Raw genomic sequence first — 228,364 nt, forward strand, 5'->3', positions numbered from 1 at the left:
GTGGAGGCTCCCAGCACCTCGCGTATGGCGTGCGGCCGGGTGTTCGTCGGCGTCACCTTGACCGTCGAGCTGCCGCCCGTGTCACTGGGATCGGTGCGCCGCATCGCACTCAGGCTGCGGGTGGTCGTGTTGCCCGCGCCGTCGGTCGCCGTGACGGTGATGGACAGGCTGCCTGCGGCGGGGACGGTGAGCTCGACGCGGTCGTCGGTGGTGACGGTGCCGTCGACGGTGATGCTGACGCTGATCGGCGCGAGGCCGCCGGCGGTGTCGACGAAGAGGGTCGCGTGCTCGGGCACCTGGGCCGCCCCGGTGCCGGGGTCGCCGATCCACTCCCCCGACGCAGTGCGGAAGCTCACCGTCATCGTCGGCGTCCCACCGCGGTTGACCACCTCGGCCTCGAAGACGCCGGTGACCCCGGCGTGGACCCCGAGGCCGATCCAGAGGTCGCGGACTCCTGCGCTGACGGCGACGCCCTGGAGACCGGTCGGGGCGACGAACAGCCGCGCCTCGGGCAGCCAGAAGCCCTGCCAGTCGGCAGGCATCGCCCGGGCCTGCGCCGGGACGCCGGGTCCGGCCGTCCCCGACAGGTCGAGCACCGCGGTCCGGAAGGCGAAGCCGACGACGTCCGAGGGGCCGACGAGGGCGTGCGGCGGGTTCATCGAGACGAACTCGTAGATGTGGTCGACGGGGGTGCCGCCCGTCTCTGCCGACAGTAGCTCGACGCCGACCGACTGGCCGGTGAGCTGCTTGGCGCGGATCCGCAGGGCGGGCAGGGTGAAGGTGACCGGCATGCCGTTGGCCCGCAGCTGGCCCTGGCCGTCGAGCTCGGCTCCGCGCAGGAACGGCAGTCGTACCAGCACGATCGGCACGCTCAGGGTGACTCGCCAGCCCCCGTCGCCGACCCCGCCGCTCTGGTGCAGCGCGAGCTGGACGCCGACGGTCGGGTCGGGGAACTCGATGGGTGTGGTGCTGGTCGTCCCGCCGTTGCCGAAGCCTCCCGACCCGGGGTCGAGCGTGATCGGTGTCGGCCAGGTCCCCGTGGCGGAGTAGGCGTGCCAGGTGCCGTCGTCGTCGGTCTGCAGCCCCTCGTCGGTGGCCGTCAGTCCCTGGAGCAGCGGGCGGACCTGGTCGAGGGCGCCGGAGCTCTGCGCTCCCGCGGGGAGCTCGTCCCAGAGCGACACGACACACCTCCCGGAGCGGGTGCGGGCACGACGGAGGACAGCCGGTCAGGGCGTCCGAGAAGAGGTCGGCCGCAGGTACCCCCTCGCAGCCAATCCCCAGCGAATGCAAGCCAATGGTGCTCTCTGCAGGTAACCAGCGGGCAGCGCTCCGGGTCAACGACCTGTCACAGAGCCGACACCCGTGCCATCCCATACGCCGACAATCCGGACGCCGGCCGACGCGCCGCGCTCGTGCTCGTGTCGCAGATCGTCACCGGCGCGCCCGACGGCCACGGGCGCGAGGTGCGGACGCTCCACCTCTCCCACCGTGCACTGTCGGGGCTACGTCATTGAACGCGCTGTGCGTTCAATGACGTAGCGTCCACACTCGCTCCCGCTGCCCTGCTCAGGTGCCGTGCCCCAGTGTCCTGCTCAGGTGCCCTGCCCCAGTGCCCTGCTCAGGCGCCGGCCACCCGCCTCGTGGTTGCTCTCACTGTCGGAGCTCGGCCCTGGCCCGCGACTCCACCGAGATGGTCACCGATCCACCCAGGGCATCGAGCAGTTCCCCGACGAGGGGCAGGTCGGCCTCGCCGGTCAACCGCACCACCGCGGTCCGGCCGTCGGGACTACCTGTGCCGTCGCTGACGGTCCAGGCGTTCATGCCCACGGGCAGCGGGCGTTCGGCGAGGTAGCGCTGGGCCGTGAGCGCGACGGTGGCGTCGTTCACGGGCACCGACTGCTCGATGCCTTCTTGGTACGCACCGAGGTCAAGGGAGTCGGCAGCATCGAGGGCAGCACCATCGGCGGCGTCGAGCAGGCGCATCCGTGACAGCTGGGCGGAGGTCACGGCGATGGTCCCGACGATCAGCAGGATGGCCACGACCGTGTAGCCGAGGACGAGGATGCCGACCTGACCGCCCTCGCCTCGTCGCAGCAGCGATCGCCGCGCTCGGGAGGCCGCTCGTGGGATCTCGCCCACCCACGGAGATCGTGGTGTCACGGGCCCGCCCGGAACCGGTCGACGACCGCGACGTGGCTCGCCGACACCGGCACCTCGAGCGGCACCAGGTCTCTCGCGAACGCCGGGACCAGTGGCAGCGGCACCGTCACGGTCGCCACCATCTCGATCCTGCCCTCTGGCCGAAGGCACGGCGTCCCGTCGCACTCCATCGTCAGCACTCCCTCGCCAGCGCGGAAACCTTGGTCCTCGAACGCGATCGAGGCAGCACCCAGCGCTCGCGGCTCGGCCGCCTCCACCGTCCTGGCCGTGACGAAACCTCGTGCCGCTTCACGCGCCGCAGCCGACGCGGCATACGCACCGGCTTGCAGGCGCGCCATCGTCATCACGAGGTAGATCAACGGCACGAGCATGAGCACCCCGAGGACGACGAACTCGACGACGGCACTTCCGCACTCGCCGTCGCGTCGCCGGAGCACGAGACGACACCAGAGGGCTGGCCGGCGCAGGCGCAGGATCACTGGGACTCCAGGAAGGCCCGGCCCACGACGTCGAGGCTCCGATCGGGTCCGAGCGGCCCGAGCACGGGCAGGGGCGCGCGCACCCGCACCGAGACGACCTGGACCCCGGCAGCCTGCGCGGTGCTCACGGTGACGTCGCCGGCGAAACGCGCAGACAGGGACGAGCTGATGAGCTCGCGTGTCCGCTCGGCTCCGTCCTCGGGACGAGCGCCGTCTCGAGCCCCGAGCCGAGCCCCCTCGGAGGCGCAGGAGATGAGGGTGTTGCGGACGTGCAGCGCCAGCCCGAGCTGGAACACGGCGAGGAACAGCAGGGTGACGAGCGCAGACACCATCGCGAAGTCGGCGACGGCCGCCCCCGACTCACCCGTCGGGCAGCGACGACCTCGCGCCGCGAGTCCGAGCCCTAGCCGTCCTCGCGCCGTCACCGGGCCACCACCCGCCGGCATCGCTCAGGGGCCGGAGACGGTGTTCATCGCGCGGCTGAACAGGGCGCGCAGCTGGTCGTCGGCCACGGTCCACAGCACGGCCACCAGCCCTGCCGTCATCAGGGTGATCATCACCCAGCCGGGGACGTCGCCTCGCTCGCCGCGTCGGACGGCGATATGGAGTGACAGCTGCGCGTGGGTCAGCGCCTTGGTGAGCACGGTCATGGTCGTACCTTTCGTCGAGCCATCAGAGGGAGAACCGGAGGAACGAGAAGCCGGGGTAGATCGCGAAGAGCACCGTGATGGGCAGCACGAGGAAGACGACGGGGATCATCATCGCGATCTCCTTCTTGCCACCGGCCTCCATCACCGCCCGTCGCCCGGTCTCGCGGACGTCCTGCGCCTGGGCCCGCAGCACATCGGCCAACGGGGTGCCTCGTTCGACGGCGATGATCATGCCGTCGACGAACCGGGCCAGGCTGATTAGGCCGGTGCGGTCGGCCAGACCCTGCAACGCCGTCGGGAGGTTGGCTCCGGCGCGCGCGTCGGCCAGGCACCGACCGAGCTCGTAGGACAGCTCACCGTGCGAGAGGCGACAGACCCGTTCGAGGGCACCGACCGCTCCCTCCCCGGCGCCGACGGCGAGGGCGAGCAGCTCGGCGATCGTGGGGAACTCGGCGAGCATCCGCTCCTCGCGACGGTTCGCCTCACGGCTGAGCCACTGGTCGCGGGCCACGACGCCGACACCGGCACCACAGAGGGTCACGATGACGGCGGGACCGACCGACCCGCCGTTGCCCAGCCACAGGCTGACGCCGAGCACGAGCCCTGCCACGAGCCCGGCGGCGCCCCAGAGCACCTGCTCGGCCCGGAACCGGTCCACGTCCGCCGGTCGTCCGGCGCGCAGCAGGCGGCGGCGCACGGACGCCGACCCACCCAGGACGCGCTCGATCCTGGCGGCCAGGTCAGCCACCAGCGGTCTCGCGAGCACCCCCAGCGCACCGGCCCCCGCGACCTGGCGGCCGGCGAGGAGCCGGGACGGGCGTGGGGCGTCACGCAGGTAGGGCAGCACGCGGTCGTCCAGGGTCGCCCTGCGACGGCGTGGCAGTCCGGCCCAGGTCAGCAGCAGCCCCAGCCCGAGGCCGAGTCCGATGGCCGCACCCGGCAGGGAGACGGACAGGCTGGTCACGACGCCGGTCACCGGAGCACCCGCTCATCCTCGGGGAGGCGCCCGATGTGGATCATGATGCGGTAGGCGGCCACCGAGACCGCGGCCCCCACGAGGAGGACCATCGCGCCCGTGGGGCTGGCGTAGGCCTGGATCGACTCGGGCCGGGTGCACAGCATCGCCAGCACGATCCACGGCGCCGCCACCGCGAGGCGTGCGGCGTTGACCGTCCACCCCTGACGGGTCTCGAGCTCGGCCCGGGTGCGACTGTCCTCACGCAGGAACGTGGACAGCGTCCGCAGGAGCCTGCCGAGGTCGCTGCCGCCGACCTCGCGCGCGATCCGCAGCGACTCGACGAGCCGGTCCCCCACCGGGTCGCTGAGCCGGACCTTGAGCAGGTCGAGGCTCTCGTGGAACCGGCCCGTGGTGCGATAGTCCTCCGCGAAGGCCCGGAACGCGGGGCGCAGCTCCTCGGGACCTCGACGGCCCAGCTGGCTCAGTGCCTCGGGCAGGGCGAGGCCGGCACGCACTGCCGAGGCGATGTTGTCGACCGCATCCGGCCACAGCTCCCGCAGGCTGGCCCGCCTGCGCCGTGCCCTCATCCGGACCAGCGCCAGGGGTGCGTACCCAGCCATTGCGGCGAAGCACAGCGCCACGGGGACGACGCCGGTCGTCGCAAGAACGATCAGGACCACGACGCCGAAGGCGATGAAGCAGGCACTGACCAGGCTGCGCGGACCGACGGAGTCGTATCCCGCCTGCACGAGCTCGTCGCGCAGGCGGTCCGACACCGTGACGCGCGGCGCGGCGTCGACCCGTGGAGCGGGCACCCACGCGGACCACCAGATGCAGAACAACCCGCACCCGAGCAGCAGCCCGACGAGCGTGCCGGTCGCACTTCCGCCCACGGCCGCGACGACGTCACCGAGTCCTCCCACGTCGTCGCCTCAGTCCTGCGCCAGCAGGGCCGCGACGTCGAACCCGGCCCGCCGGAAGCGCTCGGGGTGGGGCGGGAAGCCGTCGGCGCGACGAAGCACACCGTCGCGCTGCACGAACAGGTCGGCCGTCTCCACGACATCGGCCTCGACGCGTCCGGGGACGGCGACGATCTCGCGCACTCGACGCACCCCGTCGTGCTCGAGCGCCGCGTGGACGACGATGTCGATGGAACCCGCGACCGTCGGCACGACGAAGCGGCTGCCGACGTTCTCGCCGGCCAGCAACGGGAGCGTGCACATCTTGGTGATCGCCTCGCGGGCGCTGTTGGCGTGGATCGTGCACATGCCGGGCAACCCGCTGTTCAGGGCGATGAGGAGGTCCAGACTCTCCGCCTGGCGAACCTCGCCGACGATGATGCGGGAGGGCCGCATACGCAGCGCCTCCTTGACCAGGCGGCGCAGCGGTATCTCGCCTGTCCCCTCGAGACTCGGCTGGCGGCACTGCATCGACGCCACGTCACGCAGGGGGATCTTGAGCTCGAACACCTCCTCGCACGTCACCACCCGCTCCCTGGCGGGGATCGCGGCGCTGAGGCAGTTCAGCAGTGTCGTCTTGCCGGCCTGCGTCCCTCCGGCCACCAGGATGTTCAGGCCCGCGGCGACCGCGGCGCCGAGGAAGGTCGCGGCCTGCGGCGTCAGCGTGCCCAGGGCGACGAGGTCGTCGAGGTGGGAGGCGCGGACGACGAACTTGCGGATGTTGACGTTCCAGTGCGCGCGGGTGATGTCGGGGATGACGACGTGGAGGCGGGAACCGTCCGGCAGCACCGCGTCGACGAACGGGCTCGACAGGTCGACCCGACGGCCGCTGGTCTTGAGCATCCGCTCGACGAGGTCGCGGACGCTGTCCGACGTGAGGAACGTCGTGGTCAGCTCGGCCACACCGCCACGGGCGATGAAGACCTTGGTGGGCTCGTTGATCCAGATCTCCTCGACCTCGGGGTCGTCGAAGTACGGCTGGAGCGGCCCGAACCCGGCGACCGCGTCGATCACGGACTTCACCGCGTCCTCGACGTTCGGCAGGGTCGGTAGGCCACCGTGAAGGGAGCGTTCGTCGTAGTCGGCGACCGCGTCGCGGACGAGCCGGTCGAGCTCGCGGGTGTCCCGCGCAGGATCGAGACCGGAACGCCGGATGAGCTCGCGCACCTCCGACTCCACGGTCATGACCGCGTCCATCAACACCTCCCCCTTGACGTGTCCTCCGGTCTCGCTGGCCCCCCGGCCACCGGCGCGAGCCCGGTTCGTCTGCCGCATACTAGGACGAACCACACGTTCTCGTCCTCGCGAATCCACAGGTGTGGACAGCCCGTCGGCCAGCAGGCACCCCCGACCTAGCGTGCGCAGGATGCGACTGCAACTGACCGTCACGCACCGCGCGTCCTCACCCGGAGCCCCACCCGGTCCGACGACCACCGAGGTGGAGGTGGATGCTCCCGAGGGCACCACAGCCGCTGAGCTGAGCAACGCCCTGGTGGCCCACCTCGGGGGCGAGAGCCGTTCCGCCACGGGCCCCGTCGACAGCTCCGCCCCCGTGCTCCACGTCTCCGGCGAGGCCATCGACCCGGCGGCCCGCCTGGGAGCTCCCCCGCTGCTCACGGGCGCGTCCTTGACACTGCTCCCACGAAACCTGTTGCACGACAGCACCTCTCGCACCGAAGGGGCTCGACGCAGCACCATGCTGCTCGCGGTGACGCACGGCCCGGACTGCGGGCGTTCGGTGGACCTGCGGTCAGGGTCGCTGACGGTCGGGCGTTCCGAGGAAGCCGACCTGTGCCTCGACGACCCCGGGCTGTCCCGCCTGCACGCCAAGCTCCGGGTGGAGGCGGACGGGGTGACGCTCCAGGACCTCGGTTCCACGAACGGCACCACCGTGGACGGCCTCACCGTGGGCCACGACCCCGTACCGGTCACCACCACGAGCCGCATCCAGGTGGGAGCGACCACACTGGCCCTGCGTCCCGCCGGTGCCGTCCCCGCCGCCACGTCGGCCACCTGGCTCGGAACGCTCGCCGTGAACCGTCGGCCACGGATCCTCGAGCCGCACCGTCCAACCACGGTCACCCTCCCCACGCCCCCGACCCCACCGCGCCGCACCCGGGTGCCCTGGCTGGCGGTGCTGCTCCCGCTGCCGGTCGCAGCGGCTCTCGCACTGTTCCTGGGACCGACGATGCTCGCCTTCGCCCTCATGGGCCCGGTGCTCATGGTCGGCTCCGTCCTGAGCGACCGGTGGGGAGCGCGTCGGACGTATGCGGCCGAGCTGGTCTCGCACGAGGCCGCTGTCCTCGTGGCGCGCGAGCGCGTCGCGGCGGCCTGCCGCGAGGAGCACCAGTTCCGGGTGCGCGCCGCGCCCGACCCTGCCACGGTCCTGGCGGTGGCCGGTGGCCCCACCGATCGGCTGTGGGAACGGCGGCACGACGACCCCGACGCTTTCTCCGTCTCGATCGGGCGGTGCCGTCGGGACGCCTCGGTCCGACTCGTGCACCCAGCGGCCTCGGGCCTCGAGGACCGGCCGCAGCTGTCCGATGCCCCATGCACCCTCGCCCTTCCCGAGGTCGGCGTGCTCGGCGTGTGCGGAGACCCCGTGGCGGTCACCCGCTCGGTGCGGTCGTTGCTCGGTCAGCTCGTCACCACGCACTCCCCCGCGGACCTGCGGGTCGTCGCACTGGCCGACACCACGGACCACCTTGATCGTTGGCGGTGGCTGGATCGGGTCCCGCACTGCCACAACGGGTTCCACGACCGGGGTGACTCGTCCCGGGCATCGTCCATCCACCCGGGACGCCTCGCGCTCGACCGCGACGACGCCGCCGTCCTCTCGACCGCGGGCGGCCTGGCTGCCCTGGTTCGCGACCGCCTCGACGACCGTCCCGGCAGCCGATGGGACGGTCCGGTCACCGCGGTGCTGCTCGACGGCGCCGCCGCCTTCCGCGCCGTCCCGGACCTGGCGGTGGTCCTCGCCGACGGCGCCAGGGCGGGCGTCGTGTGCCTCGCCCTCGGTGCAGACCGGTCCGAGCTCCCCCACGAGGCGGGCGCGGTGCTGGACCTGGCGCGGCCCGGTACCCCGTCGCTCTCGGCGCCGGGGCACCAGCACGAGGACCTGGTCGTGGACGGTGTGGGCGCTGCGTGGACCGAGCGGCTGGGACGGGCCCTCGCGCCGCTCCGGGACGCAACCCCCTCCCAAGGTGCCGCAGCACTCCCCGGTCGCGCCGGCCTGCTGGGTCTCCCGGGCTGTCCGTCGGAGCACGTCGACCGCCCCGGCGGGTCGCCGAGCAGCGAGAGCGCCGGGTCCGACGTCGCCGCAGCCTGGACCCGGACGCCGCACTCCACCCTTGTGCCGCTCGGGGTGTGCAGCACCGGCACCTTCTGGGTCGACCTGGCGCAGGACGGCCCCCACCTGCTCGTGGGTGGGACCACGGGAGCAGGCAAGTCCGAGCTCCTGCGGACGCTGGTCGCGGCCCTCGCCCTGCACAACAGCCCGGAGCACCTGTCGTTCGTGCTCGTGGACTACAAGGGTGGAGCCGCCTTCCGCGACTGCTCGGACCTGCCCCACGTGACCGGGGTCGTCACCGACCTCGACGACCAGCTGGCCTCGCGGGCACTCACCTCGCTGATGGCGGAGGTGACGCGGCGCGAGCGTCTACTGCGCGACGCCGGTGTCACGGAATTCGTTGCCTACCAATGCAGTTCGGCTGGAACGGGCTCACCGCTGGCGCGCCTCGTCGTCGTGGTCGACGAGTTCCGCGCCCTCGCCGAGGAGCTTCCCAGGTTCGTCGACGGCCTGGTCCACCTCGCCGCCGTGGGTCGGTCGCTCGGGATCCACCTGGTCCTGGCGACCCAGCGCCCAGCAGGGGTGGTGACTGCCGACATCAAGGCCAACGTCAACCTGCGCATCGCCTTGCGCATGCGAGACCGGATCGACTCGGAGGACGTCATCGACAGTCCCGTGGCCGCGTCGATCTCGCCCTCGACCCCCGGTCGCGCCCACGCCCGCGTCGGAGGCTCGCCCCTGCTGGAGTTCCAGGCCGCCCACGTCGGATCCTTGCTCCGCGGAGGACCCCGAGACGGGGTCCGCATCACGACGATCGACGACGGGTCGGAGATCGTGGAGAGAAAGCGGTCGGACTTCCGCACACCCGATGGTTTCGAGCCCACCGAGCCGACCGAGCTGCGCGCCATCGTCGAGGCGACCGCCGGGGCAGCAGCACTCCTGGGCATCGAGCCCGCACCCAAGGCCTGGCTGCCTCCCCTTCCCGATGTCGTGGACCACGCGTCCCTGGCCGTTCCCCCGGACGACCTGACCGCCCACCTCGGGATCGTGGACGTCCCGGAGGAGCAGCGCCAGCACCCCCTCGTCCTCGACCTGCGGGCCAGGGGCCACTGGGCGGTCGTGGGCGCCCCGGGCACTGGCCGGTCGAGTGCGTTGACGACCGTGGCCCGATCGCTGTGCGCCCGTCGCGCCAGCGACGCCCTGCACGTGTACGCCGTCAGTGGGGGTGGACTCGAGACCCTCGCCTCGCTGCCCCACGTGGGGGCCAGCACGAGCTGGTCCGACCCGCAGCGGGTGGAACGACTGGTCCGACGACTGGCCTCGGAGGTCTCCGACCGGCGCAGCGCCCTGGCCCGCCGCGGCCTCACGACGATGACCCAGTGGTGGGAGTCGGCAGACTCGGTCACCGCCCCGCCGCCCATCCTGCTGCTCGTCGACGACTGGGACCTGGCCGCCGGCCGACACGACGACCTGGCCCTGGCCTCCCTCGTCGACCAGATCCTGACCCTGCTGCGCGAGGGTGAGCCGGTCGGCCTGACCGGGGTGCTGGCCGGGGACCGGTCGCTGCTGCTCGGTCGGGCCGGGGCGGCGGTCAGCCGCCGGGTGGTCCTCCGGCTGGCAGACCCTTCCGACGCGGTGCTGCTCGGACTGACTCCCCGTGCCGTCGGGGTGCTCCAGCACAGTGGACGTGGGCTGACGTCGGACGGCCGGTACGTCCAGCTGGCCCTGCCTCCGGAGCCTGACCTGACGCACCACGCTCCACCTGCCGACGACCGCCAGGGGCCACTGCGGATCGAGCCCCTTCCGGTGTTGGTGCGGTCCGACGACCTGGCGCAGGACCTCGGCGACCGTACCGGGGTGGCCCTGGGTGTCGGTGGCGACGAAGCCATGACCCTGACACTCGACCCGGGACGGGACGGGCGACGTTGGCTGGTCGTGGGAGGGGCCTCCTCCGGCGTGTCGACCACCGTGCTGCTCATCGCCGGCCACCTGCTCGCAGTCGGGCGACCGGTCGCCGTCGTCGCTCCGCGCGGAGGCCCGCTCGAGGAGCTCCGCGGCCACCCGGGGATCGCCTGTTGGCACGACGGGTCGTCGTCAGCCGGCCTGGTCCGGGCTCGGCAGGAGCACCCCGAGCTCGCCGTCGTGGTCGACGACGCCGAGCAGCTCCTCGACGACCCCGTGGAGCCCGTCGTCAAGGAGATCTCGCACCTCGTCGACCGTGACGACGGCCTCCTCGTGGTGGGCGCGAACGCCACCGCGCTGTCGTCCCAGTACCGCGGCGTCGCCGTCGAGATCGCCCGCCACCGAACCGGGGTCCTGCTGGGACCTCGCTCGGGCGTCGAGCGAGACCTGTTCGCGCTCAAGATCCCGCTCGAGCGCGACGCGCTGGCAGGCCGTGGCCAGCTGGTTCGCCGCGGGCTCGGGACACCGATCCAGGTCGCCCTGCCCACCGCCACCAATGGCGTGGCCGCCGCTACCAGCGGCGTGGTCGCAGCGGTCGCTGCCCCTCCACCCGCGGGGTAGCGTCGCGGCCATGACCCTCGCTCCGTCCCTCGCCGACCTCGGCGACGAGAAGTTCGTGTCCCTGACGACGTTCCGCAGGACCGGGGTGGGCGTCGCCACCCCCGTGTGGATCGGTCGGGACGGCGACACCCTCGTCGTGACGACGCCGACCGGCAGCGGCAAGGTCAAGCGGCTGCGCAACGACAACCGGGTCGAGCTGCGCCCCTGCTCGCGCCGCGGAGCCGTCGAGGACGGCGCTCCCACCGTGACGGCCGTCGCCGAGGTGGTCGAGGGGTCCGACGCGATGCGCCGACTCGACGCCGTGCTGAAGCCCAAGTACGGCATCGAGTACCGCATCGTCATGATGATCGAGAAGATCATGCGGCGCGGTCACACCGACCGGGTCATGCTCCGGATCACCTCGGACTGAGGCCGCACCAAACCGGAGCGCAGGAGTCCTGGCTCAGGAGGCAGGAGCGCAGGAGCCTTGGCTCAGGAGTCCTGGAGGTCCGGGTCCTGCAGGTCGGCGGTGTCGGCCCGAACAGCCGAGACGATGCCGAGCACCGCGACCGCGGCGAGCACCACCGCGACGACCCCTCGGCCGGCCTGGAACAGGCTCCACGAGACCGGGAGCAGCAGCAGGTTCCAGACGACGGTGGGCGAGTTCGGCCAGTTGTCCCCGCGCCACCAGCCCCGGGCCAACGCGCCGATGCCGACGGCGAACAGCAGGATCAGCAGCGCCGACATCACCACGAGCACGGCGTCGTCGCTCGCGCCCTGCGTGAGCTCCCACAGGTAGAACACGACGAAGCCCAGCAGGGCCAGCGCCTCCACCGCGGACACCGCTGCGGCAAGGTCGCGCCAGATGTCACGAGCACCCGTCGGGGCGCCGCCGTCAGCGTTCGGCTGGGAGGCGGAGGAGCTGGGCAGGCCGGGCTGGTCGGTCACCCCCACAGGCTAGTTCCGCCCCGATCTGTCTCACGGGTTGGGCGGCACCCCGCCCATGCATCCACCAGCGCAAGGAGGGCGCCATACCGGCGCAACGACGGCAATGTGACCAAAACCTCACCGTTACACGGCAGTTACTTCCGCCCAAGGGTGCCCAAACCGCTCGTCATCTGTGACGCTGGAACAGAAACGTGAGACAGCCCGTTGGCAGAACTGTGTCCAGCCCCCCAAAATGGCTACTCGCACCTGTTTCACCATCCCGCGGACAGGCGGTCGGCTAGGCTAGCCGGTCGGCCCTGATCCCCGGGCGCATGACCCTGCACACCCCGCAATGACGCGCCGTGCTCCATCTGGCCCGTCACCCCTGGGTCCATGGACCGGCGCACTTCCCCCTGCACAACAAGGAGCACGATCTTCATGGATTGGCGCGACCGCGCTGCTTGCCTCGACGAGGACCCTGAGCTGTTCTTCCCCATCGGGAACACCGGCCCAGCCATCCTCCAGATCGAGGAGGCCAAAGTTGTCTGCCGACGCTGCGAGGTCGTCGACACCTGCCTCAAGTGGGCCATCGAGTCCGGCCAGGACGCCGGCGTCTGGGGCGGCATGTCCGAGGACGAGCGCCGCGCGCTCAAGCGCCGCAACGCCCGGGCCCGCCGCGCCGGCTGACCCACCCCGCTCCACCACACGCGCCTGGCGCTAGGAGCTGTCGCGCCCCAGGGGCCGCAGCCTGGCGACGAACCGGGCGCGTGTCCCGTTGGGCTCCGCCGGCTCCCACACGATCCGGCCCCGCAGGTCCTGGACCAGCGACTCGACGATCTGGGTGCCGAGCCCCGAGGCACCCGGACGGAACCCCTTGGGCAGCCCGACCCCGTCGTCGGTGATCGTGACCGCGAGGATCTCGTCGCCCCGGTCGTCGGTGGACCGCTGGGCCTCGACGCAGATGGTCCCCTCGGCGACGTCGGCGAGCCCGTGCTCGACGGCGTTCTGCACGAGCTCGGACAAGATCATCGCCATCGCGGTCGCGTCCTCGGCCCGAAGCATTCCGAACGAGCCGACGACCTTGGTCGAGATGGGGTGCTCGACCTTGGCCACCTCGGTGATGGCCTGCAGGCCGCGCACGGCGATGTCGTCGAACTCCACCGTCTCGTCGAAGCCCTGGCTGAGCGTCTCGTGCACGAGGGCGATGACCCCCACCCGGCGCACCGCCTCCTCCAGCGCCACGCGACCGGCCTCCCCCTCGGGGAGCCGACGCGCCTGGAGCCGCAGCAGGGCTGCGACCGTCTGGAGGTTGTTCTTCACCCGGTGGTGGATCTCGCGGATCGTCGCGTCCTTGGTGATCAGCTCCCGCTCGCGGCGGCGCAGCTCGGAGACGTCGCGCAGCAGGAGCAGGGCGCCGACGCGCTGACCACCCTCGGTCAGCGGTATGGCGCGCATCGACACGCTCGACCCGCGTGAGCTCACCTCGGTGCGCCACGGCGCCCGTCCCGTCACGACGACGGCCAGCGACTCGTCCACCGGGGACTCGTCACGCAGCAGGTCGGCGACGACCTTGGCCAGCAGCTCCCCGATGACGTCACCGACGTGGCCGAGCCGGTGGATCGCGGACAGGGCGTTGGGGCTGGCGTAGGACACGATCCCGTTGACGTCCAACCGGATCACGCCGTCACCGACGCGGGGCGCACCCCGCCGCTGACCGGTCGGCGCCGACACGTTGGGGAACTCCCCCGCCGCGATCATCCGGGCCAGGGCGTCGGCCAGGGCCTGGTAGGTCAGCTCGAGACGGCTCGGCGTGCGCATCGCCGCGAGGTTGGTGTGGCGGGTGATCACGGCCAGCGCGCGGCCGTTCTTCACGACGGGGATGGCCTCCTCGCGCACCGGCATGTCATCGCGGAAGATCGGGTCGCGCTCCCGCACGATCCGCCGGTCGGCGTACGCCTGGTCGAGCAGCGACTGCCGCCCCCGGTGCGTGCGCCGTCCGACGACGTCCTCGAAGAACACCATCTGGCCGGTCGTGGGGCGCACGTGCGCGACGGCCAGCCAGCCCTCGAGCCCTCCGGGGACCCACAGGACGAGGTCGGCGAAGGACAGGTCGGAGATGAGCTGCCAGTCACCGACGAGCAGCTGGAGCCACTCGACCTCGCCCGGGGCAAGGTCGGTCGACGCGTGGAGCACCTCGTTCAGCGTGGGCACCCCGGAAGCCTAGGTCAGGAGGGCTCGACCTCGTCGCCGAGGGCCACCCGCCCGGGCGTCACCACCTCCGCGTAGACCCCGGCGACGAGGGCGTGGTGGTCGGCGATCGCCTTGAGCATGCCCGGGCGCTCGGGCAGGTCGACCTGGGCGACGCCGACCATGCGGCAGCGCTCGGTCGGCTCGGTGACCCGCAGCCGCACCCCACCGACGGTGACCTCGCGGCCGACCCAGGACTCCTCGACGTACGGCTCGGTGGTCTCGACCACGATGTTGGCCCGCACGTGCCGCGGGTCGAGGGGGTTCCCGTCACCCTCGTACCGCCCGAGCTCCGCGAGGGTCGCGGTTCCCACCAGCGAGATCGGGGCGGCGTCCTGGTGGGGTATGACGCCCTCGCGCCGGAGCGTGACCGGCTCACCGAAGTGGTCGCTCAGGCCCTCGTCGGTCCCGGGTTCCCCGGCCACGAGGTCGGTGCCGTCGGGCAGGACGAGGACGGTCTCCTCGCCCACGCGGCCGGCCACCAGCGTGAACACCGGGTCCATCCGGCGGAACCGGCGGGAGTGCTTGCCCGAGGCCAGCTTGTCGGCGTGGTCGTAGACCGCCCACCCCCGGTCGCCGACCACGCCGTCGGCCCCGACCTCGAGGGCAGGCAGGGACTGGCCACCGGCGGCCTTGACGGGGAAGCAGCGCAGGGCGACGACGCGGGCCGTCACGACGTGGCTGCTCCCGACCGGATCACCGAGCGCAGGGTGCGCAGGGCGACGGACAGCGCGGCGATGTTCGGGTGGTCGAGCCGCTCGATGCCGGCCAGTGCCGTCGTGGCGCGAGTGAGGGACTCGGCGTTGGCCTCGGCCCACTCCTCGTAGCGCGACACCGGCGAGCCACCTGCCGTGGACGCGTCCATGACCGAGCGCACAAGGCTCTCGAGGACGGCATACAGGTCGTCGCGCAGGGCACCACGGGCGAGGGCGTCCCACCGGTCGTCACGCGGCAGGTTGGTGACCCGCGTGAGCATCGCGTCGACGCCGAACTTCTCGGACAGCACGAAGTAGAGGCAGGCGATGTCGGCCGGCGACTCCCCCGTGTCGGTCGCGATGTCGACGATGTCGAGCAGCGAGAACTGGTCGAGCAGGCTGGCCGACCGCAGCGCCAGCTCGTCGGGGACGCCGAGCTTCTCGAGCTTGGCGGTGTTGCGCTGCAACCGCTTCAGCTCGGCACCCTTGAGCATCTCGGGCACCTTCGGCGCGAACTCCCGCACCACGGTGCCGAAACGCGCCACCTCGCCCGCGACGTCGAGGCGCGAGGGCCGCGAGGTGAGGAACCAGCGGATCGAGCGGTCGATGAGGCGACGGAACTCGAGGTACAGCTGGCTCTGCACCTCGGTCGAGACGACGTTGTCGAGCGCCTCGATCTCACGCACGAAGCTCGGCAGGTCGAAGATCTCGCGGCAGACGACGAACGCCCGCGCGATCTGCTCCGGCGTCGCGCCGGTCTCCTCCATCGCGCGGAAGGCGAAGGTGATGCCGCCACGGTTGACCATCGAGTTGACCACCGAGTTGGTGATGATCTCGCGGCGCAGCGGGTGGTCGGCCAGCTCGCCGGCGAACTGCTCGCGCAGCGCCGCCGGGAAGTAGTCGGTCAGGGTCTGCTGGAACCACGGGTCGTCGGGCAGCTCGGTGGGCAGCAGGTCGTCCTTGAGCGCGAGCTTGGCGTACGCCACGAGCACCGAGAACTCGGGGCTCTTCAGGCCCAGGCCGTCCTGGAAGCGCCGGTCGATCTCGCTGTCGCTCGGCAGGAACTCCAGGGCCCGGTCGAGGTCGCCACGCTCCTCGAGCCAGTGGATCAGCCGCTGGTGGACGGGGAGCATGGGGTGCTCCTGCGCGCGGGCGTTGCCCAGCAGGACGTTCTGCTCGTAGTTGTCGCGCAGCACCTGGTGGGCCACGTCGTCGGTCATCGACGCCAGCAGGGTGTTGCGCTGCTTGAGCGTCATGTCGCCGCCGCGGACCAGGTCGGTCAGCAGGATCTTGATGTTGACCTCGTGGTCGGACGTGTCGACGCCGGCGCTGTTGTCGATGGCGTCGGTGTTGACGCGGACCCCGTGCAGCGACGCCTCGATGCGCCCGAGCTGCGACAGACCGAGGTTGCCTCCCTCACCGACGACCTTGCAGCGCAAGGCGTTCCCGTCGACCCGGATGGCGTCGTTGGCGCGGTCGCCGATGTCGGAGCTCGACTCGGAACCGGCCTTGACATAGGTGCCGATGCCACCGTTCCAGAGCAGGTCGACCGGCGACTGGAGGATCGCCTTCATCAGCTCGGCCGGCGTCATCGTCGTCGTGCCCTTGGGCAGACCGAGCGCCTCGGTCATCTCCGGGGTGACCCGGATGGACTTGAGCGAGCGGTCGAAGATGCCGCCGCCGGTGCTGATGAGCGAGGAGTCGTAGTCCGCCCACGACGAGCGCGGCAGGTCGAACAACCGCTGGCGCTCCGGGAAGCTCGTCGCCGCAACGGGATTCGGGTCGACGAAGATGTGGCGGTGGTCGAACGCCGCCACCAGACGGATGTGCTCGGACAGCAGCATGCCGTTGCCGAAGACGTCGCCGCTCATGTCGCCGATGCCGACCGCGGTGAAGTCCTGGGTCTGGGTGTCGACCCCCATCTCGCGGAAGTGCCGCTTGACCGACTCCCACGCGCCGCGGGCGGTGATGCCCATGGCCTTGTGGTCGTAGCCGGCCGAGCCACCCGAGGCGAAGGCGTCGTCGAGCCAGAAGCCGTACGACTGCGCCACGCCGTTGGCGATGTCGGAGAAGGTCGCGGTGCCCTTGTCCGCGGCGACCACGAGGTAGGAGTCGTCCTCGTCGTGACGGACGACCGAGGGGGGCGGGACGATGTCGCCGCCGACGCGGTTGTCGGTGAGGTCGAGCAGGCCGGAGATGAAGACCTTGTAGGAGCCGATGCCCTCGGCCAGCCAGGCGTCGCGGTCGACCGACGGGTCCGGCAGCTGCTTGGCGTAGAAGCCGCCCTTGGAGCCGGTGGGCACGATGACGGCGTTCTTCACCATCTGCGCCTTGACCAGGCCGAGCACCTCGGTGCGGAAGTCCTCGCGCCGGTCGGACCAGCGCAGCCCGCCACGGGCCACCGGACCGAACCGCAGGTGCACGCCCTCGACGCGTGGGGAGTAGACGAAGATCTCGAACTGCGGCCGCGGCGCAGGCAGATCGGGCACCTTCTTGGGGTTGAGCTTGATCGAGACGTAGGTCTTGTCGGCCCCGGTCTCGTCCTGCTGGTAGAAGTTCGTGCGCAGCGTCGCCTGGATGACCCCTAGGAACGCGCGGATGATGCGGTCGTGGTCGAGGGACTTCACCTCGTCGAGGCCGGTGGTGATCTCCTCCACCAGCGCGGCCTCGGCCGCACCCCGCTCCTCGGTGACGTTCGCGCTGCCGTCGGCGGCGCCGTACCGGCTGGGGTCGAACCGCGTCTCGAACAGGGCGACGAGGCGCCCGGCCAACCGCAGGTTCTGGACCAGCGCCGACTCGACGTAGTCCTGGGAGAAGGTCGACCCGGTCTGCCGCAGGTACTTCGCGACCGTGCGCAGGATGACGACCTGGCGCCAGGTCAGCCCGGCCCCGAGGACGAGCGCGTTGAACCCGTCCGACTCGGCCCGGCCGTTCCACACCGCACCCACGGCGTCCTGGAACAGCTCGCGCAGCCGGTCGCGGCCACCCTCGCCGGACCACACCTTGTCGTTCCTGACGCGCAACCCGAAGTCGTAGACCCACAGGTCGACGCCGTCGCCGCGCGACACCTCGTACGGCCGCTCGTCGACGACCTCGACGCCCATGTGCGTGAACATCGGCAGGACCTGCGTCAGCGACAGCGGGCTGCGGCGGTACAGCTTGAAGCGACGCTCCCCCGCAGGCGCGCCCGGCTCCTGGTACATGTTGAGGCCGGTCGCGTCGTCGCGCTCGAGGGCATCCATGTGGCGGATGTCGACGACGCCGACACGGGAGGTGAAGTCCTCCTTGTAGGCCTCGGGGAAGGCGCGGCCGTAGAGGCCGGACAGTCGTGCCGCGGCCTCCTCGCCGTGCTCGGCGCGGGCGGCCTCGGACAGGTCCTCCTCCCACGTGCGGGTGGCGTCGACGAGCTGGCGCTCGAGGACCGCCTCGTCGACGGCCGGGATCGACTCACCCGCGGGGACCCGCACGACGAAGTGCAGGCGGGCCAGGACCGACTCGGAGACGCGGGTCGTGTAGTCGACCGTCGCGCCCGGAAAGGCTTGGTGGAGAATGGATTCCATCTTCAGGCGTACCGCGGTGTTGTAGCGGTCGCGCGGGATGTACACCAGCGCCGAGACGAACCGGCCGAAGCGGTCACGACGCAGGAACAGCTTGGTCTTGCGACGCTCCTGCAGGTGCAGGACAGCCGTCGCGTTGTCGTAGAGCGACTCCTCGTCGGCCTGGAACAGCTCGTCGCGCGGGTAGTTCTCCAGGACCTCGAGCAGGTCCTTGCCCGAGTGCGAGTCGGGCAGGAACCCGGTGCGCTCGAAGATCGCCGCCACCTTGTCGCGCAGCACCGGCACCCGCGTCACCGACTCGGTGTACGCGCTGGAGGTGAACAGCCCGAGGAAGCGCTTCTCCCCCGTCACGACGCCGTCGTCGTCGAACTGCTTGACGCTGACGTAGTCGAGGTAGGTGTTGCGGTGCACCGTGGCCCGCGAGTTGGCCTTGGTGATGATGAGCAGCTCGGGCGCCCGCGCCACCGTGCGCGCCTGCTCGGACAGCAGCACGCCCTCACCGGTGGGGTCGTAGCGCAGCAGCCCGAGACCGGTGCCCTGGACCGCCTGGAGCGTGTCGGCCTCAGGTCCGCGCACCAGCGCGTACTCGCGGTAGCCGAGGAAGGTGAAGTGGTTGCCGGCGAGCCACTCGAGCAGGCCGCGCGCCTGCTCGACCTCCGCAGCGGGTATGCCGTGCGGGGCCTTCTCGCCGAGCTCCACCGCGAGCGCGGCGCAGGTCTCCTTCATCTTCGGCCAGTCCTCGACGGCCTCGCGGACGTTGGCCAGCACACCGCGCAGCCCCTCGGCGATCGCGCGGAGGTCGTCGCTGTTGCTGTCGCGGTCGATCTCGAGGTGCATCCACGACTCGCGGACCTCACCGAACGAGCTGCTGTCGGCGACATCTGCCGAACCGGACGCGTCCAGGACCACCTGCTCGAGCTCGCCCGTGGCGTCACGACGCACGAGCATCGTCGGGTGCACGACGAGGTGGACGGCGCGCTCCATGCGCTGGAGCTCGGCCGTGACGGAGTCGACGAGGAAGGGCATGTCGTCGGTGACCACTTGGACGACCGTGTGCCCGCTGGCCCAGCCCTGCTCGGCGACGTCGGGGTTGAAGACGTCGACCTTGGCGGTGCCGACCGGGCGGCTCCGCGCGAGGTCGCGGTGTGCCAGCGCCGCGCCGAGGAGGTCCTCGGGGGCACGTGCGAGGAGGTCCTCCGTGGCGACGTGCCGGTAGTAGGCCCGGAGGAACTCCTCGACCTCACCCCCGCCGTGCTCGGCGCGCTCCGCAGCGGAGCGCAGGAGTTGCTGACGGGACTGCTCCAGCGACGCAGACATGCTTGTGGTCTTCATCCTCACGGGTTCGTCGTGCAGGCGGCTGACGCACCTCGTCGTGCGTCGGGACCGAGACTATCGCTCGACACGGAAAACATTTCCCGCCCCCGAGTGGCGCTTTGTGTCGCCGCAGGTCAGAGTGTGTGGTTGCAGCGCTCCCCTGCGCGCTGCGACACATCACCCATACAGAAGGAGTCCCCGTGATCATCCTCGGACTGATCCTGCTGATCATCGGCCTCGTGGCCAAGATCTCCATCCTCACGACGATCGGCGTCATCCTGCTCGTCGTCGGTGCCGTCCTCGTCCTCCTCGGACGCATGGGCAACGGCATCGGTGGACGCAAGCACTGGTACTGATCCCGCCCGGGTCTCTGCACGACGTGACGACCCCCTGCGATCCCCTGCTACGGCTGTGGGTATCGCGGGGGGTCGTTCCCGTTCCCTCACTAGAGTGACCGGTATGCCGCCCGCCCAGGTTGGCCCCGAGGCCCTCGAGCGCCTCGGCGCAGCCCTCGGATCGTTGCGTGAGTGCGCCCGCAGCGGAGCCGACGAGGTCCTGGACCACCTCCCCGAGGTCGGTGACAGGGAGCTGCAGACCGTCTTGGACGACTACCTCGACCAGGTGGCCGACCTGCTGCGCGAGGTCGAGGCCTCGGCCACCGACGTCACCGGACGACTGCGGGTCGCCGCCGCCCGACGAGCATCTTCGGCGCAGGTGGCGGAGGGCGGCGTCGCTGCGCTCGACGACGCACCCCGAGGTGGCCGACGATGACGCTCGTCACCGGCGACCCCGCTTCCTGCTCGCTCGTCGGCGGATCGCTGCGCCAGCTGGCCACCTCGCTGCGGACGAGCGGACGCGCCACCCACGCAGCACTGGCGGACCCCACGCTGCGCCGTCCGGGCACCGTCGTCGCGCGGGCGCGGCGCCAGCTCACCGCCCTCGACGACGCGGCAGCCACGGCGGCGGGTGAGCTCGACCGGGTCGGCTCAGCGCTCCAGGACCACGCGGCAGACCTCGCCGAGGCGGTGGCCGACGTTCGCGCCCTGACCGCCCGCGCGGAGGCGGCCGGCCTCCGGGTGGCAGAGGGTCGCCTCGCTCCGGTCTGGGGGGTGAGCGGTCTGGCCGACGCGCCCACCGACGCGTCCCGTGCCGAGCAGTCGACGGTCCTCCAGGCCGAGCTGGACCGCCTCCTGTCCGTCCTCGCCGCCCGCCGCCGCCGGCTCGCCGCGACGGTCGCAGCCTCGAGCAGCGTGCTCGCGGACCACGCGAAGGCGTTGCGCCGGTGAGGACCATCGACCTCAACGCCGACCTCGGGGAGTCGTTCGGGCGCTGGCGCCTCGGTGACGACGCGGCGATGCTCGGTGTCGTCACGAGTGCGAACGTCGCCTGCGGGTTCCACGCCGGGGACCCCACGACGCTGCTCGAGGTGTGCCGGGCCGCCGCCGCCGCAGGGGTCTCGGTCGGCGCCCAGGTCGGCTACCGCGACCTGGCGGGATTCGGCCGACGGTTCATCGACGTGTCACCGGACGACCTCACCGCCGACGTCGTCTACCAGGTGGGGGCCCTCGACGCGCTCGCCCGGGCAGCGGGCACGCGGGTCGGCTACGTGAAGCCGCACGGCGCGCTCTACAACGCGATCGTGGCCCACGAGGTCCAGGCGGCCGCGGTGGTCGAGGCGATCCGCCTCGTCGACGACACCCTGCCCCTCGTCGGCCTCCCGGGATCGGTGTCGCTGCACCTCGCCGCCGCCGCAGGGCTGGCCACGGTCACCGAGGCCTTCGCTGACCGCGCCTACTCGCCCGACAGCACGCTGGTGGCACGCAGCGAGCCCGGTGCCGTCCTGCACGATGCGGATGCCGTCACGGCCCGCGTGGTCCGGCTCGTCGTCGACGGTGTCGTCGAGGCCGTGGACGGCAGCGACCTCGTCGTCCACGCCGACTCGGTCTGCGTCCACGGCGACACCCCCGGGGCGGTCGCGCTGGCCACTGCCGTCCGGCGGGGGCTGGAGGACGCCGGGGTGCGGCTGCGCTCCTTCACCCAGTCCCGCTGATGGTCGAGGAGCCGACGGGAGAGCGGATCCCGGGCCGGCAGCCGACGGGTCGACTGCTGCCCTACGGCGAACGGGGGCTTCTCGTCGAGGTGGACGACCTCCACCGCGCCCTGGCCCTGTTCGAGCTGCTGGCTGCCGCTCGAGAGCGCCTCGCCGGGCTCGAGGACGTGGTGGCCGGGGCACGGTCCGTGCTGCTCGTGGCTGCCTCACCCGGTGCACTGACCGCGGTCCGGGCCGAGGCGCAGCGAGCCCTTGCCGCACTCGGGTCGGGCGAGGTACCGACCGCGTTCCACAGCGGGGGTCCTGCTCCCGAGCAGGTCGTCGAGGTGCCCGTGCACTACGACGGGGACGACCTCGCAGACGTCGCCGAGCTCACCGGCCTCACCGTCACCGAGGTCGTCGCCGCCCACACCGGGACGCCGTGGCGCGTCGGGTTCGCCGGCTTCGCACCGGGTTTCGCCTACCTCGTCGACGGTGACCCGCGGTTGCGCGTCCCGCGGCGTGCCACTCCGCGGCCTCGTGTGCCGGCCGGGGCCGTTGGCCTTGCCGACGAGTTCAGCGGCGTCTACCCCCGCAGCTCCCCCGGCGGGTGGCAGCTGCTCGGCCACACCGACCTGGCCCTGTGGGACCTGCGCCGCGACCCTCCGGCCCTGCTGCGGCCCGGCCTCTGGGTGCAGTTCACCGACGCGGACGGTGCGTCGTGACCACCGGCGAGCCTGCGCCGTACGCCCTGCTCGAGGTCGTCGAGGTCGGCGCGCTGTCCCTCGTGCAGGACCTAGGCCGTCCCGGCCTGGCGGCACTGGGCGTGAGTCCGTCCGGGGCCGCCGACCGTGCCGCGCACGCCCTCGGCGCGCGGCTGCTGGCGCAGGATGAGTCCCTCGCCTCCCTGGAGGTCGTCGGTGGCCTCGTGGTTCGCGCGCTGGGGAGCATCACAGCAGTCGTCACGGGCACCCACGCCCCGGTCACCGTCGACGACCGGCCGACGGGCACCAACGCACCGTTCCTCCTCCACGCCGGGCAGGTCCTGCGGATCGGCCGTCCATCGGCCGGGCTCCGGTCCTACCTCGGCGTCCGGGGTGGCGTTGCCGTCGCACCGAATCTCGGATCCCGTTCCCACGACACGCTTTCGGGGATCGGACCCGCTCCGCTGGAGCCCGGACAGCAGATCCCCGTCGGTCGACCCACGGGACCGGCGGGCGGCAACCTCCTCGTCGACGTCGCCCCGACCAGGGCTCCTGCCACCGGGCAGGTCGTGCTCGACGCCAGGCCCGGTCCCCGGCTCGACTGGCTGGCCGACGTCGCCCGCCTCACCACGACGGCGTGGACGGTCGGAGCCGCCTCCGACCGGGTGGGGGTGCGGTTCGAGGGCCCGGCTCTCGACCGGGTCCCGGGTCGGGCCTCGGCGGAGGTGCCGAGCGAGGGAGTGCTGCGCGGCGCGGTCCAGGTCCCGGCGAGCGGCGTGCCCGTGGTGTTCCTCGCCGATCACCCGGTGACCGGCGGCTACCCCGTCGTCGCCGTCCTCACCGGACGCGCGTGCGACCTCGCCGCCCAGCTCGTGCCCGGTCAACCGGTGCGCCTGCGCCTGCTCGGCACACCCTGACTCGCCTCGCCGCGCCGATGACGACGTCGCTACGCTGGCGCGATCCTGCACGGGACGTCCGTCCCCCGCGCCCCCAGAGGAGAGACGCATGAAGATCGCCACGACGATGGAGTACGCCGCCACCCCCGAGGAGGTCTTCGCGGTCCTCACCGACCAGGCCTTCCAGGAGGCCAAGTGCGCGGCCACCGCGGCGATCAAGTACACCGCCTCGGTCAAGGAGTCCGGTGGCGGTGCGGTCATCACCACCGAGCGCATCCTGCCCGCGGACGACCTGCCCGACTTCGCCAAGAACATGGTCGGCGAGACCCTCAAGGTCGTCGAGACCCAGACCTGGGGCGCAGCCTCCGCCGACGGCAGCCGCACCGGCACCGTCGAGATGTCCGTCGCCGGTGTCCCCGTCGCCCTCAACGGCAAGCTCGCCCTCGCCCCCGGGGGTCCCGGCAGCATCGAGCACCTCGACGCCGAGCTCAAGGCCAAGGTGCCGCTCATCGGCGGCAAGATCGAGAAGGCCGCGGCCAAGCCGATCGAAGAAGCCATCGCCATCGAGGCGAGTACCGTCAAGGAGTGGCTCGCCCGCTGACGCAGGCTGCCCACCCAGCCACGCTGGATACGCGAAAGGCCCGGAACCACAACGGTTCCGGGCCTTTCGACGTATGGAGCGAGGTCACCCCATGTGCGGGTACGCGTGCGACTTCGGCGGGTCGAACGTCTCCTTGATCGAGCGGGCGCTGGTCCAGCGCAGGAGGTTCTGCGCCGCGCCCGCCTTGTCGTTGGTGCCCGAGGCGCGGCCACCACCGAACGGCTGCTGGCCCACGACGGCACCGGTCGGCTTGTCGTTGACGTAGAAGTTGCCGGCGGCGAACCGCAGGCGCTTCGTCGCGTCGGTGATGGCCATGCGGTCCTGGGCGATGATCGAGCCGGTGAGGCCGAACGGCGCGAACGACTCCATCTGGTCGAGGACCTTGTCGTACTGGCGGTCCGGGTAGACGTGGACCGACAGTATCGGGCCGAAGTACTCGGTGCGGAACGACTCGTCGGTCGGGTCGTCGATCTCGAGGACGGTCGGGCGGACGAACCAGCCCTCGCTGTCGTCGTAGGTGCCACCGGCGACGACGTCCACCCCCGCCTTGGCGTGGGCGCGGTCGATCGCGTCCTTGTGCTTGCCGAAGGCGCGGTCGTCGATGACCGCGCCCATGAAGTTGGACAGGTCGGTGACGTCGCCCTGGGTCAGGCCCTCGGTGATCGAGACCAGGTCGGCCTTGATCTTCTTCCACAGCGAGCGCGGCACGTAGGCGCGCGAGGCGGCCGAGCACTTCTGGCCCTGGAACTCGAACGCGCCGCGGATCATGGCCGTGCGCAACACGTCCGGGTCGGCCGACGGGTGGGCGAGGATGAAGTCCTTGCCACCGGTCTCGCCGACCAGGCGCGGGTAGGAGCGGTACTTCGGCAGGTTGGCACCGACCTCCTGCCACAGGTGCTGGAAGGTCGGGGTCGAGCCGGTGAAGTGGATGCCCGCGAGGTCGGGGTCGGCCAGCGCGACTTTGGAGACGTTGAGGCCGTCACCGGTCACCATGTTGATGACGCCAGGGGGCATGCCGGCCTCCTCGAGCAGCGCCATGGTGAGGTGCGCGGCGAACTGCTGCGTGGGGCTCGGCTTCCAGACGACGGTGTTGCCCATGAGCGCCGGGGCCGTCGGGAGGTTGCCGGCGATCGCGGTGAAGTTGAACGGCGTGATCGCGTAGACGAAGCCCTCGAGCGGGCGGTGGTCGGTGCGGTTCCAGATGCCCTTGGAGTTGAGCGGCGGCTGCTGCTCGAGGATCTGGCGGGCGAAGTGCACGTTGATGCGCCAGAAGTCGATCAGCTCGCACGCGGCGTCGATCTCGGCCTGGACGGCCGTCTTGGACTGGCCGAGCATCGTCGCGGCGTTGAGGTGGGCCCGCCACGGTCCGGAGAGCAGCTCGGCGGCCTTGAGCAGGATCGCTGCCCGGTCGTCGAAGGACAGCTCTCGCCAACCCGGGGCCGCGGCCTTGGCAGCCTCGACGGCCGACTGGGCGTCGCCGATGGTGGCGTTGCGCATGGTGCCGAGGACCTTGCGGCGCGCGTGCGGCTGGCGCACCTCGATCTTGCGGCCGGTGCCGGCGACCCGCTGGCCCGCGATGGTGTGCGGGAGGTCGATGCTGGTGCTGCCCAGCTCGGCGAGGGCGAGCTCGAGCTTCGCGCGCTCGGGGCTGCCGGGCGCGTAGTCGAGGACGGTCTCGTTGACGGGGACGGGCACCTGGGTGACGGCATCCATGGCGGTCGGGGCTCCTCTGGTTGCTTCGACTGTGGTCGTTCGGCTGAAAGGGCGCACCTATGGTGTCACGTATGCCGAGCAGCGCTCACCACGCAGACCTGGCCCTCCGCTGGTCCGGACCCGTCGATCCCCGGACTCCCACGGTCGTGCTCCTGCACGGCCTCGGGGACTCGGCCGACTGCTGGCCCGACGCCGTCCGCCGCTGGTCCCCGACCTACCGGGTGCTGGGCGTCGACGCGCTGGGGCACGGTCGCTCACCGCGGTTCACGCCGCAGCAGCTCTCGTCGACGGACCCCGTTGAGGCGATGTATGCCGCCGCGGAGCGGACCCTCGCGTCCGTCGTCGCCGCCCATGGCGCACCGGTCGTCGTCGTGGGTCACTCCATGGGCGGCGGCCTCGCCGGGGCGCTCGCAGCGCGACGTCCTGACCTCGTGTCGGCAGCGGTGCTCGAAGACCCTGCGTGGCGTGACTCGGAGCTGCGCGTGCAGCCCCGTCAGGTTGTGCGTGAGCGGATCGCGGAGTGCCGGGCCGTCGCCGACGACCCTTCCGGTCAGCTCGAGAGGGGCAGGGCCGACAACCCGACCTGGCCCGAGTCCGAGTTCGCTCCCTGGGTGGAGTCCAAGGCGCAGGTGGACCTCGACTTCCTGGGCCTGGGCATCGCCAACCTGCTGGAGCCCTGGGACGAGATCGTCGGAGCCATCCGCGTGCCGACGCTCGTCCTGCTGGCCGAGCGCGGAGGTCCCGTGACTCCCGAGGTCCGCGAGAGGGCGGCACGGATCGGCAACCCGCAGGTGGACATCCGGGTGGTGCCGGACTCAGGCCACTGCATCCGCCGCGACGTGCCCGACGCCTACCACGCCCTCGTCGACCCCTTCCTCGCAAAGTACGCCTGACTGCGGAGAGCGACGGGCGACCACGCCGTCAGAGGAGGCGCAGCACCTCGTCGAGCTCGGTGACGTCGTACCAGAGCAGGTCCTCCATGCCGTCGTCGCCGGCCGTCTCGTCGACGTGGAACGACACGACCCGTGACAGCGGGAGCGGCTCCGACACCTGCACGGCGGACAGCTGGTCCCCGGCCCGCGACATCACCCACGTCGGGTCGACGTCCGCGGCGAGGACGACGCGCTTGGCGTCACGCGCGCCCCGCTGCTCGTCGGCCACGTCGAAGGCCTCGGTCAGCGCGGCATACTCCCACTCCTCCTCGTCGCCCGACGGGAGCATGCGCTCGAGCCGCTCGGTGACCGCGAACGCCGCGACGGGGACGTCGCCCACCGCACGGTCGGCAGCAAGTCGGCGGACGCCGTCGGCGTCCAGGGGCACGTAGATCCGGGTCTGGGTCATCCCACGTCCTCGCTGGGTCCAACATCTTCGAAAGCGGAGCGGTCGGGCAGTGGCGCAGGGTCGTGCAGGGCGACCGCCGACGTCCGCAGGGAGGTCTCGATCACCCTAGGGCGTCGAGAGACGTCCATGAGGTTGGACCCGAATGCCTCGAGGTCCTCCTCGCCCGGGCCGAGGACGGTCACCTCGGCCCCGTCGGCGTGGACACGACCCAGCTCGCGCAGGACGCGCAGCGTCACGCGGTTGCGCCACTGGCGCTCCACCCGGGTCCGCCACTGGGTCGGGGCGTCCTTGACGAAGCTGACCTGTGGCGCCAGGACGTACACCTCGTCGAGGCCGAGGCCGATCATCAGGTCGAGGTTGGTCGAGGACCACGCGCCACCGTCGATGTAGCGGTGCGCGCCGATGCGGACCGGCTGGTACCAGCCGGGGATCGCGCAGGACGCCATCACGGCGGACGGCAGGTCGACCGGGTCGACGCCGGGACGACCGAACGCCACCCGTTCCCCCGTGTCGTAGTCGAGGGCCACCACGGTCACTCCCGCACGCTGCACCCAACCCGTCGGCACGACGTGCGAGACGAGCGCGCCGACCGCCTCGATGCTGCCGCGCCCCTCCGGCAGGATCGCCGACAGCACTGCGGTGGGAGGCAGCGAGCGCAGGTGAAGAGCGTTGCGGCGCAACAGCTCTCGCGATCCGAAGCCCACCTTGGGCAGTCCCGGGCGGTCGCCACCGGTGTCGCGGTCGTAGTCCCAGAGGTACCCCGCGAGCGGACCGTCGGCGAGGGTCCCCCCGAGCTGGTGGGTGAGCAGGTCCTCGACCGAGACCCCCGCCCCCAGCAGGCCCGCGAGGACCGAACCGGCCGACGTGCCGACGAACTGGTCGAACTCCCGGACGTCGGTGCCCAGCTCGTCCTGGAGGGCCTTGAGGGCGCCCACCATCCAGGCCGCGCCCAGCACCCCGCCCCCACCGAGGACCAGACCTCGTCGTGGGGCGGGTGGACGCGCCGGGCTCATCGCTGCGGTGTCCGGTGGCTGTCCAGGAGCTCGGCGAGGGAGTCGACGATGCTCTGCCCGAGGACGTCGATGTCAGGCATCGAGTCGCGGTCGGCGTTGAGCCCGTAGTAGACCCCACCGTCGTAGGACGTCAGCCCGATCGACAGCGCCTGGCCCCGGGCCAGCGGCATCACGGGGTAGGTCGACAGCATCTTCGCGTCGCCGGCGTACAGGGTGTGCTGGGGACCGGGGACGTTGGTGATGACCACGTTGAACAGTCGCCGCGACACCGCCGACCCCAGCCGCGCCCCGAGCGAGTGCAGCGTCGGCGGGGCGAACCCGGCCAACCCGGCGAGCGACTCGGCACCGACGGCCTGCCCACCCTCCATCTGCTGGCGCATCGCGAACGCGATCTGGTGCAGGCGCATCGACGCACCCGGCTCCCCCACCGGCAGGTCGACGAAGCAGGCGGTGAGTCGGCTCCCGACGTGACGGGCCTCCGCGTCGTACACGCTGACCGGGACCATGGCCCGCACCGTCGTGCCGGAGTGCACGGCCTCGCCCCGGGTGAGCAGCCAGGTCCGGAAGGCCCCGGAGATCGTCGCAAGCACGACGTCGTTGATCGAGACGTCGTCGGCGTAGTTGCCGCGGGCCAGCCGGCTACGGACCTTGCGGTAGTCCTCGAGGTCGGTGCCGATCATGACGTACCGGCGGGCCTCGCCGACGTGGGCGTTGAGCGGCGAGTGCGGCGCTGGGCGGGCAGCCGTGCGGGCCAGCGTCGACACGACGTCACCGGCGGCCGTCAGGGCGCGGGTGCCGACCGCCTTGACGTCGACGATGCCGCCGCGGATGTTCTCGACGACCTCGCTGGGTCGTCGGATCGCATCCACCAGGGCGCCGGTGAGCAGCTCGACGTCGCTCGGCTCGCGGGACGGACGCCAGGTGTCGGTGACCAGGCCCTCGGCCGCGGGGTCGCCGTCGACGATGACGTGGGCGATGTCCACGGCGTTGATGCCGTCGACGAGGGCCTGGTGGGACTTGGTGACGATGGCGAACCGGCCCTGCTGGAGCCCTTCGACGAGGTACACCTCCCAGAGCGGACGCTTGCGGTCCAGGGCCCGGGGCTGGATACGCGCCACGAACTCCTGGAGCTGCTCGTCGGTGCCCGGCTTCGGCAGGGCCGAGCGGCGCACGTGGTAGGTCACGTCGAAGTTCTCGTCGTCGACCCAGACCGGGTTGGCCAGCCGGCCGGGGACCTGCCGGACCCGCTGGCGGTAGCGCGGCACGAACGCGATCCGCGTCGAGATGAGCTGGACCAGACGGTCGTAGTCGAAGCCGTCGCTCGGGGGGTCGAAGACCATCACCGACCCCACGTGCATCGGCGTGGTCGCCTCCTCGAGGTAGAGGAAGGACGCATCGAGGGAGTTCAGGCGGTCCGGCACCCCCACATCGTGGCAGAACCCGTTGCCTAGACTTCCATTCGTGACGAAGATGACGCCGCGTGTGCCGCCCGCCCACTTCGCCCGACTGGCTGCCGGGCCGGTCGCCCTGCTCGCGCTGGGGGTGCTGGCCGGCTGTGGCGACCCCGCGGACGATGCGTCGGGGCGGACCAGCACCACGCCGGTGACCGCGACCAGCTCCACCAGCGCCACGACGACCTCTCCGTCGAGCAGCGCGTCCTCGTCGAGCTCGTCGTCCTCCAGCTCCCCTGCCGGCCGCACCCTGGAGATCACCGTGGACGGCAAGGACGTCAGCCCGGCCCCGCGGACGGTCGACCTCGCGGTCGGCGAGACCCTCACCCTCGTCGTCACCAGCGACCACGACGACGAGCTGCACGTCCACGGGTTCGAGGTCGAAGGAGCCCTCGTGGCGGGCAAGCCCACGAGCGTCACCCTGACCGGCAAGGAGCCCGGCGTCTACGAGGTCGAGACGCACGAGCCGCCGCTGCGGCTGCTGAAGATCGCCGTCCGATGACCCCCGCCCTCCTGCTCCCGGCCCACGGCGTGGGCTCCAGGGAAGACCTGCCGCTGCCGTTCAACCTCCTGCTCATCGGCGCCGGCGTGGCCCTGGTCGTGTCGTTCGTCGCCCTGGGGGCGCTCTGGAAGCAGCCCCGCCTGCGGGGCGAGGACGGCCGCCTCCTGCCGATCACCGTGTCGCTCGCCCTGGACTCCGCACCCGTGCGCGGCCTGTTCGTCGGCCTCTCGCTCCTCATCACCGGCTGGACCCTGGCTGCCCTGCTGTTCGGCAGGGACAACGCCAACAACCCCGTCCCCAGCGTGGTCTACGTCTGGCTCTGGGTGGGACTGGCGTTCTCGTCGATGCTGTTCGGCGGCTACTGGCGGCTGGTCAACCCGGTGCGCTGGATCCGCCGCGGCCTGCTGGCCCTCGGCCGCATCGAGGAGGACTTCACCCTGAGCGAGTACCGCCTCGGCTACTGGCCGGCCGCGGTCGGCCTGCTCGCCTTCACCTGGCTCGAGCTCGTCGCCCCCGACAACGCCGAGCTCTTCACCCTGCGCGTCGCCGTGCTGGGTTACCTCGTCGTCAGCCTCGTGCTCAGCCTGCTCTGGGGCCCGGCGTACCTGCGCACCGGCGACCCCTTCACCGCCTGGTCCTCCCTCTACGGCACCCTCAGCCCGCTCGGTCGCCGGACCGACGGCCGCTGGGTGCTGCGCACGCCGCTGCACGGTCCGCTGCAGGTCCCGGCCCAGCCCGGCCTGCTGGCCGTGGCCTCGGTGATGCTCGGCAGCACGGCCTACGACGGCTTCTCCGGGGAGACCCGCTGGTACTCCTTCGTCCAGTCCTCCGACGTCCCCGCCGAGGTGTGGGGCACCGCGGCGCTCGTCGGCTTCTCCCTCGTCGTCGCCGGATCCCTGTATGCCGCCGCCGTCCTGTCCGCGCGGCTCGCCGGCGTCTCGGCGCGAGGGGTGGCGACCTCCTTCGCCTCGTCCCTGCTCCCCATCGCCGCGGGCTACCTCATCGCCCACTACTGGTCGCTGTGGGTGTGGGAAGGCGCCAACGGGCTGGTGAAGATGTCCGACCCGCTCGGTACCGGTGCCGACCTCCTCGGCACGGCCGGCCTGACGCCGCCGTCGGCACTCATCGCCCCGGGGTTCGTCGCCGGCGTCCAGGTCGTGTCCATCGTCACCGGCCACGTCCTCGGCGTGGTCCTGGCCCACGAGCGGGCGGTGTCGCTGTTCCCGCGTCGCGCCGCGGTCGTCGGCCAGCTGCCCCTGCTCGCGGTCATGGTCGTCTACACCGTCGGTGGCCTGAGCCTGCTGTTCAGCTCCTGAGCCTGCTGCCGGGCGCGTGAGCCCGCTGTCGACGCCTGAGCCGCGCTACCGGCGGCGGCGACGTCGGTGCTGAGGTGGCACGGCGACATACGGCTCGGTGAGGGCGACCACGGCCCGACGCAGCTCGCTGGCCGGGGCGAACTCCGCCAGCGACTTCCCGGCGAACATCGCACCGTCCACGGTGGTCTGGTCGTGGGGCAGGAAGGCGAGCTCGTCCATGCCGGCGAACCGGCCCAGGGCCTCGGCGATCCGCCGCTCCGGGCGCGTCCCCACGGCGGACGCGCGCACCTTGTTGACCACGACCCTCGGCGTGGGGCTGGGCACGGCCGCGAGGTCCTGGACGGCGCGCACCAGCCGCTGCAGCCCGATGGGGTCGCCGGCGCCGACGACGACGAGCTCGTCCGCGCACTCGAGGGCCACGAGGGTCGGGGCGTTGCGGCGGGGCGCCAGGGTGTCGTAGGACAGCTCCTCGTCGTCCTCGATGCAGAACCCGCAGTCGACCACCACGAACGTCGCGAGCTGACGGGCCAAGGTGATGACGTGCTCCACGGAGGCCGCGCGCAGCTCGGTCCACCGGTCGGCCCGGGGGACGCCGGTGAGCACCCGCAGGTGCGGCGACACCTCGGGCGCGAGCCGGGCGAGGGCGTGCAGGTCCAGGGACCCCTGGTCGGCGGCCCGGCACGCCGCCGCCATGCCGGGGGCCTCGTCGAGGAGGCCGAGCGCCTGGGCGACCGACGACCCGTAGGTGTCGCAGTCGAGCAGCACCGTGGGTGCGTGGACCGCCAGCTCGGCGGCGAGGTTCAGGGCCACCGTGCTGCGGCCCGGCCCACCGGTGGGGCCCCACACGGCCAGCACCCGCCCGGGGGACGTGGCCGACGTGTCCGCGCCGTCGGGGTCCTCGAGCGGGTCGGGAGCGAGCAGACCTCCGACGGCGCCGTCGCTGCCGTCGGGGCTGTCGGCCCTCAGCAGCAGGTCGTCGAGGAGGTCGGCCAGGTCGTGGCCGGCGACATCGGTGCGCACCACGACGGTGAGCCCGAGCTGGCGCAGCCGGCGCTCCCCCACCTCGTCGCCGGGCTCGGTGACCCCGGCGACGACGAGGCCGTGAGTGGTCAGCTCGTGCAGCGCGCTGCGGTCCAGCGAACGCAGGTCCGGTGACACCAGGGCCACCTCACCGAGGCCTGCGGCTGCTGCCGCGAGCAGGTCGGGGAGGTCGGCGCACCGGCGGGCGACGGCATACTCCGCGGTGGCGGCCAGGGTGGCCACCACCTCGGACTCTCCCGCGCCGGTGAGGGCGGTGACCACCGCCCGGCTCACCGATCTGCTCCGCTGCTGCCCGGCACGGGCACGAGGGTGACCCGGGCACCGTCGTCGACCTGGCCGATGATGTCCTTGATCCGCTCGCGAGGAGCCATGACCTGCACGGGGCGGTCTCCCCCGGCACCACCGGACAGACCCCCGGACGGCTTGGGCAGACCCGAGACGGAGACCCCTTCCAAGGCGAGAACCGGACCGGTGAAGGCGTCCGCGCCGGTCGCCGCCGGGTCCGCGGGGTTGACGTAGACGTCCACCCTGCTGCCCACCGCGAGGGCGGCGACGCTACCGGCGTCGACCGAGAGCGTCAGCGGCTGCACCGACACCTGCTCGCGTCCGCCCACGGCCACCGCGGGCACCAGCTCGCCGGCCGCCACCTCGCGCAGCACGAACCGCTCCGGTGCGAGTCCTGCACCGGCAGCGATGTAGCGCCCGCCCTGCGCACCCAGCTGGACGTCCACCCGGACGAGGTCGTCCTCGGTCAGAGGCTGGCCGGGCACGAGGGCCTCGCGAGCGGCATACATCGCCGTGCGGTCGTCAGCCGCAGCGACCACCGTCGAACCGACGGCAACCGAGGCGAGCACGAGGACCAGTCCGATGAGCAACCGGGCGTCACGCCACGCAGGCCGCTGCAATCGCGTGGCCTTGGGCACTGGAAGGTCCGACACGTCGTTGTCCCCCTTGGCATGGTTTCGCAGGATTCCCCCTCCGGCGGAGTCATCATGGCCCACCGGGGTGGGGGTGCGCCCGCCCCCTCCACAAAGCGCCGCAAATCATCCACAACCGACGCAGGCCAACTCCTCCAAACGGTTGACGATGAGACAATTTCGCGATCGACCGGACGCAGCCGCACGATCATGGTAAAAATTTAGTCAAGAGAAGCCAAGATTCAGTCAAGGCCGACCATCGCAAAGAAGGGACGGGCACATCGTGGCCAAGCGATTCATCCAGTTGTCGGAGGTGTCCGAGGTCCTCGACATCTCCTCGGCCCAGGCCTACGCCCTGGTCCGCTCCGGGGAGCTCCCGGCCATCAAGGTCGGAGGCCGCGGCCAGTGGCGCGTCGAGGTGGCCGAGCTCGAGAGCTACATCCAGCGGATGTACTCCGAGACCAAGACGTTCGTCGCCGCCCACCCCTTCGGGCAGGGCACCGAGTAGCACCCACCGATCTTCGTCGCCGGCCGTGGGGGTCCCGCGACGTTCCCCGAGGAAGGGCCTGGAGCACCCGCTCCGGGCCCTTCCTGGCGTCTCGACCCGCCGCCGGCCCTCGTGGCACCCTGCCGCTCCCTGCGACTCCCCCGGGCGGTCGACCGGTCGGGTCAGCGTCGTCGGCCGGCGCCCGCCGGCGCCCACGCAGTCAGGCCGGGCGCACCACCACGAGGGCGTCGAAGGGCACGAGTCGGCGCCCGGTGACGTTCTCCGGCCGGCGCGGGAGGTCTGCATCGTGCTCAGCGAGCTCGAGGACGTCACGCCCGACGGCATCGATCGTCCCGGTCGCCTGCGCCCCGGAGACGTCGACGACGGACACGACGCTGCGGTCCCGACTCAGCCCACGCAGCGCGTAACCGAGCCCGAATCGGCGGCCCGCCGGCTCCCCTGCGGCCCGGGCCGACAGCCCGGTCACCGCCGTGACCCCTCCGAAGGGAACGAGCGAGACCGCACCCCCGGGGACGCCCAGCAGGACCCACCCGTCACCGACGTCCGCGACCTGTCCGCCGAGCACCGTGCCGGTTCGCAGGGTCAGCCCGACCCGGCTCGTCCCGGCTGCGGCCAGTCGCTCGTACAGCCCCAGCGCCCCGCGTTCGCGCCGGGTGCGGTCGGACACCTCCGAGTCGAGCTCCCGTCGTTGCTCGGCCTCCCACTGCGCCCCCAGGTCGCCGAACAGGTCGTCCCACCGCATTCCCCCACCTCCCCTGACGCCGCGGACGCGACCCCGGCGGGAGCCTAGCGACTCCCGACCCTTGCCCCAGATCTGGTCGTCCAGTACGTTCAAAAAGAAGCAAACGAATGCAAATAGCATCCAAAGGGGGAATGGGAATGAGACCCACTCACCGCGACCGTCGGGCTCGCGCAGAACAGGCACTCGGACACGACGCACTTGCGACTCGCACCTTCGCACGGCGCGCACTCGCACCTCGGGCACTCGGACGGCAGGCGCGCGCCGTGTTCCGGGTGTGGGGCACCGCCGCGGTCACCGCGGCGGCGCTGCTCGGTCTCGAGCTGCTGCTCGCGCTCGCGCTGTGCACCCAGGGCCGGATCGTGCTCGCCCCCGGCCCCGCGTCGCTCGACGAGGTGGTGGGCGCCGTCGCGGCCGCAGTCGCCCTGCTCCTCGGGGCGTGGCTCGGGCTGAGCAGCACGGCAGCCGTCCTGGCCCACGCGCCGGGGCGGCTCGGCACGACCGCCGGCCGACTGGCCGACGCCTGGGCACCACTGCTCACCCGGCGCGTCGCCGCCGTGCTCGTCGGGGCGGCCGTCGGCAGCAGCATCGCGCCCAACACCGCCGTTGCCGACGACATGGGCCACGACCCGGGGCCCGGTCGGCACGGACCGGTCGCCGCGGCCGCAGCCGCCGGGCCGGGCTTCGGCGCGTCGTCGCCACTGACGATCGCCGCCGACGAGATCGGCGGCCCCGGGTTCGCCGCCTCGACACCTGCGCCCGGACTCCGCACCGTGCCCCCTGACCCCGGGTTCGCCGCCTCGGCGGATCCCGCGCCCGGACCGGCCTCCTCCCTGTCGTCCGCCGCACCGACCGGCGACCTCCCACCCGCCGGCTGGACCCCGTCGCGGCCGGTGCAACGACCCTCGGCGTTCCCCGAGCTCGTCACCTCCGGCGCGGTCCCGGCCGGGAACGGCGAGGTGGTCGTGCACCGGGGCGACACCCTCTGGGGACTGGCCGCCGCCCACCTGGGCCCCGAGGCCACCGACACCGAGATCACCGAGGCCTGGCCCCGGTGGTACGCCGCGAACCGGTCTGTCATCGGTGACGACCCCGACCGGTTGCTCCCCGGCCAGGTCCTGCGGGTCCCGACCGCGGCGGCGGCGCGATGAGGGCCACCGTCGCGACCGCCAACGCCGCCAGCCGCACCTCCCTGCGGCCGCTGACGATCGTGCCTGCACCACGCATCCGCCCGCCGGTCATCGCCGAGGCCGACGACGACTGGACCGTCGACGAGCGCACCGACTCGCCGTACGTCCAGGACGCGCTCGCCGTGGACTTCTCGCTGCGTTCCGACGAGGACCTCTTCGGTGAGCAGCCCACCCGTCGCGACGACCTGCCCGACCCGCGCGACTGGGCCGCCCACATCGCCCAGGCGCTCGTGGAGGTGATGGCCGGGGCCCGTCCGGCACCTCAGCTCCTGCGGTGGACCACGCCAGAGGTCTACGCGGTCGTGGCCCGTCGCGCCGCGGTCTCGGCCCGACGCGGTATGCCGCCCACGCGCCGTACCGTCGTGCGGAGCCTGCGCGTGTGCGAGCCGGCCGACGGCGTCGCCGAGGCGAGCGCGGTGGTCGTCGACGGCGGGCGGGTCCGCGCGCTGGCGATGCGCCTGGTGGGCCTCGACGGACGCTGGCGGGTGGAGGCGCTCCAGGTGGGCTGAGCAGTCGGGGACGACGAAGCGCCGCCCTCCCCTGCGGGTGGGCGGCGCCGTCGTGGTGTGGAGCGGTCGGGTCAGGCCTTGCCGTGGCACATCTTGAACTTCTTGCCCGAGCCGCAGGGGCACGGACCGTTCTTCGATGCGCCGGCGAGCTGCTCCGGCGTGAGCTGGTCGTCGACGGACCCGCCACGCTGCTCGACCTCACCGGTCTCGGTGGGCGCGGAGTACTGCAGGTCCTGGGTGCGCCGCACGGGCTGCTCGAGGCCCTTGGCCCGGAACGACACCGGCGCACGCTCGGTGCCCTGCTCGTCGGAGGCGTCACCGGCTCCCGCGGCCGGGACCGGCACGGCCTCGACACCGTCCTGGTCGTGACCGGCGTGGTCGTGACCGGCGTGGTCGTGGTCATGGTCGTGACCGGCGTGGTCGTGACCGGCGTGGTCGTGACCGGCGTGGTCGTCACCCGCGAGGTTCGCCCCACCGAGCATGTCGGAGACGCTCATCGGCTGGACCGCAGGAGCCTGCTGCCCGGGCTGGTCCACGTCGACCTGAACGTTGAACAGGTAGCCGACCGACTCCTCCTTGATGGACTCGTTCATCGCCTCGAACAGCTGGAAGCCCTCGCGCTGGTACTCGACCAGCGGGTCGCGCTGGGCCATGGCGCGCAGGCCGATGCCCTCCTGGAGGTAGTCCATCTCGTAGAGGTGCTCGCGCCACTTGCGGTCCAGGACCGACAGGACGACGCGCCGCTCGACCTCGCGCATGACCTCTTCGCCGAGCTGCTCCTCGCGCTGGTCGTACGCGTGGTGGGCGTCGGAGGTGATCTGCTCGCGCAGGAAGTCCGCGCTCAGCGCACCGCGGCCACCGGCGGCCTCGATCACCTCGTCGGGGGTGACCGACACCGGGTACAGCGTCTTCAGGGCGGTCCACAGGCGGTCGAGGTCCCAGTCGTCCGAGAAGCCCTCGGCCGTCTCGGCGTCGACGTACCCACCGACGACGTCGTTGATGAAGTGGCGGATCTGCTCGTGCAGGTCCTCGCCCTCGAGGACGCGTCGACGCTCGTCGTAGATGACCGTGCGCTGGCGGTTGAGGACGTCGTCGTACTTGAGGACGTTCTTGCGGATCTCGAAGTTGCGGCCCTCGACCTGGCCCTGCGCGCTCTGGATCGAGCGGCTGACCATCTTGGACTCGATCGGCACCTCGTCGTCCATCTTGGCCGTCGTCATGAACCGGTCCACCATGGCGGCGTTGAACAGGCGCATCAGGTCGTCCTGGAGCGACAGGTAGAACCGGGACTCGCCCGGGTCGCCCTGACGGCCGGAGCGACCACGGAGCTGGTTGTCGATGCGGCGCGACTCGTGGCGCTCGGTGCCCAGCACGTAGAGACCACCGAGCTCGGTGACCTCGTCGTGCTCGGCCTGGACGGCGGCCTCGGCCTTGGCCAGCGCGTCCTCCCAGGCGGCCTCGTACTCCTCGGGCGTCTCGGTCGGGTCGAGGCCCTGCTGCTTGAGGGTGGCGACGGCCATGAACTCGGGGTTTCCCCCGAGCATGATGTCGGTTCCGCGACCGGCCATGTTGGTGGCGACGGTCACCGCGCCCTTGCGGCCGGCCTGGGCCACGATCGCAGCCTCGCGCTCGTGCTGCTTGGCGTTGAGGACCTCGTGCGGCACCCCGCGGCGACGCAGCTGGTCGGAGAGGTACTCGCTCTTCTCGACCGAGACGGTGCCGACGAGGACCGGCTGGCCCTGCTCGTAGCGCTCGACGAGGTCGTCGACGACGGCGTTGTACTTGGCCTCCTCCGTGCGGTAGACGAGGTCGGCCTGGTCCTTGCGGACCATGGGGCGGTTCGTCGGGATCGGCACGACGCCCAGCTTGTAGATCGAGTTGAGCTCGGCGGCCTCGGTCTGGGCCGTACCCGTCATGCCGGAGAGCTTGTCGTACATGCGGAAGTAGTTCTGCAGGGTGATCGTGGCCAGCGTCTGGTTCTCGTTCTGGATCTCGACGCCCTCCTTCGCCTCGATCGCCTGGTGCATCCCCTCGTTGTAGCGACGCCCGGCGAGCATGCGGCCGGTGTGCTCGTCGACGATGAGGATCTCGCCGTTGAGGTTGACGTAGTCCTTGTCCCGCTTGAACAGCTCCTTCGCCTTGATGGCGTTGTTGAGGTAGCCGATGAGCGGGGTGTTGACGGACTCGTAGAGGTTGTCGATGCCGAGGTAGTCCTCGACCTTGGCGATGCCGGCCTCGAGCACGCCGACGGTCTTCTTCTTCTCGTCGACCTCGTAGTCGCCCTCGCCGGACTCCAGCTCGCCGCGGGTCAGGCGCTGGGCGATCTTGGAGAACTCGGTGTACCACTTGGTGGCGGCGTCGGCCGGACCGCTGATGATGAGCGGCGTGCGCGCCTCGTCGATGAGGATGGAGTCGACCTCGTCGACGATCGCGAAGTTGTGGCCGCGCTGCACGAGCTCGTCCATGGACCACGCCATGTTGTCGCGCAGGTAGTCGAAGCCGAACTCGTTGTTGGTGCCGTACGTGATGTCCTTGGCGTACTCGACGCGGCGCTCGGCCGGCGTCATCGACGCGAGGATCACGCCGGTCTCGAGGCCGAGCATGCGGTGCACGCGGCCCATGAGCTCGGACTGGTACTCGGCGAGGTAGTCGTTGACCGTGATGACGTGCACGCCCTTGCCCTCGAGGGCGTTGAGGTAGGACGGCAGGGTCGCGACGAGGGTCTTGCCCTCACCGGTCTTCATCTCGGCGACGTTGCCCAGGTGCAGCGCGGCACCACCCATGATCTGGACGTCGAAGTGGCGCTTGCCGAGCGTGCGACGGGACGCTTCGCGGACCGCGGCGAAGGCCTCGGGGAGGATGTCGTCGAGCGTCTCGCCGTCCGCGAGTCGCTTGCGGAACACATCGGTCTCACCACGGAGCTCGGCGTCGCTGAGCTTGGTGAGGTCCTCCTCGATGGAGTTCACCTGGGCGGCGATGCCGTGCAGCTTCTTGACGATGCGGCCTTCACCGGCGCGCAACAGTCGTTCGACGATCTTGGACACGCAATATCTCCTGAAGTTTCTGATCTCCTGCTGTGCAGGGACGATCGCAGCCGTCGTCATCCGGGTGGCAACGGCCCGACCTAGGCTAGTCGAGTCGATGCGCGTCCGTGGACCCGCGGCACGGGGAATGCTCCCCGGTCGCCGAACGCGCCGGGTGTCGCGGCGGTTCCACCCGTCGCGGGATCCTCGTCAGGGGGCCACGAGGTCCTGGTAGTCGGGGTGGCGCTCGATCCATGCGGCGATGAACGGGCAGGTCGCCACGACGTCGTGCTCACCGCGGGCCCGCACGTCGTCCAGGGCGCCGCGGGCGAGGGCCCCGCCGACACCTTGGCCCTCGAAGGCGTCGTCGACCTCGGTGTGGGTGAAGACCTGGTGCCCGTGGGCGATCCGGTATGCCGCGAAGCCGGCGAGCGCGCCGTCGACGTGCGCCTCGTACCGGCTCTTCTCGGGGTGGTGGGTGACCACGACGTCTGCCATGACGCCACCCAAGCACGCTCACGCGACGCTGGCGACCTCGGCCTGCTCGCCCTCGGCGTTCCACGGACCGCGCTCGGGGGACCTCGAGATCGCCAGGCAGGCCATCGCCGCGAAGAGGCAGAGGCCACCGGCCGTGAGCCACGCGGTGTAGTAGTCGCCCGTGCTCTGCCGCACCCACCCGGCGTAGGAGGCGGCGACGCCCGCACCGACCATGTGCGCCGCGAACACCCAGCCGAACACCATGCTCGACCGCTGCACGCCGAAGTGCCTGCGGCACAACGCGATCGTCGGCGGGACGGTCGCGACCCAGTCGAGGCCGTAGAAGACGATGAACACGAACAGGCTCGGTGCGATGTCCGGACCCAGCAGCGCGGGCACGAACAGCAGGGAGAGCCCGCGCAGCCCGTAGTACCCGAACAGCAGGAACCGCGGGTCGACCCGGTCGGTCAACCAGCCCGAGGCGATGGTGCCGACGAGGTCGAAGACCCCGACGAGCGCGAGCAGGCCGGCTGCCGTCGTCTGCGGCATCCCGTGGTCGTGGGCGGCGGGGATGAAGTGCGTGCCGATCAGCCCGTTCGTCGACCAGCCGCAGATCCAGAACGTCCCGAACAAGATCCAGAACGTCCGCGACCGCACGCTCTCCCGGAGCGTGCGCACCGCGAGCGTGGCCGGCCCCGCATGCGTCCCCGTATGGCGCGTGGGCGCCTCGTCGAGCGCCTCACCGGGCGCGGCGCCATACGGACGCAGGCCCAGGTCGACCGGGCGGTCGCGCACGACCAGCAGCACCAGGGGCACGAGGAGGACGGCGGCCACGGACACGACGAGAGCCGCCCAGCGCCAGCCGGGACCGGCGGCGAGCGCTGCGATGCCGGGGAGGAAGACGAACTGCCCCGCGGCGCCGGCGGCGGAGAAGACGCCGGTGACGAGGCCACGGCGGGACTCGACGAACCAGCGGTTGGCGACGACGGAACCGAGGACGAGGGCCATCGCCCCCGTCCCGACACCGACCGCGACGCCCCAGAGCAGCCACAGCTGCCACGGCGAGGTCATCACCACGGTGAGCCCGCTGCCGGCAGCGACGAGGAGCAGTGCCAGGGCCACGACCCGGCGGATGCCGAAGCGTTCCATCAGGGCGGCGGCGAACGGTGCGGTGAGGCCGTAGATGACGAGGTTGGCCGTCACGGCACCCGAGGTCGTCGCCCGGGACCAGCCGAACTCGGACTCCAGGGGTTCGAGCAGCGCGCCGGTCGAGGAGCGGAAGCCCGCCGCCGACACGAGCGCGGCCAGGACCACCGCGGTGACCCACCACGCCCGGTGGATGCGCGGCGTGCGGGTCGGGGCCGGCGTCCGGTCCGTGGCAGGAATCGTCACCCACGCAGACTAAGTGCCAGCCCTCGCGACGAACAGCACGATCTCGTCAACAGCCACCCGGATCCCGCCAGGGCTCAGCCGGCACCCACGACCTCGCCGAGGCCGAGCCACCGCGCCATCAGCGAGAGCTCCTCGGCGAGGGCCGGACGGGCCTCGCTCGGCGCCCCCGGTTCCCAGTGCAGCGACTGGACCCGGAGCACCCCGGCCGCGCGGTCCGCCTTGAGGTCGCAGCGGGCGACGAGCTCGTCGCCGAACAGGAACGGCAGCACGTAGTAGCCGTGCACGCGCTCGGGCGCCGGCACGTAGATCTCGAGCCGGTAGTCGAAGCCGAAGAGTGCCGCCGTGCGGTCGCGCTGCCAGATCAACGAGTCGAACGGGCTGAGCAGGGCCTGCGCCTGCACGCGTCGAGGTCGTCGCGCCTCGGGGTGCAGGTAGGCGGGACGCCTCCACCCCTCGATCGTCGCGGGCACGAGCTGCCCCTCGGCCACGAGCGAGGCCAGGGCCGGGCGGGCCTGCTCGGGCTTGAGCCGGAAGTAGTCGCGCAGGCACTGTTCGGTGCCGACCCCGTGGGCTCGCGCAGCGATCATCATCAGCTCGCGGAAGGCCTGGTCGTGGGGAGGTCGCCGAACGGGGTCCACGGCAACCGTGGCCACCTCGCGGGGCAGCACCCGCTCGAGCGAGGCGTAGCGACGCTCGAACTGCGACGTCCGCCCGGCCGAGGTGATCTCCCCTGCCCAGAACAGGTGCTCGAGGGCGCTCTTGACCAGCGACCAGTTCCAGCCCCAGTGCTCACGACCCCGGGGGAGGTCGTGCTCGAGGGCGGCCTCCACCTGGCGGGAGGTGAGCGGTCCCCCGGCGACGACCTCGGCCTTGACCGCGGCGACGAGCCCGGGGTGCTCCCGGGCGACCCGCTGCATGCCGCCCCAGGCATCGGCGTGGGCACGCTGCATACGGAAGTCGAGCAGTGGCCACGTCGAGGGCGGGACGAGGCTCGCCTCGTGGGCCCAGTACTCGACCAGGCGGCGCGGCGCCCGGTCGCGAGCCCGGTCGAGCAGGGTGGTGTCGTAGTCGCCGAGCCGGGAGAAGAACGGGAGGTACTGGCTGCGCGTCACGACGTTGACGCTGTCGATCTGGACGATCTGGACCCGGTCGACCACACGTTGCAGGTGGCGCATCGTGGCGGTGCCGGGGGCGGGACGCGGGTCGAGGAACCCCTGTGCTGCCAGCGCGATCCGCCGCGCCTGGCTCCGGCTGAGCCGGACGGGTTCGGGCAGCGTCATGCGGCCAGCACGGTGAGAGGCCCCGAGCTCACTCGCCGGGTTCGAGCAGGTTCTCCCGCACGGCATACATCGCGGCTTCCATGCGCGAGTGCAGCTGGAGCTTCTCGAGGATGTTGCGGACGTGGTTCTTCACGGTGTTCTCGGAGATGAAGAGCTGGTGCGCGATCTCCTTGTTGGCCAGGCCGCGGGCGACGAGGCGAAGGACCTCGAGCTCGCGGTCGGTCAGCCGGGGCGCACCGACGGCGCTGGGTCGCTCGCCCTGACGGCGACTCATCTGCGCGAACTCGGCGAGCAGCTTGGAGGCCATCGACGGCGAGATGAGCGAGTCGCCGTGGTGCACCGCGCGCACTCCGTCGGCGATCTCCTCGCCCGGCACGTCCTTGAGGAGGTAGCCGTTGGCGCCCGCCTTGACCGCCTCGTAGAGGTCGGACTCCTCGTCGGACATCGTCAGCATGATGATCTTGGTCGAGGGAACGAGCGCCTTGATCGTCTTGCAGGCCTCGATGCCCGAGGTGTGCGGCATGCGCACGTCCATGAGGACGACGTCGGGCAGAAGCTCGACGGTGCGGTCCACCGCCTCCTTGCCGTCGCCGGCCTCGCCGACGATGAGGATGTCGTCGTCCTGCGACACGACCATCTGGAGCCCCCGCCGGTAGAGGACGTGGTCGTCGGCGATGACGACCCTGATGGGGTCGCGCACCACGGGTGCCTCGTCGTCGAAACCGCTGCTCACGGGCCACATCCTTGCACGACACGCCGACGGCGCCGAGCAACCCGGGAGTCCGGGTCGTCCGGCGCCGTCGGCGGCACTCAGATCTTGGTGGTCAGGAGACCTTCTGGACCGGTCGCGGTGCGTCGCTGCCGTTGGTGGCAGCCGGTGCACCGACGTCGAGGTGGATCACGCCGTAGGACCAGCCGCGGCGGCGGTAGACCACGCTCGGCTGGTCGGTTTCCTCGTCGTGGTAGAGGTAGAAGTCGTGACCGACGAGCTCCATCTCGGCCACCGCCTGGTCCAGCGGCATCGGCACGGTCGCGTGGATCTTCTCCCGGATCTCGACGGGGCTGTTGCCCTGCGTCCCGAACCGGTCGCCCTCCTCCTCGGTGTGCGCGTGGTCCTCGGTCGCCGGGGCCGCGGGCTCCTGGATCCGGGCCGTCGCGGCCGAGACCGACTCCGGGGCGTGCCTGCCCCGGTGCACCCGCTTGCGGTCGTGGGCCCGCCGCAATCGCTCCATCAGCTTGTCCATCGCCACGTCGAGCGCCGCGTACTTGTCGTCGAGACAGGCTTCGGCCCGCACGATGGGGCCCTTCACGTGACAGGTGATCTCGACCCGCTCGCAGGACTTGGCCTGCCGCTTGTTGGGTTCGTGACTGACGACGACGTCGACGCGCTGCACGCGCGGGGCGAGCTGCTCGATCTTGGTCAGCTTCTCGTCGAGGTGGTCACGAAATCGGTCCGAGACCTGCATGTGGCGTCCGGTGACGACGATCTCCACGGTGTCCTCCATAAGTGTGGTGGAAGGTGAGAGTCGGGCGCGACAGCCCCGATCAACCGCGGCACCACCGCCCGACCTGCGAAGGCGGGGACGACGAGGACGAGCACACCCGTGCGGGGGTGCTGAGGGCGCGCCGCGAAGGCGCTCCGAGGGGCTCGACCGTGGTGCTGGTCAGCCGTGCGTCCGGCTCCGCTCCCTGCGCCAGGGCGCCCGACGGACCGTGTCCGCGGCGCCCAGTTCTCGTGTGCTGCACGGGGGCCAGGGGGGCCATGTACCGACGGTAGTCCACCACCGACCTTTGCGACAGCGGAACTCCCGGACCGTTCACGGAGCACCTCCGGGAGCCCGCGAGGCCGGTCGTGACCTGCCGCCGCGACGCTGGGTCGCGCAGATCGCTGCCCCCACCACCACCGGCGTCCCGGACGCCCGCAACGCCCTGGCAGCCTCTCCCAACGTCGCCCCGGTGGTGAGCACGTCGTCGACGACGACGCACGCGCAGCGGCCCACGTCGGCGGCCCACCGGGGTCGGACCTCCATGGAGTGCTCGACGTTGAGGTGTCGCCCGATCGCCCCCAGCCCGGCCTGGTCCGCGACGCGGCGTCGCACCCGCAACGCGTCCGCCACCACGACCTCGCCGGGACCGAACCCGCGCACCGCGAGCGTCGCGAGCCGGACCAGCGGAGCGTCGCCCCGCCGCCTCCGTGAGGCCGCCGACGACGGGACCGGGACGACCAGCACGGGCGGCCTGCTGGACACCCCGCCGGACACCCCGTTTGAACCCAGGGCCTCGCGGATGCGGCGGTCGCCCACGAGGGATGCCTCGACGGCCTGGGCGAGCAGGGCTGCGAGGAACCGACCGCCGTCGCGGCGACCGTCGTCCTTGTATGCGGTCACCAGCCGCGCGAGCGCCCCTTCGAACCGTGCCGTGGTGTGGACCGGTGGCAGGTCCCGAGGCTCGGGGTCGGGTCGCGAGCGCCTCGGCCCACCCACCCAGAGGCTCTCCGCGACAGCCACCCGACAGGCGCCGCACAGTCCCGGCCCGTCGGCACGGCACACCGCACAGGCCTGTGGGATGGCGAGCGACAGGAACGCCACGAGGGGTGCAGGTGCGTCGAACATGCCCCTGAGGGTGCCGACTCGGTGTGTTCGTGCTCGTTCAGCCCACCTAACGCTGTGGAGCGGTCTAGTCTGAGGAGCAACCTGTGGACAAATCGCCACAGGTCCAGTACGAGGCGGGAGGCCGAGGATGCAGTGGGCATCGGTGCTGTCGGTCGGCACGAGGCTGCGCCTCGCCCTGGCCATGCTCGCCGTGCTCTTCGCCACGCTCGACGACGCCCTCCTCACGGGCCTGCCGTGGATCCTGCTTGTCATCACCTTGGACCTCGCGGCCTCGGGGTTCGAGTACCTCAGCTCCAGCGGACGGGCCATCGGCCGGGTCCAGCTCATGGTCCTCTTCGGCGCCAGTGCCGCAGCCGCAGGCATCGCGATGGGGTACGCCGGACCGTGGTCCAAGGTGCTCATCCTCATCCCGGCCTACCACGCAGGAGCGCGCTTCGCCCGACGCGGCGCCCTGATGGTCTTCGTCGTGGGCCTGCTCACCGGGGGCGGCACCCTCGTCGTCACCAAGGAGTACTCGGAGGGCGAGGTGCAGCGCATCCTGCTCGCCTCCGTCTTCGCCCTCGTCTTCGGCCTGCTGGGCGCCTGGTCCCACCGGATGCAGGTGGAGGAGGACGAGGCCGTCGTCGACCCCAACATCGCGGCCGAGGCCGGCCTGCTGCTGCGCCGCCTGCACGAGCTCGCCGAGACCCTCGACACCGGCTTCGACGCCCCCGCCTCCGCAGAGATGGCCCTGCAGGACTTGGCCACCCAGATGCGGGCCGCCCGCAGCGCCATCCTCGTGGGCTATGGCGACGACCCGGCCGTGCCGCTCGCCATCCGCGGCGCCGACCGCACCCCGTGGCCGGACCCCATGGAGGCGAGCTCGGTCCTGGCCCGGACGTGGCGCGAGGGTGTCCCCACGCTGTCCGAGTGGGCCGACGACCTGGTCGCGCGATCGGTGATCGTGGTGCCGCTCAACGACAACAACGGCGACCGTCTCGGTCTCCTCGTGGCCGACCGCCCGCTGGTGACGCCGTTCACCGAGGAGGACCTGGTCGCCGCCGGCGAGGTCGCCTCGCGCCACGCGGCCAACATCGACCTGTCGGTGCTCTTCGCCGGGCTGCGCGAGCGCGCGGGCCTCGAGGAGCGCGAGCGCCTCGCTCGCGAGATGCACGACGGCATCGCGCAGGAGATGGTCGCGCTGGCCTTCGGCATCGACTCGCTGCGACGCACGGCTCGCAACACCGAGTCTCCTCTCGCCGACGACCTCGACGGGCTCCGTGTGGAGGTCTCGCGCGTCCTGGCCGACCTGCGCCTGCACATCGCCGACCTGCGGATCGCCGTGCGACCCGACACGGGCCTCGGCGCCCTGATCGGTGCACGCCTGCAGAACTTCGGCTCCACGTCGGGCGTCACCACCCGAATGCACCTCAGCGAGAACGGCTTCCGCCTTCCTGCGCACACCGAGGTGCTCATCTACCGCCTGTTCCTGCAGGTGCTGGCCGATGCGCGGCACTCCCTCAACGCCGACACCGTCGAGGTCCGCCTCAACGTCGCGGCGCCGCGGGTGGAGCTGTGGGTCGCCCACAACGGCACGAGCTCGCTGGGCATCCGTGACTTCAGCGAGCACCCCCTCACCTCACTCGGGGGCGAGATCGTCGTCGAGCCGTATGCGGGCGACGGCGTCGCCATACGCATGCGCATGCGAGCCCGCGGCGCCTCGCCGTCGGCCACGCTTTCCAACGAAAGGATCCCCCAGCCGTCATGACCATCAACGTCGTCGTGATCGACGATCACACCCTTGTCCGCGAGGCCGTGTGCCGCATGATCGACAGCGAGCCCGACCTTGCGGTCGTGGGTCAGGCTGGCGGCATCGCCGAGGGCCGCACCGTGCTGGCGCAGAGCCTCATCCACGTCCTGGTCGTGGACGTCTCCATGCCGGACGGGTCCGGCCTCGTGCTGGCTCGGGCGGCGCGCGAGGCCTCTCCCCGGCTCGGCATCGTCGTCCTGACGATGCACAACGACGACGAGACCCTGCTCGAGGCCCTCGACCTCGGTGCGTCGGCGCTCGTCCTCAAGTCGGCACCCTCCGACGAGGTCATCGCGGCCGTCCGTCGTGCGGCGGTCGCCCCGGACGCGTTCATGGCCACCGGCCTCGCCGAGGCGCTGCGTCGCCGGGACTCCAGCGACAAGCCCAAGCTCACGCCGCGTGAGGCCGAGGTGCTCGACCGGCTCGTGGCAGGCGACTCGATCGCCGCGGTGGCCAAGCGCCTCTACATGAGCGAGTCGACCGTCAAGACCCACGTCTCCAAGGTGTACGAGAAGCTCGGCGCCCACAACCGCGCGTCGGCCGTGATGTCCGCCCTGCGTCTGGGCCTGGTGCGTGCCGAGTCGGTCGGGCAGACCCGCCGCTGACGGGTTGCCTCACGCGGCTGTCACCGACGTCGCTCACCCACACGCGCAGAAGCGGCCAGCCCCTCCGGGTTCTGGCCGCTTCTGCGTGTTCGGTGTGAGCTCGGGGCTCAGAAACCGCCGCCACTGCTGAAGGTGTCGACGATACGGATGGCGCCGGGACCGATGATGACGATGAACAGCGCCGGGAAGATGAACAGCAGCATCGGGAAGAGGATCTTGACCGGGACCTTCTGGGCCTTCTCCTCGGCCCGCTGACGACGGACGAGGCGCATCTGGTTGGACTGCTCGCGCAGCACCGCACCGATGGGCAGACCCAGGCGATCGGCCTGGACGAGCGCGCTGACGAAGGTCTTGGCCTCGGCGACCGTGGTGCGTCGGGCCAGCGAGCTAAAGGCTTCGCCGCGCGACTTGCCGATCTGGATCTCGGACAGCACGCGGGCGAACTCGCCGGCGATCGGCCCGGTGGTCGCCTTGGCCACCTGCATGAGGGCTGCGTCGAATCCCTGGCCGGCCTCGACACACACGGTGAGCATGTCGAGGGCGTCGGCCAGGCCGAGCCTCAGCTCCTCCTGGCGCTTCTGTCCGGCATTCATGAGCAGCAGGTCCGGGAGGAAGAACCCGAGGGCTGCACCGATCGTCGCGAAGAGCAGGCCGCGCAGGCTGAACCCGCCGAGGACGAGTCCGATCAGCGCGAGGACCAGCAACCCGGCGCCCTTGGCGCCCATGATCCGCTCGGCCGTCCAGGTGCCGGGGTTGCCGGCGAGGTCGAGTCGTCGGCCCAGGCCTTCCTGCGTCCCGTTCGGGGACAGCTTCGCGGCCAGCGACCGCGTCTTGGCCAGCGCCGGGAGGACGATGCGGTCCATCAGCGGGAGGTCGGACTTGCTCACCTCGCGCTTGTCGATCGTCTTCTCGATGATCTCGAGCGAGCGAGCCACGCCGGTGGTCTCCCCCGCTCCGGACGCCACGGCGATCACGATGGTGGCTAGGGCGCCGCCGATGGCGACGAGCCCGACGATCAGCAACAGGGATCCCATGTCAGACCTTCACATCCACGAGCTTGTTCATCCAGAACATCCCGATGCCGAGCGAGACGATCCCGACGGCCAGCATGACCAGACCCAGGGGCCTGGTCCACAAGAGCTCGACGTACTCGCGGTTGCTCTTCATGGTGAACAGGAAGATGCCGATCGGGAGGGCGATGAGGATGTAGGCGGAGAGCCGGCCCTCGGCCGAGAGCGCCCGGACGTGTCGGGTCAGCTCCTCCCGCTCACGCAGGGTCTTGGCGGTGGTCCGCATGGTCTCGGCGAGGTTGCCACCGACCTCACGCTGGATGCGGATGGCCATCGCGGTCCAGCGCATGTTGCCGCTGTCCATCCGGTCGGACAGCCGCTCGAGGGACTCCGCGATGTCGGCACCGATGCGCGTCTCCGCCAGCGCCCGGGAGAACTCCTTGGCAGCGGGTTCGGCAGCGTCCTTGGCCACGGCATCGAGCGCCTGCGGGAGGGAGAACCCGGTCGACAGGCTGCTGGCGATGAGGGTGAGGACGTCGGGGAGCATGTGGTCGAACTTCTTCGCCCGGCGCTTGGCGAGGAACCGCAGGACGACTGCGGGCATGACCCAGCCGAAGATGAAGCCCAGGACCAGGGCGACAGCCGTCATGATCAGGCCACCGTTGAAGACGAGCAGCGAGACGGCCATGCCCACCGCCAACGCGACGATCCGCAGGACCCACCACTCGCCGGGACGCAGCGGGAGGTCAGCACGCTCGATGAGCGCCATCGTCTTGCTGGTGGACTCTCGCCCCTCCATCATCCGGTCGCCGAGGAACACCAGGCTCTCGGACACCGCAGTCTGACGCTGCTTCTTGCCCTTGACCGGCGCACCGGGGGCGACGTACTGGTCGATGCTGTCGACTCGGGTCTGTCGGCCCGACTTCATCGACCCGCTCGAGAGCGCGATTCCCGCACCGACCAGGCCGAGGAACACCGCACCGAGGGCGAGTCCGAGCATCGGGGAGACGTTGACGACCGGGAGGGTTCCACCGGGCTTGGACGCCTCGATGACGTTCTCGGTGGGGCCCACGATCGGCACGGTCGACGCGGCGGTCGACGTCGCCTTGACGGCGACCCCCTCACCGAAGTCCACGAGGGCGGTGGTGCTGAAGTCCTTGCCGCCGGCGACGCCGGAGACCTTGATGTTCTGGACCGCGGTCACACCGGGCGGGAGCGGGAGCGAGAAGGTGAGCTGTGAGGCGAGGGTCTTGGCAGCCGTGGTGAAGGCGCTGGCGACGGCGCCGGCGTTGGCGGCCGAGACGACCGATCCCCCACCTGCCGTCGCGAACCCCTTGAGCACCGAGACGTTGCCCTCGGTCGACTTGAACGACACGGCCTCGGCGCGGACTCCGTTGGTCTTCAGGGCCGCAGTGGCCTGGGCCTGGCTGGCCTTGCTGGCGGTGTCACCACCGTCGGACAGCAGCAGGATGCTGCGCTCCCCCTTGGTACCCAGCGTCTTCACGGCGAGGGTGACGCCGTCGTAGAGCGCGGTCTCGCCGTCGGACTCGAGGTCGTTCACCGCGGACTGGACCTTGCCCTGGTCCGCGGTGGGTGCGAGCTTCACGACGGCCTTGCCCGAGAAGGCGACCAGTCCGACGCGGACGTCGTCGGGCACGCTCTTGAGGAAGGCGGCGACCGCGGTGCGGACCGTCGCCATACCGGCCTCACCCATGGAGCCACTCGTGTCGACCACGAGCATCGCCGACCGGGCCACGGGCGTGCCCTGGCCGGAGGTGATGGCGTCCACCGGGTAGTTCTTCCCCGACACGGTGATGCTGAGGCCGGGGTCGATGTTCGCTCCGCCCGCGGCAGAGATGAGGCCGATGAGGTTGCCGTTCTTCGCCTCGATGCCGGTGATGTTCACGACGGGGGCCGGTGCGGCCGAGGCGGTGGACATCCCGGCGAACAGCGCGGCCGAGGCGAGGGCCACGACGGCACCCCACCTGCGGGGCACACGAAGGAGCATCAGATCCCCCGGACGAAGATGTCTGGGGCCAGCTCGATGCCCTGGTCGTGCAGCTCGGTGGCGAACTTGGGACGCAGGCCGGTGCTCTTGAGGGTGCCCTTGAAGCGGCCCTGCTCGTCGCGGCCGGCGCTGTAGTCGAAGACGAACAGGTCCTGCATGGTGATGACGTCGCTCTCCATGCCGACCACCTCGCTGATGGCGGTCACGCGGCGTGAGCCGTCCTTGAGGCGGGCCTGCTGGATCACCATGTCGACAGCGCCTGCGACCTGCTCGCGGATGGCGCGGACCGGGAGGTCGACACCGGCCATGAGGACCATGGTCTCGAGGCGGGAGAGGCTGTCACGCGGGGTGTTGGCGTGGACGGTGGTGAGCGAGCCGTCGTGACCGGTGTTCATGGCCTGGAGCATGTCGAGGGCGGCGCCGTCACGGCACTCACCGACGACGATGCGGTCGGGACGCATACGCAGCGAGTTCTTCACCAGCTCGCGGATCGGGATGGAGCCACGACCCTCGATGTTGGCGGGGCGCGACTCCAGGCGCAGGACGTGGTCCTGGTGCAGCTGGAGCTCGGCCGCGTCCTCGATGGTGACGATGCGCTCGTCGTCGGGGATGAACGAGGAGACGACGTTGAGCAGGGTCGTCTTTCCGGAGCCGGTACCACCGGAGATGACGATGTTGCGGCGACCACGGACGCAGGCCGACAGGAAGTCGCGGACCTGCGGCGTGAACGTGCCGAAGGCGATGAGGTCCTTGTCCGTGAAGGGGTCGGTCGCGAACTTTCGGATGGTGAGCAGCGAGCCGTCGAGGGCGATCGGCGGGATGACGGCGTTGACACGCGAGCCGTCGGGCAGGCGGGCGTCCACGAGCGGGCTGGCCTCGTCGACACGACGACCGACGCGGCCGACGATCTTGTCGATCGTGCGACGCAGGTGGGCGTCGGAGCTGAACCGCGCCTCGACCGGGTAGAGCTTTCCGGCGCGCTCGACGTAGATGGAGTCCGGACCGTTGACCATGATCTCGGAGATCTCCGAGTCACGCAGCAGCGGCTCGAGGGGCCCGTGGCCAAGGATCTCGTCCGCGACCTCCTGGGAGATGCGGGTGCGGTCCGCGAGGGACAGCGGGGTCTCCTCGTGGTCGATGACCTCCTGCAGCGTGTGCCGCACCTTGGTCTCGAGCTCGGACTGGTCGAGGTGGGGGTCGTAGAGCTGCGGGCCCAGGGAGTCCAGGAGGGCCTGGTGGACGCTGGCCTTGACCGCGGAGAACGGGTCGACGACCCGCTGGCGCTCGTTGGCCGCGGGCGCCGGCGTGCCGCTGACGGCGTCGCTGGCGGCCTGCTGGGAACGACGGACGTTTTCCAGGCGCTCGGCGAGACTCATCGGTTTCCTCCTCGGGAGAGCGACCAACGGCTCGTGCGTCCACTGGGCGTTGAACCAGACTTCTGGTCGGCGTTGGATGCCGCGCCGGGCTCCGGCTGGCGCACGAAGCGCTCGGCGAGCTCGCGCAGGGCGACGCTGACGGGGTGCTTGGGCTCGTCGAGGATGATCGGCACGCCACGGTTGACCGAGGCGGGGACCGCGGTGCTGTTGGGCACCATGATCGCGATGTCCTGCTTGAGTGCCGCGACGACGTCCTCGGCGCGCAGGCCGACCTTGGCGTCGGAGCGGTTGAGGACGATCAGCCGGGTGTCCTTGGGGTTGCCCAGCAGGTCGAGGGTGTCGAGGGTCAGCCGCAGGTTCTTCACGGCCGGGATGTCGAGCGTCGCGATCAGCACGAGCAGGTCGCTGTCGTCGAAGGCCGCGAGGACGTGCGAGGTGAAGGCCGGGGGCGTGTCCAGCAGGACGTAGTCGTAGTGGCGCTTCGCCACGCGGATCAGCTCACCGACGGTGGATCCGGGGATGCGGTCGGCGTCGCTCGGCTCGGCCGGTGCGCTGATGGTGTCCAGGCCGCTGTCGTGCTTGGTCACGACGGACTTGATGGCCTGCTCGTCGATGTGGCCGGCCATGCTGACCAGGTCGATGATGGAGTTCTGGGGCAGCATCTGCAGGCTGATCCCGACGTCACCGAAGGCGAGGTCGAGGTCGATGAGCAGCACCTTGGAGCCCGTGGAGGCCAGGTAGGTCGACAGGTTCGTCGCGAAGGTCGTCTTGCCCACGCCACCCTTGGCGGAGAAGATCGTGACGACACGGGCCGACTTGAGCACACCACCGGTGTCGGCGGTGTGCCCCGCGACCCGCGAGGTCAGCTCGCGGCTGCGACGGGCTGCATCGGCCAGGCCGGTCAGGTCGTCGGCCGTGATGACCTCGCGCACGCCGGAGCGCAGCGCCTGGCCCAGCACGTTGACGTCGAGGCGACGACGCAGCAGGAGCACGCCGATCTCGGGTCGCTCGACCCGGGCGAACTCGCTGAACTGGCAGGCGCCTTCCATGTCGACGTCCGGGCCGATCAGCACGAGCTGCTCGTGCGGCGCGTCCTCGAGGGCGCGCACCATGGCGGCCTGGGTGTCGACTCGGTTCACCTCGCCGACGGCGAAGTCGTAGCGATCAGTAGCCGCAGGGTCCGCATCCCACAACAGCGTCATAACGAGCTCCTACTTGGAGAAGAGTGATGCTTCGGAAACAACCTTGCCGAGGTCGATCTTCGCATCAGTGCCGCGCAGGGCGGCGTAGAGCGAGCCGGTCTGGATGCCGTGCACCAGCCGGGTGGCGTCGGCCGGGGTGACGGCGACGGTCATGAGGGCACCGAGGACCGGTGCGGGGGCTGCTTCCTCGCCGGCGACCGGAGCCGCAGCAGGGGTGAGGGAGGCCTGGCCCATGGCGATGATGAGGACGTCGTCGAGCAGGACGCGGGTGGACTGTCCCCCGGCGCTGGCCGCCCCGTCGGTGGCGCTCGCCTTGGTGGCGGTGGCCGCGTAGGTGTCGTACAGGACGACCTTGGAGCCGGGCGTGAGGAACGTGCCGACCCGGGCAGGGTCGGACAGCTGCACCGCGACGGCGACCATGCCTGCCGGTACCTCGATGGCCTTCTCCCCCACCGGCTTCACGCCGAAGCGGTCGGCCAGGACGTACTCGCCGGGCTGGATGTCGGTGGTCGCGTAGAGGCCACCGTTGCTGCCGTCGACACCCGCGAGGGCACCGGCAGGCACTCCGGCCGCGGCGATCGAGGTCTTGATGATGAGGCCGTTCTGCACCGAGTCCTTGAGGGTGGTGCCGGCAGGGACGAGCGACTGGACGACGTAGACGCTGGTGGGCTGCTGGGCAGCCACGGCACGGGCGTCAGCCCCGCGCGCATAGAGCAGCACGGCCGTGACGCCCACCAGGGCGACGAGGGCGGCGGCGAAGATGGCGACGAGTCTGCGTCCCATGGTGGTGTGTGTCCTCGTGGTTGGGAGTGCGTGGCTACAGAGCGCCGGCCGGGACGTGGAACAGCTGGATCGTGTTCTGCCCGAACAGCGTGACGGCGCCGATGATGACGATCGCGATGAGCGTGACCATCAGGGCGTACTCGGCGGAGGTGGCTCCGTGGTCGCCCCGGCGTGCACCGGGGCGACCACGGACCAGCTCGCCGACGAAGGTCATGGTGGACGACGAGATCGTCCGTCGGAGGCCGCGAGCGGCCCTCCTGGGCGTTGAGCGTGCGTTCACCATGTCCTCCTTGGTCCGCGGGCTGGATGTTTGCCCGTCGGTCCCGTGTGGTTCGTCAGATGCTGGTGGCCGCGCTGTTGAACAGGCCGCGGATGCTGCCACCGAGGGCGGTGACGGCGACGATGATGACGATGGCGATGAGGGCGACCATGAGGCCGTACTCCACCGCGGTGGCGCCCTCCTCGCGGGTGGCGAAGCGGGTCTGGAGCTTGGCGACGAACTTGAGCATGAGAGTGTCCTTTCGAGACCAACGGGCCGGGGCGGGCGCCCCTGCGAGCAGAAGACTGTCAGCCGGGGTCGACCGCGGTAATCGGCTGTCACGTCACGACCCGCTGGCCCCTTCGAGGAATTTCCCTCAACCGTTCGGCTGATGCGGTGAGTCAGTTCCCCGTTCCCCGGCCGGGCCGTCGAGAATGGCGAGCATGTCCGGCTCCTCCCCTTCCGTGCCCCGTTCGGCGCGCGGTGGCTGGAGCAGGCTCGTCCCGTTGGTCCTGGTGCTGGCGCTGCTGCCGGTCCTCACGGTGCGGTCGGTCGCCGACCCCAGCCCGTGGCTCCACCTGCGCGTCGGCGACTTCCTCCTGGACGGTGGGCGGTTCGGACAGCCCGATCCGTGGGCTCCTTTCGCCGCTCACGCCTACGTGCCCACCCAGTGGCTCCCCTCCGTCGTCCTGGCGCAGGGGTACGACCAGTTCGGTGTGGCAGCAGTCGTATGGTCCCGGGGAGTCGCCATCGTCGCCCTGGCCGTCGGGGTGCTGTGGCTGACCCGTCAGGTCAGTCGACCCGTGGTCGCCGTTCCGGTCACCGTCGCCGCCGTCGCCGCGGCGTGGGGTGGCCTGGCCGAGCGCCCCCAGCTGGCGGGCTTCGTCCTGCTCGTGGTCGCCATCGGCGCGTGGTGGCGCACCGGCACGGACCACCGGGCACGGTGGTGGCTGGTCCCGCTCACCTGGCTCACCGCCTGCACGCACGGCGTGTGGGTGCTCGGCCTGGTCGTCGGCGGCTTGGTCGTCCTCGGCCTCGGAGTCGGCCGCGAGGTCACCTGGCCCCAGTGGCGCCGGCTGGCCCTGGTCCTGGTGGCGTCGTTCCTGGCCGCCGGCCTCACCCCGCTGGGTCCCCGCCTGCTGCTCACCCCCTTCCAGGTCGGGTCCAACGGCCGGGAGTTCGTCTCCGAGTGGTTTCCCTCCTCGGTCCGCAGCCCCGACGTCGCCCTCGCCCTGGTCATGCTCGGTCTGGTGTATGCCGCGTGGCTGGCCCTGCGGGAGCGCCCGCCGGCCTGGCAGCTGCTGCCCTTCCTGGTGGCGATCGCGTTCATCCTCACCATGCAGCGCACGGTGGCCGTGGGAGCGTTCCTCGCGGCCCCGCTGCTGGCCGAGCAGGCGGAGAAGCTCGTGGCGAGGCGTCGTCACGAAGTCACCGTGCCTTCCGGGTCTGGCAGGCCTCGCGGGCTCGTCGGGCCTTCGCGGCGTGAGGTGGCGAGCTGGGTCGTCGGGCTCGTCCTGGCCGCCCTCGTCGCCCTCCCCCTGTCCAGCGCCCGTGCCGGCACCGTCCACGCCGTGCCGGTCGGCTTGTCCGAACAGCTGCGCGCCCTGCCCCCGCAGACCCGGATCCTCGCCGAGGGCGACGTGACCGGCTGGGTGCTCTTCGAGGCACCGCAGACGGTGCCGGTCTTCGACCTGAGGATCGAGTCGTACAGCGGCAGCTACATCACGCGGTACATCGACGCCATGCAGGCCCGACCAGGGTGGGGCGACTTCGTCGCCCAAGGTGGCACCCGGGCAGCGCTGCTCCCCGCGCAGTCACCCCTCGGGCTTGCCCTGGTCGAGCAGCTCGGGTGGTCGGTCGTGGCCATGGCCGACGGCTACCAGCTGCTGGAGGCCTCGTGAGCGCGCTCTCCGCCCGTCTCGGTCAGGTGGCGTTCGCCGGTGGCTTGCTGGTGGCCATCGCCTGGGGCACCTCGCCGTTCTCGGAGTTCGACACCTGGTGGCACCTGCGCGAGGGGCGCCACATCCTGCAGACCTGGTCGCTGTCCGGGACCGACCCCTGGGCCTCCTTCGCCGACCGCCCGTATGTCGCCACCCAATGGCTTCCCGAGTCCGTGGCGGCCTGGACCGTCGACGCCGTAGGGCTCTGGGGAGTCGTCTGGCTCCGGGCGGTGGCCGTCATCGCGCTCTACCTCGTCATCTACCTGCTCTGTCGGCAAGCCGCAGGTCGGTTGCCCTCCAGCCTGGCGTCGGCCATGGCGGTGCTCGGTGCCGGAGCCAGCCTCAACCCGCGGCCCCAGCTGGTGAGCTTCGTGCTCTTCGCCGTCGTCTACCTCGCCTGGTGGCGGTCCATGAAGGACCGACGACTGCGGTGGTGGCTGGTCCCCGTGTTCTGGGTGTGGGGGTGCTGCCACCCCTTGTGGATGTTCGGCCTGCTCCTGGGGATCGTCATGTCGGTCCTGCTCGCCGTGCGGCCCGAGGACCAACGACCCAATCGCCGGGCCCTGGTCGGCCTCAACCTCGCGTGCGCGGCGGTGCTCGCGCTGACACCGCTGGGACCACGGCTCCTCACGGTCCCGTTCGACGTGGCGGGCAACGCCTCCTGGATCGCCGAGGAGTGGCGGGCGACCCCTTTCAACAACGTCTTCGCCTACGTGACGCTGGGGATGCTCGTCACCACAGCCCTGCTCTGGCCCCGCCGGCCGGCGTCCCGCCCCCTGTGGCAGTACGTGGTCCTGGCGCTCGCAACCGGCATGGGCCTGTGGATGTGGCGCCTCGTGCCGCTGGCGTGCGTCCTCGCCGCTCCGCTGTTCGCCTCAGCCCTCCAGGACGTCCTCGGCCGTGCCATCGAGCCCGGCGGGAGACGCGAGCGGCGCGCGGTGGTGGTGGCCGGCGTCCTGGCCATGGTGCTGGCCGGCGCTATCGCCGCCGGGCCCAAGGGAGCGGCAGCCCAGACCTATCCGGGGAGGATCGGCGCCATCGGCTCCCACCTCGCAGACCTGCCGGACGGCACCGTCGTGCTCAACGACTTCGGCATCAGCGGCTGGCTGCTCTGGGCCCACCCCGAGCTCCGGCCGGTCGTCGACCTGCGGGTGGAGATCTACTCGGCCGACTACCTGCGCAGCTACATCCGCACCGAACAGGTGCGCCCCGGGTGGCAGGAGTACGTGCGTGACGTCCACCCGGGCGCGGCACTCGTCGCCAGCGACTCCGCCCTCGGTGACGCGCTCGTCCACCGACTCGGTTGGCGCGAAGTCGCCTCCACGCCTGACTTCCTCCTCCTCGTCCCGGGTGACCAGTGAGGCCGACTCTCCCAGGAGCACCCACCGGACCTGCCGGCGGACCTGGCGCCCCTGCACTGGACCGGGCACCGGGCACCGCGAGTCGGCTGCTCCGCGTCGGCCGCGAGCTGGCCGCACCACTGGGCATCTACGTCGCCACCCGTGCCATCGCCGCGGTGTTCATCCTGGTCACGGCACCCGGTCGCACGGTCGTCATCGAGGAGCTGAACGGATACCACTCAGCCGTGCAGACGACCCTTCCCGCCGACTACGGCACGATCGTGACGTCGTGGGACGGGCAGTGGTACTGGGACATCGTCCTCAACGGGTACCCCGACCGCGTCGTCGACGCAGCGGGTCACCCCGTCCAGAGCGCCCTGGCGTTCTTCCCGCTCTATCCGACGCTCGTCGAAGCCGTCATGGCCCTCACGGGCCTCGGCTTCGAGGTCGCGGCCCCTCTCACCAGTCTCCTGCTCGGAGCAGCAGCGGTGGCGGTGGTCTTCCGCCTCGTGGAGCAGAGCCTCGACCGCAGACGCGCTTTGGCCGCCGTGGCGATGCTCTGCTGCTTCATCTCCGCACCGGTGCTGCAGATCGCGTACACGGAGAGCCTTGCCCTGCTGCTGGTCGCCACCGGGCTGCTGCTCCTGCGCCGCCGCCGCTACTGGTTGGCCGCCGCGGCCATCCTGCTCCTCGGCCTGACCCGGAACATCGCCCTGACCTTTCTGCCCGTGGTGCTCGTGCACTGGCTGGTCCGCGAGCACCACCACCGTGCCGGGTCCGAGAACAGGCCGCCACGTGCGGCGCTCGGCGTGCTGGCCGTCGTCCCCCTGGTGGCGACAGCCCTGTGGCCGACGATCGCGGGGGTGCTCAGCGGCCGGGCGGATGCCTACCTGACGACGATCCAGGCGTGGCCCGGTTTCACGGGCTCGGCCCTGCGCCCACCCTGGGCCGCGGCCATGACCGGTGGCGGGCCGACCTCGTGGATCGCGGCCGCGGCCCTCCTCGGGCTCCTGCTGGCCCTCATGTCGACCCAGGCCGTGCGCGCCTGGGGGCCAGAGCTCTGGGCGTGGACCGCTGCGGTCATCGGGTTCGTCCTCCTCACCACGAGCGCGACCACCAGCCTGGCCCGCTACCTACTGCTCGCCTTCCCACTGGGACTGGTCCTGATGCCGGACACGGACGGTCGCGGGCTGCGCCGGGTCCAGAACCTCGTCGTGGCCCTCGCCTGCATCGTCGGGCTGGTCCTGCAGTTCATCTGGGTGGACAGCATCCTCGTGTTCGCAGGCCCCGACGGTGGTCTCGGCTTCCCCTGACCGAGTCCGCCCGGCAGCCACCGGACCGACCGATCGCGGTCAGCGAGCAGCGACGAGGAGGTCGGTGCCCTCACCCACGCGCTGCCAGCGGCTGCCGGCCCGCAGCAGCACCTGGCGGTCGTCGGTCGTGACGACGAGGCCGCGCTCACCGTTGATCGTCGTGATGGTCCGTGCCCCCGAGATCTCCGGTCCGGCGGTGATCTGGCCACCGAGCGGCACCGTCCACGGACGGAGCACCTGCGTGGAGTTGCGCCGGCCCAGCACGACGAGCGTCGCGTCGTCGACCCAGACGACGTCACGCATCAGCGTCAGGGTCGGGGCCAGGCTGAGCGGCGGCGCCAGGGACGCCGGAACGCCCCCGGTCTGACGGACCACGCCCGTCACGTCGAGACGCGGCCCCTTGCCCGCCTCGGTGGTGCTCACGACGGCCAGTCGCTGGCCGTCCGGCGACACCCGGAGACTGACGACCCGACGACCTTCCAACCACGGCGCCGACAACGCCCGCGGTCCCGACTTCGCCGCATCCGCCGGGTCCGCGGCTGTGTTCACCACCCACACCCGGGTGAGGTCGCCGTCCCGTCCGGCGACCCAGAGGATGTCCTGCGTGTCGTAGGTCGGGCGCGTCAGCTGGGAGCCGAAGGTCAGCACCTGCACCTGGGTCTTGCCCCGCCACCGTGCCAGCTGGGCCCGGTCGCCACCCACTGCCGCGACCTCGCTCCCGGTGCGCGACAGCGCGGGGTACGCCCACCCCGGCTGAAGCGTCGGCAGCGCTGCCGCCTGGGGCGGAGCCGGTCGGCCGCCGGGGTCGCCGACCTCCTCCGGACGCACCGGCACAAGGGTCGTGCCGATCCGCAGGAGCGGCTTGACCTCGGGCTCGCTCGGGGTGCCGAACCCGAGGGTGGACAGCGAGTCCAGCGCTCCCTCGACCCCGGGCACCCGCAGGTCGGCGCCCTCGAGCTGCAGCGCGACACGGTCCACGCCGGGCGCCTGGCTGACGGTCGCGAGGAACTGTGCTCCGAGGTTCTGGCGCTGGCCGGGGTCCGCGGCCAACCTCGTCGCGGTGAGGTCGACGGTGGCCGTGCCGGAGTCGATGGTGACGGCGTCGACGGCCAGCCGGGTGCCGGCGGGGACGTCGCTGCGGACGGCACCACGGAGGTACTCCGGTGCCCCCGACAGCAGCGAGCGCGCCAGCCGCGTCGCGAGGCCGGTGCCGAGCGGCAGCCAGCGGACGTCGGGCACGAGCCGACGCTGGCTCGCGGAGAGGAAGTAGATGCGGAACGGGTCGTAGAGGCGCAGGAAGTCGGAGTTGCTCAGCCACGTCCCGAAGTTCTCCGGGAGCTTGGTGATGCGCCACTCCCCCTCGCGCTGGACCACTTGGAAGTCCACCTCGACGGTGCTGTTGGCCGGCAGCTCTTGGTACCGGCCGGTGCCGTCGACGCGAGCCGTGGCGGTGGCCTTGGCCCGGACGTCGCCTCCGTCCGCCTCACTGATGTCGAGGACGGATTCGTTGCCGAAGACCACCACGGAGGTGTCGGGCCGCCACCCCGCCGCCGCGTCAGGCGTGAGGTAGGAACGGGCGACCTGGAACTGGTCGTCGCTGGCCGCTGCCGCCCGGATGAATCCCTCCACGACCTCCTGGGGCGACGCCCCGGGGCGGATCGGGTTGGCCTCGACGCGGATCTCGTTCTCCTGCACCGATCCCACCTCGAGACCGGGCTGGATGGCCGACTCCGTCGACAGCCCACCGCCGCACGCCGACACCAGGGTCAGCGCCGCGGCGCCGAGCGCCGCGGCAGCCCGGCGCCTCATCGGGGCCTCCCCGGTGTCGCGGGGGTATGGAGCGTGGTGTCCCGTGGGGGCGCGGACCGGCCCGTGGACGGGTTCTGGGCATCGGTGTCGCTCGCCTCGCGCGCCGTCCGTCGCTGGGACGTGGGGACGTCGTCGGGACGCAGGGACAGGGGTGCCTCACCGATCGGCTCGCCGTAGGTCCTCGGCAGGGTCAGGCGGAAGCAGGAGCCCTGCCCCGGCTCGCCCCAGGCCTGCAACCAGCCGTCGTGCAGACGGGCGTCTTCCAGGGAGATGGCCAGACCCAGGCCGGTCCCACCAGTGGTCCGGGCCCTGGCCGGGTCGGCCCGCCAGAACCGGTTGAAGACCAGCGCCGCCTCGCCCGGGCGGAGGCCGACGCCGTGGTCGCGGACCGCGACGGCGACGGCGGTCTCGTTGCCCTCGATGGCGATCTCGACCGGCCGACCCTCACCGTGCTCCACGGCGTTGACGACGAGGTTGCGCAGGATGCGTTCGACCCGGCGCGGATCCATCTCGGCCTGGCACGAGCCCTTGGCTGTGACGGTGATGGTGCTCCCCCAGCGTTCGGCCAGGGGCTGGGCGGACTGCACGGCGCGGGCCACGGTGTCCCGAAGGTCGACCAGGTCCACGTCGAGCGCAGCGGCACCGGCGTCGAACCTGCTGATCTCGAGCAGGTCGGCGAGCAGCTCCTCGAACCGGTCGAGCTCGTTGTGCAGCAGCTCGGCGGACCGCGAGACGGTCGGGTCGAAGTCCCGTCGCGAGTCGTGGATCAGGTCGGCGGCCATCCGGATCGTCGTGAGCGGGGTGCGCAGCTCGTGCGAGACGTCGGAGACGAAGCGCTGCTGCACCCTCGAGAGGCCCTCGAGCTGGCGGATCTGGGTCTGGAGGCTGTCGGCCATCTCGTTGAAGGACTTGGCGAGTCGGGCCAGGTCGTCCTCGCCGCGAGCACGCATGCGCTCGTTGAGCCGCCCCGACGAGAGGCGTTCGGCGACCATGGCGGCCCGTCGGACCGGGCTGACGACCTGGCGGGTGACGACGTAGGCGATCGCCCCGACGAGCGCGACCAGCGCGAACCCACCGATCGCGAAGGTGCGGGTGATCAGGTCCAGGGTGGCCTGCTCGCGCTGGAGAGGGAACACGACGTAGAGGTCGTAGTTGCCCGCGAGGGGCACCTGCACCTGGGACCCGACCAGGACCGCGGGAACGGCCTGCCCGGTCTGCGGGTCGTTGACGCCGACGAGGGTCACCTGCTGGCGGCTGGGGTCCTGCCGCACCGCCTCTCTGAGGTCGTCGGGGATGCTCGACAAGCCGATGCGCCCGCTGAGGACGGTCTGGACGGTGGCGTCGGACGTGTTGCCGAGGCTGCGGGCGAAGACGAGGTAGCGCTCGTTGTCACCCCCGAGGGCGGCCGCACCGCCGATGACGTCCTGGGAGAGCACGTCGAGGTCGCTGGAGCTGGTCCGGTCGCTGTCGTCGAAGCGCTTCTGCACCACCTCGGTCAGTCGCGAGGTCTCCAGCTGGGCCGACCTGATGCGGTCCTGCTCCAGGCCGTCCGAGATGGACGAGTAGAGGTAGGACCCGAGCCCGAGGACGACGAGGAGGCCGAGCAGCATGGTGGTGCTGACGACGCGGAACTGCAGCGAGCGCCGCCACGCGTGCACGACCCAGCGCAGCGCCATACCGGCCCAACGTCGGACGTGGACGGCGAGGGGACGCAGCGAACGCACGTGGACCGCCCGGCGGTCGGAGGGCCGCGGGGGCGGCGTCCGGTCGGGGCCGCGGTCGGCCGGGTCCGACATCGTCAGCTCGGACCGGCCTTGTAGCCGACGCCTCGGACGGTGACGACGATCTCGGGGTGCTCGGGGTCGTGCTCGATCTTGGAGCGCAGGCGCTGCACGTGGACGTTGACCAAGCGGGTGTCGCCTGCGTGGCGGTAGCCCCAGACCTGCTCCAGCAACACCTCACGGGTGAAGACCTGCCACGGCTTGCGGGCCAGGGCGACGAGGAGGTCGAATTCCAGCGGCGTCAGCGAGAGCGGCTCGTTGGCGCGCTTGACCGAGTGGCCGGCGACGTCGATGACGAGGTCACCGATCTCGAGGCTCTCGGGTTCGGGCTCGTCGCCGCGGCGCAGCCGCGCACGGACGCGGGCGATGAGCTCCTGGGGCTTGAACGGCTTGACGACGTAGTCGTCGGCGCCGGACTCGAGACCGACGACGACGTCGACGGTGTCGGTGCGGGCGGTGAGCATGACGATCGGGACGCCCGACTCGGCGCGGATGCGTCGGCAGACCTCCATGCCGTCCAGGCCGGGAAGCATGACGTCGAGCAGCACGAGGTCGGGCTTGCTGTCGCGGAAGGCCGCGACGGCGTTGCCGCCGTCGGCGACGTGCGAGACGTCCAGGCCCTCGTTGCGCAGCACGATGCCCAACATCTCCGCCAGCGCCAGATCGTCATCGACGATGAGCACGCGACCCTTCACTGCGTCAGTCCTCTCCCAACGGCGAGCAAACATTTCCCCCTGCGAATCATCACACACGGCCCTTGCCCGGGTCCGGGAGACGTGCGGGACGTCGCTCATCCCTTTGACGGTTCCGTCCCTGCGAGGGGGACCGCACACTGGCATCGCCGGTCTCCCGGCGACCGACAGCAGGGACTGGTGGGCATCAGCCTTACGCGGGGCTCCCCTGTCCGTTTGGACGATTCCGCAGGTGTCGTTCGGACCCGACACTGAGGTGCTGGGACCCGCATCGGCGGAGCCACGGAGCGAACCGCAGGAGCACACCGTGATGAACAGGTCGACCACTCGACGTCGTCAGGCGTCGGAGTCAGGCGCCTCAGCCGTCGAGTTCGCCCTCATCATGCCGGTGCTCTTCCTGCTGGTCTTCGGCATCCTCGACTACGGGATGCTCTTCTTCGACTCGATCGGGCTGCGCCAGGGAGCCCGCGAGGGCGCACGCCAGGCCGTCGTCCAGAAGTACGGAGCAGGGTGCTCAGGAGCCGCCAACGCCCAGATCGTCTGCACCGTCAAGGGGGCGACAGACCTCACCCTCGGGTCCGCGGCCGTCAAGGTGCGAGCCCCCGACGGCTGGGTCCAGGGAAAGCAGCTCATCGTCTGCGTGCAGTCCAAGGAACGGAGCCTCACGGGCTTCGTTCCGTTCCCTGCCAACGGGATCATCCGCACACGGACGGTCATGTCGATCGAAGAAGCCTCTCCGACGCTGACTGCGGACATCGAGGAGACTGCCCCGGCCGGGGGGAACTGGAGCTCGACATGGTGCTGACCCGAGGAGGCATCTTCCTGCGTGCACGCGGCGACGAGCGGGGCGCAGTCGCTGTCGTCGTCGCCGGCCTGATGACCGTGCTCATCCTGTGTGCAGCGATCGTCATGGACATCGGCAACGCCAAGGATGTGCGCAGGCAGTCGCAGAACGCGTCCGACGCGGCGGCACTGGCCGCGGCGAACGTGTTGATCCCCGCGGAGCCCGCCACCACCTGCTCCTCGGGACCCAGCGCCCCACCGTGCTTCACCGCTGCGGTGGATGCCATCAAGAACTACAGCCGTGAGAACTTCGGTGTGACCTCCGCCGACTGGGCCAGCTGCTCCATCACCTCCGCGCAGAGACTCACCTACACCCCCGCAGGTGAGAGCACCTGCATCTCCTTCGACAACGCCACGTCCCCCAAGACGGTGCGCGTCTGGTTGCCGACCCGGACCGTCCGGACCTTCTTCGGTGGCATCACCGGTCGGTCGACCATCCCGGTGGGGAGCCAGGCGGACGCGATCATCGAGAGCCGCACCAAGTGCACCCTGTGCTTCCTCGGAAGCGTCGACGCCCAGAACGCCGACTTCGACGTCACCGGAGGGGCCATCGCGGTCAACGGCAACGTCAGCGCCGGGCCCAACAGCATCTGGACCTCACAGGCCAATGGAGTCGTCGGGACGGTCTCGGGCGGCCAGTTCAACCCCGCCCCGACCCAGATCCAGCCCTTCAGCGACCCCCTGGCAACCACGCTCACGCTGCCCATCAACATCGCGTCACTGCCCCTGAAGACCGACCCGTGCACGGAGGGGCCCGGTCGCTACGCGAGCATCTCCTTGGGGAACAACGACACCTGCGTGCTCGCTGCCGGCTTCTACGCCGTGACGGGAACGTGGCAGATCGGCAACAACTCGCTCATCGACGGGACCGCCGGGGTCACGATCTATGCCCCCGCCAGCAACGGCTACCTGAACTTCAAGAACGGCAACGTCAAGATCAACCCGTCCACGACCGGGACGTACGCGGGCTACTCGATCATCTACGACCGCACCAACACCCAGCCCATCTCGCTGCAGGGCAACGGCGTGACGGGCATCAGCGGAATCGTCTACGCACCCTCGTCGCCGCTCGACTTCAACGGCAACTCGTGCTTCGGATTCTCCGGCGGCCCCGTTGTGGTCTCGGGAGTCCAGCTCGCCAACGGCAACCAGTCCTGCGTGAAGATCCTCAACCCGGTCGACCAGACGGTCGCGAGGACTCCGCTGCACCTCACGAAGTAGCCCCACCCCCGGCGAGCGCATCAGCGACGGGGACGCGCTCGACCGTCGGGACACAGCCGTAGCGCGACTGCACCTCCGCACTGGTCCGGTTGCTGAGGACCGTCGGCCGGTCTGCGGCCCGGAGCAGGGTGCACTCCTCGGCGACGTCGAGGGGCGACTGCAGCGTGCGACGGGGATCGGGAACCCGGTAGAAGTCTAGGAGGATGCGACCGATGGTGTCGTCGCCGAGGTCGCCCAGCCAGACGACCTGTGCGTTGTCGGCACCGGGTGAGGTGATGGCGTCCACCACCACCGGACCCCGGACGCTCGACCACGCCCCCATGAACGCCAGGGCCGGACTGATGAGCGCGTAGGCCAGGGCGAGGCAGGCCACGACGGCGCCTGCTCCGCGCAGGATCCGCGCGGACCCACCGGGTGCCCGCCGTGCCAGATGGGCCCATCCACGTCCGCAGACGAACGCGAGCGGCGAGAGCCCCAGCACCGCGGTGTGCCACAACAGCTTGCTCGGGTAGTAGTCGGTGACGGGAATCCCGACCCGGAAGGCGAGCCACGCTCCCGTGAGTCCTGGCAGGACCGTCACCACCAGGGCGATCGCGACCGGGGCGCTCCGGGGTCGGCGCAGCGCGACGAACCCCGTGGCCAGCAGGCCGGCACCCAGCAGCGCCCAGGGCACGGGTGCCACCACTCCCGCATCCGACGCGTGCTCGACCCCCACGGCCGTGAAGACCGCGAGCAGCGCAGGAACGGTCACCACGGCTCCGCAGAGGGCAGCCACGCTGAGCACCAGCCGGTCGCGCGCTCCGCCTCGGCGAGCGACCGGCCACGCGACCACGAGAAAGGCCAGGCCCGTCGCCGGCAGGAGCAGCTGCCAGCTGTGGGCACACACGATGAGCGCCGCGATGCACACGAGGGCGGCTCGCACCCTGCTGGCGTCGTCGACGACGAGCACCTCCCGCGCGACGACGGCGAGGACGATGGCACCGACGTACGAGGTCTCGAAACCCAGCGCCTGGTAGTTGCCGAGGAAGGGATTGAGCAGCATGACGGACGCCGCCGCCAGGCCGGCGAGGTCCGCCTGCCGACTCGTCGCGCCACACCGCTGGGCCAGCGCCACCGTCAGCGCCCCCGTGGCAAGGCTGAGCACGGCAGCCAGGCACCACGTCGCGGTCGACATGAGGTCGATGAGGGAACGCAGGCCCGCCGCGTCGGTCCGGGGACCAGTCGCGGACCAGATAATCGTGACGAGCGTGTGCCACGCGCGGGGATAGGGCTGCGTGGAGTAGTCCAGGTTGCCGACGACCCGCTCCTCGGCGACGAAGAGGAGGTGGCGCACGTGGTCGCCACCGAGGAACCACTCGGCTCGGTGTCCCAGGGACAGGAACCTGCCGACCACGGCGTACCCCAGGAGCGCGACGAAGGGCAACGTCATGCGCCAAGCGGACGAGCCTGCGGCAGCGCGCTTGACGGCAGCGCCCACGACCGACCCAGCGACCACGACCAGCAGCACGACGATGACCCGCGACGCGGCGAGGCTGTCCCAGGGCCGCACGCCGGACTGGCGCGCGGCCACGCCGATCACCGTGGCCGTGGCCGTGGCAGCGATGAAGGCCGTGGGAAGCGCAGCGACGCCGACGACCAGTCGGGCGACGACGGACAGCTGCCCGTCCCTGCGCTCACCTGCCATGGCTCGGAGGGTAGACGAGCGAACGGCGCCACGGGGCCGAGTCATCCCTCACGGGTCAACCCGACGTCCCTCGGCTTCTCCACTACTGCACCAGTCGTACTGGGTCGCCGGCGATGCTGGCCGTCCACGAGGTCGTGTCGGCGGGCTGCGATCCCGATCCGTAGAAGAACTCCAGGCGCAACCAGCACCCCGTCGGCGAGGAGTCGGTGCAGGAGTACGTCGCCGGGAGCGGGATCGTCACGTCCTGCCACTGCCCGTTGAAGGCCGAGCTGACGTTGATGGTGCAGTCGCTGAGCGTTCCGTTCTGGATGCCTGAGCCGATGCACCCCGTGAACCCCCCTCCGGACTCGGTCGGCGGGAGCACCTTGATGGTGCTGTTGCCCGTCGTGCCGTCGCCGATGTCGTAGAGGCGCACCCTGAACAGCTGACCGCGCGAACCGCTGGGCACCCTGGCCAGGAAGAACTTCGAGGTCCCGGCCGGGGTGTTGCCGTACATCGCCATCTTGCCGAAGCCAGCGACGGAGATCCCGTCCTCGGCCTTGTTGTTGGTCCCCCACGCCCTGAGGCTGAACCGGTTGTGGCCGCTCGCCTGGTCGTTGCCGACCTGGTTCGTCTTCACCTGGATGAGGTAGGTCCCGGGCTGGGTGACGCCGTTGATCCGGCACAGCTGGACCCACTGGCGGAAGTTGTCGGCCACGTCGGCCCTGAAGCCGGCGTTCTTCCGGTCGAGGGCCACGGAGAGGTCGCCGTTGAACCCGGCGAACCTGGTCGTGCACCCTGCTCGCGCTGCATACGAGGTGGGGTCCCACTGGTTGGTCGTGGCCGATGCCTCACGGATGCTGAACTCGGTCTGGACCTCACCCGTGCCACCGAACCGCACGTCGCCGGTGCAGTACTTCGAGCTCGGGCCCGAGGCGTACCGGACGTCCGGATCGACCACGACGGTGTTGCTGCCCTGGTGCAGCGAGGACGCCCCGGTGAGGTTCGTGTCGCACCGGTCACCGACGGCGATGAGCGCCGGGTCGAAGGCCTCGAAGGTGAGGTTGGTGGTCGGCTTGGTCACCGTCACCGTGTAGTAGTAGCCGTTGACGTCGTAGTCGGCGTTGGTGCCCATCTGGTTCTGGTATGCATCGCCGTAGCTCTTCGCCGCCTGGGGGGACCCGACGTTCGCCCAGAACTGCGCGGTGCCGTCGCAATTGGTGCTCCGACGGCTGCCAGGGTCGGGGTCGTCGCCGAACTCGTTGCAGGGACTGCCCATCGGAACGGGTCCGGCGTAGTCCGCCACGGCGCTGCGCCCGACGGTCGTCGTCGGGAGGCCCAACAGCCAACCGAAGTTGTTCTTCACGGTGCGGGACACGTCGACCCGCATCCGGGTGGACTTCGAGCCGACCACGGGCACCACGACGGTGTCCGCCGAGGCGGCGAAGCCGTTCTGCGACGCGAGGGTGCGGGCGACGCCGTACGCCGTGGTCGGGTCGCCGGGCAGGTAGGGGACAGCAGCGAGTGCCGCGGCATCCGCGGCCCGCTGGGCGCGCTGCCCGGTGTAGTACCAGTTGCCCACGTCCACCGCGAAGGCGCAGCAGCCCAGCAGCACCGTCAGCAGAAGGCCGACGAGGACCGCGACGTAGCCGGTCTCGGCGCTGCCACGGCGCGCGACGAGTCGCAGGTGTGCCCGCCTGGCACGCTGCACCGCCGTCACGGCTTGCACCCCGCAGGGGCCGGCGAGGGCTCCAGGGAGATCGCGGCGGCCTCGGCGATCGTCGCGGACCGGACGAAGCCGGTCATCGAGGGGTGGCTGACCCGCGCGTAGACACCGATCCGGTCCGGCGGACCACCTGCTGCCGGCGTGCAGGCGTTCTGGGACGTCGCCGGCCACGTGCTGCTCACCGGCACGAACGACTTGGTGCCGGCGCTCCACGTGAACTTCACGCAGGTGGCGCAGTCGCCGAAGTCGCTGCGACCAGAGGGGAAGTCGTTGGCAGCATTGGCCTTGTAGACCCACAGCTGCTGGATCAGGTTCGGGTCCATGACCGCCGCCTTGCGCTGGACCTCGTTGACCGTGGCCTGGGCGTAGTCCGTGGTTCGCGGGGAGGCGGAGGCGATGCGCACGCCGGCGCGGACCATGGCCTGGGTGGCGAGGTAGTCCTTGAAGAGCATGCCGAGCTCGATGATCCCGAAGATCATCGCGAACACGACGGGGGTGACGATGGCGGCCTCGACCATGGAGGCGCCGCGGTCCCGCGCCCCGCGACCTCTCCGGCGAATGATCGGTGCGGTCATGGCTTGCACGGTCCTGCCTTGTCGAGGGGCTCGAGCCTCATGACGGTAGACTCGGCGATGAACTGGTTGGGGAAGAAGAACCCGAGCCGTGACGGGTACCGGTACCGGATGTAGACACCGACGGTGTCCTGGCTGCCCATGCAGGCGTTCTGCGTGCTGGCGGCCCACCCCGAGGAGCCGTCGGCGACCAGGCCCGAGCTGCTCCCCGTGTACTTCACGCAGGTGGTGCAGGTGGTGAAGCCACCCGAATCGGGCCGGCCGGTGGTCGGATCGGCCTTGAAGACCCAGACCGCGCTGACCCTGGACAGGTCGGTCGAGCCCAGCGCACCCGCGACCTGCGTGGCGGTCGTCGTGGCGAAGGCGGCGTCCCGCGGCAGTCCGGAGGCCATCCTCGCTCCGGCGCGCGAGGCCGAGGACACGACGAGGGCATCACGGTAGAGGAAGGAGGTCTCCACCACCCCGTACATGATCGTGACGAGGAGCAGGGACACCAGGGCCGTCTCGACGGCCACCGCCCCACGCTCTCCCCCATGCCGTCGACGACGTCGCAGTACCACTCAGTCCCCCTGAACTCGGTGCGCTCACCACATCCTTCGGGGCGCCCTGCGTGGGGGGAAGACAGCGAGGCGTGGTCACCACGAAGGGACGAGGCACGAGCGACCGTTCGATCGAGGACAATCCGGGCGCAAGCCCCAAGAGTCTCGCGATCCGGTGTCCGCCGGCGGCCACGCACAGGTATGCCGCCCGCTCATGGTGAGCTGGCGGCATACCGGGTCGCGCTGGTGCCGTGAGGCGGTCGGTCAGTAGCGGTAGTGCTCCGACTTGTACGGGCCGGCGACGTCGACACCGATGTACTCGGCCTGCTCCTTGGTCAGCTCGGTGAGCTTCGCGCCGAGGGCGTCGAGGTGCAGGCGGGCGACCTTCTCGTCGAGGTGCTTGGGCAGGACGTAGACCTGCTTGTCGTACTCGTCGTTCTTCGTGAACAGCTCGATCTGGGCGATCGTCTGGTTGGCGAATGAGTTCGACATGACGAAGCTCGGGTGGCCCGTCGCGTTGCCGAGGTTCATCAGGCGACCCTCGGAGAGCACGATGATCGAGTTGCCGTTGTCGAACGTCCACTCGTGGACCTGCGGCTTGATCTGGGTCTTCGAGACACCGGGCACCCGGGCCAGGCCGGCCATGTCGATCTCGTTGTCGAAGTGGCCGATGTTGGACACGATCGCCTTGTTCTTCATCTGCGTCATGTGCTCGGCGGTGATGATGTTGAAGTTGCCGGTCGTGGTGACGAAGATGTCGGCGGTGTCGAGGACGTCCTCGAGGCGGGCGACCTGGTAGCCCTCCATCGCCGCCTGCAGCGCGCAGATCGGGTCGATCTCGGTGACGATGACGCGGGCACCCTGACCGGCCAGGGCGGCAGCGCACCCCTTGCCCACGTCGCCGAAGCCGGCGACGACGGCGACCTTGCCACCGATGAGGACGTCGGTCGCACGGTTGAGGCCGTCGATCACCGAGTGGCGCACGCCGTACTTGTTGTCGAACTTGGACTTGGTGACCGAGTCGTTGACGTTGATCGCCGGGAAGAGCAGGTCACCGGAGGCGGCGAGCTCGTAGAGGCGCAGCACACCGGTGGTGGTCTCCTCGGTGACGCCCTTGATCTGCTCGGCGACCTTGGTCCACTTGGTGGGGTCGGCCTTGAGGGTCTTGCGGACGAGCTCCTTGAAGACACCGACCTCCTCGGAGTCCTGCTCGTCGGTGGCGGGGACCGCGCCGGCGGCCTCCCAGTCGCGACCCTTGTGGACGAGCATCGTGGCGTCGCCACCGTCGTCGAGGATCATGTTGGCGCCCTCACCGGGCCAGGTGAGGATCTGCTCGGTGCACTCCCAGTACTCCTCGAGCGTCTCGCCCTTCCAGGCGAAGACCGGGACACCCTGGGGGTCCTCGGGGGTGCCCTGGCCGACGACGATCGCGGCAGCCGCCTCGTCCTGGGTGGAGTAGATGTTGCAGGAGGCCCAACGGACCTCGGCACCGAGAGCGGTGAGCGTCTCGATGAGCACGGCGGTCTGCACGGTCATGTGCAGCGAGCCGGCGACGCGGGCGCCCTTGAGCGGCTGGGCCGCCCCGAACTCCTCGCGCAGGGACATCAGGCCGGGCATCTCGTGCTCGGCAAGACGGATCTGGTGACGGCCGGCCTCGGCGAGGCTCAGGTCGGCAACCTTGTAGTCAAAGGACATGGAAGTACTCCTGAAGTTGACTTGCTGGTTTGCGGACCCGGCGCAGCCCATCTGGGCGAACATCGAAGGAGCGGGTTATCACCCACGCCGGCAGGAACCCAGTCTACCGGCTGCCGCCCGAGGGTTCACCTTCCATGGCCTCGTGCGGGTGCGGCGACGTATGGCGTGCAGTAGGAAGGAGACCCAGGTCACCATCGTGGCCACCGGCGAGAGGCACACCATGAGCGAGCCCAGCACGCACATCCCCGGCGACGTCGCCGACGGTGAGGTCGAGGAGACCTCAGCCGCCACGGAGGCCGAGTCCACGGAGAAGGTCGAGCTCGACATCGACGAGGAGAAGGTCGAGGCCTGGGACAAGGTCAAGGCCGACTACCAGGTCGACCCTGACGCCGAGGACACTCCCGCAAGGACCGATGAGGACGGGATGGACGAGGGCAACGCCCCCGGCTGATCCCGAACTGCCGGCCCTCGCGCTCAGTGAGCGCTCTGGGTGGCCCCTTCTGGGGGCGCGGAGGAGACCCCCAGGTCGATGTCCGGCTCCAGGTAGATGACCAGGGTCATGTCTGGCTCGGTGGCTCGGACCGCTGCTTCGGCGCGGTTGATGGCATCCGCGATGGCCGCTGCGTCCGAGCCCGCAGAGACCGCCAGCTTGGCGGCCACGAGCAGTTCCTCCGGCCCCAGGTGCAGGGTCTTGGCGTGGATCACCCGCTCGATCCCGTCGGTCGACGCGAGCGCCTCCTCGATCCGCTTCCTGGCCCTCGGCGTGGCCGACTCGCCGATGAGCAGCGACTTCATCTCGATGGCCAGCACCACGGCCACCGTCACCAGCAGCAGGCCGATGGCTCCGGTGCCGAAGGCGTCCCAGATCCCACTGCCGGTGATGAGCGTCAGGGACACACCCGCCAAGGCGAGGACCAGGCCGATCAACGCCGCGAAGTCCTCGAGCAGGACCACCGGGAGCTCCGGCGCCTTGGCCGACCGGATGAACTGCGGCCATGTGCGCGAGCCCCGCGAGCGGTTGCTCTCCCGGACGGCCGTGCGGAAGGAGAAACCCTCCATGACGATTGCTGCCAGGAGCACAGCGACCGGGAGCCACTGCCAGCTCGTGATGGCCCCGCCGTGGAGCCGGCTCTCGTGGTACTTGTGGTACGCCTCGTACAGCGCGAACAACCCACCGAGGCTGAACAGCACGATGCTGACGATGAACCCGTAGACGTACCGCTCGCGGCCGAAGCCGAAGGGGTGCTCGGGAGTCGCCTGCTGCTTGGCCTTCTTGCCACCGAGCAGCAGCAGGCCCTGGTTGCCGGAGTCGGCCAGCGAGTGCACGGACTCGGCCAGCATGGAGCTGGAGCCCGAGAGCAGGAAGGCGATGAACTTCGTGACGGCGATCCCGATGTTCGCCGCCAGGGCCGCCAAGATCGCCGTGGTCCCACCCTCTGCTGACATGGCCGCCACTGTAATCGGGGGCAGGTGGTTCCGCTCGGGCCCCGGCGCGACCCCGGACCACTCGGGCGATTAGTCCGATTCGTGACGTTCGGATGGGTGTCCTCAGCCGTTCGGACAGAACACACCGGCGCCTCTCCCCCTTTGCCCTCCGGGCTGTCACTGTGGCGATACGCCCACCACTGGGCACGCATTCGGCACGGCGGATGGGACCGACGATGGACATGGCGACGTTGCGCGGAGACCGCGTGCTCGTGGTCATCCCGGCATTCAACGAGTCCGCCGCCATCGGCGCCGTCGTGGCAGACGTGCGCCACTGCGTCCCCGCTGCAGACATCCTCGTGGTCGACGACGGGTCGCGGGACGACACCGCGGAGATCGCCCGACGAGCGGGAGCCATGGTGGCGCGGCTGCCCTTCAACCTCGGCGTGGGCGGGGCCATGCGAACCGGTTTCCGGTATGCGGCTCGCAACGGGTACGACGCGGTCGTCCAGGTCGATGGTGACGGTCAGCACGACGCATCGTTCATCCCGCTCCTGCTGGATGGGCTCAGGGAGACGGACCTCGTCATCGGCGCTCGGTTCGCCGGCGCCGGCGACTACGCCGTCCGTGGTCCACGGCGGTGGGCGATGCGCTCCTTGTCGACGATCATGTCCACCCTCACGGGCGCCCAGCTGGCCGACACGACGTCAGGCTTCAGGGCCACCGGCCGCCGCGCGATCCACGTGTTCGCCCACCACTACCCCACCGAGTACCTCGGCGACACCATCGAGACCCTCGTCATCGCCCGGAAGACGGGTCTGACGGTGTCCCAGGTGCCGGTGGCGATGGTTCCCCGCAGCACCGGTCGGCCCAGTCGCGGCCCGATCGGAGCGAGCCTCGACCTTGCTCGCGCTTGCGCCGTCGTCGTGCTTGGCTTGGTCCGTGACTGGAAGATCGCCCCGGAGACGGTGATATGACGCGTGAGGCCTACTGGCTGGGCGTCGCCGGTGGCGTGCTCATCGTCGCGGTCGTCCTCGAGATGGTTCGGCGGAGGTACCTCAGAGGCCGTTATGCCCTGGTCTGGCTCCTCCTCGGCGCGGGGTCCGCACTGCTCGCCCTCTTCCCCAACCTGCTGGGCCGCGCAGCCACGGCCCTCGGCGTCACCGTCCCCCTCAACCTGCTGCTCTTCCTCGGCATGCTGGTCATGCTCATCATGATCATGCAGCTGAGCTCCGAGGCCGGTCGCCTCAGCGAACGCACGCGCGTCCTGGCGGAGGAGATCGCCCTGCTGAAGGCAGCATCGGGTCAGCAACGTCCGACCGACCCATCAGACTCCAGGTCAGCGTCAGCGTCAGCGACGGAGCCGGCCAAGATCCCGTGACGGCCATCAGCGTCATCGTCGTGGGGTACGGCGACGAGCCAGACCTTCCCGCCTGCCTCGATGCAATTCGCGCGGATCTCGCCGTGGGTGACGACGTCGTCCTCGTGGACAACGGCATCACGACGTTGCCCGACCTCGGCGGAGTCCGACTGGTCACCGCCGGAAGCAACGACGGCTTCGCCGCGGGGTGCCACCTCGGGGCCGACGCCACTGCCGGCGACGTGCTCGTCTTCGTCAACTCCGATGCCGTCATCCGTCTGGGAACGCTCGACGCCTTCCGGGCCGCCGTTGACGACCCCGGCGTGGGGCTGGCGACCGGCCTGGTCGTCATGGCCGACGCCCCATCGACGGTCAATGCGGCCGGCAACCCCGTCCACTTCCTCGGCATCAGCTGGGCCGGTGGCTTCGGCGAGGACGCGTCCCGGCACCAGCAGGCGCGCGACATCGCCTCGATCAGCGGAGCCCTCTTCGCCGTCCGCCGGAACACCTGGGACCTGCTCGGGGGTCTCGACCCTGCGTACTTCCTCTACCACGAGGATGCCGACCTGAGCCTGCGCTGCTGGTTGGCCGGGATGCGGGTGACCTACGCCCCGGCCGCTGTCGCCGAGCACACGTACTCCTTCACCAAGAACCCCGAGAAGATGTTCCTGCTGGAGCGCAACCGGCTCATGACGGTCCTCACGACCTACCCCCGACCACTCCTGCTGCGCGTGCTCCCTGCCCTGGTCGCGACCGAGCCCCTTCTGCTCGCCATGGCGGCCTCCCAGGGCTGGGCCCGGCCGAAGCTGCGCTCGTGGGGATGGCTGGTTCGGCACGCCACGGTGATCGCAGCACGGCGCCGTCGGCTCCAAGCGGGGTCCGGGGACTGGCGCGCGGTGGCCGCGCTCCTCGAGTCCCGGATCCAGCAGGACGTCACCGCCGCGCCCGGCGCCATGGGCATCCTCAACACGCTGTTCGCCGCCTACTGGCTCGTCGTCAGACCACGGGCGAACCCGGCAGCTGAGACGCCACGGACCTGACGCTCCCGCGGATCAGTCATCTACAGCTGCCAAGAGCTTCAAGAGTGTCGCGCGGTCGACCGAGCGGGAGCAGTGCGTCCGCAGCCACTCCGTCCCCCTGTCCGCCTGGCTCTGCATCTTCTCCGGGTGGTCGAGCACGACCTTGAGGTTGTCGTACACCTTCCAGAACGGCGTGACGACCCAAGCGTCGTTCGCGCCGGGCGGGAGGGAGTGCTCGATGTCCCTGTCGGCCGAGGTCAGGACGACGGCGTTGGCGGCCAGCCCCTCCATGCCGAAGATGCCGGGGATGAAGGCATAGAACTGGTTCATCACGATGTGGGCTCGATCGAGGGTGGCCAGCACCACGTCGTTGGGCTGGTTCATCAGCTCCACGTAGTCGAAGCTGTATCCCTCCTCCTCCAACGATCTGAGGGCGGCGCGGACGAGAGGGGTGCCTTTGATGATGGGCGACGTGGGTGCGTGGACGATGACGGGGCGCGACACGTCCCGCCACTTCTCCGGCCTCCTGCCGATGCGCTCGTCCGGGACGAAGTAGAGCCCTGGTTCCGTGGGGACCTCGAAGTAGGACATCTGGTCGATCGCCGCGTTGAAGATCAGCTGGGCGTGGCGCTCTGCAGCGCGGGCGAGTCGACGCCTATGACGGTCCGCAGCCTCGGTCGCGACACCCGGCGACACCAAGGGCTCGTACGTCGTGAGAACGTCCCGACGAAGCCTCTCCCCGAACGCATTCATCATGGGCTGGGACCGGATGTCCGATCCGGTGAAGTAGCAGACCACCGTCCGTCGGTGGCCTCGGAGGAAGGCGAGCTCGCGATCACGACCGTCGACGAGTGAGATCAGGAAGCCCTCCGCGCCGAGGTAGATGAAGGTCCGGCGTCGAGCAGCGAGCCGTCCCAGCACCCATGGCCCGACCACCAGACGACGAAGCCTCTTGGCCAAGGCATGCCGCCCACGGATGTCGAACTCGACGTCATACCGGTGGTCGTACAGCGGATTGGAAGCGAGGTTGACGGTGACGACGTCGTCGAGGGCGGAGCTGATGGCCGTCAGCAGGCCGGCGATCTCCTCCATGCCGACGACGTAACCCCGGGGTCGACTCCGTCCCCCTGTCAGTCGATGGCAGCCGTAGCTGACGCGCAGGATGACCATCTGGACGTCGAGCATCCAGCTCAGGAGGGTTCGGAACCACGGCTTGTCGACCACGTCCTCGTCCTACTCGTTTCTCTCGAAGATCCAGGCGCTCACCCGTTCGCGCACAAGGGCGTCGTGCCCGCGACACCCTAGTTCGCGCTGACCGCTCAACGGCCCGGTTCTCCGGCCCATCGGGCTCCCGACTCGGCGCTCGTTCCGAGCAGATCCGCGAGATGCTCGACCAGGACTGCCGTCTGCTCGCGGCGCGTCAGGCCTGCCACCGTGTTCGGGCCGGTCCCGGCGACGGATCCCGTCGACCTCTTCTCGTCGATCCAACAAGAGAGCGCGTCAGCCACCTCCGAAGGAGTGTTGGCGACCTGACCCGCACCCCGCTCCTCGATCAGGCGCGCAGCCACTCCGTCGCGGTAGCCCATCATGAGGATCGGCCGCCCCGAACCCAGGTACTCGAAGAGCTTGCCGCTGTAGTTCCCCACCTCGCCGGGATCGTTCCACAGAAGCAGCAGCTGGACGTCTGATGCCTGCTGCAGCTTGACGGACTCGGCGCGCGGAACGGCGTGCGCGACGTGGACGATCTGTTCGAGCCCAAGTGCTCGGGCCTGGTCTGCGAGTGGCATGACGGTGATGCCGCGGAACTCGACGCGCAGCGTCTCGGGGCCGACCCCCAGGCTCTTGATCCCTTCGAGGAATGCGGCGGGGTCGCTTCGACCGGGGTGCACCTCCCCCGTGTAGACCACCCGAACAGGAAGGCCCGTGGTGGTGGGCGCGCGCTCGGACCCGAACTCGTCGGCCTCGTAGCCGTTCATCACGACCTCGCACCGCACGCCGAAGTCTCGGCGCAGGTCCTCGGCGAGGGGCTCGGAGACCGTCAGGGTCAACGCCACGGTCCGCAGGATCCAGCGCTCCACCACCCGATCGACCCGGCGTCGGAAGGGCCCGCAGAGGTAGTAGTTGCTGTCGGTCCACAGGTCGCGGTAGTCGGCCACCCACGGAACTCCCCACTCCTTCGCGAGCCGGCGCCCGACGAGGAACGTCGAGAACGGTGGCCCACTCACGAGGACGACATCAGGGCGCCAGTCGTCCAGGGCCGAGACGTGACGCCGGATCCTGGGGACCGTGAAGATGCCGCGGTCCGGGAACGCCACCACGTGGTAGAAGACCCACAGCAGAGCCCGGTAGACCACGCCGGCCAGACCCCGTCGTACCGTCCGCGTGTAGTGCCGCTCGGTCGATCCCGCCGGGGCGTCCTTCCCGTCCTGGCGGTACACCGTGACTCCGATGGGGCTGACGACCTTCACCGACCAGCCGAAGGAGGTGAGGTGCATGGCGAAGCGATCCACCCGGAGGGAGCCGATGAAGGGGCTCGACGGGTCGAAGTCGGAGATCACCAAGATCTTGTGCTCATCCATGGAACCTCCTCCGCGCGCTCGGACCGGGACGTCCCGGGCGTCCAGCCCACGCGTCCGCTCGGACGATGTGCAGAGGCGCCACGCTGAATTGCGGCAGCGGCCAGGACGACTCCGCATATCCTAGGTTGCGCTCCGGCCCACAGGACGGAAATGCCCTCGTGCGAGTGCGCCCGCCAACGGCTGCGCGCCGGGAAGACCGGAAGGCCCCTGCCCCGAGGCAGGTCCAGAGCTACGGAGGTGAGGTAGACGTGCTGCGAGCAATGCTTCGCGACACTCTGACCTACACGCTCCCAGCGATGCTCTCCCAGGGCCTGGGACTCATCCTGCTACCCATCTACGCACGGGTGCTCACCCGTGACGAGTTCGGCGCCTTCGACCTCCTGCTCGCGGTGACCCCGATCGTGATGATCGTGATGTCGTTGGAGATCCAGCAGGGCCTCGCGCGACTGCGTGCCGACGCCGATGCCGAGGAACGGCGGCGGATGACTGGAACGGCCTGGATCGCTTGCACGGCAGGCTTTCTCGTCTTCGCCGTGGTCGGCCTCAGCGCACCGGACCTCTGGGGCCGGTTGGTGTTCGGACGAGACGACTTCGGCGGCATCGTCCGTCTCGGGGTCATCAGCGTCACGGCCACCGCTGCATACAACGTCGTCCTCAACCAGTTCCGCTGGGAGCTCCGCAGCCGCACCTATGCCGTGGTGAGCTCGCTCTACGCCCTGGTGACCGTCGCACTGACGGTGGTCCTCACGGTCGTGGATCGGCTCGGCCTGTCGGGGGTGCTGATCTCGCAGGCCGTGGCAGCCGTGGTGGCGACAGCGACCGGACTCGTCCTGCTGCGTGGGAGCTGGCAGTGGGTCGTCGACCGCACGCACCTGCGCCGCATGTTGGCCTTCTCGGTGCCCCTGATCCCGGCGAGCCTGAGCGTTCTCGTCACGTTGTACTTCAACCGCGTGGCGCTGCGCGCCTTCGGGGACCTCGGCGACGTGGCGAGCTACGGCGTCGCAGCACGACTGGCGGGCTTCGTCGGTCTGCTGGTCATCGGACTGCAGAGTGCCGTCACCCCACTGGTCTACGACCACTACCGGGAGAAGGAGACCCCAGCGCAGCTGGCGCACATGTTCAGCGGCGTCATCGCCGTCTGCATCGCGATCTGCGTCGGGCTCAACGCCTTCGCTGCAGACCTCACGGTCGTCCTCGCCGGTCGGGAGTACCTCTCCTCGGCCCCGCTCGTCGCCCTCATCGCCCCGGCCCTGCTCATGGGCCAGCTGTACGTGTTCGCACCGGGGATGGGCATCGCCCTCAAGACCCGCGCCCAGCTCGCAGTGGCCGGCGTAGCGGCGCTGGTCGACGTCCTCGTCAACATCGCGCTGGTCCCGTGGCTCGGTGCCCTCGGCGCCTCGCTCGCGGCCGTCGCCTCCTCAGGGGCCTTCCTGGGCCTCTGGGTCCGGGAGAGCCAGAAGCACTACCCGGTCCCCTTCGAACGACGTCGGCTCGTTCACGGACTCGCTCTGTTCGTCGTCGGTTCCCTGGCGGCCACCATCGTCCGGACGTCCTCGGCCCCGCTGGACACCCTGGGGATCGTGGCCAAGGCCGCGGTCATCCTGGTCTGTGTCGGACTGCTGTACCGGGCACGACTCTTCGAGGGCGTGCTCGCGGTGGTTCGCGACAGGACTAGGCCCGCAACCACGGACCCTGGTTCTGGTACCAACGGCTGAAGCTGAGCAGGCGCCACACGAGGTCGTGCGTCAGCGGCGACCTCCGGCCGGCCAACCAGTCGTCCACCTGAGGGCGCAGCTCGTCGACATCGATGAACTCGTACGCGCGAGCGCCGTCGAGCCACGCGTCGACGTCGAGCTCCGCTGACCTGAGCCAGGTCCCCTGCGGTGTCTCGAAGCCGATCTTGTCGCGGCGATCCAGGATCACGTCCGGAACGATTCCCCGCATCGCGGCCCGGAGCACGTGCTTGGTCTGACCCCGGCGTGAGACCAGGTGGTCCTCGGGAAGGGTCAACAGGAACTCGGCGATGTCGACGTGCAGGAACGGGACCCGGCTCTCGATCGAGAACGCCATCGAGTTGCGGTCCGCGTGGCGCAACAACGCCTCCAGGCCGCGATCGGTGAGACCGTCCCTCAGGACGGCCGAGAGGTGGCGCCCGCGCGGCACGTCGCCGGGCAGCTCGCCTGTCGATCGCAGGTCCAGCCCGTCGGGCCGCCGCATCAGCCGGCCAGGTGTCGTGGCCAGCCGGACGCGGTCCCGCGCTCCACGCGGCACTGCCTGCGCCGCAGTCGCCACCGCGAGCTCCAGGGGTGAGCGGCCGGGCTCCCCGGACCACCCGCGGGCGAAGCGGACGGCGTCACCGAGCCGACCTCGGGAGAGCAGGCTCCCGAGGCGGTAGCCCGGGTACCCGGAGTACCCGGCGAGCAGCTCGTCTGCGCCTTGACCGTCGAGCGTCACGGTGACGCCGGCCTCGTGCGCGGCGCGGAACACCCGGTACTGCGCGTAGATGCTCGAGCTGGCGAACGGCTCCCCCTGGGCGCGGACCACCGTGTCGAGGTCGTGGACCATCTCCCGGGGAGAGGCAAGGACCTTGTGCGGCACAGCGCCCACGTGGGCGTTCATGATGTCGACCCACCGCTCCTCGTCGACGGCCGAGTCGCGAGCGACGTACGAGAACGTGTGCAGCTCCGCCTCCGGCGCCACGTGCCGCATCGCGCCGACGATCACCGATGAGTCGATCCCCCCGGACAGTGCCGTCCCCAGTGGCACGTCGCTGCGCAGGTGGAGCCGGACCGAGTCGAGCACCAGCTCCCTCAGCTGCTCAGCGGCCTGGTCGAACGAGAGGTCGCGACGCTCCTCCACCGACGGCCACCACCACCGCTCCTGGGTGGACAGGCGACCGGTACCGAGGTCCAGCACCATCATCGAGCCCGGCCGCAGCTTGGAGAGGCCGTCGACGAAGGTCTCCGCCGACTCGTCGTAGAAACCCAGCGTGAGAAAGCGGTACACCTGCCGGTGGTTGACCTCCAGAGGCTTTCCCACCAGGTCCATGAGGGCAGGCACCTCGGACGCGAAGGCGAACGAGCCATCGGTGTGGGCGTAGTGAAAAGGCTTGATACCGAAGGGGTCTCGGACACATGTGAGGGTCCCAGCGTGCAGGTCGAGCACGGCGAAGGCGAACATCCCGCGCAGGCGGGAAAGACACTGCCTGCCCCAGTGCTGCCACGCGACCAGCAGCACCTCGGTGTCGGACTGCGAGCTGAAGGTGCGGCCGGCCGCCTCGAGCTCGGTGCGCAGCTCCCGGTAGTTGTAGATCTCGCCGTTGAACACGAGGACGAAGCGCCCGTCCCGTGTGACCATCGGCTGGTGCCCGCCGGAGGTGAGGTCGATGACCGCGAGCCGTGTCTGGCCGAGGACCACCTCTCGCCCTGCCACAGCCCGCCGCTCGAGACCGATGTCGTCCGGCCCCCGGTGGCTGAGCAGGCCGAGCGCGCGATTGACGGCGTCGACGTCCGACGTCCCGCCCGGGGCAGCGATCGTCCCCGCGATGCCACACATGTTGCCCCCTCGACGTCCTCGACCACTGGACGGTCACTCTCCCAGACGTGCGCGGCCGCGCGCACGGTCCGTCGGACTTCCGGTCAGCCCGGGTCACGACTGGTGGCCGTATGGCGCCAGCGAGCCGATGCTGCGAGCAACGCCACCGCCTCGACCACGGTGACCTCGCGTCGCCTCACTGCCCGCAGGACGGCACCGGTGATCACCTTCGCTGCACGTCCCGTGGCGACCGCCTCGATGACGGGGACGGTTGCCGGGGCGACCTGGCGGTCGCGCACTGCCCGGGCCATCTGGACACGCCACGCCCAACGGCCCCCGACGTGCTCGTCCACGAGTCGAAGCGGTCCGCCCGACTCCCGCAGGGCGGTCAGGGCGTCCCCCACCGTGTGTCGGCCCGAGTCACCGATGACGTTGCCACTGTGCTGGACGTAGTCCTGGACGACGTCGTCGGCCTGCACGATCTGTCCCAAGGATGCCGCGCAGACACCCAGCCAGTGGTCATGGATCGCGTGGCGGTTGCCCGGCGGGAAAGGCAGGGATGCCGCGACCACCTCGGGGCGGAAGACGGCCAGGCTTCCCGTGACGTGGTTGACCAGGAGGCTCGAGGCGAGGCCGCCGACGCGACGCCGCGTGGTGCCGGTCGCGTCTCCGCCGGCCACGACCCGGGCACGGCCCACCGCCGCGGTCACTCCCGGGCGCGAGAGGAGAGGGGCGAGCAGTGACAGCTTGTCCGGGTACCACTCGTCGTCCTGGTCGGCCAAGGCCACCCAGGACACCACCCTGGTGTCGACGAGGCCCAGGAGTCGCTCGAAGTGGCGGTAGACCCCCAGGTTCTCGTCGAAGTGGTGCACCACGAACCTCGTGTCGCCCTCGACGAGGTCGCTCACGTAGGCGTGGGTCTCGGGGTCGTGGCCGTCGATGCCGACGATGCAGCTCCAGCGCTCCGCCTGCTGACGCTGCAACGACAGCACCTGACGGCGGAGCAGGCCACGGTCCGGACGGTGCACCGCCATGACCACGGCACCGGGCTGCGCGAGCTGGCTCATGGCACTCCGTGGTCGGCGGGACGGACGCTGCGACCATACCGGCGCGGGCGGCCGCCGGTGGGACGTGCCAGAGGAACCGGGCCCGAGGTTGGCCGGCACCTGACACGCCGCAGGACACGCGCGAGCCACTGCTCACCTAGGCTGTGCGAATGGCCGCACCCATGCCCCCCACCGCTCCCCTCTGCCCGGTTGACCTCTGATGGCGGGGGGACTCTTCGCTCTTCTCGACGACATCGCGGTACTGGCCAAGGCAGCCGCCGCATCCATCGACGACGTCGGTGCGGCTGCCGGTCGGGCCAGCGCCAAGGCAGCGGGCGTCATCGTCGACGACACGGCCGTCACTCCCCGCTACGTCGAGGGCATCGACCCCAAGCGCGAGCTTCCCATCATCAAGAAGATCGCGATCGGGTCGCTGCGCAACAAGCTCCTCTTCATCCTTCCCGCCGCCCTGCTGCTGAGCCAGTTCCTCCCGTGGGCCCTCACCCCCCTGCTGATGCTGGGTGGCACGTACCTGTGCTTCGAGGGTGTCGAGAAGATCTGGGAGCGCATCGCCCACCGTGGCGAGGAAGCCGCCCACGGCGGTGAGGAGACGGCGCCAGACGAGAAGCAGATCACGAGCGGCGCGATCCGCACCGACTTCATCCTGTCGGCCGAGATCATGGTCATCTCCCTCAACGAGGTGAAGTCCGAGCCCTTCCTCAGCCGGGCCGCCATCCTCGTCGTCGTCGCCCTGGCCATCACGGTGCTCGTGTACGGCGTCGTGGCACTCATCGTGAAGATGGACGACGTCGGCCTCCACCTGTCCAAGACCGGGTCCGGCTTCCGGCGTTCCTTCGGCAGCGGCCTGGTCAAGGCCATGCCCCCGCTGCTGTCGACCCTGTCGGTCGTCGGCATCGCGGCGATGATCTGGGTGGGTGGCCACATCCTCCTGGTGGGCCTGGACGAGCTCGGGCTGCACGCGCCATACGACCTCGTGCACCATGCCGAGGAGGCCGTGCACGACGCCACGGGAGCCCTCGGCGGCGTCCTGGGCTGGGTGACGAACACCATCGGCTCGGCGATCCTCGGGCTCATCGTCGGTGCGGTCGTCGTCGCGGTGGTGCAGGCCGTCCACAAGCGCAAGGCGCACTGACCCCCGCGGCGCCCGGACCGAGCCGGGCAGCCACACGTGGCGGGTGGTCCGTTCGGACCGTTGTGTCGCTCATCCGGCGTTCTGCCACCTGTGGCTGGGATGATCCTGCCCGTGACCACGGAGCGCCGGACCTTGCGCGCCCTCCTCGTGAGGGCGTTGACGGCCGTGCCGGTGTGGCTCGTCGCGGCGCTCACGGTCAACCTCGTCATCGGCCTGGTCAAGGACCTCGGTCTCGGCTGGGACGCCCATGCGTACTGGTCGGCATGGCGGGGTCCCATGTACGACGCCGCCCCCAACACCCTCGACGCCTTCCTCTACAGCCCCGCGTTCGCCCAGCTCTACTGGCCATTGGCGCAGCTCCCCTGGCCGGTGGCGTGCACCATCGCGGTCGCGGCCCCGGCGACCGCCTTGGCCTACCTGCTGCGTCCGCTCGGACTCTTCTGGGCCGTGCCGCTCTGGACCATCGGACTGGCCGAGACGTTGTCCGGCAACATCTTCTGGCTCCTCGCGCTCGTCGCTCTCTGGGGACTCGAGCGGCCCTGGCTCTGGGCCGTGCCGGCCCTCACGAAGGTCACGCCGGCGCTGGGACCGGTCTGGTTCGCAGCGCGTCGCGAGTGGCGACAGCTGGGCATCAGCGTCGCCGCCACGGTGCTCGTCGTGGCTGTGTCCTTCGCGATCTCGCCCGGCCTCTGGGGTCAGTGGTTCGACTTCCTCCGGGACAACGTGGGCGACTCGAGGCAAGGACTCGGATCAGCCGGCGCCCTCCCGCTGCTCGTGCGACTGCCCCTCGCCATCGCGGTCGTGGTGTGGGGCGCCCTGACCAACCGTCGCTGGGCCCTGCCCGTCGCGATGATGCTGTCCACCCCGGTGACGAGCATCGCGTGCTGGGTCCTGCTGGCCGCCATCCCACGGCTCTCGACCAGGGCATCCGTGCCCACTGACAACCGCTCCCCGGCTCCGGCCCGGGCCAGTGGGTAGCCTGCGACGGTGACCTCAGCGAGTGGCAACCTGACCTGGCACGTGGCTTCGGCGAGCACCGACCTGCTGGCCCCTCCAGTCGTCGACGCGCTCGGAACGGTGCCGAGCGCCAGGGTGGCTCCCATCGACGCGTCGCTGGCGGACACAGCGGCCTTCTGCGAGGCATATGACGTCGGCCTCGAGCACTCCGCCAACTGCGTCGTCGTGGCGGGCAAGCGCGCCGGCGAGGTCCGCTATGCAGCGGTGATGGTCCTCGCCTCCGCGCGGGCCGACATCAACGGGGCCGTTCGCCGCCACCTCGACGTCCGCAAGATCAGCTTCGCGCCCCACGACGACGCCGTGGCCCTGACGGGGATGGAGTTCGGCGGGATCACCCCGGTCGGCCTGCCGACCGGATGGCCCGTGCTCGTCGACTCGGCCGTTGTCGCGGCAGGTGACGTCGTCATCGGCAGCGGGATCCGCGGTAGCAAGCTCCTGGTCGACGCCCGCGAGCTGGCTGCCCTCCCCGGTGCCGAGGTGCTCGACCTGTCGGTCCCGGTACGGGTCGACTGACCGGCAGGGCCTTGGCAGGGGTCACTGGCGACATGTGACCGCCGAGGATGCTCAGCGGCCGGTGCGGCGGCGCAGGTCGCTGACGTGCGGTGATACGGCCGGGTCCAGGCCGAGGCCCAGCGCGAGGTAGGTGGCCGCGAAGTCGGTGGTGGCCAGCTGGCCGGCAAGCCGCGTCAGCGGGTGCCCGGGCTGGGCGACGACCTCGCTCACGCGGGCGCCCGCCTCCCTCGCCGCCTCGGCCACCGCGTCGGCGAGCGCCGCGGACTCGGCACCCTCGCGGGTCATCGGGTCCGGCGCCGCGTCACGGAGCATGAGCAGCCCGAGGCGCGGCGAGGCCGGGCCGTCGAGGAACGGGTCGGTGAAGATGTCCGACCCGCCGTCGTTGCCGAAACCCGACCCCCCGCGAGCGGCGGCCGACGCGCCATACGCCGTCGTGAACGGCCCGTCGAAGCAGGCCACGATCTGCGCTGCATCATCGGGCAGCTCGCCGGAGATGGCGGGGACCCGGGAGGTGCGGGCGAGCATCGAGGCAGCGCGCCCCGCGGCGACGCCGTTGAGGGGCCCGTCGCCGAGGATGACCGGGACTCCCTCGGCGAGGTCGGCCGCCAGGACCTTCGCGGGGTTGACGAACGACTCCGACGACGGCCGGCAGGCCTCGGCGACCTCGTCGAGGCGGTCGGCGGCCTCGAGCAGGACCCGCTCCCCCACGTCGACGATGCCGAGCTCGCCGGCGGCGAGGAGCACCGGGGCGAGCAGCGACCAGAGTGCGGTGCGGGAGGTGCTGCGGCCTCGTCCGATGTCGATGTGGACGCCGCGCGCCTGGGCGGCGACGTCAGCCAGCGGCGAGTCCGCGGCACCGACGGTCAGCAGCGAGGCGCCACGGCGGGCGGCCTCGGCGGCGAGCGCCAGCGGGCCGGCCGCGCGGCCGGACTGCGAGACGGCGATGACGAGGTCGAGCGGGCCGACCCAGCCGGGCAGGGGCACGTTGCGCCGCACGCTCACCGGCACCGGCGAGCCGGGCTCGGCCAGCAGGTCGAGGACGTCGCAGACGACGGCCGACCCACCGAGCGAGGCGACGAGCACCGACCGGGGTCGCTCCCCGCCTGCGACACGGCTGACGCCGCCCTCGGCGGACAGGTCGATGGCCTCACGGACCTGCGCCCCCGCCGTCGCGAGGCCGCGCAGCGTCTGGTGGCTGTCGAGGGCGGCGATCGCGTCCTCGTCGTCGATGCGGGCCTCGTCGAGGTAGGGAGCCATCGGACGCCGCCTTCGGATCAGGCCAGCTTGCGGGCTTCGTCGACCAGGAGCACCGGCACACCGTCGTCGATGCGGTACTGCAGCCCGCACTCGCCGTTCGTGCAGTGCAGCTCGGGCCCGGCCTCACCGGCGGCGTCGTCCAGCTCGGAGCGGCAGGCGGGGCAGCGCAGGATCTCGCGCAGCCACGGCTCGATCGTGCCGCCCGTGGTGGCTCCAGTGGTCTGCTCGGCCATCAGCCTTCTCCTCTCACCAGGGCGAGGACATCGTCCCGCACCCGTTCCATGGTGGCTACATCCGCAGCCTCGACGTTGAGCCGCAGCAGCGGTTCGGTGTTGGACGCCCGCAGGTTCAGCCACCACATGCGGTCGTCGGTGTCGTTCGTGCCGGCATGCGTCGCGGTCAGCCCGTCGAGCTCGTCGAACTCCGCGCCCTGTGCCGCCGCCCACTCACGGACGATGGCCGTGGAGGCCGCTGCGTCGGTGACGGTCGAGTTGATCTCGCCCGAGGCGGCATACCGGCTGTATGCAGCGGTGAGCCGGCTCAGCGGCTCCTCCTGCTCACCGAGCGCGGCAAGGACGTGCATCGCCGCGAGCATGCCGGTGTCGGCGAACCAGAAGTCGCGGAAGTAGTAGTGCGCGCTGTGCTCGCCGCCGAAGACCGCGTCCTCGCGCGCCATCTCGCCCTTGATGAACGAGTGGCCGACGCGGGTGCGGACACCACGGGCACCCTGCTCGGCGATGATCTCGGGGACCCCCGCGGAGGAGATGACGTTGTAGACGACGGCCACGTCCGCGGCGCGCGCCCCGGCAGCGACCTCGCGCGCGATCTCGCGGGTGGCGACGAGCGCCGTGATGGCGCTGGGGCTGACGGGTTCGCCGCGCTCGTCGATGACGAAGCAGCGGTCGGCGTCGCCGTCGAAGGCCAGGCCGATGTCGGCACCGTGCTCGACGACCGCGGCCTGCAGGTCGCGCAGGTTCTCCGGCTCGAGGGGGTTGGCCTCGTGGTTGGGGAAGGTGCCGTCGAGCTCGAAGTAGAGCGGGACGACCTCCAGGGGCAGCTCGGGCAGGCCCGCCCCGGTGCCGAGGACGGCAGGGACGGTGTGGCCGCCCATGCCGTTGCCGGCATCGACGACGACCTTGAGGTGCCGACCGCCGGACAGGTCGACGAGGCCACGCAGGAAGGCCGCGTAGTCCCCGAGCAGGTCGCGCTCGGTGACCGCCCCTCGGGCGACGTCGGACGGCCCGGCGCTCGTCCCCGTGTCGAGCAGCTCCTGCGCGAGGTCGCGGACCTCGGCGAGGCCGGAGTCCTGCCCGACCGGTCGCGCGCCCGAACGGCACAGCTTGATCCCGTTGTACTGCGCGGGGTTGTGGCTCGCGGTGAACATGGCACCGGGCAGGTCCAGGGCGCCGCTGGCGTAGTAGAGGCCGTCGGTGCTGCACAGCCCGATGAGCGTGGCGTCGAGGCCGTGCGCGGTGACCCCGTCGGCGAAGGCGCGCGACAGCTCCGGTGAGGACGGGCGCATGTCGTGGCCGATGACGACACCGGGCGCACCGTCGGCGGCGACGACCACCCGGGCGAAGGCGGCACCGAGGGCCCAGGCGACGTCGACGTTGAGCTGGTCGGGGACCAGCCCCCGGACGTCGTAGGCCTTGACGAAGTCAGCGAGCTGCGGCGTGGGCACGCCCGAACCCTAGCGGGATCAGAGGTCGCGCAGGACGCGCAGGTGTCCGCGACGACCGGTCTCGACGGCTCCCGAGGCACCCTCGTCCGACGCGCGGACCGCAGGATGCGCAGCCGAGCGGGCCTGCTGCGGCTCACCGAGGCGCGGCCGACCGGCCTCGCGGACGGCGTTGGCCAGGGCCAGCAGGTCGTCGTGGGACGGCTCGGGCTCGACGTACTCCCCCGACAGCCGCACGATCTCCCAGCCACGGGGAGCGGTGAGCCCCTCGGCGTGGTCGCGACACAGGTCGTAGGTGTGCGGCTCGGCATACGTCGCGAGCGGGCCGACCACAGCGGTCTGGTCGGCGTAGACGTAGGTGAGTGTCGCGATGGCGGCCTTGGGGCACGCGGTGCGGGAGCACCTTCTGGACAGACTCACGGGGGGACTCTATGTCAGCGCCCCACAGCCGCCCGCTCGGCACGCCGTAGGGTGGTCACGTGACTTCCTCCGGCCCGTCAGCGGCCCGCGCCAGGGACCCCCGCCGAGACCGCCACGGCCGCGGTGTCCGGGGACCGTTGGCCTGGCCGTCGGTGCCGGCGATGGTGTCTCGTCGCGAGCGGTTCGACGACCTCGTCCTCGACAGCGCCGCTCGCCTGGAGGGCCGGCTCGGACCGCGGTTCCACGAGGTGGAGTTCGCCGTGGAGGACGTGCCGACGAGCGAGCCTGCCCCGTGGGAGCGCGACGGCGTCCCCCTCGGTCGGGTGTTCCCCGCCCACGGACGACAGCCCGCCCGCATCGTCATCTACCGCCGACCCATCGAGGCGCGTGCGCAGGACCAGCGCGAGCTGACCGCCGTCGTCGGCGACGTGGTCGTGGAGCAGGTCGCGGCCCTGTTCGGTGTGCAGCCCGGGGACCTCGACCCGCGCTACGGCGACGTGGACGGCGACTGAGTCGCTGTACACCGGTCCGCCGCCGGACCCCGGGGCGCCCAGCGCCTGACCACCGGCAGCCGGCGCCCAGCCACAGGGGCGTCTAGCGCCGGACCTCGCGCAGGCCGACGGTCGTCGTCCGCAGGGCGGTGTCGCGCAGTGGCGTGGTGGTCACCAAGGTCCCTGACGCGTCGGCCAGGGTGGACACGACTCCCGCGTGCAGCTCGCCGGTGCCCGACGTCCGGTGCACCCACACCGAGCGCGACCCGGTGGCGTCCACGGCCACCGTCGAGTCCTCGGGGACGGTGAGTCGCACCGACTTCTGCTCGCCGCGGGCATCGACGGTGACGACCTCCACCCCGGCCGGGGCGCCGGTCGCCGTCAGCGCCAGCTGGCGCGCGAGCGGCTTGGCAGCACCCGCCGGGTCCACCAGCGGCATTCCTGCCACCCCCGTGACCGGAGGTGTGGAGGAGGTCCAGGCGAGGTCACCGGGAGCCGGTGCGACGCCGCGGGTGACGAGTGCACCGGCGACGACGGGCACGTCGGCGCGCACCTGGATCGCGACGACGTCCTTCGGCAGCTTGCTGAGGTCGATGTCGCGGACCTGTCCCCCGTCGATGCGGGTCACACCGCCCGTGGGCAGGGCCCGCGGCCCCTGGCGGGTCAGCACGCGGGCCTGGACGACCGCCTCGCCGTCGCCGGGCACCGCCACCCGCAGCACGGCGGCGCCGTCGACCTGGACGGCCGGGACCACCTGGTCGCGGGACGGGTCTGCTGCCGGGACCGCGTCGTCCGAGCCGGCCGACCGCGTGCCGTCCAGCCACAGGTCGTTGACCACGGCGGAGACGACGCCGCCCTCGGCGACGACGTGCACGACGGGGGCCGTCAGGTCACCGGAGATCGAGTCGAGCAGGAAGGCGGTGCGACCGCGGGCCGGGACGACCAGGCCCTTGCCCTGCGAGGTGGCGACGGCTCCGTCCGGGCCGTGCAACGTCACGTCGACCGTGACGGGGTTGCCGCCGGGGTTGGTGAGCACCAGTCGTTCCTGCCGTCCGGGCGCCCCGCCACCGGCGAGGATCCAGGACTCGGCCGCAGCCGCGGTGCAGGGGGCCGAGACGAGCGCCCGGCGGTCCCCGGTGGGCCGAAGCCAGGACTGCGTGGCGGCGAGCCCGGGGGCCAGCGACTGCGTGGCCGTGACGAGGGCGCCGGTGACCGCCGTGAGGTCGGTCGTGGCGTTGGCGGCGCGACCGGTCACCGGCGCGCCCGCGGCTGCGCCCGGGAGCCGGGTCAGGACCAGCGAGCCCGGGGTGGCGGAAGGGGTGGTGCCGGTGAGCGTGCGCAGCGGGGCCGAGGCCGCGGCGACGCGGGGAGTCACCTGGACGTCGTCCAGCCCTTCGACGCCCTCGAGCTCGGGACCGGGGCAGGCGACGGCAGAGCCACGTACCGCGTCGGTCGCGCTGCGGGCGGTGTCGACTGCCGCGGGGGCGGGGCCGACCGCGAGGGCGCCTTGTACCTGGGCTGCACCGAGGACGAGTCCGACCCCGGCCGCGGCGACGACGGTGGCCCGGGCGACGCCGGTCACCAGGGGGTTCATCGGCGCCTCCTCGACGCGCGCGTCCCGAACGGGATCGCGAGGAAGACGACGAGCAGCAGCGCGGCGCCCTGGACCCAGCGCCACAGCGGGGAGACGGGCAGCACCTCGACCGAGATCGAGTGAGCGCCGGCCGGCAGGGCATAGGTCGCGCCGTCGCTGCTGGGCGCCACGACGTCGCCGTCGACGCTCACCCTCGCGTGGCGCACCCACTCGGACGCCTCGGCGAGGACGAGCACCGTCTTGGGCGGCACCACGGCGCGCGCCACGAGCCGCGCGTGGTCGCCGTCGACGGGCAGCGCCTGCTCGCTGGCGCCTGTGACGAGTCGCGCGCGAGCCGGGGCGAGGGCGTCGTCGCGCGCCTGACCACCACCGGGCAGGACCCGCCAGAACGTCACGCCCTCGTGCTCACCGAGTCGGCTCAGCCCGGCGGTTCCGTCGAGCACGCGGACGCGAGGGTCGGACCCGTCGGTCCGCAGGCCGACGAAGCCCACCGCGAGGTCGGACAGGTCGCGGGCCGGGTCCAGCTCGCGGGGGGCCGCGCCCGTCTCGAAGAGGTGGCCGACGGCGGCAGTCAGCGCCGTCGGGTCGGGACGGCCCGCGGTGGTCGCGGGCAGGACCCGGGCGACCTCGCCCGGCTCGCGCCCCAGCAGCGACCAGGCCAGCCCGGAGGCCTCTGGCTCGAGGAGCAGCATGCGGTTGGCGACGCCGCTCTCGGCCTGGTCGATCGCGACCGCGGGGCGTGGGTCGGTGAACGTGCCGAGGGTGTCGCCGAGCGTGCGCCACGTGGTCCAGCCGAGGGAGGCGATGACGGAGACGATGACGGCGGCGGCGATCGGCCAGCGCACGAGCGCCACCCAGCCCCCGGTCGCGTGGCGCACGGCCAGGCCCTGGGTGCCGAGCAGGGCCGCCGCGAGCAGGGCGAGCGCCAGGAGGAACAAGCCGGTCCCCGACCACGCGGTCACCGGGTCCCCCGCACCGGGCTCGCCGACCGGGACGGTGGCCAGGACCAGGCGCGGTGCCACGACGGCATACGCGAGGCCCACCAGGCCCAGCCCGGCGAGGGCGGTGGCCGCCCACCCGCGGCCCGCACCGCCGCGGACCAGGCCGAGGACGCCGGCCAGCACGATGGGGGCCGAGATGAGCACGGGGTATGACGCGGGGCCACCCGGGTGAAGCAGCGCAAGCTCCCAGGGCAGGGCTTGGCCCTGACCCCAGACCGACAAGCCGGGGCCGGTGAGCAGGAGGTGCGGTTGCTCGGCGAGGGTCTGCACCCACGGTCCGAGGAGGAGCACCGGGCCGACGAGCAGGGCCAGGCCGCGGACCCGGGCCGCACCGTGGCCCAGCACGACCACCGCGATCGCGACGACCGCGGCCAGGGGCAGGTAGGTGGGGACGAAGGCCCCGAGCGCTGCCGTCCCGAGGACGGTCGCCGCCGTGACCGTGGCCGACCCGCCGGCCCGGGCGGCGAGCGCGAACCCGGCCACCACGAGCGGGAGCAGCACCGCTGCGACGACGGCGCCGAGTCGACCAGCCGCCACCGCGGTGGTGAGCACCGCGGTGCTCCCCCACGCCAGTGCGGCCAGCCCGCGCGGCCAGGCCGAGCGGGTGACGACGCGACCGGCGAGGTACGCCGTGAGGGTGGCCAGCGGCATCGCGAGCGTGACGAGCACGGCGATCGCCGCACCCGCCGGACTGTCGGGGGCGTCGACGACGGGCAGGTGGGTGAGCAGCCAGGCGAGGGCGGCCAGGACGACGAGGTGCGGGCCCTGCTCGCCGGACTGGCCCAGGCCGGCGCCGTGCCAGCCGTCGAGCCACGCGTGCCAGGTCGTGCCGGCGGTGGCGCGGACGCCGAGGAGCTCCCCGCCGACCAGGCCCTGCGAGATCCGGTCGAAGGTGCCGCCACCGAGGGACCTGGACGCCACGGCAGTGGTGACGGTGACGAGCAGGACGGCGAGCAGACCGGGGTTGCGGGACAGGCGGGAGGCCCAGGTGGAACCCAGCACGTGCAGGTCCTGGACGTCCTCGTCGACCGGTCCGGGCTCGACGACGTCCTTGGTCGTGGTGCTCCCCATGTGCCCGTCGTCGAAGGCCACCTGGTCGTGGACGAGGTCGCCGGTGTGGCGCAGGACGGTCGATGCCGGGACGAACAGCCCGGCCAGGTCACGACGGCGCACCGTCCGGGTGCCCCGCGAGCGCCACCGGGCACCGAGGACGCGCCAGGGGGTCAGCACGGCACCGACATCGGACAGCTCGGCCCAGGCGGCGCGCGGGCGCTTGGCCACGAGCAGGGCCAGGGCGGCGGCGACGCTCGACGCGGCGATCCACGCGGTGAGGAACGGAAGCGACCACCAGGCGCAACGGGTGAGGGCGACTCGCCGGGCCTGCCGACGCCGTCGGGTCGTGCTGTCACGGTCACTGCCGTGGTCGACACGTGGACCGACGTCGCCGAGGTCGCCGAGGAGCCCGGCGTCGGCCGGTTCGACGTGGCCGGGGTCGGCCGGCAGGGCTGTCGCGCCGGTGCGCAGCGTCGCCCTGGGGACCACGACGACGCGCCGACCCGACTGGTGGGCCCGCCACGAGAGGTCGACGTCGGCGCCGAACGCGCCCAGGACGCTGTCACCACCGCCGAGGCGGTCGAAGAGCTCGCGCTCGACGAGCATCCCGGTCGCCGGGACGGCCAGGACGTCGGAGCGGCGGTCGTACTGTCCTTGGTCGGGCTCACCGACGACGGGAGAAGGGATGACCCGTCCGGTGCGGGTCAGCTGGACGCCGACCGAGCGCAGCGCCCCGGGCACGGTCCAGTCGAGGAGCTTGGGACCGGCGATCCCGACCGAGTCGGATCCGCGCACCGCGTCGAGCAGGCGGGCCAGCGTCATGGGGGCGGCCGCGCTGTCGGACGTCAGCACCCACAGGTGCTCGCGAGCCACCGCCTCGGCATCCGGGTCCTGCTGTGCTGCAACGGTTTCGAGGCCGTCGAGCGCATCGTGCACAGCCCGGGCGACCGACGCGGTCCCGGGCACCGTGACGTAGACGGTGTCGGGGATAGCCGCCGCGACGCCGTCATGGGCGCGGACGACCTCCACGGCGTTGCCGTCGCCACCGGGGTCGACGACGACGAGGCGGTCCGGCTGGCGGGTCTGGCGGGCGAGGGAGTCGAGGGTCTCCCCCAGTGCCGACGAAGGGCCCCGCAGGAGGAGCACCGCGGTCACCGTCGCCCCCGACACGGCGGGGCCGGCGGAGGCGTCGGTCATGCCGTGGGGTGGAGCAAGTGTCATGAGTGCGTCACGGGGATGTCGCCTCCGGGGCGACTAGACCGCACGCTTCTTGAGCTTGCGGCGCTCACGCTCGGACAGACCGCCCCAGATGCCGAAGCGCTCGTCGTTGGACAGGGCGTACTCGAGGCACTCGGACCGCACCTCGCACCCGACGCAGACCTTCTTGGCCTCGCGCGTCGAGCCACCCTTCTCGGGGAAGAACGCCTCGGGATCCGTCTGGGCGCAGAGCGAACGCTCCTGCCAGGACATCTCTGTGTCGTCGCCGCCGTCCAGGGCGACCAACTGAAGTTCGTGCACGGCTTCCTCCTCGACCCGGTGCCGTTGCTGCCACCGACCCGATGACAACAATGGAATTACACGCGTGTCATACGTGGTTCGTCAAGCGGAAGTCTGATATTTGCCCGATTCTGTGAACCTTGATAGTGGCGTGGCGTCCCGCCGCCGTCCCCAGCACCACGCTGAGCACGGGGTACGCAGCAGTCTCCACCACGTGGCGTAGGTCAGCTCGGGCGGTCGACGTAGAGGGCTCGAGCCGGGCACCAGAGCACCGCTGCGGACCGCGCTTCGGCCCCGTCGTCGCGTCCACCGTCGTCTGCTCCGAGCACCACGGGGTACCCCCACTCGTCGAGACGGACGCTGCCCGGCAGCAGGGTCGCGCACACCCCGTGACCGGTGCAGGCGACCCGGTCCACGCGCAGCACGGGCGGCTCGGGACGAGCGGACCGGGAGGTGCGTGGGGCGAGTGCGTGGTCAGCGGGCGAGGGCGTGGTCATGGTTGCTCCTGGGGGTCTGGCCTGCGGCGCAGCGGCCGCGGGCGTGGTCGTCGAGGTGGTCGGACAGCGCCCGCAGGGCCGAGGTGACCAGGCCCGCGACCCCGTCGGGGAAGCGGCAGGCGCCCCTCCCCCTCACCGACCGGGGCCGCCGCTCGAGCCGCTCCCGTGCGGCGCGGTGGACGTGGCCGTTCCCGCCCGCCGGCCCCGGTTCGGCCGGCCCCGGGACCGACCGATCCCACGCTGGAGCGGTCCTCCGGAGCCCGGCCCCGGGGACAGCCAGCTCCCGCCAGTCGGCGGCGATCGCCGGCAGGCCGAACATGCAGGGCCCGCACTGGCCGGCGCTCTCCCCGGCGGCGTGGTCGAGCCACGCCGCGAGCGCGTCCACCGGGCACACGGCGGGGTCCAGCACGTGGACGACTCCCGGACCGGGCGATCCTCCGTATGGCGCGAGGCCGGCCCGCGACCACGTCACCGTGGCCGCCTCCTCGGGTCGCAGCACGACGCCTCCGAGCCCGCCAATGACGACCGGACCGGTCCGACCGGGGTCTGCGCCTGCTGCGGCCAGCAGCTGTGCCAAGGGTGTACCGGCCACCGTCTCGACGATCCCCGGCCTCGGCACAGCGCCGCCGACGGCGACGAGGCGGGGGCCGGGCTCGTCCGGGAGCCCGAGGCCGCGGAACCACGTCGGCCCGTCGACGCGGTCGACGACCTGGGCCACCCGCCACAGGGTCTCGGCGTTGAGCACGACCGTCGGGGCGATGCGCCGTCCGTCGCTGTCCGCTCCCCCGGCGACGAACGGGGCCCGCTTCGTCATCGGTCTGGCCAGGCCGCCCCGGGCGAGCGAGATGAGGGAGGTCTCCTCGGACGAGACGTACCTCGCGGGCGCCGCGAGGACGTCGAGCCCGGCCACCCGCAACCGGGCCTCGGTCGCGGAGCCGCGGTGGGCGGCATACCGGACCCTGCTGCCGGCGACGAGGGTCGCGCCGCGCACGAGCTCGGGGAGGTGGTGCTCGACGACGAAGGCGTCCTTGACGGCGCCGATCTCGCCGTCGCACGCGTTGACGATGAGGCTCGCCCCGTGGCGGTGGGCGGCAGCCACCTTGGTCGCGGTGCTGAAGGCGGCGCCACCGCGGCCGGTGAGGCCGGCCTGCTCGAGGAGGTCGACCAGGCTCATGACCACTCCTGCACGAGGACGGCGCGGCGTCGGTCGTGGTCGGCGGTGCCGGACATCGCCCGCCACGCGAGGGCGAGGCACCCCACGACGGCGCAGGCGACCGGGACCAGGCGCAGCAGCGGCTGGTCCGCGGTGCCCATGGCGTAGCCGTGCACCAGAGCCAGCGGCCACAGCGCGAATGCCGTGAGGTGCACCGCCCGCCAGGCGCGCCGTGAAAGCCGGTGGCGCAGGAGGGACGTGGTGACGACGGCGAGGACGAGGTCGAAGGCGAGGGTGCCGAGGCCGACCCACACCGGCTCGTAGCCCGCCGTGAACGGCACGACGGCCGACACCCAGCCGATGTCGACGTACGTCTCGGCCACGGCGGTGACGATGTGGGCGAGCAGGAAGACCGAGGTCCCGAGGGCCAGCGACCGGTGCAGCCCGACCACGACCGTCTGGCTCACCGCCCGGCTCCGTCGCCCGGCGGTGAGGGCGCCGAGGACCAGGACGGCGGTGAGGAGCACGATGCTCGCGGTGCCGGTCGCCCGCGAGGCGAACCACAGGACCTCGTTCATGCCGCGCTCCTCGTGTCCTCGCCGGGCCGCGGCCACCCGGGGGTGGTGACGACCGGTCCGCCGTCGGCCCGGTCCAGCCGTGCCGGTATGCCGCGGGCCTCCAACCAGCCGGGGGCCTCGTCCCCGAGCACGACCGCCGCAGTGGAAGCTGCATTGGCCTCCAGCGCGTTCACCCCCGCGCAGGTGACCTGCTCCCAGACCACCGGTGCGGTGCGTCCGGTGCGTGGGTCGACGATGTGGTGGCGGCGTTCGCCGTTCGAGGTCCAGGTGCGCCGAGTCGTCGAGGACGTCGCGAATGCCTGCCCGTGGCCGGCCACGACCTGACGGACCTCGCCGTCGGTGCCTTCGACGCCGACCTGCCAGCCGCCCTGCGGCAGCTCACCCGAGAACGCGAGGTCGCCACCGAGGTTCACGAGGAACCCACCCTCCAGCCGGCCCGCGAGCAGCCGGGCGATGGTGTCGGCGGCATGGGCCTTGGCGCTGGCGCCCAGGCCCAGGACGGTCCCCTCAGGCACGCGCAGCCGGCGCAGGCCGAGGTCCAGCTCGACCACACGCCACCCCGGGACGGACGGACCCTCGTCGCTGCGAACGCTGCGGGCGCTGCGGGCGCTGCGGGCGCTGCGGGCGCGCACCAGGGCGAGGTCGGCGTCGTAGCCGGACGCGATCACGGCGCGCCCGACGGTGGGGTCGACGAGCCCGTCGGTGAGACGGGCCACGCGGAGCGCCGCGGCGAGGCTGGAGGCGAAGACGGGTGACACGAGCATGCTGACGCCGTCGTGCCCCTGACGGCGGGCCAGCACGCTGACCTCGGAGTCCGCGCGGAACCGGGACACCGCCTCATCGAGGTCCAGCAGGTGGTCGCGGGCGATGGCGATGGCGCCCCCGAGGGACTCGGGCCGCGTGACGACGAGGTGGTGGTGGGTGCCGATGGCGTCGAAGGACGCCGAGGCGGTGAAGACGTTCTGCGCGACGCGCGAGGCCTTGGTGCCCATCGTCGTCACGACCCGCTCGTGCTGGACTGGGCCTGGCCGCCGCCCGAGGTGACCCCGGAGACGCTGCCGAAGCCCGACGAACCGGAGTCCGACGAGGCGCCGGACGAGGCGCCTGTGGAGGCGCTGGAGGAGGTGTCGTCCGACGAGCTGCTCGAGCCCGTGCCGTCGGAGCTGGCGGTGGTCGTCCCCTGGTCCGCGGCGAGGTGGACCCCGATCGCGCCGGCACCGAGCGTGGTGGCGAGGAGTGCGCCGGCCGTCCAGCGACGGGCCAGGCTCAGGGGGCTGCGGGGGTGGCTCATGGGAGGTGTCCCTTCTGCGGGTGGTGGAGCTCCACCGTCGCCCGCGGGTCTGTGCCGTGGCTGTGCGCAGGCTTCGGGTCCGGTGCCGGGTGTCTGTGCACCTGCTGTGGACGTCGGCCCGGCGAGCGCCGGGGGCGAACCGGCTGAGAGACTTCCGGGCATGCGCATCACGGCACTCGCCGGTGGCGTCGGAGGTGCCCGTTTCCTGCGCGGCCTCCGCACCCACCTGGACCGCACCCCCGACCTCGCCGACAGCGAGCTGACCATCATCGGCAACACCGGTGACGACATCAGCCTGTTCGGACTCCGGGTCTGCCCCGACCTCGACACCCTCCTCTACACCCTCGGTGGTGCGATCCACGAGGGCCAGGGCTGGGGCCGCGCGGACGAGAGCCACCGCCTCCAGGGTGAGCTCGCGGCATACGGGGCGGAGCCGCAGTGGTTCGCCCTCGGGGACCTGGACTTCGGCACCCACGTCGTGCGCTCGCAGTGGCTCGGGCAGGGCCTGTCCCTGTCGGACGTCACCGGACGCCTGGCCCAGCGCTGGGGGCTGCCGGACCAGCGGATCCGGTTGCTACCCATGACGGACTCCCCCGTCGAGACGCACGTGGTCGTCGAGGACGAGGAGGGCCAGCGCGCCATCCACTTCCAGGAGTGGTGGGTGCGCCACCAGGCGTCGATCCCGGCGCAGCGGTTCGTCGCCGTGGGGATGGACCGCGCCACCGCGGCCCCGGGCGTCCTCGACGCCATCCGGCAGGCCGACGTCGTCATCCTCCCGCCGAGCAACCCCGTCGTCTCGATCGGCATCATCTTGGGGGTCCCGGGAGTTCGGGATGCGTTGCGCGGCAGCGCTGCTCCCGTCGTCGGCGTCTCCCCGCTGGTGGGTGGCATGCCGGTCCGCGGCCACGCGGACGCGTGCCTGGCGACCATCGGGGTCGAGTGCACCCCGAGCGCCGTGGCCGGTCTCTACGAGGACTTCCTCGACGGCTGGCTCGTCGCGACCGAGGACGAGCCGCAGGTGCGGCTGCGCAAGGCGGCGGTCCGTGGCCGCCCGCTGCTCATGACCGACCGTGACGCCGCCGCCGACCTGGCGGGCGCGGCCCTCGACCTCGCCCTCGAGCTCAAGGGCGCCTGACCGTGCCCGACCTGCGCGTCATCCCGGTGCCCGGCGTCCCCGAGGTCCGGGAGGACGACGACCTGGCGGCGCTGCTGGTCACGGCGCTGCGGGCGCGCGGGGCCGACCTCGAGGAGGGTGACGTCCTGGTCGTCTCGAGCAAGGTCGTCTCCAAGGCCCTCGGGCTGTGGGCCGACGGCAGGGACCGGTCGCTGGCGATCGCCGCCCAGACCATGCGCACCGTTGCCGAACGCCGCTCGGAGGACCGACTCACCTCCGTCGTGGAGGCCGTGGCCGGCCCGGTGATGGCCGCCGCCGGCGTGGACGCCTCCAACACCGGCGACCGTGACGACGTGCTCGTGCTCCCGGCCGACCCCGACGCCGAGGCCCAGCGCCTGCGCGAGGCGTTGCTGGCGGCGACCGGGCTCGGCCGCCTCGGCGTCGTCCTCAGCGACACCGCCGGCCGCCCCTGGCGCAGCGGGCAGACCGACTTCGCCCTGGGCGCCAGCGGGGTCGACGTCCTCGACGACCTCCGCGGTGCGGTGGACGCCGACGGCCGCGCGCTCGCCGTGACGGCGCGGGCTGTCGCGGACGAGATCGCCTCGGCCGCCGACCTCGTCAAGGGCAAGTCCGACGCCGTCCCGGCCGCCGTCGTGCGCGGCACCCCGTGGGCCGGTGAGACCCACGGAGCAGGGGCCCGCAGCCTCGTCCGGACCGGAGCAGGTGACTGGTTCGCGCTCGGTCACGCCGAGGCGGTGCGGTCGGCGCTGGGAGTCCGCCCCGGCACCGAGGCCGCCCGCGAGGTCGGGATCCCCTCTGTCGCACCAGAATCCCTCGCCGAGCGCATCGCCCGCGCGGCGGCCGTCGCCCTGCGCGAGTGTGAGACCGCCGGCGTGGATGTCGGCCGCGCCGACGGGAGCACCGGTGCCGGGGACGACAACGCCGCGAGCCTCGACCTGCAGGTGTCCGCAGCGACGCCCTACGAGCTCGGCGTCGTCGTCGCGCGGCTCCAGGTGGCCCTGTGGGGAGAGGGGATCGACGCCGTCGTGCCCACCGAGGCCGGCGGTGACAGCCTGACGCTGCGCGCGAGCCACCGGATCCACTGACGTGGAGCGGCAGTCGGGCCCCACGGGCTGCACGGTCTCGACCGTCGCGGACGCCGGGCTGCCGCGCCGGCAGGCCCGTGCGCTGGTCGACTTCGCCGCGCGCGACCCCCGCGTGTGGCGCAACGTGCTGCTCACCTGGCTCGTCGTCGTGGCCGCCCTCGCCGTGGCGCTACTCGTGGCCACCCCGACGATCTCCCCTGCGCAGCAACGCCTCTCGCTGGGAGCGACGGTCCTGGTCGCCCTCATGGCGGCGCCCACGACCTGGGTCAGCTGGTACCTCTCGACGATGCACAAGCTCCGCAACGTGCTCGCCCAGCAGTGCCCGCCCGGGACGGTCATCGGGTCGCGGATCACGGCCGACACGGTGACGTTCGCCGTCGGTGAGGTCGCGCACTCCTTCACCTACGAGGCGATCAGCCACGTGTCGCAGGTCGACGACGTGCTGGTCGTCAAGCCCCGCAACCACATCGTCTTCTCGGTGCCGGTCGCCGCGGTCGACCCCGGCGACCTCGCCCACCTGCGCAGCCGCATCGTCAACGAGCCCGCGTCCCGGGCGTCGACGAGCTGAGTCCTCAGCCGCGCCTGGTCGGCAGGTGGGTCCGCGGCGACATCCGCGGGCCGTGCCTGGGACGGAACTGACCGTCGAGCTCGAGCAGCCGTTGCACGCGGTACCGGTGCCCGCGGTAGGGCTCGAGGAGCTCGGCCAGCACGTCGTCGTCCCTGGCCTCCCCGAGCAGGGCCCAGGTGATGTTCTTGGCCACGTGGTAGTCGCCGAAGCTCACCGCGTCGGCGTCGCCCAGGGCTCGCTGCGCCACCTCCGAGGACGTCCAGACCCCGATGCCCGGTATGGCGCGCAGCCGGGCCCGCGCGTCCGTGGTGGACATCGCGGCGCACTCCTCCAACCGGCCGGCGGACTTCGCGGCCCGGACGGCGGTGCCCGAGCGGGCCCCGTCGACCGAGGCCTTCAACCACTCCCACGACGGCACCGCGGCCCAGGTCGCGGCGTCGGGGGCGACCCAGAGCCTGCGGGCCTCCCCAGGACCCGGAGCCCGCGAACCGAACCGGTGGACCAGCGTGCGGTACCCCCCGAACGCCTCCTGCCCGGTGACCTTCTGCTCGATGACGGCCGGCACCAACGCGTGCAGGACCAGGCCCGACCGCGGGACGTGCCACGCGGCATACCGGCGGTGGGCCCTGGCGACCTGCGGGTGGTGAGCCACGAACCCGCTCTCGTCGTCGTCGCCGCCGAGCAGCGAGGGCACCTGGGACAGGGCCCAGTCGGCCCCCGGGCCCCACGCCCAGGCGCTCACCTCACCGTCGTCGGACCGCTGCACGAGCCGCAGCGTGACCGGCCCCTGCGGCGTGGGCAGGCCCAGCCACCAACCCTGCCCGCGATCGGACTGGAAGGTCGGGTCGCCACCCCCGCGACGCAGGACGGAGATCACCAACCCCACCGAGACCGGCCGCGAGGGACGCCAGACGCGGGTCTGCTCGGGCGTCGGGGACATGGGGCCAGTGTCGCGCGTTGGGGTGACAACGACCGCAGGTGGGCCACGTAGACTCTGCGCGACCCGACCCCGAGCCACCGAGGAACCCGTGAGCAACAAGCGTGCGAGCCAGGACCGCAAGGCCCGACTGGCCGAGATCCAGAACCAGCAGAAGGCCAAGGAGCGCAAGGTCAAGGCCGGCATCGCCGCCGGTGTCGCCGTGCTCCTGGTGGGCCTGGGCGGTGTCATCTTCTACGCCATCAACGACGCGAAGTCGCAGCAGCTGCAGAACCTCGGGGTCACCGTGGCCGCCGCGAGCTGCGACGCCCCGACGACCGACTCCGGTGGTGGCACCGGCGAGCACGTCGGCCCCGGCTCGAACAAGCCCGACCAGACCTCGGTCGACTACGACACCATCCCCCCGAGCCACGGCGCGCACTTCGCCACCCCTGACGTGAGCGGCCGCGACTTCTACTCCGCGGACGACCGCCCGGCCCTGGAGACCCTGGTCCACAACCTCGAGCACGGCTACACCGTCCTCTGGTACGACGGCAGCAAGGTCAAGGACACCGCGCTGCTCCAGGACGTCGCCGACAAGGGCAACAAGCTCCCCGAGTCGACCGGCAAGTTCAAGGTCGTCGAGTGGGACGCCTCCCGCGGCGCGTTCCCCGCGGGCAAGCCCTACGCCCTGGTCCACTGGGCCAAGGACGCCGGTCACCGCCAGATGTGCGGCGACCTGTCCGGCCAGGCCGTGGTCGACTTCGTCAAGAAGTACCCGGCCAGCGACACGCAGGAGCCCGGCGCCCCCTGATCGGCGCCCACCGGTCCTGCTCCCGCAGCGACCACGCCACGACAGCTGTGCCGTCCGCTCACCGCGGGCGGCACAGCTGTCTGTGCGCCCGTTGCCGGGCCGCGCGAGGTCAGCGCCGGCGGCGGAAGGTGAGCAGGATGAACGTGTAGTCGAGGCCGACGCGGTCCCAGTGCACCGGGCGCTCCTCGTGCGAGAGGGCGTCGGAGGTCGACAGGTCGCCGACGAGGTCGAGCCCCGCCGCGTCCGCCGTCGCCACGAGGGCGTGGATGTCCTCGGGCGAGAAGATCTTGACCTCGCTGCCGTAGGCGATCCGCCCCGTGGTGTCGGGCGGCGACTGGTCGTAGTCGGTGGAGACGCACAGCACCCCGCCGGGACGCAGCACGCGGGCGCTCTCGCGCAGGAACCCCTCGAGGGGCACACCGTGCTCGATGACCGACATGCAGGTGATGGCGTCGAGGGAGCCGGCGGGCAACCCGGTGTCCGTCACGTCTCCGTGGCGGAAGACCACCCCGTCGCGGTGCACCTCGTCGCCGAACTCCAGGTTGATGCCGATGAGCGAGCCCGGGCGCGCGCCCAGGCCGTAGAGGCGCAGCCACGGCAGCACGGGCGAGTACCGGGCGCTGCCGGCGTCCATGACCCGGGCGGAGCGGCTGCCGTCGTCGGCCATCGACAGGACGGCACCCACGGCCCCGAGGGCGTCCCAGTTCTTCGGCTGGTCGCGGTGCAGCGGCAGGCGCAGGTGACGGCCCTCGGCCACCGCCCGCTCCCAGTCGGCGCGCGTGCGCAGGACCGCCGTCGGGGCCACCGAGGTCGGGACGGGACGGTTCGCGGCATACCCACGTCGGGCCTCGGCCCGGCGCTGGACGGCGACCCTCCCCCACAGCACGCGCTCCGCGCCGCGCTTGGCGATGGCGAGCAGGGGTCCTCCGGGCGGTGCGGCCACCTGGCCCGAGGGAGCGGCCTCGTCTGGCGTGGTCATTGCGGCAATCTATCCTCCGGTCGGGCCGTCGACGACGACCGTGTCCTGCTGAGGGTCCTGCTCGCGTTCCTCGCGGGTGGTGATGAGGTGGTGCGAGCGGGCGTACAGCCATCCGAGCAGCGCGAACAGCACGTCGGCCATGACGGTGAGGAAGCGCGACAGGACCACCACGGCAGTCGCTGCCGACGTCGACGTGACGGGGGCGAGCATGAGGACGAGCAGGCCCTCGCGCACCCCGACCCCTGCGGGCAGGATGACGCTGAACATCGCCAGCGAGGACGCGAGCGCGAACCCGGAGATGGTCGCGAGCGCCAGGGCCGGGGTGTCGTAGTCGACGCCGGTCCCCCGCGCGAGCACGAACGCGTGCAGGCCCGAGCAGATCCACGCGGCGACGAACAGGCCGCTGGCACCGAGGACGGCACGGCCGGAGAGCTCGCGCTCGAGGGGTTCGCGGCGCAGGACCCTCAGGACGGTCGCGACGAGCCAGTTGAGCAGCTTGGGCCACAGCACCAGGCACAGGAGCGGGACCATGAGCAGGACCACCCAGCCGGTGGTCGCCGAGTCGCCGCGCGTGAGGAGCAGGGGCACCGCGGGCATTCCGACGAGCAGCCCCGCGATCGCCGCGAGCGCCACCGTCACGAACGCCACGACGGCCGAGCGCCGGCGCGGGATCTGCAGCCGCATGCCCATCTCGGCCTGCACGACGATGCTCCAGACGGCTCCGGGCAGGTACTTGCCGAGCTGTCCCACGAAGAAGACACCGCCGGCCGGGGCGACGTGCAGGTTCGTCCCTAGGTCGGCGAGCAGCACCCGCCACCCGAGGAGCGTGAAGATCGGGGGCAGGCACACGAGCAGGGCCGCGAGCGCGAAGGTGCTGCCGTCGATGTTGCGGATGTCGGTCGACACCTCGGCCCAGTTGCGGGCGACGGCGATGCTCACCGCCGTGACGACGAGCAGCGCCAGCACGATGCGCAGGACGGTGAAGAGCCTGGCGCGCGTCATCAGCGCCGCCGCAGCGTGAGTCGCAGGAGCCCGTATGCGGTGTCGGTGCGGGTCGAGGTGCCCGACGCCTCCCGCATCCGCCCGGTGATGTCGCCGTCGAGGTCTCCCACGAGGACGAAGCCGAGGTCGTGCGAGCGGGCCAGCACCCCGCGCACGTCGGCCGGGCCGAGCGCACCCTCTGCGCTGGAGGGACCGATGGGGAGGGTGACGCAGAGCAGGCCCCCGGAGCGCAGCGCCCAGCTCGCCTGGCTCATCGCCTCGTCGATGTCGTCCGCGTCGCAGCCGCCGGGGTGCAGGCGCACGATGACGTCGAGCGAGGCCGTGTCGACGTCGAGCACCTCGACGCTCGACCGGTGGCCGGTGAGCTCGAGCTCGACGGGGGCGAACCCGATGGACCTCGCCCAGCGCGACAGCGGCGACCGGGTGCCCGACTCGTCGACGATGACTGCGCTGCGGCGGCCGTCGTCCTTGACCCGCACGATGGCAGCGAGCGCACCCAGGGCGGCCCAGGCCGCGATGCCGTCGCCGCAGCGCGGCAGCCCGAGGCTCTTGGCGAAGGCCTTCGCCTCGTCGGCGTCGTGGCCGTCGGCGAGGATGTCAGAGGCCCGGATCCACTCGGGCAGGTCGCCCCGCGCGAGCTCGACCTCGGGTCGTGAGGCGGCGACGAACCCACGCACGGCCGACGTCACGCGGTGGCGCAGGTGGCCGACGACGGCGGACGGTCCGTGGCCCACGGGCGGTGCCGGGGCCGTCCCGGCGTCGGGGACGACCGGGTCGGTGTCGTCGTCGTCCGGCAGCGTCGCCGGCTCGACGGCAGCGAGCGCCTCGAGCGTGCCGAGGTAGTTGGCCCAGGGACCGGACAGGTCCGGTGGTCGCACCCGGGCCCGGAGCTCGTCGGCGTAGCCGGGCTCGGCCAGTCGACGGAGCGCGGCGACCAGGGCCTCCTCGTCGCCGGCCGGCACGAGGAGCCCGTCGACGCCGTCTCGCACCTGCGCGCCGAACGTGCCGACGTCGGAGGCGAGGACGGCCAGGCCGTGGTGGCGGCCGAGGAGGGCGTTCTGGGACGCGGTGGCGCTGCGGTAGGTCAGCGCGAGGACGTCGTGCGAGGCCAGCAGCGGGGCGAGCCGGTCGGCGGGGACGTACCCGCCGTGCACCTCGACGCGGTCGCGCAGCCGGGGGTCCCGGGCGAGCTCCTTGACGCGTTCGCCGCTGCTCCCCCACATCTCCCCGGCGACGGTGAGGGTGGGTCCGGGCACCTTGGCCAGCGCCTCCATGAGCAGGTCGACGCCCTTGTACTCCCGGACCATCCCGAGGGCGAGCAGCCGCGGCGGGCCGTCGTGCCCCGCGCGGTCGACGGGCGCTCCCCCTGGCAGGTGCGGCGGCAGGTCGGTGACCGAGACGCGCGGGGCGTGCAGCTCGTGGGCGAGCCGGGCCTGCTCGTCGCTGTGGACGAGGACCGCGTCGACCCGCTCGAAGAGCTGCTGCATCAGCTCACGGTCGCCGAGGTGCGTCTCGTGCGGCAGGACGTTGTGCGCGATGACGACGGTGCGCGGGCCGCTGCGGTCGGCGCGGCCCTTGGCCCCCGCGGCGCCGACCGCGCGACGACCGGCCCCCGCCGCGCGCAGCAGGGCCAGGTGGGCCGGGACGACCGCCGGGATGACGTGGACCACGACGACGACGTCGAACCCGCGCAGGCGGCGACCGGTCCGCACCCAGGTGTCGGGGCGGGCCCAGCTCAGGGCGCGGACGGTCCGGGGGAACGGCTCCACGTCGGGCGCGCCACCGGGGACGGCCTGCTCACCGGGGTAGAGCTTCGAGGGGTACAGGTGCGACCAGGACACGAGAGTGACGTCGTGACCGGCCTCGGCCAGCTCGTGCGCGAGGCTCGTCGTGTGCGCGGCCACGCCGCCCTTGTAGGGGTGCGTCGGCCCGACGACGGCGACCTTGAGGGCGGCGATCGGCGTCACCGCAGCGGTCCCCCCGCGATCGCCGACCCGCCCGCGGGGGCCGGCCACGCGGCATACCTCAGGGCGGTCACACGCCCGTGCGCGAACGCACGACGAGGTCGGACAGCAAGGCCAGCGAACCGATCATGATGCCGCTGACGATGAGGAGCACCGTGCTCGCCGGGAAGTAGAAGGGGTGGCGGACCATGTCGACGACACCCTTGACCAGGCCGATGACGATGAGCCACAGGGCCGGGGGCATGAGGACCTTGAGCGGGTCGAAGTACATGACCATGCGCAGGACCTGGAGGATGTAGCGGTAGGCGTCGCGGACGAAGTGGAACTTGCTGACGCCGGCGCGCTTGGCGTAGCTCGTCGGGACGTACTTGATGTCGTGCTGGTTGGACAGGAACGCCAGCGTGATCGTCGTGACGCAGCTGAAGCCGGGGGGCAGCAGGCGCAGGTAGGGCAGCGAGACCTCGCGGCGGAAGGCGCGCAGACCCGAGTTGAGGTCGGGGATCTTCTGGTTGGAGAGCTTCTCGGCGATCTTGCGGATGAGCCACTTCGCCGGGACGCGGGCCCACTTGTGGGTGCCCTCCTCGGTGGTGCGTGCGCCGACGACCTGGTCGTAGGACGGGTCGTCGCGCAGGATGCGGACCAGCTCGGGGATGCGCTCGTTCTCGTAGGTCATGTCGGCGTCGGTCCACACGACGATCTCGCCGTACGCCTGCTGGGTGCCGATCCGGCGGGCGGTGCCGCTGCCACCGTTGCGGCGGAACGGCATCACGCGGATGTTGGCGTAGTCGCGGGCCGCCTGGTGCAGGACCTCGAGGGTGTCGTCGGTGGAGGCGTCGTCGATGCAGAGCAGCTCGTAGGTGAACTCGCTGGAGTTCATCGCCGCCGTGATGCGGTCGATCTCCTTCAGGACGTGCTCGCCCTCGTTGAAGCACGGGAGGACGATCGTGACGTACGGCTTGTCCGCGTCGTGCGCGGTCTGCGGCGTGCCCGCGGTGCTCGGCAGGTATGCGACGTCGGCCGGGTGCATGCCGAGCTGCCCGTCCGCAGTGGTGACCGACGCTGCGGCCGTGCCGGCCGAGGTGGCCGTGCCGGCCGGGGCGGGCGCCTGGGAAGTGGTCGGCGCGCTCGCGGTCGTCGGGATCATCTCGGTCTCGGGGGCGGCAGTGGGGGCCGTCACGGGGACTGCCGGACCGGTGCTGGTGTGCTCACTCATCTCGCCGCCGAGCCTACCCGTCGGCCGCCGCCCCCACGCCCAGGTGAGCGATCCCCACCCCCGCGCGCCGCGCCATACCGACCCGCCCTCTCCTCCCCCACCTCCCCCAGCCGAGTCTTTGAGGGATCCAACGGGTACAGGTCCCTCGGATCCATCAAAGACTGCGGTCAGCAGGGGCAACCTGCGCGGCGACACCGGCGCGGACGCCCTCGCCAGCCGCGGGTGGCCAGGATCGCGGCGATCTCGGAGGCCGTGACACAGGGTTGGATGTTGACGTCGGCGAAGAAGACCCGCGTGGTCAGGCGTGCGGATGTCAGCAGCTGACGATCGCGTCGACCGTCGTTGACCCGGTCCGACCATCGTTCGTGCCCGAGCCTGCCATCCACCTCGACGATGAGCTTCTGCTCGACGTACTCGTTGTCGTGCAGCCGGTGGCGACCGATATGTGAGGGCGACTGGCGCACCGCCAGGGGCAGACCGTGAGCCCTCTCGACGTCCCGGATGTAGAGGAGCTCGGAACCACTCTGACCGCCGTCCCGGACGTCGCTCAGCGCCGGTCGCAGGATCCGGGAGTGCTTGTGACCACCTCGTGCCGTGATCTCGGCCAGCAGCTCACTGGGCGTCACGAGCTCGTTCTGCACGGCCTTGGCGACGATCGACAGGGCATCGAGCGCACTGCCGGCCGACGCGACATCGAGGACCGTGGCTCGCATCGTCGTCCGCCATGGAAACGCTCGATCGTCGATCAGGTCGTCCCAGCGCATCGAGCGGCGCACCACGAGTCCCGGCTGCCGGGTCACCGTGCGCCGCTGAGGGATGACCAGGTGGACGATCGGTGGTGCGGTCGCCCGGAGGCCCCACGCGTAGGCGGCACTCTCCCCCCGCAGCGCAGCATCAGCGGCTGCGCCACCGGACATGGTGTGCAGGAGAGCCGCGGTGGCCGTGGTCGTCCAGTCCGCACGCCCCGGCAAGGTCTGGAACACGCCCTCGTAGACCCTCCGCCACCGCCCAGACGTGACGCGCCAGGCCAGCGCGTCGGGCGACATACCCGCTCGCAAGCATTGGCCACGGGTGAGCAAGCCGTTCTGCCCATCAGCGCACCTGCGCAGCACTCCCCAGTCGATCGGCACGGCCCCACGGTGGCGGTTTCGCGATCAGCACCCCGTCAGTTGTCCACAGCCCCCGCACCCACCCCCGAGTCTTTGAGGGATCTGACGGGTCGGGGTCCGTCGGATCCATCAAAGACTCGAGACGAGGGCGGGGTGGGCGGGTTGGGCGGGTCGGGGGTGGGTGTGGAACCGTGGGGTCGTGGACACGGGACAGGTGCTGGACCTCATGAAGACCGTCGCGGCCGAGGTCATCACGCCGCGGTTCAGGTCGCTCGCCGAGGGCGAGGTCATGGAGAAGAACCCCGGCGACCTCGTCACGATCGCCGACCAGGAGTCCGAGGCGATCCTCACCCGCGAGCTCGAGGCGGCGTTCCCCGGCGCGTTCGTCCTCGGTGAGGAACGCACGTCGACCGACCCGAGCACCCTCGACCGCTTCGTCGAGGCCGAGCACGCCTTCACCGTGGACCCGGTCGACGGCACCAAGAACTTCGTCCACGGCTCCCCCGACCATGCCGTCATGGTGAGCGAGGTGCGGCGCGGCGAGACCGTGCGCGCCTGGATCTGGCAGCCCGAGCACGAGGTCGCCTGGGTCGCCGAGAAGGGCGCCGGCGTCTACCGCAACGGCGAGCGCGTCACCCGTGAGCCGGTTGCCGACGGCGTCCCCCCGCGCGGGGTCACCTCGATCTGGCCCCTGCGCGGCCACGCCCTCGGCAAGCTCCCGGCCCTGGTGGGTTCGTGGGTCTGCTGCGGCGTGGACTACCCGCGCCTGATGGAGGGTGCGGCCGACTACATCCTCTACGCGCGCAACAGTCCCTGGGACCACGCACCCGGTTCGCTCATGGTCACCGAGGCGGGTGGTGTGGTCGGGCACACCGACGGGACGCCATACGCACCAACGGTGCTCGCGCCCGGCATCATCGTCGCCGCGGACCGCGGCACCTTCACCGCGGTGCGCCGGTTCGCCGCCGACGCCTTCGCGCGGCGCTAGGTCCCCGACGTGGCCGGCTTCGCCCACGAGCAGGTATGCCGCGTGCGCGAGCTGGTGGGTGAGCCCGCCGCCCTGGGCGGTGCGGTGACCGTGGCCCTGTGCGGTCACTGGGAGCATGACGGCGACTGCCGCTGGCCGCACCACACGGCGGTCACGGTCGAGGGGGTAGACCACGTCGTGACGGTGGGTTTCGACGCGCCTGACGCGGACGTCGACGAGGTGCGCAGACAGGTCCGCCAGAGGTTGTCGACCGGCCGCCTGCGGGGCCCCGACGGCACCGTGTCGACCTGGGTCCTCCACGGCTGATCCGTGGTGCCGGGAGCCGACGGCCTCAGCCGTTCGGACAGGACTTCGGACTGCTGCTGCGTGTTTGTGCAACCGTGCGAAATGTCTGAATTCCCGGGGTTAACCTCTCTGCGGCTGATCGGCCACGTCGCTCCCAGGGAAAAGACTCGCGCATGAACCTTCCTGTCCGCACGCACATCCCCGCCCGCCGCGCGCTGGCGTTCGGCCTCGGCACGGCCCTGCTCGCCACGGCCACGGGCGTCTGCGCCACCACCCCCGCCTCGGCGGCCACCGGACAGGGGTGGGATCCCACCCTCCACAGCCTGCCGTGGGTGCCGCCCACCTCGGTCGACGGCGAGATCACGGTGGCCCTGGTCTCCGGCACCGACCCGGCGTCGGGGCGGGTCGTGAGCTTCCGACGGGAGGGATCCCGCGTCGACTACTCCACCAGCTACTCCGCGAAGGACGTCGCGTGGGCGCCCGGTGGCGACGCCCTCGCCCGCGTCGGTGCCGGCGGCTTCGACGTGTCGGGCGGCTCCCAGCCACATGAGTTCGTCCCGGTGGTCAACCGTTCCGTCCCCGGGCTCTGGTCACCGTTCGGTGAGTCCACCACCGCGACGGCACTGGGGTCCGGTCCCATCACGGTGCGCGCAGCCTGGAGCGGCGCCAACCGTTCCGATGCCCTCACGCCCGCCCTCGCCACGGATCCCGGGGTGGCTGCCCCGACCCCGGACGGCCTGTCCGTGGTCCTCACGGTCGCCGATCCCGTGAGCGGCCTGCGCGACCTGGCCACCGTCGAGGTCGACCTGCCCCGCAGCGGCAACCCCTACGGCGGCACCCCGCTCAATGCGCCGGTCCCGCTCGGCTTCGGCGACCTCGACGCGCACGACCCTGTCGTGAGCAACGACGGCACGCTGGCCTTCGTCGGCACGGGGGACGACGGCCCCGCCGTGTTCGTCGTCGAGGGAGCCGACGGACCCGTCCAGGTGGCCCTGCTCGGCGAGGCCTGCGAGGGACAGCGCCCGACCTTCTCCCCCAGCGGCAGGTCGCTCGCCTTCGTCGCCGCCGCGCCCGACTGCGGCACGAGCGCCCTCACGGTCCTCGACAAGGTCGGCGACACCTTCGTCGGCGCCACCGGGCAGGTCGTGGTCACCAGCAGCGACGAGGTCGTCGGTGCGACCGGACGCAGCTTCGCCACCCCGTCGTGGCGCGCCGTCACCGCGAACGCGGCCGCAGACCGCCTCGGCGGCTCGAACCGCATCAGCACCGGGATCTCGGCCAGCCGGTACGGCTGGCCGGACGGGTCGGAGGGTGCCATCCTCGCCAGCTCCGAGTCCTTCCCGGATGCGCTCGTCGCCGGCCCGCTGGCCGGCGCCTACGGCGCGCCGCTGCTCATCAACCCCCGCGCCAAGCTCGACCCGCGGGTCCTCGCCGAGCTCAAGCGCCTCACCGAGGACGCCGTCGACCCGTTCGTCTACATCGTCGGTGGCGAGGGCGTGATCTCCAAGGACGTCCGTAACGCGTTGGCGGCACAGGGGTTCCGGGTCTTCCGCATCTCCGGCGCAGACCGCTTTGCCACGAGCGTCGCGGTGGCCCAGACCCTCGACAAGGCGACGTCCAGCTTCCCGGCAGGCAGCCGCACCAGCGCCTTCCTCGCCGACGGCACCAACTTCCCCGACGCCCTCTCCGCCGGGCCGCCGGCCTCGCTGTTCTACGCCCCCGTCCTGCTCTCCAAGGGGACCGCGGTCCCGGCCTCGGTGAAGACCTACGTCAACGGACGCAGCGCGATCACCAAGGTCCACGCGATCGGCGGGCAGGCCGTCCAGGCGGTCGACACCTTCGGGTCACGGGCGGGCGAGCGGATCGCCGGCGCGGACCGCTTCGCCACCAGCGCGTCCGTCGCCCAGCGCTGGTTCCCGGGTTCCTCCGGGATCGGCTACGCGAACGGCACCTCCTTCCCGGACGCCGTGACCGGTGGTGCCGTCATGGCTGCGCTGCAGCAGCCGCTGCTGCTCGTCAGCCCGACGTCGGTGCCCTACAGCGTCAACTACGTCGCCCGCTCGCTGCGCTCCTCGACCGACGACGTGGTGGTCTTCGGCGGCACGGGTGTCGTCAGCGACGTGGTGCTCCGCAACGTCGCGTCCACCGCCGGCACGCAGACCGCCCTGTGGGGCCGCGACGTCGAGGCGCTCGACAACCCGCTGTGGGATCAGGCGCAGGGCGTCGCCACCCGGAAGGCTCCCAGCCGGCTCAAGACCGCCGACGCTCGCGCCGAGGTCACCCGTTCGACCACGGACGCACTGCCCCGCCTGAAGTTCACGCAGCGCTGACCCGGACGCTCGGCACGATCGGAGGGGCCCGGTGGCATCGATCACCGGGCCCCTTCCGCATCCCCGGCGCCACACCGACATCGCGGGTCCACTCCACCGGCTCCCGCGTATGGCGCGGGGCCGGTTCTGTTGCGGGAGCTAGCTCTTGGGGGTGCCGAGCCAGACCCGGATCGGCAGCTCGACGAGCTCGTCCGGACGGCGTTCGAGCAACCGGGCGTCCTCACGGACCACGGTGTCGACACCGACGACGGCGGTGTCGAGGCCGAGCCCGGTCAGGGCCTGCGTCGAGTCGGCCGCCAGCAGGACCAGGCGCCCGCCGCGGCTGTCGACGGCCGAGGCGACCTGGTCCACGGCCCGGGCCAGCCGGGGTGGGTCCTGGCGCAGCGCCGTCGTGGTCGACAGGGCGGGCACCCCGCAGTAGCCGCGGACGACCTGGGGCCACTCGTTGGCGGCGCGCGCGTCGACCATGAGCACCACGTCCCCGGCGCGCAGCTGCCGGCAGACCGTGTCGACGGCAGCGAGCTCACCGAGCTCGACGCGCTCGTCGAGGTGCGGCCGGGTGGCGAGGGCGGTGGGGACGAGCAGTGCGGCGGCGACACCGACGGACACGGCGACGTTCACGGCATACGGGAGGCGCCGGGTGGACCACCGCGAGGCCACCGCCGCGCACGAGACCACGAGCAGCACCACGGCGGGCAGGGCGACGACGAGCCGGCGGTCGGCCCACGGGTGGTCGGGCGTGATGCCGGGACGGTAGAGCGTGAGGAGGGTCGAGCCGACCGCGACCACGGCGGGCCCGACCCACGACGGGAGGTCACGTCCCTCGACCCACGCCGAGCCTGCGCGGTGGGCGAGGACGACGAGGGCGAGCAGTGCGAGGGCGAGCGCGATCGGGCCGACCCACCACGCCATCCACACCAGCGACTGCTCGTCGTACGTGCGGCCGCCGTCGACGGGCAGGCCCTGGCGGGACTGGAGCCCGGCCACGACACGGGCACCGGAGTCGGCGGCCGACTGACGGACGACCTGCCACAGCGGCCGGGAAGCGAGGAACACCCCGACGAGGAGGAAGGCGCCGGCGAGCAGTCGGGGCAGCCACGCGTGGACGAGCGTGCCCCCGGGCCTCCCGCGGCGTGCACCGACGACGACCACCGTCGACGCCAGACCGACGGCGACGCCCAGGGCGACCAGCGGCAGGAGCGAACCGGCGATGCTGCCGAGGTACTGGCTCGACGTGAGCCAGGTCAGCCCGAACGCCACGACGGCGGACACTCCCGTGGCGACACCCAGGACCGTCGCGTGCGCCCGGCGCTGGACCAGGGCGAGGGCGACGACGGGGATGACGAGGATGACCTCACGCAGGGCGTCCACCCTGATGACGATGGCGCCGCCGAGGAGCAGGCCGGCGACGAGCGCGGCCGTACGGGCGGCTGCCACCTGCGCCGCCGTGGCGTGGCGGGCCGCGAGCACGAGGGCTGCCAGGGCGGCCGCGAGGACCGGCAGCGAGACCGGTTCGGAGTAGGTGGACCGGGCGACGTGGACGAGGGGGAACGCCAGGGCGGTGCCGAGGGCCGCGAGCGGACCCCAGCGGGGGCCGACCAGCAGGGACCCGAGGAGGCCGATGGCCAGGACCGCCAGCCCCCACAGGACCGCCGGCGCCCAGAAGGCGGCGGTCGCTCCCCCGAGCCAGTAGGCGACGGAGTACCAGGCGGACGTGCCGATCGGGAACTGCGGCTGGATGGTGGGTTCCTGCGGCGTCCCGGTCGCGTAGAACGCCGGGCTGGCCAGCGTGACGCCGTCGATGCCGAGCACGTCAGGGCCGCCGACCGAGTCGGCGGACACCTGGATGGGTCTGGCGTGCCCGGTGGACAGCTCGATCGCCGACTGCAGGTAGGACCCGGAGTCCCGCCGTGGCAGGACCTGCTCGGAGTGGGTGCTCCCGGCCCAGACGGCCGAACCCACGGCGAGCAGCACGAGCAGCGTCGCCGACCACACGGGCAGGGGTCGCACCGGCACCCGGGCGGCGAGGCGGGACGCAACGGCCCCGAGGACGAGCAGGACCGGCAGCGCCACCCACGGCTGCCAGAGGCCGACGAGTGCCAGCACCGCGGCTGCGAGGGCACCGAGGACCAGCCAGAGCGCCGCCCCCATGACGGTCCGGGTGACGACCCAGCCGCTCCACGCCTCACCCCGCAGCAGCGGGAGGTCGCCGGTGTCAGGGGTGTACGGGTAGCTGCGGTGCTCGCGGCTGCTCACACTGCACCACGCTAGCGCCAGCGCCCGCTCCCCCGACGACACCCCGCCACGCCGCCACCCCTCGACGCCGGAGTGCCGCGACCCTGGAGTCTTTGAGTGGTCCAGCGGGCCGGAACCCGTCGGACCACTCAAAGACTCCCGTTGCGGGCGAGGCGGGCTCAGACGACGCGACGCAGTCCGGGGAGCCGGGCAAGGAGCGCGGTGAGGGCGAAGGAGAGCACGACCACCACCGCGACGAGGCCGAGGACCCCCGGCACCGACTCCGCGCCCTCGACGAGGTCGACCCCCGGCAACCGGGTGACCACGGCGAGGACGAGCAGGTGGCAGGCGAACACCCCGAACGTGAGGTCGCCCAGTCGTCGCATGCGCTGGGCCGCGGCCGGTGCGGCGAGGCCGGAGGCCGGGTGCACCACGCTCCGGACGAGGACGAACAACGACACGGCGCTCAGCGCCAGGACCGCCCCTTGGTAGGTCAGCGGCGAGACCGCGGCCAACACCGCTCCCCCGCCGGTCGGTGTGCCGACGTCCGAGGACGGGTCGCCGACCAAGGCCGACTGGAGGACGAGCTCGGTGGACGTGGCGACCCAGACCAGCGCGACGAGCAGCAGCGCCCGGCCCCGCAGGACGACCCCGCCCAGGGCGTGGCCCAGCAGGAGGAAGCCGATGTAGGGGACGAACTGGGTCAGCAGGGTCAGCGGGGGCTCACGCACCGCGCTGTCCTCGAGCAGGGCGATGATCCCGCGCAGCGCGGCGTCCAGGGCCGGGAGCGCCACCAGGGCGGCGCCCGCCGTGCCGAGCTGCCGTGGGCTCCACACCCGGACCACGGGCCAGAGCATCGGCACCAGCGCGTACAGACCCAGGATGAGCCAGAAGAAGTACAGGGCCGTGTAGACCTCGCCGCGCAGGAGGTTCGCCACGATGCCGGCCGCCGTCGTCTCGGTGTCGACCACGGCGACGACCAGGACGACGTAGACGAGGTGCCAGAAGACGAGCGGGATCCCCAGCCGACCGAGGCGCCGCCGGTAGAACTCCCGCGCCGACGGGGTCGGCGCTGCCGGCGAGGACGACGAGGACGACGAGGACGACGAGGACGACGAGGACGACGGGCGGAGGATGACCGCCCCGCTGACCATGACGAAGACCGGGACGGCCCACTTCGCACCGAAGTCCAGCGCGGCGGCGAGCCACCACGAGGCCTGCCCGCGCACGTCGGGGTTGATGTACGTCAGTCCGGCGACGTGGATGAGGACGACACCGATGATCGCGATCACGCGCAACCAGCTCGTGTAGGCGAGCTGCTGGGCGGTCGACGGCCGGGTGTGCTGGGGCGTGGGCGTCGGGGGGGCGTCCATGGGACCAGCATGGAGCACGCAGGCCTCCCGCCCATACTGTGGCGGCATGAGCACCCCCTCGAGCGTCCTCGCCACCCTGCTGCGGACCGACCCGGCGCGCCCGCGGATCACCTTCTACGAGGACACCGACGGCCCCACCCGCGGCGAGCGCATCGAGCTCAGCGGCAAGGTCCTGGCCAACTGGGTCAACAAGGCGGCGAACGCCCTGCAGGAGGAGCTCGACGTCTCGCCCGGCTCCACCGTGCGGCTCGACCTGCCGCCGCACTGGCGGTCGGTGTACTGGGCGCTGGCCACCTGGTCCGTCGGCGCCACCGTTGTCACCGGCACCCCGTCCTCCGACGAACAGGACGACGTCCTCGTCACCACCGATCCTGCTGCGGCAGAAGGCTTCCCGGGTGAGGCCGTGCTCGTCACACTGGCCGCGCTCGCCCGCCGTGCCCCCGACGCCGACCCGGCACGGACCGCCATGGACGAGGCGGCGGAGCTGTCCTCCTATGGCGACCAGTTCGCCGCTTGGGAGGAGCCGGACGACGCCGACCCCGCGCTGCGCACCGACGGCGAGGACACGGCATACGGCGAGGTCGTCACCGACCGCGGCTGGGACCGCGGGGTGCGCGTGCACCTCGAGGGCACCGACCTGGCCGAGGTGCTCTCCGCCGCCCTGGCCGCGTGGGCCGTGGACGGCTCGGTGGTGATCAGCCGCGGCGGGCTCGACGAGGCAGCCCGCGTCCACCGGGTCGACACCGAGGGAATCACGCTGCAGCAGTAGGCCTCCGCGGGTCTTGAGGCCTCTGCCGCAGCTCAGCGCTTGCGCAGCTCGGCCTCGACGGCCTTCCACGTCACGGTCGCGACGACGCCGGTGCGCGCGATCTTCGCCCGTCCCTGCAGCGCCTTGACCGCGGCCTCGGTCTGTGGCCCGAACGCACCGTCGGCACCGATGCGCAGCGCCTTCTGCAGCGCGACGACCGCCGGGCCGCTCGAGCCCTTCCTGAGGACGACGGCGTAGTGGGCCCGCAGGGGGAAGTCGCGGTCCTCCAGCGCCTTCCAGACCCTGCTGTCCGTGACACCGGTCGCGGGCAGCTTGCGGGCCTTCTGGAAGGCCGTGACCGCCGCAGCGGTGCGGGGCCCGTACCCACCGTCGACGGCGAGCCCGCCGAGGGCCCGCTGGAGGACCTTCACCGCGTCGCCCCGCGAGCCGGTGCGCAGCACGGTGCCCATCAGCGAGGTGTATGCCGTGGACGTGCGGGCCGGCGTGGAACGCGAGGGCGTGGGGGTGCTGGTCCGCACACCCATCAGCGCCTGCCACGTCGACGGGCCGACGATCCCGTTGGGGGTGAGGTTGCGACGGGTCTGGTACGTCTTGACCGCAGCCTCGGTCTTCGGCCCGAACTGGCCGTCAGCAGTGATGCCGAGCGTGCGCTGCAGGCCCACCACCGCGGGACCGGTGGCGCCCTTCTTGATGGTCGTCGCGGCATACGGGGCCAGGGGGTGCGCGGCAGGCTTGGGCTTGCTGGGCTTGGCAGGAGCGGGCTTGGCCGGGGTCGCTGCGCCTCGGGCGGGGACGAGCTTGAGCGCCACCATCCGGGCCCAGGTCGGCGCGTCCATGACCCCGGTGACCGCGACGGAGTGCTTGCCCTGCCAGGTGCGGACGGCGGCCTCGGTCCGGGGGCCGAACTGCCCGTCCGCGGTGGCTCCCACGACCTTCTGCGCCAGGGCCACGTAGGGGCCGGTCGACCCCTGCGCCAGCCGCGGGTACGACGTCGCGGCGGGAGCCGGCTTGGGCGCCGACGACGGCCCGGGGTCGCTGGTCGTGATCGCCCGACCGGTCCACCAGGACGTGCGGCCGTAGGCGCCGTCCCACGAGAACGAGAAGTGGATGTGGTCGGTGTGCGGAGCGGAACCGGTGTACGGCGCCCAGCCGCGGCCGGGGTCGTAGGCGCGCCACATCTTCTTGTTCCAGATGATGTACATGATCCCGAAGCGACGGGCCATGGCCCCGGGCCGCCCCTGCGCGTCGGGCGCGGAGAGCCACGCGGTCACCGCGTCGGCGACGGCCTTCTCGTGCGGCTTGTTGACGCTGAGCATCCAGTCCCAGGCGCGGCCCTCGGAGTGCTCGGTCACGCCGCTGTTGCAGTTGCGGATGATGCCGTAGGACGAGGCGCCGAGGCCGTAGTGCGAGGAGAAGAGCTGCGCGAAGGCGAGGACCCCGGGCTTGGCGACCGGGTCGCACAGCCGCTGCGCCTGGTAGGGCGAGGCGACGTCCAGGGCCGAGGGCAGCGCCTTGGTCGGGGGCTTCGGCACGGGGGCGGCCTGCGCGCTCGAGATGACGAAGGGGACGGTGAGGGCGGGGATGCTCAGCACGCCGAGGGCACGGGCAGCACGCGACACAGGACGCTCCAGGGGGGATGGCGCCTCTGGTCAGGAGGCGCTGGCGGATCGGCAAAACGCCCGTCCCGGAGGGTGACGTCCGGAGCGGGCGAGACATTTGTCCCACCAGTGCACTCCTGTCACAAGGGCTTCATCCGAACTACAACCGTGGAGTTCGACTCTCCCTCCCCCGTCCGGTCGATGGCGCTGCCGCTTTTCCTGCCCGTGCTGTTCCGTCCGGTCGGGGCACACGGGGGTGGTCCTCGGGCCCCCCTCCCTCAGTGCGCACCTGATGCCACTCCCCCTCCCTGAGTGGTTGGGGTCCTGGGTGTGGGCCGGACACGCGCGGTGGGCGGAACGGTGGGGAGGGACCACGCACGGGGCGTCGAGGCTGCCGACTAGAGTCGCCGCCATGGACAAAGTCGTCTCCTCCGCAGCCGAGGCCATCGACGGAATCGTCGACGGCTCCTCCCTGTCGGTGGGTGGCTTCGGGCTCTGCGGGGTCCCGAGCGTGCTCATCGACGCGATCCACCACACGGGGGTGAGCGACCTCGAGGCCATCTCCAACAACTGTGGCGTGGACGAGTGGGGCCTCGGGATCCTGCTCAAGGACAAGCGGATCCGCCGCATGGTCTCCTCGTACGTCGGGGAGAACAAGGAGTTCGCCCGCCAGTACCTCTCGGGCGAGCTCGAGGTCGAGCTCACGCCGCAGGGCACCCTCGCCGAGCGCCTGCGCGCCGGCGGCTCCGGCATCCCCGCGTTCTACACCGTGACCGGTGCCGGCACCCAGGTCGCCGAGGGTGGCCTGCCCTGGCTGTATGCCGCCGACGGCAGCGTCGCGAAGGCCTCACCTCCCAAGGAGAGCAAGGTCTTCGAGATCGACGGCGAGGACAAGGAGTTCATCCTCGAGCGGGCGATCGTCGCCGACTTCGGCCTGGTCCGCGCCTGGAAGGGCGACCGCCACGGCAACCTCGTCTTCCGCAAGAGCTCGCGCAACTTCAACCCGCTCGCCGCCATGGCGGGCCGTGTCACCATCGCCGAGGTCGAGGAGCTGGTCGAGCCCGGCGAGCTCGAGCCCGACCAGGTCCACCTGCCCGGCATCTACGTGCACCGGGTGCTGCCGCTGACCGCGGAGCAGGCCGCCGACAAGAAGATCGAGCGCCGCACCACCCGCCCGCGCACCGAGGGCGGCGACGCGCCTGCGGGCGCCGGCAGCGAGACCCCCGCCACCGACGGCACGAGCAAGGAGGCCTGAGATGGCACTGACCCGTGAGCAGATGGCGGCCCGCGCCGCCCAGGAGCTGTCCGACGGCTCGTACGTCAACCTCGGCATCGGCTTGCCGACGCTGGTCCCCAACTACGTCCCGGACGACGTCGAGATCGTCCTGCAGTCCGAGAACGGCATCCTCGGCGTCGGCGCGTATCCCTATGAGGGAGAAGAGGACCCGGACCTCATCAACGCCGGCAAGGAGACCGTGACCCTGCGTCGTGGGGCGTCCTTCTTCGACTCGGCCCAGAGCTTCGGCATGATCCGCGGCGGGAAGGTCGACGCGGCGATCCTCGGCGCGATGCAGGTGTCCGCGAAGGGCGACATCGCCAACTGGATGATCCCCGGCAAGATGGTCAAGGGCATGGGCGGCGCGATGGACCTGGTCCACGGCGCCAAGAAGGTCATCGTCCTCATGGAGCACAACGCCAAGGACGGGTCCTACAAGATCGTCGACGAGTGCTCGCTGCCCTACACCGGCCGCGGCGTCGTCCAGCGGATCATCACCGACCTGTGCGTCTTCGACGTCACCGACGACGGCCTGGTCCTGCGCGAGCTCGCCGAGGGAGTCACCGAGGACGAGGTCCGCGAGAAGACCGAGCCGAAGTTCACGACCGACCTCGCCTGACGGGACCAACGGCTGACGCGACGAGGGTTGACGGCCCGACGGGCCGCGTGAGCCATCCCGATCCTCCTGACGCACGACGAAGGGCCCGCACCATCGGTGCGGGCCCTTCGTCGTCGCCTCAGCTGTTCGCTGCGGTCGTCAGCGTCCGGCTCGAGACCACCGCCGTGCCACCCACCGCGGTGAGCGTCTCCAGCTGGGAGCTCGTCTGCAGCGTCGCGAGGGCGTCGCCGCCGAGGGTGGAGCCCTGCGTCAGCGCGATGACGCGCTGGAGGGTGCCTGCCACGAGCGAGTCGACCAGGGCGCCGTCCCTGCCCGAGGTCAGCACGATCTCGGACCTCACCGGCATGCGGGGGCCGTAGAACGCCGCGACGGCTGCCGAGACCTCGTACCGGTCCGCCCCGCCGAGCCGCGTGATGGTGGTGAGCCCGGCCGCCTTGAGCTGCGACTGGACCGTCGCGGAGACGACCGCCTCGCCACCGACGATCCGGGCCGCCGTGGCCCCGGTGGCGGTCAGCGCCGAGCGGGTCGAGTCGTGCAGGCGGTCGACCGGCGTGAGCAGGATCGGCTCACGCAGGGCGGACGCGGGTCCGGACACCCCGAGGGCGTCGGGCAGGCCCTCGCCGCCGGCGATGACGACGGTCGGCACGGCGCGCTTGGACTTGATGAGCTTGGCCACCAGGGCGGACGTCGCGAACCGGTTGGCCCCACCGAGGCGCTTCACCGTGATGCCGCGCTTGGTCAGCTGGGAGGCCACCGCGTCGGAGACGACCGAGGTGCCACCGACGATGTATGCCGTCCTGACGGCGCTGCCGCGGCGGTTCAGCTCGGTGACGGTGGCGGAGGGGAGCCTGCCCTGCTGGGTCAGCAGGAGCGGGCCACCCACGGTGGCGGCCAGCGGCCCGGAGACGGCGGCGTCCACGAGCAGGCCGTCGCCGCCGGCGATGACCACGGCGCTGGCGGACTGCGACACGCGACCGGCGACGGCGGCCGCCGAGGCGTAGCGGTCGGCCCCGGACAGTCGGCCAGTGAGGTGCCGGATCATCGTCGAGTTCACCTGACCGGAGAACGGCGACCCCGAGGCGACCACGGCGCGGAGCCGGTCGCCGGTGACGGTCTTGACCGTCCCTGCCGACGAGGTGGCGGTCGCGGTGCGGACCCCGCCGTTGGCGGTGCGGTCGGACAGGTCCAGCCGGGCGACGTCGGTGAGTCCGAAGACCCTGGCCAGCGAGGAGGTGCTGGCGACCTGGCGCCAGTCGCGTGCCGGGTTGCTGGACTTGAGGCTCCACGGGTCCGAGACACCGCGCAGGTACGGCAGCGGCGTGCCGCCCCAGACGTCCTCGTTGTTCTCGGTACGTCCCCCCGAGGACGAGGAGAAGAAGGCCTGGATGATGGCGCCGTCGTACCGGGCGACGTAGCCGCGGTCGGCGGACGACGCGGCGCGGACGGCGTTGCGCCAGTTGGGCCACCACGGCTGGTTGCCGTTGCCCAGCACGGTCGAGTAGCCGGCGTAGACCTGGTCGGCGGTGGTGTCGTAGAGGTGGCAGTCGCAGGACGACTTCACCTTCCCGCCGAGCGCCTGGTACTTGCTCAGGGCGTAGCCGCGCGCTGCGGCGGCCTGGGCCTTCAGCGCCTCCACGTTCCACGACCAGGGGCTCTCGGCGATGTAGTCGAGGTACTCGTCGTGCAGCCGCACGCGGTTGACGACGTTCCAGCTGCTCGTGCCGTAGGGCTTCATCCGGACGGTGCCGTCGCGGTACTGCGTCCCGCCGATCTTCATCAGGGTCTTGTCGTTCATGCCCGGGAGGCTGTCCCAGCGCAGGATGGCCGTCGCGCCCGCGAGCGAGGTCGCGCCGGTGCACGACGAGCAGCTGGCCTTGATGGTGGCGCCCGAGCGGCTGAACGCCACCGCGTCACCGAGCTTGCCGGTCATGGTGCGGGAGTCACCGGCGACCACGACGGTGAACGCGCCGCCACCGTTGCCCGACGCGACCAGGGACGGGACGGCCGTCACCGTGCTCGACCCGGAGACCTGGTTGAGGATGTTGACGTCCAGCGTCTGGTTGTCGGTGACCGCGTCGTACGTCGTGCCCGTGTAGTAGTGCCGCAGGATCTGCGAGGCCGTGCTGCCGGCCTTGGCCATCTCGAACGCGCCGTACTGGCTCATGCCGATGCCGTGGCCCCAGCCTGCTCCGCGCAGCACCCACGAGGACGCCCCGGCAGCGGTCGCGCCCGCGCCGGCCGCGCGCTGCGCGTCGGTGGCGGCCGCGGCTTCGCTGGGGCCGACCGCCTGGGCCGTCGGGTCGAGGGCCGGCCCGTCCGGGTTGCCGTCGGCGGGGCTCTCCTCGAACGTCGGGCGCGGCTGGTTGGCGCCCCACTGCGGGTCCGGTGCGGAGCCGGCGGCGGACGCCGCGGTGGGCACGGCCAACCCGAGGGCTACGGCACCGACGGCCGTCGCAGCGAGGGAGCGGACGGCATACCGTCGCGTGGTTCGGAACACGGGGGGTGTCCTCTCACTCTCATGAGTCTGTCGGAGCGGGCAGGAGGCGCCGCCAAATCGGGCAACAGGGCCCACAGTCACACATCGGTCACGGTGGTCCCAGCCTGAGGAGAACAGCCGTGGCCTTTTCGTTACGCGGGCCACCCCACCACCCGCACCGCCGATTCTCCTCCTCCCCCACCGCGCCTGACCAGCGTCACGTGCACGGGCCACTAGGCTGGCCGACGATGAACGACGACGTCTGGCTGGTCATACCGCTCTACAACGAGGCCCAGGTCATCGGTGACGTGGTGGCCACCGCCAGAGCGGTCTTCCCGCACGTCGTCTGCATCGACGACGGGTCGCGCGACGCGAGCGCCGCTGCCGCCGAGGCCGCAGGTGCCGTCGTGGTGCGGCACCCCGTCAACCTCGGGCAGGGCGCGGCCCTCCAGACCGGTTTCAGCTACGCCCTCGGCGACCCCGGTATGCAGTGGGTCGTCACCTTCGACGCGGACGGGCAGCACCAGGTCGCGGATGTCGTGGCGATGCTGGACAAGGCGCGCGCGGAGTCGCTGGACGTGGTCTTCGGGTCGAGGTTCCTCGACGACCGGACCAAGGCGTCGTTCCTCAAGAAGCTCGTCCTGCGGGCAGCGGTCGGCTACACCAACCTCACCACCAAGACCCGGCTCACCGACGCGCACAACGGCCTGCGGCTGATCTCGCGGCCCGTGGTCGAGCGGATCGACATCACCCAGAACCGCATGGCGCACGCGTCGGAGCTCGTCGCCCAGATCGGCGACATGGACGTCCGGTACGGCGAAAGCCCGGTGCACATCCTCTACACCGACTACTCCAAGGCCAAGGGCCAGTCGATCTGGAACGCCGTCAACATCCTCGTGGAGCTGATTCTCCGATGACCAACATCGTGCTGATCCAGGTCGTGCTCATCGGTGTCGTGGTGGCGGTCGTCGCGAGGCTGTTCCGGTTCAACGGGGCCCGCGCCCAGGCCATCCGTCGCCTCGGGCTGCTGCTGTTCGCCGCGTTCGCGGTCTTCTCGATCCTCGTGCCCGACGTCTGGAACCGCATCGCCCGCTTCGTCGGTGTGGGCCGCGGCACGGACATGGTGCTCTACGCGCTGGTCGTGGCGTTCCTCAGCTTCACCGTGACGACGTACCTGCGGTTCCGCGACCTCGAGACGCGGTACACCCGCCTCGCGCGCCGGCTCGCGCTCGACGAGGCGAAGCGCGACTTCCCGGCGACAGGGCAGCCCGCGTCCATGCCCGCGTCAAGGCCCGCCACAGGGCCCGCGTCAGGGCGCGATCTTGGCGATGTGCTCGATGAGACCGGTGGTCGAGACTGACGGGGTCCGCGGCAGGTAGACCACCTCGCAGACGTCGCTGACCCAGTCGAACTTGCCGGCCCAGTCGTCGCCCATGACGAGCACCGACGCCCCGTGCTCGACGATGTAGTCGCGCTTCTTCTCCAGCGACTCCTCGACGAAGACCTCGTCGACCATCTTCAGGCTGCTGATGATCTCGACCCGCTCGTCCTGGTCGAAGACCGGGGCCCGGCCCTTCTTGGCCATGTTGAGCTCGTCGGCGGAGACGCCGACGACGAGGCGGTCACCGAACTCCGCCGCCCGCTTGAGGACCCGGATGTGGCCGACGTGCAGCACGTCGAAGGTGCCGAAGGTGATGACGGTGCGCTCGGTCACGCGGTGCTCCTCGCTCGGTGGACCCGCCGGGTGGCCGGCGAGGTGGTGCTGGGTCGTTGCGACACGTCAGGCATCGGCGTCGAGGTCGTGGTTGTAGCGCTCGAGGACGTCCTCCATGGGACCGTCCATCGTGAGCGCGCCCTTGCGCAGGTAGAGACCACGGGTGCTGAAGCGGCGCAGGTCCTTCTCGGAGTGGGAGACGAGGAACAGCGTCTTGCCGTCCTCGAGCAGCGACTCCATCCGGCCGTAGCACTTCTCGCGGAAGCCGCGGTCGCCCACCGCCAGCACCTCGTCGACAAGGACGATCGGCTCGTCGAGGGTGGTGACCACGGAGAAGCCGAGCCGCACCTTCATGCCGTTGGAGAAGTGGCGGTAGGGGGTGTCGAGCCCGGCCCGCACCTCCGGACCGGCGAAGTCGACGATCTCGTCGAACCGCTCCTCGATCTGCGCCTTGGACAGGCCGTGCAGGCCGGCCGTCAGGTGGATGTTGTCGCGGGCCGACAGCTCGCCGAGGAAGCCGCCGGTGAGCTCGATGAGCGGGGCCACCCCGCCCGTCACCTGCACGTCGCCCTCGTCGGGGAGCAACACCCCGGCGATCATCTTGAGCAGGGTGCTCTTGCCGCTGCCGTTGCCGCCGACGAGGCCGACGGCCTCACCGGGCCTGATGTCGAAGCTGACGTCGCGCAGCGCCCAGAAGGTCTCGCGGGTCGCCCCGGTGCGTCCGTGGAAGATCATCTCGCGCAGCTGCATGCGACGGCGGCGGGAGCGGTAGAACTCCACACCCAGCCCGCGGGCGGAGATGATCGGCTCGTGGTGGTCGACCATCAGATCTCCTTGAGCACGGCGCGCTCGAGCCGCGTGAAGACACGGACACCGATGAGCAGAAGGGCCACGGACACGACGACGGACGCCGCGATGGCACCCCACAGGATCGGGAACCTGTCATGGGGGAAGAGGCCGGCCCGCATCGCCTCGAGGATGCCGACCAGCGGGTTGATCCAGGTGACCTTGTCGTAGGGGTGAGGGACGAGGTGCGCTGCGTAGATCACCGGGGTCGCGTAGAACAGCACCCGGCTGACGATGCGCACGACCCGCTGGGTGTCGGTGACCAGGGCCGTGATCGGCGCGAGGATCAGTCCGATCCCGATGAGGGCGATGCACTGGACGAGCACCGCGAGAGGGAAGAGCACGATCCACCCGTTGAGGTGCAGCTCGCCCCTGGCGATGTAGACGACGGCGAAGAAGATCAGCACCGGCAGGGACAGCAGGTACTCGATCCCCTTGGAGAACACCACCCGCAGAACCCACAGCTCGCGCGGCAGGTTCGTCGACCGGACGAGCTTCTGCTCCTGGATCAGCGAGCGCGACGTGTCCGTGAGGCACCCCGAGAACCACTGCCACGACAGCAGACCCACGACGAGGAACATGAAGTACGGCTCGTGGCCGAGGTCGTCGCGCTTGAAGATGTAGACGAAGACCAGGAAGTAGATCGACGACATCAGCAGCGGGTCGAGGATGGTCCACACGTAGCCGAGCACGCTGCGGGAGTAGCGCACTCGCAGGTCGCGCACGATGAGGGTCCACAGGACGCTGCGGCGGGACACGACCGCCTGGGTCCGCGTGATCAGCTTCATGGGTCCTTCGCCTGTCAGGGCCAGCATCCACCGGGGGTGGACGGGCATCGTCCGGTGGGCATCATCTCGCGTGCCGCCCGCCGACGCAGGCTACGCCACCCCGGTATCCTCGGCGCAGCCCGGTGGAGCAGCCGGGGCGCCGCTGAACGACGAACAGGACACCATGACTCGACTGCCCTCGATCCCACACCGTGACGAGGCCGTCGTCAGCCTCACGTGGGTCGTCAGCTCGGCGGTCATGCTCGTCGCGGCGTTCCAGGAGTGGGGCTGGGTGCTCGCCGCGGCGCTGGTCGTCAACTACGTCGCCGACGGCGCCTTCTACACCGTGGACCCGCGGGCAGTCGCGTGGTTCAACGCCCGCGAGATGGCCCCGGTCCACCGCCACCTGTTCCGCCAGGCCGTGGCCTTCCTCGGCTGGGCGCTGCTGACCACCCCGACGGTCACCCTGGTCGTCGTGGCGATGGCCTCGGTCCTGGTCATCCACGGCGCCCACGCCGCATACCGGCTCCTCGGGGCGTGGACCCGCCGGCGACGCCGCGGACGCGTCTGGTGGCGGGGGCTGGACGTCAACGGCGCGGAGAGCGGACCGACCATCCTCCCCACCACCCTGCCGCGGGTCTGGACCATCGCCGGCGCGCGGTTCGCGCTGCACGTGGACGTGGCCTTCGTCCTGGGGCTCGTCGCCTCCTGGACCCTCGGGGCTGCCTGGCCGGTATGGGTCGGGCTGGCGCTCGTCGTCGTCGGCGGGGTGTTCGTCGTGGCGCGGGGACTGGCGCGGCGTCGCCTGGTCGACCGGCTGCCCACGCCGCAGGAGGAGAAGGCCGAGGTCCTCGCCGCTCTCGAGCAGCTCGCCCCCGAGGTCGTCGTGTACTTCAGCGGCGGACCCGACACGACCTACCAGCTCAACGTCTGGCTCGAGACCATCGACCGCATCGAGCAGCCCACGGTGATCTTCATCCGCGAGAGCCGCCACCTCGACGCCCTCCTGCCGACCCGGACCCCGGTCGTGGTGCTGCCGAAGGCCAAGGACGTGGAGGCGTTCCAGCTGCCGTCGATGCGGGTGGCGCTCTACCCCACCACCGTCATCAAGAACAACCACATGATCCGCCTGCGCGGACTGCGCCACGTCTTCATCAACCACGGCGACGGCGACAAGTCGGTCACCTACAGCCCGCTGCACCGGGTGTTCGACGAGATCTGGGTGGCCGGCGAGGCGGCCCGCGACCGCTACCTCCAGCGCGGCGAGGGCGTGCGTCCCGACCAGCTCGTCACGGTCGGGCGTCCGCAGCTGGCCCACATCGAGGCCGTCCCCGACAGCGCTCAGCAGGCCTCGCCGCTGACCGTGCTCTACGCCCCGACGTGGGAGGGCAACTTCGAGGGCGTCAACTACTCGTCCGTGGCACCGATGGGCGAGCTGATCGTCGACGCGCTGCTCGGGGCCGACCGCGAGGTCCGGGTGCTGTTCAAGGCGCACCCGGCCACCGGCACCCGGCTCAACGCCGCCGCCACCGCCCGCGCCGCCATCGAGCACCGCCTCGCCTCGGGGCCGCACGAGGTCGTCGGAACCGAGCCCGACGCCCTGTACCGCGCGTTCAACGAGGCCGACGTCCTGGTCGCCGACATCTCCAGCGTCGTCGCGGACTTCCTCGCCTCCCGCAAGCCCTACCTCGTGACCAACCCCAAGGGCGTGCCGCTGGACGAGTTCCACGCGGAGTTCCCCAGCACCGCGGGCGGCGGGGTCGTCGGCCCCGACGCAGCGGCCGTCCTGGCGGCTCTCGAGGACGCCGCCGGCCCGGACACGCTGCGCCGGCGCAGGCTCGAGCTCGCCACCTACTTCCTCGGCGAGCCCGTCGAGGACCCCATCGCCCGGTTCACCGACGAGGTCACCCGCGCCGTCGGGCGCAGCGAGGCGGCGCTCGCGCGCAGCATCGCCGCCGCCCAGGTGCAGGCGATCGAGTCCGAGGCCGTCGAGGAGAACGCGTGAAGACCTACCTGCCCGTCATCGGCGTGCTCGGCGCGGGCTTCGCCCTGCTTGCGCTGGCCCTCCCCCTGGCCGGTGACCACCCGGCGCTGTCGGCCGTCGTCTTCGTCCTCGGCACCCTCGTGGGGCTGCTCGGCGAGGGGATGGTCCGCCAGCAGCCCCGCGTCGGTCGCGCGCTGGAGTCCTTCGGTGCCGGGCTGACCGTCCGCACCGGCGTGCGCGGCCTGCTGCTCGGGGGTCTCGCCGTCGCCGCGTTCGGCGCGGACCACGGCACGGTCGTCCTCGTCGCGTTCACCCTCGCCGCCGTCTGGCTCGCCCGCCTGGCCCTGCAGGTGCTCCTGGCCGACGCGCGGGCCCACCGGTTGTCGCCGGTCACCTGGCGCAACTTCGAGGTACCCGGCGTGGTCCGGCGCGCTCCGATCGCGCCGGTCCTGCTCGGCGAGGGCCAGCGCTGGATCTCGGCCGCGACCCTGTCGCTGGTGGCCGGCGTGGTGGTCCCGCTGGCAGGCGGGCCGGACGCCGCCGTCCCCGTGGCCGCCGTCGTCGCCGCAGGCATCTGCGCCCTGTTCGTGACCCTGGCCCTCGTGGACGCGCTCCGCGCCCGACGGGACACGACGCACGAGGAGACGGTCGAGCTGCTGGCCGACGCCCTGCGATCGCTCGCGCCCGAGGCGTTGTTCTACTACAGCCGCCCCGAGGCGATCGGCTACATCGCCAACGTCTGGATGCCGACGCTCGAGCAGATCGACCGCAAGGTCGTCGTCCTGGTCCGTGAGGCCTGGAACGAACCCCTCGTGGCCACCGACACGCTCCCGGTCGTCATGGTGAGCCGCGCCGGCGACATCGAGCGCGTGGTGCCGCCCTCGGTGCGGATCGCCCTCTACCCGTCCAACGTCGCCACCAACAACCACCTCCTGCGGCTGCCGGGGATCGTCGACGTGTTCGTCGGCCACGGTGACAGCGACAAGGGCGGCAGCGCCACCGTCCTCACCCGCATCTTCGACGAGGCGTGGGTCAGCGGTCCTGCCGCCCGGGACCGCTACCGCGTCGCCGACGTGGGCGTCCGCGACGAGCAGGTCCGCGAAATCGGTCGCCCCCAGCTCGCCGACATCGAGAGGGTGGCCGCGCCACTGACCGAGGACCACCACGGCGAGGACGCGCAGTCGCAGTGGGACTACACGGTGCTCTACGCCCCCACCCGCGAGGGGTTCTTCGCGGAGTGGGAGTACTCCTCGATCCTCAGCCAGGGCCGGGTCGTCCTCGAGACGCTGCTCGCGATGGACGGGGTGCGGGTGCTCTTCAAGCCGCACCCCGGCACCGGCACGGACGACCCCGCGTTCGGTGACGAGGTCGAGGCGCTCAAGGAGCTCGTCGCCGCGGCAGGGAGCCCGCACGAGGTGGTCACCGGGTCCGAGGGGCTCTACCACGCGTTCAACCGGGCCGACCTGCTCGTCAGCGACATCTCGAGCGTCATCACCGACTTCCTCGCCTCGGGCAAGCCGTACGTCGTGACTCAGTTCGGCACGAGCAGCCCCGAGCAGTTCCGCCTGGAGTTCCCCTCCGCCGCCGGCGCCTACATCCTGGTCGGCGACGGCAGCGAGGTCGCCGCCCACGTCCGGGACGCCCGTGAGGTCGACTCGCTCAGCGAGGACCGGGCCAGGACGACCGCCTACCTGCTCGGGGAGCAGCAGGGCGACCCGGTGGAGCGGTTCGACCGCGCCTTCGACGAGGCCGTGGCCCGGTGGGGCCGGCGGCCGGCGGCGAGCGCCTGACGTAGGCCGGCGGCGCCTGACGAGCGCCGTCAGCGGCTGACGGACCTGCGCAGCTTCGCGGCCAGCCCCGTCAGGCGCTCCGCCCCGGTCGGAGCGCTGGACGCGGGCCTGCTGGTGACGCCGAAAGGGGTCACGACGACGACGTCCGACAGCGAGACCGCACCCCACCGTCCGGGTGCCGTCAGCGACAGGGCGTACGTCCCGGGTCGCAGTGGCGCCTGGCCCGTCGGGGCGCCGGCGACCCAGCGGCCGCCTTCGGTGGACACCGGCCACGAGCTCTTGTGGCCGTCGGCGCGCCGGAGCGTGAGCGTCCCGGTGCCCGCCGCACCCTGCTCGACGTGGGCACCGGGCACCAGCTCGACCTGCGTCCGTGACGCGGACCGCACCCCGGTGCGGCCCACGAGCGTGCGCGCGCGCTCCTTGCTGATCCCGACGTTGAGGCTCAGGTTGCCATGGGGATCGGTGTCGAACCGCTCGACCAGCCTGCCGTCGGACGCGACGCAGACGTCAGGGACGGACAGTCCCTCGACGCGCTCTGCCCCGAGGCGCTGCTGACGGGCCCAGCCGAACGCCCCGATGCGGAGGTGGAAGTCCTGCTTGCCTGCTCGCAGCGGTGAGCCCCCGGCAGCCGAGGCAGGGTCGACCAGCGCGGTCCCCCTCCAGACGACCTCCTGCCCGGAACCGGATGGTTCGAGCTGCACGAGCAGGGGCTCGGGCAGGAACCACTCGTCGCGCAGCTCTCGGTGCCGGAGCACCACGTCCCCGTGGACGCTGTCGAGCTGGTCGTCGACCCGGCGCTCCTCGTCGGTGCAGGCGGCGCCGACGACGTCGCGAGGCAGGAACAACCGGCCGTCGCGGGACTCGAGGACGAGGGGGTTCCCACGGTGGGTCAGGCGGGCCTCGACGTCGAGCTCGAAACCTGCCTCGGTCCACCGCATCCCCGTCAGCTGGGCTGCCACCTTGACGGCGTTGTACTCCTTGGCGAGGGCGATGATCGGCTCGCGTCCCCCGGCGCGGACGATGCCGGCCCGCACCCGCATGGCTGCACCCATACCGGCGTCCACGGAAGCGGGGAAACGCTCGTCGAGCAGCGCGCGGACCTCCGAGAGCAGGGCGTCGAAGTAGTCCTCGGGGTGCTTGAGCACCTTGCCACCGCCGAGCCGACCGAGCAGCTCCACGCGCAGGAACCGGCGGTAGAAATGGTCCCGACCCTCGCCCGGCTCGGTGTGCGCGTCGACGACGTCGAGCACCTCGCGCAGGTTCGCGTAGTAGACGGCCGGGTCGAAGCGCTTCGACCCCGCGTTGCCCCCGTCCGGGCGACGCAGGTACCGGTAGCAGACGTAGTCGCCGACGATCGTGGCGGTGTCCGCGGCGAAGTAGGCCTTCGCCATGTAGAGCTGGTCCTCGAGGCGGCGGGGACCCTCGGGGTAGCGGATCCCCTTCTCCCGCAGGAAGTCCGCTCGGAACATCTTGTGCGGGGTGAGGCTCTCCATCAACGGGGCGTCGAACACGGTGCACGACGGACGGTGGGAGCGGTAGACCTCGTGGTTGACTCCCCGGAAGTCGCTGATGACCTTGCCGAGGACGACGTCGGCACCGTTGGCGGCACCCAGCGTGTGCATCCGTTCGAGGGCTTCGGGCTCCATCGTGTCGTCCTGGTCGACGAACATGACGTAGTCGCCCTTGGCCTGGTCGGCCCCGGTGTTGCGCGGCTTGCCCGGCCACCCCGAGTTGGGGATCGGGATCACGGTGACCTGCGGGTGCTCGGCCGCCACCGCCTGCAGCTTCGCCAAAGAGTCGTCCGTGGACCCGTCGTCGACGAAGATCAGCTCGAGGTCCTCGGCCGCCATCGTCTGGCCGAGCAGGGACTCGATGCAGGGGTCGATGTAGGGGCCGGGGTTGTAGACCGGCACCACCACGCTCACCTTGACTGGCACTGCATACCCCTCTCGCGGCAGCCGCAGCCGCCGACTCCTAGGCCTGGCTGGGACCGCTCGCAGCGGCGTCGGCGTCCGCGGGCATCTCGTCGTGCGGCTCGGTCTGGTGCATGTCGTCGGCGAGCGCCGCGGTCAGCTCGTGCGAGGAGAACGGGTCGGCGCGGCGGATGTCGATGACGTGGCCGGTCAGGTCGGACACGAGCACGCGCAGCGCCGCGCGGGCGACGGTCTCGGACTCCAGCAGGCTGTCGGCGGGCTCCTGCCCGAAGGCCTTGGTGCGCATGGGCGTCCCGGTGCGCTCGGGGTTGACGCAGTTGACGCGCACGCCCGAGGAGGCCCACTCGTCGGACAGCGCCTGGGTGAGGTTCACCGTGGCGGCCTTGGCCGAGGAGTAGAGGCTGTAGCCGGAGCGCCCACGCGTGTAGGAGCTCGAGGTGAACAGCAGCAGCGCTCCCCCGGACTCGCGCAGGTAGGGGTAGAACTCCTGGGCGATGAGGATCGGCGCGATGTAGTTGACCTCGGTCGCGGCGTAGATGGTCTCCTCGGTCGTCTCCTCGAGCGTCCCGCGGGGCAGCACCCCGGCGGTGTTGACGACGAAGTCGACGCGACCGGTCTCCTCGAGCACCTGCTGGCGGGCGGCCACGATGTCGGAGCGACGCTCGACATGGGTGCGCGTGCCGGAGCGGCTGAACGCCCGCACCGTCGCACCGAACCGCTCGGCGAGGCTGACGATGTCGGCGCCGATGCCGTAGCTGCCGCCGAAGACGACGACGGTCTTGCCGCGCAGCACCTCGCCGAACTCGTCGTCGGTGTGGTCCTGCGGCTGGTCGTGACTGGTCAGCTGGAAGAGCTTGTCGGCGAGGTAGACGTCGATCGGCTCGGTGACCTTCATGTTCCGCTCGTCACCGGCGACGACCGCGATCGGCACGTCGGGCAGGTAGCGCAGCACGACGGTGCAGTCGTCGGTGGCGGTGAAGTTGGGGTCCTTCGACGCCAGCTCGTAGGCCTTGGTGATCACCGACTTCCGGAAGCCCTGGGGTGTCTGGCCGCGGCGCAGCTCCGCACGCTTGAGGACATCGCTGATCTCGTCCTCGTCGGTGACCGAGATGATCGTGTCGGCCGACGGGATCGCGGTGTCGACGGCCTCGTAGGTCTCCAGCGCGGCGACGCAGTCGCGGACGATCCGCTGGCTGAGCAGGGGCCGGACGGCGTCGTGGAACAGGACGTTGCACTCCTCGGCGCCGAGCGCCTGCAGGGCGCGACCGGTGGTGCCGTTGCGGGTGTCGGCACCCTCGAGGATCTGGGTCACCTTGGAGTACCCGCCGTTGGCGACGATGGCCCGCACCGGGTCGAGGTGACCCGGCGTCATCATGATGATGATCTCGTCCACGAGCGGGCTGCTGTCGAGCACCTCGATCGTGTGCTCGATGATCGGCCGTCCGGCGATCTTGATGAGCTGCTTGGGGATGCTGAGCCCCACCCGGCTCCCGACTCCACCGGCAAGGACCACGGCAACCGTGCGCAACGCTGTCACGCGCCAGACCCTATCGCGCGCGGCCACGACCCCGGGCCCACCACCGCCGCCCGCGGGTGTCGACCGCCCCGGCCCGCTACAGGACTGTCGGACCACGGACCCTGCGGGACTGCGCGACCCCACGACGGGAAACCGACCACCGGCCGCCCCTCGTATGCTTCGGCCATGACCTCAGCGCTGCCGTCCCACGTCCGGGACGGGTACCGCTGATGGCTCTCGGCACGACCACCTGGCTCCAGGCCGCTCCTGTCGTCCTGGTCGCCCTCGTCCTGCTCGTCACCCCCGGCGGCGTGGCCGCGCGGCTGGCCGGTGCCCGCTGGAGCACGGCGCTCGCCATCGGTCCGCTGCTCTCGACGTCGGCGATCGTCCTCGGCGGTGTCGTGGCCGGCGTCCTCGGAACGTCGTGGGGTGCGCCGGCACTGGCCGCCGCTCTCGTGGCGCTGCTCGTCGTGGGTGGCGTGGTCGGGCTGGTGCTGAGGTCGCGCCCGGAGCCGGTCGAGGAGGGCCGCCCCGTCGTGCCCCTGCTCGTCGGCACGCTGCTGTCCGCCGTCGTCGTCACCGTCTCGGTCGTCTGGGCGACCGGTCGCCCGACGGCCTTCCCGCAGAGCCCCGACACCATCTACCACCTCGGCACGGTCCGCTGGATGCTCGATGAGCAGGACGTCTCGACGCTGCACGCAGGAGGGTTCGCGTCCGTCTCCGGCACCGGCTTCTACCCCGCAGCCTTCCACGCGGTCGTCACGACGGTGGCCCAGCTCACCGGTGCCTCCCCGGTCGTCGCGACCTCGGCCGTGGTGCTCGCGGTGTCGGCCGTGGTCTGGCCGCTCGGCCTGCTGCTCCTCGCCCGCAAGGTCGTCGGTGGCGGGTGGGGCCCGAGCCTCGCGACCGCCCTGGCGGCCGTCGCCTTCTCCGGCTTTCCCTACTGGTTGATGGGGTATGGCGTGCTGTGGCCCAACCTCTTCGGCCAGGCCCTGCTGCCGGCCGCCCTGGCCCTGCTCCTCGCCGTGGTCGACGGCCCACGCCGCGCCCGCTCGCTGGTCCTGGGACTCCTGTCGCTGCCGGGGCTGGCGGTCGCCCACCCGAACGCCCTCATCGCCTTCGTCCTCATCGGCACGGTGGTCGTCGTGCTGGGCCTGCTCTCCCAGGCGTGGCGGCTGCGGCGCTCGCGGCGCTGGGCGGCGGTCGGCACTGCAACGGCGGCCCTGCTCACCCTGCTCGCGCTGGGCGCGGTCTGGGCCGTCATGACGACGGTCTCGGTGGGGATGCGCGAGTCCAACCCCGAGGGCCCCGAGATGACCGTGGCCGAGGGCGTCGTCGACGTCCTGTTCCAAGCCCCGCGCGCAGTGCCCCCGGCGTGGGTGGCCGGCTCCCTGGTGCTCGTGGGTCTCCTCGTCCTGCTCGCCCGCCGCCGCCACCTCTGGGTCGTGCTCGCCCACCTCATGGTCACCAGCCTGTATGTCGCCGTCGTCCTCGTCGACTCCCCGGCGACGCGTTTGCTCACCTGGCCCTGGTACAACAACAGCCCGCGACTCGGCGCCCTCATGGTGCTCACCGCCGCCCTGCTCACCGCCGTGACGCTGACCGAGCTCGGGGCGCTGCTGGCCCGGCTCGTGGCGCGGCGCTCTTCCGACCCGACCCCGCTGAGCGCCGCTGCCGGCGGCACCGGGCCCGTCCCGACGCCGACGGCCGGTCCCGCCCGCTCGTTCGCTGCGGCCGCCGCGGTCGCGGTCACCTTCGCCGTGGCCACCGCAGGCCTTGGCGTCGGCGCCCACCGACAGGTCATCGAGGAGTACTTCGCCGTGCCGGCCGAGGATGGCTGGGCGAGTGAGGCGGACCTGCAGGCCCTGAGGACGTTGGGCGCCCGCGTCCCGGCCGGCGAGGTCGTCGCGGCTAACCCGTGGAAGGGCGGCAGCTACCTCTACCTCACCAGCGACCGCCGGATGCTCTTCCCCACCGAGAAGGCGTGGGCCGTCGGTGACCGCGAGCTCCTCGGCGCCGACCTCGACCGGGCTGCCGAGGACCCGGCGGTGTGCGAGGCCGCCCGCCGCCAGGACGTCGGCTGGGTGCTCACCGGGGGCAGCTCGATGACGGACAGCACGGCGCAGGAACGCCGCTACGCCGGGGTGGACGGGGTCGGGGACGCCGCCGGGTTCTCCCTCGTCGACCGCGCGGGCGACTACGCGCTGTACCGGCTCGACGCGTGCACCACCGGCTGAGCCGCGTTCAGCTCTCGAGGGCAGCCGCCAGCGCCGCCTCGAAGCGTCGCGTCGCGGCACCGGGGCTGACGTCCCCGAAGTAGTGGGCGACGAGGTCGTCCCAGCCGGGCGGCATACCGGCGAGGACCGCACGCAACCGCTCGGCGACGTCCGGCGCCTCGTCCGCGGACAGGCGCGGGACGAGCTCGAGCAGGGGTGAGGTGGGGGTCGTCGTACGCGCGTCGGCGGGCACCGTCACGAGCATGGGACGACCCGTGGCCAGCCAGTCGTAGGCCACCGCGGACGGGTCGGTGAGGCAGACGTCGGCAAAGGTGAGCTGCCAGCCGTAGGGCCCAGCGTCGACGACGTGGTCGGTGCCCTCGAGCAGCGCGCGGACCTCGCGGTCGGCGGCGCGGTAGCTCGGTGACGTCGTGCCCGCGCGAGGGTGGGGCCGGTAGATGACGCGGAAACCGCCGTCGGACACCAGCGCCCGGACCACGGACGCACCGTGCGAGGCCACCGAGCCGTACGCCATCCGCGGGCGGTCGCCCTCCCACGTCGGGGCATAGAGCACCCGGACCCGGTCGTCGCGCGGCCAGTCGGGGGCACCCTCACGCACGTGGTCCAGCTGGGGCCGGCCCACCATGGGAGCCCGGGCCGCGGCGTCGAACCCGCGCAGCGCCCGGCTCAGCCGCTCGCGTCCGGCCGGACCGGCGACGAACACCTGGTCGTAGGCCTTGTTCTGGTTGGAGACGCTGGAGTCCTTGTCGCTCTCGCCGTGGCCGAGGTAGATGTGCACCGGCTCGGCGAAGCGCAGCATGCGGAAGTTGCGCTCGAGGTGGTTGACGTAGAGGACGGCGCGGGCGCCGGCGTCGACGAGGGCCTCGAGGTCCGGCGCGCCCCGCGTCAGGCGGACCGGAAGGCTCGTCGCCGCCAGCGCGGCGCGGGCCCCGTCGGGTCGGGTGCACGCGATGACCAAGGGGTACGACGCGTGCAGGGACTCCAGCACCGGCAGCCAGTCGGCGAGCTGGTAGAGCTCTGTCGGGCCCCCGGCGAAGAACACCACGACCGGGGCGTCGGGCAGCGGGTCACGGTCGCGGGCGGTGGCCGCCACCGAGGAGGCCCGCAGGTAGTTCGACGCCTGGACGCCGAGCGTGCGCGCCACGTGGGCCACCCTGCTCATCGCACCAGTCCCCTTCTCCGTCGACGGCACCCGGCGTCCTCGCGGCCGAGGCGAAAGCATACGCGGCGCCATCCCCACGACCCCGCCACGCCGCGCCTGCGGGACGCGCGCGGGGTGGCCGCCCCACCGACGTCCGACGGGTAGCCTGACCTCTCCCCGCCCCCTTCCCGAGAGCCGACCTGCCGATGACCTCCGACGCCCCCCTCCCCCCGGACGGGCGAGACGTCGGGTCGTTCAGCACACCGCACCCGAAGGTCTCCTACGTCATCCCCGTCCTCAATGACGCGGATGCCCTGCGCCCGGCCATCGACGCGGTCCTGCGGCAGGACTACGACGGGGAGCAGGAGGTCGTCATCGCGGTCGCCCCGTCGCACGACGGCTCGCGCGAGATCGCCGACGAACGCGCGCGCGTCGACTCGCGGGTGGTCGTCGTCGACAACCCCGACGTGCACATCCCCGCGGGCATGAACCGCGCCGTCGCGGTCGCCACCGGCGAGGTCGTCGTCCGGGTCGACGCGCACTCCGAGCTCCCCGAGGGCTACACCCGCCGCATGGTCGACGTGCTCGCCACGACCGGCGCGGTCAACGTCGGCGGGGTCATGCACGCGCAGGGTCGCAGCCCCGTGCAGTCGTCCGTCGCCCGCGCCTACAACAGCGGCCTCGGCCTCGGCGGCGGCTCGTACCACTCGGGCGTCGAGACCGGCCCCGGCGAGTCCGCCTACCTGGGCGTCTTCCGTCGCTCGTTCGTCGACCGCCTCGGCTGGTACGACACGACGATCCGCCGCGGCGAGGACTACGAGCTCAACCAGCGGATCCTCGGTGCCGGGGGCGTGATCTGGTTCGTCCCCGACGTGCGCGTCACCTACTGGCCGCGGGAGAGCTGGGCGTCGTTGGTGCGCCAGATGTACGCCACCGGGGTGTGGCGCGGCGAGCTCGTCCGCCGTCGGACCCCGATGTCCTACCGGTATGCCGCCGCGCCGCTGCTGGTCCTCGGCCTCGCCTCGAGCCTGGCCGTGGGGGTGGCCCAGCTCGCCGGTGCGCCCGCCGTGCCCTGGGCCGTCGTGCACCTGGCCCCGGCGGCGTATGCCGCGTTCCTCGGCTACGCCGCCGCGACCCTGGGTGGGCACGGACTGGTCGAACGCGCCCGCGACGCAGGGATCATCGCGACGATCCACCTCACGTGGGGGGCCGGGTTCCTGCGCGGGGTGGCGCTCGGCGCCGGTGACACCGTGGACCGCTCGCGCGTCATCGACGGCGAAGAGCTCCCGCCGCCACCAGCCGGTCGACGGTCCGCCGCGCCGCGCCGCCGTCGTCGAGCGGGTTGAACTCGGCCCGCCACGCGGCATACCGCTGCGCCCACCGGTCCTGCGCCCCGGCGGCACCGAGCACGGCCTCGACGCACTGCTCCGTGCTCTCGACCAGCGGGCCGGGAGCCCGGGCCCCAAGGTCCCAGTAGAAGCCGCGGGTCCGCGTGCGGTACTCCTCCTGGTCGGGGACGAAGAAGACCATCGGGCGGCCCGAGGCGCTGAAGTCGAACATCACCGACGAGTAGTCGGTGACGAGCACGTCGGCCGTCGCGAGCAGGGGGCTGACGTCGGGGTAGCGGGTCACGTCCAGCACCCGCTCCCCCAGCGCGGACTCCCGCTCCGCCATGGTGCGGGCGTGGCCGCGGACCAGCACCGTCCAGTCCGGGCCGAGTCCTGCGGCGAAGGCGGCCACGTCGAGCAGGACCGGGGCCGCGAGGGCGCCGTCGCGCCAGGTCGGGGCGTAGAGGACGACATGGGGGGTGCGGATGCCCAGCTCCTCGCGCACCACGGGGTCAGTGCCCGACCGGCTGCGGGCGACGACGTCGTTGCGGGGGTAGCCCTCGACCCACAGCGGGCGGGCCACGGCGTAGGCACGCCGCAGGACCGACGCGGCGGCCGGGCCCTGTGCCAACATCGCCGACCAGCGGGTGGACTGCTTGACGACCGCGGCCATCGCGCGCGGCGACAGGTCGCGCCGGCCCAGGGCGATGCGCTTGAGCGGGGTGCCGTGCCAGGTCTGCAGCACGAACTGGTCGCGCCGGGGCCGCCACGCGTCCTCGATCCAGTCGTTGACCACAAGCAGGTCCGCGGCGTCCCTGGCACGGGAATGCTCCGGGGTGCCCACGACGACCGCGCGGGCTCCCGACGGGACGACGACCGTCTCGTCCACGACCGACCAGATGCGCTCGACCTGTGGCGCACGGGCGGCGAGCTCGCGGTCGATCGCGGCGGGGTTGCACGAGGCGTTGCGTCCGTTGAAGCTCTCGAAGAAGACCAGACCCCGCAGCTCGTCGTCGGCCTCGCGGCGTGCGGTGGGCGGCAGCACCTGGTGGGCGTTCCCCGCGGCAGCCCGGACGCCCTGCTCGAGCTCGAGGACTCGGTCCACCACGCGCGCCGCCGAGCGGCCGTCGCGGTGCTCGTGGTGGCGCTCGACCAGCGCGGCCGAGTGCGCGCGGGCGACGTCCCGCGCCGACCCCGGGGCCAGCACGGCGTCGAGGCGGTGCAGCACCTGCGACCAGGACCGCTCCACGCGGCCGCCGCTGGTCACCTCGTAGGGCTCGTAGAGGCCGTGCCGCCGGGCGTAGTCCTCGACGTCCGGGGCGAAGAAGACCACCGGCCCACCGGTGACGGCGAAGTCGACGACGGCCGACGAGTAGTCGGTGACGAGGACGTCGGCGGCCCACAGGACGGCCATGAGCTCGGGCTCGGCCGCGGCGGTGAGGAGCCGGACGGTGTCCCCGTCCGCGACGTAGTCACCGACTCCGAGGGGGTGGGGCCGCACGACGAGCACGGCGTCGTGCGCCCGGAGCCAGTCCGCGAGCGCGGTGCGCTCGTCCGGGTCGGGGACCACGGGGTCGGCGCGGCCGTCGCGCCAGGTCGGGGCGAAGAGGACCACCGTGCGGTCGCCGAGCGGACCCACCGCCGCCTCGAGCCGGGCCCGGGCGGCCAGCCGACGGTCCTCGGCCGAGCCGGCGAAGAGCACGTCGGTGCGGGGCTCGCCCAGGACCTGCACCCGACCGTCCGCGAGGCCGAACGCGCTCTGCAGGCGGGGCGCCACCTCCGGGGAGGACGCCGGCAGCAGGCTGATGCGCGAGGTCCCCCGCCGGTACATCCGGCGGGTCAGCTCCCGCGCAGGACCCCACCCGCCGACGACGGGCAGCTGGAGGGCGGCGGGGCTGTCGAGGTGCATCCGCTTCAGCGGGCTGCCGTGCCAGAGGTTGACGAGCACCGCACCCCGGCTGCCGAACCGGCTCGCGTCCCCGAAGCCGTGCGTGACCACGACGACCCCCGCACGCAGCGCCGCCCAGAACGCGCGCCACGACCCGTGCCGCAGGGCCACCGCCCCGAGGGCACGGGCGTCCCGGGCCTCCCCGTCGGTGCGGGCGAGCCAGGTCACCCGGGGTGCGTCGGCGCGGGACAGCGCCTCGACCACGAGGGCCCGGGCGCCGTCGTGCACGCCGAACGCGCTCCCCACGACCCACCGGCCCGGCCTCCTAGGGACAACCCTGGAGAGCAGGTCGCCGACGAGGTACTGCGGCAGGGCCACCAGCTTCGCGGCGTTGGTGCGGGCGAAGGCATTGGTGGGCACCGGGCGATTATCGCCCAAGAGGCAGGTCAGGGTGCGGCGGAGCAGACCGACGACAGGTCGCCCTCCGCGGCGTTGCCGGCGGCCTTGGCCGGGTCCTGCACGGAGGTTCCCGGCTGCGGGGACGGCGCGGTGGATCCTGACGTCGACGCCGTGGACCCGGCGCCCGTGCCGCTCTTGACGGCCTTCGCGGTCTTGGTCGCCTTGTCGCTCTTCGTCGACTTGGCGGCCTTCTCCGAGGCCGAGATGGTCGAGGCGACCGTGCGGGTGACGACGGACGGGTCGTAGTCCCACGGCTTGATCAGCGGCGGGACGAAGTTGACGCTGCGGATCTTGTGGGTGCGCGCCTTCATCGCGAGGTCGGCGAACCGGCCGAGCTCGGACTGCGGCAGGTCGGTCTGGATCAGGCCCGAGCTCGCCGACGCGAGCTTCTGGAATCGCAGCAGCACGGTCTGCGGGTCGAGCTGGGCCGACATCGCGGTGAGGACGCAGCGCTGGCGGGCCATCCGCTCGTAGTTCGTCGAACCCTGCCTGGACCGGGCGTACCAGAGGGCGTGGTAGCCGTCCATGTGCTGGGTGCCCGGCTCGATCCAACCCAGGATCGGCGAGGAGCCGCCACCGATCGGGGTGCGGTAGCGCACCGTGATGTCGAGGCCGCCGACGGCGTCGACCATCTTGCGGAAGCCCTTGAGGTCGACCATGACGTAGTACTGGATGCTCAACCCGCTCAGCGCCTCGACGGCCTCACGGGTGGCGAGCACGCCCGGGTTGGCCGTGCCGGGCGGGAACAGCGCGGCGTGGTCCTGGGCCCAGGTGTACAGGCCGTTGAGCAGGCACTCGTCGCCGCAGTTCCAGCCCTCCGGCATGAGCCGGGCCATCGTCGAGCCCGGGCGGAAGTCGATGTTCTCGGTGTCGCGCGAGAAGCCGAACGTCACCGGGGCGCCGGTCTCGGCATCGATGCTGACGAGCTGGATGCTGTCGGGACGCGTGCCCACGCGGTTCTTGCCGGTGTCGGCGCCGAGCAGCAGGACGTTGTAGCGGCCGTCGACGGCACCGACGGCCTCGCCGTCGGAGAACAACGCCCCCAGGGCGTCCTTGCCGGCACTGACGCTGGTCGCGGCATACACGAGGCCACCGGAGGTGAGCACGAGCATCACGGCGGTGACGGCGGTGAGCGCACGGCGGGCCCGGATGACGAGGCTGCTCGGGCGGCCGAGCCGCCAGGCGTCGACGAAGAGCAGGGCCCAGAGCCCGGCGAAGCCGAGGATCACCCACTCCACCGCGCCCAGCACCCAGCCCTGGCCGAGCAGGCCGATCGCGAACGAGTGGCTGGCGAGGAACACCAGGCCGAGCAGGGCCACGAGCCCGATCAGCGACAGCCAGACGCGGACGGCGAAACGGCCGAGCCGTCGGTTCCCGGCGACGATCTGGGCGCTGCCGGGCAGCAGGAGGGTGAGCAGCACGAGGGTGAACGCGCGACGTCGACGCATGCCCGAGCTGAGGACGTCGGCATCGGCGAGGGTGCGGTGTGCGCGGCCTGAGACGTACACGCCGGCCTCGTCGTCCACGGTGGACGGGGCGGAGGTACGGCTCATGGTGGACCAGTATGCGGTGGTGCCACCGGGATTGGTGTGACGCGTGTGATTCTCCGAGTGTCGGGCCGTGACCGGCTGGATCCTCCCCCTTTCGGCCTGTCTGTCCGGCAGGTTCAGGCCCCCCGGGCCGCGTCGTTTTGCCACTCCCGCACCCGGAAGCGGACACTGGCCGGATGAGTGGACGCCACACCGGGCCGGACGACGCACGCCCGATCCCGCAGCGCGGTGACGCCGACCCCACTGCGACGTGGGAGGACGACCCCGACGACGTGTACGTCGTCGACGTGCGCGGCCGCAAGCAGGGCCGCGGCAGGACGGCAGGCAGCGCCGCAGGCGCGGGCGCGACCGCAGCAGGGTCCGGTCAGGCGGCCACCACGCGGGACGCCCGCGCCACCGACCGGTCACCCCGGACCCCGCGGCGTGCCGCCACCGCCCCGCCTGCGGCACCGCCGGCCGCTCCCCGCGGGACGCAGCCGCGCGAACCCCGAGAGCCGCGGCGTCGCCGCCGCCCGGTGGTCCTGCTGGTGGCCCTGGTCGTCCTCGGCTGGCTGGCGTTCATGGTCCTCACGCCCCTGCACGCGTGGAACTCCGTCACCAAGGTCGACACCGCTCCGGAAGGCGTGCGGCCGCCACAGAGCAAGGGGTACAACTACCTGCTCGTCGGCTCCGACAGCCGCGAGGGCCTCACCGCCGCCCAGCGCAAGGAGCTCACCACCGGCAGCGCCGCCGGGCGGCGCACCGACTCGATCATCCTCGTCCACGTGCCCGCCGGCGGCGGCAAGCCGGCGATGATCTCGCTCCCCCGCGACAGCTACGTGCCGATCCCCGGCAACGGCAGCAACAAGATCAACGCGGCGTTCGCGTTCGGCGGGCCGAACCTGCTCGTCGAGACCGTGGAACAGGTCACCGACCTGCGGATCGACGGCTACGTCGAGATCGGGTTCGCCGGGTTCGCCTCGGTCGTCGACAGCGTCGGCGGGGTCGACATCTGCGTGAAGTTCGACATGAATGACAAGAAGGCAGGCATCAACCTCAAGAAGGGGTGCCAGGTCCTCGACGGCAAGAACGCCCTCGGCTACGTCCGCGCCCGCTACTCCGACCCGCGCGGCGACATCGGACGCGCCGAGCGCCAGCGCCAGTTCCTCGCCGCCATCATGAAGAAGGCGCTCACGCCGTCGACGGTGCTCGTCCCCACCCGCTACTGGAGCTTCACGCACGCGTCTGCACAGGGGCTCATCGTCGGCGAGGACACCTCGATGCGTGACGCGAGCCGGGTGCTCCTCGCGATGCGCGCGGTGTCCAACGACCAAGGCCTGAGCCTCGTCGTCCCGCTGCAGAGCCTGAACTACCAGACCGCCGCGGGGAGCGCCGTCAAGTGGGACACCGAGCGGGCCAAGGCCCTGTTCACCACGCTGCGCGAGGACCAGCCGCTGGAGACGCCCCCGCCCGGCACGGACGGCAAGCCCTCAGGCGGCTGAGTCACCGGGAGCGGCGCTCCGCCAGCTGTTGCCACTGCTCCCTGGTGACCTCGAACCGGTAGCCCCCGAGCTCGGCGCCCTCGACCCCCTGCATGTCCTCGGGAGTGGGGACCGACGCAACGACGGACATGCCGACCTTCGTCATCACCTGCTGGGAGGCGACGTTGAGCGCCATGGTCTCGCCCCAGACGGTGTGGACGCCGAGCTCGGAGAAACCCTTGTCCACCAAGGCTTCCGACAGCTCGGTCGCATACCCCTTGCCCCACGCGTCCCGGCGCAGCCGGTAGCCGAGCTCGACCTCGTCGAGCGGCCCCTCGCGCTCGGGACGCAGGCAGAACCAGCCGATGAAGTCGTCGGACGCCTTCTCGTACCCCGCGAACAGCCCGAACCGTCCGTCCCACCGCTCATAGGCGGCGAGCAGGTTCGGGATCACCTGGTCGCGGACCTCGTCGTCCGTCATCGACGGCTCGCCGCCGGTGAGGAACCGCATCACGGCGGGGTCGCTGTCCAGCTCGATCAGCAGGTCGGCATCGTCCGCGGTGAACTGTCGCAGCACGAGCCGCCGGCTCACGACGTACTCGGTCATGGCGCAAGCATGGGGCCGTGGACCGCTCGCGCCAACCGGGTTTTTCCAGGACTATCCCACGACTACCCGAGGAGCTGGCGGGCCATCACCACGCGCTGGACCTGGTTGGTCCCTTCGTAGATCTGGGTGATCTTGGCGTCGCGCATCATCCGCTCGAGCGGGAAGTCGCGGACGTACCCCGCCCCGCCGAGCAGCTGGACCGCGTCGGTCGTCACCTGCATGGCGACGTCGGAGGCGTAGCACTTGGCAGCCGCACCGAAGAACGGCAGGTCCTTGTCACCACGCTCGGACTTGGCAGCCGCGACGTACACCATCTGGCGGGCGGCCTCCACGGCCATCGCCATGTCGGCGAGCATGAACTGGATGCCCTGGAACTCGGCGATGTGCTTGCCGAACTGCTTGCGCTCCTTGACGTAGCCGATGGCGAAGTCGAGCGCGCCCTGGGCGATGCCGACGGCCTGGGCGCCGATGGTGACGCGGGTGTGGTCGAGGGTGCGCAGCGCGATCTTGAGGCCCTCGCCCTCGGCGCCGACGATGCGGTCGCCGGGGATGCGGACGTTGTCGAAGTGCAGCTCGCGCGTCGGGCTGCCCTTGATGCCGAGCTTGCGCTCCTTCTCACCGAAGGTGAAGCCCTCGTCGGACTTCTCGACGACGAACGCGCTGACGTTGGCGCCGCGACGTCCGTCGGGGTCGGTGACCGCGAGGACCGTGTAGTACTCGGACACACCGGCGTTGGTGATCCACGACTTCTGGCCGTTGAGGATCCAGTCGTCGCCGTCGCGCTTCGCACGGCACTTCATCGCCGCGGTGTCGGAGCCGGCTTCGCGCTCGGACAGTCCGTAGGAGAACGTCGTCCGTCCCTCGGCGAGCGGCGTGAGGTAGCGCTTCTTCACGTCGTCGTTCGCAGCGAGGATCAGCGGCATCGTGCCGAGCTTGTTGACGGCCGGGATGAGCGAGGCGGACGCGTCGACGCGCGCGACCTCCTCGATGACGATGCAGGTGGCGAGCGCGTCAGCGCCGACACCGCCGTACTCCTCGGCGATGTGCGGGGCGAAGAAGTCCGACGCCACGAGGGCGTCGTGCGCCTCCTGCGGGTAGCGCGCCTCCTCGTCGACGGCGGCCGCGTAGGGCGCGATCTTGTCCTCGGAGACCGCACGCACCGCGTCACGCAGCGCCTCGTGGTCCTCGGAGATCCGGAAGAGGTCGAAGTCGGGGTTCCCTGTGCTCACGGGGTCAGGTTACCCGCTGGTATGGCGCCGGGGGCAGCCCCCGGACGTGGGGTGCGCCATACGAGGTGGGGATGCGGACGGGGGCGGAGCGCCTCGGCGCCCCGCCCCCGTTCCCGAACGGCCGGACCGTCCGCCTGACCGTCTGCCTCAGCGGCGGCCGAGGTGCCAGAGGTGACCGTGCTCCTGCTTGTCGACGAGCTCGGGCAGCACCTCGTTCTCGAACAGCGCGATGCCGCTGGTGTCGTAGGCGGCCTCGGCGAAGTAGGTGATCGCGTAGGTCATGCCCTGCTTCTCCAAGCGCTTGAGGGTCTCGATGATCTGCTCGGGCGTGCCCACGGCCGGGCCGCTCGCCGCAGCCTTGACCTGGTCGTCGGCCTTCTCCGGGGTGAGGCCGGCGCGCAGGTACTGCTCGCGGATCCACTCCAGGCGCTGCTGCACCTCGCGGTCGTCGCGACCGATGACGACGTTGTAGTTGGCGCTGCGGACGATCTGGCCGAAGTCGCGCCCGAGGTCGTCGCAGTGTCCCTTGAGGATCTCGCTCTTGTGCGCGAAGCCCTCGGGGCTGCCGTCGAAGTTCGTGTAGTCGGCGTACTGCGCCGCGATCCGCAGGGTCTTCTTCTCACCGCCACCGGCGATCCACATGGGGATGCCGTTGTCCTTGGAGCCGGGGACCGAGGTGCCCTGGAGGGGCTGCGGGCGGCACAGGGCGCCGTCCACCTGGTAGTGCTCGCCCTCGAAGGTCGCCGACCCCGTGGTCCACATCTGGCGGAAGATCTCCACGCCCTCCTCGAGGCGCTTGATGCGCTCCCCGGCGCGCGGGAACCCGTAGCCGTAGGCCAGCCACTCGTGCTCGTACCAGCCGGCGCCGATGCCCATCTCGACCCGTCCCTCGGAGACGATGTCGACGGTCGCCGCGACCTTGGCGAGGTAGGCAGGGTCGCGGTAGCTCATGCAGGTGCACATCTGGCCGAGGCGCACGCGGCCGGTGACCGCGGCGAACGCGGCCATCAGGGTCCACGCCTCGTGGGTGGCCTCCTCGCTGGGCTCGGGCACGGTGTGGAAGTGGTCGTAGACCCAGATCGACGTCCAGTCCTCGTTCGCATCGGCCCGGCGGGCGAGCCCGGCCATGACGCCCCAGTGCTGGGAGGGGTCGATGCCGACGAGGTCCATCCGCCAGCCCTGCGGGACGAACAGTCCGAACTTCATGGCGCTCCTGGGGGTAGTGGTGGCACAGCCACGCCAACCCTAACGGGGCCGGGGCGGACCACCCCGGGGAGATACAGTTCCGGGCGTGAAGATCCTCTCCGTCGTCGGCGCCCGGCCGCAGTTCGTCAAGCTGGCCCCCATCGCCGACGCCCTCCGCGCCGAGGGCCACGAGCACGTCATCGTGCACACCGGCCAGCACTACGACGTCAACATGTCGGACGTCTTCTTCCAGGACCTCGGCATCCCGGCACCGGACGTCCACCTGGCCATCGGGTCCGCCTCGCACGGGCGGCAGACCGGCGCGATGCTCGCCGCGATGGACGAGGTGCTCGAGCAGCACTCCCCCGACTGGGTGCTCGTCTACGGCGACACCAACTCGACCGTCGCCGGCGCGCTGAGCGCCGTGAAGATGGGGATCCCGCTGGCCCACCTCGAGGCGGGTCTGCGGTCGTTCAACCGGAAGATGCCCGAGGAGCACAACCGCGTCCTCACCGACCACGCCGCCGACCTGTGCCTCGCGCCCACGGACGTGGCCATGGACCACCTGCGGCGCGAGGGCCTGGCCGCCAGCAGCGTCCTGGTCGGCGACGTCATGACCGACGTGCTGCTCAAGGTTCGCGACCTCGTCCAGGACCAGGCGCCCCAGCTGCCCGAGGGCGTCCACGCCGACCAGCCGTACCACCTGGCCACGCTGCACCGTGCCGAGAACACCGACGACCCCGCCCGTCTGGGCGCCATCGTCGCGGCGCTGGCCGAGGTCGAGCACCCCGTCGTCCTGCTCGCCCACCCCCGGCTGCGCCAGCGGGCCGGCGAGCAGGGGATCACCTTGGAGCAGGGGTCCATCCGCGTCGCGGACCCGCTGCCCTACCCCGCGCTGATCCGGGCCGCGATGTCGGCCGCCGGCGTCATCACCGACTCCGGTGGCCTCCAGAAGGAGGCCTTCCTCCTGCGGGTCCCGTGCACGACGGTGCGGACCGAGACCGAGTGGACCGAGACCGTGGACCTGGGTTGGAACGCCCTGGCCGGCGATCCCGCCCGGCTCACCGAGGTGGTCGCTCGGCCGGCCCCGAGCGCGACGTCAGAGCAGCCGTACGGCGACGGTCACGCCGCCGGTCGCGCGGTCGCGGCTATCGCCGCTGCAGGACGTCACTGACCGAGCTGACCGCGTGGCGCGCGGACGACGCCAGCGAGGCGTGGTCGGCCGTCCAGGACACGAGGTGCTCCGAGGTCGGCCGCTCCGGGGCGGCCGGGTCGAGCGCGGTCGCGAGCGCTGCCGCCACGTCGGCCACCTCGTAGCCGGGGGCCCACCCCAGCTGCTCCTCGGTGACGAGCTCGTGGCTGGCCCCCTGTCCGGCGAAGACGACCGGCGTCCCGCAGGCCGTGGCGGCGTAGATCTTGGTGGGCTTGGCGAAGTCGTAGCCCATGCCGGGCTTGATGGAGACGAGGGCGGCCCGCGCTCCCCGCAGCATCGCCGCTGCCTCGGCCGGGGGCACCACGCCACGGAAGTCGACGGTGCCCGGCTCGAGCTCGGCCGCGAGGCGCTTGAGGTGCGGCAGGTCGCTGCCCTGACCGAGGAACACCATCCGCGCCCCGGGGTGGGTCTCGTGGAGGACGGCGAGCGCGCGCAGGAAGACGTCGGCGCCCTGCCACTCCGACATCGTGCCGGTGTAGACGAAGTACGGGACCTCGGCCTCGCTGACCTCGCCGTCGGGGGTGAAGACCGTCGTGTCGACGCCGTTGCCGACCACCACGACACGCTGCGGGTCCACGCCGAGGTGGGTCAGCTGGTCCGCGACCCCCGTGGAGACGGCCAGCACGACGGACGCGCCCCGCAGCACCCAGGACTCCACCCGCCGCAGCCCGGCGACGAGCAGGGCCGGGGCGTTGGTGGAGGCGGCCGCGTCGGACCAGACGTCGGCGGCGTAGTAGACGTAGGGCACGCGCTGGAGCGTGCAGACCAGCCGGACGACGAGGCCCGTCGTGGGCGGCGGCTCGCAGACCACCAGCGCAGGTCGGCGCCGGACCAGCAGCCGCAGCGCGGCGGGGACGTCGAAGCTGAGGTACTGCACGTAGCCGCGGACGTTGCCGTTCTCGTCGCGCAGGACCGGCCACCGGCTCACGCGCAGGCCGCCGTCGTCGATGCGCGGCGAGCCCTGGGGCCTGGTCGTGACGACCTCGACGCGGTGTCCGCGCTCGAGGAACGCCTCGGCCAGGACCCTCAACCGGAAGGCCGCAGCGCCCACCTCCGGGGCGAACAGACGACTGACGACGCGCACGGTGAGCTGGGGCACAGGCGGTAGGTTACCGCCGTGAAGATCCTCGTCCTGACCACGTGGTACCCGTCGGTCAGTGACCCGGTCCGGGCCGTCTTCGTCCGCCGCCACGCCCAGGCCCTGGCCCTGCACCACGACGTCACCCTGGTCCATCTCGCACCCGCGGGCACCGTGCCGGTGGCCCATTCCGGGGAGGGGCGGCTGCGCGTCGAGCACGCCGACTCGGCCCTCACCGCACCGCGCGAGCTGCTCCTCGGGCTGCGCGGGGCGCGCCGCCGGGTCCGCCGCGAGCGGCCGGACGTGGTGCACACGATGGGCTTCTCGTCGCTGCTCTTCGGCGCCGTCGCCGCCGGCCGCACCCCGTGGGTGCACACCGAGCACTGGTCGGGGGTGACCGAGCCGCGCTCCGCGGGCCCGATGTGGTTCCGTGCCCGCAGCGCCCGCAACGTGCTGCGCCTGCCGCGCGCCGTGACGGTGGTCAGCTCCGACATGGCCGACAGCGTCCGCGCATTCGCCCGTCGCAGGGCGGTCCACGTCGTCGGGAACGTCGTCGCCCCGGCCACCCCCCAGCCCCGACCGGTCACCGACGACTTCCGGTTGCTGGCGGTCGGCGGGCTGAACGCGATCAAGGACCCGGTGGTGGCGGTGCGCACCGTCCGCGTCCTGCTGGACCGCGGCCACGACGCCCGGCTGCGCTGGGTCGGCAGCGGCCCCCTCGCCGCCGACGTCGAACGCGCTGCCGCCGACCTCGGGATCGCCGAGCGGGTCGAGCTGGTGGGGGCGGTCGACCCGGCTGACCTCGCCGAGCATCACTCCTGGAGCACGGAGTTCCTCCTGCCCACCCGTCACGAGACCTTCTGCGTCGCAGCCGCCGAGGCGCTCGCGCACGGTCGTCCGGTCGTGCTCGGGGCGCGCGGCGGCCAGCGCGACTTCGTCACCCCCGACGTCGGGGCCCTCGTGGCGACGCGCGACCCCGAGGACTTCGCGGACGCCGTGCTCGACGTGCGTTCACGCCTGGGCCAGCAGCCGCCGTCGGTGTTCGCGGCCGGGATCGAGCGCGACTACAGCGCGCCGGCGATCGCGGCGCGGTTCGACGAGGTGTATGCCGCCGTCCCCGGCCTGCGCCCCTGACCACGACCGACCGCGCCCGACCGCCCCCTTCCGAGCAGAGCACCGACCGCGCACTGCGGTCAGCCGCGACGGCGCACGAGGTCTGCGGTGGTCCGCACGTCGGGCCAGGACAGCGCGAGCCACCCCAGCCCGAACGCCACGGCCAGCCCGATCTGGGTCGGCACCCCGAGCTCGCGCGACTGCTCCCACCAGCACAGCAGCCCGGCGACGACGCCCGCGAGCACCAGGCGTCCCCACATCCAGCCCCAGTGCAGCCGCTCGAGCCGCCACGCGATGACGGCGGGGACGACGGCCATGACGAGGGAGCCGAGCAGGTAGCCCACGGCCACCGCCATGACGCCGAACGCCGACACCGTGGTCAACCAGGCGATCAGGCCCACGCACGCCCCGGCGATGCTGGCGACCAGCACCTTGCGGGCGTGCTCCTGCTCGCGGGTGAGCAACGTGTTCGTGGCCCCGATGACGACGTTGAGGACCATCACCGCCACGAGCAGGACCGGCAGGATCGCCGCAGCCTCCTCGAACTCGGCCCGCGGGAAGAACAGCCGGATCAGCGCCGGGCTCAGCAGCATGAGCGGGCCGAAGGTCCCCATGCTGATGACGACCAGGGCCCGGGTCGACAGGTCGGTCTGGCGTCGCACGCCCTCGTGGTCGCCGCGGCCGTACGCTGCGGACAGGCTGGGGAACAGGACGAGGCTGAGGGACCGCGAGACCAGGGAGGCGGGCGTCGCCAGGGCCAGCGCCGCTGCATACGCACCGGCGCCCGAGGCGTCGAAGAACCGGGCCACCACCATGGAGAGCTGGAGGAACCCGCCCACGGCGACGCCGTTGGCCAGGGTGAGCAGGACGAAGCCGTTGATCTCCTTGACCAGCGCGGGGTCCAGCGATCCGCGCACGCGCCCGGGCAGGTTCGCGGCGACGTACACGCCGTACCCGATGATCAGCGGGACCAGGACGAGGTCCTGCGCCCTCCCCCACAGCACGAGCGCGAGCGCGGCCAGCGAGATGGCGGAGGAGACGATGTCCCACACCGTTGCCCGCGGCACCTGCCCGGCGCCGAAGAGGACGCCGCGCAGGAACATGTAGCCCGAGTAGACGATGACGAGCGCACCGGTCAGGAGGCCCTGCCGCCAGTCGAGGTCCAGCAGCCACGGCGCGGACAGCGCGGCCCCGGCGCCGAGGAGCAGTGCCGCGACCGCGGTCCGGCGCACGAGGTGCGCGGTGATGGCCTCGGCGAGGCGCAGGTCGCCGGCGCCGCGGGCGCGCGCCACGAACTTGGTGGCGCTCGAGGCGGCCGCACTGGGCTGGAGCAGGCTGGCGAACAGGGACAGGGAGATCGCGGCGTTCGCGGCGCCCAGCACGACCTTGCCGAGCACGTTGCCCACGAGGACGCTGAACAAGAACCGCACCGCGCCCTGGACGATGATGCCCAGGGTGCTGAGCGCTCCCTGCGCCGCCAGGCTGGTGTCGGCGGCGGCTCCGGGAGCGGGGATGCCGGGACGAAGGTGACGCAGCAGCGGCGTCGGTCCCCGCTCAGGCACGCGCGTAGAGGTGGAACGAGGACAGCAGGTCCACGCCCTGCGGCGGGTCGACCGTCGCCTCGAGCCGCCACTCGGGACGACGCGTGGCGACCCAGCCGGTGAACGCGCGGTGGCGCTCGTGCGGCGACTTCTGGGGCAGGTCGACGTCGGAGCTGCAGACCACGACGTAGCGCTCGGCGCTGTCGAACAGGCGGGTGAGGTAGTCCTCGAAGACGGCGTCCTCGACGAGGTGGAAGAGCACCTCCATGGACAGCGCGAGGTCGGCGCGCAACCAGCCGGCCGGGTCGCTGAGGGTCTCGGGGTCGTACTGCAGGAAGCTCTTGGTGCGGTCCGCAGCGAACAGCGCCGAGCAGCGCTTGATCGCCGAGTCCGACCGGTCCAGCCCGAGGTAGCGGGGGTAGTCGGCCAGGCCGAGCTGGTTGCCGTCGCCGCACCCGTAGTCGACCACCGAGGTCACGCCGAGGTCGCGCACCCAGGCGTTGACGGTGTCGGCCTTCCACTGCGCCGCAGCGCCGTACGAGCCGGACCCGGAGGTGCCGCCCCTGGCGTAGCGACGCTCCCAGTAGTGCCTGCTGCCGCGGAACACCGCACGGCGCGCCGCGACACCGGGCTTGCTGGTCGCAGCCCGGACGGCACGTTCACGCAATCCCATGGCGGTCACCCTACGGGTGGGAGCGCCGCGACCGGTCCATCCGGGTCCACGGGCTGCCGGCTCAGTCGATGCCGACGGTGGTGCCGCTCTTGGCCGACTCGATGCACGCCTCGGCCACGCGCACCGTGGTCAGGCCCTGCTCCATCGTGACGATGTCGGCGTCCTTGCCGAGCACCGCGTCACGGAAGCTCTCGTGCTCCACGCGCAGCGGCTCGGGCTTGGCGATGGCGTACCGGATGACGTCACCCTCGGAGACCCCGCGGAACTTCGCGATGGCGTCCCAGGTCGTGGCGATCTCACCGTTCGCGTGGAAGGTCAGGTCGGCCGAGAGGGTGTCGGCGACGAAGGTGCCCCGCTCCCCCGTGATGATCGTGACGCGCTCCTTGAGCGGGGACAGCCAGTTCACGAGGTGGCTGGTCACCGTGCCGCCGCTGAGCTGCCCGACCACTGCCACGAGGTCCTCGTGCTCGCGGCCGGACTTGTATGCCGTGCGCGCGGACACCGAGGTGTAGGTCTGCTGGGTCACCCAGGCCGTCAGGTCGATGTCGTGCGTCCCGAGGTCCTTGACCACGCCCACGTCGGCGATGCGGGCGGGGAACGGACCCTGGCGTCGGGTGGTCACCTGGTATACGTCGCCGAGCTCGCCGGCCTCGAGGCGCGCGCGGGCGCTCTGCAGGGCCGGGTTGTAGCGCTCGATGTGGCCGACGGCCCCGACGAGACCGGCGTCCTTGAACGCCTTGGCCAGCCGGACGGCGGACGGGGTGTCCTGGGCCAGCGGCTTCTCGATGATCGCGTGGACCCCGGCCGCGGCCAGGGCCAGCCCGACCGGCTCGTGGTAGACCGTCGGGACGGCGACCATGCAGTAGTCGAGCCCGTGCTTGATCAGACCCTCGATGGAGTCCTCGAGCGGGCGGTCGCCGGCGACGCCGTGGGCGTCGCCGCCCGGGTCCGCCACGGCCACGAGGTCGACCCCCGGCAGCGAGCCGAGGACGCGGGCGTGGTGGCGCCCCATCATGCCGAGTCCGATGAGCCCGGCGCGCAGGTTCGCCATCAGGCACCTGCCTTGGCGAGGGCGTTGACGCCGGTCACGATCCGCTCGAGGTCGTCCTGGCTCAGCGACGGGTGGACCGGCAGCGAGAGGCACTCGGCGGCGGCCTTCTCCGTCTCGGGGAGGTCGACGCTCCCGTCGCCGACGAACGGCGCAAGGCGGTGGTTCGGCACGGGGTAGAACATGCCCGACCCGATGTTGTGCTCCTCGCGCAGCGCGGCGGCCAGGCCGTCACGGTCCTGCGGGACGCGCACGGTGTACTGGTGGTAGACGTGCACGGCGCCATCGGCGACCGGCGGGGTGGTGACGCCCTCAAGGTTCGCCGTGAGGAACGCCGCGTTCTCCTGGCGCTGCTTGGTCCAGGCGCCGACCTTGGTCAGCTGGACCCGTCCGATGGCGGCGTGGATGTCGGTCATGCGGGTGTTAAAACCGACGACCTCGTTGTGGTACTGCTTCTCCATGCCCTGGTTGCGGTAGAGCCGCATGAGGCGCTCGACCTCGTCGTTCGCGACCGAGACCATGCCGCCCTCACCGGAGGTCATGTTCTTCGTGGGGTAGAGCGAGAACATCGCGAAGGTGCCGAAGGCGCCGACCGGGGTGCCGTTGAGCGATGCGCCGTGGGCCTGGGCCGCGTCCTCGTAGACCTGCAGGCCGTGCTTGTCGGCGAGGGCCATGAGCTGGTCCATCTTCGCGGGGTGGCCGTAGAGGTGGACCGGCATGATGCCGACGGTGCGGTCGGTGATCGCGGCCTCGACCGAGGCGGGGTCGAGGCAGAAGTCGTCGGCGGAGATGTCGGCGAAGACCGGCGTGGCCCCCGTGAGCGCGACGGAGTTGGCCGTGGCGGCGAAGGTGAACGACGGGACGATCACCTCGTCACCGGCCTTGACGCCGGAGGACAGCAGCCCGAGGTGCTGGCCCGAGGTGCCGGAGTTGACTGCGACACAGGCGCGGCCGAGACCGAAGTGCGCGGAGAACTCCTCCTCGAAGGCCTTGACCTCCGGGCCCTGGGCGAGCATTCCGCTGCGCAGGACGCGGTCGACCGCCTCGCGCTCCTCGTCGCCGATGAGCGGCTTGGCAGGGGGGATGAACTCGGTCATGGTGCGACGGCCTCCGTCAGGGTGTTGTCGTGCTCGGTGTACTGCTCTCCGGTCCGCGGGCAGACCCACGTGCCGGAGTCGTCCTGCTCGAGGGGCACGCCCGCCTTGCCGACCCAGCGGATCCGCCTGGCCGGGACACCGGCCACGAGGGCGAAGTCGGGGACGTCCTTGGTGACCACGGAGCCGGCGGCCACGAGGGCCCAGCGTCCGATGGTCACCGGGGCGACGCAGACGCTGCGGGCGCCGATCGAGGCACCGGTCCGGCAGGTGACGCCGACCGCCTCCCAGTCGTCCCCGGTCTTGAGCGAGCCGTCGGGGCTGACGGCGCGCGGGAAGTGGTCGTTGGTGAAGACCACGGCCGGTCCGACGAAGACGCCGTCCTCCAGCAGGGCCGGCTCGTAGACCAGGGCGTAGTTCTGGAGCTTGCAGTTGTCGCCCATGCGGACGCCGGTGCCGACGTAGGCACCGCGGCCGACGACGCAGTTCGCACCGAGGACAGCGCCCTCACGCACCTGGGCCAGGTGCCAGATGGACGAGCCGTCACCGATGCTCGCGCCCTCGGCAACGTCTGCGGAGTCGACGATGCGGACCGCCACGGTCAGCCCACCTGCTCGGCCTGGCCGACGACGAGGAAGCGCACACCCTCGAAGCGCTCGCGGTCCAGCACCCGGCGGCCGTCGACGACGACCTGCACGTCGGGGAAGTCCTTGGCGGACAGCTCCCGGTAGTCGGCGTGGTCGGCCTGGACGACGACGACCTCGACCGGGTCACCGAGGGAGTAGGCGTCCCAGCCGAACTTCGCGAGCTCCTCGGCGGTGTACATCGGGTCGTGCACCACGACGTCCGCACCGGCCTCGCGCAGCGCGTCGACCGTGGCGAACACCCCGGAGAACGCCGTCTCCTTGACGCCACCGCGGTACGAGGCACCGAGGACGGCGACCTTCTTCCCGCTGAGGCTGCCGCCGGCAGCGCCGACGGTGAGACCGACGGTGTAGGCCGGCATCGCGGCGTTGGCCTCGCGGGCCGCGCGCACGACGGTCGCGTCGGGGTCGTTCCACAGGTAGAGCCGCGGGTAGACCGGGATGCAGTGGCCACCGACGGCGATGCCGGGACGGTGGATGTGGCTGTACGGCTGGGAGTTGCTGGCCTCGATGACCTGGAAGACGTCGATGCCGTTCTTGGCGGCGAACGCGCCAAACTGGTTGGCCAGGCCGATGTTGACGTCGCGGTAGGTCGTCTCCGCGAGCTTGGCCATCTCGGCGGCCTCCGCGCTGCCGAGGTCCCAGACACCGTTGCCGCGCTCGAGGTCGGGGCGCTCGTCGAACTGCAGCACCTGCTCGTAGAACTCGACGGCCTTCGCCGCACCCGCCTCCGACAGCCCACCCAACAGCTTGGGGTACTTGCGCAGGTCGGCGAAGACCCGACCGGTGAGGACGCGCTCCGGGGAGAACACGAGGTGGAAGTCACTGCCCTCGACGAGGCCGCTGCCCTCCTCCAGGCGCGGCTTCCAGCGGGTGCGCGTGGTGCCGACGGGGAGGGTGGTCTCGTAGACGACGAGCGTGCCGGGCTTGAGCCCGCGGGCGATGTCATCGGTCGCGGAGTCCATCCACCCGAAGTCGGGGCGGGCCTCCTCGTCGACGAACAGCGGGACGACCACGACGACCGCGTCGCTCTGGGAGACGGCGTCGGCGGTGTCGGTGGTGGCCACCAGGCGCCCGTCGCGGACGGTCTCGGCGAGGTACTCGGCGAGGTGCGCCTCACCGGGGAAGGGCTCGGTCCCGGCGTTGACCAGGTCGACGACCGGCTGGCTCACGTCCGCGCCGAGCACGTCGTGCCCGGACCTGGCGAACTGCACGGCCAGGGGAAGGCCGATCTTGCCGAGGCCGACTACGGTGATCTTCACGGTGTTCCTTCAGGGTTGGGGTCCGCGGACGATCTTAGGGCTTCCCCGAGAACCCGCAGGAACGCCCCGAGGCGACCGCGACGACCGCCCGGCACGAGCCCCCGGCCCCGCCGGCCGTCCACCGTACGAGCCTTGCGCCTGCGCGCGAACCTGTGATGCTGGCCTCCATGACCCTGAAGCACCAGAACGACCCCGAGCTGATCCGTGAGCTGTTGGCCGACCCCGGTATCTGGGTCGTCGTCGGCCTCTCCAACAACCAGGACCGGGAAGCCTTCGGCGTGTCCCGCTGGCTCAAGGTCGAGCTCGGCAAGGGCATCATCCCGCTGCACCCGTCCGCCGAGGTGGTGCACGGCGAGCAGGGGTACGCCTCGCTGGCGGACATCCCGGACGGCACCGACATCAAGGTCGTCGACTGCTTCGTGAACTCCGAGCACGTGGGCGCCGTGGTGGACGACGTGATCGCGCACAAGGACCGGCTGCTCATCGACGCGATCTGGATGCAGCTGGGCGTCACCGACGAGGCCGCAGCCGACCGCGCCCGCGCAGCAGGCCTCGGTGTCGTCATGGACACCTGCCCGCGCATCGAGTGGCGCGGCGTCAGGTCCTCGGGAATGGGTCGCTGACCGCAGCTCACCACCCGCAGTGCTGTTGGGGCGCCACGATCGGCCCGTCCGGCTCGGTCGCGGCGCCCCTGCAGCACCAGGACGGTATGGCGCGGGGTTCAGCAGGCCTTGAGCTTCAGGGCTGCGTCGGACACCATCGCGGTGCCGCCGAGCGCGGTGATCTTCGTGGCTCCCAGGCGCTTGATCTCGGCGCGGGTGGCGGCCGGGACGCAGTCCTTCCTGGTCAGCAGGACGGGACGACCACCGAACCACCGTGCGACCGCCGATCCCGAGAGCGCGTCCGGGAACTGCAGCCCGTTGGTCAGCAGCACCTCCTTCGCGCTGGTGAACGACGCGGCCGACACGTTCGCCGCGGTGGCGAACCGGTCTGAGCCCCCGATCCGCGTGACGGGGACACCGCTGCCGACGGCGGTCTTCACCGCGGACACGACGCCGTTGGAGATCGCGCCCGTACCGCCGAGGACGACGACCGCCGAGGGCTTCACCCTCTTGAGCGCCGCAGTGGTCTCGGCCGGCAGCTTCGTCCCGGCGGTCAGGAGGAGGAACCCGCCTCGGACGCCCGCCGCCGCACCGCCACCGAGCGCGTCGGGGAACGTCGTCCCGCTCGCGAGGTAGACGGGCACCCCCGTGATCTCGGGGTCGAAACCGATGGTGAGCTCGGACGCGGTGTCGTACCGGTTGGCACCGCTGACCTGGTAGACGACACCCGAGGCGTCGACGTGCTCGTAGATCTGGTCGATCATCCCGCCGCTCACCGACGCGGGACCTCCGACCACGACGACGCGCTGCGTGCCGAGCCGGTCCAGCTCGGCGGCGACCACGCGCGGCAGCGTGCCGGTCGGCGGCACGAGCAGGAGCGGCGCCTGGACCAGTGCCGCGAACGGACCTGCACCGAGGGCATCGGGGAAGTTCAGGCCGGACGCGACGACGACGAAGTCCTGGGGCGGCGCGAAGTTGGCCTTGGAGATCGCCACGGAGGTGGCGTAGCGGTTCGCCCCCGCCAGCCTCGAGTAGGTGGTGGCCGTCGCCGCCGTCGGCGTGACTTCGGAGGCCGCGGCACCGGCCGACGGGGCAGCGGTTGCCGCCGTCGCACCGACGGCGAGCAGGGCGCTGGTGACCAGCGCGGGGACGGACAGACGGGCACGGAGCACGGCAGAGCCTCTCTGGGTGGGGGTTGGTTCAGCAGGCCTTGAGCTTCAGGGCTGCGTCGGACACCATCGCGGCACCGCCGAGCGCCGTGATCTTCGTGGCCCCGAGGCGCGCGATCTCGGCGCGGGTGGCGGCCGGGACGCAGTCCTTCCTGGTCAGCAGGACGGGACGTCCGCCGAAGGCGGGGGCCACGGCCGAGCCGGACAGGGCGTCGGGGTACTGCAGCCCGTTGGCGAGGAACACCTCGTTGGCCGAGGTCAGGGTGGCCGCCGAGACCTTGGCCGCGGTGTCGTACCGGTCGGTGCCGCCGATCCGCGTGACCGGCACGCCCGACCCCACGACGTTGCGGACGGCCGTCAGGACCGAGCCCGAGATGGCGCCGGTTCCGCCCAGCACGACGACGTTGGACGGCTTGACCCGGCGCAGGGCCGTGGCCGTCTCGGCAGGCAGCTTCGTGGGGGCGGTGAGGAGCAGGAAGCCCCCGTCGAGGGCAGCCGCGGCCCCTCCACCGAGCGCGTCGGGGAAGGTCGTCCCGCTGGACAGGTAGACGGGGACGTCGGTCAGCGGCACCTCGAAGACGTCGGTGAGCTGGGCTGCGGTGTCATAGCGGTTGGCGCCCGCGAACTGGTAGCTGAGGCCGCTGGTCGACTGGGCCTCGATCTGCCGGACCATGCCGTCGCTCACCGAGCCGGGGCCACCCACGACGATGACGTCCTTGGTCTTGAGCCGCTTGAGCTCGGCCGCGACGCTCGAGGGCAGCTTGCCCGTCTGCGGCACGAGGAGCAGGGGCGCCTGGACCAGGGCCCCGAACGGACCCGCGCCCAGCGCGTCGGGGAAGTTCTGGCCCGAGGCGACGATGACGTACTCCTGCGGCGGCGCGAAGTGCGCCTTGCTGATCGCGACCGAGGTCGCGTAGCGGTCGGCGCCCGACAACCGTGCCGTCGTGAGCGCCGCCGCGGCCGCAGCCGTCGACGCGCCGGCCAGCGCGACGTCGTCGCGGGAGGTGGCCGTCAGCGAGAGGGTGCGCGCGTCCTTGGCCCCGGTCTGGGCCCCAGTCTGGGCACCCTTCTTGGCGTCGGACTGGTCCGAGGCCGCAGCCGTCGCGGTGGTGGACCCGAGGGCGAGCAGGGCGCTGGCGACGAGCGCGGGGACGGCGAGGCGGGCAGGGCGCATGGGGCAGGACTTTCTCGGTCGAGGAGACCCGTGACCGGGTCGGTGGCACGCACCGTAACCCCACGTTGCGGGACAAATCCCCCGTCCCGGAAATCTCTGACCGGACGGCTGACCCGTCAGCCGGTGGTGCTGCGCCGCTCCCGGAGGGCGGCGCCCTTGGCGTGGGCCTGGTCGCGCAGGTCGCCCTGGAAGGCCACCATCGCCGAGCGCAGACGGGATGCGAGCTCGCCCTCCCCCGCCGCGAGGATCCGGGCGGCGAGCAGGCCGGCGTTGCGGGCCCCGCCGATGGACACGGTGGCGACCGGGACCCCGGCCGGCATCTGGACGATCGACAGCAGGGAGTCCATGCCGTCGAGGTGCTTGAGCGGCACCGGCACGCCGATGACCGGCAGCGGCGTCACCGCGGCGAGCATGCCGGGGAGGTGGGCCGCTCCCCCGGCGCCGGCGATGATGACGCGCAGCCCGCGGTCAGCGGCCTGCTGCCCGTAGGCGATCATCTCGTCGGGCATGCGGTGCGCCGAGACGACGTCGGCCTCGAACGGGATGCCGAACTCCTCCAGTGCTCCGGCGGCGAGCTCCATGACGGGCCAGTCGCTGTCGCTGCCCATGACGAGCCCGACCAGCGGGGCGGTGGTGGGGCTGTCGCTCATTCGGTGATCACTCCTGCGAGGTAGTCGGCGGCGTGCCCGGCCCGCTCGCGCAGCTCGGCGAGGTCGCCGCCGCTGACCGTGACGTGACCGATCTTGCGGCCCGGACGGACCGCCTTGCCGTAGAGGTGCACCTTGAGACCGGGGTCCCTGGCCATGATGTGGCGGTAGGCCGGGTAGAGCTCCGGGTAGTCCCCGCCGAGGACGTTCGCCATCACGGTGTGCGGCTCGCGTGGCGTCGGCGCCCCGAGGGGCAGGTCCAGCACCGCCCGCAGGTGCTGCTCGAACTGCCCGGTGACCGCGCCGTCCATGGACCAGTGCCCGCTGTTGTGCGGGCGCATGGCCAGCTCGTTGACGACGTATGCCGCCGCGCCGGTCGCGGGGTCGCGCACCTCGAACATCTCCACCGCGAAGACCCCGGTCACCCCGAGCTCCTCAGCGATGCGCAGCCCGGCCGCCGTGGCGACGGCCGCGAGGTCGGGGTCGAGGTCGGGCGCGGGGGCCAGGACCTCGGTGCAGATCCCGTCGGTCTGCACGGTCTCGACGACCGGCCAGGCAGCGGCCTGGTTGCTGGGGCTGCGGGCGATGAGGACGGCGAGCTCGCGGACGAAGTCGACCTTCTCCTCGAGCAGCACGCCGTCGGCGAGGGCACCGGGCCGGCCGACCTGCTCGAGCCAGTCGGCGACGTCGTCGGCCGAGTCGATGACGCGAACACCCTTGCCGTCGTAGCCGCCTCGCGGCGTCTTCGCCACGACCGGCCAGCCGATCCGGTCACCGAAGGCGGCGACCTCCGCGGCGTCGACCGCTCGCTCCCACGACGGGCACGCGACGCCGATGGTGGTCAGCCGCTCGCGCATGGCCAGCTTGTCCTGGGCGAAGTGAAGCGCGTCGGGGCTCGGGTGCAGCGGTACGCCCTTGGCCACGAGGGCGTCAAGCACGTGCGGCGGCACGTGCTCGTGGTCGAACGTCACGACGTCGCACTCCGCGGCGAACGCCAGCACCGCGTCGATGTCGGTGTGGTCGCCGACCGGAGCCGACGGGATCACCTGCGCCGCAGCGGCGTCCGGCGCCTCGGCGAGGACGCTCAGGGTGAGGGAGAGCTCGGCTGCGGGGCCGGCGCACATCCGGGCGAGCTGGCCGCCACCGATGATGCCGACGACGGGGAACCCTCCGGGGGCGCGCTGCGGTGAGGTCACGTCGACGACGATATCGGTCTCCTCCGTAGGGCCGAGCCCGTGGTGCTGAGCACGCGCCGTACGACGTCGCTCGATAGGCTCCGCTGGTGTCTGCGCCCCCCTCCGTCCTCACGCGCCTGCGCGGGACGATCGACGTCCTCTACCGCGAGATGATCAAGTTCGGGGTCGTGGGGGCCGTCGCCTTCGTCATCGACCTCGGTGGGTTCAACCTCCTGCGCCGCACCGTCCTGCAGGGCACCGGCGACTGGGTGCTCTCGCACGCGGTGGTCGCCACGATCATCTCCGCGGCCGTCGCCACCGTGGTGGCGTGGATCGGCAACCGGATGTGGACGTTCCGCCACCGGCGCAACCGTCCGGTGCACCACGAGGCGCTGCTCTTCGCGCTGACCAACGGGGTGGCCCTGCTGCTCCAGGCGTTCTGCGTCGGCGTCACCAACCAGCTCGTCGCCGGGGAGACCGGCTGGGTCGCCGAGAACCTCGCCAAGATGATCGGTATCGCGCTCGGGACGTTGTTCCGGTTCTACGCCTACCGCAAGTTCGTGTTCAGCCACGAGCCGCTCGAGGACACCTCACCGCTGGCCGACTGAGGTCGTCAACCGACCCCGTCGACAAACCAGACGGACGGTCAGTCGGACTCGCTGAGGAACAGCGCGAAGATCGCCGGCTGGGCCTGGATGAGCTCGAGTCGACCACCGTTGGACTCGGCGAGGTCGCGGGCCAGCGCCAGCCCGAGGCCGGTGCCGCTCGTCGTGACCGAGCGCTCGAAGATGTGCGGCGCGATGGCGGCGGGCACACCGTCACCCTGGTCGCTGACCTCGACGACGACGGACGGACCCGACCGACGGGCGTGCACGTCGACCGTGCCGCGACCGTGGGCCAGGGAGTTCTCGAGCAGCGTGGACAGCACCTGCGAGAGCGCCACGGGGGTGGCCTGGACGACCAGGCCGCGCTCGCCGTGGACGCGCACGCTGCGACGCGCCTGCTCGAACGCCGGCTGCCACTCGCGCTGGAGCGCAGCGATGACCGAGTCGAGCGACACGGTCGCCTTGGGCTCGTCGCCGCCCCGGCGACGGGTGCGCGACATCAGGTCGTCGACGACGCGGGTGAGGCGCTCGACCTGGGCGATGGCGATGTTGGCCTCCTCCTGCACGACCTCGAGGTCGTCGGTGGCGGCGATCTCCTCGAGACGCATGAGGAGCGCGGTCAGCGGCGTGCGCAGCTGGTGCGAGGCGTCGGCAGCGAAGTCGCGCTCCGAGGCCAGCGACTTCGTGAGGGTCTGGGCGCTGCGGGACAGCACCTGGGAGACCTGGTCGAGCTCGGCGATGCCGGAGTGCAGCGGCTGGATGCGGGACTCACCGGCACCGAGGCGCTCGGCCCGGTCGGCGAGCTGAGTCATCGGCCGCGACAGCCGACGTGCCTGCTGGATGGCGACGAACACCCCGACGCCGAGGGCGAGCACCGCCAGGGCCACCACGACTCCACCCAGCCGCAGCGAGGTGGCCGTGGGGGTGCCGTCGGCGAGCCACTGCCCGACGATCCCCCGCCCGGCGACGGTGGCCTGCCAGATGGCGAGCGCCACCGGCACCATGGTGATGACGATCGCGAGCCCCACGGCCAGGACCGTGGAACGGATCAGCTGTTGACGCATGTCAGGCGCTCAGACCTCGTCGCCGCGCTCGAAACGGAAACCGACACCGCGGACGGTCGCGATGTAGCGGGGCTGGGCAGCGTCGTCACCGAGCTTCCGGCGCAGGACGGAGATGTGCATGTCGAGCGTCTTGGTCGACCCGAACCACGCCGTCTCCCAGATCTCGCGCATGAGCTGCTCGCGGGAGACGACCTTGCCCTGCTCGCGGACGAGGACGCGCAGGAGGTCGAACTCCTTGGCGGTGAGCTGGAGCTCCTCCTCCTGGAACCAGGCGCGGCGACCCTCGGGGTCGATGCGGACCAGCTCGTTCGCGGACGGGGCGTCGGTGGGGTTGCGGCGCAGCAGGGCCCGCACACGGGCCAGCAGCTCGGCGAGCCGGAACGGCTTGGTGACGTAGTCGTCGGCACCGGCGTCGAGGCCCACCACGGTGTCGACCTCGTCGGCGCGCGCGGTGAGGATGAGGACGGGGACGGTGCGTCCCTCGGCGCGGATGCGACGGCAGACCTCGAGCCCGTCGACGTAGGGAAGACCCAGGTCGAGGACGACGAGGTCGGGGTTCTCCGCGGAGGCCTCGAGCGCCGCACGTCCGTCTGCGCGGACGTCGACGTCGTAGCCCTCTCGTCGCAGCGCACGGGCGAGCGGTTCGGAGATGGCGGGGTCGTCCTCGGCCAGCAGCACACGGGTCATGGGGTGATCGTAGGGAACGACGGACCCGATCAGCGACCAGGCCACTCCGGACGGCGTTTTTCGTTGAAAGCGGACACACCTTCAGCACGGTCGCCCGAGAACGCCGTGGCCGCCCAGCGCTCGTCCTCGACCTCGAGACCGGAGGCCAGGTCGGTGTCGAACCCCTGCCGCATCGCGGCCTTGGCGTTGCGCACCCCGACCGGCGAGTGGCGGGCGATCGTGGAGGCCAGCTCGAGGGCCCGGTCGCGGGCGGTGCCGGCGGGCACCACCTCGTCCACGGCCCCCAACGCGAGCGCGTCACGGGCCGCGAACCGCTCGGCCGTGAAGATCATCCGGGCCGCGCGCGACCACCCGATGCGGCGCGTGAGCAGCTGGGTGCCGCCGCCTCCGGGGATGACGCCGACCGAGACCTCGGGCAGCCCGACGACCGCTTCCTCGCCGCAGACGACGAGGTCGCACGACAGCGCGATCTCGAACCCCCCTCCCAGGGCGTACCCGTCCACGGCCGCCACCACCGGGACGGGCAGGTCGAGCACCCCCCGGTATGCCGCCCGCGCCAGCGGGCGCTGCGCGCGCAGCTCGTCGTCGGTGAAGGAGTTGCGCTCCTTGAGGTCCGCACCGACGCAGAAGGCCTTCGGGTGCGTGGAGCTGAGCACGACGGCACGCACCGTCGGGTCCTCGGCGAGCTCGCGGGTGGCACGACCGAGTGCGTGGGCCATGGCGGTGGACACGGCGTTCATCGCCTCGGGACGGTCGAGGACCAGCTCGGCGACGTGGTCGCCGTCGCCGTGCCGCTCGACGCGGACCAGTGCTGAGGTCATGGGGTCTCCTCCGAGGTGGTGGTCGGTCGGGTGGGCGGGCCGCCGGCTGCTCGGGCCGCCAGGCGGCCGCCGGTGGCGCGGCGCAGCTCGCTGGGGGTGACCCGGCCGATGCCGCGCAGCGTCCGCGTCCGCAGGGCCGTGGTCTCGAACCCCGACAGCGATGCGAGCGCCGAGGCCAGGGCGTCGTCGACGAGCACCCCGCCACCGGGCGCGACGCTGGTGATGCGGGAGGCCCGGTTGACGGTCGTGCCGAAGACGTCGCCGAGCCGCGAGAGCACCGGGCCGACCGCCATGCCGACCCGGACGTCGGGGAGCAGGTCGTCCTCGGCCATCGTCTCGACCAGGTCGAGCGCGACGGCGGCCGCCGGCGCGGCGTCGATGGTGACGAAGAGGATCTCGTCGCCCACGGTCTTGATGACCCGGCCGCCGTGGGCGGTGACGATGTCGGTGGCGAGCGCCTCGAACCGCTGCACCATCACCGCGAGCTGGCGCTCGGTCATCCGGCGCACGAGGGAGGTGAAGTTGACCAGGTCCGCGAACCCGACCACGCGCCGTACGCCCTGCGCCGACTGCTGGGGGTCGGCGTCGGCGAGCATGCGCGAGATGGCGGCGGTGAGGTGGCGGCGCCAGGCGTAGATGAGCAGCGGCTCCAGGGAGTCGGCCATGTCGGCGAGCTTGAGGGCCGCGGCGTTCGCGGCGGCGAGGTCGGGGGCGCCCCGGGCGTCGGCCTCGTCGAGCGCTGCCTCGAGGGCCGGGTCGGCGAGCGCCTCCGCCATGAGCTGGGTCTGCCACACGGCGAGCCGGTCAGTGGTGCGGGCGAACGCCCGGGTCATCGCGAGCGCGGTGGATTCGTCGAGCTCCTCCTCGCGCACCAGCCGGGCCACGGCCATCAGGGCCATCTGGTCGGCCTCGGTGAACATGGCGTCGTCGTCCTCGACGATGGGAAAGCCCAGGGCGTGCCAGAACTTGCGGGCCGAGAGCAGCGAGACCTCGGCACCACGGCTGACGTCGCGGCGGGCCATGGTGGCCGGCTTGCCGAGCAGCCGTGCCGCCAGGTTGTCCGCGCTCAGGCCGGCGACGTCCTCGGGGCGCACCACCCGGTGCCGTCCGACATCGCTCACCCGGCCAACCCTAGGGCGTGCGCGCGGGCCGCACGTGCACGACGTCACCGGCGGCCACGGAGTACTCGGCGCCACCGGAGGTGACCACCAGCCGCCCCTCCTCGTCCACGCGGGTGGCGCGGGCGCGCCGTACGTCGCCGCCCGCGATGTGCAGCTCGACGTCGCGTCCGATGGTCAGGCACGCGGACCGGTAGGCGGAGTGGAGCACCGCCCGGGCGTTCGCCCCTCCGGTGAGGCTCAGGTGCCACCGGGCCAGGCGGCCCAGGACGGCGACGACGAGCTCGGTGCGGTCGACGTCGGGTGCGCCGGCCAGTCGCAGCGAGGTCGCGGTGTCCACGGGGAGCTCGTCACGGTCCTGGTCGACGTTGATCCCCAGGCCCACGACGATCCCACCGGGCTGGAGCTCGCAGAGGATGCCGCAGACCTTGCGCTCGTCGTCCGCGGGCAGGAGCACGTCGTTGGGCCACTTGAGTCCTGCCTCCACCCCGGCGACGTCGCGCAGGGCGTCCCGCACCGCGAGCCCCGCGGCCAAGGGCATCCAGCCCCGACCGGTGTCGGGGGCGGGCAGCAGCACCGACAGGGTCACGCTGGTGTGCGGCGGGGTCTCCCAGGTGCGGCCGAGGCGTCCCCGTCCCGCCTTCTGGTGGTCGGTGATGACCACGTGGAAGGGCCGGGCGAGGCGGGCGGCCTCGGCGTTGGTGGAGCCCAGCTCGGGGTGGACGTCGACGTCCAGCCACGGTGAGCCGGACGTGACCAACGCCTCGTGCAATGCCTCACGCTCAAGAGGTTCGCGCATGGGGGCAAGGCTAGGCTCCCCGGCATGGCCCAGACCACCACCGATGCGGTAGCCACCGGCGGCACCGACGTCCCCAGCTCCGACTCCGGCATCGACCTGCACTCCACCGAGGGCAAGCTCGCCGACCTGAAGCGCCGCGTGGCCGAGGTCGCGAACGCCGGCTCCGAGCGGGCCGTCGAGAAGCAGCACGCCCGCGGCAAGAAGACCGCCCGCGAGCGCCTCGAGATGCTGCTCGACGAGGGATCGTTCGTCGAGATGGACAAGTACGCCCGACACCGCAGCACCGCCTTCGGCCAGGAGCAGAACCGGCCGTACGGCGACGGCGTCGTGACCGGGTACGGCACAGTGGACGGCCGGACCGTGGCCGTCTTCGCCCAGGACTTCACCGTCTTCGGCGGCTCCCTCGGCGAGGTCTTCGGCGAGAAGATCTGCAAGGTCATGGACTTCGCCATGAAGGTCGGCTGCCCCGTCGTCGGCCTCAACGACTCCGGCGGCGCCCGCATCCAGGAGGGCGTGGTCTCGCTCGGCCTCTACGGCGAGATCTTCCGCCGCAACGTCCACGCCAGCGGCGTCATCCCGCAGATCTCGCTCGTCATGGGCCCGTGCGCGGGCGGTGCCGTCTACTCCCCCGCCGTCACCGACTTCACCGTGATGGTCGACCAGACCTCGCACATGTTCATCACCGGTCCCGACGTCATCAAGACCGTCACCGGCGAGGTCGTCTCCTTCGAGGACCTCGGCGGCGCCCGCGCCCACAACACCAAGTCCGGTGTCGCGCACTATATGGGTGACGACGAGGCCGACGCGATCGAGTACGTCAAGGCGCTGCTGTCCTACCTGCCGAGCAACAACCTCGAGGAGCCGCCGTCGTTCGCCGACGACGCCGACCTCCCCTCGCTCGAGGTCACCGACGAGGACCGCGTCCTCGACACCCTCATCCCCGACAGCCCCAACCAGCCGTACGACATGCACACGGTCATCGGCACGGTCGTCGACGACGGCGAGTTCCTCGAGGTGCACCCGTTGTTCGCGCCGAACATCATCTGCGGGTTCGGGCGCATCGAGGGTCGCTCGGTCGGTGTCGTGGCCAACCAGCCGATGCAGTTCGCCGGCACCCTCGACATCGACGCCTCGGAGAAGGCCGCGCGCTTCGTGCGGACCTGCGACGCGTTCAACGTGCCGGTCCTGACCTTCGTCGACGTCCCCGGCTTCCTGCCCGGCACCGACCAGGAGTGGGACGGCATCATCCGTCGCGGTGCCAAGCTCATCTACGCGTACGCCGAGGCCACCGTCCCGCTCGTCACCGTCATCACCCGCAAGGCCTACGGCGGCGCCTACGACGTGATGGGCTCCAAGCACCTCGGTGCCGACATCAACCTCGCCTGGCCGACGGCGCAGATCGCCGTGATGGGTGCCCAGGGCGCGGTCAACATCCTCTACCGCAAGCAGCTCGCGGCCGCCGAGGCCGACGGCGAGAACGTCGAGGAGGCCCGCCAGCGGTTCATCGAGGAGTACGAGGACACCCTCGCGAACCCCTACATCGCGGCCGAGCGCGGGTACGTCGACACGGTCATCACGCCGAGCAACACCCGCATGAACGTCACCCGGGCCCTGCGCGCCCTGCGCACCAAGCGCGAGACGTTGCCGCCCAAGAAGCACGGGAACATTCCCCTATGACCTCGTCGCAGGCTCCGAGCTCGAAGGGGGCCCACTCTGTGACGGTCGACGACAAGTCGACTACCACGAGCCCGCCGCTGCGGCTGGTCCGCGGTGAGGCCAGCCCCGAGGAGATCGCGGCGCTGTTCGCGGTGCTGTCGGCGGCGTCCGGTGGCGACGACGACACCCCGGCGCCCCGGCCCACGTCGGCGTGGACCTCCCGAGAGCGCCTGGTCCGTCGTCCCCTCACCCCGGGTCCGGGTGCCTGGCGCGCCTCCGCCTGGCGCTGAGCCCGACCCGCCCGTATGCCGCGGAGCCGGCTCCGCCGCATACGTCACCTCCCAGCCGACCCACCCAGCACAACGGTGGTTGCTCGACAAGACGGACCCCATGTCGCCCGTGTTGTCGAGCAACCACCGTTTTGCGGGGGCTTGAGTGGTCAGCTCGTGCGGCGCTCGACCATCTCCCGGAGCTCGTCGGCGTCCGGGCCGGTGAGCGCGCCGGCGTCGAGGACCCGGCGGGCGGCGTCGAGGTCACCCATGAACGCCCGGAACGACTCCGGCACGGTGATCCCGTGGTCGGGCCGTGACACGACCTCGATCACGTCACCGCGGCGGACCTCGCCGCCGGTGACGACCGCCAGGTAGGCGCCGGTCCGGCCGACCTCCGTGAAGCGCTTGATCCAGCCGCGCTCCCCCATCCGGGCCTGGAACGTCGCGCACGGGACCCGCGGACCGCAGACCTCGAGGACCACCTCGTCGCCGACCGCCCAGCGCTCGCCGAGCAGCGCACCGTCGACGTCGAGTCCGGTCGTCGTGAGGTTCTCCCCGAAGAGTCCGTCGGCGAGGTCGCGCCCGAGCCGCTCCTGCCAGGCGTCGAGCTCCTCGCGGGCGAACGCGTAGACCGCCTGCTGGTCGCCGCCATGGTGCTTGACGTCCGCGACGAAGTCGCCGACGACCCCGCTGCCGAGGCCACCGTGCTTGGGCCCCGGAGCGCGCAGCGTCGCCGAGTCGACCGGCTTCTTGCCGATGCCCGTCACCCCGACCTTCTTGGCGGGGTTGGGCTCGGAGGCACCGATGTTGAGCGAGTGCAGGCGGGCAGTCATGCGAGCAGCCTAGGCAGGCCGGCAACCCGATATGGCGATGACGCGGTCAGGGCGCTGGGGTACGTTCGCGGCTGTGAGCACGCAGACCTCCACGACCCGTCCCTCGACCGCGGTCGACGCCATCGCCGACGACTACCTCGCCCGCACCGCGGCCCTCAGCCCGATCAGCGCCACCTACTACGGCATCGCGGGGTACGAGGAGGAGCTCGACGACTTCTCCCCCGCCGGCCACGCCGCCGCCTCAGAGCTGCGCCGCGACATCCTCGGGCGCCTCGAGGGCGTCACCCCCGTCGACGACATCGACCGGGTCACCGTGGCGGCGTTGCGTGAGCGGATCGGCCTCGCCGAGGAGACGTATGCAGCGGGCCTGGACGAGATGATGCTCAACGTCATCGCCTCCCCCCTCCAGGAGATCCGGGGCTGCTTCGACCTCATGTCCACCGAGACCGACGAGGACTGGGGGGTCTTCGCCCGCCGCCTCGAGAAGGTGCCGACCGCCCTCGACCAGTGGAAGCAGAGCCTCTCCGCGGCGGCCGACCGGGGCCAGGTCGCCCCGCGTCGGCAGGTCAAGGCCTGCATCGCGCAGTGCAAGGACCTCACGGCGGACGACGGCTACTTCGGCGGTCTCCTCGACGGGTCGACCCCCGGCACCGAGGACCTCAGTGACGGGACCCGCACGCACCTGGAGGGGGCTGTGGGCGGCGCCCGCGCCGCATACGCCGAGCTCGGCACCTGGCTGGCCGACGAGCTGCTCGACCGCGCCCCGGAGGCGGACGCCTGCGGACGGGAGGCGTACGCCCTGATGTCGCGCGCCTTCATCGGTGCGGAGGTCGACCTCGAGGAGACCTACCGCTGGGGCCAGGAGGAGGTGCGCCGGATCACCGCCGAGATGGCGGCTGTCGCCGACCAGATCAAGCCGGGTGCCACCGTGGCCGGGGCCATCGCGGCACTGGACGCCGACCCGGCCTACCAGCTGCACGGCACCGACGAGCTCAAGGCCTGGATGCAGAAGAAGGCCGACGAGGCGATCGCCGAGCTCGCCGACACGCACTTCGACATCCCCGACCCGGTGCGCACCATCGAGTGCCTCATCGCCCCCACCCAGACCGGCGGCATCTACTACACGGGTCCCAGCGAGGACTTCACCCGCCCGGGTCGGATGTGGTGGTCGGTGCCCAGGGGCGTGACGGCGTTCGGCACGTGGAAGGAGCTCACCACCGTCTACCACGAGGGCGTGCCGGGGCACCATCTCCAGGTCGCCCAGACGGTGTTCCGCTCCGAGCTGCTCAACCGCTGGCGCCGCATCGGCATCTGGACCTCCGGCCACGGTGAGGGCTGGGCGCTGTACGCGGAGCTGCTCATGGCCGAGCTCGGGCACATGGACGACCCGGGCAACCGCCTCGGCCTGCTCGACAGCCAGTCGCTGCGCGCGGCCCGCGTCGTCATCGACATCGGCGTGCACTGTGGGTTCGAGGCGCCGGAGGAGGTCGGCGGTGGCGAGTGGGACTACGACAAGGCCTGGGCCTACCTCACCGCGCACGCCAACCAGGGCGAGGCGTGGCTGCGTTTCGAGCTCGACCGCTACCTCGGCTGGCCGGGCCAGGCCCCGTCCTACAAGATCGGCGAGCGCCTCTGGCTCCAGCTGCGCGAGCAGGTCCGTGAGAAGGAGGGCGACGCCTTCAGCCTCAAGGACTTCCACCGCCGTGCCCTCGACATCGGCAGCGTCGGCCTCGATACCCTGCGCCAGGCGGTCCTCGGCGAGCTCGACTGACGTCGGTCGGCCGACCACCGGGGGTGGTCGACCNCTGACCCTCGTCGCCATCGTCGCTGCGGTCATCGTCATCGCGGGCGGGTCCGGCCGGCTCGGGATCCCCGCCCCGCTGGCGCTGATCGTCGCGGGGATCGGCGTCTCCTACCTCCCCTTCATCACCGAGCCGGTGCTCAGCCCGGACGTGGTCCTCTACGGGCTGCTCCCACCCCTGCTGTATGCCGCCGCGGTGCGCACCTCGCTCGTGGACTTCCGCGCCAACACCACCTCGATCCTCGCGCTGTCCGTCGGACTGGTGCTGTTCACCGCTGCGGGCGTGGGCCTGGTGACCTGGTGGCTGATCCCGGTGCCGTTCGCCGTGGCGTTCGCGTTGGGTGCCGTCGTGGGGCCCCCTGACGCGGTCGCTGCCTCGGCGGTGGCCCGCCGGATCGGCCTGCCCCGGCGCGTGGTGACGATCCTCGAGGGCGAGTCGCTCGTCAACGACGCGACCGCCCTGGTCTCGCTCCGGACGGCGATCGCGGCCTTCGCCGTGACCGGAGCCGGGGCGGAGGCGGCCAAGGAGGTCACCTTCGGGTCGGTCGCCCTCGACTTCGTCTGGGCCGTGGTCGGTGGCATCGGGTTCGGCGTCGTCGTCGCCCTCGTCATCGGGCTGGTCCGCCGCAACTTCACCGACCCCGCCATCGACACGTCGTTGTCGTTCATCGTGCCCTTCGTGGCGTTCCTCCCGGCCGAGCACTACCACTCCTCGGGAGTCCTGTCGGTGGTCGTCGCCGGTCTGCTGCTCGGGCACAAGTCGCCGGTCGTGCAGACCGCCGCATCGCGCCTGAGCGAGCGGATCAACTGGGCGTCGGTGCAGTTCCTGCTCGAGAACGCCGTGTTCCTCATGATCGGCCTGCAGATGCGCCGGATCGTGGGCGACATCTCCGACTCAGGCCTGTCCTGGGGACGCGTCACCGTGGTGACCCTGGCCGTCCTCGCCACGGTGGTCCTGCTGCGCCCGCTCTACGTCTTCCCGACCCGCTGGTTCCTCGGCCGGTTCGACAAGGGCGTCAGCCCCACGTCGCGGCCCTACGCGCAGAGCGCGATCATCTCCTGGGCCGGCATGCGCGGCGTCGTCACGCTCGCAGCCGCATTCACGCTGCCGCCCGAGACGCCGTACCGGGGCGTGCTCGTCTGGATCGCCATGGTGGTCACCGTGGGCACGCTGCTCGTGCAGGGCACCACGCTCCCCCTCCTCGCGCGGTGGCTGCGGGTGCGCGGCCCGGACCCCCGCGAGGACGCCCTGCAGGAGGCGACCATCCTCCAGGCGTCGGTCTCGGCGGGCCTGACCGCGCTGGAGAACTGCGACCAGTCCGACCCCGAGGTCGTCGAGACCCTGCGCGCCCGGGCGGAGAACCGCACCAACATCGTCTGGGAGCGCCTCGGACAGGGACGCGAGGGTGCCGAGACCCCGAGTGAGACCTACCGCCGCATGCGGATGACCATGCTGCAGGCCGAGCGGGCGGAGCTGCTGAAGATCCGCAACGAGGGCCTGGCCGACCAGGAGGTCCTCGCCCACGTCATGGCCCAGCTCGACATCGAGGAGTCGATGCTCGACCGGATCGAGGACCGCACGTCGGCACTTCGCGACGAGCCGATGCTTCCCGTGGAACGGGCGCTGAACGAGTGCGAGCACCTCGCCGAGGCCCACGACCGGTTCGTCGCGCCGACCAGCCCGCACGGCTGCGAGGAGTGCCTGCGTAACGGCACGACCTGGGTGCACCTGCGGCTGTGCCTGGACTGCGGCCACGTCGGCTGCTGCGACTCCTCGACCGAGAAGCACGCCGACGCACACTTCCGCGAGACGGGTCACCCCGTCATGCGGAGCTTCGAGCCGGGCGAGTCCTGGCGCTGGTGCTTCGTGGACAGCCAGCTGGGCTGAGGTCCGGCCGCACCGGCTCCTTCGGCCGCGACGGATAGGGTCCGGGCATGACCAACCCGACTGCCTCGCTCGTGCTCGCCTCCGCCTCCCCCGCTCGGAAGAAGCTGTTGCTCGCGGCAGGCGTCGAGCCCAGCATCGTCGTCAGCTCGGTCGACGAGGACGCCGTGACGGCGGCGGCCCGCGAGACGTACGGCGAGCTCGCTGCCGAGGACGTGGCCCTGGTGCTGGCCCGCGCCAAGGCCGAGGACGTGGCCTCCCAGCTCGAGCACGCCCTCGTCCTGGGCTGCGACTCGGTGCTGGAGCTCGACGGCGAGGTGCACGGGAAGCCGGCCGACGCGGCTGTCGCGATCGAGCGGTGGTCGCGGATGAGCGGTCGCTCCGGCGTGCTGCACACCGGTCACTGGATCATCGACACCCGTGACTCCGACGCCGGCGGCACCGGCGCGACGCTCGGGGCCACCGCGTCGACGACGGTGCACTTCGCGCGTCTCGAGACCGCGGAGATCGAGGCGTACGTCGCGACCGGCGAGCCTCTGCGCGTGGCCGGCGCCTTCACCCTGGACGGGCTCGGCTCCCCCTACGTCGCCGGCATCGAGGGCGACCCGAGCAACGTCGTCGGGCTCAGCCTGCCCCTGCTGCGCGAGCTGCTCGAGGAGATGGGGATCGCCTGGCGCACGCTGCGCAGCGCGAGCTCGGCGCGAGGCAACTAGTTCCCTGCTGGCATATACTTGACACTTTGGAAAGTACTTTCGTACGCTGGAGCCTCCACACAAGGGAGGGACTCCATGAACGACATCACGCCCCAGCAGGCCCGCGAGCAGCTCGCCCACGCGGAGGCGGCCACGACGCACCGGGACGGTGACCGGCGCGTGCACGCCGTGGCCACCGCAGGCTTCGGCCTGCTCATCGGTGGCTACCTCGCCATCTCGCGCGTCACCGAGGACACCTCTTGGGAGACCGTCGTCATCGCGTTCTACGTCCTGCTCCTGCTGGCCCTCACCCGCTGGCAGACCCACGGCGCCCGCACGTGGCCCCGCCACGCCAAGCGGACGAACTGGCTCGGGCTGACGGCCACGATGGTCCTGTTCTTCGCAGCGATCATCGGCTTCAACATCCGCGAGGCAGGTCAGGAGCTCGACGGCCTTGCAGCGACGGAGAACCCCGGGCTCCTCGTCCTGGCCGGGCTCGGCGTGGCGGCACCGATGCTGGTCGCCGCCGCCGTCATCAACCGCGGTGACCCTCGGTGAGCGCCGACGGCGCCACCCGCCCGACCCACGCACGGCACCGGCTCGACGACCTCATCCACGCTCCTGTGCGGTTCAGCATCGTCGCCACCCTCGCCGGCGTCGACGAGGCCGAGTTCGGCCTGGTGCGCGACGAGGTGGAGGTGTCCGACTCGGTCCTGTCGAAGGCCGTCTCGGCGCTGGAGGCTGCGGGCTACGTCAAGGTGCGCAAGGGGTACGTCGGCAAACGCCCCCGCACCTGGCTGTCGCTGACGAAAGGCGGCCGCACGGCATACGAGCAGCACCTCGCCGCCCTCCGCGAGATCGCCGGCGCCTGACTGCGCGGCCCCGACCAAGGCCAACGGCACCCGATCCTGCACGAATGGCCCTCGACCACATCTGGTCGGGGCCATTCGCGCAGGATCGGGCTCGTCCGGCCCCCACCTCTGACTCGGTCAGACCGGGGGGACGTCGCGGCGCTTGGTCGCGAAGTGGCGCTCGCGGTTCGCCGCGTACCTGAGCCGCAGCAGCAGCTCGGCACGCAACGCGTCCGCCTCGATGACCTGGTCGAGGACGAGGTCGGCGGCGAGCCGCTCGAGGTCGACGTCCTCCTCGTACTCGCGACGCATCTCCTGCACGAACGCCTCGCGCTCGGCCGGGTCCTCGATGGCAGCGATCTTGTTGGCGTACACCGCGTTCACGGCGGCCTCGGGACCCATCACCGCGATGCGGGCGGTCGGCAGCGCGATGGTGGCGTCGGGCGCGAACCCGGGCCCACCCATCGCGTAGAGGCCGGCGCCGTACGCCTTGCGGACGACGATGCAGAACTGCGGGACGGTCGCCGACGACACCGCGTGGACCATCTTGGCGCCGTGGCGGATGATGCCGCCGCGCTCGACCTCCGAGCCGATCATGAAGCCCGGGACGTCCGCGAGGTAGAGCAGCGGGATCGAGAACGCGTCGCACAACCAGATGAACCGCGCGGCCTTGTCGGCGCTGTCGGTGAACAGCACGCCGCCCTTGACCATCGAGTTGTTCGCGACGATGCCGACGGTCTCGCCGTCCATCCGCCCGAACCCGATGACGAGCTCGGGGGCGAACAGCGGCTTGATCTCGAAGAACGACTCGTCGTCGAGCAGCCCGTCGACCACCTCGTGGATGTCGAACGGCTGGCTCTCGCGCTCGGGCACCGTGTGCCGCGTCAGCGGTCGCGCCGGCTCCTCGGGGGCATAGCTCGGCTTCTCGGCACGCCAGCTCGAGGGGACGTAGGAGAAGTAGAGCTTGGCGAGCTCGATCGCCTCGGCGTCGTCGGAGACGAGGAGGTCACCGACGCCGGAGACGGTGCAGTGCATGCGCGCCCCACCCATGTCTTCGAGCGAGACCTTCTCCCCCACGACCATCTCCGCCATGCGCGGGCTGCCGAGGTACATCGACGCGTTGCCCTCGACCATGATGATGAGGTCGGTGAACGACGGGATGTAGGCACCACCAGCGGCGCTCGGCCCGAACAGGCAGCAGATCTGCGGGACCTTGCCGGACAGCGCGACCTGGTTGTGGAAGATCTTCCCCGCGCCGCGACGGCCCGGGAACATCTCGACCTGGTCGGTGATGCGGGCGCCCGCGGAGTCGACGAACCAGAAGACCGGCAGCTCCTCGCGCAACGCCATCTCCGTCGCGCGGACGATCTTCTCGACGGTGCGCGCGCCCCACGAACCCGCTTTCACCGTGGGGTCGTTCGCGATGACGATCGCCGGTCGCCCATCGACCATCCCGCGCCCCGTGACCACACCGTCAGCGGGCAGGCCGGTGGCGGTGGCGTTCGCGAAGCGCCCGTCCTCGACGAAGCTCCCCTCGTCGAACAGCAGCGCGATGCGGTCGCGGACGTAGAGCTTGCCCTGCGCGTCGAGCTTGGCCTTCGCCTTCTCGGGCGCCGAGCCCGAGGCCTCGTATGCCGCGGCGAGCCGGCGGCGCACGTCCCCCACCTTGGGGTCGGCGCCGGCGTCACCGGCCACGGCGAAAGCTGGACTGGCGTCGTCGACGGGGCTCATCGGCATACCCTCTCGCACTGGGGTCCGGGCGTCCGCACCCGGACGTTCGCTGGTGGGCGCGCTCACGCGGTCGGGAGGCCGAGGTGGCGGGCGATGACCATGCGCTGCACCTCGGAGGTGCCCTCACCGATCTCGAGGATCTTGGCGTCGCGGTAGAAGCGCGCGATCGGGTACTCCTCCATGAACCCGTTGCCACCGAAGACCTGTGTGGCGATGCGCGTGGCGGTGACAGCGGCCTCGGTCGAGTAGAGCTTGCAGATCGCGGCGGCCTGCTTGACCTCCTTGACCGAACGGCGTCCGCGCTCGAGCTCGTCCTTGAGCCAGGCGGCCTTGTAGGTGAGCTGACGGGAGGCCTCGACCATGACGGCGAGGTCGGCGATCTGGAAGGAGATGCCCTGGTTGACGCCGATCGGCTTGCCGAACGCCTTGCGCGTCTTGGCGTACTCCGTCGTCTCCTCGAGCATCCGCTGGCTCATGCCGATGGCGAGCGCGGAGATGGCGATGCGGCCGTCGTCGAGGGTCTTGAGGAACTGCTTGAAGCCCTCCCCCTCGTTGCCGAGCAGGTTGCCGGCCGGGACGCGGCAGTCCTCGAACGTCAGGCCGTGGGTGTCGGAGGCGTGCCAGCCGAGCTTGTCGTAGCCGGGCTCGACGGTGAACCCCGGTGTGCCGGAGGGGATCATGATGGCGCTGAGCTCGGCCGAGCCGTCGTCCTTGGTGCCCGTGCGGGCGGTGACGGTGACGACGGAGGTGATGTCGGTGCCCGAGTTGGTGATGAACGCCTTGGAGCCGTTGACGACCCACTCGTCGCCGTCGCGGACCGCCCTGGTGCGGGTGGCGCCGGCGTCGGAGCCCGCGTCCGGCTCGGTCAGGCCGAAGCCGGCGAGGGCGCGCCCGGCGACGAGGTCGGGCAGGAAGCGCTCCTTCTGCTCCTGCGTGCCGTAGGTCAGGATCGGGTTGATGCCGAGGCCCACGCCCGCCGACAGCGTGATGCCGATCGACTGGTCGACGCGACCGAGCTCCTCGATGGCCACGCACAACGACGTGAAGTCGCCGTCGTCGCCCATGCCGCCGAACTCCTCCGGCACGACGAGCCCGAACAGGCCCAGCTCGCCCATCTTCGGGACGAGGTCGGACGGGAAGTGGTGGTCCTTGTCCCACTTCGCGATGTGCGGCTCGACCTCTGCCTCGGCGAATTCACGGACGACCTTGCGGAAGTCCTCGTGCTCCTTGGACAGCTCGAACATGCGCGCTCCTCGTGGGATCGGGGTGGGGCGGGGTGCCCAGTGCGGGTGGGCGGGGACGCCAGATCTTGACGTTGACGTAAACGTAAAGCAATACTCGCGGGTATGCCAGCCGCTGACGTGACCGATGTCGACCAGTCGTGGTCCATCCGCGAGATCGCCGACGAGTTCGACGTCACGCACCGCACCGTCCGCCACTACGAGGACCTCGGGCTCATCTCCCCCGAACGCCGTGGCACGACCCGCGTCTACCGCCGCCGCGACCGCACCCGCCTGGCGCTGATCCTGCGCGGCAAGCGCCTCGGGTTCCCGCTCGAGGAGATCCGCACGATCATCGACCTCTACGACCGGCCCCGCGGCAAGGCCAGCCAGCTCGAGTACGTCCTCTCCCAGATCGACGAGCGCCGCCGAGACCTCGAGCAGCGTCGCCGCGACCTCGAGGACGCCCTGGCCGAGCTCGGCGAGTTCGAGCGCCGCTGCCGCGCCGACCTCGACCACCTCTCCTGACCCCGGCCGCCCTGGACGGGCACCGCCCGGAGCCGCTCGAACCAGCCGGCGACACACCAACCGACCGCCGAGTCGCCGCTGAGCACGACGCGCAGCCGCACCTGGGCCCGGCTTGTTGCCGACTGGCATGAGGCAAGGAGCCGGCGCCGAGGCGGCAGCAGGGGCCGCGGCGGGCGAGGCGACCTAGGGTTGGGGCATGGCTCCTTCGCGCACCTCCCCCACGTCTCCCACCTCCCGCACCGTCCTGTTCATCGGCGGGACCGGGGTCATCAGCACCGCCTGCGCGCGGGCGGCCGTCGGCGACGGGTTCGAGGTGACCCTGCTCAACCGCGGGTCGAGCAGCACCCACGAGCCGGCACCGGGCGCCGAGGTCCTGACCGCTGACATCCGCGACCGTGAGGCCACCGCTGCAGCACTCGCTGGACGCAGCTTCGACGTGGTCGTCGACTTCCTGACGTTCACCACCGACCAGCTCAGCGCCAACCTCGACCTGCTCGAGGGCCGGTTCGGCCAGTACGTCTTCATCAGCTCCGCCTCGGCCTACCAGACCCCACCCACCCACGGCCCGGTCACTGAGTCGACTCCGCTGCGGAACCCGTTCTGGCAGTACTCCCGCGACAAGATCGCCTGCGAGGACCTGCTCGTCGCCGCCTACCGCGACGCCGGCCTGCCGGTGACGATCGTCCGCCCGTCGCACACCTACGACCACACGCTCCTGCCGTTCAGCGGGGGCTGGACCGTGGTGCAGCGCATGCTCGACGGCAAGGAGGTCGTCGTCCCCGGCGATGGCACGTCGTGGTGGACGCTCACCCACCACGAGGACTTCGCCCGCGCGTTCGTGCGGCTGCTCGACCGGCCGCAGGCGATCGGCGAGGCGTTCCACATCACCTCCGACGAGGCCCTGACCTGGGACCAGATCCACCAGGAGGTCGCTGCGGCAGCCGGGGTCGAGGCGCGGATCGTGCACATCGCCTCCGACGCGATCGCCGCGAACGACGCCGAGCTCGGCGCCTCCCTCGTCGGCGACAAGTCGAACTCGATGGTCTTCGACAACACCAAGATCCGCACGATCGCCGCGGGTTGGAAGGCGCAGATCCCGTTCCGCCGCGGCGCCGCGGAGATGGTCGAGTGGCACCTCGCCGACCCCAGCCGTCAGGAGATCGACCGCGATCTCGACGCCCTCTATGACCGCCTCCTCGACACCTACCGTCCGCGAGCCGTCTGACCCGCGGTCCGACCGGGGCCGCCGACGCCTGCTGGGCCGGCGAGGTCTGCGAGGAAGGCGTCGATCTCGGCGGCGGTCGGCGACGTCGCCGGCCCGCGTCGGGTCACCTTGATGGCGCCTGCCGCGTTGCCCCGCCGGGCCGCTTCGGTCCAGGACGCGCCGCGGGCGCGTTCGGCGAGGAGCACCCCGGTGTGGGTGTCGCCCGCGCCGTTGGTGTCGACCGCCTCCTGCGGGTGACCGGGGAGGTATGCCGTGTGGCCGGCCTCGTGGACGTGGCACCCCTTCGACCCGTCCCGGACGATGGCCACGGCGCCTTCGGGCAGGCGGCGCGCGACCGCGGCAGCCGAGTCCTCGCCGACCGACACCCCCGTCAGGGTCAGCGCCTCGTCGGCGTTGCTCGTCCAGACGGTCGTGCGCGCCAGCACCGTCTCCTGAACGGAGGCGTCCAGGCCGCCGAACGCATCACCCGGGTCGAGCACCACCACGACGCCCTCAGGGAGCCCGGTCAGCCACTCCAGCAACGGATCCCGCGTCCGGCCCACGAGCGAGAACCCGCTCACGCACACCAGGTCGCCGGCCACCGGCTCCGAGGTCTGCAGGCTCGCCGCGGAGATGTGGCGCTCCGCCCCCTGGGTCGTGACGAACGTCCGCTCGGCCGACGGCTCGACCATGACGACGCAGATGCCGGTGTCGAGGTCGGCCACCAGCGGGCTGCTCAGCCCCACCCCGTCTGCGGCCAGGGCCGCCCGGACGAGGTCGCCGTTCGCGCCCGTCCCCACCGACCCGGCGAGCACCGCGGTCGCCCCGGACCGCGCTGCGGCGACGAGGATGTTGACGGCCCCGCCTGCATACCGGCTGTAGGAGGTGGCCACGGCGTTGCCACCGCGTTCGGGCAGGGAGGCGACCTCGACCACCTCGTCGACGAGCGCCTGGGCGCTGTGGATGACGCGGGGCTGCGAGGAGACGGCGGCGGTCGGCGCAGGCATGGGAGCAGCCGGGCTCAGACGCGGGCGCGGACGGCGTAGAGCTCGGGGAAGAACGTCAGGTCCAGGGCCCGGCGCAGGAAGCTGACACCCGAGGAACCACCGGTGCCCGGCTTCATCCCGATCGTGCGCGTGACGACCTGGAGGTGGCGGAACCGCCACTGCTGGAAGTTGTCCTCGAGGTCGACGAGCTCCTCGCACGTCTCGTAGACGCCCCAGTGCTCCGAGGGCGAGGCGTACACGGCGGCGAACGTGTCGACCAGCCGCTCGTCGAGCCGGTACGGCTGGGTGAAGTCGCGGTCGAGCAGGTCGGCGGGCACGGCATACCCGTGCCGGTCGAGGTAGCGCAGGAACTCGTCGTAGAGGCTCGGCTCCACCAGCAGGTCCGCGAGCAGCGAGCGCGCGGCCGGGTCGTGCTCGAACACCGTCACCATGTCGGCGTTCTTGTTGCCCAGCAGGAACTCCACCGCGCGGTACTGCCACGACTGGAACCCCGAGCTCGTCGCGAGGAACGGCCGGATCTCGGCGTACTCGCTCGGCGTCAGCGTCGCGAGCACCGACCACTGCCCGGTGAGGGTGTGCTGGATGTGCTTGACCCGGGCCAACCGCTTGAGGGCCGGGGCGAGCTCGTCGGTCGCGAGCAGCGCACGGGCCGAACGCAGCTCGTGCAGCATGAGCTTGAGCCAGAGCTCGGAGGTCTGGTGCTGGATGATGAACAGCAGCTCGTCGTGCTGCGGCGGCTCGCTGCGCGGGTGCTGGGCCGCCAGCAGCTGGTCGAGCCCGAGGTACGCGCCGTAGGACATCGACTGCGAGAAGTCGCGCTGCACGCCCTCCTCGATCGGGCGGATCGCCCTGGCGTCGTCGGCGGCGTGCGCGGCCGCCTCGGCGGCGACCCCGGCGTTCGTCCCCGGCCCATCCATCGGCCCAGCGGCCTGCTCGTCCGTGCTCATGCCGCTCACCCTAGGGCCACGGACACGTATGGCGCGGGGGCACCTCGCGAGGTGCCCCCGCGCCATACGGGGTGGTCAGGAAGGAACGGGGAGCGTTAGTTGAACTCGAGCGGGTCGGCGCCCACGCGCTCGCCGCGGTCGAGGCGCGCGAAGGCCGACAGGTCCTCGCCGTCGAGCTCGAAGCCGAAGATGTCGAAGTTCTCGGCGATGCGGCTCGGGGTCACCGACTTGGGGATGACGACGTTGCCGATCTGGGTGTGCCAGCGCAGGATCGCCTGCGCCGGGGACACCCCGTGCTTCGCGGCGATCTCGGCGATGGCCTCGTCGGAGAGGACGGCACCACCGGAGGCGAGCGGGCTGTAGGCCTCGGTGAGGACACCGTTCGCCTCGTGGAACTCGCGCAGCGCCTGCTGCTGGAAGTGCGGGTGCAGCTCGACCTGGTTGATGGCCGGCAGCTCGCCGGTCTCGTCGAGCAGGCGCTGGAGGTGCTCGATGTTGAAGTTGCAGACGCCGACGGCCTTGACCCGGCCTGAGGAACGCAGCTCGAGCAGCGCCTTCCAGGTGTCGACGTAGTTGTCCTTCTCGGGCGTCGGCCAGTGGATGAGGTAGAGGTCGAGGACGTCCAGGCCAAGGCGCTTCATCGAGGTGTCGAAGGCCGCGAGGGTCGCGTCGCGACCCTGGTCGTCGTTCCAGACCTTGGTGGTCACGAAGAGCTCGTCACGTGCCAGGTCGGTCGCCGCGAGGGCCCGGCCCACCCCGTCCTCGTTGCCGTAGATCGCAGCGGTGTCGATGCTGCGGTAGCCGACCTCGAGGGCCGAGGCGATGGCCGCGTCGACGTCGGCGTCCGGGACCTGCCAGACACCGAACCCGAGCTGCGGGATGGTGATGGTGTCGGCGCCGGTGGAGAGCTGGAGGTTCGGGACAGAAGTCATGGATCGACTCTAGGCAGGTGTCGCCGAGGCCACACCCCGTGGGTGGGAGTGACGTCGGGGAAACGGGCTAGGCTCCGCCGCATGGTGCCCTCTTCCGAGTCGACGACGAAGCCGAACTCCCGCCCCATCTCGAAGGTCCTCATCGCCAACCGCGGTGAGATCGCCGTGCGCATCGCGCGGGCCTGTGCCGACAGCGGCCTCGGCTCGGTCGCGGTCTATGCCGACCCCGACCGGGATGCCCTGCACGTCAAGGTCGCCGACGAGGCGTGGGCCCTCGGTGGCACGACCCCCGGCGACTCCTACCTCGTCCAGGAGAAGCTCCTCGAGGTGGCCCGCAAGTCCGGCGCGGACGCCGTGCACCCGGGCTACGGCTTCCTCTCCGAGAACGCCTCCTTCGCCCAGGCCGTCATGGACGCCGGGCTCACGTGGATCGGCCCGCCCCCGGCGGCGATCGACTCCCTCGGCGACAAGGTCAAGGCCCGCCACATCGCCTCCAAGGCGGACGCCCCCTTGGTCGCCGGCACCTCCGACCCGGTCGACGGCTCGGACGAGGTCGTCGCCTTCGCCAAGGAGCACGGTCTGCCCGTCGCCATCAAGGCGGCGTACGGCGGTGGCGGCCGCGGCCTCAAGGTAGCCCGCACCATCGAGGAGATCCCCGAGCTGTTCGACTCGGCGACCCGCGAGGCCGTCGCCGCCTTCGGTCGTGGCGAGTGCTTCGTCGAGCAGTACCTCGACAAGCCGCGCCACGTCGAGACCCAGTGCCTGGCCGACGAGCACGGCAACGTCGTCGTCGTCTCGACCCGCGACTGCTCCCTGCAGCGTCGCCACCAGAAGCTCGTCGAGGAGGCGCCCGCGCCGTTCCTGTCCGACGAGCAGAACGCCGAGCTGGTCCGTGCGTCCAAGGCGATCCTGTCCGAGGCCGGCTACGTCGGCGCCGGGACCTGCGAGTTCCTCGTGGCCCAGGACGGCCGGATCTCCTTCCTCGAGGTCAACACCCGCCTCCAGGTCGAGCACCCGGTCAGCGAGGAGGTCACGGGGATCGACCTCGTGCGCGAGCAGTTCCGCATCGCGAACGGCGAGGAGCTCGGCTACGACGACCCGGCCCCGTCCGGGCACTCGTTCGAGTTCCGCATCAACGGTGAGGACGCCGGGCGCAACTTCCTCCCGGCACCCGGGGTCGTCGCTGCCTTCCGTCCCCCGTCGGGCCCGGGTGTCCGGCTCGACTCCGGCGTCGTCGAGGGCGACGTCATCGGCGGCGCGTTCGACTCGATGCTCGCCAAGCTCATCGTCACCGGCCGCGACCGGCACCAGGCACTGGAGCGCTCCCGCCGGGCCCTGGCGGAGTTCGAGATCGACGGGATGCCGACGGTCCTGCCCTTCCACCGTGTCGTCGTCTCCGACCCGGCGTTCGCCCCCGAGGGCGAGAAGGCGTTCACCGTCCACACCCGCTGGATCGAGACCGAGTTCGACAACCAGATCCCGGCCTACGCGGGCTCGACGCCCGAGGCGCCCGAGGAGTCCGGAGAGCGCCAGAGCGTCGTCGTCGAGGTCGGTGGCAAGCGCCTCGAGGTCGTCCTCCCCGGTGGGCTGTCCCTCGGTGGTGGTGGTGCCGCGAAGAAGAAGGCGCCGCGCCGCTCAGGTGGTGCGAAGGCCGGTGCCGCGGCCTCGGGCGACTCCCTCACCGCGCCCATGCAGGGCACCATCGTCAAGATCGCCGTCGAGGAGGGTCAGCAGGTCGCCGAGGGCGAGCTCGTCGTGGTGCTCGAGGCGATGAAGATGGAACAGCCGATCAACGCCCACAAGGCCGGCACCGTCACCGGCCTGTCGGCCGAGGTCGGCCAGACGGTGACCAACGGCGCCGTCATCGCGGAGATCAAGGACTGACCCCGCGCCATACGGCCGAAAGGCCCTGTCCCCTTGCGGGACGGGGCCTTTCGTCATGCTCGGTATGCCGCGGAGCCGGCTTCGCGGCCGCGGTCAGCTGCGGCCGGGTCCGCCGTCATCGGGCTGCTTGCCGCCGGGGACGGCGTCGTCGGACTGCCACTCGCCCTGCTGCGTCGAACCGCCCTGCGGCAGCCCGTCCTGGTGCTGTGACGGCTGGGTCGGCAGCGTCGAGGTGTCGCCACCGCCGTCCGGGGTCGTCTCCCCCGGAGCACCCCAGCTGGGGTGGTCGGCGGACGGCTGCTGCGGGTCGATCGGGCCGCCGGGCTGGCCGACCCGGTCGTTGTCGCCGGGCGTCAGCGAACCGTCGCCGATCGACCCCGTCTGCTGCGGGTCGTTCGTCGAGGGCTCGGGGTTCGGCACCGAGCCCTGGACCGGCTCGGTGGCCGCGGAGTCGCGGTCGCCGCTGGACACCGGACCGGCCGGTGCGGGCTCCGGCGTCGGCGCGGGATCGGGCGTCGGGGCCGGCTCGGGAGCCGGCGTCGGCGAGGGGGCCGGTGCGGGCTCGGGGGTGGGTGCCGGCTCCGGCGTGGTCTGCGGGGGTGCGGGCGGGGCGGGCATCGTCTGCTCCTCGGTCACCTGACCGGTGGGCGTTCCCGACGGCTGGTGCTCCGCCGAGGAACCCTGCGGCGCATCGACGGACGGCGCCTGCCCGGACTGCTCGGTCGGTCCCTGACCTGTCGATCCCTGACCGGCCGGGATCGTGCCGGCCTTGCCGTCACCGGGGATCCCCAGCTTCTCGCGCAGGAAGTCACCGCCCTTGTCGACCTTGTCGGCGTGCTTGCCGCCGGTCCGCTGGTCGATGAGCTTCTCGACCTTGTCGATGGCCGATCCCGCCTGCTCGGGGTTGCCCTTGATGTAGTCCTTCGCCTTGTCCATCCAGCCGGCCATGGCACTGCCTCTCTCGCGGGGATCTGGGTCATCTCGCTCGAGGTCGTCGTCATGTCGCGGCGACGACCTTCCTGCTCACGACGCTACCGACAACCCCCTGACCGGGCACCCCGGGCAGCGATACCCCGGGACGGTCAGTCGGTGGGGTGCAGCTGGCGCGCTGCCTCGGCCACCGACCCGCTCAACGACGGGTAGACCGTGAACGTCCCGGCCAGCTGGTCGACCGTGAGGCCGTGCTGCACCGCCAGGGTCACGGGGTAGATCAGCTCGGACGCCTTGGGCGCCACGACGACCCCACCGACGACCGTGCCGACTCCCTTGCGGGCGAACAGCTTCACGAAGCCGTCGGTGATGCCCTGCATCTTCGCGCGGGGATTCGTCGCGAGCGGCAGCATGACGCCCGTCGCGTCGACGGTTCCGTCGTCGAGGTCCTTCTGCGAGAAGCCGACCGTGGCGATCTCGGGGTCGGTGAAGATGTTCGCCGACACGGCGCGCAGGTTGAGCGGGGCGACGGCATCACCGAGGGCGTGCGCCATGGCGATCCGCCCCTGCATCGCAGCCACGGACGCGAGGGGAAGGACCCCGGTGCAGTCGCCGGCGGCATACACGCCTCGCACGGACGTGCGCGAGACACGGTCGACGGACACGTGCCCGGACTCGCTGAGTGCGACCCCGACCTCCTCGAGCCCGAGGCCCGCGGTCTGCGGTATGGAGCCGACGGCCAGCAGCGCGTGCGAACCGGCGACCTCGCGACCGTCCTCGAGCCGGACGACGACACCGTCGTCGGTGCGCTCGACCGACGCCATGCGCGAACGCCCGAGGACCTCCATGCCGCGCTTGCGGAAGACGTCCTCGATCACGGTGGCGGCGTCGGCGTCCTCGCCCGGCAGCACGCGGTCTCGGGAGGAGACGAGGGTGACGCGCGAGCCCAGGCCGAGGTAGGCCTGCGCCAGCTCGGCACCGGTCACACCGGAACCCACGACGACGAGGTGCTCGGGCAGCTCGGGCAGGGCGTAGATCTGCTGCCACGTGAGGATGCGCTCGCCGTCGGGCTGGGCGGTGGCCATCACGCGCGGGGTGGCGCCGGTGGAGACGAGCACGACCTCGGCGTCGAGGGTGCGGATCGAACCGTCCTCGAGGGTGGCCTCGACCTGGGAGGGCGACAGCAGGCGACCGGTGCCGCGCAGGACGGTGATGCCGTCGGCGTCCAGGCGGCGACCGATGTCGCGGGACTGGGCTGCGGCGAGGGCGAGCACGCGGCGGTTGACGGCGTTCAGCTCGGCCACGGAGTCGGCGACCTCGTCGCCCTCGTGGTCCTCGAGGTGCACCCCGAGGTCGGAGGCCGTCTCGAACTGGGACATGAAGTCGGCCGTGGAGATCAGCGTCTTGCTGGGCACGCAGTCGGTGAGCACCGCTGCCCCGCCGAGGCCGTCGCGGTCGACGACGGTGACCGCGGCACCGAGGTGGGCCGCGACCAGGGCGGCCTCGTACCCGCCCGGCCCGCCGCCGAGGATGACGACCGAGGACTGACGAGAGTTCACGCGACTATCCAACCATCCCGGCACCTCCCGTTCGAGCAGCATCCACCTCACCCCATGGCGGTACGTCGCACGGTCCTGGCCTCGGTACTCTTCCTCGGTGACCGAGCAGAGCCGCCCCGCCGCCCCCGACCTCGCCGACCCCGCGACCGACCCGTTCGAGGTCGCCCGTGCCGCAGCGGCCGTCATCGCCGAGCGCAGCGGCGTGGAGCGCCACGACGTCGCCCTCGTGCTCGGCTCCGGCTGGGGCCAGACCGGCGACCTCATCGGCGAGACGCTCGCCACCATCGACAACGCCGACGTGCCCGGCTTCGCCAAGGCGGCCGTGGCCGGCCACAGCGGCACCATGCGCTCGGTCGCCATCGCCGACACCGGCCGCCGGGCCCTCGTCTACGGCACCCGCACCCATTTCTACGAAGGCAAGGGCGTCCGCTCGGTCGTCCACGCCGTGCGCACCGCCGCAGCTGCCGGCTGCACGACCATCGTGCTCACCAACGGCTGTGGCGGCCTCAACCCCGCGTGGGCACCCGGCACCCCGGTGCTCATCCGCGACCACATCAACCTCACGGCGCACTCCCCCATCGAGGGCGCCAACTTCGTCGATCTCACCGACCTCTACTCCCCCCGCCTGCGCGACGTCGCCCGCTCGGTCGACGCCGACCTCGACGAGGGCGTCTACGTCCAGTTCCGCGGCCCGCACTACGAGACCCCGGCCGAGGTGCAGATGGCCAAGGTGCTCGGCGGCGACCTCGTCGGCATGTCCACCACCCTCGAGGCGATCGCAGCCCGCCAGGCCGGCCTCGAGGTCCTCGGCATCTCCCTCGTCACCAACCTCGCCGCCGGCATCAGCGACCAGCCGCTGTCGCACGACGAGGTCATCGAGGCCGGCCAGGCCGCCGCCGAGCGGTGTGGTCGCCTCCTCGCCGCCGTCGTCGCCTCCCTCTGAAAGGACCAGCGTCATGACGTATGCCGCTCGGCACGGCTCCGGGGGCACCTCCCCCGTCGACGGCCACGCCCAGGAGCTCATCGACGCCGCCCAGGAGTGGGTGGACGACGACCCCGACCACGACACGAGGGTCGAGCTCGGCGAGGTCCTCGCGCGCGCCAAGGAGGGTGACGAGTCCGCCGTCGCCGACCTCGAGGACCGGTTCTCCGGGATGCTCGAGTTCGGCACCGCCGGCTTGCGCGGCGCCATCGGTGCCGGGCCCAACCGGATGAACCGCTCGGTGGTCATCCGCGCGGCAGCCGGCCTCGCGGCATACCTCAAGCAGTCCGTGGCGGAGCCGTTCGTCGTCGTGGGGTACGACGCCCGCACCAAGTCCGACGTCTTCGCCCGCGACACCGCGGCCGTCACCGTCGGTGCCGGCGGGCGCGCCGCGATCCTTCCGCACACGCTCCCGACCCCGGTCCTGGCCTTCGCGATCCGCCACCTCGGCGCTGATGCCGGTGTCATGGTCACCGCCAGCCACAACCCGCCGCAGGACAACGGGTACAAGGTCTACCTCGGCGACGGCTCGCAGATCGTGCCACCCGCCGATGCCGGCATCGCCGGGCAGATCGCCCGTGTGCCCGCCGTGGCCGACGTACCGCTGGCCGACGACGGCTGGGACACCCTCGGCGACGACGTGCTCGAGGCCTACCTCGACGCGACTGCGGCCGTGGTCGCGCCCGACGGCCCCCGCGACATCGACATCGTCCACACCGCGCTGCACGGTGTTGGCAGCGACACCCTGCTGCGCGTCTTCGAGCGGGCCGGGTTCCCCCAGCCGGTACCGGTCGAGAGCCAGCAGCACCCGGACGCCGCGTTCCCCACCGTGTCCTTCCCCAACCCCGAGGAGCCGGGCGCGATCGACGCCGCCCTCGACCTGGCGCGCGAGATCGGCCCCGACATCGTGCTGGCCAACGACCCGGACGCCGACCGCTGCGCGGTGGCCGTCCCCTTCACCGTTCAGAGTGGCGCGAACGACGGCGGCACCGAATGGCGGATGCTGCGCGGCGACGAGGTCGGTGCGCTGCTCGGCCACCACGTGCTGGCCTGCGGCGTCGAGGACGATGCCGTCTTCGCCAACTCGATCGTGTCGTCGCGCCTCCTTGCGGCCATGGCCACCAAGGCCGGGATCCGGCACGAGGAGACGCTCACCGGGTTCAAGTGGATCGCCCGCGTCGAGGGCCTGCGCTACGGGTATGAGGAGGCGCTGGGTTACTGCGTCGACCCGGGTGTCGTGCGCGACAAGGACGGCGTCAGCGCCGCCCTGCTCATGGCCGAGCTCGCTGCCACGGTCAAGGCCGAGGGCCGCACCCTGCAGGACGTGCTCGACGACCTCGCGGTGGAGCACGGCGTCCACGCCACCGACTCGTTCTCCGTGCGGGTGGCCGACCTGTCGCTCATCGGCACGGTCATGACGCGCCTGCGTGAGCAGCCGCCGGCCGAGGTTGCCGGTCTGGCTGTCTCTCGCACCGACGACCTGTCCTTGGGCAGCGAGGCTCTGCCGCCGACTGACGGCCTGCGCTATTTCCTCGAGGACGACTCGCGGATCATCGTGCGCCCTTCGGGCACCGAGCCCAAGCTCAAGGTGTACCTCGAGGTCATCGAGCCCGTGTCCTCGGACCTGACAACAGCCCGCGACGCCGCTGCGGAGCGGCTGACCGCGATCCGCACCGCGATGGAGGGCCTCACCCGAGTCTGACCGGTGACAGGCGCTCAGACGTCGAGGAGCGACGGGTCGTGCCAGACATCTTCGTGGTCCGGTGCCACGAGGAAGCGGGACCCGGGTGGAAGTTCGAGCAGGTGGGCAACCTCTGGGCAGCGCTGCACCAGGTGCTCCTGGTGCCAGGGCTGGAAGAAGTCCTCGGCATCGGAAAGATCTCCGGTCCACACGTACCAGCCGCTCGTCCCACGGCTCGCGGGATGACGGATTCCGTGCACCGGCCACTCCCAGCGTCCGCTGATGAGCGACTGGGAGGCGCCGAGGACCTCACCACCGTTTGATTCGGCCGAAGTCTCCATCTCCCGAGTCTGCCCGGCTGGACGCAGCCACCTGTCGAGGAACGGTCCTTCGGCAGCGCTGTCTGATTGGATCCGCACATGGACGTGTCTGCGGCTGTTGACCGCTTCGTCGTCGACTCACTTCCGCACGTTTGGGAGCACGGATTTGCCCAGATCGATCTTGACGACCTGCTTGGCGATGAGCCATCAGCGGCGGCGAGCGTTGGTCTCGAATGCCTCGAACGGATCCTGAAGATACTGCCCCAGGACTCGAACCTCGACGGCCTGCTGACCATCCCGCTCGAACCTGCCACGCGCTGGGGTGAGCGCCCGATCCCGTCCCTCGACGACCTCTTGGCATCGGCCTGGTCATATGGCCCGGGAAGAGCCGTTCCCGGGTTGTACGTCATCCACGGGATGCACTCGCGGCCTCCCGAGCACGTAGAGGAGTACAAACGACCGCTGGGCAGCGAACGACTTGAACCGCGGCTCGTGGCCTACTACCGGGAATGGCGCGAGGCGGGGGAGGCCGAGCTCGAGCGTTGCATCTACGTTCGCTCGTTCCTGCCTGACGAACCGCGCTCACATGCCGCGCGCGCGGGTATCTCTCGCCCGCACGGGCGCTGCTGATCAGTCAGGGTGGGTGAACGTGACCGGCTTGCCCAACTCCTTCTCGTAGGCGACCTCCCGTTGCGTCGACTCCCCGACGCACACGCCTCAACGCCCGCCGGGTGCGGCGGGCTGTGGGGCGCGGTCATGGTCGCCACGGAGGTGTCGGGGGCGGGGCCACGGCAGTCGTGGCCAGCTCCTCCCACACCGTGTAGGTCCGCACAGCCCGACCGTTCGACGCGACCTGGCCCGGGCCCCCACCGGCGCCCTTGCCCGCGCCAGTGAACGAACCCCCGCCCGAGCCACCCGTGCCCTCAGAGACTTTCCGGTCAGCGAGCCAGTGGTCGTAGGAGCCGGGGACGAGCGTCCACCGAACCTCGCCCTCAACCAGCTCGCCGAGGTAGCCCTTGCGGTGCACGACCGTGTGGTGGCGCCCGCAGAGCAACGCGGCGTTGCCCAGGTCCGTCGAGCCGCCATCAGCCCAGTGCTGGAGGTGGTGACCGTCGCACCAGGACGCCGGCACCGTGCAGTCGGGGAACGTGCATCCGCCGTCGCGCAACCACAGTGCCCGCAGCTGGGCGCTCGTGAACAACCGGAACCGGCGCCCCAGGTCGAGGACCTCGCCGTCCTTGCCGAGGACGACCGGCACGATGCCGGCGTCACAGGCGATGCGGCGGGCCGTCTCCGGGCCGATCAGCGTGCCGGTCTCGCCCGACCCGAACACCGTGGCGGCGTTCGACCGAGCCACGAGGTCCTCGAGGGAGACGCTGACGAACACCTCTGCCTTGGCCGTGGTGGCCACGCCGTCAGCCGACGCGACACCGCGCTGCACGACCTCGAGCAGAGCATCCATCCGCCGCTGCCCCGATGGTCGGCGGTCAGGCTCGCCGTCGGCCGGCCGCGGTGCCGATAGCCCCTGGACGGCGGCCTCGATGACCACCTTCGCCTCGGCGTCGACGACCATCGTGTACTCGAAGAGCCCCGTGCCGTCGGCGAACGGCTGCGACAGCGAGCGCCGCTCGCACGCGCGGTCCTGCTCCAGCTGGAACTCGCCCAGCGCGCCGTACCTCGCAACCAACCGGTCGCGGAGTCCCCGCACGTCCTTGGGCCGGCCCCACGAGGCGACGTCGATGAGCCCGTCGAGGACCGGTCCCGCGGCACCCGGGGCCAGGCGCGGGCTGAGCCGCTCGAACTCGTCGAGCACCACGGTCGCGGTGAGCAACGGCACGCGCGCCTCGCGGACGGCGGTGAGCAGCGCGGCATACCGGTCGTCGTGGGCCGCCTCGGCGAGCCGCACGACCCGTGCCGAGCCGCCGGCCCGCAGCGACGGCGAGTGGTCGAGCAGCCACGCGTGCGCGCCTGACCGTCCCGAACCGGCCTCACCGCGGTCGACCGCCTCGCGGAGCACCTCCACCCTCGCGGCGTCGACGCGGACGGCCAGCTCGTCGAGCTGGGCCAGGAAACTGCCCAGATCTGCACCGCTGGCAGCCCAGAGGTCGTCCCCGAGGCCGGTCAGGGCGGCGCACACCTGAGCGACCGCTGACCGGTCCTGCTCGAACGACATCCCCCTACCCATGCAGCAAACCTACCAATTGGGTCTGACACTCACCCGAACCGAAAGTCGTTGCCCTGCAACGATTTCATGGTCAAACAGAGGCCCATCGGCCAACCAGCGGAAACCCGCCGCCCATCCCTCACCGACCCCGCCACCACGGCGACAACGCGCGCCCCACGGGCCCCACGGGCCACCCCGGATCGGCGCGGACCGACCACCCTGTGGACACCGATAGAATCAGCCGGTGAGTACCCCCACCATGTCTGCCCCCTCGGTCGACCCGACCGAACGGGCGCGCGACCTCCTCGGCGTCTCCCGCCTCACCAACTCCGCCCTCACCAGCTGGTTGCACGGCCTGCCGGGCGTCGACCAGGTGGGCTGCGAAGGACGCGCCGCGGGTCTCGGCACCCGCTCGATCAAGACCACGTCGAAGGCCTGGGCCATCGACCTGGCGATCTCGATGATCGACCTGACCACGCTCGAGGGCGCCGACACCAAGGGTAAGGTCCGCGGCCTCGCCGCCAAGGCGCTGCACCCCGACGTGACCGACCCGTCCACCCCCAGCCCGGCCGCGGTCTGCGTCTACGGCGACATGGTCGCCACGGCCCGCGAGGCGCTCGGCGACGCCCCGATCAACGTCGCCGCCGTCGCGACCGCCTTCCCGTCGGGCCGCGCGTCCATGCCGGTCAAGCTCGCCGACACCCGTGACGCCATCAAGGCCGGCGCGGACGAGATCGACATGGTCATCGACCGTGGGGCGTTCCTGTCCGGCGACTACCTGCGGGTGTTCGGTGAGATCGCCCAGGTGTCCGAGGCCTGCGTCCGCGAGGACGGCACCCGCGCCCGCCTCAAGGTCATCATGGAGACCGGCGAGCTCGTGACCTACGACAACGTCCGCCGCGCCTCGTGGCTGTCGATGCTCGCCGGTGGCGACTTCATCAAGACCTCGACCGGCAAGGTGTCGCCCGCCGCGACCCTGCCCGTCACCCTGATCATGCTCGAGGCCGTCCGCGACTGGCACGACCTCACCGGCGAGATGGTGGGCGTCAAGCCCGCCGGCGGCATCCGCACCAGCAAGGACGCCATCAAGTTCCTCGTCACCGTGAGCGAGATCGCGGGCGACGACTGGCTGGACCCGTTCTGGTTCCGGTTCGGTGCATCCAGCCTGCTCAACGACCTGCTGCTGCAGCGTCAGCGGATGCGGATCGGTGCCTACTCCGGCCCGGACTACATCACCGACGACTCCCCGAGCCTGTATTGAGCAAGCTCAATCCAGGCTCGTGGGCCCACCCCAGCCTCTACTGACACCTGCGAATTCGAGGAAGCACAGACATGGCCAAGTTCGAGTACGCACCCGCTCCGGAGAGCAGGGCGGTCGTCGACCTCGCCCCCTCCTACGGGCTGTTCATCAACGGCGAGTTCACCGAGTCCCAGGGCGGCTCCGCCTTCAAGACCGTCAACCCGGCGACCGAGGAGGTCCTCTCCGAGGTCACCGACGCGAGCGCCGCCGACGTCGACCGTGCCGTCGCCGCCGCCCGCCGCGCCTACAACGGGGTATGGGGCCGGATGTCCGGTGCCGACCGCGGCAAGTACCTCTTCCGTATCGCGCGCATCCTCCAGGAGCGCGCCCGTGAGTTCGCGGTCCTCGAGACCCTCGACAACGGCAAGCCGATCAAGGAGAGCCGCGACGTCGACGTCCCGCTCGCCGCGGCGCACTTCTTCTACCACGCAGGCTGGGCCGACAAGCTCGAGTACGCCGGTCTCGGCACCAACCCCCGCGCGCACGGCGTCGTCGGCCAGGTCATCCCGTGGAACTTCCCGCTGCTCATGCTCGCGTGGAAGATCGCCCCGGCCCTGGCCACCGGCAACACCGTCGTCCTCAAGCCGGCGGAGACCACGCCGCTGACCGCGCTGCTGTTCGCCGACGTCGTCCAGCAGGCCGACCTGCCCCCGGGTGTCGTCAACATCGTCACCGGCGCAGGCGGCACCGGGCAGGCCATCGTCGACCACCCCGACATCGACAAGCTCGCGTTCACGGGCTCGACCGGTGTCGGCAAGATGATCGCCCGCTCCATCGCCGGAACCCGCAAGAAGGCCACCCTCGAGCTCGGCGGCAAGGCCGCCAACATCATCTTCGAGGACGCCGCCATCGACCAGGCCGTCGAGGGCATCGTCAACGGCATCTTCTTCAACCAGGGCCACGTCTGCTGCGCCGGCTCGCGCCTGCTCGTCCAGGAGAACATCGCCGAGGACGTCGAGCGCCGCCTCAAGCGTCGCCTGCAGACCCTGCGCGTCGGCGACCCGCTCGACAAGAACACCGACGTCGGCGCCATCAACTCCAAGGCCCAGCTGTCCCGCATCACCGAGCTCACCGACGCCGGCGAGGCCGAGGGCGCCGAGCGCTGGGACAACGGCTGCGAGCTGCCGGCCAAGGGCTTCTGGTTCCGTCCCACCGTCTTCACCGGCGTCAGCCAGGGCCACCGCATCGCCCAGGAGGAGATCTTCGGACCCGTCCTGTCGGTGCTGACCTTCCGCACGCCGCAGGAGGCGGTCGCGAAGGCCAACAACACGCCATACGGGCTGTCCGCTGGCGTCTGGACCGAGAAGGGCTCGCGCATCCTCTGGATGGCCGACCAGCTCCGGGCCGGCGTCGTCTGGGCCAACACCTTCAACAAGTTCGACCCGACAAGCCCGTTCGGTGGCTATAAGGAGTCGGGCTACGGCCGCGAGGGTGGCCGCCACGGCCTGTCCGCCTACGTCACGACTGAAAGCAACGGGTGATCTCCGCGATGCCGACCAACCAGCGGACTGCCACCGACGCCCGCGTCGACGTGCGCAAGACCTACAAGCTCTACATCGGCGGGAAGTTCCCCCGCTCGGAGTCGGGCCGTTCCTACGAGGTCCTCGACGGCCGGGGCCGGTTCCTCGCCAACGCGTCGCAGGGCTCGCGCAAGGACGCGCGTGACGCGGTCGTCGCCGCCCGCGCCGCGTTCCCCAAGTGGGCCGGGGCGACCGCATACAACCGCGGCCAGGTGCTCTACCGCGTCGCCGAGGTGATGGAGGGCCGTCGAGCCCAGTTCGTCGCCGAGGTGCGCGCCAGCGAGGGCCTGACCGAGCGTCGCGCCGAGGCCGTCGTCAACGCCGCGATCGACCGCTGGGTCTGGTACGCCGGCTGGACCGACAAGCTCGCGCAGGTGCTCGGCGGGCTCAACCCCGTCGCCGGGCCGTACTTCGACATCTCGGCCCCCGAGCCGACCGGGGTCGTGGGCGTCCTTGCGCCCCAACGCTCTTCGCTGCTCGGCCTCGTCTCGGTCGTCGCCCCGGTGATCGCCTCGGGCAACACCGCCGTCGTCCTCACCAGCGAGCTGCGTCCGCTGCCCGCGATCACGCTGTCCGAGGCGCTGGCCACCTCCGACGTCCCCGGTGGCGTGGTCAACCTCATCACCGGTCGCACCGCCGAGGTCGCACCGTGGATCGCCTCGCACCGTGACGTCAACGCCATCGACCTGGCCGGTGCGGCCGAGGCCGAAGGCATCGCCTGGGGTGACCTGGAGCTCGCTGCCGCGGAGAACCTCAAGCGCGTGGTCCGTCCCGCCGGCGAGGGCAGCGACGCCGTCGAGCCCGACTGGACCCGCACCCCGGACATGTCCCGGATGACGGCGTTCCTCGAGACCAAGACCGTCTGGCACCCCAAGGGCCGCTGACCTTGACGGCCGACCACCCCGGCGACCACACCGCCGCCCGGGTGGTCGTCCTCGCGGGACCGAGCGGGGCGGGCAAGTCCCGCCTCGCCCAACGCCTCCACGCCGCCCACGGCTGGCCCATCGTCCGCCTCGACGACTTCTACCGCGACGAGGACGACCCGGCGATGCCGCGCAGCGAGGAGCTCGGCATCGTCGACTGGGACCACCCGGACTCCTGGAACCGCGGTGCCGCCGTCGAGGCGCTGTACACGCTCGTGACGTCGGGCTCCGTCCGCACCCCGGTGTACGACATCGCCACCAGCCGCGCGGTCGACTCGACGACCGTCGAGGCGGGACCCCACGACCTCGTCCTCGCCGAGGGCATCTTCGCCGCCGAGATCATCGGCGACCTGCGCGAGCGGGGCCTGCTCGCCGGGGCGTACTGCGTGCACCACCGCCCCTTCGTCACCTTCGTCCGACGCCTGGCCCGCGACCTCCAGGAGCGCCGGAAGCCGCCGTGGACCCTCGTCCGCCGTGGCTTGGCGCTGATGCGCGCCGAGCCCGCCGTCGTCGCCCGGCAGGAGGCGCTCGGCGCGACACCGGCCCGCGCCAAGGACCTCGAACCGCTGCTCTCCGCCCTCGCCCGCTGAGAGGGTGGACCCGGGTCAACTGCGCACGGCGACGGGTCCGACTTGGTAGGTTTCGGCGAGCACGCAGGGTGGGACCTGCCGACCGCGGGGAGGGGCGAGCACGCGCATGAGCGACACCGACGGCGGAGCCGTGCCACCGCCCACGTCCACCGGGTGGGCCGCGCCGGGTTCGGCACCGACCCCAGCCCCGGCCCCGACGCCGATGCCGACGTCACCCAGCCAGGCACCGTCGGCTCCCCCGAATGGTGAGCCCGCGGCATACGGACCACCTGTCGGTGCACCCGCACCGATGGCCACGGGCGCTCCGGTGCCCCACTGGAGCACCGCCCTCACGGCCCACAAGCCGGGCATCATCGCTTTGCGCCCGTTGGGGTTCGGCGACATCCTCGAGGGCGCCTTCGCCGCCATGCGACGCAACCCGAAGACGTTCTTCGGCCTGGCGCTGCTCACCTCGCTGGCGATCCTGCTGTTCGTGGCGGCGATCGTGGCACTGGGCTACCTCGTCGTCACCCAGATCGGTTCGTCCGACGCGGCGGACGTCCTGCTGGCCGTCGGCGCCCTCGGGGGCTTCACCCTCCTCTACGTCGCGAGCGCCGTCACCGCCGTGGCCCTCACCGGGATGCTCTCCTACCCCGTCGGCGAGGCCGTCCTGGGACGCAAGCCCTCGATCGGTGAGACCTGGCGGCGCACGCGCGGCAAGATCCTGCGGCTCGTCGGCCTGTGCCTCATCTTGTTCATCCCCGTGGTCATCGTCTTCGCCGGGCTCATCACCCTGAGCATCGTGGCTTTCGACCAGGGCTCGAACTTCGCTGGCGCAGTGGGCATCTTCGCCGTGCTGGCCGCTTCGGTGGCGATGGTCTACGTCGGGATCCGGCTGGCGCTGGCGACTCCGGCGCTCGTGCTCGAGGAGCTCGGCGTGGTGCAGTCGCTGCGGCGCTCGTGGGGCCTGACGGCGGGCAGGTTCTGGCGGACCCTCGGCGTGCTGTTCGTCGCGTCCTTCATCGTCGGCGTCGTCCAGCAGGTCCTCGCGTTCGGGTTCCAGATCGTCGGAGTCGCCCTGGGGGTGGCCTTCACCTCGACCGTCAGCGGGCAGGGTGGCGAGATCGCGTTCGCCGTCATCGTCTTCGGCATCACCATCATCGGGTCGCTGCTCGCGTCCCTGCTGGCCCAGCCGTTCCTGGCCGCCGTGAGCGCGCTCCTCTACACCGACGCCCGGATCCGCAAGGAGGGCTTCGACCTCGCCCTGATCCGCGCGGCGACCGGGTCACGGGTCGCGGGGTGAGTCGTTCCGCGGTGCTGTCGCACCTCCTTGCGGTCCCCGCACGCCTCGACCCCGGCAACGACGAGGCCCGCAGCTGGTTGCGCGACGAGCTCGCCAAACCTGCGTACCGCGACACCCGTGACCCGCTCCAGCGGGCGATGGACGCGATCGAGGAGTGGCTGACCGACCTGCTCAGCGGGGCCAACGCCCCGTCCGACCCGGTGCCGACCATCGTGGCCGTGCTGGCCACGCTCGCCCTGGTGGCGCTGGTCGTCCATGCCTTGCGCTTCGTGCGCCGCACCGAGCGGCGTCGCGGCACAGGCCCTGAAGCCGTCCTGGGCGACGAGCGCCTCACGGCGGCGCAGTTCCGCGCGCGGGCGGAGAAGGCGCTGGCCGAGCAGCGGTACGACGCCTGCGTTCTCGACGCCCTGCGCTCTGTCGCAGCGGGTGCCGTCGAGCGCACGGTCCTCGAGGACGCCCCGTCGTTGACCGCGCACGAGATCGCCGCCCGCCTCGCGACGACGTTCCCGGCGCAGGCCCGGGACCTCGGGGTGGCCGCTGACCGGTTCGACGCCGTGGCGTACGGCGACCAGGAGGCCACGCGCGAGGCCGCCGAGCAGCTGTTGGCGCTCGAGCGGGCGGTGGCTGCCGCGCGTCCCGTGCGCGAGGCCGCCGACCGGGGACGACAGCCCGCAGGGGCTCCCTCGTGACGCTGCACGTCTGGGACCGCACCGAGGTCGCCTCCGGGAACTCCGCGCGACGCCGGGCGATGTGGGCGGTCGTCCTCGTGGTGGTGGTCGCCCTGGTCGTGGCCGCCGTCGTCCTCGGCGTCCGCCGCAACGCCCACCAGGGCGAGGCGCTCGACCCGCAGAACCCCGGGCGGGAAGGTGCCCAGGCCCTCGCCTCCGTCCTGCGCGACCGCGGGGTGGAGGTGGACGTCGTGCGCAGCGAGGACGACCTGCTCGAGTCTCCCGTGGCTGCCGGCACCACCGTCCTGGTCACCCGCACCGGGGAGCTCTCCGACCAGACCGCCGCCACCCTGGCCGAGCACGCCTCGGGCGCCGACCGGCTCGTGCTCGTCCAACCGGACCGCTTCCTGCTGCTGGCCCTCGACCTGCCGGTGGAGACGGGCGGACAGTCCGCCGCCCCCGAGACCGTGACGGCCGGCTGCACGATCGACGGCCTCGCGACCGGCGACCGCGTGCGTCCCTCGCCGCGGACCTACGTCCCGACCGGACCCGGACCCACCTCGTGCTTCCGCCACACCGACTCGTTCGAGCTCGTGTCGGTCCCACCCGCCGCCGGGCAGCCCGAGGTGCTCGTCATGGGCAACGGCGACGTGTTCGCCAACAGCACGATCACCGAGGAGGACCACGCGGGCATCGCGCTGCGCCTGCTCGGCCGCGGCGACCGGGTCGTCTGGTACGTCCCCTCGGCGCTGGACATCAGCGACGAGGACACCACCCCGACCTCGGAGATCCCCAAGGCGCTGTGGCCGCTGACGTTCTTGTCGGTGTTCGCGCTGCTGGTGCTCATGCTGTGGCGGGGGCGCCGGTTCGGCCCGCTGGTGACCGAGCCCCTCCCCGCCGTCGTCAAGGCCATCGAGACCACCCAGAGCCGCGGCCGCCTGTACCGCCGGGCCCGCGACACCGAGCGTGCGGGAACCGTCCTGCGGGCCCGCACCGCCAAGCGGCTGGCCGCCTACCTCGGCCTCCCGCTGGGCGCCGCCCCCGCGACGGTCGCCCGGGCAGCAGCCGCTGCCACCGGACGCGACCCCCAAGCGGTCGTCGCCCTGTTCACCGACCCACCTCCGACCACCGAGGCGGCCCTGGTCGCCCTCGCCAACGACCTGACCGACCTCGAGAAGGAAGTGCGCCGCGCATGACCGAGCACCCCCAGCCCCACCAGACGCCCACCTCGGAGTCGTCGACCATGCCGTCCGCCTCGTCGGCCGATGACCGGGCCCGCGCGTCCCTCATGGCGGTCCGCACCGAGGTCGGCAAGGCCGTGGTCGGCCAGGACGCCGCCGTGGCCGGCATCCTCATCGCCCTCCTGTGCCGCGGGCACATCCTCCTCGAGGGCGTACCCGGCGTGGCCAAGACGCTGCTCGTGCGCAGCGTCGCTGCCGCCCTCGACGTGCAGACCAAGCGCGTGCAGTTCACGCCCGACCTCATGCCCGGTGACGTCACCGGCTCCTTGGTCTACGACAACGCGACGTCGGAGTTCTCCTTCCGTGAGGGACCGGTCTTCACCAACCTGCTGCTCGCCGACGAGATCAACCGCACGCCCCCGAAGACGCAGGCCTCGCTGCTCGAGGCGATGGAGGAGCGGCAGGTGTCGGTCGACGGCACCCCGCGCGCTCTGCCGCGGCCGTTCCTCGTCGCCGCGACGCAGAACCCCGTCGAGTACGAGGGCACCTACCCCCTGCCGGAGGCGCAGCTCGACCGCTTCCTGCTCAAGGCGACGATGCCGCTGCCGCCCCGTGAGGACGAGATCGCGGTGATCACCCGGCACGCCTCGGGATTCGACCCTCGCGACCTCGCCGCCGCCGGTCTGCGCGCGGTCGCGAGCGCCGCCGACATCGAGGCCGGCGCCGAGCAGGTCCGACACGTGCAGATCTCGCCCGAGGTGACGGCATACATCGTCGACATCGCCCGGGCGACGCGGAACTCGCCCTCGCTCGCCCTCGGGGTGAGCCCGCGCGGGGCCACCGCGCTGCTGGCCACGAGCCGCGCATGGGCCTGGCTCAACGGGCGGTCGTTCGTCACGCCCGACGACGTGAAGTCGCTCGCCCAGGCGACCCTGGCGCACCGGCTCTCGCTGCGGCCCGAGGCCGAGCTCGAGGGGGTCGCGGTCTCGTCGGTGCTCGACGCCGCCATCGGCTCCGTCCCGGTCCCCCGCTGAGGAATTTCCCGTGATCGTCACCGGCCGCCTGTTCGGGCTCGTGCTCGCCGGAGCCGTGCCTGTGCTCGTGCGACCCCAGACGGGCACGGTCTGGCTGTGGATCGGGACGTGCGTGGTCCTCGTGGTCCTGGACCTGTTGCTCACGGGGTCGCCGGCCGTGCTCTCGCTGAGCCGCGTGCCCACCGCCCAGGTGCGGCTCGGCGATGCCACGACGACCACCCTGCTCGTCGCCAACCCCGGCACCCGGACGTTCCGCGGGCGGGTGCGGGATGCGTGGCAGCCCTCTGCCGGTGCCGGCACGAACCGCCACCGGATCTCGCTGCCCCCGGGCGAGCGACGCGCGGTGACCACACCGCTGCGGCCGACCCGGCGCGGTGACCGGCAGGCCGACCGCGTCACGGTGCGCAGGTTCGGGCCGCTCGGGCTGGCCGGACGGCAGAAGTCCGTGGTCGTCCCCGGGCACGTGCGGGCCCTGCCGCCGTTCACGTCCCGCAAGCACCTGCCGTCCCGCCTGGCCCGGCTCCGTCAGCTCGACGGGCGCTCGGCGGTGCGGGTCCGGGGACAGGGCACCGAGTTCGACTCCCTGCGCGACTACGTCGAGGGTGACGACGTCCGCAGCATCGACTGGCGAGCCACCGCCCGCCGTCGGTCCACGGTGGTGCGGACCTGGCAGCCGGAGAAGGACCGCCACATCATCCTCGTGCTCGACACGTCCCGGACGTCTGCGGGACGGGTGGGCGACGTGCCACGCCTCGACGCCGCCATGGACGCGGCGCTGCTCCTCGCGGCCCTCGCCTCGCGCGCCGGTGACCGGGTCGACCTCGTCGCGGGCGACCGCCGGGTGCACCGCAAGGTCATCGGCTCCAGCCGCACCACCCTGCTGGGTGACCTCGTCACCGCGATGGCTCCCCTCGAGCCGGCGCTGCTCGAGGCCGACTGGACGCTGCTGGCTGCCGAGGTCGCCCGCGTCAGCCGGCAGCGCGGACTGGTCGTGCTGCTCACGCCGCTCGAGCCGTCGGCGATCGAGGAGTCGCTGCTGGCGCCGCTGGCCGTCCTGGCCGCCCGGCACCGTGTCGTCCTCGCGTCGGTGGCCGACCCTGCGCTCACCGCCATGCTCGACCGCACCGGCGACTCAACCGAGGTGTACGACGCCGCTGCCGCGGCCCGCACGGTCGCCCTGCGCGAGCGGACCGCGGCGGCCCTGGGCCGGCTCGGCGTCGACGTGCTCGACGCCGACCCCGAGCAGCTGCCCGTCGCGCTCGCCGACCACTACCTGATGCTCAAGGCCCGCGGCCTGCTCTGAGCGCTGGATACTGCTTCGGTGGGCGCACGCAACTACCTGGTCGAGGGCGTCTCCGGCACGGGGAAGACCACCGTGTGCGAGGAGCTCGAGCGGCGCGGCTTCGACGCCGTGCACGGTGACCGCGTCCTGGCGTACCAGGGTGATCCAGCGACCGGTGAGCCCACCGACACCGCGAGCCACGAGTTCCACATCTGGGACGTGGGTCGCGTGCGACAGCTGGTGGCCGATCACACCCACCCGGTCACGTTCTTCTGCGGTGGCTCACGCAACTTCCCTGCGTTCATCGACCTGTTCGACGGCGTCTTCGTCCTCGACACCGACGCGCAGACCCTGGTCGAACGGCTCCGGCAGCGCCCCGACGGGGAGTGGGGCTCGACGGCGCAGGAGCGGGAGCAGGTCCTGCGACTGCACCGCACCGGGACGGACCTCCCCTCCACGGGCGTGGTGGTCAGCACCCAGCGTCCGCTGGCTCAGGTTGTCGACGAGATCCTCCGACACGTGGGAGACGACGCCGACTGGTGAGGGTGGCGACGCGGGACGCGGCGCACCGAAGTGATGCGCCGTCGTGACGCGCTGTCTCGGCGCGCCGTCGTGGCGCACCGACGCGCCATACGCTCCGTGGGTCAGCCGGCGACGGGCGCGGCGTAACCGCGGTCGGCCTCGGCGAGGTCGCCGGTCTCGCCACGGTGGTGGGCCCACCGGCCGACGGTGAACACGTAGGCGAAGAAGGCGAGCTCGACCACGACGCCGACGCCGACGCGGGCCCAGGTCGGCAGTCCCGACGGCGTGACGAAGGCTTCGATCAGCCCCGTGACGAGCAGCAGCACGACCAGGCCCAGCGCCACGCCCAGGGCCGCGCGGCCCTCCTCCGCAAGCGCCTGCACGCGCGTCCGCGGCCCGGGTGAGACCCACGTCCAGAACAGCCGCAACCCCACCCCCGCGGCCAGGAACAGGCAGGTGAGCTCGAGCAGTCCGTGCGGGAGGATGAGGCCGAAGAAGAGCCCGGCCCGGTCGTACCGCACCATGATCGAACCGATGACCGCGAGGTTGAGCACGTTGCTGAACAGCATGTAGACGACAGGCAGGCAGAACACCCCGAGGGCGATGCACAGGGCCGACAGCCAGAAGTTGTTGGTCCACACGCGCAGGGCGAACGACGTCGCGGCGAACTCGCTGTAGTAGCTCTCGAAGTCGTTGGTCACCAGCTGCTGGATCTCCTGCGGCGAGGCCATCGACGACTCGATGCGGGGGTGGTCGAGCAGCCACCAGCCCATGACGACGGCGGCGAGGACGTTGACGACCAGCGTCGCGATCCACCACCACCGCAGCCGGTAGAGCGCCGCCGGGAACGAGACCGCGAAGAAGCGCCCGAGGTCCGACCACGACGCCGTACGGGTGCCGGCCGAGCGCGACCGCGCGCGGGCCAACACCATCGAGAGGTACCCCACCAGACTCGCGTCGGGCGCGGTGGAGCGGATCATCGACAGGTGCGTCGCCACCCGCTGGTAGCTGTCGAGGATCTCGTCGGCCTCGGCGCCGTCGAGCCGCCGCTGCCGCGTCAGCGCGTCGAGCCGCTCCCAGTCCCCCCGGTGGGCTGCCACGAAGGCGTCCAGGTCCACATCGGCCACCCTAGCGTCGCCCCGCGGCTAGGGTGGCCGACATGAGCAGCAGCACCGTGGGGGTCGGTGCCGACGACCTCGTCACCGGCGAGGCGGTCGCCCTCGACCTCCCCCACGCCGGCATCGGGCTGCGCCTCGCGTCCGGCCTCATCGACCTCGTCGTGGGGTACGCCGTCTTCATCGGGTTGCAGTTCCTCGCCGACTGGCTCACCGGCGGTGCCGACGACGCGCTCAAGGCGGCTGTGGCCACCGTCATGGTCATCTCGGCGTTCGTCGTGCTGCCGACGACGATCGAGACGCTGACGCGCGGCAAGACCTTGGGTCACCTCGCGATCGGGCTGCGGACCGTGCGCGACGACGCCGGCCCGATCGGGTTCCGCCAGGCCGTGACCAGGGCCCTCATCGGTGTCCTAGAGGTCTACGCCTGCGCCGGGGTGCCGGCGCTGATCTGCGCCGCGGTCTCCCAGCGCGGCAAGCGCCTCGGTGACCTGCTCGCCGGCACCTACGTCGTGCGAGACCGCCACAAGATCGCCCTGCCGACGCCGGCCCAGATGCCCCCGCACCTCTCCGCGTGGGCACGGACCGCCGACGTGGCACCGCTGCCCGACCAGCTCGCCGTCGCGCTGCGCCAGTTCGTCGCGCGGGCCGCCTCCTTCACCCCCGAGGTGCGTGAACAGCTCGGTCAGCGGCTGCTCGAGGAGACCCGTCCGTATGTCGCGCCGGCACCTCCCGAGGGCAACCACGCGGAGTACGTGCTCATGGCGGTCCTGGCCGAGCGGCGGACGCGCGACGCCGCCCGGCTGGAGCGGGAGAACGCCCTGCGCGCCCGGATCCTGCCACCCGACACGACCTCCTAGCGCGAGCCCTCCGTGTGCGCCTGCGAGAGCGAGGCCTCGAGGGCGAACGTCGCTGCACCGAACGCGACCGCGTTGCCGGGGCGCGTCAGCCTGGTCATCGTCACCGACTGCAGGGGGCGGGCGAGGGCCTGGTGCTCCACGCCGGGTCGGGCGGCCGCGAGGAGGGCGTCGCCGAGCAGGTCGCTGACCCAGCCCGCGAAGACGATGCGTGCGGGGTTCACCGTGTTGACCAGGTTCGCCAGCCCGGCACCGAGGTAGGCACCGGCCGCCGCGACGACCTGCTCCGCGACCTCGTCACCCGAGGCCACGCCCTCCGACAGGCCCTGCACGGCAGCCGTCTCCCCGAGCGAGGTCCACGGGTGACCGGGTGCCACCTGGTCGATGAACGCGACGAGACCCGGCGCGCCGACATACGCCTCCACGCAACCCGTTCCGCCGCACCGACATTGGCGCCCCTCTACGGCCACCGTCGTGTGGCCCCATTCCCCTGCGCTGTTGGAGGCCCCTCGGTAGAGCTCACCGGCGACGGCGATGGCGGCTCCGACGCCGGTACCCAGGTTGACGACGGCCCAGTTGGCCTCGGCGGCACCCGGGTCGTGCCAGAGCTCGCTGACCATGAGGGCCTTGAGCGGGTTGTCCAGGTGCACCGGGAGCGACCACCGCTCGGAGAGGGTGGAACGCAGGGGAAGGCCCCTCCAGTCCCAGCTCGGCGCGTAGACGGACACCCCGGTCTCGTCGTCGACCAGGCCCGGCACCGAGATGCCGACGGCGCGCACCGTCGAGCGGTCGGGCGCGACCTCGGCAAGGAGCTCGGTGAGGTGTCGTTCGAGGTCCTCGGGGCTGCGCACCCGGTCGTCCTCGCCGTCCACCTCGCGGCGGACCGAGGCGACCTCGGTGAGTGCAGCGTCGTACCGGGTGACGTGCAGGTAGGTCTCGGCGACGTCCACCCCGACGAAGCTGCCGTACTCGGGGTCGAGGGCGAGCCGAGTGAGCGGGCGCCCCTTGCCGCGGGTCGTGGGAGCGACCTCGAGCAGCACGCCGGCATCGAGCAGCTCGGCGGCGATGCTGGCGACCGTGGCCATCGACAGGCCGCTCTGCGCGACGATCTCCTGCCGGCTCGTCGGGGCACCGGCGAACACCCGGCGCAGCACCTGGAAGAGGTTGCTGCGCCGGATGTCGGCTGCCGTGCGAGGCGCCATCGTGCTCCTGTCGTCCCGCGTCGGCCGGGTCGCCTCAGGTGCTCACCGGAGGGCGACGCGGTAGGTGGTGGTCGCGGAGCCGTCCTCCGCGGCGACCGCCACGAGGGCCTCGCCGGGGAGGGCCTTCGGGGTGGTCACCGTCACCGTAGCGAAGGGGTCCCGGGCCACGGCCGCCACCGTCGGGACCTCCTCACCCTTGACGTCCACGCCGTAGGAGAGCGTCGCCGGGTCGAAGCCCGCGACCGACCTGCCGGCCACCGACAGCGACTCCAGCGTGGCGTCGGTCCCCCGCGCCGGGGTCGTCGAGGCGCCCGGCCCGAAGACGGAGAACTCCGCCACGGCGATGCAGGTCCCGGGCCGCGCGGTCATGGCGACCCGCACGCGCTGGAGCTGTCCTGCGTACGCCTTCTGGAGCACGACCTGTCCGTCGGTGACCGCGACGGGCCCTCCCGTGAGCGAGACCCAGTCACCCGTCGCCGGGTCCTGGCGCTGGAGGTCGGCGGTCTCCGGCGGGCGCGTGCCTCCACGGTCGTCGAAGAAGTCGAGGCGCACCGAGGAGACGGTCTTCGTCGCGCCCAGGTCCACCGTGAGGGTGTCGGCCGGGCGCCAGGCGTTCGGGTCCCAGTTGGTCCAGCGCCGGCTCGAGACGACGCCGTCGAGGACGGCCGCGGTGCTGTCGTACTGCCCGGTGAAGGTCGCCGTGGCCCTCGGGAAGGCGGCACCGGTGGTGTTGAGCGCGAGGTTGGCCGGGGCCGCCGGGTTGACCTGCACGGTCACCGACGTCGGGCCGCCGGTCGCCGTCAGGACGCCGCGCACGGTGACCTTCCCGGGCTGCGCGACCGCAGACGCCGGAACCGCGTCCCACACCACGTCGAGGGGAAGCGTGCCACCGATCGCCAGCGACCCGGTGACGGTGGCCGGGAGCACCGGCAGGACGCCGACCGCTGCCTTGACCGGCGCCACGGTGGTCCCGGTGACCGCGGAGACGAAGACGGTGGCCGAGGCGCGCTCGGCCAGTCCGGCGACCACGCCGCTGACCGTGAACCGACCGGACTTCGCGTAGTCCGCCTTGCGAACCGGCGCCCAGGTGACGGCGCGCGACTCCGTGCGCCCGTCGCCATACGTCACCGTCACGGTGCCCGGGAGGACCGGAGCGGTGCCGGGCGTGGTCAGGACGCGCTGCGCCGCGACGCCGGTGACGTCCGCGCCGCGGACGAACCACTGCTGGTTGGTGCCCGCGGTGGGGGTCCAGAGGCCGACCGCGGCTCCCTCGCTCGTGGACTGGCCGCCCACGTCGAGCACGGCCTCGGTGGTGCCGCTGAGGAACGTCGTGCGCCCGTCCGGTGTGACCGAGAGGGTCCAGCGATCACCGGGTGAGGCCGCCGCCGGTATGGCGCGCAGCGCGCCGGTCGAGGTGGTGGTCAGCTCCTTGCCGGTGGCGGTGTTGACCAGGGTGAACTGCTCACGGTTGGACCAGCCGTTGGTGGCCTTGCTGACGCGCCAGCGCTGGTTGGGGTCCGCGGAGCTCGGGGTCCGCTGCACGAGCGAGGTGCCGTCCGCCGCGAGCGTGAGGGCCTTGCCGCTGTTCTGGTTGACGACGAGGCTGTCGCCCTTGGACGCGTGCAGCGCCCCGGCCGGGTCGACGCCGGAGACGCCGTCGATGGAGAAGGTCGTGACCGAGCCCGGCTCGACCATCGCGGTGAGGACGCCGTCACGGACCTGGGCGGGTCGACCCTTGGCGAGGTTCTGGTCGGCACTGGTCGACACCGACTGCGCCATCCCGTTGCGGGCCTTGGCGAAACCGCTCAGGTCGACGCGCACGGGCACGGCCTGGTCGGAGTCGTTGGTGTAGACCACCGTGGCGCTCGAGTCGTCCGGGCGGATGGCGGCGACCGTGTCGGCGTTGTCGGTGCGGATGACGTGGTCGCCGGGCTTGATGAAGCGGGAGTACTGCGCCATGGTCCAGTACTTCTTGTTCTTGCGGACCGGCTCGGCGCCGGGGGTGTCGGTGAGGAAGTCGACCTGGATCAGGCCCCAGTTCTGGTTCTCCGCGCTGGGGAGCATGTTGCGGTAGTTCTCGATCGACTGCCAGGTCACCCAGGCGCGCGGCTCGAGCAGGGCGACGTCCTCGCTGATCCGCTCGGCGAGCGCGAGGCCGGGCCGCATGTCCTCGAAGTTCTGCGGGATGCCGCCGGGGCCGAGGTCGACCTCGGACATCCACAGGTCCTTGCCGCTGAGCTTGGAGAGGTCACGGGGCGCGACGCGGCCGTCCGTGCCGTAGGTGTGCACGTTGAGGCGCCCGACCGCTGCGCGTGCCGCGGCGTTCCACCCGGCCCAGTCCCGGACGAACGTGCCCGGGTTCGTCTCGTCGGGCGAGGCCACCACGGCGTCGGAACCCACGGCGTCCAGGGCCGCGCGCGTCGCGACGGCCATCTTGCCCTGGCTGGCGGGGTCCCAGTGGCTGCCCTCCTGGCCGCCCTTGGCGCGCCAGTAGTTGGTGTTCGGCTCGTTGACCGGCGAGACGGTGTCGAAGTCGATGCCGTCGGCCTTCTCCACGTGGTCGACGACCTTGGCCAGGTAGGTGGCGAACTCGTCGTACTGGTCGGGCCGCAGGTTGTCCTTGTTGCCGTCGAAGTTGCCCGACGCGTAGCCGCTCTCGGTCATGAAGTACGGCGCGGAGTTGCTGAACGCCTCGAACGTCGTCGCCCCGCGCTGCTTGGCCGCCTTGAGCCACCAGCGCTGGTTGGCGTCCGCGTCCCAGTTCCAGTGCGCCGGGTTCGCCGGGTCCCACCAGTTGCGGGTGTCCCGAGGAGTGTCGGGCGTCGAGCCGGGCACGGGGCCGACCGAGGACGGGCGGTTCCAGAAGCCGGGGATCGCCGCACCGGGACGCATGTAGGCGGGGGTCTCGGGGCTGTCGCCACCGCCGATGTTGTACCGGGCGATGGTGAACTGGAGCCCGTCCTCGCCGAACAGCGCATCGGCGAGCTCGGCCTTCTTGGCCTGGGGCCAGCCGCCCGTGACGTTGGCGAACCACGTCAGCGCGGTCCCCCAGCCCTGGAACTCGGGCTGCTGGTAGCTCGGGTCGAGCCGGATGTCGACGCCGGGGCCGGCTCCGGAGCCCGGCCCGACGCGCGGTGCGTCCTGCGCGTCGACGGCCGGGGCCGCCGGGACGTCGGCCGGGGCAGCCGACGCTGTGCCCGCGAGGGCACCCAGCGGCAGGACGGTCGCAGCCACCACGGCTGCGATGGTCGGCGTCAGCCGACCGCGATGGGCAGTGGTGGACATCTGCTCTCCCTCGTCACCGGGTCGTCGTCGACCCGCTCACGAAGGATGAAAGCACTTATTCCGACCCCTGTAAATACTCTCTTCAGGACTCGAGGGCGGCATACCCCGGCTTGACGACGTCCTCGATGATCGCGAGCCGCTCGTCGAACGGCAGGAACGCCGACTTCATCGCGTTGATCGTGACCCAGCGCAGGTCCTCGATCGTCCAGCCGGCCTCGGTGACGAGCAGCCCCATCTCGCGGGACATCGACGTGCCGCTCATGAGGCGGTTGTCGGTGTTGACCGTGACCCGGAAGCGCAGCCGCTTGAGCAGCGAGATCGGGTGCAGCGCAATGGATTCCGCGGCACCGGTCTGGATGTTGCTGCTCGGGCACATCTCCAGCGGGATGCGGGTGTCGCGCACGTAGGCCGCGAGCAGACCGAGGTAGATGTCCTCGCGGTCGGCGTCGAGCGCCTTCCCGGGGTTGTCCGCGAACGGCTTGTCGTTGACGAGGATGTCGTCCACGATGCGCACGCCGTGGCCGAGCCGGTCGGCGCCGCACCACTGGATCGCCTCCCAGATGCTGGGCAGGCCGAACGCCTCGCCGGCGTGGATCGTGAAGTGCGCGTTCTCGCGACGCAGGTACTCGAAGGCGTCGAGGTGACGGGTGGGCGGGAAGCCCGCCTCGGCCCCGGCGATGTCGAAGCCGGCGACACCCTGGTCGCGGTAGCGGACCGCCAGCTCGGCGATCTCGGTGCTCTTGGCCGCGTGCCGCATCGCGGTGAGGAGCGCCGTGACGCGGATCGGCGTACCGGCGGCCGCTGCCTCCTTCTCCCCCTCGCGGAAGCCGGCGTTGACGGCCTCGACGACCTCCTCGAGCGACAGGCCCGCGGACAGGTGCTGCTCCGGGGCGTACCGGCTCTCGGCGTAGACCACGCCGTCGGCGGCGAGGTCGAGGACGCACTCCCGGGCCACGCGGCGCAGCCCGTCGGCGGTCTGCATCACGGCCAGCGTGTGGTCGAACGTCTCGAGGTACCGCACCAGCGAACCCGAGTCCGCGCTCTCGCGGAACCACGCACCGAGGCTCTCGGCGTCGGTCGCCGGCAGCGCGTCATACCCGACCTGCTCGGCGATCTCGATGATCGTCTGCGGCCGGAGCCCACCGTCGAGGTGGTCGTGCAGCAGCGCCTTGGGCGCACGCAGCACGAGGTCATCGACCGAGCCGGGCTCGGGTGCGGCGGCGGACGTCGCGTCGTTCTTGTCCTTGCGGCCGAAGATCATTCGCCCTCCTCCTCACGGCCGACGGTCTCGGGAGAGAACGCTGGCAGGCAGACGGCGACGTACTCCGCGCCGTCCTCGCCGGTGGAGTAGCGGATCCGCTCCCCCGCCCTGGTGATGACGCTCTGGCCGGCCTCGACGCGCAGCTGACCACCGTCGTGGTCGAGCAGGACCGCACCGGCGAGGACGAGGGTGATCTCGTCGAACTGCGGCGTCTGGAACGGCTCGCTCCAGTCGGCCGGTGCCTTCATGTGGGCGACGGAGACGGCGTCGGTGCCGGTGGTGACGCGACCGACGTGCTCGTCGATGACCTTGCCGCCGGGGACGGGGATGGTCGTGGGGGTGCTGATGAGCTGGGGCACGGTGGGGTCCTAGGAGATCTTCTCGATGACGAGCGGGAGCAGGTCGGGGCGGCTGCCCCCGGGGGCGATGGTGAACGAACCCTCCAACGACTCCAGCGCGCGCTCGAAGCGCTCGGGGGTGTCGGTATGGAGCGTGAGCAGCTTCTCGCCCGCGCGGACGGTGGCGCCCGGCTTGGCGTGCATCTCGACCCCGGCACCGGCCTGGACGGGGTCCTCCTTGCGAGCACGGCCGGCACCGAGGCGCCAGGCCGCGACGCCGACCTTGAGGGCGTCGAGCTCGGTGAGGACACCGTCGGCGGGGGCGAGGACCTCGTGGGTCTCCTTGGCGACCGGCAGCGTGGCGTCGGGGTCGCCCCCCTGCGCGCGGATCATGGCCTTCCAGGCGTCCATCGCGCGGCCGTCCTCGAGCGCGTCGGCGGGGTCGACGTCAGCGCGACCAGCGGCGGCGAGCATCTCGCGGGCCAGCGCCAGGGTCAGCTCGACGACGTCCGCGGGTCCGCCGCCGGCCAGCACCTCGACCGACTCGCGGACCTCGAGGGCGTTGCCGGCCGTGAGGCCGAGCGGCACCTGCATGTTGGTGAGCATCGCGACCGTCTTCACCCCGGCGTCGGTGCCGAGGTCGACCATCGTGCGGGCGAGCTCACGGGCGTCGTCGACGTTCTTCATGAACGCGCCGCTGCCGACCTTGACGTCCAGGACCAGCGCGCCCGTGCCCTCGGCGATCTTCTTGCTCATGATCGAGGAGGCGATGAGCGGGATCGCCTCGACGGTGCCGGTGACGTCGCGCAGGGCGTAGAGCTTCTTGTCGGCCGGGGCCAGGCCGTCGCCGGCCGCGCAGATGACGGCGCCGACGTCCTCGAGCTGCTGCATCATCTGCTCGTTGCTCATGCCGGCCCGCCAGCCGGGGATCGCCTCGAGCTTGTCGAGGGTGCCACCGGTGTGGCCGAGGCCGCGGCCCGAGAGCTGCGGGACGGCGACACCGCAGGCGGCCACCAGCGGGGCGAGCGGCAGGGTGATCTTGTCGCCGACCCCGCCGGTCGAGTGCTTGTCGGCGGTGGGGCGCGACAGGGACGAGAAGTCCATCCGCTCACCGCTGTTGATCATGGCGTTCGTCCAGCGGGAGATCTCGCGACGGTTCATGCCGTTGAGCAGGATCGCCATCGCCAGGCTGGACATCTGCTCGTCGGCGACCGCGCCCCGGGTGTACGCGTCGATCACCCAGTCGATCTGGCCGTCGGACAGCTCGCCCCGGCCCCGCTTGGTGATGATGACGTCGACGGCATCGAAGCTCTCGCTCATGGCCTCATCGTGTCAGATCCCATCGGCGCTCCGACACGGGGCAGCCGTCGCCCGATCGTGCGCGAATCGCCCCCGTCCGCGACGGCGGAGGGCGATTCGTGCAGGATCCGGCCGAAAGCACTCACCCCCGCCCGGGGAAGTGGATCCGCCACTCGTCGCTTCTGATCCGGGCAGGCATGCCGCACGCCCTCATCGCCGCGACCACCCGGTCGAGGGTCTCCCTCGGCCGACCGTTGACGCCCCGGGACAGCACGACGACGAGCCGCCAGCCGTCCTGGTCGAGGCCCTCCCGTCGCTCGACGTCCCGCTGCCACTGCCTGGTGCTCTCGGCGTGCTGACGCCCGTCGTACTCGATCGCGAGCCGGTGCTCGGGATACGACAGGTCGAAACGCCGCAACCACCGCCCGTCGTCGGTGTACTCGATGTGGTTGACGACCGGTTCGGGCAGCCCGGCCAGCACGAGCAGCATGCGCAACCGGGACTCCATCGGCGAGTCCACCCCACGTCTCACGAGCCCGGCAGCCCGCCGCGCGATCGCAGCGTGCCTGCCTCGGTGCCCTTTCGCCTGAGCTGACCATGGGGCAGGCGCAGGTGGATGCGGTGGTCCGGTGGCACCACGCCGCCGAGGAGGACTGCGGCGGTGGACCCTGCTGCGACCGTCCCAGCAGGTGCCAGACGCAGGGCAGCCAGCGTCCGCACCCGTACGTCGACGGTCACGCCGGCTCGGACGTAGACCCCGTGCAGCACCCGCTGCACCAGCGGCCCGCGCAGCGCCTTGTCGGTCAGACCCTCCGCACGGGCCTCGGTGCGGAGGAAGACGAACGGCAGACGCTCCATACCGACAGCGTGTCCGACCACATCGGAAGCGGTCCGGGGTTGTCCACAGGGTCTGTTCGCGCCCGATCGTGCGCGAATCGCCCCTCACCGCGCGGGCGAGGGGCGATTCGCGACAGATCCGGCGCGACTTGCCGAGGCGGTCGGCCAGTCAAGCGGGCGGCAGGCGTCAGGCGGGTGGGGCGGCGATCGAGAGGTTGTCGGGGCCGAACGCCTGGGGCAGCAGCTCGCTCATCGGCAGCACGCCCTCGGGGGTGAGCAGCAGGCAGGTGGGCCCGCCGTTCTCCCACAGCAGCTGGCGGCAGCGGCCGCACGGCATGAGCGGCTCGCCGTCGCGCCCGACGCAGGACACCGCGACGAGGCGGCCTCCACCGGTCGCGTGCAGGTGCGACACGAGGCCGCACTCCGCGCACAGGGCCACGCCGTACGCCGCGTTCTCGACGTTGCAGCCCCACACGAGGCGGCCGTCGTCGACGATCCCCGCGACCCCCACGGGGAAGCGGGAGTAGGGCGCATAGGCCCGGCCCATGATCTCGACCGCCTTGGCCCGCAGGGCCTCCCAGTCGACCTCGGGGGTATGGCGCGCAGCCGGCTCCGCGCCATACCCCTCCTGCCCTTGGTTGGCGTCGTGGGCAGGGCTGGACTCGGGGGCCACTAGTGCCCCTCGCCCTTGCGGTAGATCTGCCCGTCGGCCGCTGGCATGCGTAGCCGTTGGGAGGCGAACGCGAGCACGAGCAACGTGGTGACGTAGGGGGTCGTGCCGGTGAGCTCGGCAGGGACGGCGTCGGCGGCGAGGTACCACCAGCCGACGAGGACACCCACGACGATCGCGAGGACACCCTGCACGGTGCGGTGATTGCGCACGATCTGCCAGATGCCGACGGCGATGAGCAGCACCGCGAAGAGCAGGAGGAAGGCGTGCACGGTGGCGCCACCACGCAGCTGGACGGCATCGGTGTAGCCGAACAGCGCGGCACCCGTGAGCAGGCCGCCCGGGCGCCAGTTGCCGAAGATCATCGCCGCGAGGCCGATGTAGCCGCGGCCACCGGTCTGGCCGTCGCGGTAGATGCTGGCCGCGACGAGAGCGAGGAACCCGCCACCGAGGCCGGCGAGGCCACCGGAGATCAGGACGGCGAGGAACTTGTAGCGCAGCACGTTGACGCCCAGGGACTCCGCGGCGACGGGCGACTCGCCCACCGAGCGCAGTCGCAGGCCGAACGCCGAGCGCCACAGGATCCACCAGGTCGCCACGAACAGCAGGATCGCGATGATCGTGAGCACCGAGAGGTTGGTGCAGACCGCCCGCAGGACGGCGGCGAGGTCGCTGACGAAGAACCAGTGCTTCTTCTCGAGGTCGCCGAGCGCCGGGGACACGCCCGGGAGCGTGAACGACGGCAGCTCCTTGACCTGCGGCGACTGCGTGGGACCACCGCCGGGCAGGCCGGTGAAGAACCGGGCGGCGAGGTACTTGGCGACGCCGAGGCCGATGATGTTGATGGCGACACCGGAGACGATGTGGTCGACCCCGAAGGTCACCGTGGCGACGGCGTGGATGAGCCCACCGATCATGCCCATGGCGATGGCGCCGAGCACACCCGCCCACGGCCCCATGTGGTAGCCGAAGAACCCGGCTCCCCAGGTGCCGAGGATCATCATGCCCTCGAGGCCGATGTTGACCACACCCGCGCGCTCGGACCACAGGCCACCGAGACCGGCGAGGCCGATCGGGACGGCCAGGCCGATGGCGGCGGCCAGCGCGCCGGAGGAGGCGATGTCGTTGGCGCCGGTGGCGACGCGCAGGATCGCGATGACGGCCAGGACGCCGATGGCGATGACCGCCCACTCGCGAGGTCCGTAGCGGCGCTTGTGCTTGGGTCGTCCGGTCACGGTCGTCGTGCCGACCTCGAGTCCGGCGGCGCTCATGCCGGTGCTCCTTCCTTGGAGGCGGACGCAGGCTGCGAGGCGGCCAGCTCCTTGGCGACGCGGGTCTGCTCGAGCCGCTTGTCGGTCCGCCGGATCAGCTCGTAGGCGATGACGACGGCGAAGAGGATCACGCCCTGGATGATGTTGACGAGCTCCTGGGCGACGTCGGCCTGGATCTGCAGCGCGTTGGACTGCACGTCGAGGAACGCCCAGAGCAGGGAGGCGAACGCGATCCCCACGGCGTTGTTGCGGCCGAGCAGGGCGATCGCGATGCCGGCGAACCCGAGCCCGGACTGGAACGTCGTGCCGTAGTTGTGGTCCTGGCCGAACAGCAGCGGCATGCCGATGAGCCCGGCCAGCGCGCCGGAGGCGATCATCGCGGTCATCACCATGCGCGGGACCTTGACTCCGCTGGCCACCGCAGCGCTCTCGGAGCGACCGGTGGCACGCAGGTCGAACCCGAACCGCGTCTTGCCCAGGACGAACCAGTAGAGGAACCCGACGAGCACGGCGAGCAGCAGCAGGGTGTAGACGCGGTTGGTGGCGCCCGGGATGAGCTGGAAGCCCTCGAGCTGCGAGGACTCGGGGATCGTCTTGGTCTCGATCCGGTTGCTGCCCTCGGCCCGGTCCGAGGCCTTGAGCAGCAGCCAGCTGACGATGCCCGTGGCGATGGCGTTCAGCATGATCGTGGAGATCACCTCGGAGACACCGCGCTTGACCTTGAGGTATGCCGCGATGCTGGCCCACAGCCCGCCGGCCACCATCGCGACGATGATGCTGACGAGGATGTTCAGCGGCCCGGGGAGCCACGCCTGACCGGCGAAGACGGCGGCCGCGAAGGCTGCGACGCGGTACTGGCCGTCGACGCCGATGTTGAACAGGTTCATCCGGAAGCCCACCGCGACCGCGATGGCCGACAGGTAGAAGACGGCGGCGGCGTTGATGATGTTGACGCTCTGGCGCGGCTTCGGCACGGCCAGGATGGTCTTCCAGACCTCCCAGACCGGGTCGCCGACCGCGACCAGCACGAGCGAGGTGACGACGAACGCCACAACGAGCGCCAGGACCGGGGCGGCCGCGCTCATCAGGATCCGGCGCGGGTTGAGGGCCTTCATCGGGTCTGCTCCTTCTCGCCGGCACCGGTCATGGCGGCGCCGAGGTCCTCGGCGGTCACCTCGTCCGGGTCGAAGTCGCCGGACAGCTTGCCGCGCAGGATCACGCGGATGGTGTCGGACAGCCCGATCAGCTCCTCGAGGTCCGCGGAGATGAGGAGCACCGCGAGCCCTTCGCGCCGGGCGGCACGGATGTGGTCCCAGATGCTCGACTGCGCCCCGACGTCGACGCCGCGGGTGGGGTGGGCGGCGATGAGCACCTTGGGGTGGTGGCTCATCTCGCGACCGATGATGAGCTTCTGCTGGTTGCCACCGGACAACGAGCCGGCGGTGACGAAGATCGACGGGGTGCGCACGTCGTACTCGGTGACAATGCGCTGGGTGTCGGCCTTGGCGGCCGCAGCGTCGATGAGCTGGCCCTTGACGTTGGGCGACTCGGTCTGGTGCCCGAGGATGCGGTTCTCCCACAGCGGCGCCTCGAGCAGCAGGGCATGGCGGTGGCGGTCCTCGGGGATGTAGCCGACGCCGGCCTCGCGGATCTCGCGGACGCCCCAGTCGGAGATGTCCGTCGACTCGAGGCGGACGGTGCCCGAGGTGGGCTCGCGCATCCCCATGATGACCTCGACGAGCTCGGCCTGGCCGTTGCCCTCGACGCCGGCGATGCCGAGGACCTCACCCGCGTGGATGGCGAGCGAGATGTCGTCGAGCAGGGGGCGCCCGGAGCCGCCACCGAGGACCAGGTTGTCGACCGAGAGCAGGACCCGGTCGGTGACGGTCGACTCCTCCGTCGTCGGCGACGGCAGCTCCGAGCCGACCATGAGCTCGGCCAGCTGACGGGCGTTCACGGTCTTCGGGTCCACCGTGTCGATCGTCGTGCCGCGCCGGATCACCGTGATCGAGTCGGCGACCTTGAGCACCTCGTCGAGCTTGTGGGAGATGAACAGGACCGTCAGGCCCTCGTCCTTGAGCTCGGCGAGCTGGTCGAACAGCTCGTCGACCTCCTGCGGCACGAGGACGGCGGTCGGCTCGTCGAGGATGAGCGTCTTGGCCCCGCGGAACAGGACCTTGAGGATCTCGATGCGCTGGCGGGCCCCGACGCCGAGGTCGCTGACCAGGGCATCCGGGTCCACGTCGAGCTTGTAGGCGTCGGAGATCCGCTGGATCTCCGCGCGCGCCTTGTCGCCGATCCCGTGCAGCTTCTCCGCACCGAGGACGACGTTCTCGAGCACGGTGAGGTTGTCGGCGAGCATGAAGTGCTGGAAGACCATGCCGATGCCGGCGGCGATCGCGTCGGACGGCGAGTGAAGGTCGACCGCCGTGCCGTTGACCTTGATGGTCCCCTCGTCGGGGCGCTGCACGCCGTACAGGATCTTCATCAGCGTGGACTTGCCCGCGCCGTTCTCCCCCACGATCGCGTGGACGGTGCCGCGCCGGACGGAGAAGGTCACGTCCTTGTTGGCCACGACGCCGGGGAAACGCTTGGTGATGCCCTCGAGCTCGACGGCTGGGGCGCCTGCGTCGGCGGTGGGCTGAGTCAGGGGTGGGGAGGCAGTGATGGCGACACTCCTGGTCCGGGCCCGCAGCGGTGCAGGCGATGTGGTGCGTGTTTCGGGGTGTCCGGGTCGCGGACGCGGTGATCGGGTCGATGGTGTGCGGGACAAGCACACGGCCCGGGTCAGACGCTACCGCGCCGCCCGGGCCGTGTGGACCACCAAAGGGATCAGGGGGTGACGGGCACCGTGATCTTGCCGTCGATGATCTGCTGCTTGTAGTCGTCCAGCTTGGACTTGATGTCGTCGACCTGGCCACCGGTCGTGGAGTAGTCGACACCGCCGGACTTGAGGTCGTAGACGTTGTTGCCCGTCTTCTCCTGGCCGTCGGCCGCGGCCTTGATGAAGTCGAACACCGCGACGTCGACCTTCTTGATCATCGAGGTCATGATGACGGAGCGGACGTCCGCCGGGGCGGTCAGCGCCTGGTCGGAGTCGACACCGATCGCGAGGCCACCTGCGGCCTTCGCGGCGGTGAAGACGCCACCACCGGAGCCACCGGCTGCGTGGTAGACCACGTCGGCGCCGGCCTGGAACATGCCCTCGGCCGCGGTCTTGCCCTTGGCCGGGTCACCGAAGCCGCTGAAGTCCGGCGGCTGGGTGAGGTACTGGCTGTCGACCTTGATGCTGGGGTTCACGGCCTTGGCGCCCGCGATGTAGCCCGCCTCGAACTTCTTGATGAGGGGCGTGTTGACACCGCCGACGAAGCCGATGTGCTTGGCCTTCGACTTCAGCGCGGCCGCCGCGCCGACGAGGAACGAGCCCTCGTTCTCGGCGAAGGTGATCTGGTCGACGTTGTCGCCCTTGGAGTCGTCCGAGGCGTCGTCGACGATGGCGAAGTTCACGTCGGGGTTCGCCTTCGCGGCCTTGCCGACCGACTGGGCGTAGGCGAAGCCCACCGCGACGACGTGCGTGTAGCCGGCGTCGACGAGCTGCTGCAGGCGCTCCTCGCGAGCGGCCTCGTTCTCACCGTTGACGGCTGCGGCTTCCTTGATCTCCACGCCGAGGTCGGCCTTGGCCTTGTCGAGGCCGGCTGCTGCGGCGTCGTTGAACGACTGGTCGCCACGGCCACCCACGTCGTAGGCCATACCGACCTTGATGTCGCTCTTGGCGGCCGAGCTCGAGCCCGATCCGCTGGCGGCCGGCTCGTCGGTGCCCGAGTCACCGCACGCGGCCAGCGTCAGTGCTGCCACCGACATGACCGCTGCAACCTTCATCGTGTGACGCAAGGCTGTCTCCTGTTCCTAGGTATGCATGAGGCGCGCTGGTGCGCCACTAGGGCGTGAGGATAGCCGTAAGAACTGCGGCCTCCGACAGCCTTCTGGCGCAGTTCTTGCAAACCGTTACCGATCCGCGACTGTCCGTTCCGCGCTGCTCTTGACCACACCGGCCACAACTGCACCAGCCAGCAGGCGAGCGCCCCGGACGACCGAGGTCTCGTCGACGACGAGGTCTCCCTGGTGCAGGTCGTAGGTCGTCCCGCCGGGGGTGCGCGTCCCCAGCCGTGCCATCGCCCCGGGCACCTCCCGCAGGTACCACGCGAAGTCCTCGCCGCCCAGGGACTGGGGCGTCCCGACGGGGACGATCCCCATCCCCTCGGCGGCCCGGCGCAGCACCTCGATCGCCTCGGGGTCGTTGACCACGGGGGGCACGCCCTGGACGTGCTCGAGCACCGCCGTGACGGCATACGGGGCCACGATGTGCTCGAGGGCCTCGGCGAGGAGCGGTCCGACGGTGGTCCACGCGGTGGCGTCGAGCATGCGCAGGGTGCCCGCGACGAGGCCGCTGGAGGGGATGACGTTGGCGGCCTGGCCGGCGTGCAGCTCGCCCCAGACCAGCGCGAACGCCGTCCGCGGGTCGAGGCGCCGCGACAGCACGGCCGGCATCTCCGTGACGACCTTGGCCAGCGCGAACGTGAGGTCCTCGGTGAGGTGCGGGCGGGAGGTGTGGCCGCCGCGACCGCTGAGGTGCACCACGACGCGGTCGGCGGCGGCGGTGATGGCCCCGTCGCGCAGGCCGACGCTGCCCACGTCGAGGCTGGGGTCGCAGTGGACGGCGAAGATGGCGTCGACGCCGTCGAGGGCGCCCTCGGCGATGAGGTCGACCGCCCCGCCGGGGATGACCTCCTCGGCGGGCTGGAACAGCAGGCGCACACCGATGCCCCGCTCGCGCAGCTGGCCTTCGTGCTCCTTGAGCGCGAGGCCGGCGCCGAGCACGGCAGCGACGTGGACGTCGTGGCCGCAGGCGTGGCAGATGCCCTCGGTGGTCGAGGACCAGGCCACGCCGGTCCGCTCCCCCACCGGCAGGGCGTCGAGGTCGGCGCGCAGGGCCACGCGGTACGCGGGCTGCTCGGCGCCGAGATCGGCCACCAGCCCCGTCACCGGGAGCATCCGGGTGGCCACCCCGGCGGCGCGGAGGATCTCCTCGACCTTGGCCGTGGTGCGCACCTCCCCGCGGGACAGCTCGGGGTAGGCGTGGACGTCGCGCTGGAGGGCCAGGAGCGCGGGTGCCAGGGCGTCGATGGCGGTGCCGAGGTCGGTCAGCAGGTGGTTGTCGCTCATGTCCCGGCGCACTCTACTCGCGGCGAGCGGCGCCGCCCGGCGGGTCGGCAGGTGACGTGGCGCGGCCCGTTCCCGAGGTCTTTGAGGGATCCGACGGACCAGGACACGTCGGATCCCTCAAAGACCCGGGTATGGCGCGGGGGCGCCGGGTATCGCGCGGAGACTTCGGGGGTGCCGGGCGCTCAGAAGGTCTCGCGCGGGACGTACAGGCCCCAGACGTCGCGCAGGGCGTGGCTGACCTCGCCGCCGGTCGCGCGCAGCCGCAGCGCCTCCTTCATCGGGTAGAGCAGGTTGTCGGTGCCGCGCGCGGCCTCGCGCACCGCCTCGAGCGCTCGCTCGACGGCCTCGTTGTCGCGCTCGGCCCGCAGGGCGGCGAGCCGCTCGCGCTGGTCGTGCTCGATCTGCGGGTCGACGCGCAGTGGCTCGTAGGGCTCCTCCTCGTCGAGGGCGAAGCGGTTGAGCCCGACGACCGTGCGCTCCTTGTTGTCGATCTCGAGGGCGATCCGGTAGGCGGAGCGCTCGATCTCTGACTTCTGGAAGCCCTGCTCGATCGCCGCGACCGCGCCACCGCGGTCCTCGACGGCCTGGATCAGCTCGAGGGCAGCAGCCTCGACGTCGTCGGTCATGGACTCCACGACGTACGAACCGGCAAACGGGTCAACGGTCTTCGTCACATCGGTCTCGTAGGCGATGACCTGCTGGGTGCGCAGGGCGAGGCGGGCGGCCTTCTTGGTCGGCAGCGCGATGGCCTCGTCGAAGGAGTTGGTGTGCAACGACTGCGTGCCACCGAGGACGGCGCCCAGGCCCTGGAGCGCGACCCGAACGAGGTTGACCTCGGGCTGCTGGGCGGTGAGCTGGACACCCGCGGTCTGGGTGTGGAACCGCAGCATCAGGCTCTTGGGGTTCGTCGCCCCGAACTCCTCACGCATGATCCGCGCCCAGATCCGTCGCGCCGCACGGAACTTCGCGACCTCCTCCAGCAGCGTGGTCCGGGCGACGAAGAAGAACGACAACCGCGGGGCGAACTCGTCGACGTCCAGGCCGGCAGCGATCGCAGCGCGCACGTACTCCTTGGCGTTGGCCAGGGTGAACGCGATCTCCTGCGCAGGCGTCGCCCCGGCCTCGGCCATGTGGTACCCGCTGATGGAGATGGTGTTCCAGCGCGGCATCTCCTTGGCGCAGTAGGCGAAGATGTCGCTGATGAGGCGCAGCGACTCCTTGGGCGGGTAGATGTAGGTGCCGCGCGCGATGTACTCCTTGAGCACGTCGTTCTGGATCGTCCCGGCGAGCTTGGCGCTCTCGGCGCCGTTCTCCTCGGCGACGAGCTGGTACATCAGCAACAGCGTCGAGGCCGGCGCGTTGATCGTCATCGACGTCGACAGCTCACCGAGCGGCAGCCCGCCGAACAGCGTGCGCATGTCGTCGATGGAGTCGATGGCCACCCCGACCTTGCCCACCTCGCCGCTGGCGATCGCCTCGTCGGAGTCGTACCCCATCTGCGTCGGCAGGTCGAAGGCGACGGACAGCCCGCCGGTGCCGTTCGCGACGAGCTCGTGGTACCGCTCGTTGCTCTCCTTCGCCGTGCCGAACCCGGCGTACTGCCGCATCGTCCACGGCCGCCCCGTGTACATGTTCGGGTACACCCCGCGGGTGTACGGGTACTGCCCCGGCTCGCCCAGCTGCTCCGTGGGATCGAACCCCGCGAGGTCCTCCGCGCCGTACACGGCCTTGATCGGGAGGTCGGACTCGGAACGGGCTTCGGGGACGTCGGCGGCCATGCTGCGGAGCCTAACGGCGGGGTGTGGCGCGCGCCCACGGCCCGTGGCCAACCTCACCGCCGTCGTGTGGTGTGGTCGCGGCACACCGTCACCCGAGGCGGGCCCGGCGCTCCTCCCAGCGGGTGGCGATCCCCTTCATCTCCTCGGTGATGAACTCGAGGAACTCGACGCTGAGCGCGAGACGGTGACCGGCGGGAGTCCGGCGACCGCCCACGAGGCCGACCCCCTCGCGCAACGTCGCGGTGATCGGCCCGTACGTCGCCGAGGAGTTGATCATGACGTCGTGCCAGGCGTCGTCGGCGACGACGAAGACGTCGCGCCGGCTGCCGGGCTCGCGCTCCCGGTGGATCATCCGGGTCGTCTCGAGGTAGCGGACCGCCCCGGAGACGGCAGCCGGGCTCACGGCCAGCGCCTCGCCGAGCTCGGCGGCGGTGAGGGTGCCGCTGTCCCGCGCGAGCAGGCAGGCGAAGACCCTGGCCGGAAGCCTCGGGAACCCTGCCGCCGTCAGGCTGGAGCCGAAGCGCTCGACGAAGCGTGCTCGCTCGTCCTCGGGTGTCGGTGCCGTCCGCGTGACCATGGCGACACTTTAGAACATTCAGTATTTAATGAAAACTGTGTACCGTGGATGCCATGACCACCGTGATCCACGCGGCAGGGCTGCGCAAGGAGTTCGGCCGCACTGCGGCCCTCGACGGCCTCGACCTCGAGGTCGGGCAGGGCGAGGTCCACGGGTTCCTCGGCCCCAACGGGTCGGGCAAGTCGACGACCATCCGGGTGCTGCTCGGTCTCCTGCGGGCCGATGCGGGAGAGGTCACCCTCCTCGGGGGCGACCCGTGGAGCGAGGCCGCGACCCTGCACCGGCGCCTCGCCTACGTCCCGGGGGACGTCGCCCTCTGGCCGAACCTCACTGGCGGCGAGGTGATCGACCTGCTCGGGCGGTTGCGCGGCGGGCACGACGAGCGTCGCCGGGTCGAGCTGCTCGAGCGCTTCGACCTCGACCCCACCAAGAAGGGCCGCGCCTACTCCAAGGGCAACCGGCAGAAGGTGGCCCTCGTGGCGGCCCTGGCCTCCGACGCCGAGCTGCTCATCCTCGACGAGCCGACCTCGGGGCTGGACCCGCTCATGGAGGAGGTCTTCCGGGACTGCATCCGCGAGGTGCGCGCCGAGGGCCGCACCGTCCTGCTGTCGAGCCACATCCTCAGCGAGGTCGAGCACCTCTGCGAGCGCGTGACGATCATCCGCGCCGGCCGGACGGTCCAGACCGGCAGCCTCGCCGACCTGCGCCACCTGTCGAGGACGACCGTGGACGCCGAGCTCGACCGCGCCCCTTCCGGGCTCGAGGCGGTGCCAGGTGTCCACGACCTGCGCGTCGACGGTCGCCACGTGCACCTCGGCGTCGACCCCGACGAGCTCTCGACCGTGATGAACCTCTTGGCGCAGTGCGGGATCCGCAGCATCACCAGCGCTCCCCCGAGCCTGGAAGAGCTCTTCATGAACCTCTACCGCGAGCCCGCGGAGGAACCCGTCGCCGGGGCCCGGCCATGAGGGCGCCGACCGGCACCGGGACCCTGTGGCGGCTCGCGCTGCGTCGCGACCTGGTGCTCGCGCCGGTGGTGGTGCTCCTGCTCGGCGGGATGGCGTGGAGCACGGCTGCGGCGACCGTCGCCCTCTACCCCGACCCCGCCCAGGCCACCTCGGCAGCCGTGGCGGCCAACGCATCCCCTGCGCTCGTGGCGCTCTACGGGCCGGTCCACGCGTCGATCGGCTCGCTCGCCAGCCTGAAGATGCTGTCCACCGGTGCCGTGGCCGTCGCGCTGACCGCGGTCTTCCTCCTGCGCCGCCACACGCGGACGGAGGAGGAGACCGGTCGGGTCGAGCTCCTCGGCGCAGGGGTGATCTCCCGCCACGCGCCGCTCACCGCCGCGATCCTGCACACGTCCGGCGTCGTCCTGCTCGCCAGCGCCCTGTGCGCCATCGGGTATGCCGCGTCCGGCCTCCCGCTCGGCGGCTCGGTCGCGCTCGGGCTGGCCTGGCTCGTCTCGGGACTCGCGTTCACCGGCGTCGCTGCGGTCGCGGTGCAGCTCACCGCCAGCGCGCGGACGGTGGCGGCGGTCGCGGGAAGTGGCGTCGCGGCGGCATACCTGCTCCGGGCGGCGGGCGACGCGTCCGGTGACGGGCCCTGGGGGTTCCTCGTGTGGCTGTCACCGCTGGGGTGGGCGCAGCAGCTGCGCCCGTACGCCGACGAGCAGTGGTGGGCAGCGCTGCCCGCGGTCGTTTTCACCGTCGCGACGATGGCGGCGGCCTACGTCCTGCGCAGCCGACGCGACCTCGGCTCGGGGCTCTTCGCCGACCGGGCCGGGCCGGCCCACACCTCCATGGGTTCGCCGCTCGCCCTCGCCTGGCGGTTGCAGCGGTCCGCGATCTTCGGTTGGTCGCTCGCGGTCGTGCTCGCCGGGGCGGTGATGGGCGGGTTCGCCTCCAGTGCGGGGACGCTGCTCGACTCCCCCGAGGCGCGCGAAATGATCCGCAGCCTGGGCGGGACGGGGTCGCTCACGGACGCGTTCATCGCGGCGGAGTTCGGGATCATGGCGGCCGTCGTCGCGGGCTTCGGGGTCGCCGCGGCGCTGCGGCTGCTCGGCGAGGAGAACTCCAGCCGCGCGGAGCTGACGCTGTCGACCGCCACCTCGCGCTGGAGCTGGCTGATGAGCCACGTGACCCTCGCGCTCCTCGGGAGCGCCGGGATTCTGGCCCTGCTCGGCGTGGGCGCAGCCGTCGCCGACGGCGCGACCCGTGGCGACCTGGGCGAGTCGTTCGCCCGGGTGCTGCCGGCTGCCCTGGTGCAGGTGGCCCCGGTGTGGGTGGTGATCGCGGTGGCGGTGCTGCTCTACGGCACCGCGTCCCGCCTGGCGATCGGCGCGTGGGTGGTGCTGGCGGCCTGCCTGGTCATCGGCCAGCTCGGCGAGCTGTTGAAGCTCCCGCGGGTGGTCCAGGAGCTGTCGCCGTTCCGGCACGTGCCGCTGCTCCCCGGAGGGGCTTTCGACCCGACCCCGGTGGTGGCGCTGGTAGCGCTGGCAGGAGTGCTCGTGCTGGCCGGGGGCAGCTTGTTCCGCCGACGCGACGTGCACTGACCGAGGCGCCCCTCTCCCCTGCTCCTGGCGCCAGCCGGGTCTTTGAGCGCCTGACCACGTCAGGGCGTGGTCAGGCGCTCAAAGACCCGCGGCGCAGGGCGCTGCGCGACGGGAGCCGGACGGGGCGCGGACTCAGGTGGTCTGGCGGACGACGGCGACGAGGTCCACCGGCAGGCCGAGCGCATCCGCCACCGTCGCGGCGACCAGCGTCCGCAGCCGCTGCTCGGCGCCGTCGGCGCGCGGCGAGCCCGTCACCGTGACGACCGCGCCTCCCCCGCCGGCGACGGCACGCGTGAGCAGGACGACGACATCGGCCGGCGTGAGCGCCAGCGCGTCAGCGGCCGCCGCACCCACTGCCCGACAGAGCTCCTCGTCGGAGGTCCGGTGGCTGTCGTCGGCAGGCACCGGCCGCGCGCCAGCCAGGGGCGGGAGGGTGAGGGTGATCCACGGCATGGGCGATCCTTGGCTCATGGGACGGTCGGTGGAGGACGCACGGGCAGGGTATGTCGTCGTGGGCAGTTCGGGGGTGCTCGCACCGATCGGGGCTGCACTGCGTTCGGCCGGTCACCCGGCGGCGGGGATCAGCCGCGGCAGCCGCCTGGAGCAGGGCGACTGGGACGAGCGGGTCGCCCTCGATGCCCGGGATCCCGACGCCGTCGCCTCGTGGCTGGCCACGCGAGACCTGTTGCCGCGCACCGTGATCGCCTACGCCCCGGCCACGTCACCCGAGGCCTTCGCCCGGCTGGCTGACGGGTGCGAGGTCGCGGTGCTGGTCGTGCCGTCCGCGTGGTCCGACCCCGGCGGCAGCGACGCCCTGGCCGCGTCGTGGCAGCTCGCGGACGACGTGCGGGTGCTCCGCCTGGGCTGGACCGGCGGCCCCGGGTCGGCGCGGTGGCACACGGCCGAGGAGATCTCCGCTGCAGCCCTCGCGCTCGCGCTCGACCCTGCCAGCGAAGAGATGCTCGGCCGCGTGAGGCCCTGGGACGAACGCCCCGGCGCTCCCGTCATCCGTGAGGAGCCGTGGCCGTCCGTCACGGGTGGCGTCGGGTTCGCCCAAGGGGTGTACGGCGACCAGGGCAACCTCGAGCTCGTCGCGGCCGACGCCGCGGGCGACGGCATCTGGGTGGGCTGGTGGAATGCCGACGACGAGGACCACCGGGCCGGAGCCGTGCCCGGGTCGTGGAGCGGGGCCAAGAGGTTCGCCGACGGTCACGGGTACGTGCAGGTGTCGATCACCCAGGCGGTGGCGGGTCCGAGCTTCCTCGAGGTGCTGGCCCTCTCCCCGACGGGCGACCTCGACCGGCACGTCTGGACCCCGACCGACGGCTTCACCCGCCACGGCACGCTGCTGCACGACGTCGTGGCGGCGGCACCGCTCGTGGTCGACGGGCAGGGCGACCACTGGGTGGTGGCCTCCACCACCGACGGACCGGTGGTCCTGCACGGGCGACCGGACGCGGCATACCCCGTCCTGGAGCTGGAGCCCGTGCAGACGGGAGTGGCGGCGCTCGCGCTGCTCCCCCGCACCGCGTGGGTGGTCGGTGCGACCTGGCACACCGACCACCTCGACCTGCTCGCCGTCGACGCCGGCAACGGCAAAGCCAGCGGCGTCGCTCTCTGGTGCTGCGGCGCGACAGACGCCGCGGCCACCCTTCGCGTCGACGGAGACGTGACCACCGGAAGCATTGCGGCACAGGGCAACTCGCTCGCAGTCGCCGTCTGCGCAGCAGGACGGGCGGTGCTCGTGCTGCTGGCCGGACCACCTGCCCCGACCGACCTCGGTCCGGCCGAGAACGCGACCGTCACGCCGGTGCAGGTCGGCCCTGACCGCGCCCCGGAGTGGCACGTCGTGACCACCCACGGCACCACGGCGACCCATCACCGCCACCGGGCCGACGGGGCCGCCGTCACCGTGCCGCAGCCGGTGGCGGCCCGGGCATGGGCAACCCCGGACACATCCTCCCTCCACGGACATCTCTGAGAGTTTTTGAGAGTTTCTGCTAGAGAATGCTTGTCACTGCTCGGAAGTGGTCCTACCGTTCTGACATCCGCCCCGCGCCGCGGGCTCAGGACCCGAAGGACCAAGGACATGTCCCACCAGGCACTCCAGCTCGACCGTCGAACCTTTCTGCGCACCACCGGACTCGTGGGCACCGGGATCGCCCTGACCGCCTGCTCAGGCGGCGGCGGCTCGACCCAGAACGCCGCATCGGCCACCACCGGGAAGCTCACCGGGACCGCCACCCTCACCACGTGGGGCAGTGACCAGGAGGTCGCCGCCTTCAAGAAGATCGCCGCCGACTTCCAGGCCGCCCGGGGCGCCAGCGTGAAGATCGAGGTGCTCCCCTACGACCAGATCCGGACCGTGGTCGACCGTCGCCTCCAGGCGAACCAGCCGCCGGACCTGTTCCGCGTGTCCTACACCGACGTCAGCGGCTACGCCCAGAACGGCGCCCTCGCCGACCTCACCGACTACATGGGCGACGGGTTCGGCGACGCGTTCTTCCCCGGCCTGTGGAACTCGGTCACCCTCGACGGCGCCCCGGTCGGCGTCCCGCACCACACGGACACCTCGGCCCTGGTCTACAACAAGGCGCACTTCGCCAAGGCCGGCATCACCGACGTGCCGAGCACCCTCGAGACCGCGTGGACCTGGCAGGAGTTCGAGGACGTCCTCACCAAGCTCAAGGCCGCCAACCCCGGCGTCGCACCCTTCGCCTTCAACTACCAGCTGTACGGCGCCTACCGCTGGTTCAACACCCTCTTCCAGGCCGGCGGCACGGTCCTCGACGCCAGCCAGAAGACCGTCACGCTCGACACCGACGCCGCCCGCAAGGCCCTCACCTGGACCCAGGGCCTCTACACCAAGGGCCTGCACGCCCCGAGCGTCCTCGTGAAGCGGCCCACCTACCCCGACGAGATCTTCCCGACCCAGAAGATCTCGATGATCCAGGCGGGCGACTTCCTCGTGCCCTCGCTCGACGCCGCCATCAAGAAGAAGTTCGAGTGGGGCGTCACCTACCTGCCCCGGGACGTCGCCGCGGCCACCGACCTCGGCGGCAACGCGGTCGTCGTCACCGATGCCGCGAAGAACAAGGACGTCGCAGCAGAGTTCGCGAAGTTCCTCGTCACCAAGGAGAACATGCAGTACTTCTGCGAGCAGACGACCGTGCTCCCGGTGCGCAAGGACCTCGCCGACGCCAAGCTCACGTATGCCGCGCGGCCCGACCTCATGCCCGTCTTCCAGAAGCAGGCCACCACGATGCCCGACGAGCTCGTGAAGACCTCGACGCTGCCGGCCTTCCCCGGCATCAACCAGGCCCTCGTCGACTCGATGGACCAGTTCCTGTCGAACCCGTCCGCGACGCCCGACTCGGTGATCTCCGCGATCACCGCCGGCATCGAGAAGGCCCTGAAGGGCTGAGGCCCGGGACCGGGGACAGGACGACGACCACGATGACGACTCGATGACGACGCGATGACGACCCAGGCGCCCACGGCCGGCCGGACCGCTCGGGGCAGCGCAGGACGAGGCGCGCCGCGCGGCGGCCCGCGCCTGCGGCTGCCTCGCCGTGGACCGGCCAACGCCGCCCTGCGCGCCGAGCGCTGGGCGGGGCTCGTGCTCGCGAGCCCCGCCCTGGTCGTCTTCACCGTCTTCATGTTCATCCCGCTGGCGCTGACCTTCTGGTACAGCCTGCACCGCTACTCCGGCTTCGGGCGGATGCGCTGGATCGGCACGGAGAACTACCGCAACATCGCCAGCGACTCGACGTTCTGGAAGGCCCTGCTCAACACCGTCCTCTACACGGCGATCACGGTCCCGATCGGCATCGCGCTCGGCCTCGGCGCCGCCCTGCTCCTCAACCGGGTCATGCCGGGTCGGGGGCTGTGGCGGGCCCTGGTCTACGTGCCGGTCGTCATCTCCGGCGTGGCCTCGGGCATCATCTTCCTGCGCCTGTTCGACCCCATCACCGGCATCCTCAACCAGCTGTTCACCGGCGTCGGCCTGCCGGCCGTCGACTGGCAGGGCAGCGGCACCGCGGCCCTCGTCTCGGTCATCATCGTCACCACGTGGCAGGGCATCGGCTTCGGGATGGTCGTCTACCTGTCCGGCCTGCAGGGCATCCCGGGCGAGCTGTACGAGGCGGGCGCTGTCGACGGCGCCGTCGGGTGGCGGCGGTTCTGGTACATCACCTGGCCGATGCTCGCGCCCACGACGTTCTTCCTCGTCGTCTACTCGATCATCGGCAGCTTCCAGGTCTTCGACGTCGTCTACGTCCTGACCCGTGGCGGCCCGGGCACGTCCACGACGTTCCTCGTCCAGTACGCCTACGACCAGGGGTTCAACCAGCGTCGCCAGGGGTATGCCGCTGCCATCGGCGTCATCATCTACGTCATCGTGCTGCTCTTCACCATCGCGCAGTGGCGCCTGTCCCGAGGGAGGGACGAAGCATGAGCATGGCTGCCATGACGCCACCCGCTGAGGTGGAGGAGCCGACGAAGGCGCGGGAGGGCGGCATACCGCAGTCGCGCCGGGTCGTGCTGACCCGCCTCGCCGTCGCGGTCCTCGGGGTCCTCGTCCTGATGTTCCCGATGTACTGGATGATCCGCACCTCGTTGGCGAGCACCGCCGAGCTGAGCGACCTCCCCGTCCCGCTGTGGCCGCAGGAGTGGCTGTGGCGCAACTACGTCGAGCCGTGGAAGGCCTACCCGTTCGCGCGCTGGCTGACGAACTCCGTCGTCATCGCCGCGCTGTCGGTGACCCTCACCCTGGCCATCAACCTCTGTGCCGGCTACGCGTTCGCCAAGCTGCGCTTCCCGCTGCGGAACGTGCTGTTCCTGCTCATCATCAGCACGCTCATGGTGCCGGTGCAGGTCATCATGGTCCCGCAGTTCCAGATCGTCATCGACCTCAACCTGCTCAACAGCACGTGGGGCGTGGTCCTGCCCCGCCTCGCCGAGGCCTTCGGGTTGTTCATGGCACGGCAGTTCTTCCTCGGCATCCCCGACGAGCTCATCGAGGCCGCACGGGTCGACGGCGCAGGGCACCTGCGGACGTTCTTCTCGATCGTCCTGCCGTTGTCGAAGCCGCTCATCGCCGCGCTGGTGATCTTCACCTTCATGTGGCGCTGGAACGAGTTCGTCTGGCCGCTCATCGTCCTCACCGACCCCAACGCCTACACCCTGCCCGTCGGCCTGCAGTTCCTCATCAGCCAGTTCAGCACCAACTTCGGGCCGCTGCTCGCGATGTCGTTCCTGTCGATCCTGCCGATGCTGCTCGTGTTCGCGGTCTTCCAGCGCTACTTCGTCGAGGGCGTGGCGAGGACGGGCCTGAAGTGACGACCACCCCCGCCCCGGTTCCCGTCCTGGTCACCCTCGGGTTCCCCGACTCCTTCCTCGACGCCGTCCGCGCCGTGGACCCGCGCATCGTCGTGCACCACCACCCCGTGCCGGACGACGGCGACGTCACAGGAGTCGTGCCCGCCGACGTCCTCGCATCCGCCGAGGTG

Annotated in this window: 206 protein-coding genes and 1 pseudogene (2 of these 207 cut by a window edge); 84 read left to right on the forward strand and 123 right to left on the reverse strand. The window is 71.7% G+C overall.

Annotation, left to right across the window (positions count from 1 at the left end; translation table 11 throughout):
• The 8 genes from ABD286_RS17150 to ABD286_RS17185 all read right to left on the reverse strand — a co-directional run.
• On the reverse strand, positions 1-1,181 hold the beginning of the coding sequence (locus ABD286_RS17150; protein ID WP_344195714.1) for a hypothetical protein. Its footprint begins 5,602 nt before the window's first position; only the first 1,181 of its 6,783 coding nucleotides appear in the window; its start codon is at positions 1,179-1,181; its stop codon lies off the left edge, out of view.
• Positions 1,182-1,650: 469 nt separating this feature from the next.
• Positions 1,651-2,139 (reverse strand): pilus assembly protein TadG-related protein, encoded by a 489-nt coding sequence (locus tag ABD286_RS17155; RefSeq protein WP_344195716.1) that lies wholly within the window; start codon positions 2,137-2,139, stop codon positions 1,651-1,653.
• Positions 2,140-2,156: 17 nt separating this feature from the next.
• Positions 2,157-2,597 (reverse strand): pilus assembly protein, encoded by a 441-nt coding sequence (locus ABD286_RS17160; RefSeq protein ID WP_344195718.1) that lies wholly within the window; start codon positions 2,595-2,597, stop codon positions 2,157-2,159.
• Between the two features lie 38 nt (positions 2,598-2,635).
• Positions 2,636-3,064 (reverse strand): TadE/TadG family type IV pilus assembly protein, encoded by a 429-nt coding sequence (locus ABD286_RS17165; RefSeq protein ID WP_344195720.1) that lies wholly within the window; start codon positions 3,062-3,064, stop codon positions 2,636-2,638.
• 24 nt (positions 3,065-3,088) lie between these two features.
• Positions 3,089-3,289 (reverse strand): hypothetical protein, encoded by a 201-nt coding sequence (locus ABD286_RS17170; protein ID WP_344195722.1) that lies wholly within the window; start codon positions 3,287-3,289, stop codon positions 3,089-3,091.
• A gap of 22 nt (positions 3,290-3,311) precedes the next feature.
• Entirely contained in the window at positions 3,312-4,265 is a 954-nt protein-coding gene (locus ABD286_RS17175) for a type II secretion system F family protein (protein WP_344195724.1), read from the reverse strand.
• Complete coding sequence (locus ABD286_RS17180) at positions 4,262-5,170, reverse strand: type II secretion system F family protein (protein ID WP_344195726.1); 909 nt, start codon at positions 5,168-5,170, stop codon at positions 4,262-4,264. Before ABD286_RS17180 ends, ABD286_RS17175 begins: the two co-directional genes overlap by 4 nt.
• Positions 5,171-5,179: 9 nt before the next feature.
• Positions 5,180-6,403, reverse strand: a complete 1,224-nt coding sequence (locus tag ABD286_RS17185) for a TadA family conjugal transfer-associated ATPase (protein ID WP_344195728.1) — start codon at positions 6,401-6,403, stop codon at positions 5,180-5,182.
• Between the two features lie 169 nt (positions 6,404-6,572).
• On the opposite strand from ABD286_RS17185, the gene ABD286_RS17190 reads away from it, so the two are divergent.
• Together ABD286_RS17190 and ABD286_RS17195 are read left to right on the forward strand one after the other, a co-directional pair.
• Entirely contained in the window at positions 6,573-11,018 is a 4,446-nt protein-coding gene (locus ABD286_RS17190) for a type VII secretion EssC family protein (RefSeq protein WP_344195730.1), read from the forward strand.
• 10 nt (positions 11,019-11,028) lie between these two features.
• Complete coding sequence (locus tag ABD286_RS17195; protein WP_344195732.1) at positions 11,029-11,427, forward strand: PPOX class F420-dependent oxidoreductase; 399 nt, start codon at positions 11,029-11,031, stop codon at positions 11,425-11,427.
• Between the two features lie 62 nt (positions 11,428-11,489).
• Here ABD286_RS17195 and ABD286_RS17200 read toward each other — a convergent pair whose 3' ends face one another.
• On the reverse strand, positions 11,490-11,945 hold the full coding sequence (locus ABD286_RS17200; protein ID WP_344195734.1) for a hypothetical protein: 456 nt from the start codon (positions 11,943-11,945) through the stop codon (positions 11,490-11,492).
• A 417-nt stretch (positions 11,946-12,362) separates the two neighbouring features.
• On the opposite strand from ABD286_RS17200, the gene ABD286_RS17205 reads away from it, so the two are divergent.
• Positions 12,363-12,611 (forward strand): WhiB family transcriptional regulator, encoded by a 249-nt coding sequence (locus tag ABD286_RS17205; protein WP_056916954.1) that lies wholly within the window; start codon positions 12,363-12,365, stop codon positions 12,609-12,611.
• Positions 12,612-12,641: 30 nt separating this feature from the next.
• Here the strand turns inward: ABD286_RS17205 and ABD286_RS17210 are convergent, their stop codons facing one another.
• From ABD286_RS17210 to ABD286_RS17220, 3 genes are read right to left on the reverse strand one after another with little or no spacing between them, the layout of a single operon-like run.
• Positions 12,642-14,135, reverse strand: coding sequence for a sensor histidine kinase (locus ABD286_RS17210; protein WP_344195738.1), 1,494 nt, complete (start codon positions 14,133-14,135; stop codon positions 12,642-12,644).
• Between the two features lie 14 nt (positions 14,136-14,149).
• Positions 14,150-14,845 (reverse strand): MOSC domain-containing protein, encoded by a 696-nt coding sequence (locus tag ABD286_RS17215; RefSeq protein WP_344195740.1) that lies wholly within the window; start codon positions 14,843-14,845, stop codon positions 14,150-14,152.
• Positions 14,842-19,740 (reverse strand): NAD-glutamate dehydrogenase, encoded by a 4,899-nt coding sequence (locus ABD286_RS17220; protein WP_344195742.1) that lies wholly within the window; start codon positions 19,738-19,740, stop codon positions 14,842-14,844. Before ABD286_RS17220 ends, ABD286_RS17215 begins: the two co-directional genes overlap by 4 nt.
• Positions 19,741-19,937: 197 nt before the next feature.
• Between ABD286_RS17220 and ABD286_RS17225 the strand changes: the two genes are divergently transcribed.
• The 7 genes from ABD286_RS17225 to ABD286_RS17255 all read left to right on the forward strand — a co-directional run bounded on the left by ABD286_RS17225 (position 19,938) and on the right by ABD286_RS17255 (position 23,967).
• Positions 19,938-20,093 carry a DUF6131 family protein gene (locus ABD286_RS17225; protein WP_344195744.1) on the forward strand — a complete coding sequence of 52 codons (156 nt, stop codon included), beginning with the start codon at positions 19,938-19,940 and terminating at the stop codon, positions 20,091-20,093.
• A 103-nt stretch (positions 20,094-20,196) separates the two neighbouring features.
• Positions 20,197-20,508 carry a hypothetical protein gene (locus ABD286_RS17230; protein WP_344195746.1) on the forward strand — a complete coding sequence of 104 codons (312 nt, stop codon included), beginning with the start codon at positions 20,197-20,199 and terminating at the stop codon, positions 20,506-20,508.
• Positions 20,505-21,023 (forward strand): hypothetical protein, encoded by a 519-nt coding sequence (locus tag ABD286_RS17235; RefSeq protein ID WP_344195748.1) that lies wholly within the window; start codon positions 20,505-20,507, stop codon positions 21,021-21,023. The genes ABD286_RS17230 and ABD286_RS17235 overlap by 4 nt, the downstream gene beginning before the upstream one ends.
• The gene (locus ABD286_RS17240) at positions 21,020-21,787 is read left to right on the forward strand and encodes a LamB/YcsF family protein (RefSeq protein WP_344195750.1); all 768 of its coding nucleotides are present in this window, start codon (positions 21,020-21,022) and stop codon (positions 21,785-21,787) included. Before ABD286_RS17235 ends, ABD286_RS17240 begins: the two co-directional genes overlap by 4 nt.
• A complete protein-coding gene (locus ABD286_RS17245; RefSeq protein ID WP_344195752.1) occupies positions 21,787-22,491 on the forward strand; it encodes a 5-oxoprolinase subunit B family protein in 705 nt (234 codons plus the stop codon). Before ABD286_RS17240 ends, ABD286_RS17245 begins: the two co-directional genes overlap by 1 nt.
• Positions 22,488-23,387 carry a 5-oxoprolinase subunit C family protein gene (locus tag ABD286_RS17250; protein WP_344195754.1) on the forward strand — a complete coding sequence of 300 codons (900 nt, stop codon included), beginning with the start codon at positions 22,488-22,490 and terminating at the stop codon, positions 23,385-23,387. The genes ABD286_RS17245 and ABD286_RS17250 overlap by 4 nt, the downstream gene beginning before the upstream one ends.
• Positions 23,388-23,475: 88 nt before the next feature.
• Positions 23,476-23,967, forward strand: a complete 492-nt coding sequence (locus ABD286_RS17255) for a DUF2505 domain-containing protein (RefSeq protein ID WP_344195756.1) — start codon at positions 23,476-23,478, stop codon at positions 23,965-23,967.
• Positions 23,968-24,051: 84 nt separating this feature from the next.
• On the opposite strand, the gene pruA is transcribed toward ABD286_RS17255, so the two are convergent.
• Positions 24,052-25,680 (reverse strand): L-glutamate gamma-semialdehyde dehydrogenase, encoded by a 1,629-nt coding sequence (pruA, locus tag ABD286_RS17260; protein WP_344195758.1) that lies wholly within the window; start codon positions 25,678-25,680, stop codon positions 24,052-24,054.
• Positions 25,681-25,751: 71 nt separating this feature from the next.
• Here pruA and ABD286_RS17265 point away from each other — a divergent pair, with 71 nt between their 5' ends.
• Complete coding sequence (locus tag ABD286_RS17265; protein WP_344195759.1) at positions 25,752-26,573, forward strand: alpha/beta fold hydrolase; 822 nt, start codon at positions 25,752-25,754, stop codon at positions 26,571-26,573.
• 28 nt (positions 26,574-26,601) lie between these two features.
• On the opposite strand, the gene ABD286_RS17270 is transcribed toward ABD286_RS17265, so the two are convergent.
• Genes ABD286_RS17270 through ABD286_RS17280 form a run of 3 tightly spaced genes read right to left on the reverse strand, consistent with a single transcriptional unit; the run spans position 26,602 to position 29,455 of the window.
• Positions 26,602-27,021, reverse strand: a complete 420-nt coding sequence (locus ABD286_RS17270) for a DUF6912 family protein (protein ID WP_344195761.1) — start codon at positions 27,019-27,021, stop codon at positions 26,602-26,604.
• Entirely contained in the window at positions 27,018-28,034 is a 1,017-nt protein-coding gene (locus ABD286_RS17275; RefSeq protein ID WP_344195763.1) for a patatin-like phospholipase family protein, read from the reverse strand. Before ABD286_RS17275 ends, ABD286_RS17270 begins: the two co-directional genes overlap by 4 nt.
• Positions 28,031-29,455, reverse strand: coding sequence for a WS/DGAT/MGAT family O-acyltransferase (locus ABD286_RS17280; protein ID WP_344195765.1), 1,425 nt, complete (start codon positions 29,453-29,455; stop codon positions 28,031-28,033). The genes ABD286_RS17275 and ABD286_RS17280 overlap by 4 nt, the downstream gene beginning before the upstream one ends.
• A 40-nt stretch (positions 29,456-29,495) precedes the next feature.
• Here ABD286_RS17280 and ABD286_RS17285 point away from each other — a divergent pair, with 40 nt between their 5' ends.
• Both ABD286_RS17285 and ABD286_RS17290 read left to right on the forward strand, forming a co-directional pair.
• The gene (locus tag ABD286_RS17285; RefSeq protein ID WP_344195767.1) at positions 29,496-29,987 is read left to right on the forward strand and encodes a cupredoxin domain-containing protein; all 492 of its coding nucleotides are present in this window, start codon (positions 29,496-29,498) and stop codon (positions 29,985-29,987) included.
• Positions 29,984-31,303, forward strand: a complete 1,320-nt coding sequence (locus ABD286_RS17290; protein ID WP_344195769.1) for a hypothetical protein — start codon at positions 29,984-29,986, stop codon at positions 31,301-31,303. Before ABD286_RS17285 ends, ABD286_RS17290 begins: the two co-directional genes overlap by 4 nt.
• A 45-nt stretch (positions 31,304-31,348) precedes the next feature.
• On the opposite strand, the gene ABD286_RS17295 is transcribed toward ABD286_RS17290, so the two are convergent.
• Entirely contained in the window at positions 31,349-32,617 is a 1,269-nt protein-coding gene (locus ABD286_RS17295) for a CpaE/TadZ family protein (protein ID WP_344195771.1), read from the reverse strand.
• Positions 32,614-33,282 carry a CpaB family protein gene (locus ABD286_RS17300; RefSeq protein WP_344195773.1) on the reverse strand — a complete coding sequence of 223 codons (669 nt, stop codon included), beginning with the start codon at positions 33,280-33,282 and terminating at the stop codon, positions 32,614-32,616. The genes ABD286_RS17295 and ABD286_RS17300 overlap by 4 nt, the downstream gene beginning before the upstream one ends.
• 262 nt (positions 33,283-33,544) lie before the next feature.
• Here ABD286_RS17300 and ABD286_RS17305 point away from each other — a divergent pair, with 262 nt between their 5' ends.
• A complete protein-coding gene (locus ABD286_RS17305; RefSeq protein ID WP_056916936.1) occupies positions 33,545-33,769 on the forward strand; it encodes a helix-turn-helix domain-containing protein in 225 nt (74 codons plus the stop codon).
• Positions 33,770-33,968: 199 nt separating this feature from the next.
• On the opposite strand, the gene ABD286_RS17310 is transcribed toward ABD286_RS17305, so the two are convergent.
• On the reverse strand, positions 33,969-34,511 hold the full coding sequence (locus ABD286_RS17310; protein WP_344195776.1) for a hypothetical protein: 543 nt from the start codon (positions 34,509-34,511) through the stop codon (positions 33,969-33,971).
• Between the two features lie 263 nt (positions 34,512-34,774).
• Here ABD286_RS17310 and ABD286_RS17315 point away from each other — a divergent pair, with 263 nt between their 5' ends.
• Positions 34,775-35,659 carry a LysM peptidoglycan-binding domain-containing protein gene (locus tag ABD286_RS17315; RefSeq protein ID WP_344195778.1) on the forward strand — a complete coding sequence of 295 codons (885 nt, stop codon included), beginning with the start codon at positions 34,775-34,777 and terminating at the stop codon, positions 35,657-35,659.
• Positions 35,656-36,207: an Rv3235 family protein gene (locus tag ABD286_RS17320; protein ID WP_344195780.1), complete on the forward strand. Its 552-nt coding sequence runs from the start codon at positions 35,656-35,658 to the stop codon at positions 36,205-36,207. Before ABD286_RS17315 ends, ABD286_RS17320 begins: the two co-directional genes overlap by 4 nt.
• A gap of 71 nt (positions 36,208-36,278) precedes the next feature.
• Here ABD286_RS17320 and secA read toward each other — a convergent pair whose 3' ends face one another.
• The 7 genes from secA to ABD286_RS17355 all read right to left on the reverse strand — a co-directional run bounded on the left by secA (position 36,279) and on the right by ABD286_RS17355 (position 44,991).
• Positions 36,279-39,251 (reverse strand): preprotein translocase subunit SecA, encoded by a 2,973-nt coding sequence (gene secA, locus ABD286_RS17325; RefSeq protein ID WP_344195781.1) that lies wholly within the window; start codon positions 39,249-39,251, stop codon positions 36,279-36,281.
• 189 nt (positions 39,252-39,440) lie between these two features.
• Positions 39,441-39,728 (reverse strand): GNAT family N-acetyltransferase, encoded by a 288-nt coding sequence (locus ABD286_RS17330; protein WP_344195783.1) that lies wholly within the window; start codon positions 39,726-39,728, stop codon positions 39,441-39,443.
• Between the two features lie 18 nt (positions 39,729-39,746).
• Entirely contained in the window at positions 39,747-41,099 is a 1,353-nt protein-coding gene (locus tag ABD286_RS17335) for an MFS transporter (RefSeq protein ID WP_344195785.1), read from the reverse strand.
• Positions 41,100-41,173: 74 nt separating this feature from the next.
• Positions 41,174-42,379 carry a winged helix-turn-helix domain-containing protein gene (locus tag ABD286_RS17340; protein ID WP_344195787.1) on the reverse strand — a complete coding sequence of 402 codons (1,206 nt, stop codon included), beginning with the start codon at positions 42,377-42,379 and terminating at the stop codon, positions 41,174-41,176.
• Positions 42,380-42,407: 28 nt separating this feature from the next.
• Positions 42,408-43,121 carry a response regulator gene (locus ABD286_RS17345; protein ID WP_425565417.1) on the reverse strand — a complete coding sequence of 238 codons (714 nt, stop codon included), beginning with the start codon at positions 43,119-43,121 and terminating at the stop codon, positions 42,408-42,410.
• An 82-nt stretch (positions 43,122-43,203) separates the two neighbouring features.
• Positions 43,204-43,872 carry a ribosome hibernation-promoting factor, HPF/YfiA family gene (gene hpf / locus ABD286_RS17350; protein WP_344195791.1) on the reverse strand — a complete coding sequence of 223 codons (669 nt, stop codon included), beginning with the start codon at positions 43,870-43,872 and terminating at the stop codon, positions 43,204-43,206.
• A gap of 324 nt (positions 43,873-44,196) precedes the next feature.
• A complete protein-coding gene (locus ABD286_RS17355; RefSeq protein ID WP_344195793.1) occupies positions 44,197-44,991 on the reverse strand; it encodes a ComF family protein in 795 nt (264 codons plus the stop codon).
• Between the two features lie 127 nt (positions 44,992-45,118).
• Between ABD286_RS17355 and ABD286_RS17360 the strand changes: the two genes are divergently transcribed.
• The gene (locus ABD286_RS17360) at positions 45,119-46,738 is read left to right on the forward strand and encodes a sensor histidine kinase (RefSeq protein WP_344195795.1); all 1,620 of its coding nucleotides are present in this window, start codon (positions 45,119-45,121) and stop codon (positions 46,736-46,738) included.
• Positions 46,735-47,385 (forward strand): response regulator transcription factor, encoded by a 651-nt coding sequence (locus ABD286_RS17365; RefSeq protein WP_344195797.1) that lies wholly within the window; start codon positions 46,735-46,737, stop codon positions 47,383-47,385. The genes ABD286_RS17360 and ABD286_RS17365 overlap by 4 nt, the downstream gene beginning before the upstream one ends.
• Before the next feature lie 107 nt (positions 47,386-47,492).
• Here the strand turns inward: ABD286_RS17365 and ABD286_RS17370 are convergent, their stop codons facing one another.
• From ABD286_RS17370 to ABD286_RS17400, 7 genes are all read right to left on the reverse strand, one after another.
• Positions 47,493-48,419, reverse strand: coding sequence for a type II secretion system F family protein (locus ABD286_RS17370; protein WP_344195799.1), 927 nt, complete (start codon positions 48,417-48,419; stop codon positions 47,493-47,495).
• A 1-nt stretch (position 48,420) separates the two neighbouring features.
• Positions 48,421-50,391, reverse strand: a complete 1,971-nt coding sequence (locus ABD286_RS17375) for a type II secretion system F family protein (RefSeq protein ID WP_344195801.1) — start codon at positions 50,389-50,391, stop codon at positions 48,421-48,423.
• A gap of 11 nt (positions 50,392-50,402) precedes the next feature.
• Positions 50,403-51,779 (reverse strand): TadA family conjugal transfer-associated ATPase, encoded by a 1,377-nt coding sequence (locus ABD286_RS17380; protein ID WP_344195803.1) that lies wholly within the window; start codon positions 51,777-51,779, stop codon positions 50,403-50,405.
• On the reverse strand, positions 51,776-52,981 hold the full coding sequence (locus tag ABD286_RS17385) for a CpaE/TadZ family protein (protein WP_344195805.1): 1,206 nt from the start codon (positions 52,979-52,981) through the stop codon (positions 51,776-51,778). Before ABD286_RS17385 ends, ABD286_RS17380 begins: the two co-directional genes overlap by 4 nt.
• 9 nt (positions 52,982-52,990) lie before the next feature.
• Complete coding sequence (gene cpaB, locus ABD286_RS17390; protein ID WP_344195807.1) at positions 52,991-53,764, reverse strand: Flp pilus assembly protein CpaB; 774 nt, start codon at positions 53,762-53,764, stop codon at positions 52,991-52,993.
• A 34-nt stretch (positions 53,765-53,798) separates the two neighbouring features.
• A complete protein-coding gene (locus ABD286_RS17395) occupies positions 53,799-53,978 on the reverse strand; it encodes a Flp family type IVb pilin (protein WP_344195809.1) in 180 nt (59 codons plus the stop codon).
• A 121-nt stretch (positions 53,979-54,099) separates the two neighbouring features.
• Entirely contained in the window at positions 54,100-54,273 is a 174-nt protein-coding gene (locus ABD286_RS17400; RefSeq protein WP_344195811.1) for a Flp family type IVb pilin, read from the reverse strand.
• 193 nt (positions 54,274-54,466) lie between these two features.
• On the opposite strand from ABD286_RS17400, the gene ABD286_RS17405 reads away from it, so the two are divergent.
• From ABD286_RS17405 to ABD286_RS17415, 3 genes are read left to right on the forward strand one after another with little or no spacing between them, the layout of a single operon-like run.
• Positions 54,467-55,924 carry a hypothetical protein gene (locus ABD286_RS17405; protein WP_344195813.1) on the forward strand — a complete coding sequence of 486 codons (1,458 nt, stop codon included), beginning with the start codon at positions 54,467-54,469 and terminating at the stop codon, positions 55,922-55,924.
• Positions 55,921-57,324: a hypothetical protein gene (locus ABD286_RS17410; protein ID WP_344195815.1), complete on the forward strand. Its 1,404-nt coding sequence runs from the start codon at positions 55,921-55,923 to the stop codon at positions 57,322-57,324. Before ABD286_RS17405 ends, ABD286_RS17410 begins: the two co-directional genes overlap by 4 nt.
• Positions 57,321-58,616, forward strand: coding sequence for a glycosyltransferase family 39 protein (locus tag ABD286_RS17415; RefSeq protein ID WP_344195817.1), 1,296 nt, complete (start codon positions 57,321-57,323; stop codon positions 58,614-58,616). The genes ABD286_RS17410 and ABD286_RS17415 overlap by 4 nt, the downstream gene beginning before the upstream one ends.
• 39 nt (positions 58,617-58,655) lie before the next feature.
• Here the strand turns inward: ABD286_RS17415 and ABD286_RS17420 are convergent, their stop codons facing one another.
• The 3 genes from ABD286_RS17420 to mtrA are packed head-to-tail and all read right to left on the reverse strand — an operon-like array spanning position 58,656 to position 62,901.
• The gene (locus ABD286_RS17420) at positions 58,656-60,425 is read right to left on the reverse strand and encodes an LpqB family beta-propeller domain-containing protein (protein ID WP_344195819.1); all 1,770 of its coding nucleotides are present in this window, start codon (positions 60,423-60,425) and stop codon (positions 58,656-58,658) included.
• Entirely contained in the window at positions 60,422-62,221 is a 1,800-nt protein-coding gene (gene mtrB / locus ABD286_RS17425) for an MtrAB system histidine kinase MtrB (RefSeq protein ID WP_344195821.1), read from the reverse strand. Before mtrB ends, ABD286_RS17420 begins: the two co-directional genes overlap by 4 nt.
• 2 nt (positions 62,222-62,223) lie before the next feature.
• Positions 62,224-62,901 carry an MtrAB system response regulator MtrA gene (mtrA, locus tag ABD286_RS17430; protein WP_344195823.1) on the reverse strand — a complete coding sequence of 226 codons (678 nt, stop codon included), beginning with the start codon at positions 62,899-62,901 and terminating at the stop codon, positions 62,224-62,226.
• A gap of 307 nt (positions 62,902-63,208) precedes the next feature.
• On the opposite strand from mtrA, the gene ABD286_RS17435 reads away from it, so the two are divergent.
• Together ABD286_RS17435 and ABD286_RS17440 are read left to right on the forward strand one after the other, a co-directional pair.
• Positions 63,209-63,703 (forward strand): TadE family protein, encoded by a 495-nt coding sequence (locus ABD286_RS17435; protein ID WP_344195825.1) that lies wholly within the window; start codon positions 63,209-63,211, stop codon positions 63,701-63,703.
• On the forward strand, positions 63,694-64,962 hold the full coding sequence (locus ABD286_RS17440; protein WP_344195827.1) for a pilus assembly protein TadG-related protein: 1,269 nt from the start codon (positions 63,694-63,696) through the stop codon (positions 64,960-64,962). The genes ABD286_RS17435 and ABD286_RS17440 overlap by 10 nt, the downstream gene beginning before the upstream one ends.
• Here the strand turns inward: ABD286_RS17440 and ABD286_RS17445 are convergent.
• From ABD286_RS17445 to ahcY, 5 genes are all read right to left on the reverse strand, one after another.
• Entirely contained in the window at positions 64,952-66,646 is a 1,695-nt protein-coding gene (locus tag ABD286_RS17445) for a hypothetical protein (protein ID WP_344195829.1), read from the reverse strand. The genes ABD286_RS17440 and ABD286_RS17445 overlap by 11 nt on opposite strands.
• An 82-nt stretch (positions 66,647-66,728) precedes the next feature.
• The gene (locus ABD286_RS17450) at positions 66,729-68,345 is read right to left on the reverse strand and encodes a pilus assembly protein TadG-related protein (protein WP_344195830.1); all 1,617 of its coding nucleotides are present in this window, start codon (positions 68,343-68,345) and stop codon (positions 66,729-66,731) included.
• Positions 68,342-68,926: a TadE family protein gene (locus tag ABD286_RS17455; RefSeq protein ID WP_344195832.1), complete on the reverse strand. Its 585-nt coding sequence runs from the start codon at positions 68,924-68,926 to the stop codon at positions 68,342-68,344. The genes ABD286_RS17450 and ABD286_RS17455 overlap by 4 nt, the downstream gene beginning before the upstream one ends.
• On the reverse strand, positions 68,923-69,438 hold the full coding sequence (locus ABD286_RS17460) for a TadE family protein (RefSeq protein ID WP_344195834.1): 516 nt from the start codon (positions 69,436-69,438) through the stop codon (positions 68,923-68,925). The genes ABD286_RS17455 and ABD286_RS17460 overlap by 4 nt, the downstream gene beginning before the upstream one ends.
• A gap of 288 nt (positions 69,439-69,726) precedes the next feature.
• The gene (ahcY, locus tag ABD286_RS17465) at positions 69,727-71,157 is read right to left on the reverse strand and encodes an adenosylhomocysteinase (protein WP_344195836.1); all 1,431 of its coding nucleotides are present in this window, start codon (positions 71,155-71,157) and stop codon (positions 69,727-69,729) included.
• Positions 71,158-71,377: 220 nt separating this feature from the next.
• Here ahcY and ABD286_RS17470 point away from each other — a divergent pair, with 220 nt between their 5' ends.
• A complete protein-coding gene (locus ABD286_RS17470) occupies positions 71,378-71,608 on the forward strand; it encodes a hypothetical protein (RefSeq protein ID WP_344195838.1) in 231 nt (76 codons plus the stop codon).
• A 23-nt stretch (positions 71,609-71,631) separates the two neighbouring features.
• Here ABD286_RS17470 and ABD286_RS17475 read toward each other — a convergent pair whose 3' ends face one another.
• Positions 71,632-72,603: a cation diffusion facilitator family transporter gene (locus tag ABD286_RS17475; RefSeq protein ID WP_344195840.1), complete on the reverse strand. Its 972-nt coding sequence runs from the start codon at positions 72,601-72,603 to the stop codon at positions 71,632-71,634.
• A gap of 221 nt (positions 72,604-72,824) precedes the next feature.
• Between ABD286_RS17475 and ABD286_RS17480 the strand changes: the two genes are divergently transcribed.
• Genes ABD286_RS17480 through ABD286_RS17490 form a run of 3 tightly spaced genes read left to right on the forward strand, consistent with a single transcriptional unit; the run spans position 72,825 to position 74,982 of the window.
• The gene (locus ABD286_RS17480) at positions 72,825-73,559 is read left to right on the forward strand and encodes a glycosyltransferase family 2 protein (protein ID WP_344195842.1); all 735 of its coding nucleotides are present in this window, start codon (positions 72,825-72,827) and stop codon (positions 73,557-73,559) included.
• Complete coding sequence (locus ABD286_RS17485) at positions 73,556-73,963, forward strand: DUF2304 domain-containing protein (protein ID WP_344195844.1); 408 nt, start codon at positions 73,556-73,558, stop codon at positions 73,961-73,963. Before ABD286_RS17480 ends, ABD286_RS17485 begins: the two co-directional genes overlap by 4 nt.
• Positions 73,960-74,982, forward strand: coding sequence for a glycosyltransferase (locus ABD286_RS17490; RefSeq protein ID WP_344195846.1), 1,023 nt, complete (start codon positions 73,960-73,962; stop codon positions 74,980-74,982). Before ABD286_RS17485 ends, ABD286_RS17490 begins: the two co-directional genes overlap by 4 nt.
• 12 nt (positions 74,983-74,994) lie before the next feature.
• Here ABD286_RS17490 and ABD286_RS17495 read toward each other — a convergent pair whose 3' ends face one another.
• Positions 74,995-76,185 carry a hypothetical protein gene (locus ABD286_RS17495; RefSeq protein ID WP_344195847.1) on the reverse strand — a complete coding sequence of 397 codons (1,191 nt, stop codon included), beginning with the start codon at positions 76,183-76,185 and terminating at the stop codon, positions 74,995-74,997.
• A 95-nt stretch (positions 76,186-76,280) separates the two neighbouring features.
• A complete protein-coding gene (locus ABD286_RS17500; protein WP_344195849.1) occupies positions 76,281-77,540 on the reverse strand; it encodes a glycosyltransferase in 1,260 nt (419 codons plus the stop codon).
• A gap of 260 nt (positions 77,541-77,800) precedes the next feature.
• On the opposite strand from ABD286_RS17500, the gene ABD286_RS17505 reads away from it, so the two are divergent.
• Positions 77,801-79,255, forward strand: coding sequence for an oligosaccharide flippase family protein (locus tag ABD286_RS17505; RefSeq protein ID WP_344195851.1), 1,455 nt, complete (start codon positions 77,801-77,803; stop codon positions 79,253-79,255).
• On the opposite strand, the gene asnB is transcribed toward ABD286_RS17505, so the two are convergent.
• Together asnB and ABD286_RS17515 are read right to left on the reverse strand one after the other, a co-directional pair.
• Positions 79,212-81,095 (reverse strand): asparagine synthase (glutamine-hydrolyzing), encoded by a 1,884-nt coding sequence (asnB, locus tag ABD286_RS17510; RefSeq protein WP_344195853.1) that lies wholly within the window; start codon positions 81,093-81,095, stop codon positions 79,212-79,214. The two genes, ABD286_RS17505 and asnB, sit on opposite strands and share 44 nt — an antisense overlap.
• A gap of 83 nt (positions 81,096-81,178) precedes the next feature.
• On the reverse strand, positions 81,179-82,141 hold the full coding sequence (locus ABD286_RS17515; RefSeq protein WP_344195855.1) for a glycosyltransferase: 963 nt from the start codon (positions 82,139-82,141) through the stop codon (positions 81,179-81,181).
• Between the two features lie 199 nt (positions 82,142-82,340).
• On the opposite strand from ABD286_RS17515, the gene ABD286_RS17520 reads away from it, so the two are divergent.
• The 3 genes from ABD286_RS17520 (at position 82,341) to ABD286_RS17530 (ending at position 84,803) form a co-directional block, all read left to right on the forward strand.
• Positions 82,341-83,273: a DUF808 domain-containing protein gene (locus ABD286_RS17520; protein ID WP_344195857.1), complete on the forward strand. Its 933-nt coding sequence runs from the start codon at positions 82,341-82,343 to the stop codon at positions 83,271-83,273.
• Positions 83,274-83,384: 111 nt separating this feature from the next.
• A complete protein-coding gene (locus tag ABD286_RS17525; RefSeq protein WP_344195859.1) occupies positions 83,385-84,251 on the forward strand; it encodes a glycosyltransferase 87 family protein in 867 nt (288 codons plus the stop codon).
• A gap of 9 nt (positions 84,252-84,260) precedes the next feature.
• Positions 84,261-84,803, forward strand: coding sequence for a YbaK/EbsC family protein (locus tag ABD286_RS17530; protein ID WP_344195861.1), 543 nt, complete (start codon positions 84,261-84,263; stop codon positions 84,801-84,803).
• A gap of 51 nt (positions 84,804-84,854) precedes the next feature.
• Here the strand turns inward: ABD286_RS17530 and ABD286_RS17535 are convergent, their stop codons facing one another.
• The 4 genes from ABD286_RS17535 to ABD286_RS17550 are packed head-to-tail and all read right to left on the reverse strand — an operon-like array spanning position 84,855 to position 88,158.
• Entirely contained in the window at positions 84,855-86,060 is a 1,206-nt protein-coding gene (locus ABD286_RS17535; protein ID WP_344195863.1) for an SIS domain-containing protein, read from the reverse strand.
• A 17-nt stretch (positions 86,061-86,077) separates the two neighbouring features.
• Entirely contained in the window at positions 86,078-86,293 is a 216-nt protein-coding gene (locus tag ABD286_RS17540; protein ID WP_344195865.1) for a Trm112 family protein, read from the reverse strand.
• The gene (locus ABD286_RS17545) at positions 86,293-87,741 is read right to left on the reverse strand and encodes a phosphomannomutase/phosphoglucomutase (RefSeq protein WP_344195867.1); all 1,449 of its coding nucleotides are present in this window, start codon (positions 87,739-87,741) and stop codon (positions 86,293-86,295) included. Before ABD286_RS17545 ends, ABD286_RS17540 begins: the two co-directional genes overlap by 1 nt.
• Before the next feature lie 18 nt (positions 87,742-87,759).
• Complete coding sequence (locus ABD286_RS17550; protein WP_344195869.1) at positions 87,760-88,158, reverse strand: DUF3499 domain-containing protein; 399 nt, start codon at positions 88,156-88,158, stop codon at positions 87,760-87,762.
• Between the two features lie 59 nt (positions 88,159-88,217).
• Here ABD286_RS17550 and ABD286_RS17555 point away from each other — a divergent pair, with 59 nt between their 5' ends.
• The gene (locus ABD286_RS17555; protein WP_344195871.1) at positions 88,218-88,670 is read left to right on the forward strand and encodes a metallopeptidase family protein; all 453 of its coding nucleotides are present in this window, start codon (positions 88,218-88,220) and stop codon (positions 88,668-88,670) included.
• Between the two features lie 82 nt (positions 88,671-88,752).
• Here ABD286_RS17555 and ABD286_RS17560 read toward each other — a convergent pair whose 3' ends face one another.
• The 8 genes from ABD286_RS17560 to ABD286_RS17595 all read right to left on the reverse strand — a co-directional run bounded on the left by ABD286_RS17560 (position 88,753) and on the right by ABD286_RS17595 (position 97,313).
• Positions 88,753-90,243: a DUF5719 family protein gene (locus ABD286_RS17560; protein WP_344195873.1), complete on the reverse strand. Its 1,491-nt coding sequence runs from the start codon at positions 90,241-90,243 to the stop codon at positions 88,753-88,755.
• Positions 90,240-93,494, reverse strand: coding sequence for a glycosyltransferase (locus tag ABD286_RS17565; RefSeq protein WP_344195875.1), 3,255 nt, complete (start codon positions 93,492-93,494; stop codon positions 90,240-90,242). Before ABD286_RS17565 ends, ABD286_RS17560 begins: the two co-directional genes overlap by 4 nt.
• A gap of 57 nt (positions 93,495-93,551) precedes the next feature.
• Positions 93,552-93,767 (reverse strand): WhiB family transcriptional regulator, encoded by a 216-nt coding sequence (locus ABD286_RS17570; protein WP_200947759.1) that lies wholly within the window; start codon positions 93,765-93,767, stop codon positions 93,552-93,554.
• 251 nt (positions 93,768-94,018) lie between these two features.
• Positions 94,019-94,291, reverse strand: coding sequence for a ferredoxin (locus ABD286_RS17575; RefSeq protein WP_344195878.1), 273 nt, complete (start codon positions 94,289-94,291; stop codon positions 94,019-94,021).
• Complete coding sequence (locus ABD286_RS17580) at positions 94,269-95,465, reverse strand: formate dehydrogenase (RefSeq protein ID WP_344195880.1); 1,197 nt, start codon at positions 95,463-95,465, stop codon at positions 94,269-94,271. The genes ABD286_RS17575 and ABD286_RS17580 overlap by 23 nt, the downstream gene beginning before the upstream one ends.
• The gene (locus ABD286_RS17585) at positions 95,462-96,022 is read right to left on the reverse strand and encodes a ferric reductase-like transmembrane domain-containing protein (RefSeq protein ID WP_344195882.1); all 561 of its coding nucleotides are present in this window, start codon (positions 96,020-96,022) and stop codon (positions 95,462-95,464) included. The genes ABD286_RS17580 and ABD286_RS17585 overlap by 4 nt, the downstream gene beginning before the upstream one ends.
• Positions 96,019-97,014, reverse strand: a complete 996-nt coding sequence (locus ABD286_RS17590) for an FAD:protein FMN transferase (protein WP_344196382.1) — start codon at positions 97,012-97,014, stop codon at positions 96,019-96,021. The genes ABD286_RS17585 and ABD286_RS17590 overlap by 4 nt, the downstream gene beginning before the upstream one ends.
• Positions 97,015-97,019: 5 nt before the next feature.
• A complete protein-coding gene (locus ABD286_RS17595) occupies positions 97,020-97,313 on the reverse strand; it encodes a hypothetical protein (RefSeq protein WP_344195884.1) in 294 nt (97 codons plus the stop codon).
• Between the two features lie 160 nt (positions 97,314-97,473).
• Here ABD286_RS17595 and cofD point away from each other — a divergent pair, with 160 nt between their 5' ends.
• Genes cofD through ABD286_RS17610 form a run of 3 tightly spaced genes read left to right on the forward strand, consistent with a single transcriptional unit; the run spans position 97,474 to position 100,101 of the window.
• Positions 97,474-98,448, forward strand: a complete 975-nt coding sequence (gene cofD / locus ABD286_RS17600) for a 2-phospho-L-lactate transferase (RefSeq protein WP_344195886.1) — start codon at positions 97,474-97,476, stop codon at positions 98,446-98,448.
• A 2-nt stretch (positions 98,449-98,450) separates the two neighbouring features.
• On the forward strand, positions 98,451-99,533 hold the full coding sequence (gene cofE, locus ABD286_RS17605; protein ID WP_344195888.1) for a coenzyme F420-0:L-glutamate ligase: 1,083 nt from the start codon (positions 98,451-98,453) through the stop codon (positions 99,531-99,533).
• A 1-nt stretch (position 99,534) separates the two neighbouring features.
• Complete coding sequence (locus ABD286_RS17610) at positions 99,535-100,101, forward strand: hypothetical protein (protein ID WP_344195890.1); 567 nt, start codon at positions 99,535-99,537, stop codon at positions 100,099-100,101.
• Positions 100,102-100,105: 4 nt separating this feature from the next.
• Here ABD286_RS17610 and ABD286_RS17615 read toward each other — a convergent pair whose 3' ends face one another.
• Positions 100,106-101,041, reverse strand: a complete 936-nt coding sequence (locus ABD286_RS17615; RefSeq protein WP_344195892.1) for a DNA-3-methyladenine glycosylase family protein — start codon at positions 101,039-101,041, stop codon at positions 100,106-100,108.
• 88 nt (positions 101,042-101,129) lie between these two features.
• Between ABD286_RS17615 and ABD286_RS17620 the strand changes: the two genes are divergently transcribed.
• Entirely contained in the window at positions 101,130-101,831 is a 702-nt protein-coding gene (locus ABD286_RS17620; RefSeq protein WP_344195894.1) for a DUF3105 domain-containing protein, read from the forward strand.
• Between the two features lie 109 nt (positions 101,832-101,940).
• On the opposite strand, the gene ABD286_RS17625 is transcribed toward ABD286_RS17620, so the two are convergent.
• The 6 genes and pseudogenes from ABD286_RS17625 to ABD286_RS18925 all read right to left on the reverse strand — a co-directional run.
• The gene (locus tag ABD286_RS17625) at positions 101,941-102,810 is read right to left on the reverse strand and encodes a class I SAM-dependent methyltransferase (protein ID WP_344195896.1); all 870 of its coding nucleotides are present in this window, start codon (positions 102,808-102,810) and stop codon (positions 101,941-101,943) included.
• A 9-nt stretch (positions 102,811-102,819) separates the two neighbouring features.
• Complete coding sequence (locus tag ABD286_RS17630; protein WP_344195898.1) at positions 102,820-103,812, reverse strand: lysylphosphatidylglycerol synthase transmembrane domain-containing protein; 993 nt, start codon at positions 103,810-103,812, stop codon at positions 102,820-102,822.
• Positions 103,812-105,827, reverse strand: coding sequence for a glycosyltransferase family 4 protein (locus ABD286_RS17635; RefSeq protein WP_344195900.1), 2,016 nt, complete (start codon positions 105,825-105,827; stop codon positions 103,812-103,814). Before ABD286_RS17635 ends, ABD286_RS17630 begins: the two co-directional genes overlap by 1 nt.
• 19 nt (positions 105,828-105,846) lie before the next feature.
• Complete coding sequence (locus tag ABD286_RS17640) at positions 105,847-106,989, reverse strand: glycosyltransferase family 2 protein (RefSeq protein ID WP_344195902.1); 1,143 nt, start codon at positions 106,987-106,989, stop codon at positions 105,847-105,849.
• Positions 106,990-107,156: 167 nt separating this feature from the next.
• Complete coding sequence (locus tag ABD286_RS17645; protein ID WP_344195904.1) at positions 107,157-107,972, reverse strand: hypothetical protein; 816 nt, start codon at positions 107,970-107,972, stop codon at positions 107,157-107,159.
• A gap of 6 nt (positions 107,973-107,978) precedes the next feature.
• A pseudogene (locus ABD286_RS18925) lies at positions 107,979-108,119 on the reverse strand (type IV toxin-antitoxin system AbiEi family antitoxin domain-containing protein); the annotation flags it as partial.
• A 178-nt stretch (positions 108,120-108,297) separates the two neighbouring features.
• On the opposite strand from ABD286_RS18925, the gene ABD286_RS17650 reads away from it, so the two are divergent.
• The 3 genes from ABD286_RS17650 (at position 108,298) to ABD286_RS17660 (ending at position 111,701) form a co-directional block, all read left to right on the forward strand.
• Positions 108,298-109,086, forward strand: a complete 789-nt coding sequence (locus ABD286_RS17650; RefSeq protein ID WP_344195906.1) for an inositol monophosphatase family protein — start codon at positions 108,298-108,300, stop codon at positions 109,084-109,086.
• A gap of 9 nt (positions 109,087-109,095) precedes the next feature.
• Entirely contained in the window at positions 109,096-109,392 is a 297-nt protein-coding gene (locus ABD286_RS17655; RefSeq protein WP_344195908.1) for a hypothetical protein, read from the forward strand.
• 152 nt (positions 109,393-109,544) lie between these two features.
• The gene (locus ABD286_RS17660) at positions 109,545-111,701 is read left to right on the forward strand and encodes a cell wall-binding repeat-containing protein (RefSeq protein WP_344195910.1); all 2,157 of its coding nucleotides are present in this window, start codon (positions 109,545-109,547) and stop codon (positions 111,699-111,701) included.
• 138 nt (positions 111,702-111,839) lie between these two features.
• On the opposite strand, the gene ABD286_RS17665 is transcribed toward ABD286_RS17660, so the two are convergent.
• Together ABD286_RS17665 and ABD286_RS17670 are read right to left on the reverse strand one after the other, a co-directional pair.
• Positions 111,840-113,957: a hypothetical protein gene (locus tag ABD286_RS17665; protein WP_344195912.1), complete on the reverse strand. Its 2,118-nt coding sequence runs from the start codon at positions 113,955-113,957 to the stop codon at positions 111,840-111,842.
• 158 nt (positions 113,958-114,115) lie between these two features.
• Positions 114,116-115,309, reverse strand: a complete 1,194-nt coding sequence (locus tag ABD286_RS17670; RefSeq protein WP_344195914.1) for an acyltransferase — start codon at positions 115,307-115,309, stop codon at positions 114,116-114,118.
• Positions 115,310-115,355: 46 nt separating this feature from the next.
• Between ABD286_RS17670 and ABD286_RS17675 the strand changes: the two genes are divergently transcribed.
• Entirely contained in the window at positions 115,356-116,078 is a 723-nt protein-coding gene (locus ABD286_RS17675) for a TIGR03089 family protein (protein ID WP_344195916.1), read from the forward strand.
• A 32-nt stretch (positions 116,079-116,110) separates the two neighbouring features.
• Here ABD286_RS17675 and ABD286_RS17680 read toward each other — a convergent pair whose 3' ends face one another.
• Complete coding sequence (locus ABD286_RS17680; RefSeq protein WP_344195918.1) at positions 116,111-117,697, reverse strand: peptidoglycan-binding domain-containing protein; 1,587 nt, start codon at positions 117,695-117,697, stop codon at positions 116,111-116,113.
• Positions 117,698-118,088: 391 nt separating this feature from the next.
• On the opposite strand from ABD286_RS17680, the gene ABD286_RS17685 reads away from it, so the two are divergent.
• Positions 118,089-118,931, forward strand: coding sequence for a CoA transferase subunit A (locus ABD286_RS17685; protein ID WP_344195919.1), 843 nt, complete (start codon positions 118,089-118,091; stop codon positions 118,929-118,931).
• A 1-nt stretch (position 118,932) separates the two neighbouring features.
• A complete protein-coding gene (locus ABD286_RS17690) occupies positions 118,933-119,571 on the forward strand; it encodes a CoA transferase subunit B (protein WP_344195921.1) in 639 nt (212 codons plus the stop codon).
• Between the two features lie 118 nt (positions 119,572-119,689).
• Here the strand turns inward: ABD286_RS17690 and ABD286_RS17695 are convergent, their stop codons facing one another.
• Positions 119,690-122,068 carry a SpoIID/LytB domain-containing protein gene (locus tag ABD286_RS17695; RefSeq protein ID WP_344195923.1) on the reverse strand — a complete coding sequence of 793 codons (2,379 nt, stop codon included), beginning with the start codon at positions 122,066-122,068 and terminating at the stop codon, positions 119,690-119,692.
• 227 nt (positions 122,069-122,295) lie between these two features.
• Here ABD286_RS17695 and ABD286_RS17700 point away from each other — a divergent pair, with 227 nt between their 5' ends.
• Both ABD286_RS17700 and ABD286_RS17705 read left to right on the forward strand, forming a co-directional pair.
• Entirely contained in the window at positions 122,296-122,964 is a 669-nt protein-coding gene (locus ABD286_RS17700) for a glycosyltransferase family 2 protein (RefSeq protein ID WP_344195925.1), read from the forward strand.
• Entirely contained in the window at positions 122,961-123,407 is a 447-nt protein-coding gene (locus tag ABD286_RS17705) for a DUF2304 domain-containing protein (RefSeq protein ID WP_344195927.1), read from the forward strand. Before ABD286_RS17700 ends, ABD286_RS17705 begins: the two co-directional genes overlap by 4 nt.
• Here ABD286_RS17705 and ABD286_RS17710 read toward each other — a convergent pair.
• The 3 genes from ABD286_RS17710 to ABD286_RS17720 form a co-directional block, all read right to left on the reverse strand.
• The gene (locus ABD286_RS17710) at positions 123,357-123,761 is read right to left on the reverse strand and encodes an FAD synthase family protein (RefSeq protein WP_344195929.1); all 405 of its coding nucleotides are present in this window, start codon (positions 123,759-123,761) and stop codon (positions 123,357-123,359) included. The two genes, ABD286_RS17705 and ABD286_RS17710, sit on opposite strands and share 51 nt — an antisense overlap.
• Positions 123,762-123,827: 66 nt before the next feature.
• Positions 123,828-124,586, reverse strand: a complete 759-nt coding sequence (locus ABD286_RS17715) for an ABC transporter ATP-binding protein (protein ID WP_344195931.1) — start codon at positions 124,584-124,586, stop codon at positions 123,828-123,830.
• The gene (locus ABD286_RS17720) at positions 124,586-125,395 is read right to left on the reverse strand and encodes an ABC transporter permease (RefSeq protein WP_344195933.1); all 810 of its coding nucleotides are present in this window, start codon (positions 125,393-125,395) and stop codon (positions 124,586-124,588) included. Before ABD286_RS17720 ends, ABD286_RS17715 begins: the two co-directional genes overlap by 1 nt.
• Positions 125,396-125,558: 163 nt before the next feature.
• Between ABD286_RS17720 and ABD286_RS17725 the strand changes: the two genes are divergently transcribed.
• Positions 125,559-127,379 carry a CDP-glycerol glycerophosphotransferase family protein gene (locus ABD286_RS17725; RefSeq protein ID WP_344195935.1) on the forward strand — a complete coding sequence of 607 codons (1,821 nt, stop codon included), beginning with the start codon at positions 125,559-125,561 and terminating at the stop codon, positions 127,377-127,379.
• Complete coding sequence (locus ABD286_RS17730; RefSeq protein ID WP_344195937.1) at positions 127,376-129,148, forward strand: hypothetical protein; 1,773 nt, start codon at positions 127,376-127,378, stop codon at positions 129,146-129,148. Before ABD286_RS17725 ends, ABD286_RS17730 begins: the two co-directional genes overlap by 4 nt.
• Positions 129,149-129,177: 29 nt before the next feature.
• Here ABD286_RS17730 and ABD286_RS17735 read toward each other — a convergent pair whose 3' ends face one another.
• Together ABD286_RS17735 and ABD286_RS17740 are read right to left on the reverse strand one after the other, a co-directional pair.
• Positions 129,178-131,085, reverse strand: coding sequence for a glycosyltransferase family 2 protein (locus ABD286_RS17735; RefSeq protein ID WP_344195939.1), 1,908 nt, complete (start codon positions 131,083-131,085; stop codon positions 129,178-129,180).
• 37 nt (positions 131,086-131,122) lie between these two features.
• The gene (locus ABD286_RS17740; RefSeq protein WP_344195941.1) at positions 131,123-132,619 is read right to left on the reverse strand and encodes an SDR family NAD(P)-dependent oxidoreductase; all 1,497 of its coding nucleotides are present in this window, start codon (positions 132,617-132,619) and stop codon (positions 131,123-131,125) included.
• A gap of 209 nt (positions 132,620-132,828) precedes the next feature.
• Here ABD286_RS17740 and ABD286_RS17745 point away from each other — a divergent pair, with 209 nt between their 5' ends.
• Complete coding sequence (locus ABD286_RS17745; RefSeq protein ID WP_344195943.1) at positions 132,829-134,835, forward strand: DUF6541 family protein; 2,007 nt, start codon at positions 132,829-132,831, stop codon at positions 134,833-134,835.
• A gap of 7 nt (positions 134,836-134,842) precedes the next feature.
• Here the strand turns inward: ABD286_RS17745 and ABD286_RS17750 are convergent, their stop codons facing one another.
• Entirely contained in the window at positions 134,843-135,997 is a 1,155-nt protein-coding gene (locus ABD286_RS17750; protein ID WP_344195945.1) for a CDP-glycerol glycerophosphotransferase family protein, read from the reverse strand.
• A gap of 185 nt (positions 135,998-136,182) precedes the next feature.
• Here ABD286_RS17750 and ABD286_RS17755 point away from each other — a divergent pair, with 185 nt between their 5' ends.
• A complete protein-coding gene (locus ABD286_RS17755; protein WP_344195947.1) occupies positions 136,183-137,322 on the forward strand; it encodes a glycosyltransferase in 1,140 nt (379 codons plus the stop codon).
• On the opposite strand, the gene ABD286_RS17760 is transcribed toward ABD286_RS17755, so the two are convergent.
• Entirely contained in the window at positions 137,243-139,612 is a 2,370-nt protein-coding gene (locus ABD286_RS17760; protein WP_344195949.1) for a CDP-glycerol glycerophosphotransferase family protein, read from the reverse strand. The two genes, ABD286_RS17755 and ABD286_RS17760, sit on opposite strands and share 80 nt — an antisense overlap.
• Before the next feature lie 26 nt (positions 139,613-139,638).
• Positions 139,639-141,204, reverse strand: a complete 1,566-nt coding sequence (locus ABD286_RS17765; protein WP_344195951.1) for an LCP family protein — start codon at positions 141,202-141,204, stop codon at positions 139,639-139,641.
• Positions 141,205-141,377: 173 nt separating this feature from the next.
• On the opposite strand from ABD286_RS17765, the gene ABD286_RS17770 reads away from it, so the two are divergent.
• Positions 141,378-142,682, forward strand: a complete 1,305-nt coding sequence (locus ABD286_RS17770; protein WP_344195953.1) for an LCP family protein — start codon at positions 141,378-141,380, stop codon at positions 142,680-142,682.
• A 1-nt stretch (position 142,683) separates the two neighbouring features.
• Here ABD286_RS17770 and ABD286_RS17775 read toward each other — a convergent pair whose 3' ends face one another.
• The 3 genes from ABD286_RS17775 to ABD286_RS17785 all read right to left on the reverse strand — a co-directional run bounded on the left by ABD286_RS17775 (position 142,684) and on the right by ABD286_RS17785 (position 145,703).
• Entirely contained in the window at positions 142,684-143,268 is a 585-nt protein-coding gene (locus ABD286_RS17775; protein WP_344195955.1) for a GNAT family N-acetyltransferase, read from the reverse strand.
• 62 nt (positions 143,269-143,330) lie between these two features.
• Positions 143,331-144,497: an acyl-CoA dehydrogenase family protein gene (locus ABD286_RS17780; protein WP_344195957.1), complete on the reverse strand. Its 1,167-nt coding sequence runs from the start codon at positions 144,495-144,497 to the stop codon at positions 143,331-143,333.
• 147 nt (positions 144,498-144,644) lie between these two features.
• Complete coding sequence (locus ABD286_RS17785; protein WP_344195959.1) at positions 144,645-145,703, reverse strand: LLM class F420-dependent oxidoreductase; 1,059 nt, start codon at positions 145,701-145,703, stop codon at positions 144,645-144,647.
• A gap of 85 nt (positions 145,704-145,788) precedes the next feature.
• Here ABD286_RS17785 and wecB point away from each other — a divergent pair, with 85 nt between their 5' ends.
• The gene (gene wecB / locus ABD286_RS17790; protein WP_344195961.1) at positions 145,789-146,856 is read left to right on the forward strand and encodes a non-hydrolyzing UDP-N-acetylglucosamine 2-epimerase; all 1,068 of its coding nucleotides are present in this window, start codon (positions 145,789-145,791) and stop codon (positions 146,854-146,856) included.
• Here wecB and ABD286_RS17795 read toward each other — a convergent pair.
• Positions 146,831-147,994 carry a glycosyltransferase family 4 protein gene (locus tag ABD286_RS17795; protein WP_344195963.1) on the reverse strand — a complete coding sequence of 388 codons (1,164 nt, stop codon included), beginning with the start codon at positions 147,992-147,994 and terminating at the stop codon, positions 146,831-146,833. The two genes, wecB and ABD286_RS17795, sit on opposite strands and share 26 nt — an antisense overlap.
• 18 nt (positions 147,995-148,012) lie before the next feature.
• Here ABD286_RS17795 and ABD286_RS17800 point away from each other — a divergent pair, with 18 nt between their 5' ends.
• Positions 148,013-149,107 (forward strand): glycosyltransferase, encoded by a 1,095-nt coding sequence (locus ABD286_RS17800; protein WP_344195965.1) that lies wholly within the window; start codon positions 148,013-148,015, stop codon positions 149,105-149,107.
• A 59-nt stretch (positions 149,108-149,166) separates the two neighbouring features.
• Here the strand turns inward: ABD286_RS17800 and ABD286_RS17805 are convergent, their stop codons facing one another.
• From ABD286_RS17805 to ABD286_RS17830, 6 genes are all read right to left on the reverse strand, one after another.
• Entirely contained in the window at positions 149,167-150,648 is a 1,482-nt protein-coding gene (locus ABD286_RS17805) for a lipopolysaccharide biosynthesis protein (RefSeq protein WP_344195967.1), read from the reverse strand.
• Positions 150,641-151,300: a methyltransferase domain-containing protein gene (locus ABD286_RS17810; protein ID WP_344195969.1), complete on the reverse strand. Its 660-nt coding sequence runs from the start codon at positions 151,298-151,300 to the stop codon at positions 150,641-150,643. Before ABD286_RS17810 ends, ABD286_RS17805 begins: the two co-directional genes overlap by 8 nt.
• Positions 151,301-151,361: 61 nt before the next feature.
• Entirely contained in the window at positions 151,362-152,351 is a 990-nt protein-coding gene (locus tag ABD286_RS17815) for a Gfo/Idh/MocA family protein (RefSeq protein WP_344195971.1), read from the reverse strand.
• On the reverse strand, positions 152,351-153,445 hold the full coding sequence (locus ABD286_RS17820) for a DegT/DnrJ/EryC1/StrS family aminotransferase (protein WP_344195973.1): 1,095 nt from the start codon (positions 153,443-153,445) through the stop codon (positions 152,351-152,353). The genes ABD286_RS17815 and ABD286_RS17820 overlap by 1 nt, the downstream gene beginning before the upstream one ends.
• Positions 153,442-154,041 (reverse strand): acyltransferase, encoded by a 600-nt coding sequence (locus ABD286_RS17825; protein WP_344195975.1) that lies wholly within the window; start codon positions 154,039-154,041, stop codon positions 153,442-153,444. The genes ABD286_RS17820 and ABD286_RS17825 overlap by 4 nt, the downstream gene beginning before the upstream one ends.
• A gap of 2 nt (positions 154,042-154,043) precedes the next feature.
• Positions 154,044-155,348 carry a nucleotide sugar dehydrogenase gene (locus ABD286_RS17830; protein WP_344195977.1) on the reverse strand — a complete coding sequence of 435 codons (1,305 nt, stop codon included), beginning with the start codon at positions 155,346-155,348 and terminating at the stop codon, positions 154,044-154,046.
• A gap of 167 nt (positions 155,349-155,515) precedes the next feature.
• Here ABD286_RS17830 and ABD286_RS17835 point away from each other — a divergent pair, with 167 nt between their 5' ends.
• Positions 155,516-155,971: a CoA-binding protein gene (locus ABD286_RS17835; RefSeq protein ID WP_344195979.1), complete on the forward strand. Its 456-nt coding sequence runs from the start codon at positions 155,516-155,518 to the stop codon at positions 155,969-155,971.
• A 98-nt stretch (positions 155,972-156,069) separates the two neighbouring features.
• On the opposite strand, the gene ABD286_RS17840 is transcribed toward ABD286_RS17835, so the two are convergent.
• The 4 genes from ABD286_RS17840 to ABD286_RS17855 form a co-directional block, all read right to left on the reverse strand.
• Positions 156,070-157,122: a cell wall-binding repeat-containing protein gene (locus ABD286_RS17840; protein WP_344195981.1), complete on the reverse strand. Its 1,053-nt coding sequence runs from the start codon at positions 157,120-157,122 to the stop codon at positions 156,070-156,072.
• A gap of 28 nt (positions 157,123-157,150) precedes the next feature.
• Positions 157,151-158,293, reverse strand: a complete 1,143-nt coding sequence (locus ABD286_RS17845) for a cell wall-binding repeat-containing protein (protein WP_344195983.1) — start codon at positions 158,291-158,293, stop codon at positions 157,151-157,153.
• A 116-nt stretch (positions 158,294-158,409) separates the two neighbouring features.
• Positions 158,410-158,943, reverse strand: a complete 534-nt coding sequence (gene purE, locus ABD286_RS17850; protein ID WP_344195985.1) for a 5-(carboxyamino)imidazole ribonucleotide mutase — start codon at positions 158,941-158,943, stop codon at positions 158,410-158,412.
• Positions 158,940-160,136, reverse strand: coding sequence for a 5-(carboxyamino)imidazole ribonucleotide synthase (locus ABD286_RS17855; protein ID WP_344195987.1), 1,197 nt, complete (start codon positions 160,134-160,136; stop codon positions 158,940-158,942). Before ABD286_RS17855 ends, purE begins: the two co-directional genes overlap by 4 nt.
• 86 nt (positions 160,137-160,222) lie before the next feature.
• Between ABD286_RS17855 and ABD286_RS17860 the strand changes: the two genes are divergently transcribed.
• Positions 160,223-160,723 carry a GtrA family protein gene (locus ABD286_RS17860; RefSeq protein WP_344195989.1) on the forward strand — a complete coding sequence of 167 codons (501 nt, stop codon included), beginning with the start codon at positions 160,223-160,225 and terminating at the stop codon, positions 160,721-160,723.
• A 38-nt stretch (positions 160,724-160,761) separates the two neighbouring features.
• Here ABD286_RS17860 and ABD286_RS17865 read toward each other — a convergent pair whose 3' ends face one another.
• Genes ABD286_RS17865 through ABD286_RS17885 form a run of 5 tightly spaced genes read right to left on the reverse strand, consistent with a single transcriptional unit; the run spans position 160,762 to position 165,209 of the window.
• Entirely contained in the window at positions 160,762-161,784 is a 1,023-nt protein-coding gene (locus ABD286_RS17865) for a sensor histidine kinase (protein WP_344195991.1), read from the reverse strand.
• Positions 161,785-161,793: 9 nt separating this feature from the next.
• A complete protein-coding gene (locus tag ABD286_RS17870) occupies positions 161,794-162,471 on the reverse strand; it encodes a response regulator transcription factor (protein WP_056917463.1) in 678 nt (225 codons plus the stop codon).
• A gap of 29 nt (positions 162,472-162,500) precedes the next feature.
• The gene (locus tag ABD286_RS17875; RefSeq protein ID WP_344195994.1) at positions 162,501-163,292 is read right to left on the reverse strand and encodes an enoyl-CoA hydratase/isomerase family protein; all 792 of its coding nucleotides are present in this window, start codon (positions 163,290-163,292) and stop codon (positions 162,501-162,503) included.
• Complete coding sequence (locus ABD286_RS17880; protein WP_344195996.1) at positions 163,289-164,413, reverse strand: adenylate/guanylate cyclase domain-containing protein; 1,125 nt, start codon at positions 164,411-164,413, stop codon at positions 163,289-163,291. Before ABD286_RS17880 ends, ABD286_RS17875 begins: the two co-directional genes overlap by 4 nt.
• A gap of 10 nt (positions 164,414-164,423) precedes the next feature.
• Entirely contained in the window at positions 164,424-165,209 is a 786-nt protein-coding gene (locus ABD286_RS17885; RefSeq protein ID WP_344195998.1) for a biotin--[acetyl-CoA-carboxylase] ligase, read from the reverse strand.
• A gap of 24 nt (positions 165,210-165,233) precedes the next feature.
• On the opposite strand from ABD286_RS17885, the gene ABD286_RS17890 reads away from it, so the two are divergent.
• Entirely contained in the window at positions 165,234-166,886 is a 1,653-nt protein-coding gene (locus tag ABD286_RS17890; protein WP_344196000.1) for an acyl-CoA carboxylase subunit beta, read from the forward strand.
• 38 nt (positions 166,887-166,924) lie between these two features.
• On the forward strand, positions 166,925-167,155 hold the full coding sequence (locus ABD286_RS17895; protein WP_344196002.1) for an acyl-CoA carboxylase subunit epsilon: 231 nt from the start codon (positions 166,925-166,927) through the stop codon (positions 167,153-167,155).
• Positions 167,156-167,304: 149 nt separating this feature from the next.
• On the opposite strand, the gene ABD286_RS17900 is transcribed toward ABD286_RS17895, so the two are convergent.
• Positions 167,305-167,970 carry an MOSC domain-containing protein gene (locus ABD286_RS17900; RefSeq protein WP_344196004.1) on the reverse strand — a complete coding sequence of 222 codons (666 nt, stop codon included), beginning with the start codon at positions 167,968-167,970 and terminating at the stop codon, positions 167,305-167,307.
• Positions 167,971-168,043: 73 nt separating this feature from the next.
• Here ABD286_RS17900 and ABD286_RS17905 point away from each other — a divergent pair, with 73 nt between their 5' ends.
• The 5 genes from ABD286_RS17905 (at position 168,044) to ABD286_RS17925 (ending at position 173,220) form a co-directional block, all read left to right on the forward strand.
• Positions 168,044-169,741 carry a DUF885 domain-containing protein gene (locus ABD286_RS17905; protein WP_344196006.1) on the forward strand — a complete coding sequence of 566 codons (1,698 nt, stop codon included), beginning with the start codon at positions 168,044-168,046 and terminating at the stop codon, positions 169,739-169,741.
• On the forward strand, positions 169,674-171,659 hold the full coding sequence (locus ABD286_RS17910; RefSeq protein ID WP_344196008.1) for a Na+/H+ antiporter: 1,986 nt from the start codon (positions 169,674-169,676) through the stop codon (positions 171,657-171,659). Before ABD286_RS17905 ends, ABD286_RS17910 begins: the two co-directional genes overlap by 68 nt.
• A 47-nt stretch (positions 171,660-171,706) precedes the next feature.
• Positions 171,707-172,369, forward strand: a complete 663-nt coding sequence (locus ABD286_RS17915) for a Maf family protein (protein ID WP_344196010.1) — start codon at positions 171,707-171,709, stop codon at positions 172,367-172,369.
• A 75-nt stretch (positions 172,370-172,444) separates the two neighbouring features.
• Positions 172,445-172,906: a hypothetical protein gene (locus ABD286_RS17920; RefSeq protein ID WP_344196012.1), complete on the forward strand. Its 462-nt coding sequence runs from the start codon at positions 172,445-172,447 to the stop codon at positions 172,904-172,906.
• A complete protein-coding gene (locus tag ABD286_RS17925; protein ID WP_344196014.1) occupies positions 172,903-173,220 on the forward strand; it encodes a winged helix-turn-helix domain-containing protein in 318 nt (105 codons plus the stop codon). Before ABD286_RS17920 ends, ABD286_RS17925 begins: the two co-directional genes overlap by 4 nt.
• Before the next feature lie 117 nt (positions 173,221-173,337).
• Here the strand turns inward: ABD286_RS17925 and ABD286_RS17930 are convergent, their stop codons facing one another.
• Both ABD286_RS17930 and ABD286_RS17935 read right to left on the reverse strand, forming a co-directional pair.
• Positions 173,338-174,930, reverse strand: a complete 1,593-nt coding sequence (locus ABD286_RS17930) for an acyl-CoA carboxylase subunit beta (protein WP_344196016.1) — start codon at positions 174,928-174,930, stop codon at positions 173,338-173,340.
• A 62-nt stretch (positions 174,931-174,992) separates the two neighbouring features.
• Positions 174,993-176,174, reverse strand: a complete 1,182-nt coding sequence (locus ABD286_RS17935) for an acyl-CoA dehydrogenase family protein (RefSeq protein WP_344196018.1) — start codon at positions 176,172-176,174, stop codon at positions 174,993-174,995.
• Between the two features lie 102 nt (positions 176,175-176,276).
• On the opposite strand from ABD286_RS17935, the gene ABD286_RS17940 reads away from it, so the two are divergent.
• A complete protein-coding gene (locus tag ABD286_RS17940) occupies positions 176,277-176,678 on the forward strand; it encodes a MerR family transcriptional regulator (RefSeq protein WP_344196020.1) in 402 nt (133 codons plus the stop codon).
• A 196-nt stretch (positions 176,679-176,874) separates the two neighbouring features.
• Positions 176,875-177,903 (forward strand): NAD-dependent epimerase/dehydratase family protein, encoded by a 1,029-nt coding sequence (locus ABD286_RS17945; protein WP_344196022.1) that lies wholly within the window; start codon positions 176,875-176,877, stop codon positions 177,901-177,903.
• On the opposite strand, the gene ABD286_RS17950 is transcribed toward ABD286_RS17945, so the two are convergent.
• From ABD286_RS17950 to ABD286_RS17960, 3 genes are all read right to left on the reverse strand, one after another.
• A complete protein-coding gene (locus ABD286_RS17950) occupies positions 177,882-178,889 on the reverse strand; it encodes a PfkB family carbohydrate kinase (protein WP_344196024.1) in 1,008 nt (335 codons plus the stop codon). The genes ABD286_RS17945 and ABD286_RS17950 overlap by 22 nt on opposite strands.
• Before the next feature lie 14 nt (positions 178,890-178,903).
• The gene (locus ABD286_RS17955; RefSeq protein WP_425565422.1) at positions 178,904-179,689 is read right to left on the reverse strand and encodes a tryptophan 2,3-dioxygenase; all 786 of its coding nucleotides are present in this window, start codon (positions 179,687-179,689) and stop codon (positions 178,904-178,906) included.
• A gap of 242 nt (positions 179,690-179,931) precedes the next feature.
• Entirely contained in the window at positions 179,932-180,768 is an 837-nt protein-coding gene (locus ABD286_RS17960) for an aldo/keto reductase (RefSeq protein ID WP_344196028.1), read from the reverse strand.
• Between the two features lie 81 nt (positions 180,769-180,849).
• Between ABD286_RS17960 and ABD286_RS17965 the strand changes: the two genes are divergently transcribed.
• Positions 180,850-182,652 (forward strand): acetyl/propionyl/methylcrotonyl-CoA carboxylase subunit alpha, encoded by a 1,803-nt coding sequence (locus tag ABD286_RS17965; protein WP_344196030.1) that lies wholly within the window; start codon positions 180,850-180,852, stop codon positions 182,650-182,652.
• A gap of 93 nt (positions 182,653-182,745) precedes the next feature.
• On the opposite strand, the gene ABD286_RS17970 is transcribed toward ABD286_RS17965, so the two are convergent.
• Positions 182,746-183,600: an antitoxin gene (locus ABD286_RS17970; protein ID WP_344196032.1), complete on the reverse strand. Its 855-nt coding sequence runs from the start codon at positions 183,598-183,600 to the stop codon at positions 182,746-182,748.
• Positions 183,601-183,734: 134 nt separating this feature from the next.
• The gene (locus ABD286_RS17975) at positions 183,735-185,141 is read right to left on the reverse strand and encodes an NAD(P)H-quinone dehydrogenase (RefSeq protein WP_344196034.1); all 1,407 of its coding nucleotides are present in this window, start codon (positions 185,139-185,141) and stop codon (positions 183,735-183,737) included.
• A 97-nt stretch (positions 185,142-185,238) separates the two neighbouring features.
• Here ABD286_RS17975 and ABD286_RS17980 point away from each other — a divergent pair, with 97 nt between their 5' ends.
• Both ABD286_RS17980 and ABD286_RS17985 read left to right on the forward strand, forming a co-directional pair.
• On the forward strand, positions 185,239-186,084 hold the full coding sequence (locus ABD286_RS17980; RefSeq protein WP_344196036.1) for a purine-nucleoside phosphorylase: 846 nt from the start codon (positions 185,239-185,241) through the stop codon (positions 186,082-186,084).
• A 13-nt stretch (positions 186,085-186,097) separates the two neighbouring features.
• Complete coding sequence (locus tag ABD286_RS17985) at positions 186,098-187,825, forward strand: phospho-sugar mutase (protein ID WP_344196038.1); 1,728 nt, start codon at positions 186,098-186,100, stop codon at positions 187,823-187,825.
• Between the two features lie 14 nt (positions 187,826-187,839).
• On the opposite strand, the gene ABD286_RS17990 is transcribed toward ABD286_RS17985, so the two are convergent.
• A complete protein-coding gene (locus ABD286_RS17990; protein WP_344196040.1) occupies positions 187,840-188,145 on the reverse strand; it encodes an immunity protein Imm33 domain-containing protein in 306 nt (101 codons plus the stop codon).
• A 78-nt stretch (positions 188,146-188,223) separates the two neighbouring features.
• On the opposite strand from ABD286_RS17990, the gene ABD286_RS17995 reads away from it, so the two are divergent.
• Positions 188,224-188,754, forward strand: a complete 531-nt coding sequence (locus tag ABD286_RS17995; protein ID WP_344196042.1) for a hypothetical protein — start codon at positions 188,224-188,226, stop codon at positions 188,752-188,754.
• A gap of 124 nt (positions 188,755-188,878) precedes the next feature.
• Here ABD286_RS17995 and ABD286_RS18000 read toward each other — a convergent pair whose 3' ends face one another.
• A complete protein-coding gene (locus ABD286_RS18000) occupies positions 188,879-190,309 on the reverse strand; it encodes an HNH endonuclease signature motif containing protein (protein WP_344196044.1) in 1,431 nt (476 codons plus the stop codon).
• A gap of 238 nt (positions 190,310-190,547) precedes the next feature.
• On the opposite strand from ABD286_RS18000, the gene deoC reads away from it, so the two are divergent.
• The 10 genes from deoC (at position 190,548) to ABD286_RS18050 (ending at position 200,611) form a co-directional block, all read left to right on the forward strand.
• Positions 190,548-191,549, forward strand: a complete 1,002-nt coding sequence (gene deoC / locus ABD286_RS18005; protein WP_344196385.1) for a deoxyribose-phosphate aldolase — start codon at positions 190,548-190,550, stop codon at positions 191,547-191,549.
• Positions 191,550-191,620: 71 nt separating this feature from the next.
• Positions 191,621-193,069, forward strand: a complete 1,449-nt coding sequence (locus ABD286_RS18010; protein WP_344196046.1) for an aldehyde dehydrogenase family protein — start codon at positions 191,621-191,623, stop codon at positions 193,067-193,069.
• 8 nt (positions 193,070-193,077) lie between these two features.
• Positions 193,078-193,992 carry an aldehyde dehydrogenase family protein gene (locus ABD286_RS18015; protein WP_056920581.1) on the forward strand — a complete coding sequence of 305 codons (915 nt, stop codon included), beginning with the start codon at positions 193,078-193,080 and terminating at the stop codon, positions 193,990-193,992.
• A 2-nt stretch (positions 193,993-193,994) separates the two neighbouring features.
• Positions 193,995-194,621: a uridine kinase family protein gene (locus ABD286_RS18020; RefSeq protein WP_344196048.1), complete on the forward strand. Its 627-nt coding sequence runs from the start codon at positions 193,995-193,997 to the stop codon at positions 194,619-194,621.
• A 106-nt stretch (positions 194,622-194,727) separates the two neighbouring features.
• On the forward strand, positions 194,728-195,903 hold the full coding sequence (locus ABD286_RS18025) for a glycerophosphoryl diester phosphodiesterase membrane domain-containing protein (protein ID WP_344196050.1): 1,176 nt from the start codon (positions 194,728-194,730) through the stop codon (positions 195,901-195,903).
• Positions 195,900-196,592: a DUF4129 domain-containing protein gene (locus tag ABD286_RS18030; RefSeq protein ID WP_344196052.1), complete on the forward strand. Its 693-nt coding sequence runs from the start codon at positions 195,900-195,902 to the stop codon at positions 196,590-196,592. The genes ABD286_RS18025 and ABD286_RS18030 overlap by 4 nt, the downstream gene beginning before the upstream one ends.
• Entirely contained in the window at positions 196,589-197,767 is a 1,179-nt protein-coding gene (locus tag ABD286_RS18035; protein WP_344196054.1) for a DUF4350 domain-containing protein, read from the forward strand. Before ABD286_RS18030 ends, ABD286_RS18035 begins: the two co-directional genes overlap by 4 nt.
• A complete protein-coding gene (locus tag ABD286_RS18040) occupies positions 197,764-198,786 on the forward strand; it encodes an AAA family ATPase (protein WP_425565419.1) in 1,023 nt (340 codons plus the stop codon). The genes ABD286_RS18035 and ABD286_RS18040 overlap by 4 nt, the downstream gene beginning before the upstream one ends.
• Before the next feature lie 10 nt (positions 198,787-198,796).
• The gene (locus ABD286_RS18045; protein ID WP_344196056.1) at positions 198,797-200,089 is read left to right on the forward strand and encodes a DUF58 domain-containing protein; all 1,293 of its coding nucleotides are present in this window, start codon (positions 198,797-198,799) and stop codon (positions 200,087-200,089) included.
• Positions 200,090-200,107: 18 nt separating this feature from the next.
• Positions 200,108-200,611 carry an AAA family ATPase gene (locus ABD286_RS18050; protein WP_344196058.1) on the forward strand — a complete coding sequence of 168 codons (504 nt, stop codon included), beginning with the start codon at positions 200,108-200,110 and terminating at the stop codon, positions 200,609-200,611.
• Positions 200,612-200,712: 101 nt separating this feature from the next.
• Here ABD286_RS18050 and ABD286_RS18055 read toward each other — a convergent pair whose 3' ends face one another.
• A complete protein-coding gene (locus ABD286_RS18055; protein WP_344196060.1) occupies positions 200,713-201,708 on the reverse strand; it encodes a stage II sporulation protein M in 996 nt (331 codons plus the stop codon).
• A gap of 41 nt (positions 201,709-201,749) precedes the next feature.
• Here ABD286_RS18055 and ABD286_RS18060 point away from each other — a divergent pair, with 41 nt between their 5' ends.
• The gene (locus ABD286_RS18060; RefSeq protein WP_344196062.1) at positions 201,750-202,565 is read left to right on the forward strand and encodes an RDD family protein; all 816 of its coding nucleotides are present in this window, start codon (positions 201,750-201,752) and stop codon (positions 202,563-202,565) included.
• Here ABD286_RS18060 and ABD286_RS18065 read toward each other — a convergent pair.
• The 15 genes from ABD286_RS18065 to ABD286_RS18135 all read right to left on the reverse strand — a co-directional run bounded on the left by ABD286_RS18065 (position 202,562) and on the right by ABD286_RS18135 (position 220,303).
• A complete protein-coding gene (locus ABD286_RS18065) occupies positions 202,562-203,764 on the reverse strand; it encodes an ROK family protein (RefSeq protein WP_344196064.1) in 1,203 nt (400 codons plus the stop codon). The two genes, ABD286_RS18060 and ABD286_RS18065, sit on opposite strands and share 4 nt — an antisense overlap.
• A 42-nt stretch (positions 203,765-203,806) precedes the next feature.
• On the reverse strand, positions 203,807-207,049 hold the full coding sequence (locus tag ABD286_RS18070; RefSeq protein WP_344196066.1) for a glycoside hydrolase: 3,243 nt from the start codon (positions 207,047-207,049) through the stop codon (positions 203,807-203,809).
• An 82-nt stretch (positions 207,050-207,131) separates the two neighbouring features.
• On the reverse strand, positions 207,132-208,310 hold the full coding sequence (locus ABD286_RS18075; protein WP_344196068.1) for an adenosine deaminase: 1,179 nt from the start codon (positions 208,308-208,310) through the stop codon (positions 207,132-207,134).
• Complete coding sequence (locus tag ABD286_RS18080) at positions 208,307-208,669, reverse strand: cupin domain-containing protein (protein WP_344196070.1); 363 nt, start codon at positions 208,667-208,669, stop codon at positions 208,307-208,309. Before ABD286_RS18080 ends, ABD286_RS18075 begins: the two co-directional genes overlap by 4 nt.
• Positions 208,670-208,678: 9 nt before the next feature.
• The gene (locus ABD286_RS18085) at positions 208,679-209,968 is read right to left on the reverse strand and encodes a thymidine phosphorylase (RefSeq protein WP_344196072.1); all 1,290 of its coding nucleotides are present in this window, start codon (positions 209,966-209,968) and stop codon (positions 208,679-208,681) included.
• 121 nt (positions 209,969-210,089) lie between these two features.
• Positions 210,090-210,455 (reverse strand): DUF559 domain-containing protein, encoded by a 366-nt coding sequence (locus tag ABD286_RS18090; protein ID WP_344196074.1) that lies wholly within the window; start codon positions 210,453-210,455, stop codon positions 210,090-210,092.
• A gap of 20 nt (positions 210,456-210,475) precedes the next feature.
• Positions 210,476-210,805, reverse strand: coding sequence for a hypothetical protein (locus tag ABD286_RS18095; RefSeq protein ID WP_344196076.1), 330 nt, complete (start codon positions 210,803-210,805; stop codon positions 210,476-210,478).
• 166 nt (positions 210,806-210,971) lie between these two features.
• Complete coding sequence (locus ABD286_RS18100; protein ID WP_344196078.1) at positions 210,972-211,457, reverse strand: cytidine deaminase; 486 nt, start codon at positions 211,455-211,457, stop codon at positions 210,972-210,974.
• Complete coding sequence (locus ABD286_RS18105) at positions 211,457-212,725, reverse strand: ABC transporter permease (protein ID WP_344196080.1); 1,269 nt, start codon at positions 212,723-212,725, stop codon at positions 211,457-211,459. The genes ABD286_RS18100 and ABD286_RS18105 overlap by 1 nt, the downstream gene beginning before the upstream one ends.
• Positions 212,722-213,840, reverse strand: coding sequence for an ABC transporter permease (locus ABD286_RS18110; RefSeq protein WP_344196082.1), 1,119 nt, complete (start codon positions 213,838-213,840; stop codon positions 212,722-212,724). The genes ABD286_RS18105 and ABD286_RS18110 overlap by 4 nt, the downstream gene beginning before the upstream one ends.
• Positions 213,837-215,300 (reverse strand): ABC transporter ATP-binding protein, encoded by a 1,464-nt coding sequence (locus ABD286_RS18115; RefSeq protein WP_344196084.1) that lies wholly within the window; start codon positions 215,298-215,300, stop codon positions 213,837-213,839. Before ABD286_RS18115 ends, ABD286_RS18110 begins: the two co-directional genes overlap by 4 nt.
• 257 nt (positions 215,301-215,557) lie before the next feature.
• Positions 215,558-216,604 carry a BMP family lipoprotein gene (locus ABD286_RS18120; RefSeq protein WP_344196086.1) on the reverse strand — a complete coding sequence of 349 codons (1,047 nt, stop codon included), beginning with the start codon at positions 216,602-216,604 and terminating at the stop codon, positions 215,558-215,560.
• Positions 216,605-216,730: 126 nt separating this feature from the next.
• The gene (locus tag ABD286_RS18125) at positions 216,731-217,948 is read right to left on the reverse strand and encodes an amidohydrolase (protein WP_344196088.1); all 1,218 of its coding nucleotides are present in this window, start codon (positions 217,946-217,948) and stop codon (positions 216,731-216,733) included.
• A 182-nt stretch (positions 217,949-218,130) separates the two neighbouring features.
• Positions 218,131-219,726 (reverse strand): acyl-CoA mutase large subunit family protein, encoded by a 1,596-nt coding sequence (locus ABD286_RS18130; protein WP_344196090.1) that lies wholly within the window; start codon positions 219,724-219,726, stop codon positions 218,131-218,133.
• A gap of 88 nt (positions 219,727-219,814) precedes the next feature.
• A complete protein-coding gene (locus tag ABD286_RS18135; protein WP_344196092.1) occupies positions 219,815-220,303 on the reverse strand; it encodes a GbsR/MarR family transcriptional regulator in 489 nt (162 codons plus the stop codon).
• A 53-nt stretch (positions 220,304-220,356) separates the two neighbouring features.
• Between ABD286_RS18135 and ABD286_RS18140 the strand changes: the two genes are divergently transcribed.
• Together ABD286_RS18140 and ABD286_RS18145 are read left to right on the forward strand one after the other, a co-directional pair.
• Positions 220,357-221,271 carry an ABC transporter ATP-binding protein gene (locus ABD286_RS18140; protein WP_344196094.1) on the forward strand — a complete coding sequence of 305 codons (915 nt, stop codon included), beginning with the start codon at positions 220,357-220,359 and terminating at the stop codon, positions 221,269-221,271.
• Positions 221,268-222,854, forward strand: a complete 1,587-nt coding sequence (locus tag ABD286_RS18145) for an ABC transporter permease (RefSeq protein WP_344196096.1) — start codon at positions 221,268-221,270, stop codon at positions 222,852-222,854. Before ABD286_RS18140 ends, ABD286_RS18145 begins: the two co-directional genes overlap by 4 nt.
• Before the next feature lie 132 nt (positions 222,855-222,986).
• Here the strand turns inward: ABD286_RS18145 and ABD286_RS18150 are convergent, their stop codons facing one another.
• Positions 222,987-223,307, reverse strand: coding sequence for a hypothetical protein (locus ABD286_RS18150; RefSeq protein WP_344196098.1), 321 nt, complete (start codon positions 223,305-223,307; stop codon positions 222,987-222,989).
• 16 nt (positions 223,308-223,323) lie between these two features.
• Here ABD286_RS18150 and ABD286_RS18155 point away from each other — a divergent pair, with 16 nt between their 5' ends.
• The 5 genes from ABD286_RS18155 to ABD286_RS18175 all read left to right on the forward strand — a co-directional run.
• Positions 223,324-224,835: a Rossmann-fold NAD(P)-binding domain-containing protein gene (locus tag ABD286_RS18155; protein ID WP_344196100.1), complete on the forward strand. Its 1,512-nt coding sequence runs from the start codon at positions 223,324-223,326 to the stop codon at positions 224,833-224,835.
• 108 nt (positions 224,836-224,943) lie between these two features.
• Positions 224,944-226,278, forward strand: coding sequence for an ABC transporter substrate-binding protein (locus ABD286_RS18160; protein ID WP_344196102.1), 1,335 nt, complete (start codon positions 224,944-224,946; stop codon positions 226,276-226,278).
• A 54-nt stretch (positions 226,279-226,332) separates the two neighbouring features.
• Positions 226,333-227,310 carry a carbohydrate ABC transporter permease gene (locus ABD286_RS18165; RefSeq protein ID WP_344196104.1) on the forward strand — a complete coding sequence of 326 codons (978 nt, stop codon included), beginning with the start codon at positions 226,333-226,335 and terminating at the stop codon, positions 227,308-227,310.
• An 11-nt stretch (positions 227,311-227,321) separates the two neighbouring features.
• Positions 227,322-228,194, forward strand: coding sequence for a carbohydrate ABC transporter permease (locus ABD286_RS18170; protein WP_344196106.1), 873 nt, complete (start codon positions 227,322-227,324; stop codon positions 228,192-228,194).
• Positions 228,191-228,364: the beginning of a D-2-hydroxyacid dehydrogenase gene (locus ABD286_RS18175; RefSeq protein ID WP_344196108.1), read on the forward strand. Its footprint extends 858 nt past the window's final position; only the first 174 of its 1,032 coding nucleotides appear in the window; its start codon is at positions 228,191-228,193; its stop codon lies beyond the right edge, outside the window. Before ABD286_RS18170 ends, ABD286_RS18175 begins: the two co-directional genes overlap by 4 nt.

Source organism: Pedococcus aerophilus, assembly GCF_039532215.1.
Classification (GTDB): Bacteria; Actinomycetota; Actinomycetes; order Actinomycetales; family Dermatophilaceae; genus Pedococcus; species Pedococcus aerophilus.

Bases quoted from the DNA above. Each gene is read 5' to 3' on its own strand.
- ABD286_RS17170 (WP_344195722.1), bottom strand. From the start codon at position 3,289: ATGACCGTGCTCACCAAGGCGCTGACCCACGCGCAGCTGTCACTCCAT.
- ABD286_RS17185 (WP_344195728.1), bottom strand. From the start codon at position 6,403: ATGGACGCGGTCATGACCGTGGAGTCGGAGGTGCGCGAGCTCATCCGG.
- ABD286_RS17190 (WP_344195730.1), top strand. From the start codon at position 6,573: ATGCGACTGCAACTGACCGTCACGCACCGCGCGTCCTCACCCGGAGCC.
- ABD286_RS17195 (WP_344195732.1), top strand. From the start codon at position 11,029: ATGACCCTCGCTCCGTCCCTCGCCGACCTCGGCGACGAGAAGTTCGTG.
- ABD286_RS17205 (WP_056916954.1), top strand. From the start codon at position 12,363: ATGGATTGGCGCGACCGCGCTGCTTGCCTCGACGAGGACCCTGAGCTG.
- ABD286_RS17220 (WP_344195742.1), bottom strand. From the start codon at position 19,740: ATGTCTGCGTCGCTGGAGCAGTCCCGTCAGCAACTCCTGCGCTCCGCT.
- ABD286_RS17230 (WP_344195746.1), top strand. From the start codon at position 20,197: ATGCCGCCCGCCCAGGTTGGCCCCGAGGCCCTCGAGCGCCTCGGCGCA.
- ABD286_RS17235 (WP_344195748.1), top strand. From the start codon at position 20,505: ATGACGCTCGTCACCGGCGACCCCGCTTCCTGCTCGCTCGTCGGCGGA.
- ABD286_RS17245 (WP_344195752.1), top strand. From the start codon at position 21,787: ATGGTCGAGGAGCCGACGGGAGAGCGGATCCCGGGCCGGCAGCCGACG.
- ABD286_RS17255 (WP_344195756.1), top strand. From the start codon at position 23,476: ATGAAGATCGCCACGACGATGGAGTACGCCGCCACCCCCGAGGAGGTC.
- pruA (WP_344195758.1), bottom strand. From the start codon at position 25,680: ATGGATGCCGTCACCCAGGTGCCCGTCCCCGTCAACGAGACCGTCCTC.
- ABD286_RS17265 (WP_344195759.1), top strand. From the start codon at position 25,752: ATGCCGAGCAGCGCTCACCACGCAGACCTGGCCCTCCGCTGGTCCGGA.
- ABD286_RS17270 (WP_344195761.1), bottom strand. From the start codon at position 27,021: ATGACCCAGACCCGGATCTACGTGCCCCTGGACGCCGACGGCGTCCGC.
- ABD286_RS17275 (WP_344195763.1), bottom strand. From the start codon at position 28,034: ATGAGCCCGGCGCGTCCACCCGCCCCACGACGAGGTCTGGTCCTCGGT.
- ABD286_RS17290 (WP_344195769.1), top strand. From the start codon at position 29,984: ATGACCCCCGCCCTCCTGCTCCCGGCCCACGGCGTGGGCTCCAGGGAA.
- ABD286_RS17310 (WP_344195776.1), bottom strand. From the start codon at position 34,511: ATGCGGTGGGACGACCTGTTCGGCGACCTGGGGGCGCAGTGGGAGGCC.
- ABD286_RS17320 (WP_344195780.1), top strand. From the start codon at position 35,656: ATGAGGGCCACCGTCGCGACCGCCAACGCCGCCAGCCGCACCTCCCTG.
- ABD286_RS17330 (WP_344195783.1), bottom strand. From the start codon at position 39,728: ATGGCAGACGTCGTGGTCACCCACCACCCCGAGAAGAGCCGGTACGAG.
- ABD286_RS17340 (WP_344195787.1), bottom strand. From the start codon at position 42,379: ATGACGCTGCCCGAACCCGTCCGGCTCAGCCGGAGCCAGGCGCGGCGG.
- ABD286_RS17345 (WP_425565417.1), bottom strand. From the start codon at position 43,121: ATGTGGCCCGTGAGCAGCGGTTTCGACGACGAGGCACCCGTGGTGCGC.
- ABD286_RS17355 (WP_344195793.1), bottom strand. From the start codon at position 44,991: ATGTTCGACGCACCTGCACCCCTCGTGGCGTTCCTGTCGCTCGCCATC.
- ABD286_RS17360 (WP_344195795.1), top strand. From the start codon at position 45,119: ATGCAGTGGGCATCGGTGCTGTCGGTCGGCACGAGGCTGCGCCTCGCC.
- ABD286_RS17365 (WP_344195797.1), top strand. From the start codon at position 46,735: ATGACCATCAACGTCGTCGTGATCGACGATCACACCCTTGTCCGCGAG.
- ABD286_RS17370 (WP_344195799.1), bottom strand. From the start codon at position 48,419: ATGGGATCCCTGTTGCTGATCGTCGGGCTCGTCGCCATCGGCGGCGCC.
- ABD286_RS17380 (WP_344195803.1), bottom strand. From the start codon at position 51,779: ATGAGTCTCGCCGAGCGCCTGGAAAACGTCCGTCGTTCCCAGCAGGCC.
- ABD286_RS17385 (WP_344195805.1), bottom strand. From the start codon at position 52,981: ATGACGCTGTTGTGGGATGCGGACCCTGCGGCTACTGATCGCTACGAC.
- cpaB (WP_344195807.1), bottom strand. From the start codon at position 53,764: ATGGGACGCAGACTCGTCGCCATCTTCGCCGCCGCCCTCGTCGCCCTG.
- ABD286_RS17395 (WP_344195809.1), bottom strand. From the start codon at position 53,978: ATGACCTTCGTCGGCGAGCTGGTCCGTGGTCGCCCCGGTGCACGCCGG.
- ABD286_RS17400 (WP_344195811.1), bottom strand. From the start codon at position 54,273: ATGCTCAAGTTCGTCGCCAAGCTCCAGACCCGCTTCGCCACCCGCGAG.
- ABD286_RS17405 (WP_344195813.1), top strand. From the start codon at position 54,467: ATGTCCGGCTCCTCCCCTTCCGTGCCCCGTTCGGCGCGCGGTGGCTGG.
- ABD286_RS17420 (WP_344195819.1), bottom strand. From the start codon at position 60,425: ATGAGGCGCCGGGCTGCCGCGGCGCTCGGCGCCGCGGCGCTGACCCTG.
- mtrB (WP_344195821.1), bottom strand. From the start codon at position 62,221: ATGTCGGACCCGGCCGACCGCGGCCCCGACCGGACGCCGCCCCCGCGG.
- ABD286_RS17435 (WP_344195825.1), top strand. From the start codon at position 63,209: ATGAACAGGTCGACCACTCGACGTCGTCAGGCGTCGGAGTCAGGCGCC.
- ABD286_RS17440 (WP_344195827.1), top strand. From the start codon at position 63,694: ATGGTGCTGACCCGAGGAGGCATCTTCCTGCGTGCACGCGGCGACGAG.
- ABD286_RS17445 (WP_344195829.1), bottom strand. From the start codon at position 66,646: ATGGCAGGTGAGCGCAGGGACGGGCAGCTGTCCGTCGTCGCCCGACTG.
- ABD286_RS17455 (WP_344195832.1), bottom strand. From the start codon at position 68,926: ATGACCGCACCGATCATTCGCCGGAGAGGTCGCGGGGCGCGGGACCGC.
- ahcY (WP_344195836.1), bottom strand. From the start codon at position 71,157: ATGTCCTTTGACTACAAGGTTGCCGACCTGAGCCTCGCCGAGGCCGGC.
- ABD286_RS17470 (WP_344195838.1), top strand. From the start codon at position 71,378: ATGAGCGAGCCCAGCACGCACATCCCCGGCGACGTCGCCGACGGTGAG.
- ABD286_RS17475 (WP_344195840.1), bottom strand. From the start codon at position 72,603: ATGTCAGCAGAGGGTGGGACCACGGCGATCTTGGCGGCCCTGGCGGCG.
- ABD286_RS17480 (WP_344195842.1), top strand. From the start codon at position 72,825: ATGGCGACGTTGCGCGGAGACCGCGTGCTCGTGGTCATCCCGGCATTC.
- ABD286_RS17485 (WP_344195844.1), top strand. From the start codon at position 73,556: ATGACGCGTGAGGCCTACTGGCTGGGCGTCGCCGGTGGCGTGCTCATC.
- ABD286_RS17500 (WP_344195849.1), bottom strand. From the start codon at position 77,540: ATGGATGAGCACAAGATCTTGGTGATCTCCGACTTCGACCCGTCGAGC.
- ABD286_RS17505 (WP_344195851.1), top strand. From the start codon at position 77,801: ATGCTTCGCGACACTCTGACCTACACGCTCCCAGCGATGCTCTCCCAG.
- asnB (WP_344195853.1), bottom strand. From the start codon at position 81,095: ATGTGTGGCATCGCGGGGACGATCGCTGCCCCGGGCGGGACGTCGGAC.
- ABD286_RS17515 (WP_344195855.1), bottom strand. From the start codon at position 82,141: ATGAGCCAGCTCGCGCAGCCCGGTGCCGTGGTCATGGCGGTGCACCGT.
- ABD286_RS17520 (WP_344195857.1), top strand. From the start codon at position 82,341: ATGGCGGGGGGACTCTTCGCTCTTCTCGACGACATCGCGGTACTGGCC.
- ABD286_RS17535 (WP_344195863.1), bottom strand. From the start codon at position 86,060: ATGGCTCCCTACCTCGACGAGGCCCGCATCGACGACGAGGACGCGATC.
- ABD286_RS17540 (WP_344195865.1), bottom strand. From the start codon at position 86,293: ATGGCCGAGCAGACCACTGGAGCCACCACGGGCGGCACGATCGAGCCG.
- ABD286_RS17560 (WP_344195873.1), bottom strand. From the start codon at position 90,243: ATGAACCCCCTGGTGACCGGCGTCGCCCGGGCCACCGTCGTCGCCGCG.
- ABD286_RS17565 (WP_344195875.1), bottom strand. From the start codon at position 93,494: ATGACCGACGCCTCCGCCGGCCCCGCCGTGTCGGGGGCGACGGTGACC.
- ABD286_RS17570 (WP_200947759.1), bottom strand. From the start codon at position 93,767: ATGTCCTGGCAGGAGCGTTCGCTCTGCGCCCAGACGGATCCCGAGGCG.
- ABD286_RS17575 (WP_344195878.1), bottom strand. From the start codon at position 94,291: ATGACCACGCCCTCGCCCGCTGACCACGCACTCGCCCCACGCACCTCC.
- ABD286_RS17580 (WP_344195880.1), bottom strand. From the start codon at position 95,465: ATGAGCCTGGTCGACCTCCTCGAGCAGGCCGGCCTCACCGGCCGCGGT.
- ABD286_RS17585 (WP_344195882.1), bottom strand. From the start codon at position 96,022: ATGAACGAGGTCCTGTGGTTCGCCTCGCGGGCGACCGGCACCGCGAGC.
- ABD286_RS17590 (WP_344196382.1), bottom strand. From the start codon at position 97,014: ATGGGCACCAAGGCCTCGCGCGTCGCGCAGAACGTCTTCACCGCCTCG.
- ABD286_RS17595 (WP_344195884.1), bottom strand. From the start codon at position 97,313: ATGAGCCACCCCCGCAGCCCCCTGAGCCTGGCCCGTCGCTGGACGGCC.
- cofD (WP_344195886.1), top strand. From the start codon at position 97,474: ATGCGCATCACGGCACTCGCCGGTGGCGTCGGAGGTGCCCGTTTCCTG.
- ABD286_RS17615 (WP_344195892.1), bottom strand. From the start codon at position 101,041: ATGTCCCCGACGCCCGAGCAGACCCGCGTCTGGCGTCCCTCGCGGCCG.
- ABD286_RS17625 (WP_344195896.1), bottom strand. From the start codon at position 102,810: ATGACCACGCCAGACGAGGCCGCTCCCTCGGGCCAGGTGGCCGCACCG.
- ABD286_RS17630 (WP_344195898.1), bottom strand. From the start codon at position 103,812: ATGACGCGCGCCAGGCTCTTCACCGTCCTGCGCATCGTGCTGGCGCTG.
- ABD286_RS17640 (WP_344195902.1), bottom strand. From the start codon at position 106,989: ATGAGTGAGCACACCAGCACCGGTCCGGCAGTCCCCGTGACGGCCCCC.
- ABD286_RS17660 (WP_344195910.1), top strand. From the start codon at position 109,545: ATGAACCTTCCTGTCCGCACGCACATCCCCGCCCGCCGCGCGCTGGCG.
- ABD286_RS17670 (WP_344195914.1), bottom strand. From the start codon at position 115,309: ATGGACGCCCCCCCGACGCCCACGCCCCAGCACACCCGGCCGTCGACC.
- ABD286_RS17675 (WP_344195916.1), top strand. From the start codon at position 115,356: ATGAGCACCCCCTCGAGCGTCCTCGCCACCCTGCTGCGGACCGACCCG.
- ABD286_RS17685 (WP_344195919.1), top strand. From the start codon at position 118,089: ATGGACAAAGTCGTCTCCTCCGCAGCCGAGGCCATCGACGGAATCGTC.
- ABD286_RS17690 (WP_344195921.1), top strand. From the start codon at position 118,933: ATGGCACTGACCCGTGAGCAGATGGCGGCCCGCGCCGCCCAGGAGCTG.
- ABD286_RS17700 (WP_344195925.1), top strand. From the start codon at position 122,296: ATGAACGACGACGTCTGGCTGGTCATACCGCTCTACAACGAGGCCCAG.
- ABD286_RS17705 (WP_344195927.1), top strand. From the start codon at position 122,961: ATGACCAACATCGTGCTGATCCAGGTCGTGCTCATCGGTGTCGTGGTG.
- ABD286_RS17715 (WP_344195931.1), bottom strand. From the start codon at position 124,586: ATGGTCGACCACCACGAGCCGATCATCTCCGCCCGCGGGCTGGGTGTG.
- ABD286_RS17720 (WP_344195933.1), bottom strand. From the start codon at position 125,395: ATGAAGCTGATCACGCGGACCCAGGCGGTCGTGTCCCGCCGCAGCGTC.
- ABD286_RS17725 (WP_344195935.1), top strand. From the start codon at position 125,559: ATGACTCGACTGCCCTCGATCCCACACCGTGACGAGGCCGTCGTCAGC.
- ABD286_RS17745 (WP_344195943.1), top strand. From the start codon at position 132,829: ATGGCTCTCGGCACGACCACCTGGCTCCAGGCCGCTCCTGTCGTCCTG.
- ABD286_RS17750 (WP_344195945.1), bottom strand. From the start codon at position 135,997: ATGAGCAGGGTGGCCCACGTGGCGCGCACGCTCGGCGTCCAGGCGTCG.
- ABD286_RS17755 (WP_344195947.1), top strand. From the start codon at position 136,183: ATGACCTCCGACGCCCCCCTCCCCCCGGACGGGCGAGACGTCGGGTCG.
- ABD286_RS17765 (WP_344195951.1), bottom strand. From the start codon at position 141,204: ATGAGCCGTACCTCCGCCCCGTCCACCGTGGACGACGAGGCCGGCGTG.
- ABD286_RS17770 (WP_344195953.1), top strand. From the start codon at position 141,378: ATGAGTGGACGCCACACCGGGCCGGACGACGCACGCCCGATCCCGCAG.
- ABD286_RS17775 (WP_344195955.1), bottom strand. From the start codon at position 143,268: ATGACCGAGTACGTCGTGAGCCGGCGGCTCGTGCTGCGACAGTTCACC.
- ABD286_RS17785 (WP_344195959.1), bottom strand. From the start codon at position 145,703: ATGAAGTTCGGACTGTTCGTCCCGCAGGGCTGGCGGATGGACCTCGTC.
- ABD286_RS17810 (WP_344195969.1), bottom strand. From the start codon at position 151,300: ATGGGATTGCGTGAACGTGCCGTCCGGGCTGCGACCAGCAAGCCCGGT.
- ABD286_RS17815 (WP_344195971.1), bottom strand. From the start codon at position 152,351: ATGGCGAACCTGCGCGCCGGGCTCATCGGACTCGGCATGATGGGGCGC.
- ABD286_RS17820 (WP_344195973.1), bottom strand. From the start codon at position 153,445: ATGACCGAGTTCATCCCCCCTGCCAAGCCGCTCATCGGCGACGAGGAG.
- ABD286_RS17835 (WP_344195979.1), top strand. From the start codon at position 155,516: ATGACCCTGAAGCACCAGAACGACCCCGAGCTGATCCGTGAGCTGTTG.
- ABD286_RS17845 (WP_344195983.1), bottom strand. From the start codon at position 158,293: ATGCGCCCTGCCCGCCTCGCCGTCCCCGCGCTCGTCGCCAGCGCCCTG.
- purE (WP_344195985.1), bottom strand. From the start codon at position 158,943: ATGAGCGACAGCCCCACCACCGCCCCGCTGGTCGGGCTCGTCATGGGC.
- ABD286_RS17865 (WP_344195991.1), bottom strand. From the start codon at position 161,784: ATGCGTCAACAGCTGATCCGTTCCACGGTCCTGGCCGTGGGGCTCGCG.
- ABD286_RS17870 (WP_056917463.1), bottom strand. From the start codon at position 162,471: ATGACCCGTGTGCTGCTGGCCGAGGACGACCCCGCCATCTCCGAACCG.
- ABD286_RS17875 (WP_344195994.1), bottom strand. From the start codon at position 163,292: ATGACCTCAGCACTGGTCCGCGTCGAGCGGCACGGCGACGGCGACCAC.
- ABD286_RS17885 (WP_344195998.1), bottom strand. From the start codon at position 165,209: ATGCGCGAACCTCTTGAGCGTGAGGCATTGCACGAGGCGTTGGTCACG.
- ABD286_RS17890 (WP_344196000.1), top strand. From the start codon at position 165,234: ATGGCCCAGACCACCACCGATGCGGTAGCCACCGGCGGCACCGACGTC.
- ABD286_RS17900 (WP_344196004.1), bottom strand. From the start codon at position 167,970: ATGACTGCCCGCCTGCACTCGCTCAACATCGGTGCCTCCGAGCCCAAC.
- ABD286_RS17915 (WP_344196010.1), top strand. From the start codon at position 171,707: ATGACCAACCCGACTGCCTCGCTCGTGCTCGCCTCCGCCTCCCCCGCT.
- ABD286_RS17920 (WP_344196012.1), top strand. From the start codon at position 172,445: ATGAACGACATCACGCCCCAGCAGGCCCGCGAGCAGCTCGCCCACGCG.
- ABD286_RS17930 (WP_344196016.1), bottom strand. From the start codon at position 174,930: ATGAGCCCCGTCGACGACGCCAGTCCAGCTTTCGCCGTGGCCGGTGAC.
- ABD286_RS17935 (WP_344196018.1), bottom strand. From the start codon at position 176,174: ATGTTCGAGCTGTCCAAGGAGCACGAGGACTTCCGCAAGGTCGTCCGT.
- ABD286_RS17940 (WP_344196020.1), top strand. From the start codon at position 176,277: ATGCCAGCCGCTGACGTGACCGATGTCGACCAGTCGTGGTCCATCCGC.
- ABD286_RS17945 (WP_344196022.1), top strand. From the start codon at position 176,875: ATGGCTCCTTCGCGCACCTCCCCCACGTCTCCCACCTCCCGCACCGTC.
- ABD286_RS17950 (WP_344196024.1), bottom strand. From the start codon at position 178,889: ATGCCTGCGCCGACCGCCGCCGTCTCCTCGCAGCCCCGCGTCATCCAC.
- ABD286_RS17955 (WP_425565422.1), bottom strand. From the start codon at position 179,689: ATGTCCTACGGCGCGTACCTCGGGCTCGACCAGCTGCTGGCGGCCCAG.
- ABD286_RS17960 (WP_344196028.1), bottom strand. From the start codon at position 180,768: ATGACTTCTGTCCCGAACCTCCAGCTCTCCACCGGCGCCGACACCATC.
- ABD286_RS17965 (WP_344196030.1), top strand. From the start codon at position 180,850: ATGGTGCCCTCTTCCGAGTCGACGACGAAGCCGAACTCCCGCCCCATC.
- ABD286_RS17970 (WP_344196032.1), bottom strand. From the start codon at position 183,600: ATGGCCGGCTGGATGGACAAGGCGAAGGACTACATCAAGGGCAACCCC.
- ABD286_RS17985 (WP_344196038.1), top strand. From the start codon at position 186,098: ATGACGTATGCCGCTCGGCACGGCTCCGGGGGCACCTCCCCCGTCGAC.
- ABD286_RS17990 (WP_344196040.1), bottom strand. From the start codon at position 188,145: ATGGAGACTTCGGCCGAATCAAACGGTGGTGAGGTCCTCGGCGCCTCC.
- ABD286_RS17995 (WP_344196042.1), top strand. From the start codon at position 188,224: ATGGACGTGTCTGCGGCTGTTGACCGCTTCGTCGTCGACTCACTTCCG.
- ABD286_RS18000 (WP_344196044.1), bottom strand. From the start codon at position 190,309: ATGGGTAGGGGGATGTCGTTCGAGCAGGACCGGTCAGCGGTCGCTCAG.
- deoC (WP_344196385.1), top strand. From the start codon at position 190,548: ATGTCTGCCCCCTCGGTCGACCCGACCGAACGGGCGCGCGACCTCCTC.
- ABD286_RS18010 (WP_344196046.1), top strand. From the start codon at position 191,621: ATGGCCAAGTTCGAGTACGCACCCGCTCCGGAGAGCAGGGCGGTCGTC.
- ABD286_RS18015 (WP_056920581.1), top strand. From the start codon at position 193,078: ATGCCGACCAACCAGCGGACTGCCACCGACGCCCGCGTCGACGTGCGC.
- ABD286_RS18025 (WP_344196050.1), top strand. From the start codon at position 194,728: ATGAGCGACACCGACGGCGGAGCCGTGCCACCGCCCACGTCCACCGGG.
- ABD286_RS18040 (WP_425565419.1), top strand. From the start codon at position 197,764: ATGACCGAGCACCCCCAGCCCCACCAGACGCCCACCTCGGAGTCGTCG.
- ABD286_RS18060 (WP_344196062.1), top strand. From the start codon at position 201,750: ATGAGCAGCAGCACCGTGGGGGTCGGTGCCGACGACCTCGTCACCGGC.
- ABD286_RS18065 (WP_344196064.1), bottom strand. From the start codon at position 203,764: ATGGCGCCTCGCACGGCAGCCGACATCCGGCGCAGCAACCTCTTCCAG.
- ABD286_RS18070 (WP_344196066.1), bottom strand. From the start codon at position 207,049: ATGTCCACCACTGCCCATCGCGGTCGGCTGACGCCGACCATCGCAGCC.
- ABD286_RS18075 (WP_344196068.1), bottom strand. From the start codon at position 208,310: ATGATCTTCGGCCGCAAGGACAAGAACGACGCGACGTCCGCCGCCGCA.
- ABD286_RS18085 (WP_344196072.1), bottom strand. From the start codon at position 209,968: ATGAGCGAGAGCTTCGATGCCGTCGACGTCATCATCACCAAGCGGGGC.
- ABD286_RS18090 (WP_344196074.1), bottom strand. From the start codon at position 210,455: ATGGAGTCCCGGTTGCGCATGCTGCTCGTGCTGGCCGGGCTGCCCGAA.
- ABD286_RS18095 (WP_344196076.1), bottom strand. From the start codon at position 210,805: ATGGAGCGTCTGCCGTTCGTCTTCCTCCGCACCGAGGCCCGTGCGGAG.
- ABD286_RS18105 (WP_344196080.1), bottom strand. From the start codon at position 212,725: ATGAGCGCCGCCGGACTCGAGGTCGGCACGACGACCGTGACCGGACGA.
- ABD286_RS18110 (WP_344196082.1), bottom strand. From the start codon at position 213,840: ATGAAGGCCCTCAACCCGCGCCGGATCCTGATGAGCGCGGCCGCCCCG.
- ABD286_RS18120 (WP_344196086.1), bottom strand. From the start codon at position 216,604: ATGAAGGTTGCAGCGGTCATGTCGGTGGCAGCACTGACGCTGGCCGCG.
- ABD286_RS18125 (WP_344196088.1), bottom strand. From the start codon at position 217,948: ATGAGCGACAACCACCTGCTGACCGACCTCGGCACCGCCATCGACGCC.
- ABD286_RS18130 (WP_344196090.1), bottom strand. From the start codon at position 219,726: ATGGCCGCCGACGTCCCCGAAGCCCGTTCCGAGTCCGACCTCCCGATC.
- ABD286_RS18135 (WP_344196092.1), bottom strand. From the start codon at position 220,303: ATGGTCACGCGGACGGCACCGACACCCGAGGACGAGCGAGCACGCTTC.
- ABD286_RS18140 (WP_344196094.1), top strand. From the start codon at position 220,357: ATGACCACCGTGATCCACGCGGCAGGGCTGCGCAAGGAGTTCGGCCGC.
- ABD286_RS18145 (WP_344196096.1), top strand. From the start codon at position 221,268: ATGAGGGCGCCGACCGGCACCGGGACCCTGTGGCGGCTCGCGCTGCGT.
- ABD286_RS18150 (WP_344196098.1), bottom strand. From the start codon at position 223,307: ATGCCGTGGATCACCCTCACCCTCCCGCCCCTGGCTGGCGCGCGGCCG.
- ABD286_RS18155 (WP_344196100.1), top strand. From the start codon at position 223,324: ATGGGACGGTCGGTGGAGGACGCACGGGCAGGGTATGTCGTCGTGGGC.
- ABD286_RS18160 (WP_344196102.1), top strand. From the start codon at position 224,944: ATGTCCCACCAGGCACTCCAGCTCGACCGTCGAACCTTTCTGCGCACC.
- ABD286_RS18165 (WP_344196104.1), top strand. From the start codon at position 226,333: ATGACGACCCAGGCGCCCACGGCCGGCCGGACCGCTCGGGGCAGCGCA.
- ABD286_RS18170 (WP_344196106.1), top strand. From the start codon at position 227,322: ATGACGCCACCCGCTGAGGTGGAGGAGCCGACGAAGGCGCGGGAGGGC.